The following is a 229286-nucleotide window of genomic DNA, read 5'->3' as shown; positions in this document are numbered from 1 at the left end:
CACCCCGACCTGCTCGCCGAGGTGTTCGGGGTCCGCGCGCATCCCGTAAGGCACCCGGCGACCGGCGCCGTCCAACTCCTGTTCGACCTCCTCCCGCCCACCACCTGAGGACCCCCATGCGCAAGCTGCTCGCCGCCGCCCTCTGCCTCGCCGCGACCGCCACCGGATGCGGCGCGACCGTCGAATCCTCCACGGACGCCAAGTCCAGGTCCGCCGAGACGGCGGTCACTCTCACCAACTGCGGCCGGAAGGTCACCTTCGACAAGGTCCCCGAGCGCGTCGTCACCAACGACGTCGGGATCACCGAGCTGATGTTCGCCCTCGGTCTGGAGGACCGCATGGCCGGGTTCGCCATGCCCGACGACAAGGGCGATCTGAGCGGCGTGCCGTGGAAGGACGGCTACGACAAGGTGAAGTGGCTGTCCAAGGACCAGCTCACCAAGGAGAACGTCCTCGATGCCCGAGCCGACCTCGTCTTCGCCGGCTGGAACTACGGCTTCCGCGAGGACGCCGGCTTCACTCCCGACACCCTGAAGAAGCTCGGCGTGCCCTCGTACATCCTCACCGAGTCCTGCCGCAACGGCCGGACCGAGACCTCACGCGGCATCATGCCGCCCCTGGACGCCCTCTACACCGACCTCACCAACCTCGGAAAGCTGTTCGGCGTCGAGAAGCGGGCGGCCACGCTGATCGCCGGCTTCAAGAAGCAGATCGCGGACGTACGGGCCGAGGCGCCCGCGAAGAAGCCCACGGTCTTCCTCTACGACAGCGGCCAGGACCAGCCCTTCACCTCCGGCCGCTACGCCGCCCCCGAGCAGATCATCACCGAGGCCGGCGGGGTCAACGTCATGCACGACGTCGAGGACTCCTGGACCACCGTCGGCTGGGAGAGCGTCGTCCAGCGGGACCCCGACACCATCGTCATCTGCGACTACGGGGATGTCAGCGCCGAGCAGAAGAAGAAGTTCCTGCTCTCCTACGCCCCGCTGCGCGGCGTCTCCGCGATCAGGCACAAGCGGATCTTCGTCCTCGACTACGTCGACCTGGTGGAGAGCCCCCGCAACCCGTCGGCCGTCGCCCGCCTCGGCACCTACCTGCGCACGGTGGCCGGACAGGAGTGACCGAGGGCGCTAACCGACCGTGCTGCGGCCCACGACCGTGCCCGCCCGGTCGATGCAGATGACGTCGACCGCGACCGGCGCGCCCCGGAGCACGGCCAGTGCCTCGTCGCGGGCCGTCGTCGCCACCAGGTCGCCGAGCGGCACCCCGGCCGCCATGCACAGCTGGAGCGCGGCGAGCCCGGTGTTGGCGCCGGCCACCTCGGCGGCCAGCGCCTCGTCCGCGCCGCCGCGCCGGGCCAGCTCGGCGAGGAAGCCCTTGTCGACCTGGGAACGGGCGGAGTGCAGGTCGAGATGGCCGGCGGCGAGCTTGGAGAGCTTGGCGAAGCCGCCGCAGATGGTCAGCCGGTCGACGGGATGCCGGCGCACGTACTTGAGCACCGCGCCCGCGAAGTCACCCATGTCGAGCAGCGCGTCCTCGGGCAGCGCGTACTCGGCGACGACCGTCTTCTCCGACGTCGACCCCGTGCACCCGGCGACATGCCTGCGCCCGGCCGCCCGCGCCACGTCCACGCCCCGCCGGATGGAGTCGATCCACGCCGAGCAGGAGTACGGGACGACGATCCCGGTGGTGCCGAGGATCGACAGTCCGCCGAGGATGCCCAGGCGGGGGTTCCAGGTGGAGCGGGCGATCTCCTCGCCGTGGTCGACGGAGAGGGTGATCTCGACATCGCCGGTGCCGCCGTGCCGGGCGGCGACCTCGGCCACGTGGTCCCGCATCATCTGCCGGGGGACCGGGTTCACCGCCGGTTCGCCGACCGGCAGGGGCAGGCCGGGACGGGTGACCGTCCCGACGCCGGAGCCGGCCCGGAAGACCACCCCTGCCCCGGCGGGCAGCCGCCGCACGGTGGCCCGGACCAGAGCGCCGTGCGTGACGTCCGGATCGTCGCCCGCGTCCTTCACGATCCCCGCCATCGCGCTGTCGCCCGTCAGCCCCTCGACGGCGAGCGCGAACGACGGGGTCTGCCCCTTCGGCAGGGTGATGGTCACCGGGTCGGGGAACTCGCCGGTCAGCAGCGCCGTGTACGCGGCCGTCGTGGCGGCGGTCGCACAGGCACCCGTGGTCCAGCCGTGCCGCAGACCGGTGTGCTTGAGTTGGGCCGCGCGACCACCCTTGGCCTCGCCGACGTCCTTCCCCGCACCTACGTCCTTCCCCGCACCTACGTCCTTCCCCGCACCTACGTCTTTCGCTTCGCCGATGTCTTTCGCTTCACCGCTCATGAACGGACCCGGACTTCCATGCACGTACTGATACTCGGCGGAACCACGGAGGCCCGCCGCCTGGCCGAGCTGCTGCACGGCACGCCCGGCCTGCGGCTGACCAGCTCCCTCGCCGGACGGGTCGCCAGCCCCCGGCTGCCCCCGGGCGAGGTCCGCGTCGGCGGCTTCGGCGGGGCCGAGGGGCTGGCCGCCTGGCTGCGCGAACACGGGGTGGACGCGCTCATCGACGCCACCCATCCTTTCGCCGGGATCATGAGTTTCCACGCGGCACGGGCTGCCGCCACCACCCATGTTCCCCTGCTCGCCCTGCGCCGGCCCGGCTGGGTCCCGGCCGCCGGCGACGACTGGCACGACGTCGGCTCCCTGGCGGAGGCCGCGCGACTGCTGCCCACGCTCGGCCGGCGCGTGTTCCTCACCACCGGCCGCCTGGGCCTGGCCGCCTTCGCGGCCCTGGACGACCTGTGGTTCCTCGTACGGTCCGTCGACCCGCCCGAGACCCCGCACCCGGCCCGGATGGAGGTGCTGCTCGACCGGGGCCCCTTCACCCTCGACGGGGAGCGGGACCTGCTGCGCCGCCACACCGTCGACGTCGTCGTGACGAAGGACAGCGGGGGAGCGGCCACCGCGCCGAAACTGACCGCCGCCCGGGAGGCCGGGGTGCCGGTCGTCGTGGTGCGCAGGCCGCCCGTGCCCGAGGGCGTCACCGTGGTGGCGGACCCGGAGGCGGCTGCCCACTGGGTCCAACAGCGCCTTCCGGCCCGCTGAACCCCGGCGGCAGCCGCACGCGGCACCGCCCCGCTCACGCCTCCGGATACCGGCGGGGCGTCCAGACGATCCGCTCGCCGTCCCCACGCCGTACGACCTGGGTCTGCGAGGAGCCGACCAGCAGGATCGTGCGCATGTCGACCTCGGCCGGATCCAGGTCGGCCAGCCGTACGATCCGTACGCGCTCGCCGGAGCCGCCCACGTCCCGCGCGACCACCACCGGGGTGTCCGGCGCCCGATGCTCCAGCAGCAGCTCGCGCGCCTTGCCCACCTGCCACACACGGCTGCGCGAACCGGGGTTGTACAGGGCCAGCACCAGGTCCGCCGAGGCCGCCGCGCGCAGCCGCTCGGCGATGACCTCCCACGGCTTGAGCCGGTCGGAGAGGGAGATCGTGGCGTAGTCGTGGCCGAGCGGGGCGCCCGCGCGGGCGGCGGCCGCGTTGGCGGCGGTCACCCCCGGCAGCACCCGTACCGGGACGTCCGTGTACTCCTCCCGCGAGGCGACCTCCAGTACGGCCGTCGCCATGGCGAAGACCCCCGGGTCGCCACCGGAGACGACCGCGACCCGACGCCCGCGCCGGGCCAGATCGAGGGCGAACTCGGCGCGCTCCGACTCGACCCGGTTGTCCGAGCCGTGCCGGACCTGGCCCGCGCGCCGCGGCACCCGGTCCAGGTAGGTGGTGTAGCCGACCAGGTCGTCGGCGGCGGCGAGCGCGCCCCGCGTCTCCGGAGTCAGCCACAGCGGACCGGCGGGCCCGGTCCCGACCACGACGACCTCACCCCGCTCCCGCGCCTGGGGCCGCTCGGTGTCGACCCGGCTGGGCAGCACGGCCACCGAGAAGTACGGCACCGACTCCGGTTCCACGTCCGCCAGTTCGGCGATCCGCTCCCCGGGCATGGTGGCCCGCTCGACATAGCGGGCCTCGCCCAGCCGCCCCGAACTCTCCAGCGCGCTGCGGACCTTGGTGAAGGTCCGCCCCAGCTTCATCACCACGGCCACGTCCGTCGCGGCGAGCCGTGCGGTCAGTTCCTCCTCGGGGAGGGTGCCCGGCAGGATCGTCAGCACCTCCTCGCCCTCGACGAGCGGCGTCCCCAGACGCGCGGCGGCGGCGGACACGGACGTGACTCCGGGGACGACCTCGGTGTCGTAGCGGTCCACGAGCCGCTTGTGCATGTGCATGTAGGAGCCGTAGAAGAGCGGGTCGCCCTCCGCGAGGACCGCGACAGTGCGCCCCGCGTCGAGATGGGCGGCCAGCCGCGCCGACGCCTCCGCGTAGAACTCCTCCATCGCGCCCTTGTAGCCGCCCGGATGGTCGGTGGTCTCCGTCGTCAACGGATAGACCAGCCGCTCCTCGATGTGGTCGGCACGCAGGTGCTTCTCCGCGATCGAGCGGGCGATGGAACGGCCGTGGCGGGCGCTGTGATACGCGATCACATCCGCCTCGGAGATCACCTCGACGGCCCGGACGGTCATCAGGGACGGGTCACCGGGGCCGAGCCCCACCCCGTACAGCTTGCCTTTCACTCTTCCTCACTCGCGATCGCGTTGAGCGCGGCGGCGGCCATGGCGCTCCCGCCACGACGGCCGCGTACGACGATGTGCTCCAGGCCCGACGGGTGCGCGGCGAGCGCCTCCTTGGACTCGGCGGCGCCGACGAACCCGACCGGCACGCCGATGACGGCGGCGGGCCGGGGCGCGCCCTCCTCGATCATCTCCAGGAGCCGGAAGAGCGCGGTGGGCGCGTTGCCGACGGCCACGACCGACCCCTCCAGCCGGTCCCGCCACAGCTCCAGCGCGGCGGCGCTGCGCGTGGTGCCCAGCTTCGCCGCCAGCGCGGGGACGGCCGGGTCGGAGAGCGTGCACAGCACGTCGTTGTCGGCGGGCAGCCGCTTGCGGGTCACTCCACTGGCGACCATCCGGACGTCGGTGAAGATGGGCGCCCCGGCGCGCAGGGCCGCACGGGCACGGGCCACCACGTCGGGCGTGTACGCCAAGTCCCGTACGAGGTCGACCATTCCGCAGGCGTGGATCATCCGGACCGCGACCTGGCTGACATCGGCGGGCAGGGCCGCGAGGTCCGCCTCCGCGCGGATGGTGGCGAAGGACTGGCGGTAGATCGCCGGGCCGTCCTTCTCGTACTCGTACGTGGTCACGGTGGTCTTCTCGCTGCTCTCGGTCGTCATACGGGTGTCGTCGGTGCGGGTGTGTTCGTGCGGGTCATGGGGTGATCGCCGCCAGGGCGGTGGCGAGTCGGCCGGGGTCGGCCATGGACGTGGTGCGCGGTTCCTGCCCGGGGGCGGTGCGGGAGAGCCGGTAGCCGCCGTCCGGCACGGCCACCACGTCGATCCGTTCGCCCCTGGGGTGCCCGCAGCGGCGTTCGCAGCCGGACCAGTACACGGGGAGGACGCCGTGCCCGGCCGCGTCGAGGCTCGCGGTCGCGTCCGCCCGCACGTCCGCAAGGGACTTGGCGCATCCGGGCCGCCCGACGCAGGCGCCGACGCGGAGCCACGGGGAGGCGGGATCGGTGACGAGACCGGTCACGGAGAGCCGTGCGAGCGCTTCGGACGCCTGTTCCTCGCGCATGCCCGGCGTGGGGACGACGACTCCGCGCCAGGGTGTCAGTCGCAGTTCACCGCACGGGGTCGTGGACGCGAGGTGCGTCAACTCCCGCCACTGGAGGGCGGTGAGGCGCCCGAGGGGTGCGTGTACGCAGAGGGCGTCGCCGACCGTGCCAGGAAGCGGGCCCCCGGCCCCGGTCGTCCCGGTTCCGGTCCGGGACCGGCGCACGGCGTCGATGCCGTCGGCGGCCAGACGGCCGTGTACCTGGCGGAGCAGCCCGTCCTGGAGTGGGAGTTCGGTCACACGCCAGACCCGGGATCCGCTCTCCCGCGCCGCCGCCAAGAAGGTCTCGGCGGCGGCCAGCGCGGCACGGGGCGCCTTCTCGGCGGGCACGGACAGGGCCTCGTCGGCCGTTCCGAGGGCCAGCAGCGCACCGCCGTCCTCGGCCGCCCGCACGGTCACATCGGCGTCGAGCCCGGCCACGTCCCCGCGCCCGTCGTCGAGCGCGAACAGGAACCGGCCCGACAACTCCCGCGCCGCGTCGCTCGCGCACAGCCCCGCGTCGAGCGCCGACAGCCAGGGCCGTACGTCCCGCAGGCCCCGCCCGTCGAGCCCGGACAGGGGCGAGGCCACGATGTTGCGCACCCGCTCGTGCCCGGCGGAGGGAAGCAGCCCGGCCGCGTCCAGCGACTCGGCCAGCTCGCCCCCGCAGCCGTCGGCGAGTCCCCGCAGCTGCACATTGCCGCGCGAGGTGAGGTGAAGATCACCATCGCCGAGCCGCCGCGCCGCGTCCGCGAGCGCCTCGGCCTGGCGGACGGTCAGCACACCACCGGGCACCCGGACCCGGGCCAGCGCCCCGTCGTCCGCCGCGTGCAGCCGCAACGTCCCCGGGCAGGCGTCGCCACGGTCCCGTGTGACCGCTGTGGCCTGGGACGATGAACGGACGGGAGGCGTGGACATGGCGGCGAGCATACCCACCGGCACAACGGACGTATCCTCCGCCCTTTTGAGGCGACCCTTACTATGCTGCTTGGTGGATCATCCGGTCCGCCGACGCCACCATGGCGATCAGGGGAGGAAGCCGGTGTGAGTCCGGCGCGGTCCCGCCACTGTGAGTCCGTCCCAGGAGGGGCGGGCGAGTCAGGAACTCCCTTCCCCGTACCCCTCGGTCCCGCCCGAGCAGGGGAGACTCCGATCCGACACCGCCCGGGGCGCGGACCCCGAGGAAGGCCAGCAGCCGCATGCAGCCATCGTCCGGGGAGCGCTCGACGCAGCCCCACATCCTGCTCCTGTCGACGTCCGACACCGACCTGCTCAGCGCCCGCGCGGCCGACGGCCCGGTCCCGTACCGCTTCGCCAACCCCTCCCGCCTCGCGCTGGACGACCTGCCGGCCCTCCTCGACGGCGCCGGCCTGGTCGTCGTCCGCCTCCTCGGCGGTATCCGAGCCTGGCAGGACGGCCTCGACCTGCTGCTCGCCGACGGCCGCCCGGTCGTCGTCCTCACCGGTGAACAGGCCCCCGACGCCCAGCTGATGGCCGCCTCCACGGTCCCCGTCGGCATCGCCGCCGAGGCGCACGCCTACCTCGCCCACGGCGGCCCCGCCAACCTGGAGCAGCTCGCCCGCTTCCTCTCCGACACCGTCCTGCTCACCGGGCACGGCTTCGACGCCCCCGCGCCGGCTCCGTCCTGGGGCCCGCTGGAGCGCACCCCACGAGAGGGCACCGACGGCCCGACCGTCGCCGTGCTCTACTACCGGGCCCACCACATGAGCGGCAACACCGCGTTCGTGGGCGCCCTGTGCGAGGCGATCGAGGACACGGGCGCCCGCGCGCTGCCGCTGTACGTGGCGTCCCTGCGCGCCCCCGAGCCCGAGCTGATCGAGGAACTGCGGGCCGCCGACGCCATCGTCACCACCGTCCTCGCGGCGGGCGGCACCAAGCCCGCCGAGGCGTCGGCCGGCGGCGACGACGAGTCCTGGGACGCGGGCGCCCTGACCGGTCTCGACGTGCCGATCCTGCAGGCCCTGTGCCTGACCGGCTCGCGCGCCGCCTGGGCGGAGAGCGACGAGGGTGTCTCCCCGCTCGACGCGGCCAGCCAGATCGCCGTCCCCGAGTTCGACGGCCGTCTGATCACCGTCCCGTTCTCCTTCAAGGAGATCGACGAGGACGGCCTCCCGGCCTACGTCGCCGACCCCGAGCGCGCCGCCCGCGTCGCCGGAATCGCCGTACGCCACGCGCGACTTCGGCACATCGCCAACGCCGACAAGCGTCTCGCGCTCGTCCTGTCCGCCTACCCGACCAAGCACTCCCGCATCGGCAACGCGGTCGGCCTGGACACCCCCGCCAGCGCGGTCGCCCTCCTGCGCCGACTGCGCGAAGAGGGCTACGACTTCGGGGGCGCCGACGTCCCCGGGCTGGCCTCCGGCGACGGCGACGAACTGATCCGCGCGCTCATCGAGGCCGGCGGCCACGACCAGGACTGGCTCACCGAGGAGCAACTGGCCCGCAACCCGGTCCGTATCCCCGCGGCCGACTACCGCCGCTGGTACGCCACGCTCCCTGCGGAACTGCGCACCGCCGTCGAGGAACACTGGGGCCCGGCGCCCGGTGAGATGTTCGTCGACCGCAGCGCCAACCCGGAGGGCGACATCGTCCTCGCGGCCCTCCGCTTCGGCAATCTGCTGATCCTCATCCAGCCGCCGCGCGGTTTCGGCGAGAACCCGATCGCGATCTACCACGACCCGGACCTCCCGCCCTCCCACCACTACCTGGCCGCCTACCGCTGGATCGCGGCCCGTGCCGACGACGGCGGCTTCGGCGCCGACGCGATGATCCACCTCGGCAAGCACGGCAACCTGGAGTGGCTGCCCGGCAAGAACGCGGGCCTGTCCGCCGCCTGCGGCCCCGACGCAGCCCTCGGCGACCTCCCCCTCGTCTACCCCTTCCTCGTCAACGACCCGGGCGAGGGCACCCAGGCCAAGCGCCGCGTCCACGCCACCCTCGTCGACCACCTGGTCCCGCCGATGGCCCGCGCCGACTCGTACGGCGACATCGCGCGTCTTGAGCAACTCCTCGACGAGTACGCGCAGATCTCCTCCATGGACCCGGCGAAGCTCCCGGCGATCCGCGCCCAGATCTGGACCCTCATCCAGGCCGCCAGGCTCGACCACGACCTCGGCCTGAACGACCGCCCGGAGGACGACGGCTTCGACGACTTCCTGCTGCACGTCGACGGCTGGCTGTGCGAGGTCAAGGACGCCCAGATCCGCGACGGTCTGCACGTCCTCGGCAACCCGCCCACCGGCGCCGACCACGTCAACCTGGTCCTCGCCGTCCTCCGTGCCCGCCAGATCTGGGGCGGCACCACGGCCCTGCCCGGCCTGCGCGAGGCCCTCGGCCTCGACGAGTCCGCCGCGACCCGCACGACCGCCGACGAGGCCGAGGAGAAGGCCCGCACGCTGGTGCAGGCGATGGAGGACGCGGGCTGGGACCCGGCCGCCGTCCCCACCGAGCACGGCGAACAGGTCGCCGCGATCCTGGAGTTCGCCGCCCGCGAGGTCGTGCCCCGGCTCGCCGCGACCACGGCCGAACTCGACCACAGTGTGCACGCCCTGAACGGCGGCTTCGTCCCGGCGGGCCCCTCGGGCTCCCCGCTGCGCGGCCTGGTCAACGTCCTGCCGACGGGCCGCAACTTCTACTCCGTCGACCCCAAGGCCGTCCCCTCCCGCCTCGCCTGGGAGACCGGCCAGGCCCTCGCGGACTCCCTGCTGGAGCGCTACCGCGCCGACAACGGCGAATGGCCCACCTCCGTCGGCCTCTCGCTGTGGGGCACGAGCGCCATGCGCACGGCCGGCGACGACGTGGCCGAGGCCCTCGCCCTGCTCGGCGTCCGCCCGGTCTGGGACGACGCCTCCCGCCGCGTGACCGGCCTGGAGGCCATCCCGCAGGAGGAGCTGGGCCGTCCGCGCATCGACGTCACCCTGCGCATCTCGGGCTTCTTCCGCGACGCCTTCCCGCACACCATCGGGCTGCTCGACGACGCCGTACGTCTCGCCGCCTCCCTGGACGAGCCGGCCGGGACCAACCACGTCCGCGCCCACGTCCAGGCCGACCTGGCGTCCCACGGCGACGAACGCCGGGCCACCACCCGTATCTTCGGCTCCCGTCCCGGCACGTACGGCGCCGGCCTGCTCCAGCTCATCGACTCCCGCGACTGGCGCACCGACGCCGACCTCGCCGAGGTCTACACGGTGTGGGGCGGCTACGCCTACGGCCGGGAACTCGACGGGCGTCCGGCCCGCGAGGAGATGGAGACCGCGTACAAGCGGATCGAGGTCGCCGCGAAGAACACGGACACCCGTGAGCACGACATCGCCGACTCCGACGACTACTTCCAGTACCACGGCGGCATGGTGGCCACCGTCCGCGCCCTGCGCGGCACGGCCCCCGAGGCGTACATCGGCGACTCCACCCGCCCCGAGACGGTCCGCACCCGCACCCTCGTCGAGGAGACCTCCCGCGTCTTCCGCGCCCGTGTCGTCAACCCCAAGTGGATCGAGGCGATGCGCCGCCACGGCTACAAGGGCGCCTTCGAACTCGCCGCCACCGTCGACTACCTGTTCGGCTACGACGCCACCACCGGCGTGATCGCCGACTGGATGTACGACAAGCTCACCGAGACCTACGTCCTGGACGAGACCAACCGCGAGTTCCTGCAGCGGGCCAACCCCTGGGCCCTGCACGGCATCGCCGAACGGCTGCTGGAGGCGGAGTCGCGCGGCATGTGGGAGAAGCCCGACCCGGCGGTGCTGGAGGGGCTGCGTCGGGTGTACCTGGAGGCGGAAGGGGACCTGGAGGGCGGCGAGGACTGACGGCCACGAAACCGGCGGTGCGGGGCGTCCTCGGCCGCCGGTTTCAGCGTCGGTCCCCGGCGGCCCGTACGAGGGCGTCGAAGAGGGCCTGTTGCGCGGTGTCCTCGTGGGCGGTGTCCTCGGGGTGCCACTGGACGGCGGCGAACCAGCCGGGGGCGCCCCGGAGTTCGAGTCCTTCCGCGGTGCCGTCGGCGGCGCGGGCGGTGACCTCCAGACCCTCGCCCAGCCGGTCCACCCGCTGGTGGTGGTAGCAGGACGCCTCCACCTTCTGCGCGCCGGTGGCCCGCTCCAGCACGGTTCCGCGCCGGAGCGCCACCGGGTGCGCGAGGTGGCGGTGTTCGCGCTCCGGGCCGCCCATGTCCTGTTCCAGGGTGCCGCCGAGGGCGACGTTGACGACCTGCAGGCCCCGGCAGACCGCCAGCAGGGGGATGCCCGAGTGCAGGGCGGCGCGGGCGGCTTCGAGGTCGAAGGCGTCCTGTACCTCGTCGACGTCGTACACGCTGTCGTGGGTGTCCGTGGCGCCGTAGCGGTACGGGGCGAGGTCACCGCCGCCCGGGAGGAGGACGCCGTCGAAGCGGGCGAGGCGGGCGGCCACGTCGCCGGCGGCGGGGTGGATGCTCGCGGGTTCGCCGCCCGCCCGCCAGACGGCCTCGATCAGGGCGCGGGCGTTGACCTCGGCGGCGTACCGCAGTGCGGAGGTCGTGGCGGAGAAGCGGGCGGGTACCGCTATCAGGGGCCGGGTCACAGCTGGATCCACGTGGTCTTCAGCTCGGTGTACTTCTCGATGGCGTGGGCGGACTTGTCGCGGCCGTTGCCCGACTGCCTCATCCCGCCGAAGGGCACGGTCAGATCCCCCTCCTCGTAGCAGTTGACCCAGACCGTGCCGGCCCTGAGCGCGCGGGAGACCTGGTGGGCGGTGGACAGGTCGGAGGTCCACAGGCCGGCGGCGAGACCGTACTCGGTGTCGTTGGCCAGCCGTACGGCCTCGTCGAGGTCGTCGAAGGTGAGGACGGACAGGACGGGGCCGAAGATCTCCTCGCGGGCCAGCCGCATGCCGGGGTCCACCCGGTCGAAGACGGTGGGCCGCAGATAGCTGCCGCCGGTGTCCGTCAGGGTGCGCTCGCCGCCCGCTCGCAGTCGCGCGCCTTCGGCGACACCCGTGCCGATGTGGCCGAGGACGCGCTCCAGATGGGCCCCGCGGACCAGCGCGCCCATCTCGGTGGCCGGGTCCAGCGGGTCGCCGACGCGCAGTTCCCGGGCGCGGGCCACGATCGCCTCGGTGACGCGTTCGGCGACGGAGGAGTGCACCAGGAGCCGGGACGGGGCGGTGCACATCTCGCCCTGGTTGAAGAAGATGCCCCAGGCGGCGGTGGCGGCGGCCTTTTCCAGGTCGGGGGCGTCGGGGAGGATGATGTTCGGCGACTTGCCGCCCAGCTCCAGCCAGACCCGCTTGAGGTTGGAGTCGGCGGCGTAGCGCAGGAAGTGCCGGCCCACGGCCGTGGAGCCGGTGAAGGCCAGCACGTCCACATCGGGGTGCAGTCCGATCGCCCGCCCGGCCGTCGGCCCGTCCCCGGTGACGACGTTGAGGACGCCCGGCGGCAGTCCGGCCTCGGTGGCGATCCGGCCCAGCAGCAGGGCGGACAGCGGGGAGTTCTCCGAGGGCTTCAGGACGACCGTGCAGCCGGCGGCCAGCGCCGGGGCCACCTTCCAGCTCGCCAGTGTCAGGGGGAAGTTCCACGGCACCACCGCGCCCACGACACCCGTCGGTTCGCGGGTGACCAGGGCCAGGGCGTCGGGGGAGGTGTGGGGCGACTCGTCGGTGAGTTTGTCGGCCAGCTGCCCGTACCAGCGGAAGGTGTTGATCGCGGCGCGCAGCTCGATGTCGTGCGCTTCCCTGAACGGCTTGCCCATCTCCAGGGTGATGGTCAGGGCGAGCTCCTCCCGCCGCTCCTCCAGGAGTTCGGCGACGCGGAGCAGGATCCGGCCTCGGTCGGCGGGTGCCAGGCGGGGCCAGGGGCCCGAGTCGAAGGCGCGGCGGGCGGCGGCCACGGCCAGGTCGACCTCGGCGCTCCGCGCGTCGGCGACCTCGACGAGGACCTGACCGTCACGGGGTGACACGACGGCGAAGGAGGCGCCCCCGCCCGGCTCGTCCACCCCGTCGATGTGGTGCTGGTCGGGCAGATCCAGTTCCTTGGCGCGACGGAGCAGGTCGTCGTGGGCGAGGGCGGCGGGCATCAGCTCTCCTCTTCCTGTCTTTGTGCGGGGTTCTTTGTGCGGGGTTCTTCGGGCGGGGGCTCTTTGTGAGGGTTCGAACCGGTGAAGGTGCGTGGCGGTCAGTCCGCGATTGTCCGGCGGTCCCGGGTCACCCGTGCCACGACGAGACCCAGCACCAGCACCGCGGGGACGGTCAGTTGCAGCCACACGGCGGTGGCCCGGTCGCCGCCGATGAGCGTGGTGAAGTTCTCGATGATCAGCCAGATCGCCCAGGCGATGCCGAGCGCGCCCAGGACCGGTGCGATCAGCGTGTTCCACGGCCGGGTGTCGGCACGGGTGCGGCGGAAGAAGACGACCACGGAGACGGAGGTCAGGAAGTACAGGAGCATCATCGCCAGGACTGCCACACCGCTGAACCAGGAGAAGAGCGTCAGCACGGGGTCCTTGCCCAGGAGCGCGAACGGGATGACCAGGGCCGCCGCGATCACGGTCTGGACGAGGCCGGCCGCCCAGGGGGAGTGGCGCCGGTTGAGCGAGGTCAGCCCGCGCGGCAGCAGACCCTCACGGCCCAGGGAGAACAGGTAGCGGTTGGCGGAGTTGTGGAACGCCAGGATGCCCGCGAACAGCGAGGTGGCCAGCAGGACGGGCAGCACGTCGCCGGTCCACGCGCCGAACTCCGCCGCGATGGGGGCGAAGACCCAGCCCGCGGCGTCACCGCTCTCCAGCGCCTTGCCCGCCTCCGCCATCGCCTGTGCCGCGCCGTGCGCGGAGACCAGCATCCACGAGGTGAAGGCGAAGAAGCCGGTGACGACCGCGACCGACAGATAGGTGGCGCGCGGCACCGTCTTCTTCGGCTCCCGGGCCTCCTCGCCGTAGATGGCGGTCGCCTCGAAGCCGAACATCGATGCCACGGCGAACATCAGCGCCACACCGGGAGCGCCCTGGAGCGCCGCGTCCGGCGAGAAGCTGTCGGCGAGGCCGAGCCCTTCGGGGCCGCCGCCCTTGAAGAAGGTCACGAAGGCGAAGGCGATCAGGATGCTGAACTCCGCCAGGACGAACACGGCCAGGAGCTTGGCGCCCATCTCGATCCCGGCGGCGCCGAGGACCTGGACCACCACCATGGTGACCAGCGCCCACACCCACCAGGCGATCGTCACGTCGGCGTAGTGCTCGACGAGGCCGCTCACCGTCGCGCCGTAGAGCCCGTACATCGCGGCCTGGATGGCGCAGTAGGCGAAGAGCGCGACGCCGGCGCTGCCGGACCCGGTCGAGCGGCCCAGGCCCTTGCCGATGTACGTGTAGAAGGCGCCGGCGTCCACGACGTGGCGGCCCATGGCGACGAAGCCGATGGAGAACAGCAGGATCACGACGCCGGCGGCGAGATACGCGGCGGGGACACCGGCCCCGTTGCCGATGACGACGGCGATGGGCACGGCTCCGGCTATGCCGGTCAGCGGGGCCTGGGCGGAAAGGACGAAGAACAGGATGCCCAGGACGCCCAGGGAATCGGGCTTGAGCCTGCCTGCCGTGGATGGATCCTGCGAGCTGTGCGGGGCGACCGCCGTCTGACTGTCCACTCGGATCACCTGTCGGGGACGGGGAGGGATGGATTCGTTTAGACCCAAACGAGTTGCCTCATCGTGAGCCCGAACTATCCGTTTGGCAAGGGGTCCCGTGAAGATTTCCGCCGGGTTTTCCGGTCCCGCGCCGGGACGCCGAAAAGCCCCGGACGCCGCACGTCCGGGGCCGGAACCGCTGAGGTCAGCGGCTATGCGTGGGCGTCGCCGGCTTCGTCGGCGGCACGGGTTCGGTGGGCGCCGCCGTTGGCGTCGAGCAGCCGCAACAGGGAGCGCAGCTCCTCCAGAGCGGCGTCCGTGACGTCGGGCTCGCCGAGGACGAGCTGATGCAGGACCAGACCGTCGAGCGCGGCGAAGACCAGCCGGGTCAGCGCCTTGTCCGCGCCGGCCGGCAGCATCCGGCCCAGCTCGCGCCGGGCGGCGTCGAAGTACTCGTCGTACAGCTCGCGGATCTGCGGCAGCAGCTCCGGCCGGCGCCGGGATTCGAGCAGCAGCTCGTACTGGAAGGCCTGGGTGTCCGGGTCGGCCGTGACCATCTCGGACAGCCCGGTGGAGAAGTCCGCGACCTTGCCGGTGCCCGGTTCGAGGGAGCTGGTGTTGAGCGAGGTGCGGATGGTGTGGGCGAGGGCCTCCTCGATCAGGGCGTCACGCGACCCGAAGTGGTGCACGACGAGCCCGTGGGTGACCCCCGCCTCCTCCGCGACGGCCCGGTAGGTGAGCCTGCGCAACCCGCCCCGCGCCACCACGTGCACGGCGGCGTTCAGCAGAGCCTCGCGTCCCTCGCCGTAGTTGAGGCGCCTGCGTGGCCGTCGACTCTTCGGGGCGTCGGCGGCGTCGGCGGAATCGGTCATGCGCGTGACCCTACCCGCCTGCCTCCCGCCCGCCACCTGCCCGTGACCGCGCCCGGACGTCACCGCCGGGGCGGGCGGACGCCACGGAACTCCCAGTCGCCGCCGAGCGCCGTGGAGAGGACCTCCTCGGACTCGGTGGGCTGTGCGCCGACGTCGGTGCGGACCGGGGTGGGGCCGGTGACGATGTGGTTGGTGAGCCGGCCGAGGCCCTCCACCTCCACCTCGACGACGTCGCCGGGCTGTACGGGCCGGGAGTTGGCCGGGGTGCCGGAGAGCAGGACGTCCCCCGGGTACAGCGTGATGGTGCGGGCGATGTCGGCGACGAGATAGTGCATGTCCCACTTCATCTCGTCCGTCGAACCGTCCTGGACGACCTCGCCGTTGACGTACGTCCGCAGCCGCTTTCCGTGGAAGTCCCAGTCGGTGACGAGCCCGGGACCGAGCGGGCAGAGGGTGTCGGAACCCTTCACCCGCAGCATCGAACCGGCGTCGGTGTCACGGAAGTCGTGCAGACCGTAGTCGTTGGCGACGGTGTACCCGGCGATGTACTCGCCCGCGTCCTGCGGCGCGATGTTCCGCGCGGTCCTGCCGATGACGATGGCGACCTCGCCCTCGTAGTTGAGCCACTTGCAGCCGTCGGGGCGGACGACGGCGCCCTTGTGGCTGTTGAGGGAGGAGGTCGGCTTGTGGAAGTAGGTGGGCGTGTCCGGGAGTCCGATCCGGAACTCGTCCACGCGGCTGCGGTGGTTGAGGTGGACGGCGATCACCTTCGACGGCACGACCGGCGGGAGGTGCCGGGCCTCCTCGGTCTTGACGCGGCGGCCGTCCCCGGCGACCAGTTCGTCGCCGTCGACGGTGACCTGGACGGTGGCTCCGTCGAGGAGGATGCGGCGGTACTCGGGCATGGCGGGCCTTCCTAGGGGAGTCGGTGCGGAGTGCCGGTCCAGCCGGCGGCCGGGCGGTCGAACCACAGGTGCACCTGACCGGTGCCGATGGAGTTCTCGTACTCGCCGTACTGGCGGCCCTTGGCGACGCAGTCCTGTTCGCCCAGGGCGCCGGCCAGCATCAGGTAGTGGAAGAACTTCGCCTCGGGCTTGTGCTTCCAGAACTCGTCCATGGTGTCGAGGACCTTGTCGTGCCGGCCCTCCTTGAACCAGGCGATCCGTTCTTGGTCGGCCGCGCGCGCCTCGGGCGTGAAGATGTGCGCCGGGTCGCCGGCCTCGTGGTCACGCAGCTCGCGCAGCGGCCAGAAGGTGTGCGACAGCGCGCCCGAGGCGATGACGAGGACCCGTCGCCCTGGGGTGGCGGCGATCCCGTCGGCGAGCGCCCGCCCCAGCCGCAGATGGTCCTCCATGTCGCCGGTCTGACAGACCCCGATGCTCACCCACCGCTTGTCGGGCAGACCCTCGCCGAGGAACTTCCACAGGTTGATCGTGGCGTAGTAGATCGGCAGGTACTCGTCCTCGATCGCGGTGATCCAGGTGCCGTGCTTGTCCGCGAACCTCTCGATGTTCAGGGCGAGTTCGGGATCACCGGGGAAGTCGTACGGCATCCGGCACATCCCGCGCGGCAGCTCCTCGGAGGTGAAGAGACCGGCCCGGCGCTGCTGTGCGGCGACGACGAACTCGACGGTGGTCGCCCAGTGCGAGTCGAGGACGACGACGGTGTCGTAGTCGTTGGCGGCATCGCGGTCGAAGACGTCCCGGCGCAGCTCCTGGAGGCCGGTGACGAGGGTGATCTCCTTGCCCCCGTTCAGCTCCAGCCGGTCGGCCTCCGGCAGGACGATGGTGGGGACATGGGCGAGGAGCCCCGCCCCGACGATCTCACCCATGGTTGTTCCATCCGTTCGGCGCGGTCACGGTGTTCTTCACGTCGCAGTAGAAGTCGAAGCTCCAGGTGCCGCCCTCCCGGCCGACCCCGGAGTGACGGGAGCCGCCGAAAGGAGCCCGCAGATCACGGACGAAGAAGCAGTTCACCCACACCGTGCCCGCCACCAGCCGCTCGGTCACCCGCGAGGCGCGCTCGGTGTCACCGGTGGCGAGGGTGGCGGCCAGTCCGAAACGGGTGTCGTTGGCGAGCCGGACCGCCTCGTCCTCGTCGGCGAAGGTCTGGAGCGTCAGGACCGGCCCGAAGACCTCCTCCTGCACGATCTCCGAGTCCTGGGCGACATCGGTGAGCAGGGTGGGCGCGTAGTACTGCTCGCCCTCGCGGTGCCCACCGATGACCGCACGGGCCCCGTCGGCCACGGCCCGCCGCACGAACCCGTCGATCTTCTCCAGCTGCCGGGGATGGATGGTGGGCCCGATGTCGGTGGCCTCGTCGCGCGGGTCACCCTGCTTCAGCGCCGACGCCTTCTCCACGAACCGCCGGGTGAACTCCTCCGCCACCGACTCCTCCACGAGGAACCGTGTCGCGGCCAGGCACACCTGCCCGGCGTTGTCGTACTGCTCCACCGCGAGGTCCACGGCCAGGTCCAGATCGGCGTCCGCGAACACCAACAGCGGTGACTTGCCGCCGAGTTCGAGGCTCAGCGGGGTGAGGTTGGGCGCCGCCGACCCGGCGATCCGCCTGGCCGTCGGCACCGATCCCGTGAAGCTGATCCGGCGCACGTCCGGGTGCGAGGTGAGCGCGTCACCGATCTCAGAGCCGTACCCCTGGACGACATTGAGCACCCCGGCGGGCAGCCCCGCCTCGGCGGCGATGTCCGCCAGCAGCGACGCGGTCAGCGGGGTCCACTCGGCGGGCTTGAGGATCACCGTGTTGCCGGCGGCGAGGGCCGGGGCGACCTTCCAGGTGGCCAGCATCAGCGGCGCGTTCCACGGCGTGATCAGCACGGACGGCCCAGCCGGGTCCCAGCTCACCCGGTTGGTGTGCCCGCGCGTCTCGAAGTCCTCGTGTTCCAGCGTCAGCAGCCGGTCGGCGAAGAACCGGAAGTTGTGCGCCACCCGCGGCATCACACCCCGCCGGTGCGACCGCAGCAGCGCCCCGTTGTCGTTCGTCTCGACGACGGCCAGCTCTTCGAGCCGCTTCTCGACCCCGTCGGCGATGGCGTGCAGGACCCGGGCGCGTTCGGTGCGGGGGGTGGCGGCCCAGCCGGGAAAGGCCTCACGGGCGGCGGCGACAGCGGCGTCGACCTCGCCGGGACCGCCACGAGCGATCTCGCCGAGGACACGACCGTCGACGGGGGAGACGTCGGTGAAGGTCTCGGCGGAGGCGACCCGCTGTCCGCCGATCCAGTGCCGGGTGTCGACGGAGACGCCGGCGACGACGATTTTGTCAGACATGAAAGGGGATTCCTTCTCGGGATAGGGACGGACCCGCTCACCTGGGTGCGCGGGGCTGGGTGGATATGCGGCTCCGCCGCGTGGGCGCGACCAGCCCCCGACCACCCGCGTTCGACGACGGGCCTACTCGGCGCTCGCGCCCGACAGCCCGGACTCCAACAACCGTCCGCCGTCCCAGACGACCCCCACCTGCCGGTAGTACGCGGCGATCGGCTCACGGATCTCCAGGCGGGCCAACTCCTCGGTCGGCGCCTCGAACAGCTCCAACTCGGCCTCACCCACCCACGGCCGACCCCCCTCGAAGGAAGCCGCCCCGGTCTCGATCAGCTCATCGAGGGCCAATCCCTTCCCCTTCTCGATGGACGGCAGCCACCGGTGATGAGCCATGGGATGCGCGTTCACGAACCCGTTCGTCTCGGCCGGCTCCCGCAGCGTCACCACGGTCTGCGCGAGCCGCCGGTCCGCCGCCGCCAGCGTCGCCCCGAATCGCGCCCCCGCCTCGATCCGCGGCGCGGGCCCCAGCGGATGGGGCCGCGCCTGGTGGATGGACCCGAGCTTCTTCGGATATCCCTGGTGCAGCCCGCGGGCGATCGCGAAGTCCTTGTCGACCCAGATGTAGACGCACCGCGAGTACGTCCGCCCCCTGTACGCGCAGCGGACGACCGCGAAGGCCTCCTTGTACTGGGAGAGCACGGGGTCGAGCAGTTCCGCCCCCGACGCCGAGCAGGACTGCCAGTCGGCCCAGATCAGCGCGACCGCGCCGGGGTCCTCGTCGGCCAACTCCAGTGGCTCCGGCAGCAGTTCACGCACCCGCGCGGGGTCCGTGCGGTACTCGACGGTGAGCAGGTCGCCCGAGTAGCGCCAGGGCGGGGAGGGGATGAGCGACGAGCCGCCGCTCGCCGTCTTGGGGTGGAAGTATCCACGGACACTGGTCATGGTCAGGAGGGTCCTTACGCGGTGAGGGCGGGCTGCTTGAGCAGCTCGGCGCGGTAGCGGGCGGCGGCGGACACGGTGGCGGGGCCGCCGAGCGCGACGACGCCGACCAGCCGGCCGTCGTGGTGGTAGCCGACCAGGACGTCCGCGGCCGGGTCGCCGTCCAGGACCCGTACGTCGTCCCGGCCGAGGACCGGCGCGCCGAAGGACTGGAGCCGGAAGTCGTGCTGGTCGCTCCAGAAGGTGGGCAGCGGTCCGAAGGCAGCCGACTGCGCCTCCGCGCCGGTGAGATGGCCGACCAGCACCTTCGCCGCGTGCTTGGCGGTGTCCGTGGGAATCGACCAGTGCTCGACCCGGCGGGGTACGCCGTCGTAGCGGGCGTTGGGGAAACGGGCGACATCGCCGACGGCGACCACCTCGGGCCGCCCGCCGACCCGCAGCTGCTCGCAGGTGAGCACTCCGTCGGACAGGTCGAGGCCGTTGCCCTCCAGCCACTCGACGTTGGCGACCGAGCCCACCGACTCCACCACCACGTCGGCGGGCAGTACGGTCCCGTCGCCGAGCACCACACCCGTGACCCGCTCCTCGCCCTCGAACCCGGCGACGCCCGTGCCGAGCGCGAACCGCACCCCGCGCTCCTCGTGCCGGCGCAGCAGCGTGCGACCGAGCAGCTCACCGAGCGGACCGACCATGGGCAGCGGCAGCGGATCGACCACGGTCACCTCGGCGACCCCGAGGCCCACGGCCGTGGCGGCGACCTCGCAGCCGATGAACCCGGCGCCGATCACGACCACCCGGGCACCGGGCCGGGTCAGCTCGTCCCGCAGGCCCTGCGCGTCGGCCACCGTACGGACCGTGTGGCGGCCGGCGAGCGGACCGGAGCAGCCGAGCCGACGCGGCCGCATACCGGTGGCGACGACCAGACCGTCGTACGACAGTGTCGAGCCGTCGTCCAGCTCGACGGTCCGCTCGTCGAGGCGCGCGGCGGCGACCCGCGTGCCGAGCCGCCACTCCACGTCGGCCACGCTCGCGCGGGGACGGAAGGCCAGAGACTCGAAGGGCGCCTTGCCTGCCAGCACCTCCTTGGAGAGCGGGGGCCGGTTGTAGGGCATGTGCGGCTCGTCGCCGACGACGGTGACGGCCCCGGTCCAGCCCGCCGCCCGCAGCTGCTCGGCGGCCCGCAGACCCGCCATGGAGGCGCCGGCGACGACAACGCGTGTGCTCATCTGCTCAGGCCTCGATCCGGATGGCCTGGAGCGGACAGACGTCGGCGGCTTCCTCGACCTCGTCGAGCAGCGCGTCGTCGGGGTCGCTGACGTAGGCCAGGCGCCCGTTCCCGTCGAGCTGGAAGACGTCCGGGGCGGCGAACACGCACTGTCCGTGGTCCTGGCACTTGTTCATGTCGACGACGACCTTCATGGGGACCTCCAGCTCGTTTGGCTTCAAACAACATAGAAAGTCGTCCACTCCTGGTCAATACCTGTCCAGGTGGATAATTTTTTGTGGCCGGCCCCTTGCGGGCCGATGGAGTCGTTCTTATCGTTTGGAATCAAATAATTGGCCCCAGTCGTCGAGGAGACAACGGTGAGCGCATCCGAAACGCCGCCCGTCGGGCACTACGCCGTCGGGCACTACCAGGAGCGACTGGCCGCAGAGGGCATCGACGTGGTCCGGGTGACCTACCCCGACCTCATCGGCACCGACCGGGCCCGCGATGTACTGCTCGACCAGCTGCCGACGGCCTGCGAGCACGGACTCGCCTTCTGCCGGGCGGTCTACCACACCTCACCCCAGGGCAACGTCGTCCCCGTGCCCGGAGGCCTCGACGCCGGCCTGCCCGACATCCATGTGCGCCCGGACCTCGACACCCTGCTCGCCCTGCCCTGGGAGCCCGGAGTCGCCACCTGTCTCGGCGAGACCATCGACCCGGCCACCGGGGCACCTGCCCCCGAGTCCCCCCGCGACCTGCTGCGCTCGGTGCTCGCCCGCTGCGCCGAGCAGGGCCTGCGCCCGGTCGTCGGACCCGAACTCGAGTACTTCCTCTGCGACGAGGACCCCGCGTCCCCCAGCGGCTGGAAGCGCTACTCGGGCGCCGCCGGCGCCGTCTACACCGCCGGCCTGCGCGCCGACCCCGACAACCACCTGTTGCGCACCCTGCGCCGGCTCCGCGACCTGCGCATCGGCGTCACCAACGGCAACCACGAGTTCGACGGCGGCCAGTTCGAGATCAACCTGACGCATTCCGAGGCCCTCTCGGCCGCCGACCGCTCCTTCCGCTTCAAGGCCGCCGTCAAGGAACTCGCGCGCAAGGAGGGCCGCCTCGCCACCTTCATGGCCCGGCCCTTCAACGACGCGGGCGGCTCCGGCTTCCACATCCACCTGTCCTGCGACGACGAGCGGGGACACAACACCTTCGACGACCCGGCGGGCCGGTACGGGCTGTCCGACACCGCCCGCCACGCCATCGCCGGCGTCCTCGCCCACGCCCCGGCCCTCGCCGCCCTCGCCAACCCGACGGTCAACTCCTACAAGCGGTTCGGCCCGGACACCCTCGCGCCCTGGCTGATCGACTGGGGCCTGGACAACCGCAGCGCCATGGTCCGCATCCCGCCCGAGCGCGGCTCCGGCGCCCGTCTGGAACTGCGGCTCGGCGACGCCGGAGCCAACCCGTATCTGCTGATCGCGGGCACGCTCGCCGCCGCGCTGCTCGGCGTCCGGGCCGGCGCGGAGCCCCCCGCCCCGCTGGAGGGCTACGGCTACGACACCGCCCGAGCGGCCGTGCTGCCGATGAGCCTGCCCGCCGCCCTCGACGCGCTGGAGGCGGACACCGCCCTCACCGAGCTCCTCGGCAAGGACTTCACCACCTCGTACCTCACCTACAAGCGCGATGAGGTCGCACGCTTCCAACGGCACGTCACCGACTGGGAGTTCACCGAGTACGCCTACCACCTGTGAAGCCCGGGAGAACCACCGCCATGACCACTTCCGCCCACCTCCCCCCCGCCCTCGTGCGCGAAGCCGTCCAGGAGCCCATGCCGCTGGACGACGTGGACCTCGCCGACCTCGACAACTTCACCGACGGCGTCACCCCGTGGCGCATGTTCCACACCCTGCGCCACGAGGACCCGGTGCACTGGCAGCCGGAGGAGGCCCCCAACTCCGGCTTCTGGGCGGTCACCCGGCACGCCGACATCGCCCGCGTCGACCGCGACGCCGAGACCTTCACCTCGACGAGGTTCGTCAACCTCGAAGAGGTGGACGACGATCAGATCAAGACCCGCGCCTCCATCCTGGAGCTGGACGGCGTCCGCCACCGCGCGCTGCGCAGCGTGATCCAGCGCCAGTTCGGCGCGAGTGTCATCAACAGCTACACCGACTTCCTGCGCGGCCTCACCGCCACCACCCTCGACGCGGCCCTCGCCAAGGGCACCTTCGACTTCGTCGCCGACGTCTCCGCCGACTTCCCCATCAACGTCCTCGCCCGGCTCCTCGATGTCCCGCCGGAGGACAACCAGCGGCTCATCGACTGGGGCAACCGCATCATCGGCAACACCGACCCCGACTATGCCGACGTCCTGCTGAACAGCGCGGAGAGCGAGCAGTACCGGCACCTGCCGTTCCGCTCACCCGCCTCCCTCGAAGTCTTCGAGTACGGCCGCGAACTGGCCCGGCAGCGACGCGGCGGCGACGGCACCGACCTGGTCTCCAAGCTGGTCAACACCACCCCGCGCGACGGCGTCCCGCTCTCCGCGCAGGACTTCGACAACTACTTCCTGCTCCTCGTCGTCGCCGGCAACGAGACCACCCGCCACACCATCACCCACTCCATGCTGGCCCTGCTCCAGCACCCGGAGCAGCTCGCCCGCCTCCAGGAGGACCCGTCGCTGATCCCGACGGCGACCGAGGAGTTCCTGCGCTGGGCGTCCCCCGTCTACCACTTCCGCCGCACCGCGACCCGTGACGTCGAACTCGGCGGCAAGCAGGTCAAGGAGGGCGACAAGGTCGTCATGTGGTACGCCTCCGGCAACCGCGACGAGGAGGTCTTCGGCAACCCCTACGACCTCGACGTCGCCCGTGCCGACAACGACCACGTCACCTTCGGCAAGGGCAGCCCGCACCTGTGCCTGGGCAACCTGCTGGCCCGCACGGAGATCCGCATCATGTTCGAGGAGCTGATCCCACGCCTCGCCGACATCCGCCTCGTCGGTGACGTCCCGCGCGTCCGCTCCAACTTCGTCAACGGCATCAAGAAGCTACCGGTCGAGGTGACCCTCGCCTGACACACTCTCGGGCACCGGTGGGGGAGATGCCCGCCGGTGCCCGAGTCACTCCGAAGCGTCGCGCTCTACCGGCGCGCTCCGGTGCGGGTAGGGCCCACGTCGACTTCGTGCACTCCGCCGAGGGCAGAGGCGTACGACAGGCACTAGCCCTCCCGCCCCCACGGCCGCAGCTTCTCGGGGTTGCGGACCGCCCAGATGTGGGTGACGCGTCCCTCGGAGATGCCGAACGAGGCCACGGTCATGACGACGCCGGCACGCCGGGCCACCAGGCCCGGTACGCCGTTGACCGACCGCTCCAGGAGTTCGAGCCCCGGAGCCCTGTCGGCGATGGCGGCCATGTACTCGGCGATGCGCGCGCCGCCCTCGACCGGGCGCAGGACGGTGCCGACCATGCCGCCGCCGTCGGCGGTCATCACGGCGGCCGGGTCGAGGAGATTGACGAGGGCCGCGATGTCCCTGGTCTCCCACGCCACTTTGACGCGCCGCACCACGTCGGATCGGCCGGTCGCCGTCACCGGAGCGCGCGCGCCGCCGACCCGTCGTCGGGCGGAGGCCGCCAGCTGCTTGCAGGCCGCGGGCGTCCGGCCAAGGACGTCGGCGATCTCGGCGAACGGGTACCGGAAGACGTCGTGCAGGACGAACGCCACCCGCTCGGCGGGCGTCATCGACTCCAGGACGACGAGGAAGGCCATGGCCACCGACTCGTCCATGACGATCTGGTCGGCGGGGTCCGCGGGACCGGTGGGGCCGACGCCGTCCGTGTGGTCCCGCTCGGTGCGGTCGGGCAGCGGCTCGGGCAGCCACGCGCCGACATAGCGTTCACGGCGGGCCCGCGCCGAACTGAGCAGGTCCAGGCAGATACGGCCGGTCACCGTCGTCAGCCAGGCGCCGGGGGACAGGATCTCCTCCTGCCGGCCCCGTGGCAGCCCGTACCAGCGTGCGTAGGCATCCTGTACGGCGTCCTCGGCCTCGGTCACCGAACCGAGCAACCGGTAGGCGATGTTGACCAGTTGGCGTCGCTCGCCTGCCGTCCCGTCCGTGCCGGCCCCCATAGTCCCCATGCCTTCGGCCGCCCCCCTCGCCTTACCTTTCGCGGGCTCGCGTCGTCGTACCGGTGAGACCTTATCGATCTACTGCCCGAGGGCGGAAAAGGGGACTGTGGCATGGCCACTCAGGTGACGGCGACGGCGAACGCACAGCGCGGCTCCTCGTTCCTGCGGATCGCGATCGCCCTGCAGACCTTGACCATCTTCCTCCAGGCGGTCTCCGCCGGACTGCTGCTGACTTCGTCCTACGGAGAGACGCTGCACAGTGTCGGGGCCCGTGTGATGTACGGGGCGTCGATGCTGTACGTGCTCGCGGCGGTGCTGGCGTGGAAGCCGGGCGGCGGCTCGCCCCGGCCGGTCCGGCACGCGTCGGGCTTCCTCGTACTCGCCTCGGTCCAGGTCGTGCTCGGTATCGCGCACGTCCCGTCGGTCCATCTCCCCCTGGGCGTCCTGATGTTCGGTCTGAGTGTGCTGGCGCTGGCCCGGCGTTGAGCCTGCCCAGAGCACTGGCTCATGGGTGCCCTTCGCCGTGTGCGGCCTGTGGCCGGCCAGTTCGCCCGCTTACTCACCCACCCACCCACCCACCCGACCGGAGCGGGCACAGGATGTCGGGTGCGGCAAGGTGGCTTCTTCCTAGCGTGGTGAGCGAAAGGAAGGAGACCGGGGTGCTGGAGCGGCTGAACCAGGCCATGGAGCACATCGAGCGCCATCTCGACCAGCCGATCGAGGTGGCCGACCTGGCACGGATCGCGGTGACGTCGGAGTACCACCTGCGGCGGCTCTTCTCCGCGCTCGCGGGCATGCCGCTGTCGGAGTACGTCCGGCGCCGACGGCTCACCGTCGCCGGCGCCGAGGTGCTGGCCGGCGAACGGACCCTGCTGGAGATCGCCGTGCGCTACGGCTACGGCTCGGGGGAGGCGTTCGCACGGGCGTTCCGTGCCCTGCACGGCGTCGGCCCCGGTGAGGCCCGGCGGACCGGCGCGACGCTGCGGTCCCAGCCCCGGATGTCCTTCCGCCTCGTCGTCGAAGGGAGCAGCAGCATGCGATACCGCGTCGTGGAGAGGGAGGAGTTCCGGGTGGTCGGGAGGAGGACCCGGGTCCCGCTCGTGCACGAGGGTGTGAACCCGGCGATCGCCGACTTCATCCGGAGCATCGGCCAGGAGACACTTCGGCAGATCGAGAGCCTGTCCGATCAGGAGCCGCAGGGGATCGTCTCGATCAGTGACAACATTGCCGAGAGCCGGGCCGAAGGGACCGAACTCGACTACTTCCACGGGGCGGTGACCCGCGCCACCGCGCCCGACGGCATGGACGAGCTGACCGTCCCGGCGGGGACCTGGGCCGTCTTCGAGAACTCCGGACCGTTCCCACAGGCGCTGCAGTATCTGTGGCGGGACGTGTTCACGCAGTGGTTCCCGTCCAATCCGTACCGGAGCCGACCGGGCCCCGAGATCCTGCGGACCCGGCTGTCGCAGGACGCGGCGCAGGCGGACGCGGAGCTGTGGATTCCGGTGGAGCGGACTCCGCTCTGAGCGCCGGCGCGCGGCGACTTCGCGTCGTCGCGCGCCTCCCCTCCGGTCGTCGTCCGCCGGTAGCGTGAAACGACGTCGACCTGAGGTGGGGACATGAGGGCGATCGTCGTGGGGGCGGGTATCGGGGGACTGGCCGCGACACTGAGTCTGCGGCGCGCCGGGTGCGACGTGACGCTCGTCGAGCAGGCGCCGCGGTTCACCGAGATCGGCGCGGGGATCCAGCTCGCGCCCAACGCCACCCGCGTCCTGCGTCGGCTGGGGCTGCTCGACGTGGTCGCCGCCCGGTCCAGCCGGCCGTCCCGGCTGAGCTTTCGCACCTGGTCCGACGGCGGTGAGATCTGCGGCTTCGCGCTGGGCCGCGAGGTCGAGGACGCGTTCGGGGCGCCGTACCTCCAGGCCCACCGGGCCGACCTGCACCAGGCCCTGGCCGCCGCCGTGCCGCCCGAGTCGGTGCGGCTGAACACCGTGGTCGTCGGCATCGAGCAGGACGGCGGGTCCGCGCGGGTGACGACGGCCGACGGGGAGCGCCTGGAGGCGGACCTCGTCGTCGCCGCGGACGGCGTACGTTCCCGGGCCCGCCAGTGGCTGTTCGGCGCCGACGAGGCCCTGTTCTCGGGGACCGCCGCCTACCGGGCCCTGCTGCCGGCCGACGAGGTGGCCGGCCTGGACCTCCCGGAGTACGCGCTCTGGCTCGGGCCCGGACGGCACTTCGTGCACTACTGGGTGCGACGAGGGGAACTGCTCAACGTCGTGGGCGTCATCGAAACCGGGGCGGCGCAGGAGTCGTGGACCGCTCGGGCCGAGCCGGGGGAGTATCTGCGCGCGTTCGAAGGGTGGGACCCCCGGGTGCTCGACGTCCTCGGACGGACGGGGACGGTGCTCCGCTACGGCATCCATACCCGGGCCCCGCTCGCCCGCTGGAGCTCCGGGCGCGTGACCCTGCTCGGCGACAGCGCTCACGCGATGGTGCCGTTCCAAGCCCAGGGCGCGGCCCAGGCCCTGGTCGACGCGGCGGTGCTCGGCGACTGCCTCGCGGACGCGGCACCGGCCGACGTACCCGACGCGCTGGACCGGTACGTCGGCCGGCGGCTGGCCACCGCCACGAAGGCGCAGGCCGGTTCGGCGAAGGCGGGTGAGGACTACCACCTCCCGGACGGGCCGGAGGCACGCGCCCGGAACGCCCGCCTGGCGGCGCAGGCGGCGGAGAACGAGTTCGGCCCCCATGCGGGCGCGTGGGGAATCGACGCTTTCGACGAGCGGCAGGCGTCGTAGATCGGGCCCGCCCCCACCGTGAGGCGAGCCGTGGTGGAGGCGAGTCGGCTCAACCGGGGCCGCGCCCACCGGTGGGCGCGGCCCCGGGTCGAGGCAGGGGCGTCCGTCAGACGGCTGCCGATGCCGCGTGCAGATTCTTCGCCGCCAGGGCCAGGCCCTCCGTCTGGGAGTAGGCCGCGTCCTCGTGCTCGATGTTCACGGCCATGTCCGGGTCGATGTCGGCGAGGGCGCGCAGGAACTCGGTCCAGAAGGGGACGTCGTTGCCCTCGCCGACGGCGACGAACTTCCAGGCCGGGTTCTCGGGCCAGGCGTTGCACCAGAAGCCGTAGCCGGTGGGGACCTTGCCGTGCGCATCGGCGGGCACGCGCGTGAACGACGTGTCCAGGACACCGCGGATGTCGGCGCCGGGGCAGAGCGTGGCGTCCTTCGCGGCGGCGTGGAACACCAGCGGGCCCAGCCACTTGACGGAGGCCACGATGTCCATGCCCTGCCACATCAGGTGCGAGGGGTCCATCTCCGCGCCGACGTTCGTCAGACCGCCCTCGTCGACGAGACGCTTCAGTGTGACCGGGGAGAACACCACGTTGTGCGGGTGCATCTCGATGGCCACCCGGATGTCGTTCTCCCGGGCGAGCGCGTCGATCTCCTTCCAGAACTCGACGGCCACGCCCCACTGGTAGTCCAGGACGTCCATGTAGACGCCGTCCCAGGGGTTGACGACCCAGGAGGGGTACTTGGCGTCGGGGTCGGAGCCCGGTGTGCCGGACATGGTGACGACGTGCTTCACGCCGAGCAGGCCCGCGAGGCGGATGGTGCGGCGCAGGTCGTCGGCGTGCTTGGGGCCGACACCAGGAAGCGGGTTGAGCGGGTTGCCGTTGCAGTTGAGGCCGGTGAGTTCCATGCCCCGGTCGGCGAAGGCCGCCAGGTACTCCTCGCGGGCCGTGGCCGAGGACAGCAGCAGGTCGACCGGGCAGTGCGGGGAGGGGATGAAGCCGCCGGTGTTGACCTCGACCGAGGTCAGACCGTTCTCCTTGAGGATGTCGAGGGCCTCGGGGAGTGTCCGGTCGTGCAGGCAGGCGGTGTAGGCGCCGAGCTTGAGGGCCATGTGTCCTTTTCCTTCTCTACGGGCTCTACGAGCTCTACGGTGGTCAGGCGACGGGCGGGACCGCGACGGCGGTGCCACCGGCCCGGGAGGACTCGACGACGGCCTTGATGATCTCCATCGTCCGCAGCGCGTCGGCGAACGTGGCACAGGCCGGCAGCGGCTCGGCGACCCCCGCGACCTGGTCGAGGAAGGCGCGGGCCTGGTAGATGAAGTTGTCGCCGTTGCCGGCACCCACACCGGCCGCCTCCATGGGGACGCCGCCCGCGAAGTACGGCATCTGCGGTCCGGCGATGATCTGCCGGGCGCCGCGCGTACGGCCGTCGGGCTGGGCGTCGTCGAAGAGGTACTCGGCGGGCCGGTGCTGGTCGAACGCGGCCCGGCCGCCGAGGCCCAGGACGTCGAAGAAAAGCCCGTTGGGCAGGCCGAAGCCGGTGCGCGTCACCGAGAACGTGCCCACGAGCCCGGACTCGAAGCGGGCCGTGAACGACGCGGTGTCCTCGTTCTCGACCTCGCCGAACTCCTCGGAGACCGGTGCGGCGTTGTGCCCGACGACTGCGCCCAGCGGCAGCGGGCGCTTGGGGATCTGCGTCGACAGCATGGCACCGGAGACCGAGGCGATGGGCCCGGCCACGTACTCGGCGGCGTCGATGACGTGCGAGCCGACGTCACCCAGCGCGCCGGAACCCGGGCCGCCCTTGAACCGCCAGCTCAGCGGGCCGTTCGGGTCGATCGCGTAGTCGCACCAGTATCGGCCGCCGAACAGGGTCAGGTCACCCAGCTCGCCGCGCTGGACGTGGTCGCGGATCGCGGCGATGCCGGGGGAGCGGCGGAAGGTGTAGCCGACGGAGGTGACGACCTCGGCGGAACGCTCCAACTCGGCCATCGCACGGGCGTCTTCGAGCGACCCGGCCAACGGCTTCTCGCACAGCACGTGCTTGCCCGCCGCGACCAGCGCCTCCGCGATCGGCCGGTGCAGGGCGTTTCCGACGACGATGCTCACCGCGTCGATCGTCGGGTCCTCGACCACGGCCTCCCAGCTGGGAAGCGCCTTCTCGAACCCGTAGCGGCGCGCGGCGTCCTCGCCCAGCGCGACATTGGCGTCGGCTATCGCGGCCAGCCGGACCGGCGGCAGCCCGGCGCCGAAGACCGTGTTGACGTTGCGGTAACCGGAGGCATGGCTGCGGCCGGCCATACCGGCGCCGATGACCGCGACGGAGATGGGCTTGCCCGAAGTCGTCATGGGGGTGCCTTTCGAAAAGTCCCTGTGGGGGAAGGTCAGCTGGAGGTGGGGAAGTCGAAGCCGGCGGTCACCTGCTGGGCGGGCTGGGGCCAGCGGGTGGTGACGACCTTGGGGCGGGTGTAGAAGCGGATGCCGTCGGGGCCGTGGATGGGGGAGTCGCCGATGAGGGAGTCCTTCCAGCCGCCGAAGGAGTAGTACGACATCGGCACGGGCACGGGGACGTTGATGCCGATCATGCCGACCTTGATGTGGCGCTGGAATCGGCGGGCGGCTTCGCCGGAGGCGGTGAACAGGGCGGTGCCGTTGCCGTACGGGTTGGCGTTGATCAGGTCGATCGCCTGGTCGAGGCTCTCGGCGCGGATGACGGCGAGGACCGGCCCGAACAGCTCCTCCTTGTAGGCGTCCATCTCGGTGGTGACGTGGTCCAGGAGGGAGGGGCCGGTGAAGAAGCCCTCCTCGTGGCCGTCGACCTTCAGCCCACGCCCGTCGACCACCACCGTGGCCCCCTGCGCTGCCGCGCCGCCGACCGCGTTCTCGACGCGCTCCTGCGCGGCCCGGGTGACCAGCGGGCCCATCTCGGTGCCGGGCTGGTCGCCCGGGCCGACCTTCACCTCGCGGGCCTTGCGCTCCAGCACCTCGACCAGGGCGTCGGCGGCGTCGCCGACCGCCACGGCCACGGAGACGGCCATGCAGCGCTCGCCGGCCGAGCCGTAGGCGCCGGCGGTGATGTGGTTGGCGGCGAACTCCAGGTCGGCGTCGGGGAGGACGACGGCGTGGTTCTTGGCGCCGCCGAGGGCCTGGACGCGCTTGCCGTGGGCGGTGGCGGTCTCGTGGACGTACCTGGCGATCGGGGTGGAGCCGACGAAGGAGACAGCCTCGATCCGGGGGTGGGTGAGGATCGCGTCGACCGCGTCCTTGCCGCCGTGCACGACGTTGAAGACACCGTCCGGCAGCCCGGCGCGCCGGTAGAGGCCGGCGACGAAGTTCGCCGCGGACGGGTCGCGCTCGCTCGGCTTCAGGATGAAGGTGTTGCCGGTGGCGATGGCGATCGGGTGCATCCAAAGAGGCACCATGGCGGGGAAGTTGAACGGTGTGATGCCCGCGACGACTCCGAGTGGCTGGCGGAAGTCGTGCACGTCCACTCCGCGCGAGACCTGGTCGGAGAAGGATCCCTTGAGGACGTCGCCGAGGCCGCAGGCGTACTCGACGACCTCCCGGCCGCGGGTGATCTCGCCGCGCGCGTCGTCGACGGTCTTGCCGTGCTCGGCGGAAATGATCCGCCCGAGTTCCTCCTCGTGCTCGACGAGCAACTGCCGCAAGGCGAACATCACCTGGGTGCGCTGGGACAGCGACGACTCCGACCAGGTCTCGAAGGCGTTCGCGGCGGCTGCCACGGCTGCGTCCACGTCGGCGCCGCCGCCGAGGGCGACGCGGGCCTGCTCCCTGCCGGTGGCCGGGTTGAACACGGGCGCGGTCTGTGGCCCCGTACCGGCGGTGGGGGAGCCGTTGATCCAGTGCTGGATGGTATTCACGGTGCGGGTTTCCTTTACGGGGACGGGACTTACAGGTAGTGCCGCTGGTCGCGCTTGTGGGCGGCGTACGTCTCGTACGCGGTGCGGGTGGAGTCCAGGGCCGAGGTCTCGCTGACGGGGACGTCCCACCAGCCGTGGCCGGGCGGGTTGGGCCCGTAGAGGTCGGTCTCGACGTGCACGACCGTGGTGCGGGTCGCGGCCTTGGCCTTCTCCATCGCGGCGCGGAACTCGTCCACGGAGGTGGCGTGCAGGACGTACGCGCCGAGGGAGGAGGCGTTGGCGGCGAGATCGACGGGGAGCACTTCGCCGTCGAGCTGTCCCGAACTGCCGTCGCGGAAGCGGTACTTGGTGCCGAAGCGCTGCGAGCCCAGCGACTCCGACAGGGCGCCGATGGAGGCGAAGCCGTGGTTCTGGACGAGGACGATGATGGTCTTCAGCCCCTCGGAGACCATGGTCACGATTTCCTGGGCCATCATCAGATAGGAGCCGTCGCCGACCAGGACGACGACCTCGCGGGAGGGGTCGGCCATCTTGGCGCCGACGCCGGCGGCGACCTCGTAGCCCATGCAGGAGTAGGCGTATTCGACGTGGTAGGCCTTCGGGTCCCGGGCCCGCCACAGTTGCTGGAGGTCGCCGGGCATGGAGCCGGCCGCGTTGATGACGACGTCACGGTCACCGAGTACGTCATTGAGCGCGCCGAGGATCTGGGTCTGGGCGGGGAGTGCGCCGGTGTTGCGCTCGGGGGCGAAGCACTCCTCCTCGATCTCCCTGGTGCGGGCGATCAGTTCTCGGGTGCGGCGGCGGTAGGAGGGGTCGACCTCCCAGTCCGTCAGCACGCCCGCGAGAGCCTGGATACCGAGGCGGGCGTCGGCGACCAGCGGCTCGGCGGAGTGCTTGACCGCGTCGAGGCGGGCCACGTTGAGGTTGACGAAGGTGACGCCGGGGTTGCCGAAGACGGTGTGGCTGGCGGTGGTGAAGTCGGAGTAACGGGTGCCGATACCGAGGACGACATCGGCTTCCTTCGCCAGCTCGTTCGCGGCGTAGGAGCCGGTCGAGCCGATGCCGCCGACCGCGCAGGGGTGGTCCCAGGCCACCGCGCCCTTGCCTGCGTGGGTGTCCGCGACCGGGATGCCGGTGGCTTCGGCGAAGGCCCGCAGCTGGGTCTCGGCGCCGGAGTACACCGTGCCGCCACCGGCAACGATCAGTGGCTTCCGCGCGCCGCGCAGCAGCGCGGCGGCCCGCTCGACCGCAGCGGGTTCGGGGACCGGGCGGCCTACGTGCCAGACGCGACGGCGGAAGAAGGAAAGCGGCCAGTCGAAGCCTTCCGCCTGCACGTCCTGCGGCAGCGCGAGGGTGACGGCGCCGGTTTCGACGGGGTCGGTGAGCACCCGCATCGCGGCCAGCGCGGCCGGGATCAGCTGCTCGGGGCGTGAGATGCGGTCGAAGTACTTGGACACGGCACGGAAGGCGTCGTTGACGGTGACGTCCCCGCCCCGGGTGTCCTCCAGCTGTTGGAGGACGGGGTCGGCGGCACGGGTGGCGAACATGTCGCTGGGCAGCAGGAGTACGGGGATGCGGTTGGTCGTCGCCAGCGCGGCACCCGTGATCATGTTGGTCGAGCCGGGCCCGGTCGACGCCGTGCAGGCGAAGGCCGCCAGCCGGTCGCGCATCTTCGCGTACGCCACCGACGCGTGCACCATGCCCTGCTCGTTGCGCGCCAAGTAGTAGGGCAGGTCGGCCTCGCCGGTCGCCGCGGCCTGGAGGAGGGCCTGGCCGATGCCGGCGACGTTGCCGTGCCCGAAGATGCCCCAGACGCCGGGGATGAGGCGGTGCTCCTGGCCGTCGCGCTCGCTGTACTGATTGGCCAGGAAGCGCACGAGGGCCTGGGCGGTTGTCAGTCGTACCGTGTTCATCGGTTCTCTCCGAAGGGCAGCCGGTCGTCGACGTCCTGCGCGGCCCAGGTGCCGCGCACCCAGCCGTGCGCGGGGTCGTCGCAGATCAGCCAGGCGCGGTCCTGCCCGGGACCGGCCATGACGTTGAGGTAGTACAGGTCGTAGCCGGGCGCGGCGACGGACGGGCCGTGCCAGCCGTGCGGGATGAGGACGGTGTCGCCGGAGCGGATCTCGGCGAGCACGTCGATCGGCCGCTCGGCCGTCCCGTAGACCCGCTGGTAGCCGAAGCCGTTCCCGTCGCCGGCGACCTCGAAGTAGTAGATCTCCTCCAGCTCCGACTCGACCGGGTCGCCGGCCTCGTCGATGCGCACCTCGTCGTGCTTGTGCGGCGGATACGACGACCAGTTGCCACCGGGGGTCAGTACTTCGCACACCAGCAACTGCTCGGCCTCGAACGTGCCCGGCAGGCAGTAGTTGTTGACCTGCCGGGAGCACGCTCCGGCGCCGCGCAGTTCGACGGGCACGTCCTCCTTGCGCCCGTACCGGGCGGGAAGGCCGTTCCGCCCGGTACGGGCGGAGGGCAGCGCGAACCGTCCCCCGGACGCGCTGCTGATGAGAGTCTGCGACCCGCGCGGCACATAGGCGAAGTCGGTGGCCGAGGCGAACACGCCCGTTCGACCGGCCAGTTCGAAGGCCTTGCCGTCCGTGGTGACGGTGCAGGAGCCCGTCAGCGGTAGGACCAGGAACTCGGAGTCCCCGGTGGACAGGGCATGTGCCTCGCCCGCCTTCAGAGTCAGCACCCTGAGGCCGGAGTATCCCCAGCCCGCCGACTCCGGCGTGACCAGGAGGTCGTACGGGCCGTCGGCGGAAGTCCCCCTCGGCAGGTGGTACCTGTTCGCGTCGCTCACAGCAGGCTCACCGCCCGGTCCACGGCTCCGGCGACATCGCCGGACGAGGGGTAGAGCAGGGAGCGGCCGACGACCAGGCCCTGCGCGGTGGGCTGCTTGAGTGCCTTGCCCCAGGAGGCGAAGGCCGCGTCGGCGTCCTTGACCTCACCGCCCAGCAGCAGCGCGGGCAGGGTGGAGGAGGCGAGGACGCGTTCCATGTCGTCGACGACCGGCAGCTTCAGCCAGGTGTAGGCGGTGCGGCGGCCCAGCCCGGAGGCGATGGTGATGGACTTGGCGACGGCCTCGGGGGAGAGGTCGTTGCGGATCTTCCCGTCCTGCCAGACGGAGAGGAACGGCTCGACCATGGCTATCAGTTGACGGTCATTCAGCTCATCGACCGCACGGGCGGTGTTCTCCAGGATCGACGGGGTGGCCGGGTCGTCGAGGGCGATGCGGGTGAGCATCTTGCCGCCGTCGAAGCCCATCGCGGCGATGGTCGCCGCGTCGTACCCGGTGAATCGGTCGTCGATCTCGAAGACCGAACCCGCGAGACCGCCCCGGTTCATGGAACCGAAGACGCTCTTGCCGTCGAGGACACCGAGCAGCAGCAGGTCCTCCAGGATGTCGGCGGTGGCCAACGCCCCCGTCACACCAGGCCGTTCCAGCGCCACACACAGCCGGTCGAGCAGCTTGAACCGGTCGGCCATCGCGTTCGGGTCGCCGCCGACGCCGTTGGCGCCGCGTGCGGGGTGGTCGGCGGCGATGATCATGGCCTTGCCGTGCTCGCCGAGCAGCGAGGTCGCCTTCACACGGCGTGCGGCGGCCGTCGCGATGGCGCCGGGGTCACCGACGCGGGCCCCCACGATCCGGCTCACGTTGTCGGGCAGCATGGCGTCACACCTCTCGTTCGGCGGATGCGAGGGCTGCCTCGCGGAGCTTGGCCTCGACCTCGGCCTCGGTGGGCATGGCGTCGGAGCAGGACAGCCGGCCCGCCACGATCGCGCCGGCCGCGTTGGCGAAGGACACCGTGCGGCGCGTGTCCCAGCCGGCCAGCAGGCCGTGGCACAGCGCGCCGCCGAAGGCGTCACCCGCGCCGAGGCCGTTGACGACGTCCACCGGGACCGGCGGGATCTCGATCATCGAGCCGTCGCGGCCCATGGCCAGCACGCCCTTGGGGCCCTGCTTGACCACGGCCAGCTCCACACCGGCGGCGAGCAGTGCCTTCGCGGCGGCGTACGGCTCGCGTTCCCCGGTCGCCACCTCGCACTCGTCGAGGTTCCCGACGGCGACCGTGGTGTGGCGCAGGGCCTCGGCGTAGTACGTGCGGGCCTCGGCCGGGTCCGACCAGAACATCGGCCGCCAGTCCAGGTCGAAGACCGTCGTGCCGGCCTTCGCCCGGTGCGCCAGCGCGGCGAGGGTGGTCGAGCGGCTCGGCTCCTCGCTCAGCCCGGTCCCGGTCATCCAGAGGACATGGGCGTCGCGTACGGCCTCGAGGTCCAGCTCCTCCGGACGGATGTCCAGGTCAGGGGCCTTGGGCAGTCGGTAGAAGTACAGCGGGAAGTCGTCCGGCGGGAAGATCTCGCAGAACGTCACCGGCGTCGGCGCGATGTCCGACGTGCTGACGAAGCCGGAGTCGACGCCGTATCCCTCCAGCGCCTGCCGGACGAAGTCCCCGAACGGGTCGCGGCCGGTCTTGGTGACGACGCTCGCGCTGTGCCCGTAGCGGGCCGCGGCGACGGCGACGTTGGTCGGGCTGCCGCCGAGGTACTTGCCGAACGAGGTGACCTCGGCCAGTCCCACGCCGGTCTGAAGGGGATACACATCCACTCCCACACGGCCCATGGTCAGCACTTCGTACGGCATAACAGCGGTTTCCCTTGCTCAAAACGAGACTTAAAGCGCTTTAAAAGCGCCTGCGGCGAGAACGATGCCTTCGCCGACATGTCATGTCAATAGGTTGTCGCGACAGCCTGCTCGGACCTGGTTCGCCATCGCGGACGGTCAGGCTGCCCAGGCCCGAGCCCGGGGCTTCAGGACCAGGTGGCCAGGTACTCGTCGATCTTCTTCCGCATGAGGACGGACGACTCCTTGGCGCGGTCCTCCCAGGCGAAGACGCAGGACGTGAGGGTGCCGTCGAACCCGTTCGTGCGCAGTTCGCGGAAGAGTTCGTCGAAGTCGACCTCGCCCTGGCCCATGTCGAGGTGCTGGTGGACCCGTGCCGTCGTGCCGGGCGGGTTGAGGATGTAGCGGTTGCCCGAGGAGGCCGTGTGGTCGAGGACGTCGGCCAGATGGACATGGGTGAGCAGGTCGCCCGCGCGCTTGATGATGCCGGGGGCGTCATTGCCGATGTGGAAGGTGTGCGGGGCGCAGTAGAGGAAGCTGACGTTGGGGTGGTTGATTCCGCGGATCAGGTTCACTGCGTCGTGGCCGTCCTCGACGAAGTCGTCCGGGTGCGGCTCCAGGGCGAGCTTGATGCCTTCCTGCTCGAAGAGCGGGAGGAGTTCGTCCATCGACTTCCAGAACTGGGCCTCGCTGCGGTCCGGGTCCTCGGGGCGGCCGTTGAACTCGGAGATCATGCTGTCCACGCCGAGGTCCGAGCAGATCTGGATGGACCGCTTCCAGTAGCGGACGGCGGCCTGCCGGGCGTCCTCGTCGGGGCCGGACCAGCGGAAGAGGGGCAGGAGGGAGGAGATCCCGACACCCGCCGCGTCCAACGCCTTGCGGAACTTCCGTACGGTGGCGTCGTCCACGCGCGGATGGCGGAAGAAGGGGATGAAGTCCTCTCGGGGGGAGAGCTCGATCCACTCGTAGCCCAACTCGGCGACCACCGCGGGCAGTTCGAGGAGCGGGACATCGCGGATCATGTACGGGTCGAGGGCGATCTTCACGACGGGGTGCCTTCCGAGGTGTCAGGGGATGACGGTGGAGCGTCTGGGCCGGGTCACGTGGTCGGTTCGGACGTTGCCGCCACTGGGGCGGTGAGGTCTGCATCCTCGGGGAGTTCGTCGACGTCGACGCCGCGTACCTGGGCGAGTTCGTGTTTGAGGGCGGCGAGTTCGGTGCCGCCGGCCATGTGGTTGGTGAGTTCTTCGAGGCTGACCTGGTCGCGGGCGGCGGAGAGTTCGAGGGTGCCGAGGCGCAGGACGCTGAAGTGGTCTCCGACCATGTAGGCGTGGTGCGGGTTGTGGGTGATGAAGATGACGCCCAGGCCCTTGTCCCGGGCGGCGGCGATGTACTTCAGCACGACGCCGGACTGTTTGACGCCGAGGGCGGCGGTGGGCTCGTCGAGGATGAGGACGCGGGCGCCGAAGTAGACGGCGCGGGCGATGGCGACGCACTGGCGCTGGCCGCCGGAGAGGGTGCCGATGGGCTGGTCGAGGTCGTCCAGGACGATGCCCATGTTCCGCAGTTCCTCGTCCGCGGTCTTCTTCATCTTCTCGATGTCGAGACGGCGGATCGGCCAGGGGCCCTTGGTCATCTCCGAGCCGAGGAAGAAGTTGCGCCACACCGGCATCAGGGGCACGGTCGCCAGGTCCTGGTAGACGGTGGCGATTCCGGCGTCCAGGGCTTCGCGCGGGGTGGAGAAGCGCACCGGCCTGCCGTCGATGACGAACTCGCCCTCGGTGTGCTGGTGCAGTCCGGAGATGATTTTGATGAGGGTGGACTTGCCGGCGCCGTTGTCGCCCAGCACGCAGGTGACCTTGCCGGGGTGGACGGTGAGGTTCACGCTGTGCAGGGCGCGGATGTTGCCGTACGCCTTGCCCGCGTCACGCAGTTCGACGACGGGGGTGCCGTCCTGGGGTTTGCCGTCGGTGAGGACGGCTTCGTTCGTGGTTGTCATGGGGTGGTTCACCTCCGGGTCGCTTGGCTGCGGACCCACAAGTTGACGAGGGCGGCGATCAGGAGCATCACGCCGAGGAAGGCCTTGAACCAGTCGGGGTTCCAGTTGGCGTAGACGATGCCCTGGTTGACCATGCCGAAGATGAAGGCGCCGATGACCGGGCCGACCGCGGAACCGTAGCCGCCGGTCAGCAGGCAGCCGCCGATCACCGCGGCGATGATGTACAGGAACTCGTTGCCCACGCCCTCGTTGGACTGCACCGTGTTGAACGAGAACAACAGGTGCATGCCCACGAACCAGGCCCCGGCCCCGACCCCCATGAACAGGGCGATCTTCGTGAAGTTCACGGGTACGCCGACGGCCCGCGCACTGTCCTTGCTGCCGCCGACGGCGAAGATCCAGTTGCCGAACTTGGTGCGCAGCAGCAGCCAGGTGGCGATCGCCGCGAACACCAGCCAGTAGAAGATCGTGATCTTGAGGTCGACGCCGCCGATCGACACCTCCGAGGCGAAGACGCTCTTCGCCTGGTCGAAACCGTCCATGTCGGCGATCGAGTCGGACGCCACGTTGCCCGTGAAGATCTTCGTGACCGCGAGGTTGGAGCCCTGGAGGATCAGGAACGAACCCAGCGTGACCAGGAAGCTGGGCAGCCCGGTCCTGATCAGCAGCCAGCCGTTGAACGCGCCGACGGCGAGGGACACGATCAGCGCGACGATCACGCCGGTCCACACGTTCACCGTCAGCTGGAAGGTGACAATCGCGGCGGTCAGCGCGGAGGTGGTGACCGCGACACCGGCGGACAGGTCGAACTCCCCGCCGATCATCAGCAGGGCCACCGGGATCGCCATGATGCCCATGACGGAGGCCTGGTAGAGCACGGTCGCCAGCGAGCCGGCCTCACGGAACGACGGGGCGGCGGCGAAGAAGAACGCGTACACACCGATCGCGGCGATCAACGCGCCGACCTCGGGGCGGGCCAACAGGCGTCGGCCCAGGGAGCGTTGTGCGGTACGGCCGTCCTTCTGGGCGGCCGGCGGAGCCGGCGACGAGGAGGAACTCGTCGCCGGTGCCGTTGCTTGGGTCATGATCGGATCACCGGGTGCCCTTCGCGGCGAACTTGGCGATCGTGTCGACGTTGCTCTTCTCGACGAAAGCCGGACCGGTGAGGACGGGCGCCTCACCGCCACTGCTGTAGTTGCCGTTGTTCTTGTAGAGCCACAGCGAGTCCACCGACAGGTAGCCCTGCAGGTAAGGCTGCTGGTCGACGGCGAACTCGATGTCACCGCCCTTGATCGAGTCCGTCAGCTCCTTGTTCAGGTCGAACGTCGCGACCTTCGCCTTGCTGCCCGCATCCGAGATCGACTCCACCGCCGTCAGCGCGAACGGGGCGCCCAGGGTGACGACCTGGTCGATCGAGGAGTCCTGCTTGAGCTTGGCCGAGATGGTGGACTTCGTCGCGGGCATGTCGTTGCCGTTGACGTAGAGGTTCTCGGTCTTGCCCTTGAAGGTCTTCTTCACGCCGGCGCAGCGGGCCTCCAGGCCCACGTGCCCCTGGACCTGGACGACGCAGAGCGCGTGCTTGGCGCCGTTCTCGTTGAGCTTCTTGCCGAAGGCCTCGCCGGAGACCGCCTCGTCCTGTCCGAAGAAGGACAGCAGCCCCTGCTCCTTCCACACGTCCATACCGGAGTTGAATCCGACGACGGGGATGCCGGCCTTCTGCGCCTTGGCGATGGCGTCCTTGAGGGCGTCCGGCTTGGCGAGGGTGACGGCGATGCCGTCGACCTTCTGGTCGATCGCGTTCTGGATCAGGGTCGCCTGGCCGCTGGCGCTCTCGTCGTTGGAGTAGATCAGCTCGACGTTGTCCTTCGCGGCGGCGGCCTGGGCGCCCTTGCGGATGATGTCCCAGAAGGTGTCGCCGGAGGGCGCGTGGGTGACCATCGCGATCTTCATACGGGGGGTGTCGGCCTTGCCGGCCGCGGCGTCCGCCCCGCCTTCCTCGGCGTCCTTGCCGCCGGAACTGCTGGAACAGCCCGCGAGGACCAGGGTGGCCGCGGCGGCCACGGCCATGGCCGAGGCGGTTCTGCGGGAGCGGGGAAGGGATGTGCGGTTCATGATGCGTGCACCTCACTGTGCAACTGGGAGGGTGAGTGGAACGGCGGCCGTGGGGGAGGTCCGCGAGGAGCGACGAGTGACGTCGTCGGAACGTCAGAACAATTTAAAGCGCTTTAAGTTCTGGTACTATCAGCTTGTTTTGTGAGCGTGTCAAGGGTGTTGCGCCAGCAGATTTCGCAGGGGAGGCACAGGTGGGCGACGGCGATTCCACACGTCACCGCAACGGCGCGAGCAAGCGTCCCCGGCTGGAGGACGTGGCCGCGCGGGTGGGTCTGTCCACCGCGTCGGTGTCTCTGGTGCTGCGTGGTGTGTCCGGCCCCAGTGAGCAGACGCGGCAGCGTGTCCTCAGGGCGGCCGCCGACCTCGGCTATCAGGTGGACCGTACGGCCAGCATGCTCGCCAGCCGACGCAGTCGGCTCCTGGGTGTCATGATCGACATCTACAGCCCCTTCCACGCCGAGCTGGTCGAGCACCTCCACACGGCGGCCGAGGAGGTCGGCTACGACCTGGTGCTCAGCACCCAGACGCGCACCCGCGACGAGCGCACGGCCGTCGAGACACTCCTCGCCTACCGCAGCGAAGCCCTGATCCTGCTCGGCCCGACCGCCCCCACCGCGACCCTCGTCGCCCTCGACCGCAAGTCGCCGGTCATCGCGGTCGGCCGCAGGATCTCCGACGCCGCCCTGGACGTCGTACGCACCGCCGACGACGACGGGGTCGGGCAGATCGTCGACCACCTCGTCGGGCTCGGCCACCGCGCGATCACGTATGTCGACGGCGGCAAGGGCGTGATCGCCACCGACCGTCGCCGCGGCTATCGCGGCGCCATGCGCCGCCACGGCTTGGACGAGCATGTCAGCGTGCTACGCGGCGACCACACCGAAGCGGCGGGCGAGTGGGCCGCGCGCCGGCTGCTCGAAGCCGGCGAACTGCCCACCGCTGTCATCGCCTTCAACGACCAGTGCGCCATCGGCGTCCTGGCCGCCCTGGCCCGTGCCGGGGTCGACGTCCCGGGCCGGGTCTCCGTGGTCGGCTACGACGACGACACGCACTCCCGGCTGAGCTGCTTCAACCTGACCACGGTCAGCCAGGGGGCCGAGGAGCAGGCCCGGCACGCGGTGACCGCCGCCGTCGAGCGCCTGGACGAGGACCGCACGGAACCTCGCGAGGTCGTGCTGACCCCGCGTCTCGTCCTCCGGGGCACGACGGCGAAGCCTGTCTGACCCGGCTCGGCCCTATGCGGCCGACTGCCTGGGGGAGCGGGCCCAGAAACCGGACCGCCCCGCAACTCGGTCACCAGCTTCTCGCCGCGCTCCTCGACCTCGAAGATCCGGGCCAGATCGCGCACTTCGCCGTAGATCGCGTCCATGGTCAGCGGCTCGGTGCGGACGCCGTCGCCGTCGCCGCTGTTGTCCTTGCCGACGCAGTCGGAGGGGGAGAGGCACGTGGGGACGCCGAGCCTGTCGAACTCCGCGCGCGTGGCCACGCAGGTCAGCGGCCTGCCCGAGGGAGCCGCGTTTCCCTGATGGCTCGTCAGCCGGCCGGTTTCCAGCCCGGGATCGTCGGTAGGACCTTCTCGGCGACACGGAACAGGGCCTCGTCGTCGGGAATCACGGAGTCCTGGCGCCAGACGACGAGCTCGTACGTGCTGCCGCTGTCCTTCGGGTCGGTCGCGACCAGCAGCCGACGGGCGACGCCGCCGGGGCCGGACTGGGGGTCGCTGCCGTCGCCCCCGAAGGAGATGGCGAGGGTCCGGTCCGAGTAGAGGACCGCCGGGCGCCCCAGGACGGTCCTGGTCTCGGCGCTCGCGCCCAGGTACCCGACCGACTCGGCGACCGGCAGGTCCTCGTAGGACGCCGAGAGCTCCACGCTGTAGGTCTCCAGCGTGACGGTCGCCTCGGGGGTGACGGTCTTGGTGCCGTCGGCCCAGCTGGACTTGCTTTCACCGCCCGACGCGGTCACCGCCTGATCGGTCGGCGTGCCGAGGAGTTCGGGCAGGTCGGATCGGTTCAGCGCGGTGCAGAGCTGCGCGCCGGAGACCTTTCCCCGCGATGCCGGTGAGGCGTCGTCCGAGGACGAGCAGACAGCCGGTCCCTGGGAATCGGGCGTCTGGTCGAGGAGGTCCCCCAGCAACCACATACCTCCCAGAATCACCCCGACGGCCGCCACCGCCGAGAACACCTGGGCCCCCGTGCCCATTTCCTTCTTGGAGCCGGATCGGGGATCGGCCCCGAAATCCCCTCCGGAAACCGCTCCCGAATCCGGTCCGGAAGCCGCCCCTGAATCTGCTCCGGAAGCCGCTCCGGAATGCGTTCCGGAATCGGCGAAATCGTCGACCATGTCCCCCGTGCCCCCACCTTGATGTGCACACGCCTCACGCGCGCCGGGGGAGCCTAACCGGTGGCGAGAGCGAGGGGAAACGGGATTCCGCCGACGGCGCCGTTCACGACGTGCCGTGCGGCGCCGCGGCGGTGCTCCGTGCGACGAGGCGCGGCGGGAACGTGTGAAGGAGGTCCGCTCGGGGGAGACCGAGGCCACGTTCGACCTCGTCGGAAAACTGACGGTTCGACAAGGGTGACGTCGCCGAGGTCGCCGAGGTCGCCGAAAGGAAGGAACGGCATGTCCCAGCAGGGCTCAACCGGTAATCAGCACGGCTCACTCGGTGTCGCCGTCATCGGCACCGGCCGGATGGGCGCCGATCACGTGCGCCGGCTCACCGAGGTGATCAGCGGCGCCCGTGTGGCCGCCGTCGTGGACCTCGACAGCGACCGGGCCAAGGCGATCGCCGCCGGCGTCGAGGGATGCGCGGCCTACGCCGAGACCGCCGAGGCGCTGGCCGCACCGGGCGTCGACGCCGTCCTCGTCGCCTCCCCGGGTCCCGCCCACGAGGCGGCCCTGCTCACCGCCTTCGAGCACGACCTGCCGGTCCTGTGCGAGAAGCCCCTCACCACGGAGCCCGCCTCCGCGCTGCGTCTGCTGGAAGCCGAACAGCGATTGGGCCACCGCAGGGTGCAGGTGGGTTTCATGCGCCGCTACGACCGCGAGTACGTCAAGCTCAAGTCCCTGCTGGACAGTGGTGAGCTGGGCCGGACACTGCTGCTGCACCAGCGGCACCGCAACGCCGAGGCCCCGCCCGGATTCACCGACGCCATGGTGATCAACGACTCCGTCGCCCACGAGATGGACGTCACCCGCTGGCTGCTCGGCCAGGAGATCACCGCCGTCACCGTGCTGCGGCCACGGCCGTCCGCGCACGCCCCCGAGGGCCTGAACGACCCGCAGTTCGTCGTCTTCGAGACCGACGGCGGCGCCGTCGTCGACGTGGAGATCTTCCTCACCGCCCGCTACGGCTACCAGGTCCAGGCCGAGGCGGTCTGCGAGAACGGCACGGCCCGCATCGGTGACGGACACGACATGCTCGTCAACGCGGCCGGACGCTGGGGCGGCACGGTCACCCCGAGCTACATCGAGCGCTTCGAGGACGCCTACGACCGTCAGGTCCAGGCATGGGTCGACGCCACCCGCCGCGGCGAGATCACCGGGCCCAGCACCTGGGACGGGTACGCCGTCGCCGCGATCTCCGAGGCGGCCGTCCGCGCCCAGACCGAGGGCGTCCGCGTCGAGGTCGATCTCGTCGAACGCCCCGACCTCTACGGCTGATCTGCGACGGCTCCTTGGGTCAGAGACATGTGATGTCTCCTTCGGCTTCGGCCGAAGTGGATGCACCCCACGCCCCCCACACCCGCCCCACGCCCCCCACGCCCGCCCAACAGTGGACGTGGGGCACCGGCACCAGCCTGCTGTGGACCTTCACCGAGGTCCGACGCCACTCACGCCTCCCCGGACAGATCCAGCAGCACCTTGGAGGCGACCGTGCGGTCCTGAGCCGTGTCGAACGCGGCGACGGACCGCTCCAGCGGGAAGGTGTGCGTGACGACCGGGTCGACAGGGAGGCCCTGGGCCAGCAGGGACAGGGCCTCGTCGAACTCGGTGTCGAAGCGGAAGGACCCGCGCAGTTCCAGTTCACGGGTGACCGCGACATTGCCGAGCAGCCCGATCTCCCCGGGCGGCAGCAGCCCGAGCATGACCACGGTTCCGCCACGCCGTACCCGCTCCACGCAACTGCGCAGTCCGGCCGGTGCCCCGGACGCCTCGACGGCGATGTCGAAGACACCGGCCCAGGCGGGATCGGCGGGCCGGTCCGCCCGCGCGGTGGCGGTGGCGCCCACCTCGCCGGCGATCCGCAGCGGCTCCTCGTGGAGATCGCTGACGACGACCTCGGCGGCGCCCGCGTGCCGCAGCACCGCGACGACCAGACAGCCGATCGGACCGGCGCCGGTGACCAGCACCCGCTTGCCCTTCACCTCACCCGCCCGGCGCACGGCGTGCAGCGCCACCGCCAGCGGCTCGGCGAGCACGGCACGGCGCAGGTCGAGTCCGGGCGGCAGCTCCCGGACCTGACCGGCGGGCACGGCGATGACCTGGGCGAACCCGCCCTGCACGTGCGGAGTGTGGGCCGCGCTGCCCAGATAGCGGGTGTGCGGGCAGATGTTGCGCGTGCCGCGCGCGCACTCGGGACAGACCCCGCAGGGTGTGGCCGGATGGATCGCGACGGCCGTGCCCACCGCCGGAGCGGCCGGCCCCTCGACCCCGGGCCCGAGCGCGGCGACATGGCCCACCACCTCGTGGCCGAGCACCATGGGCTCGCTCACGGCGAAGTCGCCCACCCGGCCCCGGTGGTAGTAGTGCAGATCGGAACCGCAGATCCCGCCGAGCGCGACGGCGACCGCGATCTCACCGGGCGCGGGACCGTCGTACGGCCGCTCCTCGACCCGGAGATCGCCGGCTCCGTGGACAACGCACGCGTGCATGGGGACTCCTTGGGGGGTCGGCCGGGTCACAGGACAGACAGCATGCCGCCGTCGACGTACAACAGCTGCCCGTTGACGAAGTCGGAGGCGGGGGAGGAGAGGAAGAGCAGGGCACCGACCAGGTCCTCCACCTTGCCCCAGCGGCCGGCGGGAGTGCGCCCCCGCACCCAGGCGCTGAACTCCTCGTCCGCGACCAGCGCGGAGGTGAGTTCGGTGTCGAAGTAGCCGGGACCGATGCCGTTGACCTGGATGCCGTGCGGCCCGAGGTCGGCGCACATGCCCTTGGTGAGCATCTTCAGGCCGCCCTTGGTCGCCGCATAGGGGGCGATGCCGGGGCGTACCGCCTCGCTCTGCAGCGAGCAGATGTTGATGATCTTGCCGTGGCCCCGGGGGACCATGCGGCGGGCGACCTCGCGGCCCACGAGGAAGGCGCTGGTGAGGTTGGTGTCGAGCAGGCCGTGCCAGTCCTCGTCGGTGAAGTCGAGGAACGGGGCACGGCGTTGGGCTCCGGTGTTGTTGACCAGGATGTCGATCGGTCCGGCCCGGTCCTCGATCCGGGTGACGGCGGCGGCGACCGCGGCGGAGTCGGTGACGTCGAACGCCTCCGCACGGACCGCCTCCCCGAAGGTCTCGGCCAGCTCCTTGCGGGCGGTCTCCAGGGCGACCGTGTCCCGGCCGTTGAGGACGACCGTGCAGCCGGCCTCCAGGAGGCCGACGGCCAGCGCCCGGCCGATGCCACGGCTCGACCCGGTGACCAGAGCGACCTTGGCGGTGACGTCGAAGAGGGGGTGGCTCATGCGGACCTCTCGGCTGTGGCTCGGTGTGGCGGGCGACGGGGACTGCCCGCCGGCGGAGCCGAGCAGTCTGCGGACCGCTCCACGCGACCCGCCAATTTCCCACTGAGCGGAAAGGCTGTCTGCTCAATGGAAAGCATCGTCGGCGTGGCAGGGGGTCGATGTCAACCATCGGGTGGCGCGTCGTGGGGCTGTGGATGGCACCGCTGAGTGGGAGGTCTTTCCATCCAGTGGTAATTTGCCGCCGTGAGCAGCAGCGAGGTACCGGCGGATGTCGTCGGACGGGCGATCCGGCTGCTCGTCCTGGTGGGCGAGCACCCGCACGGCATCACCCTGTCCGAACTGGCCCGAGCCAGCGGCGTCCCCGTCAGCACGGCCCACCGGCTGGTCAACTCCCTCTGCCGCGAGGGCCTGGTGGAGTTCGAGACCGACGGCAAGCGCTACAAACCCGGCCTCAAGCTCTTCCAGCTCGGCCAGCAGGCCGGTCAGGTGTACGGATTCGCCGGCACCGCCCTCCCGGTGATGCAGCGTGTGACACGGCAGACCGAGGAAGCCACCCTGATGTCCGTCCTCGACGGCACCCGGCAGCTGTACGTGCACTACGTGGACGGCCCCCTGCCGGTCGGTGTCCGCAGCGAGCCGGGCCGCCACGGGCCGCTGCACTGCACCTCGATGGGCAAGGTCCTCATGGCCTTCGCCCCCGACGACGTACGCGCCGACCTCCTGGACCGCGTCGAGCTGACCCCGCACGGACCGAACAGCGTCACCGACCGCGACGTCCTGCGCGCCCACGTGGCCCGCGCCGCCGAACTCGGCTACGCCACCGCCGACGAGGAACACCACGCCGGCCTGCGCGCCGTGGCGGTCCCGGTGCTGCGCCCCGACGGCACCGTCTTCGCCGCCCTCTCCACCGCCGCGCCGGCCTTCCGCCGCGGCCTGGACGACCTCGTCGCCATGGTCCCGCTGCTGCGGTCGGCGGCGGCCGAGCTGGGCGTCCGGCTGCCCGCCCGCTGACGCACCCTCCCCACGGGCCCCGGGGGAGGGGATCCTCGTTCCTGAGGGCGCGTGGGCGCGCCCCTGGCCGGGAGGGCGGGCGGACGGGCATGGGCAACCACGACGGGCAACTCGACGGAAAGACCGCGCTGATCACCGGGGCAGGCACCGGCATCGGCCGGGAGACGGCGCTGATGCTCGCCGAGGAGGGCGCGACGGTGGTCCTCGTCGGACGCCGCCAGCACATCCTCGACGAGGTCGCCGCCGTCATCGAGGACGCCGGAGGCGCGGCGTTCACCCACTCCACGCATGTCGAGAACGCCGACGAGGTCCGGGAGTTGGTCGACTGGACCCGGGACGCCGCCGGGCCCGTCGACATCCTCGTCAACAACGCGGGCGGCGCCAGCAGGGTCGTCGACGTCCGCTGGATCGGCGAGGACGAGTGGAACGCCGTCCTGGGCGTCAACCTGACCGCCGTCTACCTGCTCACCCGGGCCGTCCTGCCGGACATGCTGGAGCGCGGCGGCGGCTCGATCATCACCATCTCCTCGCTCGCCGCGATCCGGCCCACCCTCCTCGGTGGAGCCCCCTACGGCGCGGCGAAGGCCGGCGTGCGCAACTTCATGACCTATCTGCACAACACCTTCCGCAACGACCTGATCCGCGCCACCCGCATCCTCCCCGGCGAGGTCAACACCCCGATCCTGGACAGCCGCGCCGCCCCGCCGAGCGAGGAGCAGCGGGCGGCCATGGTGCAGCCGGAGGACGTGGCACGGGCCGTACTGCTGTGCGCCACGCTCCCGCAGCGGACGGTCGTCGAGGAGCTGGTCATCGCCCCGACCCTGCTGCGGGACACCTCCGCCGACGTCGAGGCGAGCCGTTGGATCGGCGCCCCGGAGGACGCCCGCCCCACGGGGTGACCGGGGTCAGGGCCGCGGCGGCCGTCCTGAACAGGGCTGCGTGGAGGCGGGGTCCCCGGCGGTGCGGGTCGTCTCGTTCGCCGCTCGCGGCGGTGTCTTCTCGTCGGGGCCCACACCGGAGGGCGTGTCCCCGTAGCCGAGTGGAAGGACACGAACGGCCCGCCCGCCCGTACCGGGTCCGGTCGTCCCACGGTCGGCTGATCCGGTCGTCCGATCCCATGCCTGCCTACGAAAACGTCCGGGCCGGCCCCGCGAGGGGCCGGCCCGGACGCCGTGATCGGGACGATCAGACCAGGTCGAAGCGGTCCAGGTCGGAGACCTTGGCCCAGGCCGCGACGAAGTCCTTCACGAACTTCTCCTTGGCGTCGTCGCTCGCGTAGACCTCGGCGAGGGCACGCAGCTCGGAGTTCGAGCCGAAGACGAGGTCGGCACGGGTGCCGGTCCACTTGACCTCGCCGGTGTCCGCGTCACGGCCCTCGAAGAGGGTCTGGTCCGCGGAGGTGGACTTCCAGGCCGTCCCCAGGTCGAGCAGGTTGACGAAGAAGTCGTTGGTGAGCACACCCGGGGTGTCGGTGAACACGCCGTGCGAGGACTGGGCGTGGTTGGTGCCCAGGACCCGCAGACCACCGACGAGGACCGTCAGCTCGGGGGCGCTCAGGGAGAGCAGGTTCGCCTTGTCGAGCAGCAGGTACTCGGCGGGAAGGCGGTTGCCCTTGCCCTGGTAGTTGCGGAACCCGTCGGCCGTCGGCTCCAGCGCGGCGAACGACTCCGCGTCCGTGTGCTCCTCGGTCGCGTCCACGCGGCCCGGGGTGAACGGAACCACGACGTCGTGACCGGCGTCCTTGGCGGCCTTCTCCACCGCGGCGGCACCGCCGAGGACGATCAGGTCGGCCAGGGAGACCTTCTTGGCGCCGGCGTCGAACTCCGACCGGACGCCCTCCAGGACGCTCAGGACGTGACGCAGGTCGTCCGGGTTGTTGACCTCCCAGCCGCGCTGGGGCTCCAGGCGGATACGGGCACCGTTGGCGCCGCCGCGCTTGTCGCTGGCACGGAAGGTGGAGGCCGACGCCCAGGCGGTGGACACCAGCTGCGAGACGGTCAGACCCGAGGCGAGGAGCTTGGCCTTGAGCGCCGCGATGTCGGCGGCGTCGATGACCGCGCCCTCGGCCGCCGGCAGCGGGTCCTGCCAGATCAGCGTCTCCGCCGGGACCTCCGCACCGAGGTACAGCGACTTCGGGCCCATGTCACGGTGGGTCAGCTTGAACCAGGCGCGGGCGAAGGCGTCCGCGAACTGGTCCGGGTGCTCGTAGAAGCGACGCGAGATCTCCGCGTAGATCGGGTCGAAGCGGAGCGACAGGTCGGTGGTGAGCATCGTCGGGAGCTTCGTCTTCGACGCGTCGTGGGCGTCGGGGATGATCGCCTCGGCGTTCTTCGCCACCCACTGGTTCGCGCCGGCCGGGCTCTGGGTGAGCTCGTACTCGTACTCGAAGAGGTTCTTGAAGAAGTTGTTGCTCCACTGCGTGGGCGTCTCCGTCCACGTCACCTCCAGGCCGGAGGTGATGGCGTCGCCGCCCTTGCCGGTGCCGTGGGTGGACTTCCAGCCGAGGCCCTGCTCCTCCATGGAGGCGGCCTCGGGGTCGTTGCCCACGTTGTCCGCGGGGCCGGCGCCGTGGGTCTTGCCGAAGGTGTGGCCACCGGCGATGAGGGCGACGGTCTCCTCGTCGTTCATCGCCATGCGGCGGAACGTCTCACGGATGTCGCGGGCCGCGGCGAGCGGGTCCGGGTTGCCGTTGGGGCCCTCCGGGTTGACGTAGATCAGACCCATCTGGACGGCGCCGAGCGGGTTCTCCAGCTCGCGGTCGCCGGTGTAACGCTGGTCGTCCAGCCAGGTGGTCTCGGGACCCCAGTACACGTCCTCGTCGGCCTCCCAGACATCGGCACGGCCGCCGCCGAAGCCGAAGGTCTCGAAGCCCATCTGCTCCAGGGCGACGTTACCGGTGAGGATCATCAGGTCGGCCCAGGAGATGGACTGGCCGTACTTCTTCTTGACCGGCCACAGCAGACGGCGGGCCTTGTCGAGGTTGCCGTTGTCCGGCCAGCTGTTCAGCGGCGCGAAGCGCTGCTGACCGCGACCGCCACCGCCGCGGCCGTCGCTGATGCGGTACGTACCGGCGCTGTGCCAGGCCATCCGGATCATCAGCGGGCCGTAGTTGCCGAAGTCGGCCGGCCACCAGTCCTGCGAGGTGGTCAGTACCTCGGCGACGTCCTGTTTCACGGCCGCGAGGTCGAGGTTCTTGAACGCCTCGGCGTAGTCGAACGTCCCGCCCAGCGGGTTCGCCACGACGGGGTCCTTGGCGAGGATCTTCAGGTTGAGCCGCTCCGGCCACCACTGACGGTTGCCGCCGCCCTGGGTCGGGTGCGCGGCGCGCCCGTGGGCGACCGGGCAGCCTCCCGTCTCCTCGGGCTTGGGGTCTGTGACGATTGCGTCGTGGTTCTCGGTCATCGGGGGGAGTCCTTCCGGAAACGGGGTCGATCAGGGTGCTGAAATGCTGGCTTTGGCTTGAGAACACCGGGGACACAGCCCCCAGTAGATGACCTCGGCCTCGTCGATCGCGAAGCCGCGGTCGTCGGAGGCGGTCAGGCACGGGGCATGCCCGACCGCGCAGTCGACGTCGACCACGGCGGCGCACGCGCGGCACACGAGGTGGTGGTGGTTGTCCCCGACGCGGCCCTCGTACAGAGCCGGGCTGCCGGGTGGTTCGAGGCGGCGTACGAGCCCGACGCCGGTGAGCGCGTTCAGAGCCTCGTACACGGCCTGGAGCGATATGTGGCCCACACGATCGCGCACTCCTGAGGCGATCGCTTCGACACCGAGGTGGTCGCCGTCCCGGACGGTTTCCAGCAGCGCCACGCGCGCGGCCGTCACCCGCAAGCCGGCACCGCGCAGCTCCTCGGCGGTGTTCGGAGGCTGGGATGCGGTCATGGCGACCAACCTACCCTCATAAACACGAACAGTTCAAGAAAATGAACCATCCAAGTTTGTTCCGCCGCCCCGGCCACCGTCCGTGACCGCCGTACGGGTCCCAGGACACGGCCCGTACCGCCTCCCACCTGGGGCGACTCCTGCCTGGCCGGGCCGAGAGGCCGTCAGCCCAGGGGGAGCAGGACGATGGCGATCGCCGTGCTGACGAGTCCGACCGCCTGCCGCGGGGTCACCCGTTCGTGCAGCAGGGTCAGGCCGAGGACCGTGGGGACGGCCGGGTACAGGGAGGCGAGGACGACCACGACGGACAGCATCTGCCGCTGGGCCGCCCACAGGTAGAGGATCAGCGCGAGCGCGGCGCCCGCCCCGATCGCGCCGGCCTTCCCCCACACCTCCGGCGGCCGGCGGAACCGCCCCCCGTGCCGCCACAGCCACGGGAGCAGGAGAACGACCGCTGCCGCCCGCCCCGCGACCACCGGCCACACCCCGCTCTCCGCGCCGGCCCGGGCCGGCCCGAGATACTGCACCGCCACACCGAGGCCGGCGACCAGCCCGTCCGAGGCCGCCCCCGTCCGAAGCCCGGCGGACCCCGCCGGGCCCCCCGCGTCGGCGGACCTGGTCCCCTTCCCGGTGGTCCTCGCCGCGCCCCCGCCCGACACCAGCCACAGCGCCGGCAGCGTCACGCAGATGCCCAGCCAGGCCACACCGGCGGGCCGGTCGCCGAGCAGGGCGACCCCGCACAGCACGGACAGCGCGACCCCGGTCAAGGCGTTGACCGGCACCACCACGGTCATACCGCCCCGGCTCAGACCCCGGTTCAGGAACGTCATCGCCACCCCGCTCCCGACGCCGGACAGCGCGCCCCACAGCACATCCGCCGGCCGCACATCCGGTGCCGCCACCAAAAGCGCCACCACGAGCGCCGTCAGGAGGCCGCCCGCCTGCCCGATCAGGGTGACCACGGCGAAGTGCACCCGCCGGGACAGCAGCCCGCCGGCGAAGTCGACGATGCCGTACAGGGCGGCGGACGCGAGAGCGAGGAGGGCGGCCATCATCCGTAAGTGCCCCCCATGGGGCAATCCATGAAAGATCCAGGACGCCGGGGGTACCCGGCATTGAGTTCCGAGCCGTTGTCCGGTGAAGGAGGTGGCTGCGGATGACCCCCACCGACCATGCGCGCGACCGGCGGACCTACGACGCCGAGCCGTATCTCCCGAGCCGTGGCGGTCTCGCCGCCCACCGCCGGGCCGCGGCGGACTGCCGGGGCTGCCCCCTCCACGAGAACGCCACCCGGACGGTCTTCGGCAAGGGGGACGAGTCCGCGCGGATCCTTCTCGTAGGCGAGCAGCCGGGGGACCAGGAGGACCGGCAGGGCGAGCCCTTCGTCGGCCCCGCCGGGCAGCTGTTGCGGCGGGCGCTGGAGGAGGCCGGGATCGACATGGACACGGCCTACGTGACCAACGCGGTCAAGCACTTCAAGTTCACCCGTCCACCGGGCGGCGGCAAGCGCCGTATCCACAAGGCCCCGGACCGGCGCGAGGCCGCCGCCTGCCGCCCCTGGCTGCTCGCCGAGCTGCGCCTGGTCCGGCCCGAGATCGTGGTGGCCCTCGGCGCGACCGCCGGCCGAACACTGCTCGGCAACTCCTTCCGGGTCACCAAGGACCGCGGCGCGCTGTTGCCCATGCCCCCGGACGGATCCCATGGGCCGTACGCAGTGGCCACGATCCACCCTTCCGCCGTACTCCGCGCCGACGACCGCGAGGGCGCGTACGCGGGACTGGTGTCGGATCTGAGGGTGGCCGCCGAAGCGTTGGCCAAGAGTGAGCCGTAGTGCCCGCGTCGTCGTTCCCGCGTCGTCATCGCTGTGCCGCGACGCTCACGGCTTGCGCCCCACCCCGCCGAAGCAGTCCACCTCCCACGGCTCGTCCGAGCCGCCCCGCTCGGACCGCCACCGGGCCACGGAGACGAGCCCGGGTTCCAGCGGTTCCAGCCCGTCGAAGAAGCGGGTGAGCTGCTCGGGGGAGCGGTTGACGCGCGGGTTGTCGCTCGTTTTGTTCCAGTGCTCGACCATGCTCCGCATCGCCTCCGGCCGGTACACCTCCGTGCTGTCACCGAGCACGAGGTGGCTGCCGGAGGGCAGGGCGTCGAGGAGCCGGGTGACGATGCCGTACACGCTCTCGTCGGGCACATGGGCGGTGATGCCGAGCAGCAACAGGGCGACCGGGCGGGCGAGGTCGAGGGTGTCGGCCGCGCGTTCGAGGATGGTCTCCGGGTCGCGCAGATCGGCCGAGACGAAGGCGGTGGCGCCCTCGGGGGTGCTGGTGAGCAGGGCGTTGGCGTGGGCGAGGACGGTCGGGTCGTGGTCGACGTAGACGATGCGCGCGTCCCGGGCCGTGCGCTGGGCGACCTCGTGGGTGTTGTCCGCGGATGGCAGCCCGGTCCCGATGTCGAGGAACTGGCGTAAGCCGGCCTCCTCGGTCAGATGAGTGACCGTTCTGCGCAGGAACGCCCGCTGGGCGCGGGCGATGTCGACGATCTGGGGGTTCACCCCACGGATCTCGTCACCGACCTGCCGGTCGATCTCGTAGCAGTCCTTGCCGCCGAGCCAGTAGTTCCAGATCCGGGCCGAGTGCGGAACACCGCTGTTGATCGCCGGACGGTCAAGTGGCATGGAAACTCCCCGTGTTGGCGCGTGTAGACGCCACCAACCTAGCAAGATCGCCACGTACGTGACCGGCGGACAGCCATCGGAACGACCGCCCACCGTCGAGATCCGGCCGACCGCGGCCTGCGGGCTTCCCGGCCGCGCTGCCACGTCCGGGAAGCCGAGTCCAAGTCCTGGTGCTAGCCGCCGTTTCCGGTCACCAGCACGACCTCCAGGGTGCGCGGTCCGTGCACCCCCTCCACCCGGTCCAGCTCGATGTCACTGGTGGCGGACGGCCCGGAGATCCAGGTCAACGGGCGGGCCGGGTCGAGGCGTTCGAGGGCCTGCGGCACCGACGACACGACCTGGTCCGGTACGCGGACGACACAGATGTGGTGGTCGGGCACGAGCGTGATCCGGCGGCGGCCCTGGTCGGGGGAGCCGTCAAGGACGATCGTGCCGGTCTCTGCGATGGCGAGGGCGCAGGCGGTGACGACGCTGTCGACCTGGTCCAGCTCGTCCGCAGTGCTCTCCCGCCGGTCCGGCACCCGCGTCACGTCGGTCGCCGACAACCATTCCTCACGCAGCCCCGGCGGAGACAGCACCGACTTCGAGCCGTGCTCGCGCAACAGCCCCGCGACGACCTCGGCGAGCCCGTCCGCGTCCGTGCGGTGCACGATCGCCCGGTAGTCCGCCAGGTTCTCCGCCAGCAGCTCCACCGTCTCCGCGACGCTCAGCGCTCCGTGCTCACGGAGATAGTCCCGCGCGACCGCCTGCTCGTACTGGGGGTCCCTCCCAGGCCCTTCAGGCACTGGGGGAGTGTCGTCCCGTGGTACGTCGGCGAGGGCGCGCCGCACCCGGCCCAGGATCAGATCCCTGCTGCTCACTTGCCCGTTTCCTTTCCACCGTTCGTACGCTGCCACCAGTCCCGGAAGGGCTCGGCCGGCAGCGCGGGGAGGTCGCGGCTGGCGCTCCACGCCTTGCCGGGGCCCGGCAGCGTACGGGGATGGAAGCGGCGGGTGCGGGACGCCAGCCGCTGCCCGGTGCGCAGCGCGCCGGGGTGGCTGAACGCCCAGCGGGCCGCGCGCATCGCCGCCCGCTCGGCGGCGTGCCCCTTCGCGGGCTTGAGCACGACCTTGTTGCCCTGCTCCGTCACCGGGCCGCCCTGCACGACCCGCTCCCGCAGATGCACCAGCACCTCGGGGATGTCGATGGCGACCGGGCACACCTCGTAGCAGGCGCCGCACAGCGAGGAGGCGTACGGCAGGGAGGCGTCGATCTCGCTCCCCGTACCCCGGAGCTGGGGGCTGAGGATGGCGCCGATCGGGCCCGGGTAGACCGAGCCGTACGCGTGGCCGCCCGCCCGCTCGTACACCGGGCAGACGTTGAGGCAGGCCGAGCAGCGGATGCAGCGCAGGGCCTGGCGGCCGACCTCGTCGGCGAGCGTGTCGGTGCGGCCGTTGTCGATGAGGACGAGGTGGAAGGTCTGCGGGCCGTCCTCGGCGGTCGTGCCCGTCCAGGTCGAGGTGTACGGGTTCATCCGCTCGGCCGTGGAGGAGCGCGGGAGGGTCTGCAGGAACACCTCCAGGTCCCGCCAGGTCGGGACGATCTTCTCGATGCCGACGACGGAGATCAGGGTCTCGGGCAGGGTGAGGCACATCCGGCCGTTGCCCTCGGACTCCACGACCACCAGCGTGCCGGTGTCGGCGACCATGAAGTTGGCGCCGGAGACACCGACCTTGGCGCGCAGGAACTTCTCCCGCAGATGCAGCCGCGCGGCGTCCGCCAGCTCGGCGGGTGTGTCGGTGAGACCTTCGGGGGCCGGGCGGCCCCACTCGCTCATCTCGCGCGCGAAGATGTCCCGGATCTCGCCCCGGTTGCGGTGGATCGCCGGGACGAGGATGTGTGAGGGCCGGTCCTTGCCCAACTGCACGATGAGTTCGGCGAGGTCGGTCTCGTAGGCGTTGATGCCCTCGGCCTCCAGCGCCTCGTTCAGCCCGATCTCCTGCGTGGCCATCGACTTGATCTTGACGACCTCGCTCTCCCCGGTCGCCTTGACGAGATACGTGACGATCCGGTTGGCCTCGTCCGCGTCGGCGGCCCAGTGGACCGTGCCGCCCGCGGCCGTGACCGCCTCCTCCAGCTGCACGAGATACCGGTCGAGATGACGGAGCGTGTGGTCCTTGATCTGCTTGCCGGCCTCGCGCAGCGCGGCCCAGTCGGACATCTCCGCGACCGCGGCCGCGCGTTTGGCCCGGATGGTGTGGGTGGCGTGGCGCAGATTGCCGCGCAGGGTCGTGTTGTGCACGGCTTCGTGCGCGGCCTTCGGGAAGGCCGGCATACCGACGAACGTCCCGCTCATACGAGGGGCTCCTCTTCCGTGCTCGCCAGGATCTCCGCGATGTGAACCGGCCGTACGGCCGTGCGCAGCCGGGTCATCGTGCCGCCGATGTGCATCAGGCACGAGTTGTCGGCCGCGCACAGCACCTCGGCGCCCGTCGACTCGGCGTTGCGCACCTTGTCCGTGCCCATGGCCGCCGAGACATCGGAGTTCTTCACGGCGAACGTACCGCCGAAACCGCAGCACTCGTCGGCGCCCGGCAGCTCCACCAGCTCCAGCCCCTTCACGGCCCGGAGCAGCCGGTGCGGCCGCTCGCCGAGGCCGAGGCTCCGCAGCCCGTGGCAGGTCGGGTGGTAGGTCACCTTGTGCGGGTAGTACGCCCCGACGTCGGTCACGCCCAGCACGTCCACCAGGAACTCGGTCAGCTCGTAGGTCTTCGGCACGACCGGCGCCAGCGTCCGTGCCAGGGTGTCGCCGCGCCCCTCCGCCCGCGCGCGTTCACCCATCCGCGGATACAGCTCCCGCACCATCGCCCCGCATGAGCCGGACGGCGTCACGATCGCCTCGTAGTCCCGGAATACATCGGAGAACTGCCGGGCCAGTGGTTCGGCCTCCCGTCGGTACCCGGTGTTGTAGTGCGCCTGTCCGCAGCAGGTCTGCCCCATCGGGAAGTCGACGTCGACACCCAACCTGGTCAGCAGTTTCACCACGGCCCGGCCGGTGTCCGGGTAGAGCGTGTCGTTGACACAGGTCAGGAACAGGGCGACACGCATCGCGGCTCCTCGGGGGTCGGTCATCGGATGAGTGCAGGGTACGACGTGAGCAGGCGGAGGGCGAGAGGCACCGAGCGCCGATCGCCGGAGAGGGCGAACCCGCGAGCGGACCGCCGCCGGGAACGGCCCGCTGGAAAGGGTCCGCCGGGATCGGCCCGCTGGAAACGGTCCGCTGGGATCGGCCCTCAGGAAACGGCCCCTCAGGGGGCGTCCGGCTCACCTTTCGGTGAGCCGGGCCTCCGCCGCGCGCCAGGCCGCCGGATCGCCCTGGGGCTCGTACCGCACCAGCGGCTGGGTGTCGGCGAGGAGTTGCCGCATCGAGGCCCGGTCGCCGACCAGGCCGTGGGTGCGGGCCTGGACGAGGACGTTGCCCAGGGCCGCCGCCTCCGCCGGTCCCGCCACCACCGGCAGCCCGCAGGCGTCGGCGGTGAGCTGGCAGAGCAGGGCGTTACGGGTGCCGCCGCCGACGATGTGAACGACGTCCACGGGATGGTCGGCGAGGGCCTGGGCCTCGGTGACGGCCCGCCGGTGGGCGAGGGCCAGCGAGTCGAGGATGCAGCGGGTGATCTCGGCGGGCGTCTCCGGAACGGGCTGTCCCGACGCCCGGCACGCCTCGGCGATCCGCTCCGGCATCCGGCCGGGCGCGAGGAACGCGGCGTCCCCGGCGTCCACGACCGACCGCAGCGCGGGCACCGCCGCGGCGGCCCGCAGCAGCTCGCCGAGATCCGGGTTCCCCCACTCCCGTACGCATTCCTGGAGCAGCCACAGCCCCATGATGTTCCGGAGGTAACGGACCGTGCCGTCGAGCCCCAGCTCATTGGTGAAGTTGGCCGCCCGGCTCGCCTCGGTCAGCACCGGCGCCTCCAGCTCCAGGCCGGCCAGAGACCAGGTGCCGGTGCAGATGTACGCGAACCGCTCACCGGTCGCCGGGACGGCGGTCACCGCCGAGGCGGTGTCGTGCGACCCGACCGTCGTCACCGGAACCGGTCCTGTCAGCCCGGTCTCCTCCAGCACCCGCCGCTGAAGCAGTCCCGCCGGATCGCCGGGCCGCCGCAGCGGCGCGAACAGCTCCAGGTCGACCCCGAGCCGTGCCGCCACGTCGTACGACCAGTCGCGCGTGCGGGGATCGATCAACTGCGTCGTCGAGGCGTTGGTCAGCTCGGTGCCCAGCTCACCGGTCAGCCAGTACGTCAGCAGATCGGGGATGAGCAACAGCTTCTTCGCGTAGGCGAGTTGGGCGGAGGACCGGGCGGCGACCAGCTGGTACAGCGTGTTGAAGGGCGCGTACTGCAACCCGGTAGCCGCGTACAGCTCGGCGGCGGGCACGGTGGCCCACACCTTCTCCGCGACACCCTCGGTACGGGCGTCCCGGTAGTGCACCGGATTGCCCAGCAGAGCACCGTCCGCGTCCAGAAGCCCATAGTCGACGGCCCAGCTGTCGATCCCGACGGAGTCGACCTGCCCGGCCGCCCTCAGCCCGTCCAGGACGCCCGCGTACAGCGACAGCACGTCCCAGCGCAGCCCCTCGGGCGTGCGCACCGGGCGATTGGGGAACCGGTGGGCCTCGACCAGCTCCAGCGAGTCCCGCCCCGCGCGGCCGACCATGACACGCCCACTGGACGCACCGAGGTCGACCGCCGCGTACGACTTCACGGAGCCGCTCGTCGCCTGCGTGCTCATCGGAGGAAGGCGGCGGCCACGCCGGCGTCGACCGGGATGTGCAGACCGGTGGTGTGCGTCAGCTCCCCGCCCGTCAGCGCGAACACCGCGTTCGCCACGTGGTCCGGCAGCACCTCGCGCTTGAGGATGGTCCGCTGCGCGTAGAACTCGCCCAGCTTCTCCTCCTCGATCCCGTAGGTCGCCGCGCGCTGGGCACCCCAGCCGGCCGCGAAGATCCCGGAGCCGCGCACCACACCGTCCGGGTTGACCCCGTTGACGCGGATGCCGTGCTCACCCAGCTCGGCGGCCAGCAGTCGCACCTGGTGCGCCTGGTCGGCCTTGGTGGCGGAGTAGGCGATGTTGTTGGGTCCGGCGAAGACGGCGTTCTTCGAGGCGATGTAGATGATGTCGCCGCCCAGCCCCTGCGCGATCATCACCCGGGCCGCCTCACGCGACACGAGGAAGGAACCGCGCGCCATGATGTCGTGCTGGAGATCCCAGTCCCTCGCCGACGTCTCCAGCAGCGGCTTGGAGATCGAGATGCCCGCGTTGTTGACGACGAGATCGACACCGCCGAAGGCCAGCGCGGCGGCCTTGAACGCCTCACCGATCTGCTCCTCGTCCGTCACGTCGACGGTCACGGCGACGGCCTTGTCGGCCCCGCCCAGCTCCTCGGCGACGGAAGCGGCGTTCTCGCCGTTGAGATCGGCGACGACGACACAGGCACCCTCGGCGACCAGCCGCTGGGCGATGGCCTTGCCGATCCCGCTCCCCGCACCCGTGACGAGCGCCACCCGCGTCGCGAGCGGCTTCGCCTTGGGCATCCGCTGGAGCTTGGCCTCCTCCAGCGCCCAGTACTCGATGCGGAACTTCTCCGACTCCTCGATCGGCGCGTACGTCGACACGGCCTCGGCGCCCCGCATCACGTTGATCGCGTTGACGTAGAACTCGCCGGCCACCCGCGCGGTCTGCTTGTCCTTGCCGAAGCTGAACATGCCCACGCCCGGGATCAGCACGATCGCCGGGTCGGCGCCGCGCATCGCGGGGGAGTCGGGCTCGGCGTGCCGCTGGTAGTAGGCGGCGTACTCGTCCCGGTACTCGGCGTGCAGTTCCTTCAGCCGTGCGATCGCCGTGTCGAGATCGGCGGCCGGCGGAAGGTCCAGCACGAGCGGCCGGACCTTCGTACGCAGGAAGTGGTCGGGGCACGAGGTGCCCAGGGCGGCGAGGCGCGGGTGCTCCGCGCTCGCCAGGAAGTCGAGGACGACGTCCGCGTCGGTGAAGTGGCCGACCTGCGGCCTGTCCTGCGAGGCGATCGCCCGGACGTGCGGCGCCAGGGCGGCGGCCCGCTCCCGGCGCTCCGAGGCGGCGAGCGCCGCGTACCCCTCGACGGCGGGCCCGAACGGCTCGGCCTTCCCCCGCTCGACGAGGAACCGCTCGGCGGTACGGATGATGTGCAGCGAGTTCCTCTCGCACTCCTCGGCGGTCTCGCCCCAGGCGGTGATCCCGTGTCCGCCCAGCACACACCCGATGGCCTGCGGGTTCTCCCGCTTGATCGCCGCGATGTCCAGCCCGAGCTGGAAGCCGGGCCGCCGCCACGGCACCCACACCACGCTGTCCCCGAAACACTCGGCGGTCAGCTTCTCCCCGTCGGCCGCGCAGGCGAGCGCGATCCCGGAGTCGGGGTGCAGATGATCGACGTGGGCGGCGTCCACCAGCCCGTGCATGGCGGTGTCGATGGACGGCGCCGCCCCACCCTTACCGTGCAGGCAGTAGTCGAACGCGGCCACCATCTCGTCCTCGCGCTCCACCCCCGGGTACACGTCGACGAGCGCCCGCATCCGGTCCAGCCGCAGTACGGCCAGCCCCGCCTCGGTGAGCGTCCCGAGGTCGCCCCCGGACCCCTTCACCCACATCAGCTCCACATCACCCCCGGTGACGGGATCGGTGTCGGTCCCCTTGGCGGACGTGTTGCCGCCGGCGTAGTTGGTGTTACGCGGATCGGCACCGAGCCGACGGGACCGGGCGAGAAGAGCGGCAGCTTCGGGATGGGTTGCCATGCGAGATCAATCCTTACGGTGACGTGTGACTAGAGGGTGCGAGAGAGAGGGGCGCGGGACCGTGGTCGATATGCGGCTACCGCCGCGTGGGCGCGACCGGTCACGAACCGGCCCGCAGCGCGGGACCGACGGAACCCGGCGGACGAGATACGGCAATCGGCTTCAGCCCGGCGCAGCGGTCACGCCCCCCAACCGGCCTGCTCTCCACCGACCCGCTCCTCAACGATCTTCGACGCCCACCCGGACCGGCGGTACGCCCCCATGGGGTCGGCATCCAGCCCCATCTCCTCGCGCACCTCACGCAGCAACGGCCGCACATCCGTGTTGTACGCGTCCATCAGCACGGCGTTGGCCTCCAGCACGTCCCCGGCCTGCTGAGCGGAGCGCAACGCGGCGGTGTCCACCAGCAGTGCCTTCGCCGTGGCCTCCTGCACGTTCATCACCGACCGGATGATCGCCGGGATCTTCGCCTCGATGTTGTGGCACTGGTCGAGCATGAACGCGACCTCGGGAGTGAACCCGCCGCCCCGCACGACCTCGTACATGATCCGGAACAGCTGGAACGGGTCGGCGGAGCCCACCATCAGGTCGTCGTCCGCGTAGAACCGGGAGTTGAAGTCGAACGCGCCGAGCTTCCCCTCGCGCAGCAGCGTCGCCACGATGAACTCGATGTTGGTCCCCGGCGCGTGGTGCCCGGTGTCGACCACGACCTGCGCCTTCGGCCCGAGCTTCAGGCAGTGGGCGTAGGCGGTGCCCCAGTCCGGCACGTCGGTCGCGTAGAACGCCGGCTCGAAGAACTTGTACTCCAGCAGCATCCGCTGCTCGTCCCCGAGCCGCGCGTAGACCTCGGCGAGCGCCTCGGCCAGCCGGTCCTGCCGCTCACGGATGTCGTCCTGGCCGGGATAGTTCGTACCGTCCGCGAACCACAGCTTCAGGTCCTGGGACCCGGTCGCGTCCATGATGTCGACGCACTCCAGCAGATGATCGACGGCCTTGCGGCGGATCGCCGCGTCCGGGTGGCAGACGCTGCCCAGCTTGTAGTCGTCGTCCTGGAAGGTGTTGGAGTTGATGGCGCCCAGCTTCACGCCACGCTCCTGCGCGTGCTTGGCGAGGGCCGCATAGTCCTCGACCTTGTCCCAGGGGATGTGCAGCGCGACGGTCGGGGCCACGCCGGTGAACTCGTGGACCTTCCCGGCGTCGTCCAGCTTCTCCCAGGGATCGCGCGGAACACCCTGTTGGGCGAACACCTTGAAGCGTGTTCCGGAGTTTCCGTACGCCCACGACGGCGTCTCGATGGCCTGGGTCTTGAGGGCGGCCTTCACCGCGGCGAGCTCGGTCACGTCAGGGCTCCTACCGGCTTCGATGTCTGAAACGATTCAGTACCGGAAACTATGAGCGGCTCGCCGGACTGTCAACCCCTGGGCTGAATATCGTTCGCCGTGACCCTGTTGTGACCACTTCTATCGAAAGAATTTCGACCGAACCCCATTGACGTGACATGCGTGTGATGCCTAACGTCCCGGCAACCCAGTTGAAACCTTTCACGACGCACTGAGGCAGCTTCACCGCTAGCCACCGGCCGTCGTCGAGGAGCCCCCATGACCCACCGGTCCGACACGGGTCCGGCCCCCGTTCTCGCCTTGAAGGGCATTTCCAAGTCCTTCGGCGCCGTCCGCGCCCTGCGGGACGTGTCCTTCGAGCTGTTCCCCGGCGAGGTGCACGCAATCGCCGGGGAGAACGGCGCGGGCAAGTCGACCCTGATCAAGAGCCTCGCAGGGGTGCACCGACCGGACTCCGGTCAGGTGCTCCTCGACGGCGAGCCCACGGTCTTCCACGGCCCGGCCGACGCCCGCGACGCGGGTATCGCCGTGATCTACCAGGAGCCCACTCTCTTCCCCGACCTTTCGATCGCCGAGAACATCTTCATGGGCCGCCAGCCGCGGCGCGCACTCGGCCGCATCGACCACAGGGCCACCCACGTGGCCACCCTCGCCCTGATGCAGCGGCTCGGCGTCGAACTCGACCCCGACCGTCCGGCGCGCGGCCTGTCCATCGCCGACCAGCAGATCGTCGAGATCGCCAAGGCGCTGTCCTTCGACGCCCGCGTCCTGATCATGGACGAGCCGACGGCGGCCCTCACCGGCAGCGAGGTGGCCCGGCTCTTCGGTGTCGTCCGCACCCTGCGCGAGCAGGGCTCCGCCGTCCTCTTCATCTCCCACCGACTGGAGGAGATCTTCCAGATCTGCCAGCGGGTCACCACCCTGCGCGACGGCGCCTGGATCTCCAGCGAACCGACCGAGGGCATGACCGAGGACGACCTGGTACGCCGCATGGTCGGCCGCGACCTGGCGGAGCTGTACCCGAAGCAGGAGGTCGAGCCGGGCGAAGTCGCGCTGAGCGTGCGTCGGCTGACCCGCGAGGGCGTCTTCACCGACATCTCCTTCGACGTCCGCCGCGGCGAGATCGTCGGCCTGGCCGGCCTCGTCGGCGCCGGCCGTACGGAGGTGGCGCGAGCCGTCTTCGGCATCGACCGCTGGGACGCGGGCGAGGTCGACCTCGGTGGCAAGGCGCTCACCAACGGCGCCCCGTCCCTCGCGATGGCCGCCGGGCTCGCCCTGGTCCCCGAGGACCGCCGCGCCCAGGGCCTGGTGATGGACATGTCCATCGAGCGGAACATCGGGCTCACCGGACTCCGTACGGCCGTGAAGGCCGGGCTCGTCGACCGCGGCGCCGAACGCAGCCGCTCCCTCGACTGGGCCGTCAAGCTCCAGGTGAAGTACGCCCGGATCGCCGACAGCGTCAACACGCTGTCCGGCGGCAACCAGCAGAAGGTCGTCCTCGCCAAGTGGCTCGCCACCGGGCCGAAGGTGCTGATCGTCGACGAGCCCACCCGGGGCATCGACGTCGGTACGAAGGCCGAGGTGCACCGCCTCCTCAGTCAGCTCGCCGCCGACGGGGTGGCCGTGCTGATGATCTCCTCCGATCTGCCCGAGATCCTCGGTATGGCCGACCGCGTGCTCGTGATGCACGAGGGCCGGCTCACCGCCGAGATCCCTCGCTCCGAAGCCACCGAGGAAACCGTGATGGCCGCAGCCACCGGGAGGGCCGCCGCATGACGGTGACCACCCCTCAGAACACCCCCGTCGCCGAGGTGCCCAAGTCCAGCGGCACCCGGCTCGTGGACCGCGTCTTCAAGATGCGTGAACTCGCCATCCTGGTCGTCTTCCTGGTGATGATCGTCGTCACCCAGCTGGGCAACAGCGAGTTCCTCACCGAGCAGGGCATCAAGGACCTCCTGCTCAACGCGACCATCCTGGTGCTGGTCGCCGTAGGCCAGTCGCTGGTCGTCATCACCCGGAACGTCGACCTGTCGGTCGGCTCCACCCTCGGCATCAGCGCCTTCGCCGCCGGCATCTATCTCCAGGGCGGCGGGAACCCGGTCGTGGCCGTGCTCCTGGCGGTCCTGCTGGGCATCGGCTTCGGCCTGCTGAACGGTCTGCTCGTCAGCCTCGGCCAGGTGCCCGCCCTCGTGGTCACCCTCGGCACGCTCTACATCATCCGGGGCATCGACTCGATCTGGGTCGGCTCCCGCCAGATCACCGCGTCCGCCCTGCCCGACGGATTCATCGACTTCGGCTCCGGCGGTATCTCCGCGGTGCCGTACCTGGCGCTGATCGCGGTGGTGGTGCTGGTGGCCACGGCGTACTACATGAAGCACTTCGGCAGCGGCCGCGAGCTGTACGCCCTCGGCTCCAACCCGGAGGCCGCCCGGCTCGCCGGCATCCCGGTCCGCAAGCGGATCCTGGTCGCCTACACCTTCTGCGGCGCCCTCGCCGGCCTCGCCGGAGCGCTCTACCTGGCCCGCTTCGGCAACGTCGACTCCAGCACCGGCAACGGCTACGAACTCACCGTCGTCAGCGCCGTCGTGGTCGGCGGCGTCGTCTTCACCGGCGGCTCCGGCAGTGTCTACGGCGCGGCGCTCGGCGCCCTCCTGCTGACCTCCATCAACAGCGTGCTGCCCGCCCTCGGCGTCAGCTCGGTGTGGGTGCTGGCCATCAACGGCATCCTGCTCATCCTCGCCATCGCGGTGGACCGTGTGGTCGCGCTGCGGGTGGCTGCAGCCCTGAAGAAGAGGAACGCCCGCCATGGCTGACTCCACCCTGTCGCGCGCGAGCCGCTGGTCCGCCCTGAAAAGGTGGGATTCGGCCGTCGGTGCCACGTTCATCGTCGTGCTCCTGCTGTCCTTCTCCACCGTGGACGGCTTCGGCAACGCGCTCAACCTGTCCTTCCTCATCGGCAACACCCTGCCGATCGCGCTGGTCGCCCTCCCGATGACCCTCCTCGTGGTCTCCGGCGAGATCGATCTGTCGGTCGCCTCCACCGCCGGCCTGTCCGGCGCGGTGATGGGCGTCCTGTGGAACCAGGGCCTGACCATCGAGGCGATCATCCCGATCTGTCTCCTCCTCGGCGTCGTCTGCGGACTGATCAACGGCCTGCTGGTCACCCGGCTCGGCCTGTCCTCCCTCGCCGTCACCATCGGTACGCTCGCCGCCTACCGGGGCATCGCGCAGATCGTGCTCGGCTCCGACGCGGTGACCGACTTCCCCACGCAGTACCTCGACTTCGCGGCCGGCCGGATCGGCGACAGCTTCGTTCCCCGGGCACTCATCCCCTTCCTGGTGCTGCTCGTCATCGCCGTGATCGTCCTGCACGCCACCCCGTTCGGGCGTTCCCTGTTCGCGATCGGCGCCAGTGAGGAGGCCGCACGCTTCACCGGCATCCGTGTCAAGCGCCAGAAGCTGATCCTCTTCACGGTGACCGGCCTCATGGCCTCCCTCACCGGCATCTTCTGGGCGCTGCACTACGCCAGCGCCCGCTACGACAACGCGACCGGACTCGAACTCTCCGTCATCGCCGCCGTGTTGCTCGGTGGCATCGACTTCGACGGAGGCAAGGGGACGCTCGGCGGCGCGATCGCCGGCGTGTTCCTGCTCGGCACCCTGCAGAACGTGATGAGCCTGCAGGACGTCTCGGCGCAGTCGCAGATCGTCGTCACGGGTGTCCTGCTCGTGCTGTCCGTGCTCGGTCCCCGGGTGGCGAGGCAGGTCGCTCTCGCTCGGGCCGGCCGAAAATCCGCGGGTGGCTCCGTCGGAAAGACCGTTGGAAGGACGGTCACCTGAAATCTGCCGGTCGTTCGTGGCTGGTCGCGCGGTACCCCCGCGCCCCCAAGAAGCAGTTCCCCGCGCCCCCGAGAAAACGGGCGTGTCACACCACTCCTCCTCGTAAAGGAACCCTCGTCATGCGCAGAGCAACCCTCCGTCGTTCCTGTGCGGCGCTCGCCGCCGTCACCTCCTTCGCTCTGGCCGCCACCGCCTGTGGCGGCACCACGAAGACCGACGTCAAGGACGACACCGCCACCGCGGCGGCCACCGGCAAGGCCGACCCGAACGCCGAGCTGAAGAAGGGCCTGACCGTCGGCTTCCTGCCCAAGCAGGTCAACAACCCGTACTTCACCTCCGCCGACAAGGGCGGCGAGGCGGCCCTGAAGGAGCTCGGCTCCAGCTACAAGGAGGTCGGCCCGTCCAGCGCCACGGACACCTCCGGCCAGGTGAACTACGTCAACACGCTCACCCAGCAGCAGGTCGACGCCATGGCCGTCTCCGCGCAGGACCCGGGCGCCCTGTGCACCGCGCTCAAGCAGGCCATGAGCAACGACATCAAGGTCGTCACCTACGACTCCGACACCAAGCCGGAGTGCCGTAACGCCTTCGTCTCGCAGGCCAGCGCCGAGGACCTCGGCCGCACCGAGGTCCAGCTGCTCGCCGAGCAGATCGGCTTCAAGGGCGAGATCGCCGTCCTGTCGGCCGCGCAGACCGCGACGAACCAGAACGTCTGGATCGACTTCATGAAGAAGGAGCTGGAGGACCCCAAGTACAAGGACATCAAGCTGGTCAAGGTCGCCTACGGTGACGACGACGCCCAGAAGTCCTTCCAGCAGACCCAGGGCCTGCTCCAGGAGTACCCGAAGCTGAAGGGGATCATCTCCCCGACCACGGTCGGCATCAAGGCCGCCGCCCAGTACCTGTCGGGCTCCAAGTACAAGGGCAAGGTCAAGCTGACCGGCCTCGGCACCCCCAACGACATGCGCAAGTACGTCAAGGACGGCACCGTCGAGGGCTTCGAGCTGTGGGACCCGGCGAAGCTCGGTGAGCTGGCCGCCCGTACCGCGGTGGCGCTGGCCTCCGGCCAGATCACCGGCAAGGAGGGCGAGACCTTCACCGCCGGTGCCATGGGCGAGTACACCATCGGCAAGGACGGCGTGATCAGCCTCGGCAAGCCCACCGTGTTCAACAAGGCGAACATCGACAAGTTCGACTTCTGATCACCGAACCGGCGTTACAGCCACCCCCCTCACCCCAGGAGCGGTATCTCATGCAGCGCGTCTGCTTCCTCCTCAAGGTCCGTCAGGACCGGATCGACGAGTACCGCGAACGGCACGCAGCCGTGTGGCCGGAGATGCTTCAGGCTCTCTCGGCCACCGGCTGGCACAACTACTCCCTCTTCCTGCGCGACGACGGCCTCCTCGTGGGCTACCTGGAGACCGAGGACTTCCAGGCGGCACTCGCCGGCATGGAGGCCGCCGAGGTCAACGCCCGCTGGCAGAAGGAGATGGCGCCGTTCTTCGAGTCCCTCGACGGCGCCCGGCCCGACGAGGCCATGAAGCCCCTCACCGAGGTCTTCCACCTCGCCTGACCCCCGCAGGTCGCAACACCCTCCCCCTCCCCATTTCGCTCGACAATGGAGTCCCCGAGATGAAGAGACGTACGCTGCTCGGCGCCGCACTCGCCGGCGCCGTGGTGAGCCCCGTCCTCGGCGCCGCCACCGCCCGTGCCGCCGACCCCGGCCCGTCCGTCAGCCAGACCGGCAACACGCTGCTCGACAGCCAGGCCATCTTCTTCGTGTCCTACGACGGCCTGGTCAACAACAACTCGTTCCAGAAGAACGGTCTGCTGACCTACAAGGGCTACCAGTACGCCGTCTGGTACACCGCCGACCGCAACGCCGTCGTCGGCCGCCGCGTCCTGGGCTCCAGCACCTGGTCCACGGTCCAGGTCGGCCACACCCTGCGCTACAACGACTCCCACAACGTCATCTCCATGGGCGTCTCCAAGGTCGACGGCCGTCTCCACCTCAACATGGACTCGCACAGCGACGGCTTCACCTACGTCAAGTCGGTCGCCGGCCTCATGGACAACCCGGCGGGCCTGAGCTGGACCACGAGCCGCTTCGGCGCCCCGCAGTCCACCCTCGACGGGCTGGCGCTCACCTCGCAGTTCACGTACCCGCAGTTCGTCTCGATGCCCGACGGCAAGCTCCAGCTGAGCTACCGCGTCGGTATCTCCGGCAACGGCCGCAACGCCATCGCCGAGTACAACGGCACCTCGTGGACCAACCTCGGCGAGTGGACCAGCTCCACCGGCACGTACACCAGCGAGCACGGCTCCAGCACCGTCCGCAACATGTACCTGCACGGCATCGACTACGACAAGAACGGCCGGCTGCACTCCTTCTTCACCTGGCGCGAGCAGAACGGCGCCGTGATGTGCAACGGCGGCGGCATCACCAACCACGACACCGGCTATGTCTACTCGGACGACCTCGGCCGCACCTGGCGCAACAACGCGGGCACCGCCGTCGGCACCACCGGCGGTTCCGACAAGGTCTCCGTCACCGACAGCGGACTGGTGATCGACGCGCTGAACCCGGACCACTCCCTGATGAACCAGGAGAGCCAGGCCACCGACTCGGCCGGCCGGCCGCACGCGATCATCAGCTACGTCCCGGGCCGCTTCGGCCAGTGCACGACGAACTACGTCACCAACCGCACCGCGAACGGCCGCGCCTTCCACGTCCGCAAGAACTCCTCCGGCACCTGGCAGAAGACCGAGATCCCGGTCGCGCTCGGCTCCAGCCAGCGCACCAAGCTGGCGCTGGACAAGTACAACAACGCGTACGCGATCCTGCCCTTCGGCCGGATATGGGGAGCGTCGGCCTCCTCCGGCTACACCGACTGGAAGGTGCTGTTCGACGCCAGCGGCCTCAACGCCTTCGGCGAGGTCGTGTTCGACGAGAGCCGCATCGCCCAGGACAATGTCCTGTCCGTGATGTACCAGGTGAAGTCCAGCGGTACGACGCCGTCGGCGCTCCGTGTCGTCGACTTCGCCCTGCCCGCCTGATTCCCGCACCCAGGGCAACGATTCTGCCGCCTGACCGGGCCGTTCAAGTAGCGGCCCCGACGGTAGTGTGAACGTATGCCCGCCGCTCCATACCTTCCTGGAGGTCCCCGTACGATGTCGCAGCCGGTGGGTATCAAGGACGTCGCCGCAGCCGCCGGAGTCTCCGTCGGCACGGTTTCCAACGTCATCAACCGGCCCGACTCGGTGGCCTCCGGGACCCGGGCCCGGGTGCAGGCGGCGATCGACCGTCTCGGCTATGTCCGCAGCGAGTCGGCGCGCCAACTGCGGGCCGGGCGGAGCCGGATCATGGGGCTGCTCGTGCTCGACATGGGCAACCCCTTCTTCGTCGACGTCGCGCGTGGTGCCGAGCGGGCCGCGCGCGACGCCGGACTCGGCGTGATGGTCTGCAACAGCGCGCAGAGCGCGGGCGAGGAGTCCGACTACCTCTCTCTCTTCGCCGAACAGCGGGTGCGCGGAGTGCTGCTCACCCCCGCCGACGCGACCGGACGCAACATCGCGGCGTTCCGCCGCCACGGCATCCCCTTCGTCCTCGTCGACCGGGTCGCCGAGGGCACCACCGAGTGCTCGGTCTCCGTCGACGACGTCGCGGGCGGCGCCCTCGCCGTTCGTCACCTGGTCGACGCGGGCCACCGTTCCATCGCGTACGTCAGCGGACCGGCGGGCCTCAACCAGGTTCGCGACCGCCGTACGGGCGCCCTGAACGCCCTGCGTGAGGCGGGACTCGGCGCCGACGCCCTGCGGGAGTTGCCCACCGAACGCCTCGACGTGGCCGCCGGCCGGGACGCGGGCGCCCGCCTCCTCGGCCTCGTCGACCGCCCCACCGCCGTCTTCTGTGCCAACGACCTGCTCGCCCTCGGCGTGCTCCAGGCCATGTACGCGGCCGGGGTGAGCGTCCCCGGGGACCTCGCCATCGTCGGCTACGACGACATCGAGTTCGCCGCCGCGGCCGCCGTCCCCCTCACCTCCGTACGGCAGCCCGCCGTCACCATGGGCGCCCTCGCCGCCGAACTCCTCCTGGAGGAGACCGAGGCCGAGACCGCGCTCCTCCGGCACGAGCACCGGCGGGTCGTCCTCCAGCCGGAGTTGGTGGTGCGGCGCTCCAGCCTCTCGGCGCGCTGAGCGCCGGTTCAGCGGCCGCACACCGACGGCGGCCGAGGTGCTGATCCCCGGTTCAGCGGGAATTTCTTGATCCACGGGGTCGGCCGGGCGAAGAATCTGTGTTGGACTGGACCACGGCCTGGAATCCGTCCGCTCAGGGAGCCCTGTTGTCCGTCAGCTACCGGCAGCCCGGTGTCGTCCTCACCGACCGCCGCTTCACCGTCCCCCTCAATCACGACGACCCGGCGGGGGAGCGGATCGAGCTCTACGCGCGCGAGGTCGTCGCGAGCGACAAGGCGGACGCCGAACTGCCCTGGCTGGTCTATCTGCAGGGCGGCCCCGGCTTCGGGGCCAACCGCTTCGTCGGCCGCGAGGCGTGGCTGGACCGGGCCCTGGAGGAGTACCGGGTCCTGCTCCTGGACCAGCGCGGCACAGGTGCCTCGACCCCCGCCAACCGCCAGACCCTCCCGCTGCGCGGCGGCCCCGTCGAACAGGCCCACTACCTCGCCCACTTCCGCGCCGACTCCATCGTCCGGGACTGCGAGGCCATCCGCCCCGAGGTCACCGGCGGCGCCCCCTGGGCCGTCCTCGGCCAGAGCTTCGGCGGCTTCTGCGCGGTCACCTATCTGTCCGAGGCGCCCGAGGGCCTGAGCACCGTCCTCATCACCGGCGGACTGCCCTCCCTCGACGGGAACGCCGACGACGTCTACCGGGCGGCCTACCCGCGCGTCGAACGCAAGGTCGCCGCGCACTACGCCCGCTATCCGCAGGACGTCGAGCGGGCCCGGCGGATCGCCGAGCACCTGCTCCAGCACGACGTCGTCCTCCCGAACGGATACCGGTTCACCGTCGAGGCGTTCCAGTCCCTCGGCATCCTCCTCGGCCGCGGCGACGGCAGCCACCGGCTGCACTTCCTCCTGGAGGACGCCTTCGTCCGCGCCCCGCGGGGCCCCGTCCTCGCCGACTCCTTCCAGGAGGAGGTCCAGGGCCTGCTGTCGTACGCGGGCCACCCGCTGTACGCACTCCTCCACGAGGCTTGCTACGGGCAGGACGCGGGCCACACGGGCTGGGCGGCGGAGCGGGTGCGCCGCCAGTTCCCGCAGTTCGACGCCGCCAAGGCGCTGACCGGCGACGGCCCGGTGCTGTTCACGGGAGAGTCCGTGCACCCCTGGATGTTCGACAACGACCCCGCCCTGCGCCCGCTGCGCGAGACCGCGCGGGACCTGGCCGAGGAGCGGGGCTGGCCGCACCTGTACGACCCGGACCAACTCGCCGTCAACGAGGTCCCGGTGGCCGCCGCGATCTACCACGACGACATGTACGTCGACACGGCCCACTCCCTGCGGACCGCCCGCGCCATCCGGGGCCTGCGCACCTGGGTCACGGACGAGTTCGAACACGACGGCGTACGGGCCGGGGGACCACGGGTGCTGGACCGGCTGCTGGCGCTGACCCGGGACGAGGAGTGAGCGACGGCGGGTGAGCCGGGCGGTGCCAGTCCGCCCGGCTGTCGGTGACGCGGGTTACTGTGCGCCCATGACGGATCCTCAGAAGGACCAGCTCAAGCCCATGCCCGACGACTGGCGGCGCGCCCTCGCCGTCGTGGCCCACCCGGACGACCTCGAGTACGGCTGCTCGGCGGCGATCGCCGCGTGGACCGACGAGGGCCGCGAGGTCGCGTACGTCCTGGCGACGCGCGGCGAGGCCGGCATCGACACCCTGGAGCCCGCCCGGTGCGGCCCGTTACGTGAGAGGGAGCAGCGGGCGAGCGCGGCCGTCGTGGGTGTGTCGGAGGTCGAGTTCCTCGACCACGAGGACGGCGTCATCGAGTACGGGCTCGCCCTGCGCAGGGACATCGCGGCCGCCATCCGCCGCCACCGCCCCGAACTGGTCATCACCCTCAACCACCGCGACACCTGGAGTGGGGTCGCCTGGAACACCCCCGACCACGTGGCGGTGGGCCGCGCCACCCTGGACGCCGCAGGCGACGCGGGGAACCGCTGGATCTTCCCCGAACTCGTCGAACAGGGCCTGGAACCCTGGGACGGCGTCCGCTGGGTCGCCGTCGCCAGTTCCTCCCACCCCACCCACGCCGTCGACGCCACCCCCGGCCTCGACCGTGCGGTCGCCTCCCTCCTGGAACACCGCAGCTACATCGAAGTGCTGACGAAGGAGGACCCCGAGACGTATGTCCGCGACTTCCTCACGGGGTACGCGCGGACCATGGGGGAGCGGTTCGGCGGCAGGCCGGCCGTGGCCTTCGAGGTGTTTCCCCGGTGACGGGCGAGCCGGGCGGGGTGCGGTTGGAGCCCTGGTCCCCGGACGACTTCTGGCTGCTCCGGCGCATCAACACGCCTGGGATGACCGAGCACTTGGGTGGGCCGGAGACCGAGGAACAGCTCGCCGCCCGGCACCGCCGCTATCTCGCCGTGGCGGCCGGGCGGATGTACCGGGTCGTGTTGGCCGGCACCGGCGAGACCGTCGGCTCGATCGGCTACTGGGAGCATGACCGGCAGGGCGAGACGGTGTGGGAGACCGGATGGGGTGTGCTGCCCGAGTTCCAGCGCAGGGGGCTGGCCGTACTGGCCGCCCGGGAGGTCGTCGGGGTGGCGCGGGACGCGAACACCCACCGCCATCTGCACGCGCTGCCCCGTGTGGAGAACGCCGCGTCGAACGCGGTGTGTCGCAGGGCGGGATTCACGTTGCTCGGTGAGGTCTCCGCGGAGTACCCGAAGGGCCACTGGAGCGTGTCGAACGACTGGCGGCTGGATCTGGGGCGGGACGCCGACGTCCGGCAGGAGTTCGCCGATGTCAGTCGAAGACGATCATGAGGCCCCTCGGCAGCCGCGAATTCATCGGTGAGTTCTCGTTAGGGTGAACCGTATGGAACAAGGATCCGGTGAGGCTTTCGACCCGCATGACCTGCGCGATCTGCGCGCGGACTGCGGCAGCTGCTTCGGTCTGTGCTGCGTCGCCCTGCCCTTCGCAGCCTCGGCCGACTTCGCCGTCGACAAGGCCGCGGGCAAGGCGTGTGGCAACCTCCGGGACGACTTCCGGTGCGGTATCCACACCCGGCTCAGGGACGAGGGCTTCAACGGCTGCACGGTCTACGACTGCTTCGGCGCGGGGCAGAAGGTCTCCCAGGTCACCTTCGGGGGCGAGAACTGGCGTACGGGCGGCCGCGAGCACGCCCGGCGCATGTTCGACGTCTTCCCGGTCGTACGCCAACTCCACGAACTGCTGTGGTACTTGACCGAGGCGCTGACCCTCCCCGCCGCCGGCCCGGTGCACGCCGATCTCCGTCGGGCACTGGACGAGACCGAGCGGCTGACCGGGGGGACGGCCGAGGAGCTGGGGGAGCTGGACGTCGCCGCGCACCGGCAGCGCGTCAACGAGCTGTTGCTGCGGGTCAGTGACCTCATGCGAGCGGGCGCCGGGCGCAAGCGGAACCGGCGCGGCGCCGACCTCATGGGTGCCCGCCTCAAGGGTGCCGATCTCAGAAAGGCCAACCTCCGGGGCGCCTACCTCATCGCCGCCGACCTGACCGGAGCCGACCTGCGCGGCGCCGACCTGATCGGTGCCGACCTCCGTGACACCGACCTCACCGACGCGGACCTGACCGGCGCCTTCTTCCTGACCCAGCCCCAGCTCAACGCGGCACGCGGCAGCACCGGCACACGGCTGCCGACGTCAGTCACCCGCCCCGGTCACTGGACAGCGTGACGGCGACGACGGCGATGAAGGCGACGACGAAGGCGACGGCGGCGCCGACGACGAGGGCGGCGGCGGTTCCTGCGGGGTGTCCGGCGCCGCACCCACCCGCCGCTCCACGTTGAGCCGCAGCCCGTCCGGCATCAGGGTCAGCCGCTCCGCCACCCGCAGCCGATAGTCCGGCTCCGGCCTCAGCTCGTACCGGCGCAGCAGCAGCCCCAGCACCAGCGTGGCCTCGTGGAGCGCGAACTGACGGCCGATGCAGGCCCGCGCACCCGTGCCGAACGGCTTGAACGTGTGCGGGGCCCGACCGCGTACGGCCGCCGCGTCGAACCGGTCCGGGTCGAACCGCTCGGCGTCCGCGCCCCACACCTCCGGGTCCCGGTGCAGCATCGCCGTCAGCACCAGCGCCCAGGCGCCCCGTCGCATCGGATGGACCCCGCCCAGCACGGTGTCCTCGCGGGCCTCCCGCGAGAAGGCCGGCGCCGTCGGCCACAGCCGCAACGCCTCGTCCAGCACCCTGCGCACATACCGCAGCTTGGCCACCTGCTCGTAGCCGGGCCGCACGGTGTCGCCCCACACCTGCTCCACCTCGGCGCGGGCACGGGCGGCCAGGTCCGGATACCGGGCGAGGTAGTGCAGGGCGAACGAGAGGGCGCCCGAGGTGGTCTCGTGCCCGGCGACCAGGAAGGTGATGACCTGCCGACGGACGTTCTCGGCGGACAGCCGCTCCCCGCTCTCCGGATGCGCGGTCTCCAGCATCCGGTCGAGCAGGTCACCGCCACCGGCACCCCGACCGCCACCACCGCCACCGGTGCCCTTGCCACCGGAAGACCGCCGCGCCCGCACCACCGCGTCGACCGTCTCGTTCAGGTACGCCATGTCCGCCCGGTTCTGCCGGGCGGCGCTCCGCAGCAGCAGCGGGACCAGCGGGTCGGGGACGACGTTGCGGCGCTGTGCGTACGTCAGGGTGCCGACCATGGCGGCGACGAAGGGGTGCGGGCGGGTGCGCTCGAAGGAGCCGAAGTCGTGGCCGAAGCCGGTGCGGGCGATCGTCTCCAGCGTCAGCTTGGTCATGTCGCCGGGTACGTCCACGGTGTCGCCCGCCGTGCCCGCCCGGTCCCAGTGCTCCATCAGCCGCTCGGCGACGTCGAGCATCATCGGGTGGTAGCCGGCCATGGCCTCCCGGCTGAAGCCCGGAGCGAGGACATCGTGTGCGAGCTGCCAGTTCGGCTCGTGGTTGTACGCCGTGAAGAGCCCGTCCCCGGCCACCGGCCGCAGATTGGCGACCCCCACGCCCACATGCTTGGCGAACCGCGCCTCGTCCGCCATCTCGGCCGCGAGCCCCGCGCCCCCGACGAACACGATCTCCTTGCCGAACGCCTTCCGCCGGAAGATCGGCCCGAGCCGCCGCCCGAGGCGTACGGACTCCTGGACCGGCGTACGCACGTTCGTGCCGAGCGCGTCGCCGATGAGGGGGAGCCGGTACGGCGGGTGCGGTATGCGGCTCAGTTCCGGCCAGCCCAGCTCCGCGCTGCGGAAACCTCTGACAGTCGTGGTCCCCGTCGTCGCCGTCATGACCACATCTCCCTCGCGCGTACGCCGTGCCGGAGCCGTCGCAGCTGTTGTACTCGGGTTCAATAGCGGGATCAGTCTCGTCCTGTTGTTGAACCCACGTCAAGTAAGGTGACGGTATGGCAGCCAGGCAGGGAGAGCGCCCGCGTCGCCGGCTCGGCACCGAGGAGCGGCGGGAGCAACTCCTCGCGGTCGGGGCGCGGCTCTTCGCGGAGAGCCCGTACGACGACGTGTGGATCGAGCAGGTGGCCGAGATCGCCGGCGTCTCCCGCGGGCTGCTGTACCACTACTTCCCGAACAAGCGGGTCTTCTTCGCGGCCGTCGTGGAGCGTGAGAGCGAGCGGATGCTGCGGATCATGACGCCCGCCCCGGGCCGGTCGGCGCGCGAGCGGCTCGCCAACGGGCTCGACGCCTTCCTCGCGTACGTCGAGGAGCACGCCCACGGCTTCCGCGCCTTCCACCGTGCCGACGCCACCGGCGACCAGGCCGTGCGCAAGGTCTATCAGCGGGCGCTGGCCGTGCAGGAGGCGCAGATCCTGGCGGCGCTGGCGTCGGACGCCGAGTTCGGGGCGGTGCTCGACGGGCGTCCGGAGATGCGGCTCGCCGTGCGCGGGTGGCTGTCGTTCACGACGGCGGTCTGTCTGGAGTGGCTGAGGGGTTCGGAGCTGTCCCGCGAGCAGGTGCGGGACCTGTGCGCGCGGGCGCTTTTCGGGGTCATCGCCGCGTGAGTCCGTTCGCCGCGGCGAACGGAAAGTCCATGGATCGGCCCACGGTGGTTGGCGTACGCCCTGATCTTCGATAGGTTAGGCAAGGCTTACCTAATGGAGGTTTGGGATGGGTGACCGTCACATCTGGACGGCCGCGCCCGCCGCGGCGGAGCGTGCCCGCTCTGTGCTCGCGGCGGCGTGGTCCTGCGCGGTGACCGCCGAGGGCGGCCGTGAGGAGTTCGTCGGCGCGCACACCGTCACCGAGGACGGCCGGGTGATCCTGTGCGTCCCCGAGGACAGTACGCTCGTCGCCGCCGCGATCTGCGCGCCGCGCGGCGAGCCGTCGGCCGTGCTGGAGTTCGCCGACGTGGCACCCGTCCCCGTGCGCGACCGTATCCGGACCCGGCTGTGGATCGCCGGCTGGTTCGCGCCCAAGGACGGCGACCTGGTGTTCCGGCCCACCCGCATCGTGCTGCGCGAGCCGTCCGGCGCGGTCGTGGTCGACCTCGACGAGTTCGCCGCCGCCCAGCCGGATCCGCTGGCCATGGCCGAGTCCCGGCTGCTGACCCATCTCGCCGACGCGCACCCCGACGCCGTCGAGCGCCTCACCCGGCTCGTCCCGCACGACAGCCTGCACGGCGCCGTACGCGTCCAGCCGCTCGCCGTCGACCGGCACGGCCTGACCCTGCGCATCGAGCGGGTCCGCGGCAACGGCGACGTACGCCTGACGTTCCACGAGCCCGCCGACGACATGGCGCAGCTCACCGAGCGGATGCACATCCTGCTCTCCCGGGCGAGCGCCGCGTCCTGCCCGCGTGCCCTACAGCGGCAGCGCACAGACGGCGACGGGTGACGCGAACGGCTCGCCCGCGCGCCGCAGTTCACCGGTTCCGGGGTCGACCCGGAAGACACTGACCGCGCTCGACCGCTGCAGCGCGGCGAACAGCAGGCCGCCGTCCGGCGAGAGGGCGATCTGGCGCGGGAAGTCCCCGCCGACCGGCACGCTGTCGAGGAGCTTCAGCCGTGCGCCGTCCGCCTCGACCGCGTAGCGCGTCAGGCTGTCGTGCCCCCGGTTGGCGAGATACGCGTGCGAGCCGTCCGGCGTCACGACCAGCTGCGCCGGGTAGTTCGTGCCCGAACCCGTGCCCGTCGACTGCGGGTCACCGGGGGTGAGCCGGCCGCTGCCGGGGTCGTAGGCGCAGACCACGACCGTGTTGTCGACCTCGTTGGCGAGATAGGCGTACCGGCCGTCGGGATGGAAGGTGAGGTGCCGCGGCCCCGCACCCGACCGGGTGCGCGCCCGGGAGACCTCGGTGAGCGTTCCCCGGGACTCGTTCAGGCGGTAGGTGTAGACCGTGTCGGTGCCCAGATCGACGGCCAGGACGTGCCCGCCGTCCGGGCTCGTGATGACCTGGTGCGCGTGCGGCCCGTCCTGCCCCGGGCCCGGCGCCGGACTGCTGTGCACGACCAGATCCGTGCGCTCGCCCAGCGCCCCCGAGTCCTCGACCGGGTGCACGGCGACACTGCCCGAGCCGTAGTTCGCGCTCAGCAGCCACCGCCCGCTCGGGTGCACCGACAGCTGGCACGGCGCCTCGCCGCCGCTGCTGCGGGTGCCGAGGACCTTGCGGTCGGACAGGCGCACGGCGGTCACCCCGCCCTCCGTGCGCTCGTTCACGGCGTACAGCGTCCGGCCGTCCGGGTGAACGGCGAGGTACGAAGGGTCGGGGACACCGGTGATCGTCCCCTTGCCCGTGACCCGGCCGCTGCGGGTGTCGTACGTCGCCACGCCGATGCCGGTGCCGCCGCCCTCGACCGAGGTGTACGTACCGATGTACAGCGGCCGGGGGCCGGTCCGGGTGGGCGCGGGGGAGGGCGTGGCGGTCGCGGACGCGGTTCCCGCCCCGGCCTCCGCCTCCGGCGAGGGAGCCGTCGGAGCGTTCCGCGCGGGGGAGGACGACGTGGGGCCGGCCGTCCCGTCGGAGCCCGCGCAGCCGGCCAGGGTGGCCGGTACGGCCGCTCCCGCCAACAGCCCCAGGACGTGGCGCCTGCTCCAGCCGCCTCGGTCCCCTGCCGCCTCACTCGTCATTCGTGCACCTCGGGTGTCGCTCGTCTCGGCCGTCACCACCTTGACGGGTACGAGCGCCTCCGCGCAAAGGCGACGGCGGGCGTCGCGCGCCATGCGACGCCCGCCATCGCGTCGGCTGTCGGGACCGGCTACCAGTCGCCGTCCTGGATCGGCTTGCCCGGTGCGTCACCGAGCGGCTTGACCTGGCCGGGGGCAGGTGCCTGCCACGGGTCGAGGTCGTCCCCGAGCCAGCCGCCGACGGGCTTCACCGTGCCGAGGGCGTCGGCCGGGTCGAGGTCGTGGCCGTCCTGGTCGTAGTAGTCGAACCAGGGGAGCCCGGCCCGTGTGTAGGCCGCACGGTCCACGGGTGACGGCGGCGGGGCCTCCCCGGTGATCCGGTGCCACTCGGGCGGCGTGACCAGGTGCACGAAGACCCGCCCGGCCGGTGTCCCGGCCCAGCTGCCGCGCGGCCGGGTGTCCTGGTAGACCTCCTGGCGCATCGAGCCGCCGACACCGAGGCCCATCGCGGCAGGCGCCCGGGGCGGGGCGGCGGGAGCGCCGGGCCTCGGGGCCGCGCCGGGAGCCGCCATGAACCCGCTGGACCGGGGCGGCACAGGTGCGGCACCCGGCGGCGGCATCGGGACCGGGCCCGTGCCGCCGAAGACGTCGTAGGCACCGAGTTGTCGCAGGCCTCGCTCCCGCTCGGCGCGCAGCCGCTCCTCCTCCCGCCACAGGGCGAGCTGCTCGTCGTTCAGCGGGAACGACTGCAGCTGGACCCCGCCGAACACCTCCTCGCCGGTGACCTGGCCCTCGACCGTGGCGCCGAGCCCGAGCGGGACGGCCACGAACTGCCTGACCGTGCCCTTGCCGGAGTTGATGCCGTCGAGCCACGGCTGCCGCGGCAGCACCACGTAGTTCTGTGGATCGCGTGCGAGCGTGCCGCTCCACGGCTTGCCCGACACCGCGCACACCTTGCCGACGCCGACCTGGAGCGCGGCCGGTTCCGTGGAACCGCCGAAGTGCAGCCACATCGCCTCGCGCAGATACACGGGGAGCATCACACCGCCGCGCGCCCGCATCTCCTCCGGAGCGGTCCGTGGGTGGTCCTCCACCCGCCGGATCGGGAAGTCGCCCAGGCCGGGCGGGAGTTGGTGCGTGCCCGTCTCCGGCAGGCGCAGGGTGCGCTTGAAGCGCACCTGCACACCCCCCGGCAGACGCAGAGTGGTCCCGTCGATCCGCACGGCGCCTTCGGTCATTCCGTACGCCCCCTCGATCTCGTGTGGTGCCTCGTCACTTGCTACGGCGTAACTCGATTCGGCGTCACTTAGTACGTCCGGCGGGGCCGGACCGGTTCCGCTGGAGGAGGCGCGGGACGCGCACGCGGTCGCGCAGGCGCGTGAGCCGGGGGGAGCGCTCGCGCTGTTCGCGGGTGCAGCGGTCCAGTTCCTCCAGGAGCCGCTGGGAGCGGTGCTCGGTGTCCAGCTCGTCCAGTATGCGATTGACCTCCGTCAGCACGGCACCGTGCAGATGCCATTGGCCGGCGTCCCGCTGGACGTCCTCGAGGAGCAGCTGGGCCAGCTTGTCGCGGGTCGCGGTGGCCGCCGACAGCTCGGCGGTGAGCCGGCCCTCCGCGGACTCGGCGCTACGGCTGACATCGGTCGTGACCAGCACCGCGAAGCTGACCACCGCGTCGCCGATCTCGGCGAGCAACCGCTCGACGGCCGCCCCCACCTGGGAGGAGAACAGTGGACTCGGCTCCCGCTCCTTGGCGAGGTCGGTCAGGGTACGGGCCAGCACCCGCAGGACCACCGTGCAGATCTCCAGCGTGTCCAGCCCGGTGCGCAGCACGACCCGGTGCAGCAGACCCTCCCGTACGCGCGGATTGAGCTTCAGGCTGTCCTCGGCCTGCTGGAGGGCCGCGTCCACCTCGACGATGTCGAAGTCGAGTTTCCTGGCCTCGTGCAGCCGGGCCGCCGCGGCCTCCGCCGGGGTGCGGCCCGCGGCCTCCTCGCCGACGCGGATCATCAGCCGCCGCATCCGCCGGGCCAGGTCCTCGATGGACTCGCCGGCCGCCTCCACCCACACCGGGGGAGCGAGCAGGAGGTTGAAGGCGAGCCCGACGACCGCGCCGATCAGCGTTTCCAGGACCCGCGCCCACGCCGTGTCGCCGACCCTGGTCACCCCGAGCACCAGCATCGCGCTGATCGCCACCTCGGGCACGAACTCGCTGACCCGCACCAGATGTCCCACCGCGAGCGAGGCCAGGATGATCAGGGCGAGGCTCCACCAGGTGAGGCCCACCAGGACGCTGAACCCGATGGCGATGACGACGCCGGCGACCACCGAGTTCACCCGCCGGATACCCGTGGTGAGCGTGGCGTAGAGGGTCACCTGCACGACGAGGAGCGCGGTGAGCGGAGCCGTCAGGGGCGCCGCCTCCGAACTGACCTGCAGCGCCACCACATAGGCCACGGTGGCCGCCGCCGCCGACCGCACCGACTGCACGATCACCGGGTCCTGCCGCCATTTCGCGACCCGCTCGCCGATCAGGCCCCACACACCACGTACGTCTCGCATCCTTGCGCTGTTCCCGTTCCGCCGCTCCACCGAACTCCTGATCGAGGACAGTACGCCGGAGGCGGGGGCACCCTCCTCTCCGCGGGAGAAGGGGTGTGCTCAGTCGTACAGCTTCTCGAGGAACGCGGAGAGATTGCCCACCGTCCGGGCGATCTGCTCCTCCGGCGTGAGGCTCTCCTCGAACCGGCTCCCCGTGTCGAGCGCCTTCCTGCCCCGCACATACAGCGAACAGGCCAGGTCGGCGCACATGTACAGGCCCACGGAGTTTCCCTCGCGTCCGGCCGCGCCCGCCTTCCGGGCCGTCATCAACGAGACTCCGCCGCCCCGGTGGGTCGTCAGACACAACGAGCACATGCTCCGATGGAGAAAGCCGCGCTGTGCGGAGGGAAAGCGCAGGGTGACACCGAACGGCCGACCGGCCCGCTCGGTCACGAGGTAGCTGCGGTCGGGCGCGCCCGGGTCCCGCCAGCCGAGGAAGTCCAGATCGTCCCAGGGTCGTTCCTCCAGATCGCGAGGCAGGGAGATCCGCTTCGCCTCGCCCTTGGAGCAGTTGACGAACGAGCCGCGGATGTCCTGCTCGGTGAGCGGCTTCATGGTGGTTCCTCCAGAAAGTGGCGATCGAACAACAAAACCTAGGGGCCCTAGGTTTTCGCCTAAGTTACTCGGGCCATTGGGGGAGGCCAATGGATTTTCGTGCGAGGGCTACTCCGCTCCTGCTCCGCCCAGGTGCTCGTCGGTGGCCACACGCCGGGCGTGCGCACGCCCGACGTGTATGCCCGGGCCACCGGTTCGGTGCGGCCGGTGGCGGTCCAGCGGGCGGAGAGGCGGAGGGGTGGTGGTTGGCGCCGTCGACGGTCGGGCCGTTCGTGAACAGGGGTTCAGCCGTGCGGGCCCACCTGGCAGAGTGGGGCCCGCACGGCTGCGGACGACGCGACGAGGGGGACCGGAGTGGACGACGGGGAGCGGGCACGGCTCGTCCTGGCGGCGGCGGGGCTGCCGCCGGAAAGCCTCGCCGAGCGGCTGCCGCTGAGCGGCGGCACGTACAACACCGTCGAGGAGCTGCGCCTCACCGACGGAACCCGGCTGATCCTCAAGATCCCCCCGCCGTCAACCACCCCCCGCCTGGCCTACGAGAGCGAACTCCTCGGCGCGGAGGCCGAGTTCTGCCGGGCCGCCGAGACCGTCGGCGTCCCCGCGCCCCGGGTGGCCGGAGCCGCCCTCGACGAGACCGCCCCGACCGGCCGCCACCTCCTGCTCACCCACTGCCCGGGTGGTGGATGGGACGGTCTTGAGCATGGTCAAAAGGCTCTGCTGCGGCGGGAGTTGGGCGGTCTGGTGGCCCGCCTCCACGAGGTGACCGGCCTCGGCTTCGGCTACCCGTCCGGCGCGTTCGGCCCCCTCACCACCGACTGGCGCACCGCCTTCGCCGCCCTCTACGACGCCATACTCGCCGACGCCCGCCACTTCCGGGCCTGGCTGCCCCTTCCCGTGGACGAGGTGGCCCGCACGGCGGAGGCCGCGTACGACGCCCTCGACGAGGTGACCGTGCCGCGTCTGGTCCACTTCGACCTGTGGCAGGGCAACATCCTCGTCGAGCGCGGAAAGTCACCGCGCGTCGGCGGCCTGATCGACGGCGAGCGCATGTTCTGGGGCGACCCGGTCGCGGACTTCGTCTCGCTGTCGCTGCTCGGAGACATCCGGCAGGACGCCGACTTCCTGGCGGGTTATCAGGAGGCGGGCGGAGCCGTCGAGTTCACGCCGTCGGTGCGCCGACGGTATGCCCTCTACCGCAGCTACCTCTACTTGATCATGCTGGTGGAGGCGGTGCCGCGCGCCCTGGACGACGAGCAGGTCGCGTGGCGGCGGGAGGCGGTGGCGCCGCAGCTGACGGCGGCGCTGGATGAGCTGCGCGACCTTGCCTGACGCACCTGGTTTGAGTCGATCAGGCCGAGGTACCCGCGTCCGGTGCACGACAGGAAGGAGCACGCCGTGACCGATCACCGGCCGGAGGGTCCCGGCGAGCACGGGGATCCCGTCCCGAGGGACCTGCCCGATCAGCAGGCGAACGAGGGCGAGGACCCGTGGGAGGTGGCCCCGACGCGTGCCACCGAGGACGAGCAGGACGAGGGGGCGGCCGGCGAGGCCACCGACGTGCCCGACACGGACGAGGCCGGTACCGGCCGGCAGGGCGCGACGCGGTCGGGTGGCGTCGACCCCGAGCAGCCGGTACCCGACGAGCCGTCCGGCTGACCGCCCGTCCTTCGTTCCGAAGCGTCCCTGGCTACCCACAGACTCGGCGCCTCCCCGGTGGGATCCGGGGAGGCGCCGTCACGTGCGAGTACGCCGGCCCACGCCGGTCTGGTCGTACGACGAGACCGGCGTACTCGGCCTCAGCCCACCTTTCGCCCCCGGAGCGGCTCGGTCCGCTCACCGGCCCCGTGCCGCAGCCCCTCCAGGAACTCCTCCAGCACCTCCACCGCCGTACGCTGCGGTTGCCAGCCCAGCTCGTCGCGGGCCTTCGAGGAGTCCATCAGCGGCAGCCGCAGGACGGCGTCGAAAAGGTGCGGTGAGGCGGGCAGCAGCCGTAGGTTCCACGCGGCGGCGACCGCCGAGCGGGCCGCGACCCGGGGCAGCCTCATCGGACGGGAACCCAGCACCTCGCTGAGCAGCGCGGCGTCCACGGGCGACTCCGCCGCGAGGTTGAAGGCACCGTGGACGCCGGTGTGCAGCGCCAGCCGGTACGCCTGAGCGGCGTCGTCGGTGTGCAGTGTCTGCACCCTCAGCCCGGGGATGTCGGGCAGGAACGGCAGCAGCTCCGGCCGCGCCAGCGGCCCCGGCAGGAAACGCCCGCCGAAGATGCGGCGCTGCTCGCTCGCCGACTCCCGCTTGAACAGGAACGCGGGCCGCATCCGCACCACCCGCACCCCGGGATGCTCGTGCTCGAAGGAGTCCAGGGCACGCTCCAGATAGGCCTTCTCCCGGCAGTACGCGGCGTCCGGCCACCCGTGCGTGGGCCACGACTCGTCGACCGCGTGGTCCTTCGGCCCCGGTGAGTAGGCGCCGACCGACGAGGCGTGCACCAGCGTCGGGACCTTGGCCGCCGCCACCGCCTCGAACACCCGGATGCTGCCCAGCACATTGGTCCGCCAGGTCGAGGCCGGGTCGTGCGTCGGCTGGAACGCCCAGGCGAGATGGACGACCGCGTCGGCGCCCTCGAACTCCTTGACCAGATCGGCCTGCTCGGATGCCAGGTCCACGGCCGACCAGTCCGTCTTCGCGGGCGCCCACTCGGGGACCCGCCGGGCCAGTCCCCGTATCTCGCCGACCCGCGTGTCCTCCGAGAGCAGACGCACCAGACTCGTTCCCACGTTGCCGGTGGCGCCAGTGACCACGATCCTGCCGCCGGATTCTCCGTTCACCGCTGACTCCTCTCGCGCGCTTCGCACCTTCACGGCCGCCCACGAGTACCCGGTCCCCCCGGATGTACGCGATCGCATCCGGACACACTCGCCGGGGCCCGGCCCGGCCACCGCCCTGGCCGGTTGTCGCGGGAACCGGGCGGCCCCACGAGACCATCACCCCATGACCGAGATCATCCTGATGTCCGACCCGAAGGTGGCGGCCGTACCCGTCCACGACTGTGACGAGCCGCTCGTCGACGTACGCCGCGCCGGCCCCCTGCTGGTCGACGAGCGCAAGGCCGACGCCACGGGCGCCTACGCCCACCTGCGCGCGGGCGTGCTCGACCGGCTGGTCGAGGCCCAGTCACTGCTGCCGGACGGGCTGCGCCTGCTCTTCGTCGAGGGCTACCGGCCGCCGTCCCTGCAGCGCGAGTACTTCGAGGAGTACGCCGCCGAGCAGCGCGCCCTGCATCCCGACTGGCCCGCCGACCGCATCCGCGCGGCGGCCAGCCGCTATGTCTCGCCGCCCGAGATAGCCCCGCACTCCGCGGGCGCGGCCGTGGATCTGACCCTCGTCGACTCCGACGGCCGTGAGCTGGACTTCGGCACGCGGCTCAACGCCGACCCCGAGGAGAGCGCCGGAGCCTGCTACACGGGGGCGGACGGCATCCCCGCCGAGGCCCGCACCCACCGGGAGACGCTCGGATCCGCCCTCACCGCGGCCGGCCTGGTCAACTACCCAACCGAGTGGTGGCACTGGTCGTACGGCGACCGTTACTGGGCCCTGCTGACGGGAGCGGCGGCGGCGCTGTACGGGCCTCGGGAACTCGGCGCCTGAGCGTTTTCCGCGGTGCCTGAGCGCTTCCGAACCGGGCGAGCGTGTGCGGGAGAAAGAGGGAAGCCCCGACCGGGACGGGGGAATCGCGGTCGGGGCGGTCTGTGTGTGGGTGCGGATGGCGGTCGCCTCTCGGCGAAAGGCTCCACAGGGCTTCAGCCGAACGATCGTCCCTGTGGGCAAAAGGTGAGGCCCGGGGACACTGTCCCATCCACACCCACGGCTGGTTCAACGGGAAAGTATCAGCGGGTGTTCCATCCGTATCCGGACATTGCCGGTGATCTGCATCACGTCGCGCGAGGTCGCCCACAGTGGCTTTCACCAGGTCATTCCTCCCGGCCGAGCGGACTCTGCTCCAGTGCGGCCAGCACATGGGCCGGATCGCGGAACACCGCCTCCGCGCCGGCTGCCTCCAGCTCAAGCCGTGGGATGCCGCCGCAGAGCACCGCCACACAGCGCACCCCCGCTCGTGCGCCGGCCCGCATGTCCCAGACCGTGTCCCCGACGAACACCGACCGTTCGGCCTCCGCCCCGGCCACCGCCAGGGCCTGCTCGACCGGATCGGGCGCAGGCTTCCCCTCGGCCACGTCATCGGCGGTCGCCGTCGCCAGGATGGCGTCGTCGGCCCCGATCGCCCGCCGCAACGCGGCCAGCTCCGTCCCGCTCGCCGAGGTCGCCAGCACCACGCTCCAGCCCTGCCCGTCGAGCCGCCGCAACAGCCGCCCGGCGTCCGGCAACGCGGGCAGCCGCTCGAAGTACGTCCCGTACAACGCCTTGTGCGCGGCACTCAGCGCGTCCTTCTCCGCCGGGTCCCGCTCCTCACCCAGCAGATGCGTGACCAGATCACCGGACGGCAGCCCCACCGCCCGGTGCACGTCGTGCATGGCGACGTGATGCCCACCCTGCCGAAACGCCTCCCACCAGGCGACGACATGCAGATGATTGGTATCCACAAGGGTCCCGTCGACATCAAAAACAGCAGCCCTGCCCATGCGGCACCTACCTTCCGGACGAGACGTTCACTTTCTGCTGCCGAAGAGGGCCGGCGCCCCGACAGGGGCGCGGGGAACCGCGCGACAAGCCACGACGGACCCGCACTCGCCGAACCCACCGGACCTGACCGACCGAGCCCACCGGACCGGACCGGACCGAGCCCGCCGAGCCCCTAGGCACTCAAAACCCCCTCCGGAACCTCCCGATCCCGAGCCCACCCCAACACCTCCTCCGCCCCCCACGTGGTCACCACCCGGTCCGTCGGCACCCCACACTCCTCCGCCCGAGCGCACCCATGCACCTGCCACGTCAGCTGCCCCGGCGCATGCGCGTCCGTATCGATCGAGAACAGCACCCCCGCCTCCACAGCGGCCCGCACCAGCCGCCGGGGCGGATCCAGCCGCTCCGGCCGGGAGTTGATCTCCACGGCCGTCCCCGTCTCCGCACACGCCGAGAACACCGCCTCCGCGTCGAACTCCGACTCGGGCCGCCCCCGCCCCGTGACCAGCCGCCCCGTGCAGTGCCCCAGCACATCGGAGTGCGGGTCGCGGACGGCGGCGACCATGCGCCGGGTCATCGCGCGCGCGTCCATCCGCAGCTTGGAGTGCACGGACACCACCACCACGTCGAGCCGTTCCAGCAGCTCGGGCTCCTGGTCCAGCGAGCCGTCGTCGAGGATGTCGCACTCGATGCCGGTGAGCAGCCGGAACGGCGCCCACGTCTCGTTCAGCGCGGCCACCACGTCGAGCTGCTCCCGCAGCCGCTCCGTGGACAGACCCCGGGCGACGGTCAGCCGGGGGGAGTGGTCGGTGAGCACCGTCCACTCGTGGCCGAGGCGCGCGGCGGTCCGGCCCATCTCCTCGATCGGGCTGCCGCCGTCCGACCAGTCGGAGTGCACATGGCAGTCACCCCTGATCAGCTTCATCAGCTCCGCGCCCGCACCATCGTCGGTGAGCGGGGCCTCGGCCCCCTGCTCCAGCTTGCGCAGATAGCCCGGCACCTCCCCGGCCAGCGCCTCGCGCGCCACCTGCGCGGTCTTCGGCCCGACGCCCTTCAGAGACTCCAGAGAGCCGGCGGTCGCCCGTTCGGCCACCTCGTCCGCAGGGAGCGCGCCGAGCACGGCCGAGGCCGTACGGAACGCCCGTACGCGATAGGTGGGGGCCCGGTCGCGCTCCAGCAGGAAAGCGATCCGGTCCAGGGCCTCGACGGGATCCATGGCACCTCCAGCCCTCCGCTTCCAGCGTCGCCCAGCCCCCGGGTACCCGCACGGCGGCCGTACGATCAGGGGCGGCCGGAGACTCACCCGCCCGGCCCACGCCCGGTCACCGAGGCCGGAACAGCTCTACGCTCTAGACATGACCGAAAGTGCGAGCCCCTACATTTCCCACCCCCGGGTCATGGTGCTCGGGGTACAGCCCGGCACGCCGCCGTTCCGGATCGTGGAGATCGACGGTCAGGTGATCGGCGAGGCGAAGACGTTGACGGACGTGCTGCGGGCCGCGGCGGCCTTCGGGGTCGTCGTCCACGACCTCGACGACCCCGACCAGGTCCGCTGGGTGGGCGGCGACAAACTCACTTGGACGCCGCGCTAGCACCTTTGCCCCGGCGGCTCACGCGCAGGCGCTGTGCCCAGGCGCCGCGCGGCGCCTTCGGCTTGACCGGCGCCTTCCGCCGGGCCGATGCCTTCGGCTTGACCGGTGCCTTCGGCTTGGCCGGTGCGGCCTTCGGCTCGCGCGGGACCCGGGCGTGCACCGCGCGGCCGAGCCGTCGGCCCAGCAGCAGATAGCCCAGCAGCGCGCCCGTCGTGTTGAGGATGACGTCGTCGATGTCGAACGCGCGTCCGGTGACGAGCGCGCCCTGCACCAGCTCGACGAGCAGCATCACCATCGCGGTCAGGGCGGGTACGCGCAGCAGGCCGCGGGCGCCGGGCGCCAGCACCGGCAGCAGGATCCCGAACGGCACGCCCAGCAGGATGTTCCCGCTGATCTGCTTGATCGCGTCGCGCGGGTCGGGGTGGTGCCAGTAGAGCCGCAGGGAGCTGCCGGGGCGGAGGTTGCTGTGGGTGAGCGCCTCGGACGCCGGGGACGGTTGGAGGGTGAGCCCGGCCAGCACCATGCCGAAGGCCACCATGGCCATGAAGGCCAGTGCCATCGCCAGGAGCCGCAGGGGCAGCGGGAGTGGTTGTCGACCGTCTCCGGCCGCCGGGGGACGGCGGCCGGAGGCCGTGGAACGGGAACGAGACGTGGTGCCGGCCATGCGGACCCTCCCGATTTCAACTGCCCTCTGTCCCCAAGCTGTTACCCCTGAACAAGTCCACGACTCCCAGCCGTACGACCCGGTGCGGGAAGTCTTCTGTCGGCCTTCGCGTGTTTCCCTTCGCTCTCCCTGGGCACTCCGGGCTGGGAGCGACAGGGGCCCGCTCCCGTTCGAGGGGCGCCGGAAGGCACCCGGGAGTGGGAGGGCGCGGGAGGGCGCGGACGTGCGGAGGCGGCGGATGAGCCGACGTACGACGCGCCCTCCCCGAACTCGGGGAGAGCGCGGCCGTCGAGCAGGCTCCCTGAGGCCGGCCGTCCGGCAGGCCCCATGAGGACGACTCAGGGCCCGTCGAGACCCGTCGCAACCCGTCAGGACCTGCCAGGACCTGCCAGGACCCGTCAGGACCCGTACGTCACCTTCACCTCCTTGAAGCCGAGGGACGTCAGGAGCCCTTCGAGCATGTCGGTGGTGTTGGCCTCGGCACGGTCCGTGAGCTTGCTGTCCTTCGCGGCGTCGCCGATGTGCTTGACGGCGAGGCGCTGCACGGCCTGTTCGCCGTTGGGGTTGTCGGAGAAGACGTCGCCGAGGCGGTCGAGCAGCCCGCGCTGCTTGGAGACGGCGTAGGAGTGCTCGGTGTCGAGGGCCGGCTCGCCGAGCCGTGCGTGCGGGAGGTTGATGGTGGCCGACGTGCGGTCCTTGTCGACCTTCACGTCGTTCTCGCCGACCTTGCCGAGGTCGACATAGGCGTCGACGGTGCCCGCACCGACGTAGAGCGTGCGGGTGCCGCGGATCGCGTCCGGCAGGTATTTGGCGTCCTTCTCCAGGTCGACGACCACCTGGAAGTTGCCCGAGGCGGCGTCGTAACGGCTCATGTCCTGGATGGACTTCAGGAGTGTGGGCCCCGAGCGGTCGTGCTCCTCGGTGCCGAACACGTCCTCCAGCCCCCCGAAGACCAGCATCCTCAGTGCGGCCAGCAGCACCACGACGAGGATGACCACGGCCGTGAGCAGCTTGGCCCAGCCGGGCAGACGCGTGCGCTTGATGGACGTCGTCATGTCGACGCCTCCTTCCTCCTTCAACGAATGCCCGCAAAGTGCCTGAGGGAACGCTGAGTTGGTGATTGTCCGTACTTCGGCGTAGACGGGGGGTGCGATGCGTCCGGGCCGCCGTACCGAATCGGCGTACGCCGGGCGGCCGGGTGTACACCGGGCGGCCAGTAGCATGAGCCCGCAACCCGTAATGATCATGTTCATGCGAGGAGCCGACCGTGCGTGACATCGCCGTCTTCACCGGCAGTGCCCACCCCGAGCTCGCGGACGAGGTGTGCGCGCACCTGGGGGTGCCGCTGAGCCCGTCCCGGGTGAGCCGCTTCGCCAACGACTGTCTGGAGGTGCAGCTCCAGGCCAACTGCCGGGAGAAGGACGTGTTCCTGGTCCAGCCGCTGGTCGCGCCGGTCCAGGAGCATCTCGTCGAGCTGCTGCTCATGTGCGACGCGGCGCGCGGCGCCTCGGCGGGCCGGATCACCGTGGTCATGCCGCACTACTCGTACGCCCGCTCCGACAAGAAGGACGCGCCGCGGATCTCCATCGGCGGACGGCTGGTCGCCGATCTGATGGTGGCGGCGGGCGCCGGCCGGGTCCTCGCCATGACCCTGCACTCACCGCAGGTGCACGGCTTCTTCTCGGTGCCCGTCGATCATCTGCACGCGCTGCGCGAACTGGCCGCGCACTTCCGGCAGTACGACCTGACGCGTACGACGGTCGTGTCGCCGGACCTGGGCAACGCCAAGGAGGCGGCGGCGTTCGCGCGGATGATCGGCGCTCAGGTCGCCGCAGGCGCCAAGCAGCGGTTCGCGGACGACCGGGTGAGCATCAACTCGGTGATCGGCGAGGTCGCCGGGCGGGATGTGATCGTCCTCGACGACGAGATCGCCAAGGGCAGCACGGTCATGGAACTCCTGGAACGGCTGCGGGAGTTGGGGCCGCGCTCGATCCGGGTGGCGTGCACGCACGGGCTGTTCGCGGCGGGTGCCCTGAAGCGGCTGAGCGCGCAGCCCGACATCCTGGAGATCGTCTGCACCAACACCGTGCCCGTCCCCGTGGACGAGCGCACCGACAAGCTGAGAATCCTCTCCATCGCCCCCGCGCTCGCCGAGGCCGTGCGGCGCATCCACAACGGCGAGTCGGTCAGCGCCCTGTTCGACGCGCCGTCGCGCGAATAGGGCGACCAGGGCCGCGGGGCGGGGTCATAAGGTGCCGGACGCGGTGCCGGACGCGGCCTCGGGCTGCTCCAGGGCCGCGTCCAGTGACGGGGCGGGCGGCAGCAGCCGGGCCAGGCCGGTGACCTTGAGGACGCGCAGGGTGAGCGGGTGGGTGCAGACCAGGCGCAGCTCGCCGTCGCGGTCGAGCACCCGCTGCCGGGCCCGGTAGAGCAGCCGCAGGCCCGAGCAGTCGAAGAACTCGACGTGCCGGAGGTCGATCACGATCCGGGCGCCGGTACGGCTCGTCGCCGCGTCGAGATGCGGAATGATCTCCACGGCCGCCGCGATGTCGATCTCGCCGTGCAGTTCGAGCACGGTGCGGCCGCGCTCCGTGCGGACGCTCAGGTACCCGGTCGCGGGTGGAGTGGGGTCGCTCGACACGACGGCATCGCCTCCAACCGGACTGTGTGAGGACAGACGTGTGGGCAAAACCCGTCCCTGCCCTGCAAGTTACCCTCGTCAGGGTGAATTTCAGCATGTTCGATTGACATATGTCTTCGAATTCTCCGGCAATCTGTCCGGAGTTTTGCGCAGAGCCCTCTACGACAGGGAGTGCCACGCCTTCGACAGTGCCTGCCGGAACTGGTCGGCCTGGTGCGCGGTGAGGTCGCCGATCATGCGTTCTTCCAGGTCACGCATGGGCTCGGCATAGCGGGCAAGCAGCTCGCGCCCCTCCTCGGTCAGCAGGATCAGCAGCTCGCGCCGGTTGCGCGGATTGCGCTCCCGGCGCACGAGTCCGCGATTCTCGAGGCTGCGTACGAGATCCGCGGTGGACTGGGCCGTGACGAACGAGTCGCGGGCGAGCTGGGCGGCCGAAAGTCCGTCGTGCCGCTCCAGGACGGTGAGGGACGTGTACTGCAGGGCCGTGATCCCGGCCGGCTTGACCAGCTCGTCCAGGCGCGAGCGGACAACGAGCTCGACCTGCTTGACCATGTAGAGGAGGGAGGGGGGTGTCTTGGTGCCGACCATGACGGTCAGCGTAAGGCATTGACAGGAAACCTGTGTGTAATGAAACTGCGAACCAACAGGATTCCTGTTTGTTTAAGACGTAGTGATCAAGGCTGAATCAAGGCTGAGGAGTGGGCAATGACGACCACCTTCGAGAGCGGACCCGGGCGGCTGTTCATCGGTGGACAGTGGCTCGAGGCGGCCGACGGGGCACGCGCCGACGTGATCGACCCGTCCACGGGACAGGTGGTCACGACGGTCGCGGAGGCGGGCGCCGCCGACGTCGACGCCGCCGTGCGCGCCGCGCGCGAAGCGTTCGACAGCGGCACGTGGTCCGGGCTGAGCGGCCGTGAGCGCGGCCGGATCCTGAACCGCGTCGCCCAGCTGATCCGGGAGAACGCCGACGAGATCGCCGCCGTGGAGAGCCGTGACGTCGGCAAGCCCATCACTCTGGCCCACGCGGTCGACGTGACGAACGCGGCCATCGACTACGAGTACTACGCCTCCCTCGCCTGGTCCCTGGACGGCTCCGCCCGCGACGTCCCGAACAATCGCCTCGCCTACACCAAGCGCGGCCCGATCGGTGTGGTCGGCGCGATCACCCCGTTCAACTTCCCGCTGATCCTGGCCGGTTCCAAGATCGCCCCCGCGCTCGCGGCCGGCAACACGGTCGTGCACAAGCCGGCCGAGGAGACCCCGCTCAGCGCCCTCTACATGGCGGGGCTCCTCAAGGAGGCCGGTGTCCCGGACGGCGTCTACAACGTGGTCACCGGCACGGGCCCGGTCGCGGGCGAGGCACTGCTGCGCAACCCCGGCGTCGACAAGATCGCCTTCACCGGATCCACCGCGACCGGTCGGCACGCGGCGAGCGTCGCCGGCGAGGGCCTGAAGCAGGTCACGATGGAGCTGGGCGGCAACGCGGCGCACCTCGTCTTCGAGGACGCCGACATCGAGAAGGCCATCGGCGCCATCATCAAGGGCTTCGTCTTCAACACCGGCCAGTTCTGCATGGGCGGCCCCCGCCTGCTGGTCGCCCGCTCGGTCCACGACACCGTGGTCGGCATCCTCGCCGAAGCCGTGCCCGGCGTGCCGATCGGCGACCCCCGGCAGCCCGAGACCGTCATCGGCCCGATGGCGGGCGAGAGGCACCTGAAGAAGGTCGAGGAGTACGTCGAGCTGGCCCGCAAGGAGGGCGGCCGCATCGTCTGCGGCGGCGAGCGCCTCGACCTGAACGGCGGCTACTACTACAAGCCCACCGTCATCGCCGACCTCACCAACGACTCCCGGGTCGTCCAGGAGGAGGTGTTCGGGCCGGTCCTGACCGTGCAGCCCTTCGACTCCGAGGACGAGGCCGTCGAGCTGGCCAACTCCACGCCGTACGGCCTGGCCTCCGGCATCCAGACCACCGACCTCACCCGTGCCCACCGCGTCGCCGACCGCCTCCAGGCGGGCATCGTCTGGATCAACGACTGGCCGATGCTCGACCCCGCCGTGCCCTTCGGCGGTGTGAAGGCCTCCGGCTTCGGACGCGAGTACGGCCCCGAGGCGCTGGAGTCCTACACCAAGGTCAAGTCCGTCGTCGTCTCGCTCGACTGAGCGCCTCCCCGGGATCACTAGTGAGCCGCGGACCGCTCCGGCGGCTCACGGACAGACAAGGAGTCATGAGAATGTCCACCACCACACGTGCCGCCGTGGTCGAGTCCGGGGGCGCTCCCTTCACCCTCTCCGAGGTCGTCCTCGACCAGCCGGGACAGGGCGAGGTCCTCGTCCGCATGGTCGCCGCCGGTCTGTGCCACACGGACCTGGGGGTCGCCAGTGGCGGGCTGCCCTTCCCGCTGCCCGGCGTCCTGGGCCACGAGGGCGCCGGTGTCGTCGAGGCCGTCGGCCCCGGTGTCACCTCCGTCGTGCCCGGCGACCACGTCGTACTGTCCTTCACCTCCTGCGGCGGCTGTCAGAACTGCCGTGACGGGCACCCGGCGTACTGCGCCACCTGGCTCCCGCTGAACCTGCTCGGAGGGCGCCGCGCCGACGGCACCAGCACCATCAGCCGCGACGGCCAGGACCTGGGCGGCCACTTCTTCGGCCAGTCCTCCTTCGCCGAGCGAGCCCTGGTCGACGAGCGCGGCCTCGTCAAGGTCGACCCGGACGTACCGCTGGACACCATCGCCCCGCTCGGCTGCGGCGTCCAGACCGGCGTCGGCGCCGTCTGGAACGTACTGGAGCCCCGGGCGGGCAGCACCCTCGTCATCCTCGGCGCCGGAGCCGTCGGCCTCTCCGCCGTGATGGCCGCGGCCCTCACCCCCGCGACCACGGTCATCGCCGTCGACAAGGTCGGCGAACGGCTGGAGCTGGCCAGGGAACTGGGCGCCACGCACACGGTGAACGGCGGCGAGGTCGCCGACCTCACCGAGGCGATCATGGAGATCACCGGCGGCCGGGGCGCCGACGGTGTCGTCGAGACCACCGGCAGCGTCTTCGTGCTCCGCAAGGGCGTCGACGCCCTCGCCGCGCGCGGCACCCTCGTCATCGTGGGCGCCCCGCCGTTCGGCACCGAGGTCTCCCTCGACGTCAACGGCATGCTGGGCGGCAAGCGCGTCGTCGGCCTCACCCTCGGCGACAACGAGATCCAGACCGCCATCCCGGTCCTCGTCCAGCTGGTCAAGGAGGGCAAGCTCCCGCTCGACCGGCTCATCAGCCGCTACAAGTTCGAGGACATCGACCAGGCGGTCGCCGACATGAGCGGCGGCAAGAGCATCAAGCCCGTGCTGACGTTCTGACGGATTCCGACGTCCCGAGGAGCCATCTCCCGCCGGGGCACGTCCTCCCCGCGTGACCCCGGCCCTGTGGGTGACCCGAACACCGGGTCACCCACAGGGCCGTCGCACGTCCCGGGCCTCTTCGGGGGTGCGCTCACCGGCTGCGGTGCAGCGCCACCAGCAGCTGCCACGCCTGGTCGGCGATCTCCTCGGGCGTGCCGTCGAGGAGGCCGTGCAGCCAGTCGGCGAGGACCCCCGCGAAGGTGGCCGCCACGGCGGAGGCCACCAGCGGGGCGTCCGCGGCCCCCGCGAGCTCGCGTTCGCGGAGGCTGTAGGCGCGCAGGTCCCGGTGGAGGACGCGGCCGAGCGGCCCGCCGCCACCGGGCGCCAGCAGGGCGCGGTACAGGGCCGCGTGCGGGGCGAGGCCGGCGAAGAACTCCGGCAGCGCCTGCGGCGCCCGCACCGGGTCGGGGCGGCCGCGCCAGGCGTGCAGCGCCTCCACGGCCTCCCGTACGACATCGGCGCAGGCGTCGACGGCCAGCGCCTCCAGGTCCGGATAGTGCACGTAGAACGTGGCCCGGCCGACGCCCGCCCGGCGGACCAGCGCGGCCACGCCGATCTCGTGCAGCGGGTGCCGGGCGCACTCGTCGAGGAGGGCTTCCCGCAGCCTGGCCCGGGTGCGGGCGGCCCGGGGGTCCTCCGTGGCCCTGGGGTCCTCCGGCGTCATCCCGCGACGAGGACGGCGGCCAGGGCGAGCGCGCCGGGGAGTGCCTGGGCGAACAGGATGCGGCGGTTGGCGGTGGCGGCGCCGTACACACCGGCGACGATCACACAGGCGAGGAAGAAGATCTGGGCGCGGTAGCCGGTCGGGTCACCGGCGATCAGGCCCCACACCAGGCCGGCGGCGAGGAAGCCGTTGTAGAGCCCCTGGTTGGCGGCCAGCGAGGCCGTCCGCTTCGCCATCTCCGCGTCCAGCCCGTGGAACGACATCCCCGGCTTCTTCTGCCACAGGAACATCTCCATCACCAGGATGTACGCGTGCAGCACCGCCACCAGCGCGACCAGCACGTTCGCCAGGATCTCCATGGTCAACAGTCTCCGTCGTTCATTCGTCGCATCGGAACTTCTTGGACAGGTGTCCACTATAGCTGGACGATTGTCCAAGAAGCCACCCCGGGTGTCCGTGACCGTCGTCGGCGGGTTGTCGGACCCTCCCGCTAGGTTCCCGTCCATGAGTGAGCAAGAGGTGATCGTGCGGCGCGCCCGCGCCGAGGACGTACCGGGGATCGTCGTCTCCAGCTCCTGGCTGTTCGCCGAGGACGGCGGGGAGCGGGACCCCGGCCTGAACGTGGACTGGCCGCGCACCCACGGCGCCGAGGCCTTCACGGCCTCGCTCCACGACCCCGGCCGGCTGCTGCTGGCCGCGCTGCACGACGGGGAGGTGGTGGGCCATCTGTCGGGATCGATGTCCGGTCCCTCCGCCCTGCGCCCCGTCGGATCGGCCACCCTGATGGCGCTGTACGTCCGGCCCGAACACCGGCGCGCCCGGGTCGGGGCCCGGCTGGTCGACACCTTCCTGGTGTGGGCGCGGGAACAGGGCGCGGTGCACGCGGAGGTGACCGCCTCGGCGGCCAACGCGGACGGCATCCGGTTCTACGAGCGGGAGTCGTTCCGGCCGCAGGCGCTCACACTGCGGCTGAACCTGTAGCCGGCGGGTACCCGGGGAGCGTATGGGCGGCGGCGGAACCGTCCCCCGCGCCCGGATCCCGTACGGAGGAGACATGGCACTGGTACAGGCGGGCCTCGTGGTGCTGGACTGCGCCGAGCCGGAGAAGCTCGCGATGTTCTACCGGGAGCTGCTCGACGGGGAGGAGACGGACGCGACGGCCAACCGCGTCGAGATCAAGGGTGCCTGCGGCGCCCGGCTGGCGTTCCGCCGGGACGTCAACGCCACCCCGCCGAGCTGGCCCCGCCCCGAGAACTCCCTCCAGGCCCATCTGGACTTCTACGTCGACGACCTGGACGAGGCCGAGCGGCGGATCGTGTCCCTCGGCGGACGTCCGGTGGAGACGAAGGAGGCGGCCGGGCCGTTCGAGGAACGCGGATACTCCGACCCGGCCGGCCACTCCTTCACCCTGCGCCGCGAACACTCCACGGCCCCGAAGCAGGGCTAGCGCGGCCAGGGCCTGTCCGGTGACCCGGGCCGACGGGTCACCGGACAGGCCCCGAACGTCAGTCCCGGCCTCCCTTCTCGGCGGCCGGCCACACCCCGGTGGATCGCTCGATGACCTTCGCGCCCGTGCGGTCCACCGCGCTGCGCACGACCGCGAAGATCGCGCCCTGCACGGCCGCCGCGATCAGCACCTCGCCCCAGCCGCGGTCCCGGTCCAGCGCGTCGGGCGCGTCGTCCTCGTGCCGGATCAGCTTCCAGGTCTTGCGGAACGCCACCGAGGCCAGCGCGCCACCCAGCCAGCCGAGGGCGAAACCGAGCGGCTGGTAGGCGAGCGGAAGCTTCTTCTTCTTGGACATGTGGTCCTCCTCCTACGTGTAGCGATGTCGCGTGCGGCGATGACGCGGGTCAGGGACGACCCCGCGGGGCCACGGCCTCGGCGGCGGGCACCGGCCCCGGTGGTGTCCCGTCCCCGAACGGGCTGCCGCCCAGATCCTCCCGGCCGTGGGGCGTGAGCCAGCCCGCCAGATCGGGCCCGAGCGGCACCACGGCGGTCGGGTTGATGCCCGTGTGCACCAGGTAGTAGTGCCGCTTGATGTGGTCGAAGTCGACGGTGTCGCCGAATCCGGGGGTCTGGAAGAGATCACGGGCGTACGCCCACAGCACCCTGTCCTCCGTCAGCTTCCGGCGGTTGCACTTGAAGTGACCGTGGTAGACGGCATCGAAACGCACCAGTGTCGTGAACAGCCGGATGTCCGCCTCCGTGATCGTCTCCCCGACGAGGTAGCGCTGCCGAGCCAGCCGCTCCGACAGCGCCTCCAGCCGCCGGAACACCCCGGCACAGGCCTCCTCGTACTCCTCCTGCCCGGTGGCGAAACCCGCCCGGTACACCCCGTTGTTGACGTCCTCGTAGACCTCGGCCATGACGGCGTCGATCTCGTCGCGCCGGGCCGCCGGATACAGGTCCGGCGCGCCCTCGCGGTGCAGGGCCGTCCACTCGGTGGCGAGGTCGAGGGTGAGCCGCTGGTAGTCGTTGGTGACCAGTTCACCGCTCGGCACGTCCACGATCGCCGGGACGCTGACCCCGCCCGGATAGTCGCTCTCCCGGGCATCGTAGGCCTCCTTCAGGAATCGGATGCCGAGCACCGGGTCGCGGCCGTCCGGATCGAGCGTGAACCGCCAGCTTCGGTCGTCCTGGACCGGGTCGGCGACGGCCATCGACAGGGCGTCCTCCAGGCCCAGCAGCCGCCGCGAGATCACCGCTCGGCTCGCCCAGGGGCAGGCCCGGCTGACCACCAGCCGGTAGCGGCCCGCCTCCACGGGCCATCCGTCCCGGCCGTCGGCCGTGATCCGGTCCGCGAAGTGGCTCCTGGACCGCTTGAACGCCTTCCTCCCGTACGCCTCGTTCCCCTCGCCGACACTCATGCCGTCCGACCTCCCGGTCCGTCCGGATACGTATGCCCTGATGGAGTTCCCCGATTTCCGCGACACCCACGGTGTGAGCGCGACCGGTCGGGGCAGTCGGCGAAGGTGACGCGGACACCAGCAGACACGGAGACGACGAACGACCGGGAAGGGGCGGTTCTCCAGGGGCCGGGGACCCGGGCGGAGAGCAAGGCACAGGCGGACCACAGGACCCGGATCACCGTTCTCGTCGCCCTCGGCGCCAACCTCGTGATCGCCGCGGCCAAGACCATCGGCGGACTCGTCGCCGGATCGCCGGCCCTCCTTTCGGAGGCCGCCCACTCGGTCGCCGACAGCCTGAACGAGGTCTTCCTCCTCGCCGCGCTGCGCCGAAGCCGCCGCCCCGCCGACAGCCGGCATCCCTTCGGCTATGGCAAGGAGCGCTTCTTCTGGTCCCTGCTCGCCGCCGTCGGCATCTTCGTGATGGGCGGCTGCTTCTCCTTCTACCAGGCGGTGCACGCCCTGACGGCCGGGAGCGCGGAGTCCTACGACGGCTATGTCGTCGGCATCGCCGTCCTCGGTGTGGCCCTCCTCTCCGAAGGTGCCTCACTGCTGCGTGCCCTGCACCAGGTGCGGGGGCAGGGCGGCGTCGACGGACTCCGGGACCCGGCGCTGCGGACGGTCGTCGCCGAGGACGGCACGGCGGTGCTCGGCGTGACCCTCGCGATCGCCGGGATGGCCCTGCACATGGTGACCGGCCAGGTGATCTGGGAGGCGTCCGCCTCGTTCGCGATCGGGGCGCTGCTCGTGTACGTCGCCTACTGGCTCGGGCGGGACGCCCGCGAACAGCTCATCGGGGTCGCCGCGGACCCCGAACCCAGCCGGAGGATCCGCTCCCTGCTGGAGGCGCAGCCCGAGATCGACAGTGTCGAGGCCCTGCTCACCATGCGACTCGGCCTGGACTCCACCCTTGTCGCGGCCCGCGTCGACATCGTCCCCGGTCTCGACAGCGAGGAGGTCGAGGAGGTCGCCGTCCGCATCAAGGGCTCCATCGCCCATGTCGTCCCCGAGGCCGACCAGATCTTCCTCGACGTGACGGACAGGACGGGGCCGGGGGAGCGGGCAGGGGAAAGCCCCGCCGCGACGGGGGAACGCGGCGGGGCCTGAGACTCGGGTGCCCGGTGCGCGGGGGATCATGCGGGACGCGTCGAAAGTTCTTTCGCCGCGCTCCCCGGCCCCCGCGACCCGCTCCTACCGCGGGTGAGCCGTCCGGTGACTCGTCCGGCGCGGCGTCACGCCTTCGCCGGCTCCAGTACGAAGACGGGGATCTCCCGGTCGGTCTGCTTCTGGTAGTCCGCGTACGGCGGGTACGCCTCGACCGCCCGGTCCCACCACTCGGCCTTCTCGTCCCCGGTGACCTCGCGCGCGGTCAGCTCCTGGAGGGCGGGCCCGTCCTGGAGGTCCACGTGCGGGTCGGACGTGAGGTTGTAATACCAGACCGGGTGCTTGGGCGCGCCGCCCTGTGAGGCCACGACCGCGTACCGCCCGTCGTGCTCCACCCGCATCAGCGGGATCTTGCGGAGCTTCCCGCTCTTCGCGCCGCGCGTGGTGAGCACGACGACCGGCAGGCCCGTGTCCATCAACGTCGTCCCCTGCGTGCCGCCCGAGCTCTCGTACAGCTCGACCTGCTCGCGCACCCACTGCGTGGGGCTGGGCACGTACTCGCCCTCAAGTGGCATGGCAACCGTCCCTTGCTGTCGCGTACAGATGTCCTTTGCATTCAACACCTGTCTCTCCAGGAAACATCGTCATCGCGCCACGCGCGCACGGGACCCGCTGCCCGCCGTCACGGACCGTGTCACGCACCGGGTGACGGCCCCAGCATGAGCACCGCCAGTACCGCGATCACGGCACTCGACAGGAGTCCCGTCACCAGCCGCCCCCGGTGTCCGGTCAGCGCGCGGCCGAGCAGCGCGCCACCGCCCGCGAGCAGCAGTTGCCAGCTCGCGGAGGCGAGGAAGGCGGCGAGCACGAACACGGTCTGTTCGAGGGGGCCGACGGCGTCGGTGGCGCGGCTGCCGAGCACGAGCGCGGCGAAGTAGACGACCGTGGTGGGGTTGAGGAGGGTAACCCCCAGGAGGGCGGCGTAGGCGCGTGCCGGGCTCACCGGATCCTGCCGCGGGCGGGTGGTGAGCCGCCGGGCGCGGTACTGACGCAGGGCCGTGACCGCGCCGCGTACCGCCAGCGCGAGGAGCACCAGGGCAGAGGCCCGGCGAAGGGGCACCAGCACCGGTTGCAGGGTGGCCGCGAGGGCCGTACCGCCGAGGGTGGCGAGCAGGGCGTACAGTCCGTCGGCCGTCGCGACGCCGAGCGCGGCGCAGGCTCCGGTCCGCAGGGACGTGCGGGCGGTGAGGGAGACGAGGTAGGTCGCGACGGCTCCGACGGGGATGGCGATGCCATAGCCGGCGAGGAGGCCCGCGACGAGCGCGGCCGTCATGACCGGGGCGGTGTCGGTCCCCACGGTCGGCCGGACTGCTGCTGCCCCCGCACCGGCGAGGCGGTGGCGAGGGTCAGCGGCAGGAAGGCGTCGGTGATGAGCATGGGCAGATCCTGGGGCCGGACGCTCCGGCCCCGCAAACGAATTACCGCCGGCTGTGGCGTGGTCGATTCACCGGCAGCTCTTGACCTCGGTTTCCGCCCCCGCATATCTTGTTTGAACCCAAACGAGATGAGTGGAGGTGGCGGCGTGGGCGGACAGGGGCGCCACCGCCCGACGGGACCTCAGGCCTTCGGACGCCGGCCGCTGCGACGGGGTGCGGGCTCGGCGCCGTTCAGCAGGGTGCGGCGGCGCTCCTCGCCGTGCTCCTCGACCTGGAGCACGACACCGCGCAGCCCCTCCGCGAGGCTCCGGCACTCCGTGTCGCTGAGCTGCCCGGTGACGAAGGCCTCCTCCTCGTTGAACGCCGGGAACACCCGCCGCATCAGCTCCTCGCCTTCGTCGGTGAGGGCCAGCAGCACCAGCCGTCCGTCCGTCGGATGGGCCGACCGCCGCACCAGCCCACGCGACTCCAGCGTGCGGGCCACCCCCGTGAGCGTGCCCTTGGAGATGCCCGCCTCCTCCGCCACGTGCCGGGTCTCGGACTCGCCCCACACCCACACGACCCACAGCACCACGAAGGCCGTCCAGGTCAGGTCCGAGCCGCGCAGTACGGAGTTCTCCAGGTGCTGCCGCACCGCCGAGGCGGCCCGGTAGATGTTCGCCACCGCCGCCATCTGGTCCCGGCGGATGGGGAAGTCCCCCAGCTTCGCCGCGGCGAGCTTCTCGGCTTCGGTGATGGATCGCTGGCCGGGCACGGGCGCTCCTTCGGTCTCACGGCCGGACCGGACGGCCGTACGCGGCCCTTCCGGTTCCGGCACTTCGTTCGTGCGGACATTCGGTCGTTCGGTCATTCGGGATCAAATTGTACGGAGGAGAGGGAATCCACCATGAGCACCACCCCCCGCATGCTGCTGGTCCTCAGCGAGAACTGGACACTCACCGGCGGCCGGGCCGACCTGCCCGCCGCCGTACGGTGGGCGCGCGAGGCCGAGGACGCCGGATTCGACTCCGTCATGGTCAGCGAGCACATCGTGCTCGGCCCCGACGCCGCCGCCGACGGCATCATGGGAAACCCCCGCGACTACGCCCTCCCCGGCAACCAGGACCCGTACACCCCCTGGCCCAACTCCCTGCTTCTCCTCGCCTCCATCGCCTCCGTCACCGAACGCCTGCGCCTGGCCGCCGCGGCCGTCCTCGCCCCGCTGCGCCACCCCCTCCTCATGGCCAGGGAACTCGGCACCCTCGACCTGCTCAGCGAGGGACGGCTGCTGGTGCAGCCCACGGTCAGCTGGAGCGAGGACGAGTACGACGCGCTCGGTGTGCCCTTCGGCAGGCGCGGCCGGCTGCTCGACGAGCACCTGGACGTCTGGGCGAAGGCCTGGGGGCCGTCCCCGATCTCCCACGACAGCGAGCACTACCCGTTCCGGGACGTCTACTTCGAGCCCAAGGCGTACCGCCCCGAGGGCCCGAGGCTGTGGTTCGGCGGGCAGCGCCTGCACGGTCCCGTACTGCGCCGGCTGGTCCGGTACGGCCACGGCTTCCACCCGCTCGGGCGGCCCACCCCGGACGACCTGAAGGCGCTCGACGAGGCGATGGCCGCGGCCGGACGCGACGCCGCCGACCTGGAGATGATCGGCGGCACCCAGGCGGTCTTCCCCGACGACCACGCCCCGGCGGACCTCGGCGCGGCCCTCGCCTCGATACCGGAACAGCTGGAGCAGGGCTTCACGACCTTCTGCGTCAAGCCGAACCAGTTCATCGACGACCCCGACGGAGTGGGCGCCTTCTGCGAGGAGGTCATGCGGCGGGTGACGGCGCTGACGGGCTGACGGGTGACGGCGCCGACGGGCACGGCGAGGCCGGCGCCGCACTCGCGGCGCCGGCCACCTCTCGCACATCGGCTCAGCGCTCGAAGACGACCTCGCCGTCGAACACCGTCATGTCCACCTCGACACCCGTGATGTCACGCGGGTCGAGGTCCAGCAGCGGCCGGTCCAGGACGCACAGATCGGCCACCTTGCCCACATCCACGGACCCCTTCCACTCCTCGGCGAAGTCCTGCCGCGCGGGATTGATCGTGTACGCCCGCAGCGCCTCGGCGAGTTCCACGCGCTGCTCGGGACCGCTGACCCGGCCGCTGGCCTTCGACTCGCGCAGCAGCATCCCGGCGACGCCCTGCCGCCAGTCGGGCTCGGTGATCGGCGCGTCCGAACTGGCGCACACCGCGACGCCCGCGTCGAAGGCCGAGCGCGCGGGCCACTGGTACGCCGACCGCTGCGCGCCCACGACCTCCGCCATCAGGTCGGAGATCGTCCACTTGATGGCGGGGTTCATGTTCACGCCGTAGCCGTGCTCGGCCAGCCGGGCGATGCTGTCCGCACCGATGAAGTCGCCGTGGATGACGTAGTGCCGGGCGTCGGGGCGTGGCACGGCCCGCTGTGCCGCCACGAACGCGTCCACCACGAGATCGATGGCCCGGTCGCCGGTGACATGGACGCCCAGCTGGTATCCGGCCTCATGGGCGACGCGGATCATCTCGAACAGCTCGTCCACCTGGAGTTCGGGCGTACGCCCGTGCACACAGAGGGAGCCGTGGCCGCCGTCGAGATAGGGCTCGTTCATCCAGGCCGTACGGTTCGGGGGCACCCCGTCGGCGAAGATCTTCACGCCGATGGCGTTGAGCAGCCGGGGGTCGGCGGACTCGGGGCGGTGGAGTTCGGCGAGGCCCTTGCGGACGCCGTCGGCGGAGCCGCCCATCGGCGCGGGCAGGAGGAGGACGCTGACCCGGGCGTGCAGACCGCCGGTCGCGGCCAGGTCGGCGTACGCGGTCCAGTTGTCGGTGCTCAGCCCGCCGAACAGGGTCTCGGAGCCGCCGGGGCCGAGCCCCGGCTCGGTGTAGCTGGTGATGCCGCGGGAGTGGAGTTCGGCGACGACCTGCCGGATGGCCCGGCGGCGCCGGGCGACGGTGGGGGAGGGCAGCGCGGCCTGCAGCAGGACGCCGGCGGCCTCGCGCAGGATTCCGGTGGGCCGGCCGTCGGCGTCCCGGTCGACGACCCCGCCGTCGGGCGCCTCCGTGCCGGCGTCGATCCCGCACCGGCGCAGTGCCGCGCTGTTCGCCCACACCATGTGCTGCGAGAAGTCGGTCAGACAGACGGGGTGGTCGGGTGCCACCGCGTCCAGGTCACCCCGGTGCGGGAGGCGCCCCGGATCGGCGAGGCACTCGGCGAGGTAGCCGGGGTCCCAGCCCAGGCCGACGATCCACTCGCCGGGCGCCGCGGCCCGCGCCGCCGCCCCCACGACCTCGGCGATGTCGGCGATCGAGCCGACCGCCGGATGGCCTACGCAGAGGGAGAACGGCGGCCTCGACAGCCCGTACGCGGCGCCGTGCAGATGCGAGTCGTTGATGCCCGGCAGCACGGTCCGCCCGGCCAGCTCGACGATCCTCGTCGCCGGCCCGGCCAGGGCACGCATCTCGGCGTCCGTGCCGACCGCGACGATCTCCCGACCGCGCACGGCCACCCCCTCGGCGACCGTGAAACCGGCGTCGACGGTGATGACCTGACCGCCGGTCAGGACGAGGGTGGGGGAAGTGTCGCTCACGAGGACCTCTCTGGGGTGTCTTGGTGCGGTGGAGGACAACAAGGCCGTGGGGCGCCGGTCACCGGGTCGCTCGTGGGCCGAAGTAGGCGAGCGCGGCGCCCGCCACCAGGGCCACGCCCTGGGCCATCTGCTGCCAGAACGTCGGCACGCTCATCAGCGTCAGCCCGTTCTGCAGGCAACCCAGGAACAGCACGCCGAGCAGCACCCCGAGAACCGAACCGGATCCGCCGCTCAGCGCGACCCCGCCCAGCAGCACCGCCGTGAGCACGGTCAGCTCGAATCCCGTGCCCGAGGTGCCCGCGACCACGCTGTCCAGCACGGACGCCTTGATCGCCCCGGCCAGCGCGGCGGCCGTACCCGTGACCACGAACAGCGCGAACGGCGTACGGCGGACATCGACGCCGGAGAGGTAGGCGGCCTCCCGGTTGACGCCGATCGCGAACACATGCCGTCCGGTCGGCGTGTACGCCAGGAACAGCGCCCCGGCGACGAGGACGGCGGCCGCGACGACCACGGGCGCCGCGATCCCGGCGATCCGCGCCCCGCCCAGCCACGCGAAGCCGTCGCCGAAGCCGCTCAGCGGCAGCGGGAAGAGCTGCTGTGCCAGTCCGCGCACGGCCGCCAGCATGCCCAGTGTCACGATGAACGGAGACAGCCCCAGATAGCAGCAGAGCAGCCCGTTCACGGCACCGACCGCCGCGCCGACCGCCAGCGCCCCGACGACGGCGACCACGGGCGACTGGGCCTGCTCACCCGCGAGCCAGCCCGCCGTCAGCGCGCCGAGCGCCAGGGTCGAGCCGACCGACAGATCGAGGTAGCCGCTGATGACCAGCAGGGCCAGGGGGACGGCGACGATCGCGAGGGCGGCCGCGTCGGTGGCGATCCCGCGCAGGTTGCCGGGGTCGAGGAAGCTGCCGGTGGACAGCTGGAACACCAGCACCAGCAGGGTGAGGACGACGAGCAGAGGATTGCGCCGCACCGTCGTGAGCCCGTGCGCGGCCAGCGCGCGCGGGCCGGGGACGACGCGCTCGGCGGCGGTCACGGTGGTCATGCTGCTCCTTCGTGGGGGAGGGTGGGCGATGCGGTCGGATCGCCGTCCGACGCGTGGTGCGGCTGTCGTGCGGCCGGCCCCGCGTCGTGGACGGCGGCCAGCAGGGACTCCTCGGTGAGGTCCGCGCCGCAGAGTTCGGCGACGATACGGCCCCGGTCGACGACCAGACAGCGGTGGGCCAGGGTCGCCGCCTCCTCCGGGTCGCTGGAGGCGAACAGCACGGCCGTGCCGCGCTGTCCGGCGAGCGAGGACACGACGTCGTAGATCTCCTGACGGGCGCCGACGTCGACGCCCTGGGTCGGCTCGTCGAGGAGCAGGACGTCGACGGACCGGGCCTCGTTGATCCACCGGCCCAGCAGCAGCTTCTGCTGGTTGCCGCCGGAGAACGCCGAGGCCGGCAGCCCCGGCCGTGCGGGCCGCAGCCCGACCGCCTCGGCGAGCGAGCCGAACACCCGCCGCTCGGCCCCGAGCGCCCGCACCCCGTGCCGGGCCAGCGTCCGCACGCTCGGCAGCAGCACGTTGTCCTGCGCGCTCAGCCCCGCGAACAGCCCCTGTGCCCGCCGGTCGGCCGGCACGAGCGCGATCCCGGCGGCCAGCGCGTCGGCGGGGCGGACCGGCGCGACGGCCCGCCCCCCGACGCGCACCGCCCCCTCCAGAGCCCGCCGCCTGCCGAACAGGGTCTCCAGCACCCGCGTACGGCCGGACCCCATGAGCCCGTACAAACCCACGATCTCGCCTTCGCCGACGGTCAGGTCGACGGGACCGAAGCCGGGGCCGCGCAGGCCACGGACGGTGAGGCGGGCGGGGGAGGGAGTACCGGGGGAGGAGAGGGCCGGAGCTTCACCACCGGGCGTGGCGGTCCGGCGCGTCGCCGACCCGCCCGCGCTCGGCGACGGGCCGCCGGAGCGGAGGGGGCGGTCGTCCGCCTCCGCCGAGAAGTGGCCCTCGCGGCCGCGGGGCCCGGCGGGGCTCGGTTCGCCGTGCGGGGCGTCGCCGCGGTCCGGGCCGACCGCGGCCTCGGGGGCGGTGGCGTCCGCGGTCCCGCTTGCCGAGCCACCGGCCGCACTCGGCCCGTTCCCGGCGGGTACCGCCGACCCGGCTCCCCGGCTGCCCGTGATCGCCTCCACCAGGTCCCGGCGGTGGTGGCCCCCCGTGGCCGTGTGATGGGCGACCCGGCCGTCGCGGAGCACGGTCACCGCGTCCGCCAGGCGTTCGACCTCCGCCAGGAGGTGGGTGACGTAGACGATGGCGAGGCCCTGGGTGCGCAGGTCCTCCACGCGGGTGGCGAGGGCCTCGCTCTCGGTGCCGGAGAGGGCGGCCGTGGGCTCGTCCAGGACCAGGACGGACGCGCTGCGGCTGAGGGCCTTGGCGATTTCGACCAACTGCTTCTGGCCCATGGGCAGTTCACCCACCCGGTCGCGGGGCGAGCAGCTCGCGGCGACCCGGTCGAGGAGTTCGGCGGCCACCTTCTCCTGGGCCCGGCGGTCGATGCGGCCGTACCGGGTCCACTCCTGGCCGAGGAAGATGTTCTCGGCCACGGTCAGGGAGCCCACGACGCTGAGCGTCTGGAAGATGATCGCCACCCCGGCCGCGATCGACTCACGCGGACTGAGCCGGGCGTACGGGACGCCGCCCACCTCGATCGTCCCGGCGTCCGGCGGGAACGCGCCGCCGAGACACTTGATCAGCGTGGACTTGCCGGCGCCGTTGTGCCCGAGCAGGGCATGGACCTGCCCCGCGGGCACGGTGAGGTCCACCTCGTCCAGCGCCCGCACACCACCGAAGGACTTGCTCAGGGAGGTGATCCGCAGATTCGGCGGATTGGCTGTCGCGGCGGTGTCGCTCATGTCGGCCATCGCGCGGCCCTACCCGTTCTGGGCGAGCAGCGCGTCGATCTCCGCCGTGTCGCCGCGCTGGATCAGCTTGACCGGCACCTCGACGCTCGGCTTCGCCTTTCCGGCGGCGACCGCGAGCGGTACGTCGACGATGGCGTTGGAGATGTCCAGCGGTGCGAGGGCGGAGGAGGCGCGGTAGAAGGTGCCCTGCTTGATGGCGAGGAGGGAGGGGGCCGAGCCGTCCTGGCCGCCGACGAACGTCTTCCTGTCGCCGTTCTTCCGCCCGGCCTGCTGCAACGCCTTGAACCCGCCGTACGCCGCCGCGTCCGTGATGCCGAGGATGATGTTCAGGTCGGGGTGCTTGGCGAGGAGGGCGTTGGACTTCGACAGACCCGTGTCGGGGTCGATGGCCTGCTCCTGCGCCACCACGTCTACACCGGGCGCGAGCTTCGTGAACGCGTCGATCATGCCCTTCGTACGCTCCCGGCCCAGCTCGATCGTGTTGTCGACCAGGAACGCGATCTTCCCCTTCCCGTTCAGCTCTTCGTCGGCCCACTTCGCGGCCGACTCGCCGAGCAGCGTGCCGCTCTCGCGGAAGCTGAACCGGATGTCGGCGCTCTGGTTCTCCAGCGTCCCGCCGTACGTCACCCAGATCAGGCCCGCGTCGAGCGCAGCCTTGGCGATCGACTCGGTGGCCTCGAAGACCATCGGGAACGACACGATCGCCTGCGTCTTCCGCGCGACCCAGGTGTTGAGGTTGCTGGCCTGGGTGTCGGGGTTGCTCGCGTCGCTCGTCGTCAGCAGCTCGACGTCGTGCTTCTTCGCGGCGGCCGTCGAGAGCTTCACCAGGGTGCTGTAGAGCGGGATCTGGGTGAAGGGGTAGTCGAGGCCGATCTGCGTGAGCTTCTTCGCGGAGGGAGACGCGCCCGCCGCTTTCGCCGAACCGGAGCTGCTCTCCGGGGCGCTGCAGCCCGTCGCGGCCAGTCCGGTCGCGGTGAGCGCGCCGGCGGACCACGCGAGGAACTGCCTGCGTGAGGCCGGGGTGACGGAAAGGGGGCGTCTGGTCATGGCGGTGATCTCCAAGGGGGACGGGGCCCGTCAGCGGCGGGCATCATGCTGTGCCGAACAGAAAAGACCCCCGCGCCCCGGCCCACCATCCGTACAAATACCGAGTGCGTACGGCGGTGGGACCTGGGAGTGCGTACGGCGGGGGGACACGAACGCGTACGGCGGGGGAGCGGCGGCGGGCTTCCGGGTCACGGATCGGTGAATGCCTTGTCCACCGATCCGCACCCCTCTATCGTTAGGGCCCAAAAGACCTCTCCGGTCTCGGGGCGGCCCCGGGAGGCTCGCATGCTCACCCACCACCAGATCGCCGCCGCCACCCGTATCGGCATGCTCACCCGCGAACGCGACACCGCCTCCGCCTGCGCCGAGGCCCTCCACGAACTAGGCCGCGCCCTGCCCCTCGACGCCGCCACCCTCCTGGAGATCGACCCGATCACCGGCACCTACGCCCAGGTCGCGGGCGTCGGCTACGACGCCGACGTCTCCGCCGCCCTGGCCGCCGAGTTCGTCGCGACCCCCTGGTACGCCAACGTCCTGCGCAGCGAGATCCCGCCCTCCATCTGCGAGGACGTCGAGGACCCGGGCGAGCGCTACCGCGACGGCTGGTTCTACGCCGAGCGCATGCGCCCGGCGGGCGTCCGCGACGCGGTGACGGGCGCCCTGCGCCACCGCGGCCGCCTGGTCGGCCTGATCACCCTCTCCACCGCGACCCCCGACGCCTACGACACCGGGACCCGCCATCTGCTGGCCTCCCTGCTGCCCGCCCTGGGCGTCCTCGCCGACCCCACCGCGCACGCGGGCGACCTCCCCGACCTCCCGGCGGAGGGCGGAGCGAGCCTGGTCGTCGCCGACGACACCCTCGAACTCCCCGGCCGGGACCCCGCCGCAGTCCTCCAGGACACCGAGTTCCGCCGCCTCCTGCGCGCCTTCGCCGACTCGCACGGCACCCGGCTGCGCCTGCTCTGGCCCGTCGGGTCCGACTGGTACCGGGTCACCCTCCGCCGCCACACCCTCGGCTCGGCCGTCGTACGCCGGGCGGTCCTCGTCCACGAGACGCCCGCCCCGCTGCCGTACGGGCTCAGCCCCCGCGAGCTGGAGGTGCTCACCCGGGCGGCCACCGGTCAGACGAACCAGGCCATCGCCCAGGCGCTGTTCCTGTCCCCGCGCACCGTGCACACCCACGTCGAGCATCTGCTGCGCAAGACCGGCGCCGCCTCTCGCGCCGAGGCCACCGCCCTCGCCGTACGCGACGGACTGCTCCGGCCGACCGCCGACGACGTCGAACGCTTCGTCGAAAGGTGACCCGGGGGCCGAGCCCGGTTCTATAGGGTTCGACGGTGACTGCGACTGGAGACGCGACCGGAGCCGGGTCCGGGCAGGGCGGGAAACCCTTCCTCTACGTCGTCGTCTGCGCGGCCGGGATCGCCGTGGAGGTCAGCAAGCTGATCACCGCCGCGCAGGAGCGCGACTGGGAGGTCGGGGTCATCGCGACGCCCGTCGCCATGGGCGGCTTCTTCGACACGGCGGCGGTCGAGGCGCAGACCGGCCGCCCGATCCGTTCCGCCTGGCGGCGGCCCGGCGACCCGCGCCCCTTCCCACCGCCGGACGCCGTCGTGGTCGCGCCCGCCACCTTCAACACCGTCAACAAGTGGGCCGGGGGCCTGGCCGACACCCTCGCGGTCGGCACCCTGTGCGAGGCGTACGGCCTCGGCGTCCCCATCGCCGTCCTGCCCTGCGTGGCCGACGCGCTGGCCGCACATCCGGCGTACCGCGCGAGCCTGGAGCGGCTGCGCGGCATGGGTGTCCGCTTCGGCGACCCCTACGCCGGCGGGGCCGAGGAGGACGGCGGGCGCGGGGAGTTCCACTGGGAACGGGCACTGGACCTGCTGGAGGCGGGCGACGACGAGGGCACGGCCGTCAGACGCTGAGCTCCGTCGCCGTCCCCATCGGCAGCCAGCGGAAGACGTCGCGCACCTCGGCCGGAGCCTCGGAGAGCGTCCGCTCGGCCGCCGCGCGGGCTTCGCGGAAGTGACTCCACCCTTCGTAGTGCACCGGCACGACGGTACGGGGACGGAGCAGCCGGCAGACGCTCACGGCCTCGGCGGCGGTCATCGAGTAGCGGAGCGGGCCGGTGACCGGGAAGCCGACGCCACCGAGATGGAGCAGGGCGGTGCCCACGGTCAGGCGGCGGCCCACCTCCCGTACGCCCTCGAAGAGGACCGTGTCGCCGGAGATCCACAGCACCCCGTGCCGCTGGCCCGGCCAGCCGAGGGCGAAGCCGGTGACCTCGCCGACGACCGGGCGGGACAGGGGCGGGCCGTGCCGGGCGGGGGTGGCGGTCACTTCGACGGTCGTGCCGTCGGAGGAGGAGAGCTTCCAGGTGTCCCAGGGGCCGAGTCCGCGTGCGTTGCCGCCCAGCCGTCGGGCCCCGGACGGGGTGGTGAGCACGGTCTGCGTGCCGGGGAGCAGGGCGCGGCCGGCGTCGTCGAGGTTGTCGCCGTGGTGGTCGTGGGTGAGCAGCACCGCGTCCAACGGGGGCAGTTCGGCGGCGGACAGCGCGGGTCCGGCGGTCTTGCGGGACGACGTGCCCCAGCCGAAGGCGTAGCGGCGGCCCGGCGTGTCGAACGTCGGGTCGGTGAGCAGACGCAGCCCGCCGATCTCGATCAGGGTGGTCGGGCCGCCGATGTGCGTGACGCGGACGCCGGTCATACGGAGGTCCCTTCCGGAACGGTCCCGGGGCGGCCGAATAGCCGCCCCGGGTGTGGCGAGGACTACCGCGCGTGCGAGACCGCCCAGTCGAGGGCCTGGTCCGCGATCGCCTCCCAGCCGGGCGCGGCGGGCAGCAGATGCGGCATCCCGGGGTACTTCTTGACCTCGGTGACCGTGTGCGACTTGTAGTGCTTGGCGTTGGACTGCTGCACCTTGGGCGGCATCAGATGGTCCTTCTCGCCCGAGACGAACAGCAGGGGCGCCCGGTCGTCGTTGTGGTAGTTCACATAGGTGCTCTGGTGGCCGGGGCGCAGGGTGGCCAGGGCGCTGTCCCAGAAGATGCTGCCGGACGCCGGGACGGCGTACCGCTCGTACAGCGCCTTCGACTCCTCCTCCGGGAAGGTGTTGGTGAAGGCGTAGTGCCACTGCTCGAAGGTGAGACCGACCGCGCGGTGCCGGTTGGCGGGGTTCTTCAGCACCGGGAACGCCGACTTGATCTGCGTCAGCGGCAGCACGGCGACGCCCTCGGTGGGCGCCGAGTTGATCGCCACGCCGGCCGCGCCGAGGCCCCGGTCCAGAAGGAGCTGTACGAAGACACCGCCCGCGGAGTGGCCGATGAGGATCGGCGGCCTGTCGAGGCCCTGGACGAGGGTCACCAGGGTGTCCACGATCTGGGCGACCGTCACCTTCTCGATCGGGGTGGTGTCGGCGTTCAGCGACTCGACCTCCACCTCGAAGCCCGGGTAGGCCGGTGCGAGGACCCGGTAGCCGCGCTTCTCGTAGTGGGCGATCCAGTGCTCCCAGCTCCGGGGAGTCACCCAGAATCCGTGGATCAGGACGATCGTGTCGGGACTGCTCATCGTTTTCCTTCCAGGAACTGGAACGAGGTGAACAGGAGAACGGGACGAACGAGGAGAACGGGATGAACGAGGGGAACGGGACGATCAGGGCCTGTGCGCTCAGGAGTTGAGGAACTCCAGAAGATCCGCGCCGAGTTGGTCCCTGTGTGTGTCCGTGATGCCGTGCGGGGCGCCCGGGTAGACCTTCAGCGTCGCGTTCTTGATGCGGGCCGCCGACGCCTTGCCACCCACCTCGAACGGCACGACCTGGTCGTCGTCGCCGTGGATGACGAGGGCGGGCACGTCGACGGCGTCGAGATCGGTGCGGAAGTCGGTGGCGGAGAAGGCGGCGACGCTTTCGTACGCGTTCCGGTGCCCGGCCTGCAGGCCCTGGAGCCAGAACGCGTCCCGCACTCCCTGCGACACATGGGCCCCGGGCCGGTTGTCGCCGAAGAACGGGCCGTCGGCGAGGTCCCGGTACAGCTGCGACCGGTCGGCGAGCGACCCGGCGCGGATCGCGTCGAACACCTCGACGGGCACGCCGCCGGGGTTGTCGTCGGTCCTGAGCATGAACGGCGGCACGGCGGAGACCAGCACCAGCTGCGCGATGCGCCCGGTGCCGTGCCGGCCGATGTAGCGGGCCACCTCGCCACCGCCGGTGGAGAACCCGACGAGCGTGACGTCCCGCAGGTCGAGGGTGTCGATCAGGGTGGCCAGATCGTCGGCGTAGGTGTTCATCTCGTTGCCGTGCCAGGTCTGGGTGGACCGGCCGTGACCGCGCCGGTCGTGCGCGACGGCACGGAAACCGTGCGTGGCCAGGAACAGCTGCTGGGCCTCCCAGCTGTCGGAGTTCAGTGGCCAGCCGTGGCTCAGGACGACCGGGCGGCCCTGACCCCAGTCCTTGTAGTAGATCTGTGCTCCGTCGGCTGCGGTGACGTACGGCATGGCGTGCTCCCGTCTGCGGGCGTGTCCGACCCGTGCATCCTCCGGCGGGCCGGGGCCGCGCCGAATCCTGTGGAACGCGTAGTCGTGACGCGTGGTCGTGCCCCGGGGCCCGACGCTGGGCCGAGGCCCTCCACCCCGCCACCGCGGCCTCAGAGCTCCGGGACCCGCGACAGCTGCCGCCGCGAGGTGACGTCGAGCTTCCGGAAGATCTTCCGCAGGTGGTAGTCGACCGTGCTCGCGCTGATGAACAGCCGGGCGGCGATCTCGGCGTTGGTCGCGCCGTCCTTGGCGAGCCGCGCGATGGTCAGTTCCTGCGGCGTCAGCGCGCTGCCCGCCCCCGCCGGCCCGCGCCGCGGATGCTCCCCGGTCGCCGCCAACTCCTGTGCGGCGCGCGCCGCGTAGCCCCTGGCCCGCATGGTGTCGAACATCGCCAGGGCCGTACGCAACTGCTCACGGGCGTCCTTGCGGCGCTTGCGGCGGCGCAGCCACTCGCCGTACAGCAGATGGGCGACGGCGAGGTCGGCCCGCGCGCCGCTGCCGGAGAGCAGGGAGATCGCCTCGCGGTACAGCGGGTCGGCGTCGCCCGCGGGCGCGAGCAGCGCCCGGCAGCGGGCGAGCAGGCCGAGCGCCCACGGGGTGCCGGTGGCCGTCGCCCGCGCGGCGAGGGTGCGCAGGGCCGCCGTGGCGAGGACGCGGTCGCCGCAGCGGACGGCGGCCTCGACCAGGTGCGGGAGGAGCCGGGAGTGATGGGCGAAGGTGTCGTGGCCGGTCAGCTCCTGGGTGATCGCGCGGGCTCGCGCGTAGTCGCCGGAGCCGAGGGCGTGCACCGCCATGCCGATGCGGGCGATGGACTCCACCGCGCCGTTGCCCAGCCACGTACCGGCTTCCATGGAGCCGCGCAGGACGGCCTCCAGCTCGTCGGTGTCCGCATGCCAGGCGAGCAGTTCGGGGTGCCGGTAGATGGCCCACGTGTCGTCGGTGGCACCGATCGCGGCCCGTATCTGGTGGCCCTGGGCGTGCAGGTCGTCCGCGAGGGCCAGTTCGCCGAGGTTGGTCTCATGCATCACCGAGCAGTACAGGGCGGTGTCCAGCTGTGGCAGGGCGCCGGTGCCGCGGGCGACATCGGCGGCCCGCAGCATGACCGCGCGCTGGGCCTCCTCGTCCCACAGCATCATCGTCAGGGTGGTGGTGGGCAGATAGGCGCGGAGCACGTCCTCTTCCGAGGTCCGAGGGTCCCGCAGCATCTCGTGGGCCTGCCGCATATGGGGCACGGCCTGCTCGTAGCCGTCGGTGACGAGGACGGCGAAGGCACGCAGCACCAGGTCGACGCCGGTCGCGGGCGCCGTGCGGGGCAGCAGGTCGTCCACGGCGCGCGCGATGTCGGCGACGGTCGCGTCCCGCATGAGGTGCTCGGAGGTGATCGCGCCCTGGACCGCCCACAGCAACGCCTCCCGGGCCAGCTCCGGAGCCCCGTCGGTGAGGGTCCGCGCGGCGCGCAGACACAGTGCGGGCGCCGCCGCGAACGAGCCGGCGTCGCCGAGCAGCGTCACCGAGTGGGAGCGCACCAGCAGGGCCCGGCCCCGGCCCACGTCGCCCAGGAGACCGACGTCGACGGCGTCCAGCAGCGACTCCGCCTGCAGCGGCGCCCCCGCCGACATCGCGGCCTCGGCCGCCGCCAGCAGCCGGCCGGCCCGCGCGACATCGCCCGGGGTCAGCTCGGCGGCCCGGCTGAGAAAGGTGGCGCGAGCCGCGTGGCCGCCCCGCGAGCCCGCCCGGTCGGCCGAACGCTCCACCTCGGCGGCCACCGCCTCGTCCGGCCCGAGGGCGGCCGCCGCCAGATGCCAGGCCCGCCGGTCGCGGTCGGTCGGCCGGTCCGTCACCTCGGCCAGCGCCCGGTGGGCCCGCCGCCGCTCCACGCTGGTGGCACCGCCGTACACCGCCGACCGCACCAGCGGATGCCGGAACTCGACGGCGGTGCGCAGCACCACCAGCCGCGCCGCCTCGGCCGGACCCGAGTCCTGGGGCCCGATCCCGAGCCGCCGCGCCGCACTCGTGACGTACCCGAGGTCGCCGCCGAGCGCGGCGGCCGCCAGCAGCAGCCAGGTCTGTGCCGCCACCGGAAGCTCGCGCACCCGCCGGAGATAGTGCGCCTCCAACCGGCCGCCCAGGGGCAGCGGTTCGGGCAGGGCGAGGGAGCCGGAGAGCTGGTCGGCGGTCAGCTCCTGCCCCAGGTCGGCCAGCGCCAGCGGGTTCCCGGCGGTCGCGGTCACGATCCGCCCGCCCACCCGGGCGTCCAGAGGCCCGGCGACGGCCTCCCGCAGCAGCTCAAGCGCGAACGGCTCCTCAAGGCCGGCCACTTCGGTGACCGGCAGGCCCGCGGGCGCCTCGAACCCGGTCCGGGCCGCGAACAGCAGCCCGACCCCCTCCGCGTGCACCCGCCGCCCCACGAAGGCGAGGACGCCCAGCGACTCCTCGTCGAGCCACTGCGCGTCGTCCACACAGGCCAGCACCGGCCGCCGTTTCGCGGCCTCCGCGAGCATCGTCAGCGTCGCGAGTCCCACCAAGAACCGGTCGGCGGGCGGCCCGTCGGCCAGCCCGCACGCCACCCGGAGCGCCTCGGCCTGTGACGGCGGCAGCACACCGGGCTCCTTCAGCCCGTCCAGGAACGGCAGGAGGAGCCGCTGCAACGCGGCGAACGGGAAGCCCGACTCCGACTCCACGCCCGCCACCCGTAACACCCGCAGGTCGGCGGCCTCCCGGCCCGCGTGATCGAGCAGCACCGTCTTGCCGATCCCGGCGTCGCCCCGCAGCAGCACGACCCCGCTCAGCCCCTGCCGAACCTCCGCCACCAGCCGGTCGAGCCGCTCACGTTCCCTGACCCGCCCCTTGAGAACCACGCCGACGCCCTTCAACGGGGGCCTTCCGTGAAGGCCGTATGAGGTTTTGGTGGAGCCGCCTCATTCAAGCAGCGCGCGGACCCGCCGCACCGGGGCATCGGGCGAGAGCGGTACGAGGTGATCGACCTGTGACGGATGAGGTCCGTTCAACCGAACGATTGAACGCGTCAGCGGCTTCCGGGCGACGCGCGGCGGACGCCGTCGATCACAGACTTACGGTGCCGCCGCAGCGGCAGCGCCGTACGAGTCAAGCCCTGGAAGGACCTTCCCCCACATGGCCAGCAGTTTCAGCAGGCGACGCATTCTCACCACCGGAGCGGGCGCCGCGCTCGGCGGGCTCGTCGCGACCGGCGCCGCACAGGCCGCCACCGCGTCGGCCGCCACCGCGTCGGCGGCCACCGCGTCGGCGGCCGGCTCCCGTACGGCGGCGTCGGGCCCGGAGGAGACCCGCTCGATCGACGAGCTGTACCGTGACGCGGTCGCCGAGGGCGGCAGGCTCGTGATCTACGCGGGCGGCGACACCGCCACCCAAGGGAACTCCACGGCCCAGGCGTTCCGCACGCGCTTCCCTGACATCGACCTGACGATGGTCGTGGACTACAGCAAGTACCACGACGTCCGCGTCGACAACCAGCTGGCGACCGACACCCTGGTCCCCGACCTCGTCCAGCTCCAGACACTGCAGGACTTCACCCGCTGGAAGAGCCAGGGCAAGCTGCTGCCGTACAGGGCCGCCGGTTTCTCCAAGCTGTACAAGGACTTCCGCGACCCGCAGGGCGCCTGGACGGCCGTCGCCGTCATCGCCTTCAGCTACATGTACGGCGTCGACGCCGTCGCCGGTGACGCGCCCAAGTCGCCGTACGAGCTGGTCGACCCGCGCTGGAAGGACGCCATCGCCTCCTCCTACCCGCACGACGACGACGCGGTGCTCTACCTCTTCTCCCTCTACCAGGAGGCGTACGGCTGGGACTGGATCGCGAAGTTCGCCGCGCAGAAGCCGCAGTTCAACCGTGGTTCGCACACCCCTGGTGTCGCGGTCAACGGCAGGCAGAAGGCCGTCGGCGTCGGCGGGTCCGGCTCGCTGACCGCGCCTCCGACCGCCGCGACCCGCTTCGCCGTGGCCGACGGGCACCCCTTCATGGCCTGGGGCCAGCGCGCCGCGATCCTCAAGAAGGCCGCCAATCCCACCGCCGCCAAGCTGTACCTCAACTGGGCGCTGTCCACCGAACGTCAGCAGGCCACCTTCAACGGCTGGTCCGTCCGCACGGACGTCACCCCCGCCGGCGGCCTGAAGCCCATCTGGACCTACCGCAACGCGCACCTCGACGGTTTCCCCCGATTCATGGAGGACCGCGCCCAGGTCGAGCGCTGGAAGCAGACCTTCGCCCTCTACTTCGGCGAGGTCAAGGGCGACCCGACGCCGGGCTTCCTGGGCCTGCACCCCGGGCGGTAACCACCCCGCCGGTCACGGCGGGTACGCGCATTCCTTTACCCCGGTCACACGTGTCCCTGTCTACACTCGGCTGGCCCCGCCAGCCCCGTGCCCGTCCGGACCGTCGCAGAGGGAATCGCCGCCGTGCCCGCCTTCGCCGCCCCCGCCTTAGTCCACCGAGGTCCACTGTCGCCGCGACGGCTGCCGGACCTGCTGTTCCTGACCGTCGTCATCGGCGGAGTCGTCCGCCTCGTCGACCTGAACTCGGCCCTGTGCTGGGAACTGGTCCCGCTCATCACCCTGTTGGCGGTCGGATACGTGGGCGGGCTCGCCCTGTGGGACCGGCTGGGGCGGTGGGGCCCCCTCTGGCTCGGCACGCTGCTGACGCTGTGGTGCCGGGCCTCCTGGGAGATGCCGGCCCCGACCGCCACCGCCTACACCTGGCTGGCGCTCCCCCTGGCGATCCTCGCCCTGCGCATGTTCACGGGCCGCACGGCGGTCACCGTCGTCGGCGTGATCACCGTGCTGCTCGTCCTGTTGACCGCCCGGACCTCCGGGACCCTCCACCCCGAACTGGTCGTCCCGCCGGCCGCCGCGCTCTGGGCCACGGTCGCCCTCTACCGCACGCAACAGCGACTCCTCGGCGAACTGCGGTGCACCCGGGCCGAGTTGGCGCAGGGTCAGCGCGAGGCCGGCCGGCTCGCCGAGCGCGCCCGGATCGCCCGCGACCTGCACGACACACTCGCCCAGGAACTCGCCGGCAGCCGCATGCTCCTCCAGGCCGCCGACCGCGACTGGGACCGCCGCCCCGACCTCGCCAGGACCCAGGTCCGTACGGTCGTGGACGCGCTCGGCGCCAACCTCGCGGAGACCCGCACCATCATCAGCGACCTCACCCCGCCCGCCCTGCAGCACGACGACCTCACCACCGCGCTGCGCACCCTCTGCGCCCGCGACACGGCCACGCCCTCACGGGTGCTGTTCCGCACCGAGGGCGAGCCGGGCGACCTGACCGCCGACCGGGCCGCCGCCCTGCTCCGCGTCGCCCAGGGTCTGCTGGCCAACGCCTGTGAGCACGCCCGCGCCCGGCACGTCTGGGTCACCCTCGACCACCGCGACGACACGACCGTCACGGTCGAGGTACGGGACGACGGCTTGGGCTTCGACCCGAGGGCGGCGACGGCGATGCCCTGCGACCGGGGGCTCGGCCTGACCGGCGGCCGGGAGCGCCTGGACGCCCTCGGCGGCTCGCTCACCGTCCGCAGCGCACCCGGCCGCGGCACCCTGGCCCGCGCCAGCCTTCCCGTGGGCGCCGCCCTCGCCCTGGCCGGTCCGGCGGGCAACCGGTGAACGACCCGACCGGCACCCCGCTGCGCGTCCTGATCGTGGACGACCACGTCGTCGTACGGGCCGGGCTGCGCGCCCTCCTCACCGGCGAACCCGGCTTCGACGTCGTCGGGGAGACCGGTGACGGCGAGGAGGCCGTACGGCTCGCCGCGCGGCTCGGCCCCGACGTCGTGCTGATGGACCTCCGGCTGACCGACGACACGACCCCCGGCACCCGGGTCAACGGCCTCGACGCGACCCGGCGGATCACCGCCGGGACCCCCGGCAGCCGGGTCGTCGTCCTCACCAGCTCCGGCACCCAGGGCGACGTCGTACGGGCCATGGAGGCCGGCGCCCGGGGCTACATCCTCAAGGCGGGCCCGCCCGAGGAACTGTTCCGGGCCGTGCGTGCCGCGGCGGCCGGCGGCATGGGACTCGCCCCGGAGGCCGCCGGACACCTCGCCGGTCACCTGGCCGATCCGGGCACCGCCCTGAGCGGCCGGGAGATCGAGGTCGTACGGCTGCTGGCGCTGGGCCACAGCAACCGTGCCATCGCCGCCTCCCTCCACCTCACCGAGGCCACGATCAAGACGCACCTGGTCCGCGTCTACCGCAAGCTCGGCACCGAGAACCGGGCGAGCACGGTGTCCGAGGCGGTCCGGCGGGGGCTGCTCGAACTGGGCTGACCCGGCAGGCACGTTCTGGTCAGTGGGCGCCCAGCGGCTCGAACTCCGTGCCGCACGGGCCCGCCCCCTCGCTCTCCGCCAGGGGCACCGGGGCGCCGCTCATCGTCAGCACGTCGTAGTAGCGGCCGATGCGTTCGGTCGAACGGCCCACGTAGTGGCCGATGAAGGAACGCCGGAAACGGTCGGTGGTGCGGTTGGGCTGGGAGCCGTGGACGAGGCTGCCGTTGAAGAACAGGACGTCCCCCGGGGCCATGTCGACGGGCACGGAGGCCAGACCGGGCGGCGGCGGAACGTACTCACGGACGAAGGACACCTCCGCGTCCGCCTCCTCCGGGCAGAAGAGATCCATGCGGTGCGTCCCCGGCACGACCTCCAGACCGCCGTTGGCGCGGTCGATCACATCGCAGGCGATCCACGCCGCCACACACGTGCCCGGTTCGACCCGCAGATAGAAGTTGTCCTGGTGCAGCGCCTGCCCCCGGGCGCCCGGCGGCTTGAAGTAGAACATGCTCTGCGCGGCCAGGACCTCCTCACCCAGCAGCCCTTCGAGGATGTCCCGCAGCCGCGCGTCGAGGAGCACCCGCAGCGACAGTTCGTCGATGCGGTGCGGGTGCATCACCCGGGGGTGGACGTGCAGCGGGTCGGCCGGGCCGTCCGCCGCGGGAGGGCGGGGCTGGAAGTGCCCCGGGATCGGGCCGCCCTCCCGCAGGGCCGCGAACCGGTCGCACAGCTCCTCGATCTCGGCGGGCGGGAACAGCCCCCGCACCACCAGATAGCCGTTCTCCTCGAACTCCGTCTTGCCTGTGACTGTCATCCGCGCGTCCCTTCCCTCCGTCGTCGACCGTGCTCCACGCTAGGTCCGAGCGCCTTTCGGGAGGATGCCTGTGCGTGCTGACGACGTGCCTGGAACTGCTGCGCGGGCGGACCCGTCGCCGCCGCCCGGCCAGGTGATCATCGGGCGATTCGACCAGCTGCCGCCGTACGCCGTGAACCGGCCGCGCGGCGCGGACAGCTGGCTGTTCACCTGGACCACGGGCGGCGGCGGCCTGCTGCGGCAGGGCACGGCGGAGACAGCGGCGGCCCCGGGCGACCTGGTGGTCCTCGGTCCGGGGGTGCCGCAGCACTACACGGTCCGGCCCGGCGCCGGGCACTGGGCGTTCTGGTGGGTGCACTGCCAGCCACGGGCGTCCTGGACGGCCTGGCTGCGCCCGTACGGGACCGGCGACCGGCTGTACGCCGTGCCGTCGGCCCCCGGCGGCACCCGCGACCGTGTCGACGCGGCCTTCCGCCGGATGCTCGCCGACGCCCGCTGGACCGGCGAGGGCACCCCGCCGGAACTCGATGCCGCCACGCCGGGCGGCGGGCACACACCGCCGGCGTCCGGCACCGCCACGCCGGTCGGGGACGGCACACCGCCGGCGCCCAGGGCCGCCCCTCCCGGCGGTGAGGTCGCCGTGGCGCACGGCACGGCGGCCCGCGAACTCGCCCTGTGCTCCCTGGAGGAGGTCGTGCTGCTCACCGCCGCCCGGTCCGAGCCGCGCCGGTCGGGGGCGGACCCGAGGATCCGCCGGGCGGAGGACCTGATCGCCGCCGACCCCGGAGCCCCGCACACGGTCCGTTCCCTCGCCGAGTGCGTCTCCCTCTCCCCGTCCCGCTTCGCGCACCTCTTCACCGAGCAACTCGGCCACTCCCCCATGCGTGCCCTCCGCCACGCCCGCCTCCGCCACGCCGCCCGCCTCCTGGAGGCCACCGAACTGCCCGTGGAGCGCGTGGCCGCCGCCTCCGGGTTCGGCAGCCCGTTCCACTTCAGCCGGGTGTTCCGACAGCGCTACGGGGTGCCGCCGGGGGAGTACCGGCAGGGGCTGCGGGACCGCGACTGACGGAGCCTCTCGCCGGCGCGGCCGGTCGGCTCAGCCCCCGAAGGCGAGCAGCGACAGCCACAGCGCCACCACCGAGGAGAGCAGCGCCGCCGGGACGGTGAGGAGGCCGAGGCGGGTGAACTCGCCCAGGTCCACGTCGTGCTCGTGCTGGTGGACGATACGGCGCCAGAGGAGGGTGGCCAGGGAACCGGCGTAGGTGAGGTTCGGGCCGATGTTGACGCCGAGGAGCACGGCGAGGACGGCGCCCGTGCCGAGCGGGGCGGCCAGGGGCACCAGGACGAGGACCGCGGGCAGGTTGTTGATGACGTTGGAGAGGAGGGCGGCGAGGGCGGCGACACCGAGGAGGGCGAGCAGTCCGGTGCCTGAGGGCATCACACGGCCGAGTGCGTCGGCGAGGCCGTTGTCGACCACCGCACGGACCACGATGCCCAGCGCCAGCACGAACGCGAGGAAGGGCAGCGAGACGGACCGCAGCAGCGCGACCGGGGCGGTGGTGCGGCGGACGAGCGCGCGGACCGACAGCACCACGGCCCCGGCCAGCGCCGCCCACACGGGCTCGATCCCGAGCGCGGACGTCACCACGAACCCGGCGAGCGTGCACACCACCGTGACCAGCGCGAACATCGGCAGCTCGGGCGCCTCGACGGACTCTTCGACGGGTGGTGTCCGGGCGTCCAGGTCGGCTGCGAAGAACCGGCGGAACACCACGTACTCGGCGGCCACGGCCACCGCCCAGGGTGCCGCCATCAGCAGCGCGAACCGGGTGAAGGTCAGCCCGCTCGCCGTGAACGCCAGCAGGTTGGTGAGGTTGGACACGGGCAGCAGCAGCGAGGCCGTGTTCGACAGATGCGCGGTGGCGTACACATGCGGCTTGGGGCGGGCGCCCAGCCGGGCCACGGTCGCGAACACCACCGGGGTGAGCAGCACGACCGTCGCGTCCAGGCTGAGCACCGCCGTGATGCCGGAGGCCAGCGCGAACGTCGAGCCCAGCAGGTGCCGGGGCCGTCCCGCCGAGGCGCGCGCCATCCACGCCCCGCACGCCCGGAAGAGCCCCTCGTCGTCGCAGAGCCTGGCCAGCACGAGCACGGCGGCCAGGAAGCCGAGCACCGGGCCCAGCAGTTCGGCCTCGGCGCGGGCGTGGTCGAGGGAGACGGCACCGGCGGCGACCGTGATCCCGGCGGCCGGGACCGCGACCACCGCCTCCGGCAGTCCGAACGGGCGGGCGACCGCGCAGCCGAGGACGACGACGAGCAGGACGACGGACAGGACCTCGGCGAGGGCGGTGTTCACGGCAGGGCTTTCGGGACGTTCGGCGGCGCGGGGACCGGTGCACCCTACAGCTGTCCGGTAGCGCCCGACGAACGCCTGTACGACCCTGCGATGAGGCCCATCTCACTCCCCGCGGTGAAGCCTCACGACGCGGCCCCTCTCACTCCTCGGAGAGTGTCAGCTCCGCCCAGATCGTCTTGCCGTCCTCGGTGTGCCGGCTGCCCCACCGCTGGGTCAGCTGGGCCACCAGCAGCAGGCCGCGCCCGCCCTCGTCGAAGGTCTTGGCCCGACGCAGATGCGGGGCGGTGCCGCTGCCGTCCGACACCTCGCAGATCAGCGTGGTGTCGTCGTGGATCAGGCGCAGCTGGATCGGCGGGACGCCGTGCCGGATCGCGTTGGTGACCAGCTCGCTCACCACCAGCTCCGCCGTGAAGGCCGACTCGCTGATGCCCCAGAGCGCCATCTGCGTCAGCACGTACTGGCGGGTGCGGGCGACGAACGCCGGGTCGGCCGGTATGGACCAGGTCGCGACCTGTGCCGCCTGGAGCCCGCGCGTACGGGCAAGCAGCAGGGCCACGTCGTCGGGGGCGCCGTTCGCGGGCAGCAGGGAGTGGATGACGTCCTCGCAGATGTCGTCCAGGGAACCGCTGCGGCCGGACAGCGCCTCGGCCAGCAGCTGCTGCCCGGTGTCGATGTCCCGGTCCCGGGTCTCGATCAGGCCGTCGGTGTAGAGGGCGATGACGGTGCCCTCGGGCAGTTCGAGTTCGGCGGACTCGAAGGGCAGTCCGCCCAGGCCCAGGGGCTGTCCTGACGGCACGTGCACCTCCATGGGCCGCCCGTCCGGGTCCAGCACGACCGGCGGCGGATGCCCGGCACGGGCGAAGGTGCAGCGGCGGGTCACAGGGTCGTAGACGGCGTACAGGCAGGTGGCACCCACCTCACCGGTCACGCCGTCGCTGCCGGCCTCCGCGGACAGCCGTACGACGAGGTCGTCGAGGTGGGTGAGCAGCTCGTCGGGGGCGAGGTCGACGTCGGCGAGGGTGCGTACGGCGGTCCGCAGGCGGCCCATGGTGGCGGAGGCCTGGATGCCGTGGCCGACGACGTCGCCGACCACCATGGCGACCCGCATCCCGGAGAGCGGGATGACGTCGAACCAGTCGCCGCCGACCCCGGCCTGCGCCGCCGGAAGGTACCGGGAGGCCGCCTCCAGTGCGGGCATGCGGGGGAGGGTCTGGGGGAGCAGGCTGCGCTGCAGGGCGAGGGCGGTCTCGCGTTCGCGGGAGTAGCGGCGGGCGTTGTCGATACAGACGGCGGCCCGGGCCGTCACCTCCTCGGCCAGCAGCTCGTCGTCGGCGGTGTACGGGTCGAGCCGCTGGAAGCGGGTCAGGACCGCCACCCCGAGGGTGGTGCCCCGGGCCCGGATCGGCACCGACATGGTGGTGTGGACGCCCAGCTCCTTGACCCGCGCGCCGCGTATCGGGTCCCAGGAGAGCCAGTCCGACAGCGTGTTCGCCGGGTCGGTCGCCACGATCGTGTGGCCGACCGACAGGGACGCCGCCTGCGGGGAGGTGGCCGGGTAGACGTCCGTCCGGCCCACCTCGACCACCGCCTCGGGGCAGCCCGGGGTGACCGACTGGTGGGCGGTGCGGCGCAGGGTGAACGGCGGGGAGAGCGGGCCCTCGTGCGGTTCGTCGCCGTGGTCGATCGACTGCATGAGGTCGACGCTGACGAAGTCGGCGAGGACCGGGACGCACACATCCGCCAGCTCCTGGGCGGTGCGCTGGACGTCGAGCGTGGTCCCGATGCGGATGCTCGCCTCGTTCACCAGCTGCAGCCGCTGTCGGGCCAGGTACTGCTCGGTGATGTCGTGCCCGGTGACACACACCCCGATCGGCACCCCGGAGTCGTCGGTCAGCGGGGCGATCGCCGCCGACCAGGCGTGGGCGCGGTTCTCGTCGGCGGCCCGCAGGAAGGTCTGCACGTCCTTGCGGCGGCCCTGGGCGAGCACCTCGCGCAGGTGCCGCTCCAGCTTCTCGCCCTGCCGGCCGCCCACGATCTCGGACATGTGCAGCCCCCGGAGGTTCTCCTCCCCCATCCCCACGGCGTCCGCCATCACGTCGTTGATGCCGCGCAGTCTGAGCCGGTCGTCGAAGACCGCCATGGCGCACGGCGACTGGACCATGATCGCCGCCGCCAGCGGATCGTCCCGCACCAGCGGGCCGGGATCGTCCAGGGGACAGAGAACCAGCCAGCCGCCGCTGCCGTCGCCGTCCTTCGAGTTACGGCGGTGGGCGAGCAGCCACGCGGTCACCGTCCGGCCGTCGTGGTGACGCAACGCGAGCGTGCCGCTCCAGTTGAGGCTGCCAGGCTGGGGCGCCCGGAGAGAGCCCCCCGGGGCCAGCAGCTCCTCGGCGGGGCGGCCCACGACGTCGGCCGCGGGCCAGCCCAGCAGGCGTCTCGCGCCTTCGTTCCACTCGACGACCGTGCCGTCGCCGTCCATGGCCGCCCGCGCCGTGGCGGCACCGTCCAGGGCATACGCAGGGATGTCGCCGTGCGTTACCTTGCGGCTCCTCATCGTCGCGAGTTCCATTTCGCCGGACCGAACGGGCTTACGGGTGAAATCCAGCCTATGCGTTCCGCCGGAAAAGCGGACGGGAAACCGCACCTCCGTGCGATCTGTCGCGCCGGTGTTCGTCGAGTGACGCGAGGGGCTCTTGACGTCTCTGGGGCGCTTCGTCAGATTCTGTTTGGTCACGATCACTTGTGATTGCTTGTGGGGCCTCGCGCTTCTCGGCTCCAGGAACGTCGACCCGCACGTACGACGAAGGGAAACACCATGAACGTCACGCGCAGGTCCTTAATCGTCGCGGGCACCTCCGCCCCGATGGTGGGAGCGCTGGCGGGCACCGCGTCCGCCGCGCCCCGGGCGAGATCCTCGTCCGCCGGCCGGGCCGTCCCGCTCCGGGACGGCTGGCGCTTCGCCCTCGTCGACCCGGGTGGCCTCACCGACCCGACCGGCGAGTACGCCGACGCCGCCGAACCCGGCTTCGACGACTCCGGCTGGCGTCAGGTCGCCGTCCCGCACGACTGGAGCATCGAACTCGCCCCGACCACCCGGTACGGCACGACCAGCGGCACCGGCTTCTTCCCCGGCGGCCTCGGCTGGTACCGCAACACGTTCACGCTGCCACCCGCCCTCGCGGGGAAGCGGATCTCCGTCGAGTTCGACGGCGTCTACATGGACTCGTACGTCTTCTGCAACGGCACCGAGGTCGGCCACCACCCCTACGGCTACACCGGCTTCGCCCTCGACCTCACCGACCTGCTGCACACCGACGGCACCACCGAGAACGTCATCGCGGTCAAGGTCCAGAACCGGCTGCCCAGCAGCCGCTGGTACTCCGGCAGCGGCATCTACCGCGAGGCCCGCCTCGTCGTCACCGAGCCGGTGCACGTGGCGCGCTGGGGCACCCACATCACCACGCCGGACATCACCGAGGAGCGCGCCCTCGTCCGCGTACGGACCTCCGTGGTGAACGCCTCCGGCGCCGCGGCGGACGTGGAGGTCGTCTCCCGCGTCGTCGACCCGCGCGGCCGCACGGTCGCCCGTGCCTCCTCCACGGTGGCCGTCACCGGCACGGCGACCGAGACCCACGAACTCACCGTCCCCGAACCCAGGATGTGGGACTTCGCGGCCCCGCACCGCTACACCCTCAGGACCGAGCTGCGCGTCGGCGGCAGAACGACCGACACCCATCGCACGCCCTTCGGTATCCGCAGCTTCCGCTTCGACCCGGACGAGGGCTTCCACCTCAACGGCACCCACCACAAGATCAAGGGCGTCGATCTCCACCACGACCTGGGCGCGCTCGGCGCCGCCGTCAGCGCCGACGCGATCCGCCGACAGATGACGATCATGAAGTCGATGGGCGTCAACGCCTTCCGCACCTCGCACAACCCGCCCTCGCCGGAGATGATCGAGGTCTGCGAGGAACTGGGCATCGTGATGATGGTCGAGGCCTTCGACTGCTGGAGGAGCCCCAAGACCCGCTACGACTACGGCCGTTTCTTCGACGAGTGGGCCGACCGCGACGTCACCGAGATGGTGCTCGCGGCCCGCAACTCGCCCGCCGTCCTCCTGTGGTCGATCGGCAACGAGATCTCCGAGTTCACCTCCACCTCCGGCCTCGCCATGGCGGACCGGCTGATCGCCGCCGTCAAGGCCGCCGACGACACCCGCCCCGTCGTCATCGGCTCCCACCGCCACCGCAGCGTCCCCGCCCCCGGTACCCCGGGTGACCTGATCCTGGCCAAGCTCGACGGCCTCGGCCTCAACTACAACACCGCCAGGTCGGTGGACGCCCTGCACGCCCGCTACCCGAACCTGTTCCTCTTCGAGTCGGAGTCGTCCTCGGAGACCTCGACGAGAGGCGTCTACCAGGAGCCGAAGCATCTCAACACCGGCGAGAACCACACCCCCGGCAAGCGGGGCGTCTCGTCCTACGACAACAACCTCGCCTCCTGGACCATGAGCGGCGAGTACGGGCACAAGAAGGACCGCGACCGGAAGTGGTTCGCCGGCCAGTTCCTCTGGTCGGGCATCGACTACATCGGCGAACCCACGCCGTACGACGTCTTCCCGGTGAAGGCCTCCTTCTTCGGCGCGGTCGACACGGCCGGCTTCCCGAAGGACATGTACTACCTGTTCCAGAGCCAGTGGATCAGCCGGCCGATGGTCCATCTGCTGCCGATGACCTGGAACCACGACAAGGGCGACACCGTCGAGGTGTGGGCCTACTCCAATGTCGACACCGTCGAGCTGTTCCTCAACGGAAAGTCGCTCGGGACACGGAAGTTCGACGAGAAGAAGACCGTCGACGGACGCCCCTACCTGGAGACCACCGAGGCGACAGGAGATGACAAGACCTTCACCGGCGGCCCGTACCCCGGCAGCTACACCAGCCCCAACGGCAGCGCGGGCAAGCTCCACCTCACCTGGCAGGTGCCGTACGCGCCGGGCGAACTGAAGGCCGTGGCACGCCGGAACGGCAGGACCGTCGCCACCGACGTCCTGCGCACGGCCGGTGCGCCGCACACCGTGCGCCTGACCGCCGACCGCAAGTCCCTGAGGGCGGACGGACGTTCACTGGCCTTCGTCACCGCCGAGATCGTCGACGCCCGGGGCGTGGTGGTGCCCGACGCCGAGCAACTGATCTCCTTCGACGTACGGGGAGGCTCCCTCGCCGGACTCGACAACGGCCGCGAGGAGAGCGCCGAGCGCTACCAGGCCACCACCCGGACCGCGTTCGGCGGCAAGGCCCTCGCGATCGTCCGGGCCGGGGTCGAGCCGGGCACGGTCACGGTGACGGCGCGGGCAGAGGGCCTGCGGACCGGGAAGGTCGGCGTCCGGGCCGCCTGGGCGCGCGGCGGGGCGACGACACCGGCCGCCGAGTTCGAGCCGGATCACCCAGCCGCCGCCGACCACCCCTTCGCCGACGCCAGCTACTCGGGCCGCCCGGACACCCTGCCCGCCGCCATGCTCGACGGCGATCCCGCCACCGGCTGGTCCAACGCCTTCCTCAAGGCGGCCACCGCCCTGCTGCCCGCGTTCGGCGGAGCTCGGCCCGAGGACTGGGTGTCGGTCGACTGGGGGCGGGCCGGGACGGTCGGCCGGGTCGAGGTCTCCTTCACCGTCGACGCGGGGCACACACTGCCCGAGGCCGTCGGCGTCGAGGTGTGGGACGGCCGACGGTACGTTCCCGCCGAGGGTACGAAGGTCGACTGGGCCACGACGTCCGACGCCCCCACGGCGATCACGTTCGCCCCGCTGCGCGGTACCCGTGTCCGGCTCACACTGACGAGCCGCCATCCGGGCGAGGCGCGCGGCGCGGTGCGGATCAGCAGACTGGACGTTCTCGCGGTCTGACCGCGTGGAAGGACGCCACTTCGCTCCGGACGGGAGATCAGGAAGGAACCAGTCCCGTCCGGACCGTTGACGATCTGTCATGTCTCTAACAGCATGGCCAGCGACCGCATCTGGGAGCGCTCCCATGCCCTGTCGTCCCACGCGCCATCCATCCGTCACCGCTGTGCGCCCCCACCTCCCCCGAGGAGCCCAGACGTGAAACGACGCAGAACCACCCTGCTCGCCCTTACGGCCCTCCTCGCGGCGGCGCTCACCGCGCTGCCCACCGGCCCGGCCCAGGCAGAGGAGGTCGAACAGGTCAGGAACGGCACCTTCGACACCACCACCGCCCCCTGGTGGACGACCGGCAACGTCACCGCGGGACTCACCGACGGCCACCTCTGCGCCGACATCCCCGGCGGCACCGCCAACCGCTGGGACGCCGCCGTCGGCCAGAACGACATCACCCTCGTCAAGGGCGAGTCGTACCGGTTCCGGTTCTCCGCGTCCGGCACACCCCAGGGCAACATCCTGCGGGCCATCGTCGGCCTGTCGGTGGCCCCGTACGACACCTACTTCGAGGTGAGCCCGCAGCTGAACGTCTCGGGCGACTCCTACTCGTACACCTTCACCTCGCCCGTCGACACCACGCAGGCCCAGGTCGGCTTCCAGGTCGGCGGCAACGCCGCCCCGTTCACCTTCTGCACGGACGACGTGTCGCTGCTCGGCGGGGTGCCGCCGGAGGTGTACGAGCCCGACACCGGGCCCCGGGTGCGCGTCAACCAGGTCGCCTATCTGCCCGCCGGGCCGAAGAACGCCACCCTGGTCACCGACGCCACGGCGAAGCTGCCCTGGAAGGTGAGGAACGCGTCGGGTGCCGTGGTCGCCCACGGGCAGACCACCCCGCGCGGCCTCGACGCCTCCTCCGGGCAGAACGTCCACTCGATCGACTTCGGCGCGTACCGCAAGCGCGGCACCGGCTTCACGCTGGTCGTCGACGGCGAGACCAGCCGCCCCTTCGACATCGACCCGAGCGCCTACGAACGGCTGCGGCTCGACTCGCTGAAGTACTACTACACCCAGCGCAGCGGCACCCCGATCAGCGACGAACTGCGCCCCGGTTACGGCCGTGCCGCAGGCCATGTCGATGTCGCACCCAACCGGGGCGACGGGAACGTGCCCTGCCAGCCCGGTGTCTGCGACTACACGCTCGACGTCACCGGCGGCTGGTACGACGCCGGCGACCACGGCAAGTACGTCGTCAACGGCGGCATCTCCACCTGGGAGGTGCTGAGCACGTACGAGCGCTCCCTGCACGCCCGTACCGGGAAGTCCGAGAGGCTCGGGGACGGTTCGCTGAACATCCCGGAGAGCGGCAACAAGGTGCCGGACCTGCTGGACGAGGTCCGCTGGCAGCTGGACTTCATGCTCAAGATGCAGGTGCCCAAGGGGCAGCCGCTCGCCGGCATGGTCCACCACAAGATCCACGACGAGCAGTGGACCGGCCTGCCGCTGATGCCCGCCGACGACCCGCAGAAGCGCGAACTGCACCCGCCGAGCACCGCGGCCACCCTGAACCTGGCCGCCACCGCCGCACAGGCGGCCCGCCTCTACCGCCCCTACGACCGCGCCTTCGCCGCGAAGGCGCTCGACGCGGCCCGCACGGCCTGGGCCGCGGCCCGGGAACATCCGGCGGTCCACGCCTCGGAGAGCGACGGCATCGGCGGCGGCACCTACTCCGACAGCAACGTCACCGACGAGTTCTACTGGGCGGCCGCCCAGCTGTACCTGACCACCGGTGAGAAGGCGTTCCAGGAGTACGTCCTCGCCTCGCCGGTGCACACCGCCGACATCTTCGGTCCCGTCGGCTTCGACTGGGCCCGCACGGCCGCCGCGGGCCGCCTCGACCTCGCGACCGTGCCGAACGGGCTGCCCGGCCGCGACAAGGTCCGTCAGTCCGTGCTCAAGGCCGCCGACCGCTACCTGGCCACGCTGAAGGCCCAGCCGTACGGCATGCCGTACGCGCCCGACAGCAACCTCTACGACTGGGGCTCCAACCACCAGATCCTCAACAACGCGGTCGTCGTCGCCACGGCGTACGACATCAGCGGGGCGGCCAAGTACCGCGAGGGCGCGCTGCAGAGCATGGACTACCTCTTCGGCCGCAACGCCCTCAACATCTCCTACGTCACCGGCTACGGCGAGGTCGACGCCCGCAACCAGCACAGCCGCTGGTACGCCCACCAACTCGACCCGGACCAGCCCAACCCGCCGGCCGGCACCCTCGCGGGCGGCCCGAACTCGTCCATCCAGGACCCCTACGCGCAGAGCAAACTGCAGGGCTGCGTCGGTCAGTTCTGCTACATCGACGACATCCAGTCCTGGTCGACCAACGAACACACGATCAACTGGAACGCGGCGCTGGCGCGCATGGCGTCGTTCGTCGCGGACCAGACCTGATTCCTCCGCGTGACCGTGTGACCGTGTGACCTCGTGCGGCCGACGCCTGGGAACGGGCGTCGGCCGCACGGCTGCGGTACCGCAGGTCATGCCCTGTGACCTGCGACTATTTACGAGTAAGTACCCGCGAGGTAACGTTGGCGCATGCCAGCTCTGAATGTGGAGTTCAGCGACCGCGAGCTAGAGGACCTGCGGCAGATCGCCAAGGAGCGCGGTACGTCGATGAAGGCGCTCGTGCGCGAGGCGGCCGCGGCCGACATAGTGCGACACCGGGCGCTGAAGGAGGGCGCGGAGGCCTTCCGCCGATTCTTCACCGCGCACGCCGACGAGTTCGCCGCCGCCTTCCCGGACGACGAACCCGCCGCCAAGATGAAAGGGCGGGCCGTCTGACCGATGGCTTCCGTCATCCACATCGACGTGCCCTGGCTGCTCCAGCGGCACGAAGAGGTCATGCCCGAGCAGCCCAGCATCAACGACTTCTCCGCGCTCGTCGCGGCTGTGGCCCGGCACCGCGTCGACCCGCCGCGCCTCGGTGTCGACTCCGACCCGGCCTGGCGGGCCGCCGCGCTGCTGCACACCCTCGCGATGCTCAAGCCCCTGCCGGCCGCCAACGTCCGCTTCGCCTGCGCGACAGCCGTGGCGTACATGTTCGTCAGCGGTGTCGGCATCAACCCGCCGTACGGGGCCCTCGTGGACCTCGCGCGCGATCTGATCTCCGGGACGACGGACATCTACGGGGCCGCGGACCGGCTGCGGTCCTGGCAGATCTGACTGGCCGGGAACACCCGTCCCCGGGGCCGCCGACCGAGGGCGGGAGGATCAAGGTCGGCGGCCCGTTTCGCGCGGGAGAGCCGCCGTTCCGCGCGGGGCCTTCCGAGTTGGCCGTCTCGATTGAACAACGGACCATCGGTGCGCCGGGAGCGTGCGCGGGCCGCCGGGATGTGCGTACGATTCACACGGGGTGCTTGAAGCCTTGAGTATTCAAGGGAAGCGGAAGGGTTCGTTCTGCGAAGCGGAAGCATTGGTACCGGTCATCTGACCTGCTTTTAGTGATGCGGATGTTGCACGAGTGCCTTGTTAGCCATGAGTAACTTGTGCAAGGGTGAACTTCCTGCGCAGGGGCAATGGCCCGGCCGGAAAGGCCATTTGGCTTTTGCGGTCGCCGAAGGGCCCAAAAGGCTCAAGGAACACAGCCATCGTGCGGCTCGGTCCCCGGCCGCTTTCCCGGCGCCCGCCAAAAAGGTACGCACCAATCCAGGGCCCTTTTCGGCGGCCACAACTCCGTGTGCCATCTTGTGCCTTGGAAGGAACCCCCTCTGTGCACACCTCCCACCCTCCCCGCCCCACGTATCCGCCCGCTCCCGGCCCGGTCCCCGGAGAGTCCGACGAGACTCTCGCCGCCCGGCTGAGAGGCTGGCCGGAAGGTGGCACCGGCGACCCCGTCGCCCTGCTGATGGCACGCCACTGGCAGTCGACGTACGACTACGCCGTCATCTGTCTCGCCACCCAGTCCAGTGTCGCCTCGATGGTGACCGCGACCGCCTTCCACCGGGTGCTCGACGGGCTGATGCGGGGCGAGTCGGGCGTCGCCCTGCGGCCCCGGCTGCTGGTGGCCGCGCGTGACACGGTCAAGGAGTGGTCCGCGGAAGGCGGTGTCTCCCATGTGCTGCCGGACCTGAGGAAGCCCGCCGGCGGGCGCGGGATGCGGGCGGCGAAGTCCATGACGCCCGAAAATCGCAAGCTCATCGAGCGCTCTTTCCAGGCACTTCCGGCGGTCGCCCAGTGCCTGCTGTGGCACACCGAAGTCGAAGCCGAAATGATAACCATACCCACTGGTCTGCTGGGGCTGGACGCCGACAGCGCGACGGCCACGCTGGAGCAGGCGCGCGACAAATTCCGGGAGGGCTGTGTCCGCGCCCATCGGGAACTCGCACCGTCCAAGGACTGCCGCTTCTACAACCGGCTGCTGGACGTGCCGATTCGCCGCGGCGGCGCCCTGCTGCCCGATGTGCAGCAGCACCTGCTGGAGTGCCGCTACTGCCGTTACGCCGCCGAGCAACTCAGCCATTTCGAGGGCGGGCTGGGCGGGGTCATCGCCGAGGCCGTACTCGGCTGGGGCGCCCGGCGCTATCTCGACTCCCGGCCCGGCCGCATGCCGCAGAAGGGGAACACGAGACGTCCGGGGAACGGCGGCCGGCACCGCCTGCTCTCCCAGATCCCCGAGCAGCGTCGCCGGATCACCTCCGGAGCACGCAACCCCAGGGCCCTGATCACCGTCGGCGTCTCCTCGGGCGCACTGATCGCGGCCATCCTGGGCGCCACGTTCCTCTCGGACGACGGCGGCGGAGCCGATCCCACCGCCTCCACCAGCGCCACCGGAGGCGTCGCCACGGCTCCGGACACCGGCAACGACACCACCACCGACACCGGCTCGCCGACCCCGCCCGCCATGACCGGACGGTCCGCGGCACCCCAGCAGACCCGGCTGCGCAACCAGGCCGCCGACCTGTGCCTCGACATCCACGGCGGCAAGGCCGAGAAGGGCGCCTCGACGGAACTCGCGGTGTGCGACTCCGGCTGGACCCAGAAGTGGTCCTACGAGGAGGACGGCCTCGTGCGCAGTGTCGCCAACCCCGAGCTGTGCCTGGACTCCCAGGTGGACGCCGGTGTCGTCGTCCTCGGCACGTGCGCCGACGAGCACTCCAAGCGCGGTGACGACGTGCGCTACGACCTCACCGTGCAGGGCGAGTTGCTGCCCCGCTGGGGCGAGGGTCTCGCCGTCGCCCCCATCGGCACGGACGCCGGGGCCGACATCGTCGTCAAGGCCCGGGACCACTCCGGCCGGCAGCGCTGGCTCACCGACGGCGTGATCGCCAGCCCCGAGTCCCTCTCCGTCTCCGGCTCCGAGGCGCCCACACCGGAGACCGAGCCGGTCTCCCGGAAGCCGGACGCGGACGACGCCTCCCCGGCCCCGGGAGCGGAACGGTCCGGTTCCGCCGAGCCGAGCGCCTCCCCGGAGGCCGGACAGGGCGGATCGATCCTCTCGGTGGGCGACGACACGAGCACGGATACCGGTGGGGAGTCCGCCACCGGCTCCGGCTCCGGCTCCGGCTCCGGCTTCGGCTCCGGTTCCGGCTTCGGCTCCGGTTCCGGCTCCGGCTTCGGTTCCGGTCCGGTGCTGCCCCTGACGTCTGTCGACATCCCGAACCTTCTGACGGGACTCGGTCTGTAGGAGGAGGACGGGGGGCGGCGGGTGCGGTTCGTGCGGGGAACCCGCGAGAGAAGCCCCACCTGCCCCCGGACGACGACTCACGCGACGGCTCACCGCAGGGGGCGAAGGGGTGCAGCCCCTGGATGGAGGCACCTGCCGCCAGAGCGAAGTCGGGAGCGGGGGAGGGGGAGGGACGGGGGCGGGCGGCGGGCGCGCAACGGCTGTCAGGCGTCACCGACGAGGCTGTCACGGTCGATCGAGGCCGGTGTGCGATGGCCGGACAACGCGAGCGTGAGGTCGAACTCGGCGAGCAGGCAACGGATCACATGCTCCACGCCCGCCCGGCCGTCGAGGGCGAGACCGTAGACATAGGGCCGGCCGAGAAGCACGGCATCCGCCCCGAGCGCCATTGCCTTGAAGACGTCGTCACCGGTGCGCACGCCGCTGTCGAAGAGCACGGTCATCCGCTCGCCGACCGCTCGGGCCACACGCGGCAGCGCGTCGGCCGCCGCGACCCCGCCGGCCACCTGCCGGCCGCCGTGGTTGGACACGACCACCCCGTCCATCCCGGCGTCCGCGGCGAGCCGGGCGTCGTCCGGGTGCAGGACGCCCTTCAACACGATCGGCCCGTCCCAGTGCTCGCGCAGGAACGCCAGGTCGGGCCACGTCTTGCCGGGGTCCCCGAACATGCCCGCGAAGTGCAGCACCGCCGCGTTCGGGTCCTCGTGGACCGGCTTGGCGAGACCCGCCAGGAACGCCGGGTCGGAGAAGTAGTTGGCGGTGCCCACGCCGTGCAGGAACGGCAGGTACGCCCGCTCCAGATCACGCGGCCGCCAGCCGAGCAACGGCGTGTCCAGGGTGACGACGAGCACCGAGTACCCCGAGGCCTTCGCCCGTTCCAGGAAGCTCCGGGTGACCTCACGGTCCTTCGCCCAGTACAGCTGGAACCAGCGCTCCGCGTCGCCCAGCACCTCCGCGACCTGCTCCATGGGAGTGCTGGACGCCGAGGACATGATGTACGGCACTCCCTGCGCGGCGGCGGCCCGCGCGGCCGCCGACTCCGCCTCCGGGTGCACGATCGACAGCACGCCCACCGGGGCGAGCGCCACCGGCGCGGGCAGCGCACGGCCCAGTACCTCGACGGACAGGTCGCGTTCGCTCACGTCTCGCAGCAGCCGTGGCACGATCCGGTGCCGCTCCAGCGCCGTCCGGTTGGCGCGCGCCGTGCTGCCGTCCCCCGCGCTGCCCGCCACATAACCGACCGGCCCCGCACCGAGCCGGTGCTCGGCCAGCTCCTCGAGCCGGGTCAGATCGGTGGGCAGCCGTGGCACGGCCCCGCCCATCCCGCCCAGGTAGATCTCGTACTGGAAGTCCGCCCAGTGCTTCGCCATCCGTCCGTCCTGCCCCTCACCGTCGAGAACGCCCCGCGTCGTCGACGATCCTGACGAGCCCGGCGGGCGCCGTCCAGAGCCGTGTACACGGACACGCGCACGGCCGGAGTCCTGAGTTCGGCGTACCGGGGGAACAGGCCGAGCAGATGAGGAACGGGACCGCCGACACGGCCGGACCACGGAACGCTGCTGTCGACGTCGCCCGTGCCCGCCGCGCTGACGGGGGCAAAGGTCTGAAATGCCTCGGGGGCGTACCAGCCGCGCAGGGGGGTGACGTCAAGGATGCGCGTCGAGCAGAAGCAGAGGGTGCTTCATCCATTCTCCGGAATCGAAGTGGATGAATCATCCACCGTTCCCGTTCGGGCGGGGGCCGTTCGGGCGGTTGTCGCGAGCGGAATCGGAATGTTTCAGGCCGATTGCTCAGCCGTGGAGATCCGGCCATTCATGATCATGGAGCGATCGAGAACCGCTCAGAATCGGGGTTCGCATGGTCGAACTCCGTGACTTCGAGCCACTGATTCAACACTCAAAGTTACTGAAACCGGTGGGGTCGATGTGTGCTCCGGGCCAGGACCCGGCAGACTCGCGCTCGCCGATCCGGCACCGTCCGGGCAGGCTCCGTACACGCGACAGATGTGACGGGGCCGTCCGGGCACTCCTGCAGAGCGGAAGGATGCACACCATGCCGAAGACCGCGCGTTGGGCAGCGACTCTCACCCTGACGGCCACCGCCGTCTGCGGTCCCCTCACGGGCTCCGCGCTCGCTGCCCCCGAGCCCGCCGCGTCGGGGCTCTACGCCCCCTCGGCCCTGGTCCTGACCATGGGCCACGGCGAGACCGCGGCCGCCGTCACCCCCGAGCGCGCGGTCACCCTGACCTGTGCGCCGAAGGCCTCCGGCACGCATCCGGCGGCTGTGGACGCCTGCGCCGAACTGCGCCGCAGCGGCGGCGACTTCGGCGCCCTGGCCGGCCGGGCCGGGGTGATGTGCAGCAAGCAGTACGACCCGGTGGTCGTCACCGTGCACGGTGTCTGGCAGGGCAAGCGCGTCGCGCACGAGCGCGTCTTCGCCAACGAGTGCCTGAAGGACTCCGCCGCGAGCGTCCTGTACGCCTTCTGAGCGTTTCCGTGGACGAGGCCGCTTCGGGCGGCCGACAGACCGGGGTTGCGTGATCCCGTGAGTGATGAGCGAGGGCACGTGGCTGGGGAGCGCGAGCCCTGTCGCGGTGTGTCACGCGATCCCGTCCGGGGGCCGGCCGAAGCGGAGTGGGGCCGCGGCCGGCCCCCGGCATCACCTGCCGGGAACTCTCAGCCGGTCATTCGGAGGTGACGGTCCACCGACCGACCTCCTGGTGACCGGAGTCGTACAGAGGCTGGCCGTCCCCGGGTTCGATCTCGCAGTGCCGGAGGTTGCCGCCCCAGTAGCGCAGGATGCGCTCCAGTTCCTGGACGGTGGTGCCCTCGTCCCAGTCCGTGCCGTCCAGGTCGACTTCGAGAAGGAACTTCACTTCAGGCGTCTCCACTTCTGTATCGCTCGGATTCCGTGCCGGCGTCGGCCGGAACGGAGTGTGCCTGCCGCAGGTCCTTCAATCGTTTCATTGAACTGCTACTTGAGACTTGGCCGTTGCGGGGGCGGTGGCGGGGGTGACGGAGGGGGAACGGGAGGAAGGTCCGGGAGCGGCGGGAAGCGGCCCAGCAGCCGGGCGGCGCGCAGGAGTCGGTGCATCCGGGGCTGGTCGGAGACGAGACGGAGCCGGCCGCCGCGTGCCGCGGCCGTGGCTTCCGCCCGGCACAGCACGCGCAGGCCCGAGCAGTCGAAGAAGGAGACGTGCCGCAGGTCGACGAGCACGTCCGGCTCGGCGGGCCCGGTGGTGGCGGCCGTCAGATGCTCGGCCACGAGGCCCGCCGACGCCACGTCGATCTCGCCCGAGACCTCGATCACGGTGAACGGGCCGATCCGCAGGGTGCGGGCGTACGGGTTCGCTGCTGCTGCCCCCGGCCCGGGGCCGGGCCCGGTGGCCGCGCCCTCGGGCCGAGGGGCGGCACGGTCATGGGCATCCGGAGTCATGGCGGCTCCACCTTGTCAGGGGTAGGGCGCATTAGATCCCGTTAGCTACCCCGACGCGGAGCCGGCCATCCCTTTCGCGACTGGCGCAAGATCTACAACACTCGAAAAGGTGAATTCCCCCTTCCATGTATTGACATTGCTGGGCGGTGCGATCCAAGGGGTTGCTGTCCCGCCGGCGTTCGGGCCCGTCAGTCGTGGTGGGACTCCTCCTGTGCCCGCTCGTTGGGCGTGATCGCGTCGCCCGCCTCGCCCCGGCGGCGGCGCCGCTGCTCGGAGTCGGTGACGCGGGTCTCGGTCCGCTCCGCCTCGTGAAGGATCTCGTTGAGGGCTGTGTCGGGCTTGTCGTCCGGGTTCCGCTCGTCCTGGTGGGTCATGGGGTGCTCCTTCTCGGTGGGTTGGGGTCAGCGGGCCGGTGCGGCGATGCGCAGGGGCACGGGGCCCGCCGCGCTCGCACCGGCCGACCCGATGCCTTCGACGTCCCGCGTCACCTCCGACCACCACGCCGGGCCGTCCTCGATGTGCCGCAGCAGTACGCCTTCGCGGATCGCCCAGGGACAGATCGTCACGACCTTCAGGCCGGCGAGCTTCATGGTGGTGTGCCCGACCAGCGCCCCGGCGAGGCTCTGCGTCGCCCGTGGCGCGGAGATGCCCGGGAGGGCGGACCGCTCGGAAGCGGGGAGGGAGGCGAGGCGGGTGATGGCGGCTCCCAGGTCCGCGCACCGCAACTCCCTGTGCACGAAGGGCCCGTGGCGTCCCGGCGCGGATCCGCACAGCCGGGAGAGCTGCTGGAAGGTGCGCGAGGTGGCCACGGCGGTGCGCGGCCCCTCCCAGCGGATGCGCGCGGAGACGTCCCGGAGTTGATGGCGGACCTTGCGCCGCAGCGCCTTGATGCTCTCCGGCGACGGCGGGTCCTGCCCGTCGAAGAACTCATGGGTCAGCCGGTTCGCGCCCAGCGGCAGCGAGGCCACGAAGTCCGGCAGCCGGCCCCGCCCGAAGGCCACCTCCAGTGAGCCGCCCCCGATGTCCAGCAGTGCGAGGGGCCCCGACCGCCAGCCCATCCACCGCCGCGCGCCGAGGAAGGTGAGCTCGGCCTCCACCTCGCCGGGCAGGGTGCAGATCGGTACCCCGGTCGCCGCGCGCACGGCCCGCAGTACGTCCTGGCAGTTCGGCGCGGAGCGCACCACGGCGGTCGCGAACGCGAGGGGCGTCGCCGCCCCCCATCGCTCCGCCGTGCGGGCCGCGGCGGCGACCGCGTCGCACAACTGCCGTACGGCCTCGTCGGGCACGTGACCGCCGGGAGGCACCTGCTCGGACAGTCGCATGCGCCACTTGGCGGTGTGCACCGGCAGCGGCACACCGCCCTCGGCGTCCGCCACCACGAGTCTTACGGTTTTCGAGCCCACATCCACCACACTCATCCGCATGACCGACGGAGTACCCGTTGGCCGCCTCGGCACGCGTGTCCCGCCCGACGGCCGGTGGTTCATGGTCGTTTACCGGCCGACCGGGCCTCGTCGCTCACGCCCGGCGGACGGGCCGGCCGCTCGCCCGCGGCGGGGGGTCGGCCGGTCGCACCCCTGTTCAAAATGATCAGCCTTATTGCATATGATGTGCAGGTGCATCACTACGACATCAGGGTGGCGGGGCCCGGCGAACTCGACAGCGCCCGCGCGGTGATGCTCGACACCGTCCACCGCGACTTCGGCACGGGCTATGTGCCGCGCTGGCACGGGGACATCATCGATCTGCGCGGCGCGTACCTCGCTCCCGACCGGCATGTGCTCCTGGTGGCGGTCGACGAGCGTGACGGCACGGTCGTCGCCACCGGCGCCCTGGACTCCCGGGGTCCCGCCCATCCGCCCAACCCCCGCTGGCTGGCCGAGCGTTACCCTTCCGGCGAGACCGCCCAGCTGCGCCGTGTGTATGTGCGCGCCGAGCACCGGCGGCGCGGGCTGGCCCGGCGGCTGGTCGCCGCGCTGCTGGACTTCGCGGCGGCCGACGGGGGTTACCGCTCCGTCTATCTCCACACCGACCCCGGGGTGCCCGGCGCCGAGGACTTCTGGCGCTCGCGGGGCGTGGCCGTGTGCGACGAGCGTGAGGTGACGGGAGAGCGGGTCGTGCACTTCGAGATCCCGGTGCCCGAGGCCGCCCGCACCCTCGCCGGTTAAATGAAAATCATTCCTATGTAGGCTGCGTCGCGTTCCCCAGCCGCCCCGTCTCCCACACAGAACCAAGGACCATGCGCTCTCCCCGTCGCCGTCGCCGTCGCCTCGCCGCCGGCCTGCTCCTCGCCCCCGTGCTGACCGGTTGCTTCGCTTCGGGCGGTGACACGTCCGACGACCCCTCCGCCGGCGGGTCCCGGCTGCGCGTGGCCCTCGCCTTCCCGCCCGCCGAGAACTTCTCCCCGTACGGCGCCGACGCCACCCTCCTCAGCCGGCTGGGCGTCACCGAGGGCCTCACCGAGCTGGACGCCAACGGTGCCGCGGCCCCGGCGCTCGCCGAGTCCTGGACCCGCGAGAACGACCGGAACTGGCTTTTCACCTTGCGTGAGGCCACCTTCCAGGACGGCACCGAGGTCACCCCGGCGACCGTCGCCGCCGCCCTCACCCGTGCCACCGAGGCCGAGCCGGTCACCGCCGCGCTCACCGGTGTCGAGCTCACCGCGAAGGCGAGCGGCGACCGTCAGGTGCGCGTCACCACGGGAGATCCGGACCCCGCCCTGCCGCTCCGGCTCACCAGCCCCGGCCTCGCGATCCTGTCCGCCAAGGCCTACGGCGGCAGGCGGGTGAACCCGGTCGGCACGGCCACCGGCCCGTTCGAGGTCACCGAGGTCACCGGCACCACCGCGGCCACCCTGGACCGCTTCGACGCGTACTGGGGCGGCCGTGCCCAGGCGAGCGGCATCGACGCCAGGTTCATAGCCGACGGCTCCGCCCGCACCAACGCCCTGCGCACCGACCAGGTCGACATCGCCGAAGCCGTCCCCGTCTCGCAGGCGTCCACCCTGGACAAGGGCACCCGCCGCGAGACGGCCACCACCCGCACCACCAGCCTCCTCCTCAACACCAAGACCGGCGCCTTCAAGGACCCGGAGCTCCGGGCCGCCGCCCGCGAGGCCGTCGACGGCTCCGTCCTCGCCAAGGACGTCTACGAGGGCTACGCCGACGCCGGCGTGGGCATCTTCGGACCCGCCGTGACCTGGGCCGCCGGCAAACAAGTCGAACCGACCGGCCGCGCGAGGGCCGTCGACCCCGACGGCACCTCCGTGACCATCGCGACGTACGACAACCGGCCCGAACTGCCCGAGGTCGCCCAGGTACTGCAACAGCAGCTCCAGAAGGCCGGGTTCGAGGTGAGGCTGGAGGTCCGCGAGTACTCGCGGCTGGAGAGCGACGCCCTGGCCGGGAAGTTCGACGCGTTCGTCGGCGCCCGCAACTCCCTGCTCGACACCGGCGACCCCGTCTCCATCCTCGCCGGCGACTTCACCTGCGACGGCGGCTACAACCTCGCCCTGCTCTGCGACCAGCAGGTCGACCGGGCCGTCGCCGCCGCCGAGAAGGAGTCCGAGACGGCCGAGCGGCAGCAGGCGGCCATGAACGCCGAGGCGGCGATCCTCGGCACCGACGCGACCGTCCCGCTCGTCCACCAGCAGATCATCACCGGCGTCGCCACCTCGGTACAGGGCGTGACCCTCGACCCGTACGAGCGCACCCTCATCGGAACGGGGACCCGGCGCTGATACGGGCACTCTGGCGGGCCCTGCTCGCCGCCGCGCTGCTGTGCGGGATCGGCCTGCTGCCGTGGCTGTCGCGCACCGACCCGGCGCTCACCGTCCTCAAGGCCCGCTCGGCCGAACGCGACCCGACGCCAGAGGTACTGGCGGCCGTCCGGGACGAACTCGGCCTCGACGCGGGACCGTCGAAGCTGCTGGGGGAGTGGTTCGGCGGGCTGGCGCGCGGTGACGCGGGCCGCTCGTGGATCTCCGGTGCCGAGGTCACCCCCTCCGTCGTCCAGGCCCTCGGTGTCTCCCTGCTGCTGATGGCCGTCGCGCTCCTCGTCGCGGCGGCCACGGCCGCGGCGGTCTGCGCCCGCACCCTCCGGCTCGGCGCGCACCGCCGCCTCGACGACGGGCGCGGCGGCGGCAGCGCGGCCGCGATGCCCGCCGCGCTGCCCGAGTTCCTCACCGCCTCCGTGCTCGCCGTCGTCGTCGGGGTGCACCTCGGCTGGCTGCCCGCGCTCGGCTGGTACGGGCCGCGATGGACGGTGCTGCCCGCCCTCGCCCTCGGCCTGCCCGCCGGCGCGCTGCTCGGCCGGATGCTCGACGACCTGCTGCCCGGCGCCTTCGCCGAACCCTGGGCGCTGGCCGCCGCCGCCCGCGGCATACCCGGGCGGGCCACCGCCCGCCAGGCCGTCCGCCGTTGCGTACCCGGACTCCTGCCCAACATCGGCCTGTTCGTGGTCGGTCTCACCGGCGGCGCCGTCACCGTCGAGCAGATCTTCGACATACCCGGCCTCGGCCGCACCACCCTCCAGGCCGCCCTCGCCCAGGACCTCCCCGTCCTCCAGGCCGGCACCCTCGCCCTCGTCCTGCTGGCCGCCCTCGCCGGAGCCCTCGCCCGCCTCGCCGCCCGTCTCCTCATCGGTCCGGCCCTCCGCGACGGCGCGCTCCACTCCCTGCACCGCCCGCAGCCGTCCGCGCCACGCCGGACCCCGCTGCTCCACGGCACCCTGCTCCTCGCGGTCGTCGCGCTCGGCCTGACCCGCGACCCGCTCGCCCTCGACACCGGAGCCCGGCTCCAACCCCCGTCCTGGTCCCACCCGTTGGGCACCGACGCACTCGGCCGCGACCTCCTCGCCCGCATCGGCCACGGGGCGTTCACCACCCTTGCCCTGGGCGTCACGATCAGCGCGGCCGCACTGCTGACGGGCGTCCTGCTCGGGCTGCTGCCCCGGCTCTCCGGGCCCCTCGTCGACACCGTCAACGCCGTGCCGGCGGTCCTCGCGGGCCTCCTCGTCGCCGGAGTCGCCGGCAGCGGAGCGGCGACACCCGCGCTGGCCGTGGCCGCCGTCGCCTGGGTGCCGCTCGCCGCGCACACCTCCGCCCTGCTCGAACAGGAGCGGGCCACGACGCACATCACGGCCACCAAAGGGCTCGGCGCGGGTGACGGCTATCTGCTCCGCCGCGAACTGCTGCCCGCCGTCCTGCCCCCCGTCGCCCGCCACGCCCTCCTCCGGCTGCCCGGCGTGGCCCTCGCCCTGACCTCCCTCGGCTTCCTCGGCCTCGGCGCGCAGCCGCCGGAGCCGGAATGGGGCCTCCTCCTCGCCGAGAACCAGCCCTACGCCGAACGCGCCCCCTGGGCCGTCCTCGCCCCCGCCACCGCCCTCGCCCTCCTGGGTGCGCTGGCGGCCACGGCGGCGGGCGGGGTGCGAGGGCCACGCCGTCCGCTCGCCCGGGCCGTACGGCAGCCGAGACCCGCCGCCGCCACGACCGTCGGAGAGACCGGATGACCGTGCCGCCCGAGAAACGACCGAGCGGGACGCCCCGGCGTCGACCGGCCGGAGAAGCGGCCGAGACGCAAGCGCCGAGCGAGGAGCGGGAGAACCAGGCGGTGAGTGAAGGGTCCCAGAGGCAGGTGACGAGCAAGCGGTGGGCGCCCGATCAGCGGGCGGCGAACGGGACGTCGGAGGGGCGGGCGGCTATCGAGACGCCGATGGGGCGGGCGGCTGACGGGACGCCGGAGATGCGGGCCGCGAACGGGGTGCCTGTGCGGCGGACGGCGGGCGACGCGTCCCGACAAGGGACGTCGGGTGGGGTGGCCGAAGCGCGGGTCGCGAGCGGTGCGGCCGGGAAGAACGCGGCCAGGCTTTCCCGCCGGAGTACCTGGGCCGAGCTCAGTCCCCTTCTGCGGCTGCTGATCCTCACCCAGCTCGCCTTCAACGTCGGCTTCTTCGCCGTGCTGCCGTTCCTCGCCGAACATCTCGGCACGGCGATAGGCATGGCCGGCTGGATGGTCGGCTTCGTGCTCGGGCTGCGGACCTTCAGCCAGCAGGGGCTGTTCGTGGTGGGTGGTGCGCTGGCCGACCGGTACGGGGTACGGCCCGTGGTGCTGGCCGGATGCGTGCTGCGGATCGCCGGGTTCGCGTGGCTCGGGTACGCCGACGAGGACTGGTCGGTCATCGGTGCGGTCCTGCTGATCGGCTTCGCCGCCGCGCTGTTCTCCCCGGCAGTCGAGTCCGAGGTCGCCCGGCAGGCGGTGGTCTGGGAGGAGTCGGGAGGCGGCCCCCGGACGAGCGTGCTCGCGCTGTTCACGGTGGCGGGGCAGGCCGGGGCGTTCGTCGGGCCGCTCATCGGCGCGCTGCTGCTGGCGGTCGACTACCGGGTGGTGTGCCTCGCGGGCGCCGGGGTCTTCGTTCTCGTCCTGGCCGGACATTTCTGGCTGCTTCCGCAGCACATTCCGGGGCGGGAGCGGGTCGCGGTGAAGGGGGGTCTCGGCGGGCTGCTGCGCAACCGGCGGTTCCTGGCGTTGTGCTGCGCGTACGGGGCGTATCTGCTGGCCTACAACCAGCTGTACCTGCTGCTGCCCGGTGAGGTGGAGCGGGCCACGGGGTCGCAGTCGGCGCTGGCCTGGCTGTTCGGGTTGTCGTCGCTGCTGGTCGTGACGGCCCAGCTGCCGGTCACGCGGTGGGTGGCGGAGCGGCTGGATCTGCGTCGGTCCATGACGGTGGGGTTGGTGCTGATAGCCGCCGGGTTCGGGGTGGTGGCCGTGGCGCTGCCTGCCGGGTGGACGGGGGGTGTGGGGTTGTTGCCCGCCGCCGGGTTCGTGGTGTTGTTGACGGTGGGGCAGATGTTGGTGGCTCCGGCGGCGCGGGCGTGGGTGCCGGATCTTGCGGCCCAGGGGCGGCTCGGGCTCTATACCGGGGCGATGTCGTCCGTCTCGGGGTTGATCGTGTTGGTGGGGAGTGCGGGGGCCGGGGCCCTGACGGATGTGGGGGTGCCGGGGGCTGTGCCGTGGGTGGTGCTCGCGGTGGTTCCGGTCGTGTCTGTCTTGCTGCTGCCGCGTCGGTCTGTGCGGCCGTAGGGGCTTCCCCTCCCCAGGGGCGCTGCCCCTTCGACCCCGTGGGGCCTGTTGTCGGGTGCGGGTTCGGTGGGGGCTTCTCGCGCAGTTTCCCGCGCCCCTGAAAAGCAGGGGCTGCGCCCCGTGCTTTTCGGCCCGAAAGGGCCGTAGGCCCTTCAGGGGCGCGGGGAACTGCGCGAGAAGCCCCACCGGACCCGCGGACGGGGGTCGAAGGGGCGCAGCCCCTGGGGAGGGACGGGTAGGGGCGGCGGGGGCGATGAACCCCCTCAGGCCATCTGGCGACGCACCAGCTCACTCAGTCGCCCCCCGCTGTCCGCCAGCAACCGGGCCGGGGCCCCCACCTCCGCCACCCTGCCGTCCTCCATGACCACCACCCGGTCCGCGTCCATGACCGTGGACAGCCGGTGGGCGATCACGACACGGGTGGCGTGCAACGCCCGCGTGCTCTCGATGACCGTGCGCTGCGTCTCGTTGTCCAGGGCGCTGGTGGCCTCGTCGAAGAAGAGGATGCGGGGACGGCGGATCAACGCCTGGGCGATCATCAGGCGTTGGCGCTGGCCGCCGGAGACCGCGCCGCTGCCCTGGACGATGGTGTGCAGGCCCATCGGCATACGCCGGATGTCCTCGGCGAGGCCCGCCATCTCGGCCGCCGCCATCGCCTCCTCGGGCGTGAACGGCTCGGTGCCGCAGATGACGTCCAGGATGGAACCGGTGAACGGCTGGGCGTGCTGGAGAACGACACCGCACTGGCGGCGTACGGCGGACTGGTCCAAGGCGCCCAGATCCTGACCGTCGTACAGGACGCTCCCGGAGACCGGCTTGTCGAAGCCGATGAGCAGGCGCAGCAGAGTCGATTTTCCGCAGCCGCTCGGGCCGACGATCGCCACGAACTCCCCGGGTTCGATGGCGAAGGACACGTCGTCCAGCACCAGGGGGCCGTCGTCCGCGTAGCGGAAGGAGAGCCGACGGGCCTCCAGCGCGCCGGACAGCACCCCGGGGCGGGTGCTCGCCGTGCTGACCTCCGGGGTCGCCTCCAGCACCGGCTTGATCTCCTCGAACAACGGCAGCACGGCCACCGCCGACACGAACGCCCCCGTCAGCTGGGTGACCGAGGTGAGCAGCATCGTCACCGAGGTGTTGAAGGTGAGGAACTCCGCCGCCGACATCGAACCCCGGGCCGGGCCCGCCAGCAGCATGAACATCAGCAGGGTGCAGAGCGGGAGATACACCGCGCCCAGCACCGTGTTGAGGTTCTTGATCCCGCCGACCTTCTGCTGGAGCTCCCGGCTGCGCGCGAACTCGCCCGCCCAGGCCGCGTACGCGTAGTTCTCGGCGGCGGCCACCCGCAGCTTCGGCAGGCCCCGCAGGGTCTGGAAGGCCTGGTTGTTCAGCTTGTTGCCCAGGACCACCAGGCGGCGCTGCCAGCGGACCTGCCACAGGCCGAGGCCGAGGAACACGGCGGCCACGATCACCAGCATGCCGATCGCCGCCAGAGCCATCGGAACGCTGAACCAGAGCAGCAGACCGAGGTTCACGGCGCCGACGGTCACCGACTGGGCGACCACCGGCCCGACCCCGGCCAGGGTGCGGCGGATCGCGCTGATGCCCATGGCCGCACTGGCCAGTTCACCCGTGGAGCGGGAGGCGAAGAACTTCGTGGGGAGTCTCAACAGACGGTCCCAGACCGCCGGTTGGAGGGTCGCCTCGATACGGCCCTCCATCCGGAGGATCGTCAGGTTCTGCAACAGCAGGAACGCGGCCGACACCACGCTCGCGAGCATGATCGCCAGGCAGACCCGCACGATCAGGTCCTCCTGCGCCTTCGGGACGTACTCGCCGAGGATCCTGCCCGTCGCGACGGGGACAAGGGAGCCGAGTACCACCGTCACCAGGCCGCTGAGCAGCAGGCCCGTCATGTCACCGCCGGTGCCGTGGAGGCTGAACCGCATCAGGTGCAGCGGGCTCAGCACCCGTTCGGGCAACGGCCGGTAGAACATCACGGCACGCGGCTCGAACTCCGCCGCGTTCGCCTTCTCGATCGGCGTCTCCCGCCCGGACGACGGCTGCACGGACACATAACCGCCGCGCCGCCACAGCAGCGCCACCGGCGCGCCGGACAGGGCCCGGTGCCCGACCAGCGGGCCCACGTTCTCCCGCCACCAGCTCCCGGCGAGACGTACGGCACGGACCCGGACCCGGGAGGCGAGCGCGATGCGCTCCACCGGGTCGAGCCGATCGCTCTCGGTGCCGCTCCGCGCGGGCTCGGAGAGGGTGATCCCGGCCGCCCGGGCGACGAGCCCGCAGGCCGCGTACGTCGCGTCCGCGTCCGCCGTGGTCGTACGCCGGGCCGCCGAGGACTTGCCGATGGAGGCGAGCAGCGTGCGGTCGGCCTGGGCGCGCACGGCCTCACCGGCCTTGATACCGGCGGCCGTACGGTCCTCGTGGGTGCGTTCCAGCTGCTCGATCCAGCGGTCCAGCGTGGCCAGCAGCCGGTACTGCTGGTCGACCATGCTCTGCCAGACCCCGGGGTCCATCAGCAGGTCGGCCGCCGCCTCCGCCCCGTACAGCGAGCCGTACTGGACGCTGCCGGGCGGCACCCGCATCCAGAACACGTCGTCGTCGGTGGGCGCGGCGGCCTGCTCGGTGGCCATCGGTGCCTGGAAGAGGATGGACAGGCCACGGCCGACGCCCAGGGCGAGCGCGTATTCGAGGGTGCTCGTCCGTGGCGGCACCAGCTGGGGGTTGCCCCACGCGTCGTACGACCAGGTCTCCGTGTTCACCTGCTGGTACAGCTCGCGCAGGCCGATGCGCCGGACCACGCAGTCGCGCAGCGGGCGGGCCACCAGGGTGTGCTGGGGCCCGGTGACCGGGCCGAGCAGCAACGCGCCCGCTTCGAGGCGGCCCAGGTGGTGCCAGTGGCCCTGCTCGACGGCGTCGACCGCGAACAGGTCCAGGGCGCCGGAGGCCACCAGCCACAGGGTCTGCGGGCCTTCGAGGTCCAGGCGGGTGTGGCCGGCGCAGTCGAGGGGCGTGCCCATGGCGCCGAGCGCACCGAGGACGAGGTCGCCCTCGTGGCCCTCCTGACCGCCTCGGCCCCCGTGCCCTTCGGGTACGGAGTTCATCTCATCGCTCCCTGACCAGCTGGGCGTACGCGCCGCCGTGTGCCATCAGCTCCTCGTGCCGGCCGCGCTCCACGATCGCGCCGTGCCGCAGGACGACGATCTCGTCGCTGTCGCGGACGGTGCTGAGCCGGTGGGCGATCACCACACAGGCGCAGCCGCGCTTGCGCAGGTTGTCCATGACGGTCAGCTCGGTCTCCGCGTCGAGCGCGCTGGTCACCTCGTCGAGGACGAGGATGCTGGGCCTGCGGACCAACGCCCGTGCGATCTCCAGGCGTTGCCGCTGACCGCCGGAGAAGTTGCGGCCGTCCTGCTCGACCCGGCTGTGGATACCGCCCGGACGGCGGGTCACCACGTCGTACAGGGCCGCGTCCCGCAGTGCCTCCACCACGGCCTCGTCGGGGATCGACGGGTCCCACAGGGCCACGTTGTCACGGACCGTGCCCTCGAAGAGGAACACCTCCTGGTCGACGAAGGAGACCGAGGCGGCCAGAGCTCCCCTGGGGATGTCCTCCAGACGGCGGCCGTCGATCCGGATCACCCCCTCCCACGGGGTGTACAGGCCCGAGATCAGTCTCGACACCGTCGACTTGCCGCTGCCGGAACCGCCGACCAGCGCCACCTGCCGGCCCGGCCCGACGGTGAGGTCGAAGCCGGTGAGCAGGGGCTGGTCGAGGGGGCTGTAGCCGAAGGTGATGTTCTCCAGCTCGACGTGGCCCTGAAGGCGGCGGGTGGATTCGGCGGCGTCCGGGCGGGCGTACAGCGGGTCCGCCCGGAAGTTCTCGACGTCCTTGAGGCGGGCCACGTCGGCCGCGAAGTCCTGGATGCGGCCCGCGACGCCGTTGAGGCGGGTGATCGGCGCGGTGAACCGGGTGACCAGCGCCTGGAAGGCGACCAGCAGCCCGACGGATATGTGGCCCTCGACCGCGCGCATACCGCCGATCCAGAGGATGAGCGCGCTGTTGAGCGTGGCGAGGGTCGGGGCGACGACCCCCAGCCAGGCGCTCGGCACCCCGAGCCGCTGCTGCTCCTCCAGCGTGGTGGCGTGCTGCCCGGCCCACTTGCGGAAGTAGCCCTCCTCGCCGCCGGTCGCCTTCATCGTCTCGATCAGCTGCAGCCCGGTGTACGCCGTGTTGGTGAGCCGTGCGTTGTCGGCGCGCAGCTTCGCCGTACGGGTCGCGCGCAGCCGGATCACCACCCGCATCGCCACCACGTTCAGCAGGGCCACCCCGATGCCGACGAAGGTGAGCTGCGGGTCGTACGTGTAGAGGAGCACGGCGTAGAGGACGACCACGACCGCGTCCACCCCGGCGGCCGCGAGGTCGCGGGCCAGGGTCTCGGCGACCGCGTCGTTGGACTGGAGACGCTGGACGAGGTCGGCGGGGCTGCGCTGCGAGAAGAAGGTGACGGGCAGACGGAGGAGGTGCCGCAGGAATCGGGCGCTGGACAGGGTCGAGGAGATGAGGCGGCCGCGCAGCAGGTTGGCCTGTTGCAGCCAGGTCAGCAGGACCGTCAGCAGCACGCACGCGCCCATCGACGCGAACAGCACGCCCAGCAGGGAGGTCTGGCCGCCGATGAGGAACATGTCGATGTAGGTGCGGCTCAGCGCGGGTACGGCCGCGCCGACCGCCACCAGGAGCAGGCTCGCGAGGACGGCGGCGGGCAGGGTGCCCGAGGTGCCGCGCATCCGGGCGGGCATGGCGCCCAGCACGCCGGGCCTGCGGCCGCCCTTCTCGAACTCGTCGCCGGGCTCCATGACGAGGACGACCCCGGTGAAGCCGGCGTCGAAGTCCTCCATCGGCACGAACCGGCGGCCCTTGCCGGGGTCGTTGATGTGGACGCCGCGCCGGCCGAAGCGACGCCCCATGCCGTCGTAGACGACGTAGTGGTTGAACTCCCAGAAGAGGACGGCCGGCGCCTTCACCTCGGCGAGGGCGGCCACGTCCATCTGCATGCCCTTGGCGGTCAGGCCGTAACCGCGGGCCGCCTTGAGGACGTTGCTGGCGCGTGAGCCGTCCCGGGAGACACCGCAGGCGATGCGCAGCTCCTCCAGCGGGATGTGCCGTCCGTAGTGGCCGAGGACCATGGCGAGGGAGGCGGCGCCGCACTCCACGGCCTCCATCTGCAGAACGGTCGGCGTGCGGACGGTCTTCTGCCCGCCCTTGGGCACCGGGCGCTTCTGCGGGGCGGCCTTGCGTCTGCCGCGTGTCGGTGGCCGGGCGGTGTCCTGGGATGCGGTCACGGGAGCAGCCAATCGACGGGACGCTCGTCGGCCAGACGGATCGAACCCGTGGCCATGGTCATGGAAGTCAGCTCGAACGGCGGCCCGTCCTTCGAGGACCACCTGTAGCCCGACTCCGTCGAGGCCCTGCGGTCGAGCCGTACGGTGACGGCCACCGGCCTGCCGTTCCTGGTGAACTGCTCGCCCAACTGGCTGTCACCGAGGAACGCGCCGATCGACTGCGGGGTCTGCGCGGTGCGGTCCACCTTCTTCACATGGCCGCGCAGCACGCCGTACCGCTGGGTGGGCGCCGACTGCACGGTCAGGTCCACGGCGGCGTCCTCGGGGATCGAGGCGGCGTTCCCGGCGGGAACGTACACCGTCGCGAAGAGCGGGTCGTCGGCGTCGGTGACCTTCTCGATCGCCGCGACGTCGGTGCCCGTCCGGATGATCTGGCCGATCGTGGCGGCGAGCGTGGAGACCCGGCCGGCCGCGACGGACCGTACGACGGTCTCGCCGTCGGTGGTGGCGACCTTGAGGACGGGGGCCTTGGCGGGCAGCCGCTCGCCCTGCCTCGCGAGCACGGCGGTGACCTGGCCGGCCACCGGGCTCTGCAGTACGTAACTGCCCTGCCCGTGGGTGAGGACGGCGGGGGCGCTGACCGTGGACGTGACGGAACCCGTGACGGCCCACACGGACGCGGCGGCCATGGCGACCACCGTGACGGACAGCACCAGCCAGCCCTGCGGGCGGGCGAAGCGCACCGGGAGGTCGAGTTCCTCCGGTGACTGGAGCTTGGCGAGGGCCTGCTGGCGGAACTGCACGGGACTTCCCTCACCTGTGCGACTCGGAACAGCGGACTTCCGGGCAACCGAGAGTCCCGGAACCTGTCAGGTGGTTCCGGGACTCAGCGGCGCGAGGGCTCGATCAGAGACCGGCGACCAGGCCGGTGACCGGGGCGGTGTTCAGACCGGTGGCACCCTCGACGGTGCCGACGGCCGTGTTGACCAGGCCGGAGACCGGGGCGATGCCGTCCACCAGGCCGGTGACGGTGCCGACGGCGTTGACCGACAGGCCACCGGAGACAGCGTCGAGGGCGGCGTCCGAGATCTCGGCGGTCTCAACCTGGGGGGTGGAGTTCATGGGGGAACTTCCCTTCGTATAGCTCTTCATTAGGGGGGAGCGGCCCCCTTCTGGGGACAGAACGACGGCCGCGCACGTGGGTGCCCATCTCTCGTTTCCGAGAACTCGGCGGCCCCCGCGGTGCGATGGATCAAAGCAGATCGCCGCCGCGCACTTCCAATCAACATGGCCTCCCACCAGCGCACTTGGTGGCCATGACGGTTTATCCGTGCAGGCTTGCGCACGCCTTGGGGGCTGCTTCTTCACACGGATCGCGGCATCGTCATACGCGGTTCGTTGTCAGCCGGAAAACGAATGGGACAGTCCGCCTGAAAGGCGCGGCGCACGCGTCACCCCTGTGCAGAACTCCTGTCGGCCGTGACCCCGCTGGGCATTCGGTGTGGAGATTTCCCGAAGCCGGTTTCCCGGCCGTGGAGGTGGACGGACCGCTATCGACCGGTCGCTGAACGTGTCGTTCCGAGAGTGGGGTGCCGGCATCACGGAGCCCGCGCGGGAGGGTGCGGGCGGGAAGTCGTGACATGGCGTGCGAACTGGGGGCGTAGCGCTCTTTGCGAAATGGAAGATCGGAATCTTTTTGCGGAGCGTTGAACACCCCGCCGGAACCATGCGTACCAACTGGCAACCAGGCGCCCCCAGTTCACCCGCCGGACGGCGGCACGGACCCCGTCCCCAGGAGGTCAAGAGTTGAGTCACAAACGAGCCACCAAGCGTAAGGCGTTCATAGCCGCAGGCGGCGTGGCGGCGCTCGGCGCGGCAGCCCTCATCCTGCCGAACGCGATGGCGTCGCAGACGGATGCGAAGGACGCTGCCCCCAAGACGCTCGCCGCGAGTGACGCCTCGGACCTCGCCTCCCAGCTCCAGGAGTTGCTCGGTGACGCGTTCGCAGGCGCGTACTACGATTCGAGCGAGAAGCAGCTCATCATCAACGTCATCGACGGCCTTCAGATCGACGGCGACGACAACAACGTGATCATCCAGGCCCAGTCGGCCGGCGCGGAGGTCCGTGAGGTCGAGAACAGCTGGTCCGAGCTGCAGAAGGGCGCGGCGACGCTGAAGGAGGAGGCCAGCGTCCCGGGCACCGCCTGGGCGATCGACCCCCGCACCAACAAGCTCCAGGTCACCGCCGACTCCACGGTCACGGGCGAGAACTGGGACACCATCGAGTCGTCCGTCAAGTCGCTCGGCTCGGGCATGGCGACCATCAAGAAGTCCGCCGGCACGTTCAAGACCTTCCTGGAGGGCGGCGACGCCATCTTCGGCGGCGGCGCGCGCTGCTCGGCAGGCTTCAACGTGGTCAACGCCGAAGGTGCCCCGGCCTTCCTGACCGCCGGTCACTGCGGTGTCGCCGAGGCCGAGTGGTCCGAGGAGGAGGGCGGCGCCCCGATCGCCACGGTCGACGCCGCGACCGCCACGTTCCCCGGCGCCGGTGACTTCGCCCTGGTCAACTACAACGACCCGGCGACCCAGGCGGCCAGCACGGTCGACCTCGGCAACGGCCAGACGGTCAACATCAACGCGGCCGGAGAGGCCGCGGTCGGCCTCCAGGTCTTCCGCATGGGCAGCACGACCGGTCTCGCCGACGGCCAGGTCACCGGCCTCGAGGCCACGGTGAACTACCCCGAGGGCACGGTCACCGGTCTCATCCAGACCGACGTCTGCGCCGAGCCCGGCGACAGCGGCGGCTCGCTGTTCACCGAGGACGGCCAGGCCATCGGCCTGACCTCCGGCGGCAGCGGCGACTGCACCGTCGGCGGTGAGACCTTCTTCCAGCCGGTCACCACCGCCCTCGCGGCAGTCGGCGCGACCCTCGGCGACGCCGGCGCGGGCGCCGGTGAGGAAGCCGCCGGCGGTGCCGGTGACGCCGCGGGTGCGGGCGAAGAGGCCGATGGCGGCGCCGCCGCCGGTGCCGCTGCCGGTGCCGGTGAGGAAGAGGGCGCCGCGGCAGCGGGCGCGGGCGAGGAAGAGGGCGCCGCCGCAGCCGGTGTGGGCGAGGAAGAGGGCGCCGTCGCCGGTGCCGGTGGCGCCGGTGCCGCCGGTGTGGGCGACGCGGCCGGTGCCGGTGACGACGCCGGTGCCGGTGCCGACGCCGGAGCGGGCCAGCAGCACGACCAGGGTGTCGAGGAGCAGGGCGTCGACGAGCAGGGTGTCGAGGAGCAGGGTGTCGAGGAGCAGGGCGTCCAGCAGTAGGCGGACGCCACCCCCACACGTGGACGACGGCCCCGGGATCAGCGGCCACTGACCCCCGGGCCGTCGCCCCACGGCCCACCTGTCGGCCCCACCTGAGGGCTCCGGCCGACAGGTGGAACGGTCCGGCCCTCCGGCGGGAGGGTCGGACCGATTCGTTCTTTCTTGCGGCTGGGCTCGGGACCCGCACGGTCGCAACCCATCAGCGGCCCACAAGGGGCGCGGGGGAACTGCGCGACCAGCCACGACGAACCAGCAGCCGACGCATCAGCAGCAGCCGACGAACGACCCGCAGAACGCGCCGTCACCCGCCGTCACCCGTCACTCGCCGTCACACGCAGCAGCAACAACGCCACATCGTCCGCCCGCTCCTCCGCCGCCTCCGTCTCCCGTACGAGAGCGTCGGCGAGCGAGTCCAACGGCCGTTCCCCGGCCGTCGCCAGCCGCTCCCCGAGAGCCGCCAGCGCGTCCTCGATGTCGACCCCCGGCGACTCGATCAGCCCGTCCGTGTACAGGGCCAGCACGGACCCCTCGGCCAGCGCCACCTCGGTCGTCGGATACGTCGCCGCCGCGTCGATGCCCAGCAGCGGACCACCCGCGAGGTCGAGCACCCGCACCCTCCCGTCCGGCCGGCGCAGCAACGGCGGCGGATGCCCCGCCCTCGCCATGACGGCCGTCCCGTGCTCCGGATCGAGCCGCAGATACAGACAGCTGGCGAACAGCTCCGAACCCAGGTCGATGAGCAGCCGGTTGGTGCTGCTCATCACCTCCTCCGGCGCCTGCCCGACGGTCGTGTACGCGCGGACCGCCGTCCGGATCTGCCCCATCAGGCCCGCCGCCGTCACGTTGTGCCCCTGCACGTCGCCGATCACGGCGGAGGCACGCCCGTGCGAGAGGACCAGGTCGAAGAAGTCGCCGCCGATCTCCATGCCCCGGGTGGCGGGCAGATAGCGCGAGGCCGCCTCGATCCCCGGGATCGACGGCAGTGAGTGCGGCAGCAGCGCCTGCTGCAGCCCGTGCGCCAGCTGATGCTTGGCGTCGTACAGCAGCGCGCGTTCCAGCGCCTGGGCGATGAAACCGCTGAGGCTGGTCAGCACCGCGCGCTCGTCGGCGGGGAACGGATGAGGGTCCGCGTACCCGAGCACCCAGGTGCCCACCGGCCGCCCCGACGCGATCAGCGGGATGTACGCCCAGGCGGCAAGTCCGTCCGGGGGGTCCTGCCGCATCGGATAGAGGCGCTCCAACTGCTGCCGGGTCTCGAAGAAGGCGGGCACCCCGGTGGTCAGGGCGTGCGCCCCGGGCATCGGCGCGGTGAGCGGCATGCCGTCGAAGCGTTCCACGAGGTGCGGGTCGGCATAGCCGCGGTGTCCGAGGACATGCAGGCGCCCCGCGCGCGAGCCGAACATCACGAGGGCCTGGCTGCCGAGGGCCGGGGCGATCTCGTCGGCGACCAGTTCCACCACGTCCTGCACGCCCACCGCCTCGGTGAGCGCGCTCGCCAGCGCCAGTACGTGGTTGGTGGTCACCAGCCTGCCCGGCCCGTCGTCCTCCAGCCGCGCCGCTTGCTGGGCCTCGGCGACCGCACGGGCCCGCGAGATCCGTATGCTCAGCCCGTTCGTCCCCGGATACAGCCGGAACGACAGCCAGTCGCTCGGCGGTCTGAGCGCCACGAACGACGTCACGTGCTGGCTCATCAGCGCCGCCCGGTACCGGTCCTCGTACGCGGGATCGTTGAGCCACGGCACCGACGCCCACAGCTGGGTGCCCAGCAGTGCGCTCACCGGGATGCCGAGCAGCTCGGCCGTGGCCGCGTTGGCGAACGTGATCCGCCCGTGCAGATCGAGCGCGCACATCCCGTACGGCAGCCGCGCCACCATCCGTGCCGCCTCCACCGTGCCGAGCGTCCCGGCGACCATGGTCGCCGACGGCGCCGACAGGTCCGGCTCCGGCAGCACCGGACGGCCCTCATCCTCGGCGCGCCGCAGCCGTTTCGCGAGCCGGTCGCAGGCCGAGGTCAGCTGGTCCCGCTCGCGGTCGCTGAGCTCCGGCGGGTGGGAGCCGGGCCAGGTCAGGAAGACGGCGCCGTAGGTGGCGTCGCGGGTCGCCACCGGGAGGGCGGCCAGGGCGAAGGGATAGGGCAGGACCACGGCGATCCGGGGATAGCGGCGGGCCATCTGCTCCTCGCCGCTGACCCACACCAGCCGTTGCCCCCGTACCGCCTCGGAGACCGGGACCGGCGCGCTCAGTCCCACCCGTTCCCACGGTGCGGCGAACGACCTCGGCAGCCCCGCCATGACCGCCATCTCCAGGACCGGCTCGTCCGGCGTCAGCAGATACACCGCCCCGGAATGCGCGCCGACGTCGTCCATCATCGCGGCCAGCGCCAGGGACAGCAGCGGATGGCCGACGCGGGTCGTCTCGACGGTCGTCCGCCCGCCGGACGCGTGGACGTCGGACATCCCGACCACCTCCTCGCCCGGCCGCGCGACGGTTCCAGGGTCAAGGCTCCTCCTTGGGGGCCGCCCGCGCACGGCGAGCGCCCCGCGCCGGACGAACGGCCCCACCCCCTCTTGCCCGGCCCATGCCCCCTCGCCTGAGGCGCGCACTCGCGCACGGGCGCCGCGAGTGCGCCCCTACGCACCCCGATGGCTGGTTCTTCGCGCCCGGACGTGGTCGGGGGCGCCAACAACGGGCACGCGCTGAGGCGGAGGACATCGGTGGCCGGCAGGCGGAGGGCGAACGTGATCGGGGTTGGAGCTGCTGCCTCTGGAGTGCGTTCAAGAGCGTTCTGGTGAGCGGGAGTGAGTACCGTCCAGGCCGGACCAGGAGTCCAGCCCCGACCTGGCGGTGAGCGCGCACGGGTCGATCTCGGCGGCCGGACCGCCCAGCCGGGCCGTCATCCGCCGAGCCCCACTGCGTCCGTGGCGTCCCGCGGCTCTGCCTCGGGAACGCGGGCCGCGTACTTGGCGTTGCGCAGACGCAGGAGGTGCGGGCCCGGCACGAACTTGAACGGATGTTCCGGGGCATGCGGCAGTCCCACACGATCGCCGCGATCCGGTCCGCGTTCGCCCGGGTGGCGGAGGCGTGCACCTTCCATCCCTGGGTGGGTCCGGGACGGGGCAGCTCGCCGTCGTCGACCGGGGTCAGCGTCAGCCAGTCCCCGATCCGGGCGGCCCGCCGGCCCTCGGGGACCGCCCGACCGGCGGTCTCGTGGCCGGGAGCCGCCGTGCCGTCGCGGTCACCGGCCGAGACCCGGTCCGGTGTCTCGCAGAAGTGTCTGTCGGCGAGCGCGTACGCCTCGTACCGCTTGTCCATACGGGTTTCCCTCGGGTCCTGTGCCATCGCCCCCTGGGCCAAGTGATGACGAGCCTTCCAGCCCGCCGGAGCGCCCGACAGTCACGGCCGCCACCAGTGACCCGTCACGCCTGTCACGCGCTCACCGTGCGGAACGCATACGTAAAGATCTGTTCGGTGTCTTTCGAATCCGGGCGGCGCGGAGCGGGTCTCCGGCCCCTCCCCGACCTCGCGGAACGGTCCCAGGGGCTGCGCGAGCGTGCTGGAAGCGCTGTAATTACGGACGTGGTCAGTGCAGGCGCTGCGGAACGCGGAACGAGGACGCTGCGTGCCGAACTCGCGCTCAAGTCGCTCGGTGGCGACCTCGATCCGCACGAGCGGCTGCACGCCATCCTCGAACAGGTGCTCGTGTTCACGAGTGCGACCGTCACCGCCGTGTACCTCCCGGACGGCGAAGGCGACGCGCTGCTGCTGGCCGGCTCGGCCGGCGTACCGAGGAGCCTGTACGGGCTCCGCGACAGCTACCCGGCCGCAGGGGCCGCCCCGGCCGCCGAGGCGTGCCGTACGGGCCGGCCGCGCTGGCTCGTCTCCGCCGACCTCCAGCAGGACGCCGACGTGCGCCGCGCCCACGCCGAGGACTTCTCGCTGGGCGTGCTGCCGCTGCGCGAACGGGGCTGCCTCGTCGCCGTCGGAGACGGCACGGACGCCTTCGACGCCGAGGACCGGCACTGCCTCGACCTGCTCGCCGAGGCGGTCACCAGCACCGCCCCCGCCAGGCCCGCGGGGCCCGGCGCCTCGTTCGACCTGGCCATGGACACCGGGCGGGTCGAGGTCGACGACGGGCTGCTGGAACTGTTCGGCATGGGCCCGGACGACTTCGACGGCCGGGTCGAGACGCTGATCGCGCTGACCGTGCCCGAGGACCTGCCCGCGCTGATGTCCGTCGTGGAGGCGGACCACATGTCCATCGGCGACCGGGAGCTGGAGTTCCGCATCCTGCAGCCCTCCGGCGAGCAGAAGTGGCTCAGGCTGCGCGGCCGCATCCTGCCCGGCGGCGAGAACCGGCCCGCCCGTCTCGTCGGCACCGTCGCCGACGCCTCCACCCTGCGCACCGGCCGCGGCGACGTGGCCCGCATCCAGCGCCTCGCCGCCGCCCTGGCCACCGCCGGCACGGTCCGTGACGTCAGCCAGGCCGTGGTGACCGCCCTGCGCAAACCGCTCCGGGCCGACCGGATCGCTCTCGCCGAGCTGGAGGGCGACCGCCTGGTCGTCACCGTCCTCGATCCGCCGCAGCCGGAGATCTGGCCCGAGGTGTGGCGCTCCGAATGGCGCTCCGAATGGCCGGACGCGCCGGTACGCACCATGCCGACCCTCGCCACCGCGCTGCGCGAGGGACGCGCCGGGATCTGGCCCGCCGGGGCCGATCTGGAGCCGGCCCTCGCCGGCGTCGGCCCAGGCGGCCTGGCCGTCCTCCCGCTGCCCGCCGGGGGCCGCATGGCCGGGGCCTGCCTGATCGGCTGGGACAACCCCCACGACTTCGGCCCCGAGGAGCGCGCCCTGCTCACCGCCGCCTCGGGCCTCGCCGGGCAGGCCCTGATGCGCGCCCACGCCTTCGACGCCGAACACGAACTCATCGGCATGCTCCAGCGCACCCTCCTCCCGCGCCGCCTGCCCCAGCTGCCCGGCGCGGTCGCCGTCGCCCGCTATCTGCCCACCACCGCCGGTCTGGAGGTCGGCGGCGACTGGTACGACGTCATCCCGCTGCCCGACAACCACGTGGCTTTCGTCATCGGCGACGTCCAGGGCCACAACGCGGGCGCCGCCACCCTCATGGGCCAGATGCGCACCGCCCTGCGCGCCTACGCCGTCGAGGGGCACCCCCCGGACGTCGTCGTCTCGCACGCCAACCGGCTCCTCGTGGACATGGAGACCGACCTCTTCGCCACCTGCTGCTATGTCGACATCGACATGGAGGAGGGTTCCGCCTGGTACGTGCGCGCCGGACACATCCCGCCAGTGCTCCGTCACCCGGACGGCACCACCGAGATCAGCGAGGCGGAGGGCGGACCACCGCTCGGCGTCATCATGCGGGCCGACTTCCCGATGAGCCCCCTGCGCCTGGCCCCCGGCACCCTGCTGGCCCTCACCACGGACGGCCTCGTCGAGTCCGCCGACGTCGACGTCGAGGACGGCCTCGACCACCTCGCCGCCGAACTGTCCGCCGCCGACCCCGCGCACCTCGGCGTGGTCGCCGACACCCTGCTGCGCGGCGCCAACCGCGACGACGACGTGGCCCTTCTCCTCGTGCGCTACGACGGCATGGCCCTGCGCCCCCAGCGCGAGAACTGGAGCGTGTGGCGCGTCCCGCAGGCGGTCGGGCAGGCCCGTCGCTACACCCGGCGCGTGCTGCGCCGCTGGGACGTCGAGTCCATGGCCGACACCGTGCTCCTCGTCGTCTCCGAACTCGTCACCAACGCCCTCGTCCACACCGACGGCCGGGTCCGCCTCGACCTCACCCTGCTGGCGGACCGCCTGCGCGTCGCGGTGGCCGACTCCTCACCCCGTACGCCGATGAAACCCACCATCATCGGCTGGGAGGCCACCGGCGGCCGCGGCATCCTCCTCGTCGAGGCCGTGTCCTCCGCCTGGGGCAGCGTCCCGGTCAGCGGCGGCAAACAGGTGTGGGCGGAGATCCCCCTCGAGTGAGCCCGACGGGCCGGGGCAGGCCAGGGGGCGAGCCGATGTCGGGCAGCCGCAGGCGGCCGCGCGGCGGGTGCCGTCCGCCCTGAGAAGGCGGGCTGTTCGGTGCCGTTTCGGGCGGGGGTGATGATTCACCGGCCCGCCGGGCAGTGGTCCGGATGCGGGGCCTTCACCCGCGCACGGAACTCCCCCACGGACACCGTCTCCGGCATGGGCATGGGCATGGGCATGGGCATGGGCATGGGCATGCGCGGCGCCGTACCTCCGTCGAGTGCGGTCCGCCACCGGATGGCACCCTGACTCCGTGCGCCTGCTGCTGATGTCCGACACCCACCTGCCCAAGCGCGCGAAGGCGCTGCCCGAGCGACTTCTCGCCGAGCTCGCGGAGGCCGACGTGGTCGTCCACGCCGGTGACTGGGTCGACGAGGCCACCCTCGACCTCCTCCAAGCCCGCTCCCGCCGACTGATCGCCGTGTACGGCAACAACGACGGCCCCGCCCTGCGCGCCCGCCTCCCCGAGGTGGCCCACGCCGGACTGGCCGGCCTGCGCCTCGCCGTCGTCCACGAGACCGGCCCCGCCCAGGGCCGCGAGCACCGCTGCGCCGCCCGTTTCCCCGACACCGACGTCCTCGTCTTCGGCCACAGCCACATCCCCTGGGACACGACCACGGCCACCGGCCTGCGCCTCCTCAACCCCGGGTCCCCGACCGACCGCCGCCGCCTGCCCCACTGCACCTACATGACGGCGACGGTGGCGGAGGGCGCGCTGACGGACGTACACCTGCACCGACTGCCACCCCGGACCTGACCCCGGCCGGGCCGCCGATCGACCGCCGATGTTCCGCCGACGGTTCTGCCGTCGCGGTCCTCGACTGTCGTCCTGCTGTTCAACCGCTCGGATCCGGCGGATGGATCACCCCGGTCGTCGCCGTCAGCGGCACCCCGCTGCCGCCCCAGCGGAGCGCGACGATCTCCGCCGCCACGGACACGGCCACCTCCTCCGGCGTACGGGCTCCGAGGTCCAGGCCGACCGGGGAACGCAGCCGGGACAGTCCGGCCGCGTCGAGCCCGGCCTCCCGCAGCCGCCGCATCCGGTCGTCGTGCGTACGGCGGCTGCCCATCGCCCCGATGTACGCGGCGGGGCGGCGCAGCGCCTCCTGAAGGAGCGGCACGTCGAACCTGGGGTCATGGGTGAGAACGCAGATCACCGTGCGGTCGTCGGTGGGGGTGCCGCGCAGATAGCGGTGCGGCCAGTCGACGATCACCTCGACGGCGGCGGGGAAGCGTTTCGGGGTGGCGAAGACCGGGCGGGCGTCGCAGACCGTGACGCGGTAGCCGAGGAAGTCCCCGATACGGGCGACCGCCGCCGCGTAGTCGATCGCGCCGAAGACCAGCATGCGGGGCGGGGACGCGAAGGAGTGCAGGAAGACGGTGACCGAGTCCTCGCGCCGTTCGCCGTGCGGCCCGTAGTGCCGCTGCCCGGTGGCGCCCTGGGCCAACTCGCCCCGCGCGTCGGCGGCCACCGCCGCGTCCAGCCCCGCCGAGCCGAGCGTGCCGAGCGTGCCGTGTGCGAGGGGTGTGCTGGGCGTGCCGTGTGTCCCGTGCAGGGGGGATGTGACGGGTGCGCTGTGCGCGGCGGGTGTGCCGGACGTCGCTTCCGGCCCCGGCCACACGGCGAGCGTGGCGCCGCGCGGGGCGAGGCCGTCGAGCACGGTCGCGACGGTCACCGGGTGCCCCGCGTCCACGGACTGCACGACCCGCCCGAGCGCCGGGTCCTCTGCCGCCGTCACCCGCCGCACCAGGAGCGTGATCTCCCCGCCGCACGTCAGCCCCACGGCGAACGCGTCCTCGTCGCTGTACCCGAAGGTCTCGATCCGCGACTCTCCGGACGCCACGACCTCCTGGGCCAGCTCGAACACCGCACCCTCCACACAGCCGCCGGACACACTGCCCACGACCTCGTCGCCGGGCCCGACCGCCATGGACGCCCCCGGCCCGCGGGGGGCGCTCCGACTGACCGCGACGACCGTGGCGAGGCCGAAGGGGGAGCCCGACGCGTACCACTCGCCGAGCGCAGGGAGGATCTCACGCACGGTTTCGCTCCTCTCACCGCCACCACCCGTGCCTCCAGCGTCCAACAGTCCGCTCCCCACCGCCTGCCGCCAGGATTTCTCGCCCCGCCGCCCGAAAAATCGTTGGCGAGTGCGCGAACCGCTCTGCTTCACTGCGCCGAAGCCCCCAACCGGTCAAGGAGCCCCGATGCGCACTGCGTTCATGTCCACCCAGGAAGGAATGACCCCCATTTCGAAGGACATGACGCTTGTCACGCACGCTCAACCTCGGCATCCTCGCGCACGTCGACGCGGGTAAGACCAGCCTCACCGAACGCCTGCTGCACACCGTCGGAGTCATCGACGAGATCGGCAGCGTCGACGACGGCAGCACCCGCACGGACTCCCTCGCGCTGGAACGGCAGCGCGGCATCACCATCAAGTCCGCCGTCGTCTCGTTCGAGATCGACGACCTCACCGTCAACCTCATCGACACGCCCGGGCACCCCGACTTCATCGCCGAGGTGGAGCGCGTCCTGAACGTGCTCGACGGCGCCGTCCTCGTCGTCTCGGCCGTCGAGGGCGTCCAGGCACAGACCCGTGTCCTGATGCGTACCCTGCGACGCCTGCGCATCCCCACGCTGATCTTCGTCAACAAGCTCGACCGCCGGGGCGCACGCCACCAGGACCTGCTGGAGACCATCGCGGCACGGCTCACCCCGGCGATCGTCTCCATGGGCGAGGTCGGCCGACTCGGCACCCCCGAGGCCCACTTCACCCGGTACACCCCCCTCCCGCCCCGGCTCCTGGAACTCCTCGCGGAGCACGACGACGACCTGCTCGCGGCCTACGTCGATCACGTCGATCACGTCGATCACGAGACGCCCGTCCCCGCCACCCGGCTGCGCGCGACCCTCGCCGCCCAGACCGGCGAAGCCCTGGTCCACCCGGTGTTCCACGGCTCCGCGATCACGGGCGCGGGGATCGGTGAACTCATCGACGGAATCCGCGAGTTGCTGCCCGCGACCGGCCGACGAGACGCAGGCCACGGAGACGAAGGAGAAGGCGGAGGAGACCGAGGAGACGGAGAAGAGGACGGCCCGGTCTCCGGCACCGTCTTCAAGGTCGAGCGCGGCCCGGCCGGGGAGAAGATCGCCTACGTGCGGATGTTCACCGGGACGGTACGCACCCGCGACCGGCTGCCCTTCCGTGACGGCGCGCTCGAAGGCAAGGTCACCGCGATCAGCGTCTTCGAGGGCGGAGCGGCCGTTCGCGCCACGGCCGTGTCGGCGGGCCGGATCGCGAAGCTGTGGGGCCTCGCCGACATCCGGATCGGCGACACCCTCGGCGTACCGCGCGAGCGGGCGGCCGACGGGCACCACTTCTCCCCGCCCACCCTCGAAACGGTCGTCCTCCCCGCCCGTGCCACGGACAGGGCCACCCTTCACCTCGCCCTCACCCAACTGGCCGAGCAGGACCCGCTGATCGGTCTCCGCCACGACGACCTCCGGCAGGAGACCTCCGTGTCGCTGTACGGGGAGGTGCAGAAGGAGGTCGTGCAGGCGACGCTCGCCGACGAGTACGGCATCGACGTCACCTTCCGCGAGACGACGACCATCTGCGTCGAGCGCCTCGCCGGCGTCGGCGCGGCCGTGGAGTTCAACAAGAAGGACGGCAATCCGTTCCTCGCGACGGTCGGGCTGCGGGTGGAGCCGGCGCCGGTCGGCTCCGGGGTCGCCTTCCGCCTGGAGGTGGAGCTGGGGTCCATGCCGTACGCGTTCTTCAAGGCCGTCGAGGACACCGTGCGGGAGGCGCTGGAGCAGGGCGTCCACGGCTGGCGGGTCCCCGACTGCACGGTCACGATGACGCACTCCGGCTACTCGCCCCGGCAGAGCCACGCCCACCAGGGCTTCGACAAGAGCATGTCGAGCACGGGCGCGGACTTCCGCGGACTGACCCCGCTGGTGCTGATGGACGCGCTGCGGCGGGCCGGCACCCGCGTCCACGAGCCGATGCACCGTTTCCGCATCGACGCCCCGGCGGACACCCTGGGCGCGGTCCTGCCGGTGCTGGCCGCGCTGCGCGCCGTACCGCGGGACACCCGGACGAGCGGGACGGCCGTACGGCTGGAGGGGCTGGTGCCTGCCGCCCAGGTGCACGGACTGGAGCAGCGGCTGCCCGGACCGACCGGTGGGGAGGGCGAGTTGGAGACGGTCTTCGACCACTACGCGCCCGTCGGCGGTACGGCCGTCCCCGAACGGCCGCGCACCGATCTCAACCCCCTCGACCGCAAGGAGTACCTGCTGAACCTGACCCGGCGGGTGGGTGTCTGAGCGGCGCCGGAGGACCACGCGGGGGCCTGTACCGGGCCCCCGCGCGGGCGCACAAGGCCCCACTGAGTCGTGCGGGGCAAAGAATCGGCCGTGACAGGTGAAGTGCTATGTGAAAACGGGTACTTACTCGTGCGTCAGTTGCTATTGACGGCTCGCCTGCCCATTGGGACGGTAGTGACATGTCGAATGTGTCGGACATGTCAAGATTGCGCACCCGTCTGCTCGGTGTCCTGCTTCTCGTCACCGGCTTCCTGACCACGGCGGGCCCCACCCAGTCCGCCTCCGCTCTCACTGACGAACTTTGGTTCGACTCGCAGGCCGCGGCCACCCTCACCGTGGAGGGCGGCCGCTTCAAGGACGGACTCGGCCGCGAGGTCGTCCTGCGCGGCTACAACGTCTCGGGTGAGACGAAACTCAAGGAGAACAACGGTCTGCCCTTCGCCTCGGTCGCCGACGCGAAGAAGTCGGCGACCGCCCTCAGGGCACTCGGCGGCGGCAACTCCGTCCGCTTCCTGCTGTCCTGGGCCTACGCGGAACCGGTGCGCGGGCAGGTGAACACCACCTACCTCGCGGCGGCCACCGCACAGATGGGCGCGTTCCTGGACGCGGGGATCCGCGTCTACCCCGACTTCCACCAGGACCTCTACTCCCGCTGGCTGTTCGACTCGGACAGCTGGTACACCGGCGACGGCGCGCCCAAGTGGGCCGTCGACCTGGGTGACTATCCCGACGAGTACTGCGGGATCTGTCCGTTCTGGGGCCAGAACATCACGTCCAACGCGGCCGTGACGGAGTCGACGTACGACTTCTGGCACAACGCCTACGGGCTTCAGGACTCCTTCCTGGACACCGCCCAGAAGACGATGACGTACGTGAAGTCGAACCTCACGTCCGCCCAGTTCCAGGGCGTCGTCGGCTTCGACCCGTGGAACGAGCCGCATCCCGGCATCCTCGACTCGGGCCAGACCAGCAGGACGTGGGAGAAGGACGTCCTGTGGCCGTTCTACGTCAAGTTCCGCTCCCGGATGGACGCGGCGGGCTGGCAGTCCAAGCCGGCCTTCGTCGAGCCGAACCTCTTCTGGAACGCCAACATCGACTTCCAGAAGCAGGAGGGCGGACTCCTCGACGCGGGCACGATCGGACCGCGCTACGTCTTCAACACCCACTTCTACGACCAGAAGGCGATCTCCGGCGTCTTCATGTGGGGCAAGGCGGAGAACGGCCAGTACGTGAACGACTTCGGGACCGTGCGTGACCGGGCCACCGCCGGCGGCACCACGGCGATCATCAGCGAGTTCGGACACCCGCTCAACGGCTCGGTCTCCGACAAGGCGCCCACGGTCTACAAGGCCATGTACCAGGCGCTGGACTCCCGGGTGAAGGGCGTCAACTGGTGGTCGGACCCGGCCTCCTCGGGCCCGGTCCTGTCCGGCTCCCAGTGGCAGTGGGACATCTACTGGGGCCGTCACCACGAGCTGATGAACGACAACCCCGACGAGGTGCAGGTCGAGGGTGACGCCTGGAACGACGAGGATCTGTCGGCCGTGCGTCTCGACGACTCCGGTACGGCCGTGCTCCGCCAGGACGCCCGGATGCTGGACCGGATCTACCCGAGCGCCACGGCGGGCAGCACGGTCGCCTTCACCTACGAGGACCGGTCGCGCGACGGCTCCACGACGCTGACGTGGAACCCGGTGCCCAGCTCACTGCCGAACGTCTCCTCGCTCGTCGGCTCGGGCCAGTACTCCCTGCTGGTCTGGCGCTCGGACGGCAGTACCGAACCGACCGAGCTGCACCTCCCGGCGTCCTTCCCCACCGCGTCCACCACGGTGGTCTCCGACCTCGGGGTCACGGCGGCGCCGCCGGCGTACACCACCTCGACACCGATCGCCGCCGCCAAGGAACCGGGCGGCACCGGCAGCCGCCGGCTGCTCCTCACCGCCGCCGACACGGGCAAGCTCCACTACGCCCTGGTCACCAACGGCGCGACAGCCCCGTCCGCCACGCAACTGGGCGCGGCACGGACGGAGCTGTCGAACTGGCTGACCTCTGAATTCAGTTAGCCGAGGTCCCGGTCCAGTCGGCGGGCACACGCGCGAGACGCACTCGCTGCGGGTGGTCGCCGACTGCGACGGACACGGTCTTCTTCCCGGTGGCGAAGTCGATCGCCGTGACCTGGTCGGCGCCGCTCTCGGAGACCACACAGGACTTGCCGTCACCGCTGACGGTCGACCAGTACGGCTTGGAGACGGGGACGAGCGGCCCTTCCTGGAAGGTCGCGCGGTCCACGACGGTCGCGTAGTCGTCCATCGTGCCCGCGATGCACAGCTTCGTGCCGTCCGGCTTCATCGTGAGGCCGTGGTGGCGCGAGTCGTTGACGAAGGTCGTACGGTCGTCGCTGACCCCCGCGGACTTGGGCAGGGTCTTGGTGCGGGTGATCTTGTCGGTGGCGATGTCGTACTCGAAGAAGCCGTTGAAGAACGACACCTGGAAGTACAGCTTCGTCTCGTCGGGCGAGAACGCGGCGGGCCGGACCGCGTCCGAGTAGTCGCTCAGCCCGATCGCGTCGAGGCGTGCCCGCATGTCGATCACCTTGACCTGCTGGAAGGTGGTCGTGTCGACGACCGTGATCTTCCGGTCGCCCTTCGTCCAGTCCAGCCAGGGCGCGTCGGTCTGCGTGTTCACATCGCCGATCGCCATGTTCCAGACGTACTTGCCGTCGCTGGTGAAGATGTTCTCGTGCGGCTTGTCGCCGGTCTTGAACGAACCGAGCTGCTTGCCGGTGACGATGTCCAGCACATGCACGGTGTTCGCCGTCGAGGCCGAGACCGCGACGCGCTTGCCGTCGGGGGAGACCGCCATGTGGTCGGAGCGGTAACCCGACACCGGGAAGCGCCAGTTGATGGCACCGGTCTTGAGGTCGATGGAGACCACGTCGGCGAAGCTCGGGCGGGAGACGACCATCGACGAGCCGTCCGGCGTGGAGTACATGTCGTCCACGTACTGGTCGTGGCCCTCACCCACGCTGTTGCGGATCGTCATGTAGGCGATCCACCTGATCGGATCGGCGTTGATCTCGGCGATCCGCGCGTCCTTGTCGGGGATGACGTTGACCCGGCCGACCTTGGCGAAGTCGCCGGAGGACTTGATGACGTCCGCGGTGCCCTCCCAGTTGTTGCCCACGAACATCACCTCCCGCAGATCGGCCGCGGCACTCGCGGGGGTGGCGGTCGCGGCGCCGGAGGCCGTCAGGGCGAGAGCGGCGGCGACGGCGCCGAGGTGGCGGTTTCTGCGGCGGCGGGGGGTGCGGGTGTCGGACATGGTCGGTTCCTCCTGCTTGCTCAAGGCATGACAACGAGCTCAAGGGGCGTGAGGGAAGAGACGGGAAGCGGGAAGTCTGAATACAGCTGCGTTCAAATGAACTTACTGGAAAGTAAGGAACGGTCCCGCTTCACCACAAGACCTAGGGGCACGACAAAATCGAGGGACGGCCGATCCGGCCGTCAATGAGCGAGGTTCGCCAGTTGGATTAGCGCATCGTAGTGATCCCGTGGCAGACTGTGACGCGCACGCCCGGCGCCCAGGCGACGTCGGGCACCCTCCTCGGCGTGGCCTCACCGCCAAACCGACCAGCGTCCGGAGGGACGTGCCACGCGGGCTGGCGACTCCGGTCTACGGCACCAGGGTACGAAGGCGATTGGCGCAAGTCGCTGAGCAACGCTCAGTTTCGCTGAGCCAATCAGAGACGCTCAAACAGCCCACCGGCTGTTACGGGGGCTGGTTTGCCGAGGCGGGACCGTCCTGACCGGTCTCGCCTCGGCGGACGGGCAGTCGATCGCCGAGCGCGCCACCGCCGCGTTCCGTGCCTACGCCGCGAACGTCACCGGTGACCCGCGCCGACTGCGCATCACCTTCACCGAGATCGTCGGCGTCAGTCCCCGCATGGAGCGCCAGCGCCTCGAACGCCGCTCCCGCTGGATCGACTTCATCTGCGCCGAGGCCACCGCCGCCGCCGCCGGGCGCGGCGAGGCCGTCCACCGCGACTACCGCATCGCCGCCGCCGCCTTCATCGGCGGTGTCAACGGCCTCCTCCACGACTGGCAGGCCGGCTGGGTCGACGCCCCCCTCGACGAGGTGGTCGACGAACTGGTCACACTCCTGCTGGGGATACTGCGGCCGCCGGGATGGCGACAGGGGGAGGCCTGACGCAGGAGGCCGGCGCCGTCAGGAGAGCCGGTCCACCGCGGCCAGGACCGGCTTCACCCCGTCCTCCGCGCGCAGTTCCCCGGCCAGCGTCCGGGCCCGGCGGCCGTACGACGGGTCGCCGGTCGCCCGTCGCAGCGCGGCCTCCAGCGCGGCGGCCGTGAAGCCGCGCAGCGGTACCGCTCCGGGGGACACCCCGACGGCGACGAGGCGGGCGGCCCAGAAGGCCTCGTCGAACTGGACGGGCACCGGCACGGCCGGGACCCCCGCGCGCAGACCCGCCGCCGTGGTGCCCGCGCCCGCGTGGTGGACGACGGCCGCCATCCTCGGGAAGAGCAGGGAGTGCGGCACCTCGCCCACGGTGAACATGTCCTCGCCCTCGCCCCGCAGTTCGCCCCAGCCTCGCTGGATCACCCCGCGCAGCCCCGCCGCCCGCAGGGCCCGTACGACCTCGCCGCTCGTCCGCTCGGGATCGGGCACGGTCGCGCTGCCCAGGCCCACGAAGACAGGGGGCGGTCCGGCGTCGAGGAAGTCCAGCAGCGGCGCGGGCAGCCGGTCCTCGCGGTCGTACGGCCACCAGTAGCCGGTGACGTCCAGCCCGGCCCGCCAGTCGCCGGGGCGGGGCACCACCCGGGGGCTGAAGCCGTGGAACACCGGCCAGCCCAGCCGCTCCCGGGTGCGACGCGCGGCCACCCGGCCGGTGTGCGGCAGCCCGTACTCGGCGCGCAGCCTCCGCACCTCCTCCGTGAAGATCCACTCGACGGCCGTGTTCACCGCGTGTCCGGCCGCCCGGTTGCCGACCGGGCCCCAGGAGCGGACCCCGGTCATCGGCGGCGCGAACTCCCGTGTGGGTTCGAGAGGTTGGAGGTTCACGCCCAGGCTCGGGACCGACAGGCCCTGGCCGATGGTGTGCCCGAGCGGTGCGAGGGTGCCGGCCAGCAGCAGGACGTCACTGGCACGGGCGGCGGCCACCAGATCTCCTGCCATCCGCCCCACCAGGCTCCGGGCCATCTCCGCCGCCCGGTACAGCTTCCCGGCCCCGGTGGAGCTCCGGTGCAGCCCCTGCCCGCGCTCCGACTCCAGCTCCTCCCGCGGATCCACGGGCAGGGAGTGGAAGGAGACCCCCGAGCCGGCCACCAGCGGCTCGAACCGGGCGTGCGTCACCAGCGTGACCTCGTGCCCGGCCCGCACCAGCCCGTGTCCCAGCCCGGTGTACGGAGCCACGTCACCCCGGGAACCCGCCGTCATGATCGCTACACGCACGCCCGACAGTATGGCGTCGGCCGCCACGGCGAGGCAGGGGTCCGTACCGCGATGACCCGAAAAAGCCCTTGTCCGAAACCGCCTGCGCCGGTCGGGGGAGAGGGCGAGGCAGTGGAACCTGGCGACCGGTTTCTCCTTCTACTCGTCCCAGGCCTGGATCATGGTGTGGTCGATGATCTTGCCGTCGCGCAGGGAGACCATCGAGCTCGCCAGGACCCGCACCCCGTCGGGGTACAGGCAGGACTCGGTGAAGGCGACCTGGTCGCCCTGGACGACGCACTGCTCGACCTTGTGGGTCATCTCCCGGCTGCAGACGTCGTCGTACATCGCGCCGATCTGGGCCCGGCCGTGTATGACCTTGGGGTGGCTGGGCTGGGTGTTGCGGTCGACGACGCGCATCTCGGCGTCGTCCGCGTAGAGCGACGTCAGGGTCGCCGCGTTCGCTTCCTCCGTGCCCCGGCGCAGCGCTTCGGTGTCGAAGGCGGGGCTCGTCGAGGTGCCCATGGGTGACCTCCTTCGAAGGCCGTGGCCCGGCATGGGGTAGCGGGCCGCGAAAGGCCTCTCCCTCCAAGGCTCCTCCGCCGGGCGTGGCCCGGCAAGTGCGGCGGAGGGCGTGCGCCTCACGGGTGAGCGGCCGTGACCGACCGGGGCCGGGGACCGCCCCTGAGGGCATGATCTCAACTCGACGTATCGTCGGTTCAACCCGATGACCGCGCTGGACTCGCTCGCCGTCAGCGACCTCCCCGAGGAGCGGAAGGAGACCCTTCCGCGTCCCTCGCAGCAGCTCAAGAGCCTCAACCAGGTGCACGAGGTGAACCGGCTGAACGAACTGCACCAGGTCACCGACATGGCCGCGCCGGCCTACGGTCTGCTGGGCGCCATCCAGTAGTGAAGCCGGTCGAGAGCCCTGCCGCACGGACACCGCGGTGGGGCTCTTGACATTCCCGGGGGTCGGACAGAGCATCACGGAACAGTAACGTAATTGAATTTCGCACTACGAACGCTCGTGAGCGATCATGCTCGATCACGTACCGTCGTCGATACGTACCCCGAGGAAGCCGCGCCATGGCCATAACCCGTGACCTTATGATCGGCGGCAAGGACGTGCCCGCCACGTCCGGCCGCACCGCCGAGGACCTCGACCCGTACACGGGGGAGGTGTACGCGACGGTCGCGGCGGCCGGGCGGGAAGACGTCCGGCGGGCCGTGGACGCAGCCGACGCCGCGTTCGAGGAGTGGGCCGCGCTCGCCCCCTTCGCCCGGCGCGCGATCTTCTTCAAGGCCGCCGAACTGCTGGAGGGCCGCGGCGACCAGGTCGCCGACATCATGGCCCGGGAGGCGGGCGGCACCCGGCCGTGGGCGTACTTCAACGTGGCGCTCGCGGCGAACATCCTGCGCGAGGCGGCGGCCGCGATCACCGCTCCGCGCGGTGAGGTCCTCGGCACCCAGAAGGAGGGCGCGTTGAGCCTCGCGATACGCGAACCCCTCGGCGTGGTGGCCGCGTTCGCGCCGTGGAACGCGCCGGTCATCCTCGGTGTACGGGCCGTCGCGGCGCCGCTGGCCGCCGGCAACACCGTCGTCGTCAAGCCCAGCGAGGACGCGCCGATCGCCTGCGGACTGCTCGTCGCGGACGTGTTCCGGGAGGCGGGGCTGCCCGACGGCGTGCTCAACGTCGTCACCAACGCGCCCGAGGACGCGGCGGAGATCGCCGAGGCACTGATCTCGGACGAGCGGGTGCGCGCGGTGAACTTCACCGGCTCCACCGGCGTCGGCCGCATCATCGGCGAGCACGCGGCCCGTCATCTCAAGCCCGCAGTACTGGAGTTGGGCGGCAAGAACGCCGTCATCGTGCTCGCCGACGCCGACGTGGACTACGCGGTCGACGCCGTCACCTTCAGCGTCTTCATGAACGCCGGACAGATCTGCATGTCCGGCGACCGCATCCTCGTCCACGAGTCGCTGGCCGAGGAGTTCGCGCGGAAGTTCACCGCCAAGGTCGCCACCCTCCAGGCTGGTGACCCGAACCACCCGCACACGGTGGTCGGCCCGCTGGTCAGCGCCGACGCCGCCCAGCGGATCGCCACGCTGGTGAAGGACGCCGTCGCCAAGGGCGCGACGGTGCTCACCGGGGGCGGGCAGCCGGAGGGCGCGGTGCACCCGGCGACCGTGCTCACCGACGTCCCCAAGGACGCCGACCTCTACTACCAGGAGTCCTTCGGACCGCTCTGCGTCCTTCAGACGTTCACCGCCGACGGCGAGGCCGTGGCCCTCGCCAACGACACCGACAACGGCCTGAGCTGCGGCATCATCACCGAGAACGCCACCCACGGCCTGGCTGTGGCCCGCCGGATCCGCACCGGCATCGTGCACGTCAACGACCAGTCGGTGGCCGACGAGCCGATGGCCCCCTTCGGCGGTGTGAAGGCCTCCGGCTACGGGCGCTTCGGCGGCCGGTGGGGCATCGAGGCCTTCTCCAACACCCGCTGGGTGACCATCGCCACCCAGCAGGCGCACTTCCCGTTCTGACCGAGAACGACGTCAGCCGGCGGTCGCGAGGAACTGAGTGGCCGCCAGCTCGGCGTACAGCGGGTCGGCGGCCACGAGTTCACGGTGGGTGCCGACCGCGCGGACGCGGCCCGCGTCCATGACCACGATGCGGTCGGCCGTCGTCACCGTGGACAACCGGTGGGCGACGACCAGCACCGTGGTCGTACGGGCCACGTCGGCGACCGTGTCGCGCAGCGCCGCCTCGTTCACCGCGTCCAGCTGGCTCGTCGCCTCGTCGAGCAGCAACAGCCGTGGACGGCGCAGCAGGGCGCGGGCGATGGCGACGCGCTGGCGCTCACCGCCGGACAACTTGGTGCCCCGGTGGCCGACCAGGGTCTCCAGACCCTGGGGGAGCTTGGCGACCATCGCGTCCAGCCGGGTCGTCTTCAGCACCCGCGTGAGGTCGCCCTCGTCGGCCACCGGGTTGCCCAGGAGCAGGTTGTCGCGCAGGGTCCCGGACAGTACGGGCGCGTCCTGCTCGACGTAACCGATCGCGGACCGCAGCCGGGACAGCTCCCACTCGGCGACATCGCGGCCGTCGACCGTGATGATGCCCGCCTCGGGGTCGTAGAACCGCTCGATGAGCGAGAAGACCGTCGTCTTGCCCGCGCCCGACGGGCCCACGAACGCCGTCATGCCCCGGGCAGGGACGTCGAAGGTCACCCCGTGGTGGACGTACGGCAGATCGTCGGCGTACCGGAAGCGGACCTCGTCGAAGGCGAGCGCGGCGGGTGCCGCGTCCGGGGACGGCAGCGGTGCCGGGCGGGCCGCCGGTTCGGCGGGCAGGCGCAGCGCCTCCTGGATGCGGGAGAGCGCGGCGGCGCCGGTCTGGTACTGGGTGATCGCGCCCACGACCTGCTGTATCGGCGACATCAGATAGAAGACGTACAGGAGGAAGGCCACGAGCGTCCCCACGTCGATCGCGCCGGTCGCGACGCGGGCGCCGCCCACCGCCAGCACGGTGATGAAGGCGATCTGCATGGCGAGCCCGGCCGTGTTCCCGGCGGCGGCCGACCACTTGGCGGCCCGGACGCTCTGCCGCCAAGACTCCTCGGCAGCCGCGTGGATCGTCTCCTCCTCACGGTGCTCGGCACCGGACGCCTTCACCGTGCGCAGCGCGCCGAGAATGCGCTCCAGGGAGGCACCCATCGCGCCGACCGCGTCCTGTGCCGCCCGGCTGGCCTTGTTGATACGGGGCACGATCACCCCGAACACCACACCCGCGCCCACGATCACACCCAGTGTGACGGCCAGCAGCACCGGGTCCACCAGGCCCATCAGCACCACCGTGGCGACCAGCGTCAGCCCGCCGGTCCCGAGGCCCACCAGGGTGTCGGTGGTGACCTCACGCAGCAGGGTGGTGTCGGAGGTGATCCGCGCCATCAGATCGCCCGGCTCGCTGCGGTCCACCGCGGTGATCCGCAGCCGCAGCAGATACGAGGACAGGGCGCGCCGCGCGCCGAGCACCACCGACTCGGCGGTGCGCCGCAGGACGTACGAACCCACCGCGCCCACGGCCGCGTTGGTGACGACCAGCACGGACATGAGGACCAGTGCCCAGGTGATGGTCCGGTCGTGCGAGAGGTCGTCGATCAGTTCCCGGGCCACCAGCGGCAGCGCGAGGCCGGTGGCGCCGGTGAGGAGGGACAGCAGTGCGCCCAGCAGGAGTGTCCAGCGATGGGGTCGTACATAACCGAGCAGCAGCCGCCAGGTGGGCGGCTGCCGCTCGGCCGTGGTCTCAGGGGTGCTCACGTGGCTCCTCGGCAGGTCGGGCGGGGAGTGGGGACCGGGGGCGGACGTTCAGCCTACGTCGGGGACACGGGACACCGGGAACGACTTTCAACCGCCCAGCAGCACCCTCCGGTCACCTCGCCCCCGGAGGCCGGGGCCGCGTCCGCTACCGCGCCCATCAGCCCGGTCCGGGCGCCGCCGTGGACCAGCCGGAGTCCGGCCCCGGCGAGCGCGTCACCCGGTTCGGCGGCGGTCCGCAGATGCTCCGGGCGGTGTCCGGGTGAGGCGCCGCAGAACACGGTCACGCCGGTCACCGCCACAGCCCGTACCCCCGCGTGAGGATCCGGTACGGGTCGTACTGGCCCTTGGCCCGTGCGAGACCCTCGTAGGCGCGCCCGAAGTGCGCCCGCCAGTCCTCGGGACCCATCGGGACGGCGCCGGCCGGGTGCAGCACGCCGCCGAACTCCCGTGCCCGCTCGTACACCGACCGGTTGGCGGCGATCAGCCGCCGTACGCCGTCCGGGTCCTGCGGCGGTGCCGTACGCATCAGGGAGAGCAGGCAGAGGCGTTCGCCCGGTGGCCTGCGCAGCAGCGGGGCGGCGGCTTCCACCTCATACGGCCGGGCCTCGACGGCGTCGTCCTCGCCGTGGGCGCCGCCCTCGGCCCCGTGTTGCGCGCCACCGCCGGACTCGACCTCGCCGTCCGCTGCGCCGCCACCATCCGTCCCTTCGACGAGATCGGCCTGCGCACGGCCGTCCTCGCCGCCGACCACGCCGATGTCGTCCTCGTCGAGCCCTGCCTGCCCGGCACCTCGACCGGCCGGGTCGCCGAGACGCTCGTCCACGTACCGCGCCGCCAGCCGGCCCTGGGCGACGCGGACGGCCTGGACGAGAACGGGATGGCCCGGGCCGTACGGGACTTCATGCGCTGCGGGAGCGGCTACCGCGTTCCGAGTGCGGCGAGCGTGGCGTCGAGGTCCGTGGCGCGGGGGCGGTTGTGCGGCAGTCTGCTCAGGATCGCCGCCATGCCGCAGGTGTCGGTGAGCGCCGAGACGACGAGGCCGCCCGCGACCCCCGCCGACAGCAACTGCCAGGCCGGGTGCAGCAGTCCGAGGCCCAGCCCGACGAGGACGAGCGCACCGGCGGTGAACCGTACCTGACGCTCCATGGCCCAGGTGGCTCGCACCCCGCCGGACGGGCGGTGCAGCTCGTGACCGCCGGCTGTCCAGGCGTTCGTACCACCGGTGAGATCGGCGGCCGTGACGCCGTGTTCGGCGAGGAGGGCGCAGGCCTTCTGGGACCGAACGCCCGACCTGCAGACGACCAGCAGCTCGGCGTCGGACCCCTTGAGGGTGGGCAGCGCGCGCTCCAACTGGTCGAGGGGGACATTCAGGGCTCCGGGAACATGTCCGGAGGCGTACTCGCCAGGGGTGCGGACGTCGACGACGGTCAGCTCGGACAATCGTGCTCGGGCCTGGTCGACGCCGAGCCGGCGGGGAGTGGGCATGAGGGCTGCGATCCTTTCCTGCGGGGGGCGGTAAAATACCCCCAAGGGTATATAGAGGAGTTGAGTGGTCGTGGAGCTGCAGTTCGAAGGCGATGAGCTCAAGTCGGTGCTGAACCGGCTGCGGAGAGCCCAGGGACAGATCTCCGGAGTGATCAAGATGATCGAGGACGGGCGCGACTGCGAGGACGTCGTCACACAGCTCGCCGCCGCCTCCCGTGCCCTGGACCGGGCAGGCTTCGCGATCATCGCCACCGGGTTGCAGCAGTGCCTCACCGACACCGACAAGAACGAGCGGAACGGGGAGACGAACGAGCAGATGCGTGCGCGGCTGGAGAAGCTGTTCCTTTCTCTGGCGTGAGGGGGACGGCTCTTGGCTCGGGTCGTGGCTCGGCCGGACTACGTGATCGCGTCGATCAGCATGAACGCGGCCACGGCCAGCAGCACCCAGGCGAAGATCCGCCGGAGGGTGTCCCCGGAGACCTTGGCCGCCAGTCGGCGACCGTCCCAGGCGCCGAGGACCGCAGCCCCGGCGAAGGGTGCGACGACCGCCCAGTCGAGCCCCTCGGCGGCACCCGTCCGGCCCGCGAGCGCGGCGAACGAGTTCACGGTGATGACGAGCAGGCTGGTGCCGACGGCGTCGCGCATGCGCAGGCCCACGACGCTCACCAGGGCCGGTACGGCGAGGAAGCCGCCGCCCACCCCGAGGACACCGGTGACCCCGCCGAGCCCCGCGCCGGACAGGGCGACCCGGCTCGGCCGTACCGTCGACTCCTCCCGCCGCGTCCCCGAGGGGCGCAGCATGCGGTACGCGGCCACCCCCGCGACCAGGGCGAAGGACCCGGTGAGCACGGTGGGCGGCAGCTCCGCCGACAGTGCCCCGCCGAGCGCCGCGGGCACCAGTCCCGCCGCCGCGAACAGGGCCCCACCGCGCAGGTGCACCGTGCCCGCCCGGAGGTGCGCGGACAGCGCCGTCGCCGAGGTGACGCTCACGATCACCAGACTCGCGGTGGCCGCCGAGGCCGGGCCGAACCCGAGCAGATAGACCAGCGCCGGCACGGCGAGCACACTCCCGCCCCCACCCAGCGCCCCCAACGAGACCCCGATCACGCCCCCGGCGAACAGGGCGAGAACGAGAGTGGTCATACCGCGGGGGCACCGCTCGACGCGGAGGTGGCGAGGGGCTCCCCCGGTGCCGGGGTGGCGCCGGACGCGTGCGCCTCCGGTGCCGAGGTGGTGCGGGTGGTGGGCGCCCCGGGAGTCGGGACGGAGTCCGCCGGGGGCGGCTCCGTGTCCGGGGCACCGCAGGTCACGGTTGTCCCGGTGGCCGGGGCGAGGTGGGCCGTGGGCGACCCGGCGGCCCGGGCGGTGGGGATCGTCGGCGGCTCGGCGGTCGGTGTCGTCCTGGTCATGGGCAGTCCGGCGTCCGCCGCCGACGCGAAGCCGTCGTCCACGGCCACGACGTGTCGGCCGGCCGCGTCCAGCAGTGACGCGGCGATGGCGGCGCGCATGCCGCCGGCGCAGTGGACCCACACGGTGCCGTCGGGTATCTCCGCGAGCCGGTCGCGCAACTGGTGCACCGGTATGTGCACCGAGCCCGCGACATGGCCCGCGGCGGTGCGCTCGGAGGCGCGGCGGACGTCGAGGATCACGGCCGCACCGTCCGCGTGGGCCTTGGCCAGGTCGACGAAGGTGGCGCGTCGGAAGGAGCGTGGACGCTCGCCCCGGCGCAGCCAGTCGGCCGGGGCGCCGGTCGCCCCGGCGGCGGGGCGGTCGATGCCGACCCGCACCAGTTCCCGCTGGGCGTAGGCGAGTTGGCCCGGGGAGTCGGCCAGTAGCGTCACCGGCCTGCCCCACGGAAGCAGCCAGGCCAGATACGTGGCGAGCTGCCCCTCCGCCTCGAAGTTCACCGCCCCCGCGACATGCCCCTCCGCGAACGCGACCCGGTGGCGCACATCCACCACCCACTCGCCCGACGCCAGCCGCGCGGCGATCTCCTCGGCGCCGGCCGGCGCGGGCGGCGTCAGATCCACCGGCGCCGGCCCCCGCGCGTTGGCGGGGCCCATGTGCGCGTAGTACGCCGGTATGTCGTCGAGGCCGGCCAGCAGTTCGGCGACGAAGGTGTCCGCGTCCTTGACCAGGGCGTCGTTGCCGACCCGCTCCCGACCGACGGTCGTGGTGTCGCCCGCCGACCGCCCGGCGGAGCAGAAGCTGCCGAAGCCGTGCGTAGGCAGGACGGCCGTGTCCTCCGGCAGCCCCTCGGTCAGCCGGTGCGCCGACGCGTGCTGCGCGCGGGCCAGCTCGCCGGTCAGCCTGGGCTCGACGAGATCCGGACGCCCGACCGTGCCGATGAGCAGGGACCCGCCGGTGAACGCGGCCACCGCCACGCCGCTCTCCTCCAGGACGTACGCGGTGTGGTGCGGGGTGTGTCCGGGCGTGGCGACCGCGCGCAGCGTCAGATCCGTGTCGATCTCCACCACGTCGCCGTCGTGCACGGGCACCCGCTCGTAGGTGACCCGCGCCCCGGCGGGCACCAGGTGGGCGGCGCCGGTCAGCCGGGCGAGTTCCGGTCCGCCGGTGACGTAGTCGTTGTGGATGTGGGTCTCGACGACGTACGCGATCCGCACGCCCCGCCGGGCGGCGGCCGCGATCATCCGGTCGACGTCGCGCGGCGGATCGACCGCCACGGCCCCGCCCGGACCGCCTGCCAGATAGCTCCGGTTGCCCAGCCCCGGCACCTCGATGGTGTCGACGAAGTACACGGCAGCTCCTCTCCTCGTCACTCCCGAATTACCCCGGGGGGTATATGTGCAACCGTAGCAGAGATACCCTGGGGGGTATTCATGTGCTTCGGGGCGCAGCGGAGGACCCCTTCTCGTGCGGTGTCGCGGGTCACCTTTTCGGCCATGGTTCCGCCCGCCGCGGAGGCCCTACTCGCTGGTCGGTCCGTAGGGTGACCATGGGCGGGCGACCGTCCGGTCACGGAACGACGGAAGGGTTCACCATGGCGCAGGAAGTACGCGGCGTGATCGCACCGGGCAAGAACGAGCCGGTGCGGATCGAGACGATCGTCGTGCCCGACCCGGGGCCGGGGGAGGCCGTGGTGAAGGTGCAGGCGTGCGGCGTGTGCCACACCGACCTGCACTACAAGCAGGGCGGCATCAGCGACGACTTCCCCTTCCTGCTCGGCCATGAGGCCGCCGGCGTGGTGGAGTCGGTCGGCGCGGGCGTCACCGACGTCGCCCCCGGCGACTTCGTCATCCTCAACTGGCGTGCGGTGTGCGGCAATTGCCGGGCCTGTCGGCGCGGGCGCCCCTGGTACTGCTTCAACACCCACAACGCCACCCAGAAGATGACCCTCGCCTCGACCGGCCAGGAGCTGTCCCCGGCGCTCGGTATCGGCGCCTTCGCGGAGAAGACGCTGGTGGCGGCGGGGCAGTGCACCAAGGTCGACCCGGCCGCCGCCCCGGCGGTCGCCGGACTGCTGGGGTGCGGGGTGATGGCCGGTATCGGCGCCGCGATCAACACCGGCAACGTCGGCCGGGGCGACACCGTCGCCGTCATCGGCTGCGGCGGAGTCGGGGACGCGGCCATCGCCGGGTCCCGGCTGGCGGGCGCCGAGAAGATCATCGCCGTGGACATCGACGACCGGAAACTGACCACCGCCAAGAGCATCGGCGCCACCCACACGGTCAACTCCAAGGACACCGACCCGGTCGAGGCGATCCGTGAGCTGACCGGCGGCTTCGGGGCCGACGTCGTCATCGAGGCGGTGGGCCGCCCGGAGACGTACAAGCAGGCCTTCTACGCCCGCGACCTGGCCGGCACGGTCGTCCTCGTCGGCGTCCCGACCCCGGAGATGAAGCTCGAACTCCCCCTGCTCGACGTCTTCGGCCGTGGCGGCGCCCTGAAGTCCTCCTGGTACGGCGACTGCCTGCCCGACCGCGACTTCCCCATGCTGATCAACCTCTATCTGCAGGGGCGCCTGGACCTGGAGGCGTTCGTCACCGAGACCATCGGACTCGACGACGTGGAGAAGGCCTTCGAGCGGATGCACGGCGGCGACGTCCTGCGCTCGGTGGTGACGCTCTGATGGCCGCCCGCATCGAACACCTCGTCACCTCGGGCCAGTTCAGCCTCGACGGCGGCACCTGGGACGTCGACAACAACGTCTGGCTCGTCGGCGACGACCACGAGGTAGTCGTCATCGACGCCGCCCACGACGCCGACGCGATCGCCGAGGCCGTGGGCGACCGCAGACTGGCGGCCATCGTCTGCACCCACGCCCACAACGACCACATCGACGCCGCCCCCGCCCTCGCCGAGCGCACCGGCGCGCCGATCTGGCTCCACCCGGACGACCTGCCGCTCTGGAAGCAGACCCACCCCGACCGGCTGCCCGACCACTGGCTGGCCGACGGGCAGGTCATCGAGGCCGCCGGAGCAGACCTGACCGTCCTGCACACCCCCGGCCACGCACCGGGCGCCGTCTGCCTGTACGACCCGGGCCTCGGCACGGTCTTCACCGGAGACACCCTCTTCGCCGGCGGCCCCGGTGCCACCGGCCGCTCCTACTCCCACTTCCCGACGATCATCGACTCCATCCGCGACCGCCTCCTGGCCCTCCCAGTCGACACGGTCGTCCGCACCGGCCACGGGGACACCACGACGATCGGCGCGGAGGCTCCGCAGCTGCAGGAGTGGATCGCCCGCGGACACTGAGAACCAGGCTCCCCGCGCCTCGCCCCGAAGGGGCGCGGGGAACTGCGCGACAAGCCACGACGAACCCGCAGCCTCCCTGTCACGCGACCGATCGAGCTCTTGGGAGCCGACAGGGAAATCCCGACAGAAGATGTCCGGCTTCCACGACACCCTCGTGTCAAGGACGCCGAAACACCCCCGGCGTCCGCCAAAGTGACACCCGTACGCACAGGAGGTCGGACATGTCGAAGCCGCTGGACGGCAAGGTCGCACTCGTCGCCGGAGCCACACGCGGGGCCGGGCGCGGGATCGCCGTGGAACTGGGAGCGGCCGGGGCGACGGTCTACGTGACCGGGCGCTCCACGCGCGAGCGGCGCTCGGAGTACGACCGCCCGGAGACCCTGGAGGACACCGCCGACCTGGTCACCGAGGCCGGCGGCCGGGGCATCGCCGTACCCACCGACCATCTCGAACCGGCGCAGGTCCGGACCTTGGTGGACCGGATCGCCGAGGAACGGGGCCGACTCGACGTGCTCGTCAACGACGTCTGGGGCGGCGAGAAGCTCTTCGAGTGGGACGCGCCGGTCTGGGAGCACGACCTCGACAACGGCCTGCGGCTGCTGCGCCTCGCCGTCGAGACCCACGCCATCACCAACCACCTCGCCCTGCCCCTGCTGCTGCGCCACCCCGGTGGCCTGGTGGTGGAGATGACCGACGGCACGGCCGACTACAACGGCGCCAACTACCGGAACTCCTTCTTCTACGACCTCGCCAAGGCGTCCGTCCTGCGCATGGCGTTCGCCCTCGGTCACGAACTGGGCCCGCGCGGGGCCACCGCCGTCGCGCTCACCCCCGGCTGGCTCCGCTCGGAGATGATGCTCGACGGGTTCGGCGTCACCGAGGACACCTGGCGCGACGCCCTCGACCGCGTCCCCCACTTCGCCATCTCCGAGACGCCCCGCTATGTCGGCCGGGCCGTCGTCGCCCTCGCCGCCGACCCCGAGGTCGCCCGCTTCAACGGCGAGTCCCTCTCCAGCGGCTCCCTCGCCCGGACCTATGGCTTCACCGACCTCGACGGCAGCCGGCCGGACGCCTGGCGCTACCTCGTCGAGGTCCAGGACACGGACAAGCCGGCGGACACGACCGGCTACCGCTGAACCGCGCTCACACCCGGTCCGGCGGTACCGAAGATGGTGCCGGCGTCGGTGTGGACGGCGGCGCGGGCCTCGCGGTGGCTGTCGCCGTCAGTTGCCAGCGGGCCGAATGGCCGGGTGGCAGCGCCAGGTCCTCCCGTACGGCGGTGTAGTAACCCTCCCGCCCGGCGCGCTGCCGTTCCAGCAGGGCCTGCCAGGCCCGCGGGTCCCGGGTGCCGGCGCGCAGGAACTCCTCCATCCTCATCACCGTGACGACCCAGGCGCGGGCCTTCTCCACCACCTCGGGGCTGCCGAGGAGCAGCATCGCCTCGCCGGAGGGGTCCCGGGCGACCGTGGCCTCCGCCATGAGGGGCGCGGCCTCCTCCGGCGACAGGGGGTGGGGGTGCGGGTCGTTGCCGAGGTGGGAGGCGACCCGGTAGGTCAGGGTGACGGACTGCTTCAGGGCCCGTGCCCAGTCGGCGTACACCGTGAGCCGCCGCTCCTCCCAGCGGGTCGCCCGCTCACGCCGGAAGCGGACCTGCTCGCCCCGCATCACCACCAGATACGAGCCGAGCGCGCCCATCACCACGCCGAGCAGAGCCGGGAGTTGCTGGATGAAGGTCGACATGAGAGGACGGTAGCCGGGTCGGAGATCGCGTCGCACCTGTCCCCGTGATCTGCCGCGCAGTACGTTCTGCCGTATGCATGCGACGGGACGCTTCGAGGGGTACGGGGTTCTCATCACGGGTGCGGCGCGCGGGATCGGTGCGGCGACGGCTCGGCGGCTGGCCGAGGAAGGGGCCCGCGTGCTCGTCACCGACGTGGACCTGCCGGCGGCCGAGAGGACCGTGACGGAGCTGCGGGGCAAGGGGCTGGCCGCCGAGGCGTACCGGTGCGACGTCGGGGACCGGGAGTCCGTCGAGGCTGCGATCACGCACGCGGTGGCGGCCCTCGGCTCCCTCGACGTCCTGGTCAACAACGCCTTCGGCTGCACCCCGGACGTGCCGCTCTTCGAAGACACCCCGGACGACACGTGGGCCCGCGACCTCGACCTCACCCTGACCAGCGCGTTCCGCTGCTCCCGCGCGGCCCTGCCGCACCTGGTGGCGTCCGGGCGCGGGGCCATCGTCAACATCGGCTCCGTCAACGGCCTCCAGGACTTCGGCAACCACGCCTACAGCGCCGCCAAGGCCGGCCTCATCTCCCTCACCCGCACCCTCGCCGGCGACGCCGCGCCCCGAGGTGTCCGCGTCAACCTGGTGGCCCCCGGTACGGTCCGCACCCCCGGCTGGGCGGGCCGCGAGTCCCATCTCGACGACCTCGCCGAGATCTACCCCCTGGGGCGCGTCGGCGAGCCGGACGACATCGCGGCGGCCGTGGCCTTCCTCGCCTCCGGCGACGCGGCCTGGATCACCGGCACGACCCTGCGCGTGGACGGCGGACTGCTGGCCGTCAACACCGCTTTCGCCGGGGCGGCACAACGGTGGAGGGCGGAGGGAGAGGCATAGCCAACGAGGTCCACCGCAGCGCCCTGAGGGGGTGCGGGGCTGTGTGGGACATGCGGCTGCCGCCGCGTGGGCGCGACCAGCCACGGACCACCCGCAGCCGACCGGCGAACGAACCCCCGACGGCGCTCGACTCACCCCATCGCCGCAACGATCCCGTCCCAGAACCGAGCCCGCGCCTCCAACGCCAGCACCGCCGTCTCCACAGCCTCCTCCCACCGCCCGTCCACCCCGCCGCACAGATCTGCCACCATGGCCATCGCCATCGGTGTGTGCTCCTCCCCGTCCACCTCGATGTGCCGAGCGAGGTAGTCGCAGAACAACGGGAACCGCTCCGTGCCCTCCTTCTTGATCACCTGGTCGAACATGTCCGGGATCAGATCCTCCCGGGAGAACGCGAAGGCGGCGGCCCGGCAGTGCAGCGGCCGTTCCCCGATGATCTCGAACGTCGTGCGGACGAACTCGGCCGCGGGGCCGGGAACCTGGGCGACCCGCAGTGCCGCGGGCACGTCGTGGCCCTCGCCGATGAGCCCGAGGAACGTGTCGAGGCGGGAGGTGTCCGCTCCGGCCTCGGCCATGCCCGAGCGGTACAGCTCGAAGTGACTGGTGAACCCGCCGTTCAGCTCGTCGCTCTCCTCGACCAGAACGATGTCGTTGATGAGCCGCCGGCTGACCTCGGACCCGCGCGGCACCCAGGGGACGTCCACACAGGTCAGGTCCCGTTGGAGGGACTTGAGGAGGGACATGAAGTCCCACACCGCGAAGACGTGGTGCTCCATGAACACCGCCATGTCGGAGCGGCTTTCGACGCGCTGATAGATCGGATGCGCGGTGACTTCTTTCCGTACGGGCTCGATCGCGGAGCGCGCCCGGTTGATTCCCTCGTGGTTCATATCCCAGTCGTACCTGGACATGACTCTCCTTCATTTTCGTGCAATTCCCCCCGATCCTCCTGGCGATGGTGCGCCTGTTTCGCTGGCGCGGGCAACCGCTTCCGAGAATTACCAGAAGTTACCCGAACGTAATACTCGACGAAAGGCGTCAAGGCACCTGAAAGACCGTCATAGGCGTACGATCCGGACACCTCGAAAAAGTTCGTTGAAGATTTGAACGGGGTCTCGGTTCTTCTCGTATTCGACACCGTGAGCAGGAATCCCGTTACCGTCACCCTCGCATACCACGTGGTGCCGGGGCGTGAGGCCGACTTCCACTCCTGGGGGTGGGCCGCGCTGCGTACGAGTGCGCAGCAGCCGGGTTTTCTGGGGGGTGGCGTACTCGTCGACGGAGAGGCGGAGTGGCATGTGGTCTACCGCTTCGACAGCGAGGATACGGCTCGGACCTGGGAGAACTCCATGGTCTGGGCGGAGTGGTCGGCCCGTGCCGATGGACTGGCCCGGGAGACCGGTCGCCGGAGCATCGCGGGTTCCAAGGCCTGGTTCGACTCCCAGACCGCCCGGGCCCCGGCCGGCCCCCCGGGGCCACCCCCGAAATGGAAACTGTGGTTGGTGAATATGAGCGCGGTCTTCCCACCGGTGCTCTTATTCAACCTGCTGATACTTCCCTATCTCAACGACCTGAATCCACTTTTTCGTACACTTCTGCTGTGTCTGGCCGTGACAGCCATCGTCACCTGGATTCTCATGCCGAGACTCCAGCGATTCCTGAAGAAATGGCTGTATCCGCCGCTGCAGGCGCTGCGCGGCCGGCACAAACGACGGACCGCCTAGGTTCGAGAACGATCAGAGGGGGGTGGGCGGGTGAAGACCCTGCTCATCGACAATTATGACTCGTACACGTACAACCTGTTCCAGCTGATCGCCGAGGTCAACGGCGAGGAGCCGGTGGTCGTGCTCAACGACGCTCCGGCGGGCGACATTCCGGAGCTGCGGGAATTCGACAACGTGGTGGTGTCGCCGGGACCCGGCCACCCCCTGGAACCGCGTGACTTCGGTATCGCCGCGCAGGTGATCACGGAGGCCGGGATCCCCGTACTGGGCGTCTGCCTGGGCCATCAGGGCATCGCGGTGGGGGAGCGCGCCGATGTCGAGCCCGCCCCGTGGCCGCGCCACGGGCACCTGTCCACGGTCCGGCACGACGGCCGTGACCTGTTCCGGGGCCTGCCGCAGAACTTCACGGTCGTCCGCTACCACTCGCTGTCCGTGCGCGAGCCGTTGCCGCCGACCCTGGAGGCCACGGCCTGGTCCGAGGACGGCGTCCTGATGGGTCTGCGCCACCGCGAACGGCCCCTGTGGGGCGTCCAGTTCCACCCCGAGTCGGTCCTCACCGACCACGGCCACCGCCTGCTGGTCAACTTCCGTGACCTCACGGAGGAACGGGCCGGCAGCCCGCGTACGCGCAACACCGCGGTCATCCCCCTCAACGGTGCGATCCCCCGCCCCCGGCGGGCCCCGGGGCCCGCCTACCGGCTGCACACCCGCCGTATCGCCGGCGCGATCGACGCCGAGGCCGCCTTCACGCGCATGTACGCCGACGCGCCGCACGCGTTCTGGCTGGACAGCTCCCGCGTCGAGCGGGACCTGTCGCGGTTCTCGTTCTTCGGTGACGGTGCCGGACCGCTCGCCGAGGTCGTCCGCTACGACGTCGACAGCGGCCTGTGCGAGATCGAGCGGCAGGGACGGCCCACCCGCCGGGTCCAGGCGAGCGTCTTCGACTACCTGAAGCGGCAGCTGGCGAGCCGCAAGGTCGACGCGACGGGCCTGCCCTTCGACTTCACCGGCGGCTACGTCGGCTACTTCGGCTACGAACTCAAGGCCGACACCGGCTCCCCGAACCGGCACAAGGCCGAAACCCCGGACGCCTCCTGGCTGTTCGCGGACCGACTGATCGCCGTGGACCACGAGGAGGGCTTCACCTACGCGGTCTGCCTGTCCGAGGACACCCCGGCGGCGTCCCGCGAGGCCGGCGACTGGCTCGACACCGCGCTGGCCCAGCTGACCTTCGTCGGCTCGGACCCCACGGTCCCCCTGCGGGCGGCCACATCTCCCTACCCCCGCGCGGCCGAACCCTGGCTCGTCCGCGACCGCGCCACCTACCTCGCCGACATCGAGGCGTGCAAGGCGGAACTGAACGCGGGCACGAGCTACGAGGTCTGTCTCACCAACGCGGCCCGGTTACCCGCCCCCTACGACCCGTACGACTTCTACCGGGTGCTGCGCCGCATCAACCCCGCCCCGTACGCCGCCTTCCTGCGGTTCGGCGACCTCGACATCGCGGGCTCGTCCCCCGAGCGCTTCCTGCGGATCACCCGCGACGGCATCGCCGAGGCCAAGCCCATCAAGGGCACCGCCCCCCGGGGCGGCACCCCGGAGGAGGACGACCGGCTGCGGGACGAACTGGCGGCGGACGCCAAGACCCGCGCCGAGAACCTGATGATCGTCGACCTGCTCCGCAACGACCTGGGCCGGGTCTCCCGGACCGGCTCCGTGAAGGTCACGCGTCTCATGGCCACCGAGACGTACGCCACCGTGCACCAGCTGGTCTCCACCGTCGAGGGCAGGCTGCGCGAGGGCACCGACGCCGTCGACTGCGTCCGGGCCTGCTTCCCCGGCGGATCGATGACCGGGGCGCCCAAGCTCCGCACGATGGAGATCATCGACTCGCTGGAGACCGAGGCGCGGGGCGTGTACTCGGGAGCCCTCGGCTACCTCGGATGCAGCGGCGGCGCGGACCTCAACATCGTCATCCGTACCGCCGTGTTCCAGGGCGGCCGTATGCATCTGGGCGCGGGCGGCGCGATCGTCCTCGACTCCGATCCGGCCGCCGAGTACGACGAGATGCTGCTGAAGGCCGCGGCACTCATGCGGGCCCACCGGGAGCACGCCTCCGCCCCGGCCGTCACCGAGGAGCCGACGCGATGACGATCACGACGACATCCCCCCAGCCCGTCCGGCTCCAGGCCGACGCCGCCGCCCCCGGCAACCTCGCGGCCCACCTCGCCGCCCTCGCCGAACGCCGCGGCTGGGCCGACCGCCCCGCCTTCCGCCAGGGCCACCGGAACTACTCCCACAGCGAGGTGCACGACCTCGCGGCCCGCGCCGCCACCGTCCTCACCGACCACGGAGTCCGCCCCGGCGACCGCGTCCTCCTCGCCCTCCCGGACTCCGTCACCTGGGTCACCACCTTCCTCGCCCTGGCCCGCCTGGGCGCGGTGGCGGTCCTGGTCAACCCCGAACTCACCCCTCCCGAACTCCAGTTCATGGCGGCGGACACGGAGGCGGTCCTGTGGGTGACGGGGCCGGGGCTGGAAAGCCCCGCACCGGCGCTCAACAGCGTGCCCCGTCAGGGACGCGGGGCCGTGGCCCATGCGGCTCCGCCGCGCGGGCGCGACCAGCCGGGAACGGCCCGCGGAGTGAGGACGGCCGCCCCGACCCCCCGTCTCGGCGCCGACCAGCTGACCGCTCTGTGCGCCACGGCCACCCCCAGGCAAGCGGCCCACCCGGTCGACGCCCACACCCCCCTCTACATCCAGTACACCTCGGGAACGACCGGCCACCCCAAGGGCGTCGTCCACGTCCACGGCGACCCCAGGACGTACTACGACCTCATCGGCCGCCGACTCCTGCGCGTCACCCCGAACGACGTCACCCTGTCCGTCTCCCGGCTGTACTTCGCCTACGGATTCGGCAACGCCCTCGTCTTCCCGCTCTTCTCCGGCTCCTCCGCCGTCCTCGCCGACCGCCGTCCCACCCCCGCGGCGGTCGACGAACTCGTCGCCCGGCACCGAGTGACCCTCCTCTACTCGGTGCCGTCGGCGTACGCCGCCCTGGTGGCCGACCGGGCAGGCGGCCACGAGGACTGCTTCGCCTCGGTGCGCGCCGCGGTGTCGGCCGGCGAGGGCATGCCCGCCGGACTCGGCAAGCAGGTCACCGAACTGCTCGGCGCGCCCGTCCTCGAACAGATCGGCTCCACCGAGGCCGGACACGCCTTCTGCGCCAACAGCTTCGACCACAACCACCCCGGCACGGTCGGCCGCCCCGTCCCCGGCTTCGAGGTCGAACTCCGCGACCGCGCGGGCGCACAGGTCCAGGACGGCGAGGCGGGCGAACTCTGGGTGCGCGGCCCGACGGTGACTCCCGGCTACCTCAACCGGCCCGAGGAGACCGAGCGCACCCTCGTCGGCGGGTGGCTCAACACCCGGGACCGGGCCGTCCGCGAAGCCGACGGCACCTACCGGCATCTGGGCCGGGCCGACGACATGGAGATGGTCGGCGGCATCACCGTCTCCCCGCTGGAGGTGGAGGCCCTGCTGCGCACCCACCCCGGGGTCCGGGACGTCGCCGTCGCGGCCGTCACCGACGAGCGCGGCGCCAGCAGGCTGCGGGCCTTCGTCATCCCCGTCCCGCCCATCGGGGTGGGTCTGGAGGCCGAACTGATCTGCATGGCCCGCGACAGGCTCGCCGCCTTCAAGGTCCCCCGCAGCGTCAGCTTCGTGCCCACGCTGCCCCGCACCGCGACCGGCAAGCTCCGCCGGCACCTCGTCCGCCAAGGGGCGTGGTGAGCATGGCCGACACCCTCATCCCCGCAGAAAGGTCCGGTCCCATGCGAGACCAGCTCCAGGCCGACCGGCAGCCCGCCCTCGTCGGTGGCCGTGGCTTCTACCTGGGTTCGATGTTCAGAGAGGCCGCCGACCGTCACGGGCACGTCTTCGTCACCCTGGACCGGCCCCTCGACGTCAACCCCGACATCGGTACCGACCTCGCCTACACGACCCTCGCCGATGTGGTCGACGAACTCTCCGGCCGCCTCTGGGAAGCGGGCGTGCGCCCCTCCGAGGAGGTGGTCGTCCACAAGACGGACAACGTCGACATCGTGCTGCTGACCTGCGCGGTCTCCCGTATCGGCGCCGTCCCCGTCCTGCTGTCGCCCGGCCTCGCGGGCCCGGTGGTCGGACAGCTCCTCGAACGCCTCCACCAGCCCTGGCTGATCACCGACCGGGCCAAGCTCGAAGGCCCCCTGAAGGACGTCGGACTCACCGGCCTGGTACGGCGCACGCTCTCCGTCGACGACGCCCCCGGCGCCGAACCGCTGCAGAAGTACGCGGGTGCCCCGACCCCGGCCGCCGTCCGCCTCCACCCCCGCGACCCCTCCCTCATCACCCACAGCTCCGGCACCACCGGCCTCCCCAAGCTGGCCGTGCACTGCCCGAACACCATGTGGAACCGGCTCGTCCCGCAGAAGGCCATGGGCTGGCCCACGCGCGGCGAGACCGCGGCCCTGCACATGTCGTTCGTGCACTCGCGCTTCTACCACCTGCTCGGCGTCCTGCTGCACTTCGGCAGCCCCCTGCTCCTGATCGTCGACCCGGAACCGTCGAACGTGGGCCCGCTGCTCGCCCGCCACCGCCCCGGCATCGTCGAGACGCACCCCAACACCTTCGTCCTGTGGGAGGAGCTGGCCGACGCGCCCGGCGCACCGCTGTCCCGCGTCCGCTCGTACGGCTCCACCTTCGACGCCATCCACCCGCGCACCGTGCAGCGACTGCTCGACGCGTCCAAGCGGCGCTCGCCGTGGCTCATCCAGCTCTACGGGCAGAGCGAGACCGGCCCGGTCGCCTTCCAGTGGTTCACCCGCCGCAGCGCCGCCCGCGCCGACGGCCGCCGGGTCGGCATCGGCATCCCCGGCTTCACCCGCGTCCGCGTCGCCGACGACGCCGGGCGGCGGGTCGCCCCCGGCACCGCAGGCCGCATCGAGGCCCGCACCCGGGGCCGCATCCTCACCTACATCGGCGCCCGGGAGCGCTATCTGCGTCAACTCGACAGCGGCTGGTGGCAGATGGGCGACATGGGCTACCAGAGCCGCTGGGGCGCCCTCCACCTCATCGACCGCGAGATCGACCAGATCGACTCCGTGCACAGCAACCTGGAGGTCGAGGACACCCTGATGTCCCGCCTGGAGGAGCTGCGCGAGGTCGTCATCGTCCCCGGCGTCGACCGTGAACCCGTCCCCGTGGTGTGCGTACGCGGTGAACGCCCCCTGGACCTGCGGCGCTGGCACGAGGCCACGGCCGACCTGCCCACCATGGCCGAGCCCCGGCAGTGGCGGTTCGAGGAACTGCCGATGACGTCCACCTGGAAGGTCAAGCGGGTCGAGATCACCCGCATGCTCACCGAGAGCACCCGCGCATGACGCCCCCCGCCCCCGTTCTGGTCGTGGGCGCCGGCCCCGTGGGCCTCTCAGCCGCCCTCGCCCTGCGCGCCCACGGCCTCCCCGTCACCCTGCTGGAAGCCGACCCCGAGGGCCGCCGACGCCCCGGCAGCCGCGCTCTGTTCGTGCACCGCGAGACCCTGGAACTCCTGGAGGGGATCCACCCGGGACTCGCGGTCGAGATCGCCGCGTACGGCCGGACCTGGCACACCAGACGCACCCTGTACCGGGGCCGCGAGGTGTACGCCCGCACCTTCCCGCCGCCCACCGGCACCCCGCCCTTCACCAGCCTCCGCCAGGTCGACACCGAGCGCTTCCTGCTCGCCGCCTGCCAGGACGCCGGCGTGGAGTTCGTGTGGGACGCGCGGATCACCGGCGTACGCACCGACCCGGACGGGCTGACACTCACCGGTGAGGACGGCCGTACCTGGACCGGCACCCACGCGGTGGCCGCCGACGGCGCCCGCTCGGCCGTACGGCGCGAACTGGGCATCCCCCTGGAGGGCACCCACGGCGAGGGCTTCCACGTCGTCGCGGACATCGCCGACATCCCCGGTGCCGAACTGCCCCTGGAACGTGTCTTCCACTACGAGCATCCGGCGCTCGGTGGTCGCAGCGTCATGCGGGTGCCGTTCACCGGCGGCTTCCAACTCGACCTGCAGTGCCGGGACGACGACGCGACGGAAGAGTTCGGCACCGAGGCGGCCGTACGGCGCTGGCTGCCGGAGGTCGTCGGCGACGGGTACGCCGAGCGCGTCCTGTGGGTGTCCACCTACCGCTTCCTGCGCAAGGTCGCCGCCGTCTTCACCGACCCGCACCGCCGGGTGCTGCTGGCCGGCGAGGCGGCCCATCTCTTCCCGCCGTTCGGGGCGCGCGGCATGAACAGCGGCATCGCGGACGCCGTCGCCGCGGCCCGGGCGATCGCCGACGGCACGCCCGAGGCGGTCGACTCCTTCGCCGAGGTCCGGCGTTCGGCGGGCCTCTTCAACAGCGCCGCCGCCGGCACGGCCCTGGACCATCTGCGGCCCCGGCGCCGTATCGTCCGCGTCAAGCAGCGGGCGGCGGCGGCCCTCGCCCCCGTGGTGCCCCGCTGCGGCGCCTGGCTGGAGCACGCGCCCTACGGACCCCGGCACGGCGCCCCGGCCGTCTCGGGCCGCAAGTACTGACCCGGAAGACCGACAGGAGCACCGAGTGACACAACCCGCCATCGTGGAAGGTCTGTTGACCTGGTCACCCGAACACGGCCTCGTCCCCGGCCAGACACAGGGCGGACGCCTCCTCGTCGCGGACTCGTGGCTGCTGCGCGACGGACGGGTACGCGGCTTCGACCGGCACCGTGAACGGTTCCTGCGGTCCTGCGGCGAGTGCGGCGCACCGCCCCTGGGACAGGTCGTCGACTTCTGGCAGGACATGACCTGTGCCCTGCCGCGCACGGGGGTGTGGTTCCCCCGGGTCGAACTCGCCTCCGGCTCACTGGAAATGAGGCTCCTGCTGCGCCCCGCGCCGCCCCTCACGGCAGAGGTCCGTGTCTGGGCGGCCGGCCAGCCCGACCCGCGTACCGTGCCCCGCCGCAAGGGGCCGGACCTGGACGCCCTGGCCCGCGTACGCAGACGGGCCGCCGGTGCCGACGCCGACGAGGCCGTGCTCATCGCGCCCTCCGGCCTGGTCCTGGAGGCCGCCAACTCCAGCCTCTTCTGGTGGGAGGACGACGCCCTCTGCCTGCCGCCGCCCCGCCTGCCGCTCCTCGCCGGCGTGACCATGGCCCTCGTCCAGGAGCGGGCCGCCCGTACCGGCGTCCGGGTCGCCCACCGCGAACGCTCCCTGGCCGAGCTGGCCGGCCGCGAGGTGTGGCTGGTCAACGCCCTCCACGGCATCCGCCCGGTCGCCGCCTGGACCGGGCGCCCGATGACCCCGGGCCAGGCCGTCCACGCCCCGGAATGGCGGAAATGGCTGGACAGTCTCTTGGAGCCGCTGCCGGACCACTGAATTCGCAGCGATATCCGGGCGCGAAGAAGCGCCGGGCCGAAAGGATTCGGCCCGGCGCTGAAAGTCGTTCCCTGAATATTCGGAGAAAGTATTCCCAGGAGCCTCGGGAGAGCCTCGGGGCTACTTCTGAACCGGCTGGTAGGCCCCCGGAACCATCCGGGTCGCAATGGCGATCCGGTTGTACGCGTTGATCACGGTGGCCGCCCAGATCAGCGCCGCGACCTGCTCCTCGTCGAACACGTCCGCGGCGGCCGCGTAGACGTCGTCGGGCACCTGACCGTCGGCGACCAGGGTCACCGCCTCGGCCAACGCCAGGGCCGCGCGCTCGCGGGCGGTGAAGAACGGGGTCTCGCGCCAGGCGCTGAGCGCGTAGATCCGCTGCTCGGTCTCGCCCTGCGCGCGGGCGTCCTTGGTGTGCATGTCCAGGCAGAACGCGCAGCCGTTGATCTGCGAGGCGCGAATTCTGATCAGTTCGAGAATCTCGGACTCGACCTTCGCGTCCCGGGCCGCGGAAACGGCGGCACCGTGCAGGGAACCCATCGCTCCGGACACGTCGGGAGTGATTTTCTTGAGGGCCACACGAGATAGGGAATCGCTGTTGCTCATGGGGAGAACTCTATATCCGAATTCCCGGCTGTGTAACTGTTTCGTCTCGACATGGCCACTTCCACAACCGTCGGCCCGGATCGTCTGTCTAGGTAGACAGGAGCAGCAAAGCGCGGCGAAGGGGAAAGGTCGGCCATGGGGGACATAGGCAGAAGAGGCGCAGTCGCACTCACCATCACCGGACTGCTGACACCGCTCACGCTGGCGTTGGGCGCCGCGCCCGCGCAGGCGGCGAGTTGTACGACGTCGACGGGTCCGTACCAGAAGCAGGTGGAGAAGTTCCTCGGCCGGACGGCCGACGGGAAGCAGTCCACCGGCGACTGCAAGGCGATCCAGGCATTCCAGACCAAGCACGGCATCACACCGAACATCGGGTACGCGGGATCCGTCACCTGGGGCGTGATGGACCTGATGAACAAGCAGAAGGCCGTCGGCAAGGACCCGAACAAGGCGGGCAAGTGCCCGACCAACAAGGGCCGCATCGCCTGCGTGAACCTGACCCTCCAGCTCAGCTGGATCCAGGACGGCGGCAAGCTCGTCTACGGGCCCGTGCCGGTCCGCACCGGCCGCGACGGGTACGAGACCCGCACCGGCCTGAAGACGATCTACTGGCGGAACATCGATCACGTCTCGTCGATCTACAACGTGCCCATGCCCTACGCCCAGTTCTTCGACGGCGGTCAGGCCTTCCACTCCGTCGGTGTCAGCATGTGGAACCCGCCCGGCTCCCACGGCTGCACCAACATGACCAAGACCGACGCCAAGAAGTACTGGTCGCTGCTGAAGACGGGCGACGACGTGTACGTGTACGGCCGGAAGCCGGGCACCTGACAGGGAACCAGGGGCCCGGCCCGTCGGCCGTGGTGGGACGTCACGCCTCGGGGGCGTCCCCGAAGTCCGGGATCTCCAGCCTGACCCCGCCCTGCCGCGCGGACTCGTGCGCGACGATGCCCGGCAGGGTGTAGCGGGCCGCCACCCAGGCGTTCACCGAGGGCAGCGTCCGGGTGTTGACGGCGGTCACGAAGTCGTCCACCAGGAAGTGGTGGCTGCCCTCGTGCCCGTTGTGCAGCTGGTCGAACTCCCGCGGCAGCCGCGCCCGGTCGTGCACCGGCGCCGACCCGGACGTGAAGGCTGCCCGCAGATCCGGCGCGATGTGCTGGAGCGAGGGATCGTCCGGGGACAGGGTGGGCTTGGGCTCAAGGAGCTCGCTGATGTCCGTCACCCCCTTCTTGTCCTGCCAGAACGCCACCGTGGCCAGCTGCTCCATGCTGGCGTCCGTGCCGAAGAACCGGAAACGCGACTCCCGGATCTGCGAGGGGTAGCCGACCCGCCGGAACTCGTTCGTACGGAACGAACCGCCGCCCGCCACCTCGAACAGCGCGGTCGCGTTGGAGAAGTCGTTGCCGAACTGGCTGACCTCCTTGTCGAACACCCCGTCCCCGCGCCCGTCCACGACGCCGATCGCCGATACGCTCACCGCGTGCGTCTGCCAGGCGCCCAGCACCCCGCCCACCGAGTGCGTCGGGTACAGCAGCGGGGGATAGCTCGCGGTCCGCTTCCAGTCCTCGCCGCCGCTGTACTGGTAGGCCTCGTAGAACCCCAGGTCCATGTCGTGGACGTAGTCGCCCTCGGCGTAGAAGATCCGCCCGAACGCGCCTTCGGCTATCTGGTTGCGGGCATGCACGGTCGCCGGGTTGTACTGACTCGTCTCACCCATCATGTACGTCAGCCCGGTCGCCCTGACCGCGTCGATGATCGCCGCGATCTCGTCGGTGGTGATCGCCATGGGAACCGCCGAGTACACGTGCTTGCCGGCCCCCAGTCCCTGGAGCACCAGCGGCCCGTGCGTCCAGCGCTGGGTGAAGACGGCGACCGCGTCGACCGCCGGCGACTCCAGCATCGCCTCGTACGACGGGAAGGTGCCGGCCAGTCCCTGCGTGGCCACCAGTTGTTCGGCCCGCTCGGGCAGCAGGTCGGTGACATATACGTCACCGACGCCGGGGTGGGCCTGGAACAGCGTGGCGAACTGGCCGGAGAACTGGCCGGCGCCGACGATGCCGAGGGAGAACGTCATGTGAGGAATGTCCTTCACTGGTCGAGAGTCGCTGGTCACTTACTTTTGTCTCGAAAGAATTGTCGCGTCAAGAGGCAGCGTGGAGATCTTTTGACGGCCTGCGGATGCGGCTAGGATGAGCTTGTTGTTTCCGATGCGGAAGAAACCTGGTGTGGGAGTGTGACCCTCATGACCGCACTCGCTGCCAGCTGGCTGCCACTCAGTTCCGGTGAACGCGCGGTGGCGATCGAGGTGCTCGTGCACGGCCCGCTCTCCCGCACGGAAATCGCCCAGCGGCTCGGCCTCTCCGCGGGCAGCCTCACCCGGCTGACCAAACCGCTGATCGAATCGGGCCTGCTGGTCGAGACAGCCGAGGGCGCCGTGCTCCCCGAGGTCCGCCAGGGGCGCCCCTCGCGGCCACTGGACATCGTCGCCGAGTCCCGCTCCTTCATCGGCTTCAAGATCACCGACGACATGGTGTACGGCGTGGTCACCACGCTCCGGAGCGAGATCGTCACCCGGTACGACCGTCCGCTCACCACCCATGAGCCGGAGCGGGTCGCGGATCTGCTCGCCGGGATGGCCGCCGAACTCGCCCGCGCCCACCCCTCGCTCGCCGGTATCGGTATCGGTGTCGGCGGGTTCGTCCGGCACCGCGCGGTGGTCGGGGAGTCGCCCTTCCTGTCGTGGCGGGACGTTCCGCTGGCCGAACTCGTCGAGGAGCGCACCGGGTTGCCGGTGGTCGTCGAGAACGACGTCGCCGCGCTCGTCGAGGCCGAGACCTGGTTCGGCGCGGGACGCGGGCTCGACCGGTTCGTCGTCCTCACCATCGGCGCCGGCATCGGCTACGGGCTCGTCCTGAACGGAAAACGGGTGGCGTACGCCGAGGAGGACCGCGCGTTCGGCCGCCACTGGATCGTGGACCCCTCCGGCCCGCTCACCCCCGACGGGGAGCGCGGCAGCGCCGTCTCACTGCTGAGCATCCCCAGCATCCGGTACCAGGTCCGGGCGGCGACCGGGTGCGAGGTGACGTACGAGGAGATCCTGGCCGGCGCGGCCGAGGGTGAGCCGATGTGTGTGCGGGTCGTCGGGGAGGCGGGGCGGGCGCTGGGGACGATGGTGGCCCAGATCGCCAACTTCGTGATGCCGCAGAAGATCCTGCTCGCGGGGGAGGGGGTGGGGCTGATGGAGGTGGCGGGGGAGGCCGTGGACAAGGTCGTCCGGGCTCATCGGCATCCGCTGGCCGCGCCCGTCCCGTTGGAGACGAAGGTGTCCGACTTCCATGACTGGGCGCGGGGGGCGGCCGTACTGGCCATTCAGGTACTCGTGCTCGGGACCGTGGAGCTGTAAACGCAGAGTGATCAGCTTCACGGTCCGTAATGTCTGAAGTGGGATCTTTACTCACATGGGCTTCACGCCCGAGGACATATGGTTTACACCATGTCCACTACCCCTGATGTCGTCCTGGAAAGAGCGGAAATACCGGTGCGAACGGCCGCCGAGGTCAACGAGGAGATCCGGGCGCTCTGGTTCCGGAGCGGTGGGACATTGAACGCGGAGCAGCGGAGTGAGTACGAGCGGCTCGTCCTTGAGTGGGCGGCGCGCTCCGCTCAGTGAACCGATGCGCATCAGTGAACCGATGCGCTCCGCCGGGTGAGCCGACGCGGGTTCCGTCTGCCGGGTTCGGGGGCGCGCCCAGCGGGCGCGCCCCCTCCTCCAGGAAGCTTTCAGTTCCAACTCCCTGAATACTGGCGGCGGTATGCCTGCCTGTCCTGTTCTGTGCGGATGAAGCGGGTTGCCGCCAGGGCGACCATGCTGCCGGCGATGACCAGGAGGCCCGGCCCGACGTTGCGGGGGTCGGCGAGGCGGTCGAGGAGGTCGGAGGCGGCGCCGATGGACTCGACGGGCTCCACGGAGCCCGGTTCGGCCCCGCCGGGAGCGGCGGCACCCTGGGAGTCGTCGTTCGAGGAGCCGTCGGCCGCGGCGGTCGGCTGGGCGGCGGACTGGGGCAGGCCGGTCAGTCGGACACCGAGGTCGTCGAGGGCGTCGGACAGCGGCTGGAAGAACGTCGTGCCGCCCGCCTCGCAGTCTCCGTTGCCGCCCGAGGTCACCCCCAGTGCCACACCCTCCGAGAACATCGGGCCGCCGCTGTCGCCCGGCTCGGCGCAGACCGTGGTCTCGATGAGGCCGCTGACCGTGCCCTCGGGGTAGTTGACCGTCGCGTCGAGGCCGGTCACCTCGCCGTTGCGGAAGCCGCTGGTGCTGCCACTGCGGAACACCCGCTGGCCGACTGCCGCCTCACCGACCGAGGTGATGCGCACCCCCCGGCCGTCGCCGACCGAGACGACGTTGGTCTGGTTGCTCGGCGCGTCCTGGAGGTACTGCACGAGCGAGAAGTCACTGCCGGGGAAGTTCGACTCGGTCGTCCGGCCGATCTCCTGCCGGCCCTGGTCGTCCCCGAACCACACGGAACCGGCGGGACCGCAGTGGCCGGCGGTGAGCATGAAGTCGTTCTCGCCGTCGGTCACGTTGAAGCCGATCGAGCAGCGTCCGCCCGTGCCGAAGATGGGCTGGGCGCCGTTGAGCCGCATCGTGTACGTGCCCTCGGTGCGCTCCATCCGCACGGACCCGCCGATCTCCTCGGCGAGGTCGGTCAGGCTCGCCCAGTCCTTCTTGGAGACGGTACTGTCGGCCCGCACCACGACCTCGTTGGAGGCGGGGTCGACGGCCCAGGAGGTGCCCGACACCCGGGGCGCCGTACGAAGCGCCTCCGTGGCGGACTTCAGGTCGTCGCCGCTGTACTCGACCATCTTGGGCCGGGCGCCCGCCTGCTTGACCTCGACGGCCGCCTTCTCGTCGGTGACCGCGACGACGGGGCTGCCGTCCTCGGCGATCCAGGTGCCCGCCGTACGCTCCGAACCCAGCTCGGTCAGCAGACCGTTTCCGGTGCCGGACGCGGCGAGCACCGAACTTCGGGTCGCGGGGGGAGAGGTGGTGGGTTCGGTCGCCATCGCCGCCTGCGTGACCATCAGGGTTCCGCAGATCAGTCCGCCGGCGGCCGTCAGCCGCGCCACCCGCTTCACGACTCGTCGTCGTGCGTGCCTCATTGCCTGGCTCCCGAACCCCGTCCGACACGGTGTCAACACCGCCAGGGCGTCCGGTCCTTGAGCGCCCTCCTTTCATACGTGCGGCGGTCGGCACATGTTCACCAGTGCGCGTCGACGTATCCCAACGTCCGGTTCATGGCGATCGCCCGCGAGTTGGCCGGATGGTGCACCGTGCGGACCGTGCTCACCCCGCAGATTCCGGCGAACCCGATACCGAAGGTCTTCATGGCCATCGAGATGCCCCGGCCCCGGTGACGGACGCGCACCCCGGTCATCTCGTTGAACACGAACCCGGACCTCCGTCGGTCGGAGGTGGCGGCCATGCCGATCCACCGGTCTCCGTCGATGGCCAGGACGATGCCGCGCGGATCGTAGGCGGGCACCTCGAAGCGGAGCCGGTGGTACTCGTCGTACTCGAAGAAGGGGCCGCGCTCCGGGATATCGGCCGAGCACTCCTTGTTGAGTTCATACAACGCCCTGCGGTGCTGCGGGGTGTCGCCGAGCTCGGAGAGCGTTGTCAGCCGGATGCCGGAGGTGCGGCACTTGTCGACGTACGGCTGGAAACGTGCCAGGTCGAAGTCGGTGACGTCCAGTTGGAGCCTGACCGGTTCCGTCGTCATCAGCGCTTTCCTCCCACTCCGCAGTACATGGGCACCATCGCAGGTTCCCCACAATCGGGATCGCCGGTGGTCGCCGGCCGCCAGTGTGTGCACGAGACGATGCCCGGTTCGAGGAGGTCGAGCCCGTCGAAGAACCGGGCGATCTTCTCCGGTGTGCGCTGGGTCAGTGGTGGGATGCCGTGCTCGTTCCACCAGGCGGCCGCGACGTCCACGTCGGGCCACTCCGGGCCGGTGATGGTGTGCGAGAGCACCAGATGACTGCCGCAGGGCAGGGCGTCCAGCAGACGGCGCACGATGCCGTACGGGTCCTCGTCGTCGCGGACGAAGGCCAGCACGTCCAGCAGCAACAGCGCGACCGGCCGGGTCAGGTCCAGGGTGCGCGCCGCGTGTTCGAGGATCGAGTCGACGTTGCGCAGGTCCTCGTCGACGTGGTCCGTGCGGCCCTCGGGCGAACTCGTCAGCAGGGCGCGGGCATGCACCAGGACCAGCGGGTCGTTGTCGACGTACACGATCCGGGCGTCCGGAGCGATGTGCTGGGCGACCTCGTGGGTGTTCTCCGCGGTCGGCAGTCCGGATCCGATGTCCAGGAACTGCCGGATGCCCACGTCGGCGGCCAGGTGACGCACGGCCCGCCCCAGGAACTGCCGGTCCGCGCGGGCGTAGTCGTCGATGCTCGGAAACAGCCGGCGTATCTCGTCCCCGGCCTTCCGGTCGACCTCGTAGTAGTCCCCGCCGCCGAGCCAGTAGTTCCAGATCCGCGCCGCGGCCGGCCGCGTGGTGACGATGCGGCGGTTCAGCGACGAGGAGGGGAAGTCCGAGGCTGCCGGGTTGTCCGTCACGGCGTCAACTCCTGGATCTTCTGTGAAAGTGCTTCATCCAACCGGCAATGTAGACCTGTCGGTTGGCCTTTGCCGAGACTTCGGCGATCTTCACAGGGGCGGGGGTCCACCGGTCTCCCCGAGCGCCGCCCGGCTTCACGCGAGAGCAGCCGAACAACGATCGTCGCGACCCCTCTACTAATCAGTAACTCTTGGGTAGTCTCCCGGCCATCAATGGGCATGACCATGGCGAGCGCGGCGAAGGTTCCATCGACCTCGCCGCTTTGACATGAGAAAAAGGGGACGAACATGACAGCAAGCGGTGTGGGACGCCGCATCACGACGGTCGCCGCGGTGGCCGTACTGGGTCTGGGTGCTTCGGTGACTGCGGCGGTTCCGGCCGTCGCGGCGCCGAGCGAGGCCGCGGCCAGCGCGGCGGCAGCCGCCGAGGTGGACTACGCGACCTGGCAGGCGGACGTGAAGGCCGTCATCGACACGGCCACTCCCTACATACAGCAGCGCACCGCGAACTCCTCGGGGCAGAAGCTCGCCGTCGTCTTCGACATCGACAACACGACGCTGGAGACGCACTACGCGCCCTGGTACCAGCTGCCGACCCCGGCGCTGAAGCCCTCCCTGGCACTGGCCAAGTACGCCAAGTCCCGTGGGGTCGCCGTCTTCTTCGTCACCGCCCGGCCGGGCATCATCGAGAGCGTCACCAAGTGGAACCTGAAGACCGTCGGTTACCCCGTCGACGGCCTCTACGTACGTGACCTGCCCGATCTGTTCGCCGAGGTCTCGGCCTACAAGACCGCCTCGCGCGCGGACATCGAGTCCGACGGCTACGACATCATCGCCAACGTCGGCAACAACACCACCGACCTCGTCGGCGGCCACGCCGAGCGGACGTACAAGCTGCCCGACTACGACGGGCTGCTCGACTGACGCCGCTCCACCGTTCGTTCCTGGGGAGACGGCCGCCGGTGCCCGCCGGCGGCCGTACACCTAGACTCCCGCCATGGCCGACGACACCTCGCTCGACGCGCTCGGCGCGGGCAAATACCTGCTGATCACCACCTACCGCAAGAACGGCACGACCGTCCCGACGCCGGTGTGGGTGGTACGGGACGGGGACGCGCTCGGCATCTGGACGGTCGCGGACTCCTGGAAGGTCAAACGCATCCGGAACCGCGCCGACGTCCTCGTCGGCCCCTGCGATGTGCGCGGCAACCCCACCGGCGACTCCGTCCCCGCCACCGCCGAGATCCTCGACGCGGCCGGCTCCGCCGCCTACCGGGGGCTCATGGCCCGCAAGTACGGCGTCCTCGGCCGCCTCACCCTCCTCGGCAGCCGACTCCGCCGGGGCGCCGAAGGCACGATCGGCATCCGCGTCACGCTGACGAAGTAAGCCTCTTCAAGACCCCCTTGAGTCTTTTCCGCGCCCGCGGGCGGCCCGTCATGAAGGGTCGCCCGCGTGCCCCGTCCGCCACGCCCACGCCGCGATCTCCACCCGGTTCCGGGCGGCGAGCTTGAGCTGGATGCTGCCGAGGTGGGTCTTGACCGTGGAGAGGGAGACGAACATCGAGGCGGCGATCTCGGCGTTGGTGTGGCCCAGCGCGACCAGGCGTACGACGTCGAGCTCCCGGTCGGTCAACGGCTCCTGAGGACGCGGGGCCCGGGGGCCGGGCGCGGCCTCCTTCTCCGCCGTGAGGTGCTTGAGGAGCCGCACCGTCACCGACGGCGACACCAGCGAGTCGCCCACCGCCGCCGCCCGTACGGCCTCGGCCAGCAGGGTCGGCCCCGAGTCCTTGAGCAGGAAACCGCAGGCACCGCCGCGCAACGCCCCGTAGACGTACTCGTCGAGGTCGAACGTCGTCACCACGACCACCCGCAGCGGATCGGACACGCCTGGACCGGCCAGCAGCCGGGTCGCCTCCAGGCCGTCCAGCTTCGGCATACGGATGTCCAGCAGACATACGTCGGGCCGCACCTCGCGCGCCAGCCGCACGGCCGTCTCGCCGTCGGCGGCCTCGGCCACCACGGTGATGTCCGGCTGCGCGTCGAGGAAGAAACGGAAGCCGGTGCGGACCATGTCCTGGTCGTCGGCGATCAGGACCCGGATCGGGCTGCGGTCGTTCATGGGCGCATCATGCCTGAGAGGAGAGGAGAGGAGAGGAGAGGCAGGGCGGGGCGGGGCGAGGCGAGGGGGGAACCTGGGAGGAGTGGGGGAGAGGGGTCAGTCGGGGTCCTGGGCCCGTTCCGCCGTCACCTTGCGCAGCAGCGGCCGGCTCCCGGCGAGCGCCGCGAACATGGTGAGCGTGCCGAGGCCGACGCAGAGGGCGAGCCGCACGGCCCCCGACGCGTCCGGCTCCAGGTGGAACATCTCGTTGACCTTCATCCCGGCGTAGATCCCGGTCGCCGTGGTACCGCCGGCGAGCACCACCAGGGGCAGCGCGGTCTCCCGCATCCGCGCCCGGTCCAGAACCTTCAGCGGCGTACCGGCCAGCCGCAGCAGTCCGTACACCCGGCGCCGGTCGAGCACCGTCGCCGCCGCGGTGAGCCCGGCGGAGGCGGCGGCGACCAGGAAACCCAGGGCCAGGACCGCGAGCCCCATCTCGCCGATGAGCCGGGTCGTCGTGTCGCCCTCGGCGTTGACGTAGTCCTGGGTGAACGGCAGGTTCCCCGGGGAGAGGGCGGACAGCGCGGTCGACGCGGTGTCCAACTGTTCCTGACCGCCGCGCACACGGACCACGACGCCCCTGTCGCCGTTCAGGATGCCGTCCCACGCGTCGGCGTCCGGTGTCTCCACGCTCGCCCGGACCCCGGCCTCGGCGAGCAACTCCCGTGCTTGTGCGGCGAGTTCACGCGGCTTTCCGTGCTCGGCGCGGATCGCCACCTGCTGCGGATAGTCGTAGCCCACGAGGCCGACCTGGCCGACGGTGAAGAACCCGGCGACGAGGCCCGCGAGGACCAGACCGCTGACCGTGCGCCAGGCGCCGCGCGGATCGTCGCTGAGTCGGCGGGCGGCCAGCAGTGTCGCCGGGCGGCGCGCGAAGTGGCTCAGCAGCCGGCCCAGCATGTCGACGACCCAGGGGCCGAGGGTCCAGAACGCCCCGTACACCAGGACGATCAGCGCGAGCGACTGGCCGGCGGTCAGTCCGCCGCCGTGGGCGGTCATCGTCACGTACAGCCCGATGGCGACGAACAGCACCAGCCGGATCAGCTTCGTCCGGCGCGGATCGGCCTGCTGGGCGACGCCCAGCGGGGAGCGGGCCACCCCACGCAGCGTGGTCGCGGCACTGACCGAGGTGAGGACGGCCACGAGCGCCACCACCGCGAGCAGCCAGGGCAGGCCGACCCACAGCTGTCCGGCGTACCAGGTGCCGATGCCGTACGGCACTCTCGCGAGGACCGGCAGCAGCAAGGTGTACGCGACCGCGCCGAGAAGGCCACCGGCCAGACCCACCGCCGCCGACTCGGCGCCGGTCATCGCCAGGATCTGCCGAGGTGTCGCTCCGGCCAGACGCAGGGCTGCGAGCCGCTGCTCACGGCGGGCGGCACCGAGGCGTCCGGCGGCCGAGGCCAGCACGATCACTGGGACGACGAGGAGGGCGCCGCCGAGCACGGCGGCCTGCTGGTCGAAGGAGGTGAACATGCTGGGCCTGGCCCCGGTGAAGTCGTCCACGCGGGCGCGGGCGGCGAGGGTGTCCAGGGCGCTGCCCCGCGCCGCGTGGGTGATCGCGGGGTCGGTGGGGGTGCGGCCGATGACCGCGACGAGTTCCTCGGGGGCGGCGAGACCGGCCTCGCCGATCGTGCCGTAGTCGGCCTTCGTGGGGAAGCGGTCGGCGAGTCGCTTCGCGGGCAGCTCGCGCATCAGCTTCGCCAGGGCGGGGGAGAGGAAGGTGCGGCCGGGGGAGGGGAACCGGTCCAGGCCGGGTGGGGCGGGGGTCGTCGGTCGGTCCGGGAGCTGGGCCAGGGAGACGACGGTGACGGGGTGGTGGTTCACGTACGTCGTGCCGAGGGTCTGGACGGCGGTGGCCTGCTTCGCCGATACGGCGTCGGGGGTGCGCCAGGCCGTTCTGTCGGCTCGGGTACCGGAGCCCAGATAGGCGGCGAGCAGTGTGAGCAGGACCAGGGCGCCGGCCGCAGCCGCGGCGGCGGAGAGGAGGTGGCTCTGCAGGCCGCGCTTGCCGGAGGAGCGGGCCAGGTGCCAGGTGAGGGGGAGGACGGGGGAGCGCATCTTTTCTGTCTCCGGGGGAGATTCGGGTGTTTACGAGCTGCGGCGGATGGGTGGGACGGCGGGTGCGGGTGCGGGTGCGGGTGCGGGTGCGGGTGCGGGTGCGGGTGCGTGGGGGCTGGTCGCGCCCACGCGGCGGAGCCGCGGACCGACGCAGCCCAGCGCCCCTTCGCTGACCAGGGGTCACATGTCAGGCCACCGTGTACTGGCTGTAGCCGTTCACCCGGCCGTCCCGCACCTGGAGGATGCGGTCGCAGTGGGCGGCCACCTCCGCGTCATGGGTGACCATGACCAAGGAGGCACCCTGGTCGCGGGTGACCGAGGTGAGGAGGCGGATGACCTCCTCACCGGTGGACTGGTCGAGGGCGCCGGTGGGCTCGTCGGCGAAGACGACGTCGGGTTCCACGGCCAGGGCGCGGGCGATGGCCACACGCTGGGCCTGGCCGCCGGAGAGCTGGCCGGGGCGGCGGTGCTCCAGACCCGCGAGACCCAACGGGGCGAACCAGCGGCGGGCCCGCAGCACGGCCTGGCGGCGGGGTATGCCCTCCAGCATCAGGGGGAGGGCGACGTTCTCCTCGGCGGGCAGCTCGGGCAGCAACTGGCCGAACTGGAAGACGAATCCGAACCGCTTGCGGCGCAGGGCGCTGAGCTTGTTCTCACCCCAGTGGTCGATGCGTTCGCCGCGCAGCAGCACCTGGCCGTCGTCGGGGCGGATGATCCCGGCGAGGGTGTGGAGGAGGGTCGACTTGCCCGAGCCGGACGGGCCCATGATGGCGAGGGACTCGCGCTCGGCGACCGCCACGTCCACCCCGGCCAGGGCGGTGGTGGGGCCGTACTTCTTGACGAGGCCGTTGCCGGCCAGGACGGTGCTCATGAGGGTGACGGATCCTTTGCTGATGGTTCCTGACGGTCTTTTCCGGTCGGACTAGGCGCGCTCGAACTTCCAGGTGACGCTGGAGGAGTCGGCCTTGACGACGGTGACGGGGATGGACAGGTCCTTGCCGCCGCCGTCCTTCGCGGTGCACGTCACCTTGGCGCCGGCCACCGCCTTGAGGTCGGGGCACTTCAGGTCGGACGTCTCACCGCCGATCCAGGGCAGCGGGCTGTACTTGGACGCGATGCGGCCGGCCGTGATGGAGCCGCTCAGCCCCTTCTGGCCGTCCACGGTCACGGCGCTGTACTTGTCGAGCCCGGTCGTGGACTCCGTACCGCTCAGCGCGTAGGTGAGGGCTCCGCCGCCGACGGCCACGGCCGCCACCGCGACGCCGGTGATGATGAAGGGCTTACGTTCCATGAGGTGCTCCTGGTCGAGAGAGACGGGCTTGCGGCACCCAACTTCTCCCGACGGCGGGGGCGCCCGCCTCGGCCGAACGGCCAGGCTTCACGGACCGCCGGACGCACTTCCTCAGCCGTACGGCCGATACGGGGGCCGGCGGGGCTGCCTACTGTGATCCGCGTGAACCTCGTGCTCGACACCAAGGAACCCGCGGGCGGCGCCATCGCACTGCCGGTGCGCCCCGCCAAGCCGGGCTGCGTACGCGTCGGTGGCATCGTGGCCCTGCTCCTGGCCTGCGGCTCCGACTTCCTGCTCCTGGGGGCGGAGGGGGCCACCACCTATCTGTGGCTGCACCTGTTCGCCCTGACCGTCGGCCTCGTGGCGCTGCTGTGGCCCGAGCGTCGCAGGCCCGACTGGCTGACTCCCCAGGTGCGCACGGGCGCCCCCGCCCTCGCCACCCTGGCGAACGTGGTGACCCTGCTCGTGGCTCAGGAGAAGGGCGGCTTCGGCCTCGGACAGTCGATCGTGCTGCTGTGTCTGCTGGTGGTCGCTCTCCGCAACTGCCCGCCCGGCTGGGCGCTGACCTGCGGACTCCTCGACAGTGTCGCGCTGCTCGCACTCCCGCTGCCGTACTACGCCGTCGACCCGGACGCCAGCCTCGTCGGTGTGACCGCGCTGTTGTCGCTGGCCGGCGGCGTCACGGCCGGTATCGCCGCGTATCTGCGCACCCTGGACAACCGCCGGACCCAGATCGTCACCGAGACCCGCCGGGCGGAACGCCTCGCCATGGCCGCCGACCTGCACGACTTCGTCGCCCACCACGTCACCGGGATCCTGGTGCAGACACAGGTCGCGCGGATGATGGCCGGCGCCGAAGCCGAGAGAAAGGCCGGCACCGAAGCGGCGAGAAGCGTGACGGGCGTACCCCCGGACGAGGCCTGGGGGAGGCTCGACCCCGTCCTCGCGGGCATCGAGCGGGCCGCGACCGAGGCGCTGGCCTCTATGCGCCGTACGGTCGGCGTCCTGCGGGACCACGAGGACGCGAGCGGCACCGCCGACCGGCGCCCGGTCGGGGATCTGGCCGGCATCGGCGAACTGGTGCGCGGCTTCGGCGGTGTCGGCGGCGTCGACGGACGCGCTGCCCTGCTGCGCCACGATCCCGCCATCCCCGACGACCTGCCGCACGAGGTGCAGGCCGCCGCCTTCCGCGTGGTGCAGGAGGCCCTGACGAACGTCCGACGGCACGCCGCCGACGCCACCGAGGTCACCGTCGCCCTCCGCTACGCCCACGGTGACCTGGAGGTCTCGGTGCGCGACGACGGGCGCGGCAGCGCCCGGCTGCCGGAGGCGGCCCGGGGCGGCGGCTTCGGCCTCGTCGGTCTCACCGAACGGGTCACCGCGCTCGGCGGCCGGATCCGGGCCCGGCCGCGCGAGGACGGACCAGGCTGGGAGATCGTCGCCGTGCTCCCGGCCGCTCCCGTGAGCGCCGGATGAGCTGAACCTCCCGGCCCGGCTTGCCGTATCTCCTTTCGGGGATGGCGGGAGACCGCGTGCACGGAAGGAGAACAGCGTGTCGAAACCGCCCGAACAGGGCCGGACGGCGAAGCGACCCACGATCGAGCCCACCTACGTCATGCGCCGACGCAGGACCGAGGCCCTGGCCGAGCTGCTGCGTGAGTTCGAGCAGTTCAAGGGGACGACCGCCCCGGACGACGAGTACGAGACCGTCGCCGTACCACCGCCACCGGCACAGACACCGCCACCGGCCCCGGCCCCGGCACAGACATCGGCACCGACGTCCGCACCGGAGGTGAAGCCCGCTCCCGAGCGGATTCTGCCCCGGGTGGAGTACGAGACCGAGGAACTGCCCCCGGTCTTGGTCGGCGAGGACTTCGGCTCCGGCACGGTCCCGCGGCGCGTCGAGCGGCGGCAGCGGCAACGGCGGCGCGCGGTGCCCGGCGGCGGATCCGGCCTGAAGCGCGCGGCGGTGGTCGTCGGCGTCGGCGCGGCGGCCCTCCTCGGTTTCGGCGCCGCGCTCCTGCTGCCCGGCGGCGACACGGAGAAGGAGGCCCGCACCGTCACCCCGACGCCGACCCCTTCGGCGCCCGCGACCTCCGCCCCCGCCCGCAACGACGACGTGGACCCGGACGGCGCCGGCACCCTCCGCGAGGGCGACAGCGGCCCCCAGGTCTCCGAACTGCAGAAACGGCTGCTCCGCATCCCGAATGTGTACGACAAGGGCTCCACCTCCGGTCAGTACGACGCCGTACTGAAAGAGGCGGTGGCGCGCTTCCAGCTCTGGTACGGCATCCGGGGCGACGAAACGGGCGTCTACGGCAACGACACCCGCCAGGACCTCGAATCCCGCACCCCGCTCTAGTCCAGCTCCAGGGCCTGTCGTTCGGATCACGCCTGGGCCGCGGGGCCTGGTGCGCACATCTGCGGTGTTGTCGTCGGTCAGGAGGCGCCGTCGCCCGAAATCGGCGTGATCCGAGCGACAGGCCCCAGCCTCACGGCGGGGCCGCGTACCCGGTCCGTCACGGCGGTATCCGGGTTGTTGCCCCGCCTCGGACGGACCATCCTGGCCATATGGTGACGAAGGCGTCCGGCGCGTCGCGGGCTGCCACGGCCGGTGAGGCGATGGCGGTGGTCGACGCGCGCGGCCTCGTCGCGGGGTGGAGCGAAGGGGCCCGACGGCTCACCGGGTACGGCGCCGGGGACGTGACCGGGCGGCCGGCGGCGGACCTCGTCGACGGGGACGCGGCAGCGGTGTGGAGGGCGCTGCTGACGCACGGCGACGCGGTGGTGGACCTGCGCTACCGGGACGGGCGGCGCCAGAAAGTGGCGCTGCGGATCTGCCCGCTGCGGGGCGGGGAGGGCGAGCGGCGGAAGTTCGTCGTCACCGCGACGCCGGACCAGAACGAGCGCGGCCTCGGCGAGCTGGCCTTCAAGCAGGCCTCGATGTCCATGTCCGTCTTCGACACCGGGCAGCGCTATCTGCGGATGAACGACTGGGCGTGCCAGGTCATGGGCCAGCCCGAGGAGGAGTTCCGGCACCAGTACTTCCCCGACACCGTGGAGAACGCCGAGCACAGCCGGGGCTTCCTGCGCCACCTGGAGATCGTCGTGGAGACCGGCGAGCCGGTCCACTACGAGAGCTGGACCCGCTCGCCGTCCGGCCGGCGCATGCACGCCTGGAGCTTCGAGATGTGGCCCGTACGGGACCGCTCCGGCGAGCTGATCGGCACCGCGCTCGCGGGGTTCGACAGCAGCGAGCAGTTCTGGGCCCGCCAGCGCCTCGCGCTGCTGAACGAGGCCGCCGGGTCCATCGGCACCAAGCTCGACGTCGTCCAGACCGCCCGCGAACTCGCCGAACTGGTCGTGCCCCGGCTCGCGGACTTCGCCAGCGTCGACCTCCTGGAGTCCGTGCTGCAGGGCGAGGAACCCGAGCCGGTCCCCATGGACAGGGGGGTGCGGCTGCGCCGGGCCGCTCATTACTCCCGTACGCCCGGTGCCCCGGAGGCGGCGATCGGTCTGGGCGCCGCCGATGTCTACCCGCCCGCCTCGCCGCCCGCCCGCGCCCTGCTCACCGGCGAGCCCGTGCTCACCCGCACCGGCGACACCTCCCTCGACTCCTGGTTCGCGCGGCACGGCGCACGCTCCGCCAAACTCCAGGAGGCCGAGGACCATGACCTGTCGCTGATGGCCGTACCCCTCGTCGCGCGTGGCACGACCCTCGGTGTGGCCGTCTTCGTCCGCATTCTGACGCCCGAGCACCCCGACGCCTTCGACCAGGACGACATGTCGCTCGCCGAGGAACTCTCCAGCCGGGCGGCGGTCTGCGTAGACAACGCCCGCCGCTACACCAGGGAACGCACGACAGCGCTGGCGCTCCAGCGCAGCCTGTTGCCGAAGACGGTCGCCGGACAGGCGGCCGTCGAGTTCGCCTCCCGCTATCTGCCCGCGCTGTCGCAGGCCGGGGTGGGCGGTGACTGGTTCGACGTGATCCCGCTGTCCGGGACCCGGGTGGCGCTGGTCGTCGGGGACGTCGTCGGCCACGGCATCCACGCCTCCGTCACCATGGGCCGGCTGCGCACGGCCGTGTGGGCGCTCGCCGACGTGGACCTGCCGCCCGACGAGCTGCTCACCCACCTGGACGACCTGGTCGAGCACCTCGCGGCCGGTGACGGCACGGGTGACGGGGAGATCGGCGCCACCTGTCTGTACGCGGTGTACGACCCGGTGGACCGCAGCTGCTCGATCGCCTCGGCCGGGCATGTGCCGCCCGTGGTGGTGCGGCCCGACGGCAGTGTGGAGGTCGTGGAGGTGGTGGCGGGACCGATGCTCGGCGTCGGCGGGCTGCCGTTCGAGGCGAGGGAGCTGGCGCTGCCCGAGGGCTCGGTCCTCGCCCTCTACACCGACGGTCTGGTCGAGGCCCGCGACCGTGACGTCGACACGGGCACCGCCGCCCTGTGCGCCGCGCTGCGGGGGTCGGTGGCCAGTCTGGAGAGCGCCTGCGACGCCGTACTGAAGGCGCTGCTGCCCGACAAACCGGCCGACGACGTGGCCCTGCTGCTCGCCCGCACCCGTGCTCTCGACGCGGAACAGGTGGCCGTCTGGAACCTCTCCGACGACCCGGCGCTGGTCGCCAACGCGCGCAAGCTGGCCACCGACCAGCTCACCCGCTGGGGCCTGGAGGAGGCCGCCTTCGTCACCGAACTCGTGGTCAGCGAACTCGTCACCAACGCCATCCGCTACGGGGGAGCCCCCATCCAGCTGCGTCTGATCCGCGACCGCGCCCTCATCTGCGAGGTCTCCGACGCCAGCAGCACCTCACCCCATCTGCGCCGGGCCCGCAGCTTCGACGAGGGCGGCCGCGGCCTGCTCCTCGTCGCCCAGCTCACCGACCGCTGGGGCAGCCGCCCGAGCGGCGCGGGCAAGACCATCTGGGCCGAGCAGGCCCTGCCGCCGAGCCTGTGAACGACTGTTGGGGGCGGCTCACGCCACCCCCAACAGCCTTACTGGCAAGGGAAGTTACATCTTCCGCAGGCGGACCGACACACCGTTCGCCGTGACGACCTGCTCGGCCGTCCAGCCCTCGACGGCCACGGAGACCTCGGCGAACCGGCCCTGCAGCGACCGCGCCTCGATGACGGCCACCGTGTCGCCGGAACGCGGTGCCTGCTCGGCGTCGAAGCGGACCACCAGCCTGCTGCCCCGCTCCAGGACCGCGCGCCTGTCCACCGCGAGGGCCGGGTCGGTGCCCCGGTCCAGCGTCACGTCGAGGACGCCGGCCTGCGCGTAGTCGCCGCGTATGCGGACGCTGTGGTCGCCGGTGGCCAGCGTGCCGCCCTTCACCCGCAGGTCACCGCGGCCGAAGGCCTCCGTCGAGCCCGCCGCGAGGACGCCGGCCTCCACGACGGTGTCGCCCTTGTACCGGTTGGCGCCGGCCAGCGTCAGCGAACCGCTGCCCCGCTTGACGAGACCGCCCGAGCCGTCGATGTCGTTGCGCCAGGTGTCGGCCGCGTCGAAGCCGCCGAGCGCGGCGTCCAGCGTGACGGTGACGTCCGAGTCGAAGACGCCGTAGCCGTCCGCCGCCGCGAACAGGTTGAGTCGGCCCCACTGCTCCCAGCCGTCCAGCAGGACGTACCCGGCCGGCAGTGCGGTCGTGCGCAGCACCTCGCGCCGCTGCGCCGCGTCGAGGTACGGCAGGCGGGTCTCCAGCAGGACCTCGGCGCCCTTCGGCACGGTCAGATCCTCGCCACCGCCGCGCCGGCGCAGCACATACGCCAGCTTCGGCTCGACCACACGGGCGTTGGCCCGGCGGTCGGCGTACCGGTCGTCGGCGTCCGAGTGCGCGTAGTCGAACAGCGTGTCGGCGGTGGTGCCGGTCTTCGCCTGGAAGTACTCGGCGGCCTGCTTGCGCGCGGCGGCCTTGAGCGCGGCGTTCTTCGGGTCGGCGAGCGCGGCGGCGGCCAGCGCGGTGGCCATGACCCGGCCGCCGAGGACGTCGACCGTGGAGTGCATGCCGGACATGATCCGGGTGTGGCTCAGCTCGAAGGCGCGGGTCACGATCTCCTGGAAGCGCTCCGGGACCGCGTACGCGAACGCCAGCGCCGCCAGGTGGAAGGCGTTGGTGTGGCCGCTGGGGAAACCGCCGTCCTCGGCCGGGTTCTCGCCGCGCTGCCGCAGCAGCTGCGTCACGACGACGACCTCGGAGTCGTAGACGGGGAACCCGAGCTCGTCCTTCTCCCCGGTGTCGACGACCTCGCTGTCCTCGTTCATCCGCCACGGACGCGGGTACTGGAAGGTGAACTTGGCGGGGTTGCCCGAGGCGAACGGGCCGCGCACGGTGTCGACGAGTCTGGCCACCTGGCCGAGGTCCGAGTCGTACGAGCCGGCGCCCAGCGCGGAACCGGCGGGCGAGCCGGCGGGCACGGCGTCGTTGATCTTGGTGGCCGGGATGCCGTCGGGGGCGGCGGTGATCGAGGTGACCGCCTTGGCGCCCGAGCGGTACAGCCCGGCCAGCGGGCCGAGCGCGCCGATCATGGCGTAGCTCTGGTGCTGCCGGTCGTAGACGAACGCCTCGCGGGCCTGTTCCTCCGTACGGCGGCCGGTGAGGCGCGCGCAGTAGCGCATGTTGTCGCGCAGGATCTCCGGCAGCAGGGGGGTGCCGGTGTTCCAGGCGCTCCCTGTCTTCCAGATCTCGGCGAAGCCGCCGAGCGCGCGGACCACGGCGTTGGTCTCGGGGGTGAGGTTCGCCGTGATGTTGGTGGTGTAGTCGTCGACGAACGCGGCGAACGCGGTGGCGGCCTTGGCCTCGGGGGCCTGCCACAGGTTCGCGACGGTCGGAGCGGCGATCAGGCCGGCCGTGACGCCGAGGGAGTTCCGGAGGAAGACGCGGCGGTTGAGCGTGTGGTGCCCGGCAGATGACGGCATGGAGCGCCGCTCCTTTCGCGAGGTGGTGATCGGGTGCGGGCTGAGCGTGAGGTTGACGAATGACCGGTTGGTGTCCGGCCGGCGACCGGACGGTGATCAGCGGGTGACCGGTCGGAGGAGAGTACGTGAGAATGCCAACGCCCCTTCGACCGGGGGCACTTGGAGCACATGCGGTCGCGCGGACGGTACAGCGTCCAAGAGCGCTTCGGCGAATGCGGAGTACAGGGCGGGCCTGGAGAGGATCGTCCCGCCGGCCACCACCACGTCGTCCACCGCGACCCCGCGGGCGGCGAGCCGCGCCACGAGCGAGGCGAGCGCGCGGCCTCCGTCGGCGATCACCCGGTGGGCGAGGAGGGAACCCTCCTCGGCGGCCTCGAACACCACGGGCGCGTGCCGGCCCCAGTCGGCGGACAGGTCCGTGGCCGCCTCCAGCGCCCCGCCGAGAGCCGGGACCTCGCTGACCGCGAAGGCGGCGACGAGCCGGTCGGCGAGCGCGTCGGGCGCCTCGCCCCGGTCGTGTGCCGCCCAGACGGCACGGGCCGCCTCGCGGACGAGACCGGCGGCGCCGCCCTCGTCGCCGAGGACCGCCCCCCATCCGCCGACCTGCACCGTGGTGCCGTCGGCGGACCGGCCGACGGCCACGGAACCGGTGCCCGCGACCAGGCCCACGCCCCTGTCGAAACCGGCGGCGGGGGCGAGCAGTTCGGCGTCCCCCACCACCAGGCACGGCACCTGAAGCCGTTCCTGGAGGGCGAGACGTATCCCCTCGCACTGCCGGGGTGTCTCGCAGGCGTGAGCACCGACGGCCACGGCGGACGGGAGGGTGTGCGCGGGCAGCGCCTCCTCGACCAGCGTGGCCAGCCATGCGGTCGCGGCCGCCGGGTCGTGCGGCCGCCAGCCGCGGCTCGTGCGGACGTGATCGGCGACGGAGTCCGTCCCCGTGACAGCACGGAGATGGGTCTTGGTGCCGCCCACGTCGATACCGACCGCGACGGGCCCGGAGTCCTGCACGAAAGGCCTCTTTCGTCGTTGCGTTGCGATGGCGCAGCGACGGCTGGGCGAAACCGTGCCTGGACACACAGGGTCTGTGGGGGGGTGCTAGGGAAGCCCCGGGACGGGCCTCTGCTGGTGCGGTAGGCGAGTACCGCTTGACTTCGTTAGGAAATTAACTAACGAATTAGAGTGCGTCAAGGGTTAGGACCCGGTTACCGCACGACCGTGCGGCCGGATGATCGCGGCACGACTGGGGAGAGCATGCAACTGAGCGAGAGCGCCCGCGCTGTCTTCGCCGTACTGGCCGCGTCGAGCACCGCCACCCGCCCCCAACTGGCCACCGGGGCACGGCTTTCCAAGCCGACCGTCTCCACCGCCGTCGCGGAGCTGGAGGCCGCCGGTCTCGCCGCCCGCTCCGGCACCCTCAACGGCGGAACCGGCAGGTCGGCGGCCGTATACGATCTCGGCCCCGCCGCCGGCGCCGTACTCGCCGTCGACCTCGGACCCAGCGTCACCCGGGTCCGGGTCTGCGCCCTGGACGGCACGCTGCTCGCCGAGGGCACCGGCCTGCGGGCGGACACCGTCGACGTGGTCGCGGAGGCCCTCGCGGTGCTTTCGGCCGGCGCGCCGCTGCGCGCCATCGTCGTCGCCGTCGGCGACGTCACCACCCAGGGCCGGGAGGGCGCGGCCGTACGGCCCGCCACCGCCAAGGCCGGCCCCATCTTCGACGCCCTGACCGTGGCGCTCCCGCCGGGAGTGCCCGTCCACGTCGAGAACAACGTGAACTGCGCCGCCCTGGCCGAGCTGCACGAGGGCGCCGCCCGAGGCCGGGACACCTTCGGCTATCTGCGGATCGGCGTCGGCATCGGTCTCGGTGTCGTCATCGGCGGCCAGGTGCTGCGCGGCGCGAACGGCGCCGCCGGTGAGGTGGCCCGGCTGCCCTACCCGTGGGACGCCGACCGGGAACCACGCCACGAGGGCCTGGAGGCGCACATAGGAGCGGGTTCCCTGCTGCGCCGGGCGGCGGGCGCCTGGCAGGGCGTGGACGACCCATGCCCGGACACCGTCGACGGGCTGTTCGCGCTGGCCGACGCGGGACACGCCACGGCCTGCGCCGTCGTCGGCCGGCACGCCGCCGACGTGGGCAGACTCGCCGCCGCGGCGACCGCGGTCCTGGATCCCGGCCTGATCGTGCTGGGCGGAGCCGTCGGCTCCAAGCCGCGGCTCCTGCCCGGAGTTCGGGCCGAACTGGCCCGGCTGAGCTGGCCCACCGAGGTCGTGAGCAGCGCGCTCGGCGACAGCGGCACTGTCGTGGGGGCCAGTCGGCTGGCCGTGGCCCGGGGAATCCAAACCGTGACCGGAGGGGCGGCGGTGAAGCATTGACGGACTCCACCGGCATCTGCCAATGTCCGGACAAGCGCTTTCTAAGTCGGCCGGGACGCCGACTTGGGGTGAGCCTCCCGCCCGTACTCGACGTACGGCAACCGCACGAGGGCGTGCCCGTGCGGTGGCGGCCAGAAGGCCGGGGATCCCGCCCCGCGTGGACGACGCGGCCGGGCGAGGCCGCGCCCCCCGGAAAGCAGCTTTCCTGCAAAATGCACCCGTGCCGCCTCGGTCGGCGCCGTGCTCTGTCCCCTACCGAAAAAAAGGGATCGAAGATGACCACTGTGGGTGTGCGGCGCTCAAGCCGACTCGGCCGCGGCGGTATGCGCCGCCTGGCTCCCCTCGCTGCCGTTGCCACGGCAGGTGCCCTGCTGCTCTCCGCCTGCGGAGGGGGATCCGACTCGGGCGGGACCTCCAAGTCGCTGACGTTCTGGATCTCCACGGTTCCGGGGCAGGACGCGGGCTGGAAGAAGATGGTGGCGCAGTACGAGAAGGAAACCGGCGTCAAGGTCAAGCTGGTCAACATCCCCTACGACGGCTACGCGACGAAGCTGCGCAACTCCGCGCAGGCGAACTCGCTGCCCGACGTGGCGGCCGTGCCGGCGCTCGACCCGATCTGGTCGAACAAGCTGATCGACCTCAGCGACATCGCCAACAACAAGACGAACAAGATCAACGCCAACTTCGTCGCCAAGGACTCGTCCGGGAAGGTGCTGTCCATCCCCTCGGACGTCACCGCGTCCGGCATGTTCATCAACAAGTCGCTCTTCGAGAAGGCCGGCGTCGACTACCCGACCTCGCCCGACAAGACCTGGACCTGGGACGAGTTCATCAAGGCGGCGGACAAGGTCCGGGAGAAGACCGACGCCAAGTACTCCCTGACGTTCGACCAGTCGCCGTCCCGGCTGCGCGCCATGGTGTACGAGATGGGCGGGCAGTACGTCCACGCCGACGACTCCGGCAAGTTCTCGGTGGACGCGGCGACCAAGAAGGCCGTGAACACCTTCGTCGGATGGAACGACGACAAGACCATGCCGAAGTCGGTGTGGACCAGCGGCGCCGACCCGTCGGCCATGTTCCAGAGCGGTGACGTCGTCGCCTACTGGTCCGGCGTGTGGCAGGTCGCCGCCTACGCGGAGAGCATCACGAAGTTCGAGTGGGCGAGCATCCCGACTCCCGCCCAGCCGGTGCAGGCCAGTGACGTCAACAGCGGCGGCATGACGGTGGGCTTCAACAACAACGCCGACGCGGCCGCCGCCGCGGAGAAGTTCCTGTCCTGGCTGTACGAGCCCGACCACTACCAGGCGCTGTGCGAGGCCTCCGGCTTCCTGCCGGTCGAGACCGGTCTGAACCCGAAGTACCCCTTCAAGTCCGAGGCGGCGCAGGCGGCGTTCAAGCTCTACAACGAGTCCATCCCGCTCTACGACCCGATCTCCGGCTACTTCAGCGGCGCGCAGACGAACTGGGTGCTGAAGGGCAAGAGCCTCGCCGACGACCCGACCAAGGCGGAGCTCGGCAAGGCGATCAACGGCGAGCAGTCGGCCGACAAGGCCCTGCAGAACATCGTGGACGGCTACAACCAGCAGGTCGGCGGCTGAGTGTAGGCAGGCAGGCCCGGGCGGTGGGGTCGAGACACCGCCGCCCGGGCCCGCGGACCCCACTCCACGTGATGCCGGGCTCATGGCCTGAGCCCCCAGGACCCATTCCACCAGCACGGAGTCAGGAAGATGACAAAACGCGCCTCGGACGCTTCGGACGTGTCCGTGAGCCCGCCCAGGAGACGAAGCAAGTACACCCTCGCACCGCTCGTCCTCATCACGGGCAATGTCGTGCTCTTCGCGCTGTTCTTCGTCTGGCCGGCGGTGATCGGGCTCGTCTACTCCTTCACGAACTACACGGGCGTAGGGGCGTTCCAGTTCGTCGGACTGGACAACTACCAGAAGCTGCTCGGGGACTCGACCTTCTACGCCGCGACGACCCGCACGCTGCTGTACACCGTGCTCTTCGTTCCGCTGAACTTCGTGTTGTCGCTGCTCATCGCCAACGTGCTGGTGAGCAAGCACGCCAAGGGCGCGTCGGTCGCCCGCATCTTCTTCTTCATCCCGTGGCTGCTGTCGCCCATCATCGTGGGTGTCCTGTGGCGATGGCTGTTCGGTGAGAACTTCGGACTGGTCAACTACCTCATCGAGAAGGTCGGCGGAAGCGCCGTTCCATGGCAGTCGAACGCGGACCTGTCACTGATCGTGGTCGTGGTGGCGGCAGCCTGGGCCTGGACGGGCTTCTCCATGCTGCTGTTCATCGCGGCGATCAAGAACGTACCGACGTCGTACTACGAGGCGGCGGCGCTCGACGGCGCCGGTCCGTGGCGCCAGTTCATCAGCATCACCCTGCCGAGCATCGCCCCCACGTCCTTCATCGTCATCCTGCTCAACACGATCCACGCGATGAAGGAATACGCGGTGTTCGCCTCCCTCAACAACGGTGGACCCGGAACGTCGAACAACCTGCTTGTCCAGTACATCTACCAGACGGGGTTCAAGACGGGCCAGATCGGCTACGCGAGCGCCGCGTCGTTCGTGCTCATGCTCATCCTGATGGCCGTCGCGATCATCCAGATGATGGTCAACCGGCGGGTGGAGAACCGATGACAACCACAGACATGCCGCGCAAGGTCGACGCCGACTCCGTACGGGCCGTCTCCAAGAAGAGGCCCCGTGGCTCGGCAACCGGAGGGTTTCGGCGCGCGATCGCCCCGACGACTCTGCTGTGGGTCCTGGCGGGCCTCTACGGGCTGCCGGTGCTGTGGTTCGTCCTCAGCTCCCTCAAGCCGGCGGGAGACCTGTTCTCCCTTCCGCTGACGCTGTTCCCGGACGACCCCACCGTGTCGGGTTACAAGGAAGCGTGGGCAAGCTCCAACTTCTCCGGGTACTTCATCAACACGATCATCGTGTGCGTGATCGCGACGATCCTCACGGTGGGGGTCAGCTGCTGCACCGGGTACGCGCTGGCCAAGTACGACAACAAATGGCTCAAGGCCTTCTTCCTCTGCATCCTGGCCACCACGATGCTGCCGGCCGAGGTCATGCTCGCCCCGCTGTTCCTGGTGGTCCGCGACCTCGGCTTCTACAACTCGCTCTCCGGCATCATCCTCCCGGCCCTGCTCACGGCGACCGGCTGCTTCATGTTCCGCCAGTTCTTCCTGACAGTCCCCGACGAACTCATCGAGGCCGCCCGCATCGACGGTGCGAAAGAGCTGTCGATCTTCATGCGGATCATGGTGCCGCTCTCCCGGCCCATCATGCTGACGCTCGCCATCCTGTCGTTCCAGTGGAGGTGGAACGACTACATCTGGCCGCTGCTGATGCTGAACGACCCCGAGAAGTTCACGGTGCAGATCGGCATCCAGAGCCTCGTCGGCGCGCAGAACATCAACTGGTCGGTGCTGCTCGGCGGATCGGTCATCTCCATGGTCCCGCTGATCGTCGTCTTCCTGGTGTTCCAGAAGTACGTCATGAACGCCGACATCAACGCCGGACTGAAGGACTGACCTTGCCCACCCCGCTCGACCACGAGTTCGTCCGGTCGGCGGCCCGCGCCGCCGACCGGCTGGCCGCCCCGCTCGCGGCCCGCCCCGACGAGGAACCCGCCGGTGTGCCGCACCGCGGCCTGGCGCGGCGGGTCAAGACCCTGGTCGCGGCATACCGTTCCCCGGACTCCGCACTGCACGGCAGCGGCCAGGCCGTCGCCGCCATGACGACCCACCTCCGCGCCCTGCGGGCCACGCAGACCACCACCGGCCTCTTCGCCGGCGGCGACAACGTGCAGTCACCGCCGGACTCCGCCTTCACCGTCAACGACGTGTGCGACGCGCACGTCCTCGCCGCCGGCGCGGGGCCGGAACTGCGCGACGTCACGGCCGCGCTCGCCGAGATCGCCGGCGCCGCCTTCGGCAGTCTCCTGACGGGTGGGGTGCACACCCCGAACCACCGCTGGGAGCTGTGCGCGGCGCTGGCCCGGCTGCACCGGTCGTTCTCGGACGACCGGCTGCTCGACCGCGTCGAGGAGTGGCTCGCCGAGGGCGTCGACATCGACGCGGAGGGCCTGTACTCGGAACGGAGCGCCAACTACGCGGCCCACGTGTCCAACCCGTCGCTGCTGCTGCTGGCCGAAGTGCTCGGCCGCGCCGACCTGTTGTACGCCGTCGAACGCAATCTCGCCACGACCCTGGACCTGGTCAGGCCGGACGGCACGGTGGAGACCGTCCACTCGCGACGGCAGGACCAGAACCACCCGTTCCCGCTGGCGCCCTACCTCCCGCACTACCGGCTGCTCGCGATCCGCACCGGCCGGGGCGACTTCGCCCGGGTGGCGCGGCTGGCGGCCGTCGGCGGTATCGACGACCCCGACCTGCTCGCCGAGACCCTCCTCACCCCGGACCTGTGCCGCGCCCTGCCGGCCCCGACCGCGGAGACCCTTCCGCGCGACCGGTACCTCACCAGCGCACGCCTCGCCGCACGCGCCTCGGCCACCGCGCACACGGTGGTGTACGGCGGCTCCGACGTGCCCGAGCACCGGCGTATCCGCTCGGGCCTCGCCTGCAACCCCACCTTCCTGCGCCTGTTCGCCGGCGACGCCGTCCTCGACGCGGTCCGTCTCTCGCGGGGGTTCTTCGACCTGGGCCCGTTCCGCGCCGCCGAGATGCGACAGCCCGCCGACAACCGGTACCGGCTCACCGAAACCCTCACGGCCTCCTACTACCAGCCGCTCCCGAAGGACGAGAGGCGGGACGACGGTGTCTACCGGCTGGTGGACGACGGACGTTTCTCGGCCTCGATGGCCTTCCCGGACCGGCCTCGGGACGAGGTCTCCCACACGACCCGCGTCGAGGTGGACCTGCGGGAGGACGGTGCCGACCTGCGGATCGACATCAGCGGACCCCGGGTGCCCTGGTCCCTCGAACTGACCTTCCGGCCGGGCGGCGTGCCAGAGGGCGCCGTACCGATCGGCGACGGACGCTGGTGCCTGACGAACGGGCCGATGACCTACCGGGTCGGTGACGACGAGATCCTGGTCGAGGCCGGCATCGAGGCAGGCGAACCGCTTGCCGGGCCGGACCGGAGCGAGGTACTGCGGTACGACCCGGGTCAGGACTACTCCGTGGTGGGCGGCACCGATGCGACGACCGGGAACCGTGTCTACATCGGTGGACTCGGCCCGCACACCCTGACCGTCGCACTGCGCGCCCGCCGGCTTGCACCCGTCGTGTGACTCCGCCGAACCACGCCATGGCCACCCCAGGCATGAAGGGCTGATCCCGGTGCACCTCACGTCCCCTCCCGTGCACCTCACGCACCAGCGCGGCCCTCTGCACGACCTGCCCGACACCCCCGAGGCGTACGACGCGGTCCTCGCCGACGTCGTCGAGCAGGCCCTCGCGCGTCACGCCCGAGGGCAACCTCGAACACCCCGAGAGTCCACACGGAGGCGTTCACGGCCGTGATCGGTGACCCGGCGGGCGACGAGCGGGGCGAGCCGACCCTGACGCTCCGCGCCTGAACACCGGCCTCACACCAGCAGCCCGACGTTCCTGACGACGTCGGGCTGCTTCATGTCTACGCCTCCACCGTCGGCATCGCCGACGCCGGCACCACCAGGTCCGCGCGACGCCTGCTCGCCGCCACCAGGCCGGCATTGCGCTGGTCCGTGCCGAGGACCCAGGCGACCGCCTCGTCGTGTCCCTTGCCGAACTCCACGTGCCGGGCGACGAGACGGCGTACCCGCTCGGTCTCGTCGAGGTCGCAGAACCAGACCTCGTCGAGATGGGAGCGGACGCGGGTCCAGGGCCCGTGGTCCAGGAGAAGGTAGTTCCCCTCGGTGACGACAAGGCGGGCGGTGGGCGGCACCGGGATCGACCCCGCGACGGGCTGCTCCAGAGTGCGTTCGAATCCCGGCGCGTAGACGACGTCGTCCTCGTCACCGCGCAGCCTCGCCAGCAGCGCCGCGTAGCCCGCCGCGTCGAACGTGTCCGGCGCGCCCTTGCGGTTCCGGCGGCCGAGGCGGTCGAGTTCCGCGTCGGCGAGGTGGAAGCCGTCCATGGGGACATGGGCGACCCAGGGTTCGCCGTCGCCGTTGAGGCCCCGGGTGAGCCGCTCGGCCAGGGTGCTCTTCCCCGCGCCGGGGCTGCCGGCGACACCGAGCAGGGCCCGGTGGCCGGGGCGGACCAGGGAGGCCGCCCGGTGCAGCAGATCGTCGAAGGTCAGGGGCATGCGGACGACGGTAGACCCGATCGGGCGTACTCGGGCCGGTACCGGGCAGACGGGCACTGCTGCCGGAGCGAGCAGAGCGGAAGGTGCCGGATGAGCGCGAGACCCTGGTCGGAGACTGACGGCGAGGACGAGGTGGTACGGGAGGAACTGGCGCGGCTGCGCGCCGAGGTACGGCAGCTGCGCACCCGGACGGAAGGCAGGCCCCTCATCGCCGAGGCCCAGGGCATGCTGCGGGAGCGTTATGCGCTGCCGGACGGCGAGACCGCGTTCGCGCTGCTGCAGCGGTCCTCGCAGCAGTACAACGTCAAGCTGCGCACCCTGGCCGAGGCTGCGGTGAGCGTGCCGCGCCCGGACGGCCGGAGCGCCCTGTGGTTTCCCGGCCGGGCCCGTCAGGCGGAGCCGGCACTCAGCTTCGCGGAGGCACGCGACCGCCGTGTCGGACGCGGCAACCGGAGCGAGGTCCTGACTGCCGCCCTCAGTCAGACCCTCTCCGTCGTCGGCACCGACATGGGCAACGTGCAGATCGTCGACCGGGCCAAGGGCGGACTGCGCATCGAGCGGCACACGGGACACACGGAGGACTTCGTCGACTTCTTCGCGTACGTCGGCGAGGAGGGCACGTCCTGCGCCAAGGCCGCGCGGGACGTCGCCCAGGTCACCGTCCAGGACGTGGCGACGGACCCGGTGTTCACCGACGACGCCCGCGCGGCGATCCTGCACGCGGGCAGTCGCGCCTGCCACAGCGTGCCGCTGACCACGTCCTCCGGACGGTGCGTCGGTATGGTGTCGGCCCATCTCGAACGCCCGCTGCGGGGTCTGACACGCCCCCAGCTCAAGGCGTTGACCGTCGTGGGTGCCGAAGCCGGCGAGTGGCTGTCCTGGTACGACCGGACCGTCGTCCTCGACGCCCTCGAACACCTCCACACCCTCGGCCGCGCTCACGGCGGCGCCCGCATCAGCCGACGATGACCGGTCTTCCACCGGCCCGGCCCACTGACTTCCGCCGCGCGGGGAACCCCGACCCCATGACAGAGACGACCGAACCGACCGGACTGGGCCTGCCCGAACACATCCGCGCCCGGCGCGGTCACCGAAGCGCTCCGCCGGCGCCAGAAAACCCTGCCCGCCGCCCGCGACCGCGCGGCCCAACTCGGCCTGAAGGGCGCCGCGTTCCCCTGGCGGACCATCGACGGCTCGGAGCGCTCCGCGTACTGGCCCGCGGGCACGGCCGCCTTCCACGTCAACGCCGCCGTCGCCGACGCCGTGGTCCGCCACACCCTCGTCACCGGCGACACCGACTTCGAACGCGACACCGGCGTCGAACTCCTGGTGGAGACCGCCAGGCTCTGGCGTTCCCTCGGCGACCACGACCACCACGGCGCCTTCCGCATCGACGGGGTGACCGGCCCCGACGAGTACAGCGCCGTCGTCGACGACAACACGTACACCAACCTCATGGCCCGCGGGAACCTCCTGGCCGCCGACGCCGTCGAACGCCACCCCGACCGCGCCGCGCGCCTCGGAGTCGACGACGAGGAGAGCGCCGCCTGGCGCGACGCCGCCCAGGCCATGTACGTCCCCTACGACCGCGAACTGGGCGTCCACGAACAGCACGCCGGGTTCACCCGCCACCAGCGCTGGGACTTCGAGAACACCGGGCCCGACCAGTACCCGCTGATGCTGCACTTCCCCTACTTCGACCTCTACCGCAAACAGGTCGTCAAGCAGGCGGACCTGGTCCTCGCGATGTACAAGTGCGGCGACCGGTTCGACGACGACCAGGTGGCCCGCAACTTCGCCTACTACGAGCCCCTCACCGTCCGCGACTCCTCCCTCTCCGCCTGCTGTCAGGCCGTCGTCGCCGCCCGGGCGGGACACCTCCGACTGGCCTACGACCATCTGACCGAGTCGGCGATGATGGATCTGGCGGACCTGGAGGACAACACCCGCGACGGCCTCCACATCGCCTCCCTCGCCGGCACCTGGACGGCGCTGGTCGCCGGCTTCGGCGGGATGCGCCACCACGGCACGACCGTCGGCTTCGCACCCCGCCTCCCCGAGCGCCTGAGCAGGCTCGCCTTCAACGTCGGGCTGCTCGACACCTGCCTTCGCGTGGAGATCGAACCCCGCCACGCCACCTACGAACTGCTCTCCGGCGACTCTCTGACGATCCGCCACCACGGCGAGCAGGGCGCCCTCGACGGCGACAAACCCCTGCGTCTGGACATCCCCGCACCGAAACCACCCGGCCCGGCGCCGGAACAGCCCCCGCACCGGCGCCCGGGCCGCCACCGGAGGCGGCCGGGCTGAGACGCGGGTGCGGGGCGCGGGGTGGGGGGTGTGGATCGGCCGTCAGCCGCAGAACGTGGACTCCAGCGTGCGGTTCACGGTCGTGTACACCGTGCCGTTGTTGGACGTGTTGGCGAACGACGTCACACTGCGCTTGCCGGTCTTCGAGGTGAACGCCCAGGTGTAGTAGCCCTGCACCGTCCCCGTGTGCCCGTACACCGAGACCCCGCACGACAGATCACGCCGGCGCAGCCCCAGCCCGTACGCCTGGGTGCTGTTCACCGGCGTCCACTTCAGCATCTGCTTCAGCTGGGCGGCCGAGGTGAGCTTCCCCCGCACCAGCGCGGACATGAACTTGTTCAGGTCCTTGGCGCTGGACACCAGGGCCCCCGCGCTCTGCGCCCACGACGTCGTCTGCAGCGTCGAGTCGATCTTCCGTCCGGTGGAGTCGGCGGTCATGTAGCCGCGGGAGTACGTGCCGGGGATCGTGTTCTTCGGGTGGACGTAGAACGTGTCGTCGAGCTTCAGCGGCTTGATGACGCGGTTCTGGTACTCGGTCGCCACCGGCTTCTTGGTGATCTTCTCGATGAGCATGCCCGCGACCACGAAGTTGGCGTTCGAGTACGAGTAGACCGCGCCCGGCTTGTTGGTGAGCGGCTTGGCGAGCGACAGGTCCATCAGCTGACGGTAGGTGTAGACCTTGTTCCGTACCTTCTCGAAGCCCGACACGCTCGGGGAGAAGAGGGTGTTGGCGTAGTCGTACAGCCCGCTGCGGTGGCTGAGCACATGACGCACGGTGATCTTCTTGTCGGGCAGCAGCCCCGGCAGATATGTGTCGACCGAGGTGTCGAGCTTGATCTTGCCCTCGTCGACCAGCTGCAGCAGGACCACCGCCGTGAACGTCTTGGTGACGCTGCCGACGCGGATACGGTCCCCGGTGCCGATGGCCCGCTTGGTGGACCGGTCGGCGACACCTTCCGCCAGATGATGCACCGTGCCGTTGTCGTCGATCCTCGCGAACGCGCCCGGCGCCCCTTGTGACAGCGCCGTGCGCAGCAGTTTTCGCAGCCCGGTCGTGTCGGGCCCCGCCTGCGGGGCCGCATGGGCGGGGACCGTCAGGAGGGACAACACGACCGCGCCGAGCGTCGCTACGCCCGTGCCCACCGTTCTCGAAACCATCTGATTCGTCTCCCGTTGCATTCCGTCATCGACAGGTGCATTGGAGTCGAGTGATCACGGAGAATCAAGTAGCCCGGTGCGAGGGCGAGTTGAGAGACTCGAAAGAGGGACAGTTGCGGTGGGTCGGTTTCAGCCGCCGAAGAGCTGGGTCCAGTACGTGCCGGCCGCGCCGCCGCCCGCGAAGCCGATACCTATATGGGTGAAGCCGGGTTTGAGGATGTTCGCCCGGTGTCCGGGGCTGTTCATCCAGCCGCGCACGACCTCGTCGGCGGAACGCTGGCCGCACGCGATGTTCTCCCCGATGGACCGCCGGGTGGAGCCGGCCGCCGCCGCGCGGTGCCACGGTTCGCTGCCGTCGGGGGAGGTGTGCGCGTAGAAGGCCCGCGCCACCATGTCGGCGCTGTGCGCCTGGGCGGCGTTCGTGAGGAGGGGGTCGGGGGAGAGCGGCGGCAGGCCGGCGGCGGCTCGTTCGGCGTTGGTGAGGGTGATGACTTCGGCGGCGGTCTGCCGGAGTCCGGCGGGAGAGAAGGGGTGGGCCCAGAGCGCCGTCCAGAACTCGGTTCCCGAGCGGGGATCGGTGATGTGTGCCAGGCCCGTCTCGCTGTACGCCGGTTCGTTGAGAGTTCGCCTGGCCTGTTCGGTGGAGAGGCAGTAGTCCACGAACTCGGCGGGGGTGCGGGGGCCGGAGACCAGGTGTTCGCCGATGGTCAGGTAGGTGTAGCCGGTGGCGGTGACGCGTTGGTAGACGGAGACGCCGTCGCTGCCTTCCGAGGCGAGCCGGCCCTGTGCGGCCATCGCGGTGGCGTGGGCCCGGGCCGCGGCGGACAGCTGGGTGTTGAGGGAGACGGGTGGGGAACCCGCGGTGGCGCGGGTGGAGTTGACCAGGCCGAGAAAGCCGTCGGGGGTGGCTGTCGACGGGGTGGTGTGTACTGTGCGGACCGGCGAAGGCTGGTCGCGCCCACGCGGCGGAGCCGCGTGTGGCACGGCCCCGCGCTCCTTTCGGGGCGCTGACGCCGACCGGGATCCCGATGCGGGCGCATGCGTGGGCACGTCCTCCAGCACATGCACACCGAAGTCCCTCGCGACCCCCGCCAGGCCGTCCGCGTAGCCCTGCCCCAGTGCTCGTAGCTTCCAGCCGGGTCCCTTGCGGTACAGCTCCGCCAGGAGCAGTACGGTCTCGCGCGCGGGCCTCGGTGGGGTGAAACGGGCGATCGTACGGCCGTCGGGACCTGTGACGAGCAACGTCGGCGCGGGCAGGTGGCCCAACGGCGTGTCCGGGACGGCCGGGCTGATGGCGACGGTGAGGCGGGTCGCGCCGGGGCGCAGGGCGGACGGGTCCACCGTCAGGGTCTCGCCGGTAAGACGGGCGCCCGGCGCTGTCGGCTGGTTGTAGAAGACGAAGTCGGCGTCGCCGCGGACCTTGCCCGTGTCGTCGGTGATGAGGGCGGACACGTCGAAGGGGCCCGGCACCCTGATCGTCAGGGTGCCGCCCGGCAGGGGGAGATTGCCCCCGGGTATCAGCTCGCTCATCGGTGCCGTCCGTCGCAGTGACCGTCAGCCCGACAACGTCTCACCCCCGCAGAGCGGTTCCCGTGCCCTCCTGCCGCTCGGTGGCCGGGGCGTCCTGGCGTCCGGAACGCATCGTCTTCAGGGCCAGCAGGAGGACGCCGATGTCGTCCAGGTAGACCGGGTCCGGTACGAGGTCGGTCGGGAGGACGAGATAGATGACGGCGCCCCAGAAGACCCACTTGGGGCCGGTGGGGAGTCCGGCCCGGCTCAGTTCGCGTCGGGTGCGTACCAGCCGTAGGAGCAGCCACACGGCCGCTCCGAGCAGAGCGGCCGCGACCAGCGCGATCGCGACGATCACCCATGTCCAGGAATCCATCGGTCCGCCCCTCAGTGGGGCCGGGCGGTGTGCCCGGCCTGTGCCCTGCCCATCGTCTTCCCTGCGGAGGCGCCGTGTACCGCGGCGCGCGGGGGCGTGGCCGGGTCAGTGCGAGGCGCGGGCGAGGTGGTGGTCCACGAGGGCCTGGCTGACGGCCCGGATGGAGCGGGCCATGTGGTTCAGCTGCATGACCTCGGCGGCGTACATCTTGATGGTGTGCTCGATGACCGACTCGGACATGCCGAGGCTGGGCAGCTCCGAGCGGGCCGTCTGCAGGGCGGTGCGGGCGACCCGGATCTCGTGCTGGACCTGGATCTGGGCGTGGCGGGCGAGCAGCACGGGATGGCGCATCATCGCCGGGTAGCTGCCGTATCGGGCCGGCACCAGCTCGCGCAGCCACTTGGCCGCGGACCTCTCCCAGTCGTAACTGCCCGGTGTCTTGACCTGACACGGCCAGTCCGTGCGGATGGGCGAGGAGGTGAGGGCCATGTTCAACGCTCCGGTCTTGCATCGACGCCATTGGGTGCAGCGGGTGGTGGAGTCTGGGCGGCCCCGGCATAGGGGATGGCCGGGGCCGCCTCACCCGGGGCGCCGTGGCGGGTAGGAGCGGACGGACCCGGGTGGACGACGTGGCCCGGGGTTCCCCGGGTCACGATCCGCGAGCAGTATTTATATATACCGATGAGTTTGCAAGAACATGGAAAAATTCATGCCGGGAAAGGCACGAAGAATCAGCTGCTGTCGTGCCATGTGGGGAGAACGGGATCAGTCCCTGAGGAAGAACTGATGCTGCTCGGAGACCTGCTCGTACGCCTCCAGTCGGGCCTGGGTGCGCTCGGGGTCGGCGTCGGTCATGGCCTGGAGCAGGGCGGAGGACATCATCACGGGGGCGGCGTAGGAGTCGAAGACCAGGCGTGAGCCGGTGCCGGTGGCGAAGACCGCGTCGGCCTCGTCCGCGAGCGGCCCGAGTGCCAGATCGGTGACCAGGGCCACCTTCAGCCCGGCGCCGTGGGCGACGCGCAGCGCGGTCAGGGTCTCCTGCGCATGCCGGGGCATGGAGAACGTCAGCACCCAGGTGCCGCCCGCCTCCCGGGACTGCAACAGGGCGTCGTAGGCGACCGTGCCGCCCTTCGTCACCAGCCGGACGTCGGGGTGGATACGGCGGGCGGCGTACGCGAAGTACTCGGCGAGCGCCCCGGAGATCCGCAGGCCGAGGACGGTCAGCGGTGCCGAGTGGGACAGGGCGCGGCCTACCTCGATCACCTGGTCGGGGTCGGCGAAGTCGCGCCGCAGGTTCTCCAGGTTCTCGATCTCGGCGTCCACGGCGGCCTGCAGTTCGTTGCTGCGGTCCGCGGCGGAGATGCCCGGGGCGCTGCCGAGGGTGGCGAGCGCGATGGCCTGGAGCCGCTCGCGCAGCGCGGGGTAGCCGCTGAAGCCGACGGCCGCGGCGAACCGGGTCACCGAGGGCTGGCTCACGCCGACCCGCTCCGCGAGATCCGTGATCGACAGGAACGCGGCCTCGGTGATGTGCTCGATCAGGTACTGGGCGATCCGCCGCTGCCCCGGGGAGAGCCGGGGGCCGTCGAACAGTTCCCTGAGCCGGGACGTGGGCGACTGCTCGGTCTCCGGGGTGGCCCGCCCGGACGTGATCGCTGATGCCTGCGCACGTGCCTGCTGCGGCGATGGCACCCGCGCGCCTCCTTCGTCTCCCACGAGTACAGAACATAGCCCACGGCCCGTGCGCCCCCGGGCGGATCGGGTCACGCCCTCGGCGGCGGGCGGGGGCCGGGCGTCCGCGCCGTCGGCGGAGCGCCCTCTCGTGCGACCTGCGAGAACCCCGTTTCGGGCACACCATGGGGGTACCCGGGGTACCCGCACCCTGTCGCTCACACGAGGGAGAAGGCTCGTGACCCTGCCCAGTCTGCCCGTGTCCCAGGTCGAGGTCGTGCTCTGCGACTGCTCGGCCCAGGACGCCGAACGCGTCTTCGCCTGTCTGCGCGCCCATTTCGAGACGGACCGGCGCTCCGACGACCCGCCGCACGAGACCGGCACCGACCGGCCCACGATGTGGACCGGCATGTACGACACGGCCGCCGCCGTCCTCTCCGGCGCGGGACACCCCGAGCCACCGTCCGCACCCGTCACCGTCGAGGTACAGGGCAGCCCGCCCGCCGTACGGCTGCTGCGGGAGGCCCTGGAGGAGGCGTACAGCGTCCGTCAGGTGGGCGTGGACGCCGGTGACCAGGAAGTTCAGCTCCAGCTGCGGGTCGAGGGGCGGGAGGGGCGCGGCTGATGGCGACTCTGGGGGTGGGGCGCGGGCGTGCCGCGCGGGGTTCGGTGACGGAGGGCGCGGCGCGAGCCGGGCTGACCGCGCGTGGCGTCATCTATCTGCTGGTCGGGGCGCTGGCCCTGCAGATCACCTTCGGCGGAAGCTCGGAGCAGGCGGACCGCCAGGGCGCGCTGGCGGAGATCGCCGAGAAGCCGCTGGGCTCCGTGATGCTGTGGGCCCTGGGCATCGGCCTGGTCGGCATGGCGCTGTGGCGGCTGTCGGAGGCCGTGTTCGGCGCGGCGGGCCCGGACGGCCGCAAGTGGACCAAGAGGCTCGCGTCCGCCGCGCGCTTCGTCTTCTACGCCTTCGTCGCCTACTCGGTGCTGACCTTCGCGGCCGGCGAGGGCAGCGGCGGCGGTTCCGGCGACGAGCAGTCCCGGGACGTGACGGCACGGGCCCTCGACCTCCCCGGCGGCCAGTGGCTCGTGGGCGCGGCGGGCGTCGGCGTGATCTGCGCCGGCGTATGGATCGGCGTACGGGCCGTGATGCGCTCGTACCACAAGCACCTGCGGCTCGGTGAGATGTCCCCGCGGACCCGTCGACTCGTCGACGTGACCGGCGTGGGCGGCGGGGCCGCGCGCGGCCTTGTGTTCGCCACGGTGGGTGTCTTCGCCTTCCGGGCTGCGATCGCGTACGAACCGGACCAGGCCAAGGGCCTCGACGACACCCTCCGCTCCTTCGCCGAGGCCCCCGCCGGTCCAGCGCTCCTCGCCTGCGTCGCGGCCGGACTCGTGCTGTTCGGACTGTTCTCCTTCGCCATGGCCCGCTGGCGCAAGGTGTGAGGCCGGTGTGAGGCGGGTGAGCGGCAGCCCCGGTCGGAGGACGAGGTGTGCGGCCTCCGGCCGGAACGCGGGATCCGGTGACGGGAGCCGGGCACCGATTCGCTTACGGGAACAGTCGGTCGAGCAAGGGGTTTCCGTGGATCCGGTGCGGATCGAGCCGGTCACGAGCATCAAGGGAACATCGACCCAGCCGGGAGGACGCGTGACCGAGGTGCAGGGTGACCAGGGCCGAGGTCGGGACGAGACCGAGGACGAGCGCGCCGACCGCCGCTGGAGCGAACTCATCCAGGAGGTGCGGGTCGCCCAGACCGGTGTGCAGATCCTCTTCGGCTTCCTGCTCACCGTCGTCTTCACCCCGCGCTACGAGGATCTGGCGCAGACCGAGAAGACCATCTACATCGTGACCGTCGTCCTCGGTGCCGCTGCCACCGGTGCCCTCATCGGCCCCGTTTCCTTCCACCGGATCGTCGCCGGGCGCCGCATCAAGCCCGCCGCCGTGCAGTGGGCCGCACGGCTGACCGTCGTCGGCCTGATCCTGCTCCTCGCCACCATGACGGCGGCACTGCTGCTGATCCTGCGCGTGGCCACGCACGACGAGTTCGTCCCCTGGCTGGTGGGCTCCGTGCTCCTCTGGTACCTGCTGTGCTGGTTCGTGCTGCCGGCGTGGATCCGCCGCCGTCACGCCGACGACTGACACCGGGCGAAGGGCCTGCCGGGGACCTACGGCGGATGCCGTCAGGCCTTGCACTGACGGCGGACGCCGTCAGGCCACGCACCGGCACCGGACGCCTCACGCCGTGCACCGATGGCGGATGCCGTCAGGCCCTGCACCGACACCGAATGCCGTCACGCCTCGCACTGAGCCACCGGACGCCGACGAGTGCTACCGGCCGCCGTCACACCGGTGGGTGACATCCCCGATGGCGTGAATGGCGGTGTTGCCCGTGGGCCGTGTGGTGCGCGAGCGTGCGATGTCATGGACCGTGACCAGAGTCACCGCACCCCGCCCCTGACCCGCCGTCAACTCCTCGCCGCCACCGGGGCCACAGGGGCCGCCGCGGTCCTCGGCGCCGCCACACCCGCCGTCGCCCGGCCCGGCACCCCCGGCACCGGCCTCTCACTCACCTTCACCCGGGCCACCAACGGCTCGGCGACCCTCGCATCCACCGGCGACACCCTGATCGCCGAGATCCAGAGCGGCCTGTGGTCCCTGCCGCGCGGCGGCGGCAAGGCGGTCCCCCTCACCCCGGCCGGCCTCGAACCCAACCGGCCCACGCACTCCCCGGACGGCCACCTCATCGCGTTCTGCGCCTACCGGGGCGGCGGCTTCCACATCTGGACCATGCGCCCCGACGGCACGGAGCTGAAGCAGCGCACCGACGGCCCGTGGGACGACCGTGCCCCGGCCTGGTCGCCCGACGGCACCAGGATCGCCTTCGGCTCCGAACGCGGCGGCGACCCCGTGGCGGGCAGCCCCTACCGCGTCCACGTCCTGGACCTCGGCACCGGCGCCGTCACCCGCGTCACCGGCCTGTCCGGCCAGGACGGCCCCCTCCAGGACGCCAAGTGGGAGGACTTCGACCCCACCTGGTCACCGGACGGAACCCGGCTGCTGTTCGTGCGCGCGAGGGTCGTCACCACGGGCACCACCCCGACCGTCGAGTCCCGCACCATCGCCGCCGTGGCCGCCGACGGCACCGGCCCGGTGACCGTCGAGCACACGGAGACCGCCGCCGCCCAGGTCATGACCCCGGTCCTCGCCCCGGACGGCCGTCTCGCGTACCTGCGCACCACCACCTCCCCGAACGGCTCCTGCACCCTCGTCGTGGCCGGGGAGCCCGTCCCGGTCGACGGCGACATCGCACCCGTACCGCCCCGCTGGACGGCGGAGGGAGAGCTGCTGCTCACGCTGGACGGCCGGTTCACCCTCGTACGCCCCGAAGACCCCGCGCGGCCGGAAGAGATCCCCTTCGAGGGGGTCCTCCCCGTGGACCGGCCGCGCTACCGCCTCAAGGAGTACGACCTCGGGGAGGCACGCGTCCGGCCCGCGCGCGGCATCCACCTGCCCGCGCTCTCACCCGACGGCCGGAGCATCGCGTTCGCCGCCCTCAACTCGCTCTGGCTGGCCGGTACTTCGGGCGGGCGCCCGCCGAGGATGCTACGGAAATCGCCGCCCACCCGCTGGCTCCTCGCGCCCGCCTGGGCGCACGACGGAAGGTCCCTCGTCTACGCCGACGACCGCGACGGCCTGCTCGGCGTGTACCGGCACGATCTGGCCACCGGCGAGGAGACCGCCCTCGCCACCGGCGGCCGGGTC

General features: G+C 71.6%; 197 protein-coding genes, 5 pseudogenes and 1 riboswitch (2 of these 203 cut by a window edge). Of the genes and pseudogenes, 93 read left to right on the top strand and 109 right to left on the bottom strand.

The window, feature by feature from the left end; genetic code table 11:
• Window positions 1-108: the 3' end of an ABC transporter ATP-binding protein gene (locus OG622_RS06925; protein WP_371574124.1), read on the top strand. It extends 660 nt beyond the left edge of the window; the window shows 108 of its 768 coding nt (coding positions 661-768); its start codon lies beyond the left edge, outside the window; it ends in the stop codon at window positions 106-108.
• A gap of 8 nt (window positions 109-116) precedes the next feature.
• On the top strand, window positions 117-1121 hold the full coding sequence (locus OG622_RS06920; protein WP_371574123.1) for an ABC transporter substrate-binding protein: 1005 nt from the start codon (window positions 117-119) through the stop codon (window positions 1119-1121).
• 9 nt (window positions 1122-1130) lie between these two features.
• Here the strand turns inward: OG622_RS06920 and OG622_RS06915 are convergent, their stop codons facing one another.
• Window positions 1131-2339: a cobalt-precorrin-5B (C(1))-methyltransferase gene (locus tag OG622_RS06915; protein ID WP_371574122.1), complete on the bottom strand. Its 1209-nt coding sequence runs from the start codon at window positions 2337-2339 to the stop codon at window positions 1131-1133.
• Between the two features lie 18 nt (window positions 2340-2357).
• Between OG622_RS06915 and OG622_RS06910 the strand changes: the two genes are divergently transcribed.
• Complete coding sequence (locus tag OG622_RS06910) at window positions 2358-3104, top strand: cobalt-precorrin-6A reductase (protein WP_371574121.1); 747 nt, start codon at window positions 2358-2360, stop codon at window positions 3102-3104.
• A 34-nt stretch (window positions 3105-3138) separates the two neighbouring features.
• Here the strand turns inward: OG622_RS06910 and OG622_RS06905 are convergent, their stop codons facing one another.
• The 3 genes from OG622_RS06905 to cobG are packed head-to-tail and all read right to left on the bottom strand — an operon-like array spanning window position 3139 to window position 6636.
• The gene (locus tag OG622_RS06905; RefSeq protein ID WP_371574120.1) at window positions 3139-4629 is read right to left on the bottom strand and encodes a precorrin-2 C(20)-methyltransferase; all 1491 of its coding nucleotides are present in this window, start codon (window positions 4627-4629) and stop codon (window positions 3139-3141) included.
• The gene (locus OG622_RS06900) at window positions 4626-5288 is read right to left on the bottom strand and encodes a precorrin-8X methylmutase (RefSeq protein WP_371574119.1); all 663 of its coding nucleotides are present in this window, start codon (window positions 5286-5288) and stop codon (window positions 4626-4628) included. Before OG622_RS06900 ends, OG622_RS06905 begins: the two co-directional genes overlap by 4 nt.
• Window positions 5289-5322: 34 nt before the next feature.
• Window positions 5323-6636, bottom strand: coding sequence for a precorrin-3B synthase (gene cobG / locus OG622_RS06895; RefSeq protein ID WP_371584020.1), 1314 nt, complete (start codon window positions 6634-6636; stop codon window positions 5323-5325).
• A 102-nt stretch (window positions 6637-6738) separates the two neighbouring features.
• A riboswitch (cobalamin riboswitch) is annotated at window positions 6739-6814 on the top strand.
• A gap of 91 nt (window positions 6815-6905) precedes the next feature.
• On the opposite strand from cobG, the gene cobN reads away from it, so the two are divergent.
• Window positions 6906-10535: a cobaltochelatase subunit CobN gene (gene cobN, locus OG622_RS06890; RefSeq protein WP_371574118.1), complete on the top strand. Its 3630-nt coding sequence runs from the start codon at window positions 6906-6908 to the stop codon at window positions 10533-10535.
• Window positions 10536-10578: 43 nt separating this feature from the next.
• Here cobN and OG622_RS06885 read toward each other — a convergent pair whose 3' ends face one another.
• From OG622_RS06885 to OG622_RS06840, 10 genes are all read right to left on the bottom strand, one after another.
• Window positions 10579-11280: a gamma-glutamyl-gamma-aminobutyrate hydrolase family protein gene (locus tag OG622_RS06885; RefSeq protein WP_371574117.1), complete on the bottom strand. Its 702-nt coding sequence runs from the start codon at window positions 11278-11280 to the stop codon at window positions 10579-10581.
• On the bottom strand, window positions 11277-12770 hold the full coding sequence (locus OG622_RS06880) for an aldehyde dehydrogenase (protein ID WP_371574116.1): 1494 nt from the start codon (window positions 12768-12770) through the stop codon (window positions 11277-11279). The genes OG622_RS06885 and OG622_RS06880 overlap by 4 nt, the downstream gene beginning before the upstream one ends.
• A 98-nt stretch (window positions 12771-12868) precedes the next feature.
• Complete coding sequence (locus tag OG622_RS06875) at window positions 12869-14326, bottom strand: APC family permease (protein ID WP_371574115.1); 1458 nt, start codon at window positions 14324-14326, stop codon at window positions 12869-12871.
• Between the two features lie 191 nt (window positions 14327-14517).
• Window positions 14518-15177, bottom strand: coding sequence for a TetR/AcrR family transcriptional regulator (locus tag OG622_RS06870; RefSeq protein ID WP_371574114.1), 660 nt, complete (start codon window positions 15175-15177; stop codon window positions 14518-14520).
• 59 nt (window positions 15178-15236) lie between these two features.
• On the bottom strand, window positions 15237-16082 hold the full coding sequence (locus tag OG622_RS06865; RefSeq protein WP_371574113.1) for a fumarylacetoacetate hydrolase family protein: 846 nt from the start codon (window positions 16080-16082) through the stop codon (window positions 15237-15239).
• 11 nt (window positions 16083-16093) lie between these two features.
• The gene (locus OG622_RS06860; protein WP_371574112.1) at window positions 16094-17008 is read right to left on the bottom strand and encodes a 3,4-dihydroxyphenylacetate 2,3-dioxygenase; all 915 of its coding nucleotides are present in this window, start codon (window positions 17006-17008) and stop codon (window positions 16094-16096) included.
• Window positions 17001-18461: an aldehyde dehydrogenase gene (locus OG622_RS06855; protein WP_371574111.1), complete on the bottom strand. Its 1461-nt coding sequence runs from the start codon at window positions 18459-18461 to the stop codon at window positions 17001-17003. The genes OG622_RS06860 and OG622_RS06855 overlap by 8 nt, the downstream gene beginning before the upstream one ends.
• 123 nt (window positions 18462-18584) lie before the next feature.
• Complete coding sequence (locus tag OG622_RS06850; protein WP_371574110.1) at window positions 18585-19397, bottom strand: acetoacetate decarboxylase family protein; 813 nt, start codon at window positions 19395-19397, stop codon at window positions 18585-18587.
• Window positions 19398-19411: 14 nt separating this feature from the next.
• Window positions 19412-20620 carry an NAD(P)/FAD-dependent oxidoreductase gene (locus OG622_RS06845; RefSeq protein ID WP_371574109.1) on the bottom strand — a complete coding sequence of 403 codons (1209 nt, stop codon included), beginning with the start codon at window positions 20618-20620 and terminating at the stop codon, window positions 19412-19414.
• 4 nt (window positions 20621-20624) lie between these two features.
• Window positions 20625-20813, bottom strand: coding sequence for a ferredoxin (locus OG622_RS06840; protein WP_086755097.1), 189 nt, complete (start codon window positions 20811-20813; stop codon window positions 20625-20627).
• Window positions 20814-20978: 165 nt separating this feature from the next.
• Between OG622_RS06840 and OG622_RS06835 the strand changes: the two genes are divergently transcribed.
• Together OG622_RS06835 and OG622_RS06830 are read left to right on the top strand one after the other, a co-directional pair.
• Complete coding sequence (locus OG622_RS06835) at window positions 20979-22349, top strand: glutamine synthetase family protein (protein WP_371574108.1); 1371 nt, start codon at window positions 20979-20981, stop codon at window positions 22347-22349.
• 20 nt (window positions 22350-22369) lie between these two features.
• Window positions 22370-23674, top strand: a complete 1305-nt coding sequence (locus tag OG622_RS06830) for a cytochrome P450 (RefSeq protein ID WP_371574107.1) — start codon at window positions 22370-22372, stop codon at window positions 23672-23674.
• A 143-nt stretch (window positions 23675-23817) separates the two neighbouring features.
• Here OG622_RS06830 and sigJ read toward each other — a convergent pair whose 3' ends face one another.
• On the bottom strand, window positions 23818-24735 hold the full coding sequence (gene sigJ, locus OG622_RS06825) for an RNA polymerase sigma factor SigJ (protein ID WP_371574106.1): 918 nt from the start codon (window positions 24733-24735) through the stop codon (window positions 23818-23820).
• Window positions 24736-24837: 102 nt separating this feature from the next.
• Here sigJ and OG622_RS06820 point away from each other — a divergent pair, with 102 nt between their 5' ends.
• The 3 genes from OG622_RS06820 to OG622_RS06810 all read left to right on the top strand — a co-directional run bounded on the left by OG622_RS06820 (window position 24838) and on the right by OG622_RS06810 (window position 27524).
• Window positions 24838-25212, top strand: a complete 375-nt coding sequence (locus tag OG622_RS06820) for a hypothetical protein (RefSeq protein WP_371574105.1) — start codon at window positions 24838-24840, stop codon at window positions 25210-25212.
• A 173-nt stretch (window positions 25213-25385) separates the two neighbouring features.
• Complete coding sequence (locus tag OG622_RS06815; RefSeq protein WP_371584019.1) at window positions 25386-26252, top strand: GyrI-like domain-containing protein; 867 nt, start codon at window positions 25386-25388, stop codon at window positions 26250-26252.
• Between the two features lie 93 nt (window positions 26253-26345).
• Window positions 26346-27524 carry an FAD-dependent monooxygenase gene (locus OG622_RS06810; RefSeq protein WP_371574104.1) on the top strand — a complete coding sequence of 393 codons (1179 nt, stop codon included), beginning with the start codon at window positions 26346-26348 and terminating at the stop codon, window positions 27522-27524.
• A 106-nt stretch (window positions 27525-27630) separates the two neighbouring features.
• Here the strand turns inward: OG622_RS06810 and OG622_RS06805 are convergent, their stop codons facing one another.
• The 11 genes from OG622_RS06805 to OG622_RS06755 form a co-directional block, all read right to left on the bottom strand.
• A complete protein-coding gene (locus OG622_RS06805; protein WP_371574103.1) occupies window positions 27631-28629 on the bottom strand; it encodes a sugar phosphate isomerase/epimerase family protein in 999 nt (332 codons plus the stop codon).
• A gap of 43 nt (window positions 28630-28672) precedes the next feature.
• Window positions 28673-29869 carry a Gfo/Idh/MocA family protein gene (locus OG622_RS06800; RefSeq protein WP_371574102.1) on the bottom strand — a complete coding sequence of 399 codons (1197 nt, stop codon included), beginning with the start codon at window positions 29867-29869 and terminating at the stop codon, window positions 28673-28675.
• Window positions 29870-29904: 35 nt separating this feature from the next.
• Window positions 29905-31401, bottom strand: coding sequence for a CoA-acylating methylmalonate-semialdehyde dehydrogenase (locus OG622_RS06795; RefSeq protein ID WP_371574101.1), 1497 nt, complete (start codon window positions 31399-31401; stop codon window positions 29905-29907).
• A gap of 29 nt (window positions 31402-31430) precedes the next feature.
• Window positions 31431-33314 carry a 3D-(3,5/4)-trihydroxycyclohexane-1,2-dione acylhydrolase (decyclizing) gene (gene iolD, locus OG622_RS06790; protein ID WP_371574100.1) on the bottom strand — a complete coding sequence of 628 codons (1884 nt, stop codon included), beginning with the start codon at window positions 33312-33314 and terminating at the stop codon, window positions 31431-31433.
• Entirely contained in the window at window positions 33311-34201 is an 891-nt protein-coding gene (gene iolB, locus OG622_RS06785) for a 5-deoxy-glucuronate isomerase (RefSeq protein WP_371574099.1), read from the bottom strand. Before iolB ends, iolD begins: the two co-directional genes overlap by 4 nt.
• Complete coding sequence (locus OG622_RS06780) at window positions 34198-35070, bottom strand: aldolase (protein ID WP_371574098.1); 873 nt, start codon at window positions 35068-35070, stop codon at window positions 34198-34200. The genes iolB and OG622_RS06780 overlap by 4 nt, the downstream gene beginning before the upstream one ends.
• A gap of 4 nt (window positions 35071-35074) precedes the next feature.
• Entirely contained in the window at window positions 35075-36043 is a 969-nt protein-coding gene (gene iolC, locus OG622_RS06775; RefSeq protein ID WP_371574097.1) for a 5-dehydro-2-deoxygluconokinase, read from the bottom strand.
• A gap of 167 nt (window positions 36044-36210) precedes the next feature.
• The gene (locus tag OG622_RS06770; protein ID WP_371574096.1) at window positions 36211-37068 is read right to left on the bottom strand and encodes a sugar phosphate isomerase/epimerase family protein; all 858 of its coding nucleotides are present in this window, start codon (window positions 37066-37068) and stop codon (window positions 36211-36213) included.
• 53 nt (window positions 37069-37121) lie between these two features.
• Window positions 37122-38021 carry an ATP-binding cassette domain-containing protein gene (locus tag OG622_RS06765; RefSeq protein ID WP_371574095.1) on the bottom strand — a complete coding sequence of 300 codons (900 nt, stop codon included), beginning with the start codon at window positions 38019-38021 and terminating at the stop codon, window positions 37122-37124.
• Between the two features lie 8 nt (window positions 38022-38029).
• Entirely contained in the window at window positions 38030-39106 is a 1077-nt protein-coding gene (locus OG622_RS06760; RefSeq protein ID WP_371574094.1) for an ABC transporter permease, read from the bottom strand.
• 7 nt (window positions 39107-39113) lie between these two features.
• Complete coding sequence (locus OG622_RS06755; protein WP_371574093.1) at window positions 39114-40133, bottom strand: sugar ABC transporter substrate-binding protein; 1020 nt, start codon at window positions 40131-40133, stop codon at window positions 39114-39116.
• Window positions 40134-40324: 191 nt separating this feature from the next.
• On the opposite strand from OG622_RS06755, the gene OG622_RS06750 reads away from it, so the two are divergent.
• Window positions 40325-41356 (top strand): LacI family DNA-binding transcriptional regulator, encoded by a 1032-nt coding sequence (locus OG622_RS06750; RefSeq protein ID WP_371574092.1) that lies wholly within the window; start codon window positions 40325-40327, stop codon window positions 41354-41356.
• Window positions 41357-41415: 59 nt separating this feature from the next.
• Here OG622_RS06750 and OG622_RS06745 read toward each other — a convergent pair.
• Both OG622_RS06745 and OG622_RS06740 read right to left on the bottom strand, forming a co-directional pair.
• Window positions 41416-41619, bottom strand: a pseudogene (locus OG622_RS06745) (ABC transporter substrate-binding protein); the annotation flags it as partial.
• Between the two features lie 47 nt (window positions 41620-41666).
• The gene (locus OG622_RS06740; protein WP_371574091.1) at window positions 41667-42332 is read right to left on the bottom strand and encodes a DUF6215 domain-containing protein; all 666 of its coding nucleotides are present in this window, start codon (window positions 42330-42332) and stop codon (window positions 41667-41669) included.
• A gap of 420 nt (window positions 42333-42752) precedes the next feature.
• Between OG622_RS06740 and OG622_RS06735 the strand changes: the two genes are divergently transcribed.
• On the top strand, window positions 42753-43793 hold the full coding sequence (locus OG622_RS06735; protein WP_371574090.1) for a Gfo/Idh/MocA family protein: 1041 nt from the start codon (window positions 42753-42755) through the stop codon (window positions 43791-43793).
• Window positions 43794-43963: 170 nt separating this feature from the next.
• Here OG622_RS06735 and OG622_RS06730 read toward each other — a convergent pair whose 3' ends face one another.
• Both OG622_RS06730 and OG622_RS06725 read right to left on the bottom strand, forming a co-directional pair.
• Window positions 43964-45004, bottom strand: a complete 1041-nt coding sequence (locus OG622_RS06730) for an L-idonate 5-dehydrogenase (protein ID WP_371574089.1) — start codon at window positions 45002-45004, stop codon at window positions 43964-43966.
• Between the two features lie 26 nt (window positions 45005-45030).
• Window positions 45031-45801, bottom strand: coding sequence for an SDR family oxidoreductase (locus tag OG622_RS06725; protein ID WP_371574088.1), 771 nt, complete (start codon window positions 45799-45801; stop codon window positions 45031-45033).
• Between the two features lie 243 nt (window positions 45802-46044).
• Between OG622_RS06725 and OG622_RS06720 the strand changes: the two genes are divergently transcribed.
• Both OG622_RS06720 and OG622_RS06715 read left to right on the top strand, forming a co-directional pair.
• Entirely contained in the window at window positions 46045-46812 is a 768-nt protein-coding gene (locus tag OG622_RS06720; RefSeq protein ID WP_371574087.1) for an IclR family transcriptional regulator, read from the top strand.
• A gap of 89 nt (window positions 46813-46901) precedes the next feature.
• Window positions 46902-47711, top strand: coding sequence for an SDR family oxidoreductase (locus OG622_RS06715; protein WP_371574086.1), 810 nt, complete (start codon window positions 46902-46904; stop codon window positions 47709-47711).
• 286 nt (window positions 47712-47997) lie between these two features.
• On the opposite strand, the gene katG is transcribed toward OG622_RS06715, so the two are convergent.
• The 3 genes from katG to OG622_RS06700 form a co-directional block, all read right to left on the bottom strand.
• On the bottom strand, window positions 47998-50214 hold the full coding sequence (katG, locus tag OG622_RS06710; protein WP_371574085.1) for a catalase/peroxidase HPI: 2217 nt from the start codon (window positions 50212-50214) through the stop codon (window positions 47998-48000).
• Window positions 50215-50244: 30 nt separating this feature from the next.
• On the bottom strand, window positions 50245-50694 hold the full coding sequence (locus OG622_RS06705) for a Fur family transcriptional regulator (RefSeq protein ID WP_371574084.1): 450 nt from the start codon (window positions 50692-50694) through the stop codon (window positions 50245-50247).
• 164 nt (window positions 50695-50858) lie between these two features.
• Window positions 50859-51749 carry an EamA family transporter gene (locus OG622_RS06700; protein ID WP_371574083.1) on the bottom strand — a complete coding sequence of 297 codons (891 nt, stop codon included), beginning with the start codon at window positions 51747-51749 and terminating at the stop codon, window positions 50859-50861.
• 101 nt (window positions 51750-51850) lie between these two features.
• Between OG622_RS06700 and OG622_RS06695 the strand changes: the two genes are divergently transcribed.
• The gene (locus tag OG622_RS06695) at window positions 51851-52525 is read left to right on the top strand and encodes a UdgX family uracil-DNA binding protein (RefSeq protein ID WP_371574082.1); all 675 of its coding nucleotides are present in this window, start codon (window positions 51851-51853) and stop codon (window positions 52523-52525) included.
• A gap of 45 nt (window positions 52526-52570) precedes the next feature.
• Here OG622_RS06695 and OG622_RS06690 read toward each other — a convergent pair whose 3' ends face one another.
• The 7 genes from OG622_RS06690 to rhaI all read right to left on the bottom strand — a co-directional run bounded on the left by OG622_RS06690 (window position 52571) and on the right by rhaI (window position 61508).
• Entirely contained in the window at window positions 52571-53365 is a 795-nt protein-coding gene (locus tag OG622_RS06690) for an SAM-dependent methyltransferase (RefSeq protein ID WP_371574081.1), read from the bottom strand.
• 173 nt (window positions 53366-53538) lie between these two features.
• The gene (locus OG622_RS06685; RefSeq protein ID WP_371574080.1) at window positions 53539-54225 is read right to left on the bottom strand and encodes a lactate utilization protein C; all 687 of its coding nucleotides are present in this window, start codon (window positions 54223-54225) and stop codon (window positions 53539-53541) included.
• Window positions 54222-55700: a LutB/LldF family L-lactate oxidation iron-sulfur protein gene (locus OG622_RS06680; RefSeq protein ID WP_371574079.1), complete on the bottom strand. Its 1479-nt coding sequence runs from the start codon at window positions 55698-55700 to the stop codon at window positions 54222-54224. The genes OG622_RS06685 and OG622_RS06680 overlap by 4 nt, the downstream gene beginning before the upstream one ends.
• Window positions 55697-56452 carry a (Fe-S)-binding protein gene (locus OG622_RS06675; protein ID WP_371584018.1) on the bottom strand — a complete coding sequence of 252 codons (756 nt, stop codon included), beginning with the start codon at window positions 56450-56452 and terminating at the stop codon, window positions 55697-55699. Before OG622_RS06675 ends, OG622_RS06680 begins: the two co-directional genes overlap by 4 nt.
• Window positions 56453-56668: 216 nt before the next feature.
• On the bottom strand, window positions 56669-58132 hold the full coding sequence (locus tag OG622_RS06670; RefSeq protein WP_371574078.1) for a rhamnulokinase family protein: 1464 nt from the start codon (window positions 58130-58132) through the stop codon (window positions 56669-56671).
• Complete coding sequence (locus tag OG622_RS06665) at window positions 58129-60168, bottom strand: bifunctional aldolase/short-chain dehydrogenase (protein ID WP_371574077.1); 2040 nt, start codon at window positions 60166-60168, stop codon at window positions 58129-58131. The genes OG622_RS06670 and OG622_RS06665 overlap by 4 nt, the downstream gene beginning before the upstream one ends.
• A 179-nt stretch (window positions 60169-60347) precedes the next feature.
• Entirely contained in the window at window positions 60348-61508 is a 1161-nt protein-coding gene (gene rhaI, locus OG622_RS06660) for an L-rhamnose isomerase (protein ID WP_371574076.1), read from the bottom strand.
• Between the two features lie 258 nt (window positions 61509-61766).
• Between rhaI and OG622_RS06655 the strand changes: the two genes are divergently transcribed.
• The 11 genes from OG622_RS06655 (at window position 61767) to OG622_RS06605 (ending at window position 73247) form a co-directional block, all read left to right on the top strand.
• Window positions 61767-63284, top strand: coding sequence for a sugar ABC transporter ATP-binding protein (locus tag OG622_RS06655; protein WP_371574075.1), 1518 nt, complete (start codon window positions 61767-61769; stop codon window positions 63282-63284).
• Window positions 63281-64321, top strand: a complete 1041-nt coding sequence (locus OG622_RS06650) for an ABC transporter permease (protein WP_371574074.1) — start codon at window positions 63281-63283, stop codon at window positions 64319-64321. The genes OG622_RS06655 and OG622_RS06650 overlap by 4 nt, the downstream gene beginning before the upstream one ends.
• The gene (locus OG622_RS06645) at window positions 64314-65348 is read left to right on the top strand and encodes an ABC transporter permease (protein ID WP_371574073.1); all 1035 of its coding nucleotides are present in this window, start codon (window positions 64314-64316) and stop codon (window positions 65346-65348) included. Before OG622_RS06650 ends, OG622_RS06645 begins: the two co-directional genes overlap by 8 nt.
• Before the next feature lie 119 nt (window positions 65349-65467).
• Entirely contained in the window at window positions 65468-66550 is a 1083-nt protein-coding gene (gene rhaS, locus OG622_RS06640) for a rhamnose ABC transporter substrate-binding protein (protein ID WP_371574072.1), read from the top strand.
• Window positions 66551-66600: 50 nt separating this feature from the next.
• Entirely contained in the window at window positions 66601-66921 is a 321-nt protein-coding gene (locus OG622_RS06635) for an L-rhamnose mutarotase (protein WP_046705789.1), read from the top strand.
• Between the two features lie 59 nt (window positions 66922-66980).
• Window positions 66981-68405: a BNR repeat-containing protein gene (locus tag OG622_RS06630; RefSeq protein WP_371574071.1), complete on the top strand. Its 1425-nt coding sequence runs from the start codon at window positions 66981-66983 to the stop codon at window positions 68403-68405.
• A gap of 114 nt (window positions 68406-68519) precedes the next feature.
• Window positions 68520-69545 carry a LacI family DNA-binding transcriptional regulator gene (locus OG622_RS06625; protein WP_371574070.1) on the top strand — a complete coding sequence of 342 codons (1026 nt, stop codon included), beginning with the start codon at window positions 68520-68522 and terminating at the stop codon, window positions 69543-69545.
• Window positions 69546-69691: 146 nt separating this feature from the next.
• Window positions 69692-70993 (top strand): alpha/beta fold hydrolase, encoded by a 1302-nt coding sequence (locus OG622_RS06620; RefSeq protein WP_371574069.1) that lies wholly within the window; start codon window positions 69692-69694, stop codon window positions 70991-70993.
• Between the two features lie 67 nt (window positions 70994-71060).
• Window positions 71061-71804, top strand: coding sequence for a PIG-L deacetylase family protein (locus OG622_RS06615; protein WP_371574068.1), 744 nt, complete (start codon window positions 71061-71063; stop codon window positions 71802-71804).
• Window positions 71801-72355, top strand: a complete 555-nt coding sequence (locus tag OG622_RS06610; RefSeq protein WP_371574067.1) for a GNAT family N-acetyltransferase — start codon at window positions 71801-71803, stop codon at window positions 72353-72355. Before OG622_RS06615 ends, OG622_RS06610 begins: the two co-directional genes overlap by 4 nt.
• A gap of 52 nt (window positions 72356-72407) precedes the next feature.
• Window positions 72408-73247 (top strand): pentapeptide repeat-containing protein, encoded by an 840-nt coding sequence (locus OG622_RS06605; RefSeq protein ID WP_371574066.1) that lies wholly within the window; start codon window positions 72408-72410, stop codon window positions 73245-73247.
• On the opposite strand, the gene OG622_RS06600 is transcribed toward OG622_RS06605, so the two are convergent.
• Window positions 73215-74813 (bottom strand): cytochrome P450, encoded by a 1599-nt coding sequence (locus tag OG622_RS06600; protein WP_371574065.1) that lies wholly within the window; start codon window positions 74811-74813, stop codon window positions 73215-73217. The two genes, OG622_RS06605 and OG622_RS06600, sit on opposite strands and share 33 nt — an antisense overlap.
• A gap of 116 nt (window positions 74814-74929) precedes the next feature.
• Between OG622_RS06600 and OG622_RS06595 the strand changes: the two genes are divergently transcribed.
• Window positions 74930-75538, top strand: a complete 609-nt coding sequence (locus tag OG622_RS06595; protein WP_371574064.1) for a TetR/AcrR family transcriptional regulator — start codon at window positions 74930-74932, stop codon at window positions 75536-75538.
• Window positions 75539-75644: 106 nt separating this feature from the next.
• Window positions 75645-76370: a DUF2470 domain-containing protein gene (locus tag OG622_RS06590; protein WP_371574063.1), complete on the top strand. Its 726-nt coding sequence runs from the start codon at window positions 75645-75647 to the stop codon at window positions 76368-76370.
• Here OG622_RS06590 and OG622_RS06585 read toward each other — a convergent pair.
• The 4 genes from OG622_RS06585 to OG622_RS06570 form a co-directional block, all read right to left on the bottom strand.
• Window positions 76338-77603: a lactonase family protein gene (locus tag OG622_RS06585; protein ID WP_371574062.1), complete on the bottom strand. Its 1266-nt coding sequence runs from the start codon at window positions 77601-77603 to the stop codon at window positions 76338-76340. The genes OG622_RS06590 and OG622_RS06585 overlap by 33 nt on opposite strands.
• Before the next feature lie 128 nt (window positions 77604-77731).
• Window positions 77732-78838, bottom strand: a complete 1107-nt coding sequence (locus OG622_RS06580) for a hypothetical protein (protein ID WP_371574061.1) — start codon at window positions 78836-78838, stop codon at window positions 77732-77734.
• A 64-nt stretch (window positions 78839-78902) separates the two neighbouring features.
• Window positions 78903-80159, bottom strand: coding sequence for an aromatic acid exporter family protein (locus OG622_RS06575; protein WP_371574060.1), 1257 nt, complete (start codon window positions 80157-80159; stop codon window positions 78903-78905).
• A 99-nt stretch (window positions 80160-80258) separates the two neighbouring features.
• On the bottom strand, window positions 80259-80753 hold the full coding sequence (locus OG622_RS06570) for an FBP domain-containing protein (protein WP_371574059.1): 495 nt from the start codon (window positions 80751-80753) through the stop codon (window positions 80259-80261).
• Window positions 80754-81107: 354 nt separating this feature from the next.
• Between OG622_RS06570 and OG622_RS06565 the strand changes: the two genes are divergently transcribed.
• Together OG622_RS06565 and OG622_RS06560 are read left to right on the top strand one after the other, a co-directional pair.
• Window positions 81108-82082, top strand: coding sequence for a phosphotransferase family protein (locus OG622_RS06565; RefSeq protein ID WP_371574058.1), 975 nt, complete (start codon window positions 81108-81110; stop codon window positions 82080-82082).
• 66 nt (window positions 82083-82148) lie between these two features.
• Complete coding sequence (locus OG622_RS06560; RefSeq protein WP_371574057.1) at window positions 82149-82409, top strand: hypothetical protein; 261 nt, start codon at window positions 82149-82151, stop codon at window positions 82407-82409.
• A gap of 140 nt (window positions 82410-82549) precedes the next feature.
• Here OG622_RS06560 and OG622_RS06555 read toward each other — a convergent pair whose 3' ends face one another.
• The gene (locus tag OG622_RS06555) at window positions 82550-83578 is read right to left on the bottom strand and encodes an SDR family oxidoreductase (protein ID WP_371574056.1); all 1029 of its coding nucleotides are present in this window, start codon (window positions 83576-83578) and stop codon (window positions 82550-82552) included.
• A 163-nt stretch (window positions 83579-83741) separates the two neighbouring features.
• Between OG622_RS06555 and OG622_RS06550 the strand changes: the two genes are divergently transcribed.
• Window positions 83742-84398 (top strand): M15 family metallopeptidase, encoded by a 657-nt coding sequence (locus OG622_RS06550; protein ID WP_371574055.1) that lies wholly within the window; start codon window positions 83742-83744, stop codon window positions 84396-84398.
• Window positions 84399-84721: 323 nt separating this feature from the next.
• Here OG622_RS06550 and OG622_RS06545 read toward each other — a convergent pair whose 3' ends face one another.
• Together OG622_RS06545 and OG622_RS06540 are read right to left on the bottom strand one after the other, a co-directional pair.
• Window positions 84722-85387: an HAD family hydrolase gene (locus OG622_RS06545; protein ID WP_371574054.1), complete on the bottom strand. Its 666-nt coding sequence runs from the start codon at window positions 85385-85387 to the stop codon at window positions 84722-84724.
• 173 nt (window positions 85388-85560) lie between these two features.
• Window positions 85561-86604, bottom strand: coding sequence for a PHP domain-containing protein (locus tag OG622_RS06540; RefSeq protein WP_371574053.1), 1044 nt, complete (start codon window positions 86602-86604; stop codon window positions 85561-85563).
• Window positions 86605-86743: 139 nt separating this feature from the next.
• On the opposite strand from OG622_RS06540, the gene OG622_RS06535 reads away from it, so the two are divergent.
• The gene (locus OG622_RS06535; protein WP_371574052.1) at window positions 86744-86980 is read left to right on the top strand and encodes a hypothetical protein; all 237 of its coding nucleotides are present in this window, start codon (window positions 86744-86746) and stop codon (window positions 86978-86980) included.
• Here the strand turns inward: OG622_RS06535 and OG622_RS06530 are convergent.
• Window positions 86961-87644: a VanZ family protein gene (locus tag OG622_RS06530; protein WP_371574051.1), complete on the bottom strand. Its 684-nt coding sequence runs from the start codon at window positions 87642-87644 to the stop codon at window positions 86961-86963. The genes OG622_RS06535 and OG622_RS06530 overlap by 20 nt on opposite strands.
• Before the next feature lie 398 nt (window positions 87645-88042).
• Window positions 88043-88699: a DUF4230 domain-containing protein gene (locus tag OG622_RS06525; RefSeq protein ID WP_371574050.1), complete on the bottom strand. Its 657-nt coding sequence runs from the start codon at window positions 88697-88699 to the stop codon at window positions 88043-88045.
• Between the two features lie 212 nt (window positions 88700-88911).
• Between OG622_RS06525 and OG622_RS06520 the strand changes: the two genes are divergently transcribed.
• Window positions 88912-89865 (top strand): ribose-phosphate diphosphokinase, encoded by a 954-nt coding sequence (locus OG622_RS06520; RefSeq protein WP_371574049.1) that lies wholly within the window; start codon window positions 88912-88914, stop codon window positions 89863-89865.
• 24 nt (window positions 89866-89889) lie between these two features.
• Here OG622_RS06520 and OG622_RS06515 read toward each other — a convergent pair whose 3' ends face one another.
• Complete coding sequence (locus OG622_RS06515) at window positions 89890-90285, bottom strand: anti-sigma factor antagonist (protein WP_371574048.1); 396 nt, start codon at window positions 90283-90285, stop codon at window positions 89890-89892.
• Window positions 90286-90444: 159 nt separating this feature from the next.
• Complete coding sequence (locus OG622_RS06510) at window positions 90445-90873, bottom strand: MarR family winged helix-turn-helix transcriptional regulator (protein WP_371574047.1); 429 nt, start codon at window positions 90871-90873, stop codon at window positions 90445-90447.
• Between the two features lie 117 nt (window positions 90874-90990).
• On the opposite strand from OG622_RS06510, the gene OG622_RS06505 reads away from it, so the two are divergent.
• Window positions 90991-92448 (top strand): aldehyde dehydrogenase, encoded by a 1458-nt coding sequence (locus OG622_RS06505; RefSeq protein WP_371574046.1) that lies wholly within the window; start codon window positions 90991-90993, stop codon window positions 92446-92448.
• A 71-nt stretch (window positions 92449-92519) separates the two neighbouring features.
• The gene (locus OG622_RS06500) at window positions 92520-93629 is read left to right on the top strand and encodes an NAD(P)-dependent alcohol dehydrogenase (protein ID WP_371574045.1); all 1110 of its coding nucleotides are present in this window, start codon (window positions 92520-92522) and stop codon (window positions 93627-93629) included.
• 133 nt (window positions 93630-93762) lie between these two features.
• On the opposite strand, the gene OG622_RS06495 is transcribed toward OG622_RS06500, so the two are convergent.
• Together OG622_RS06495 and OG622_RS06490 are read right to left on the bottom strand one after the other, a co-directional pair.
• Window positions 93763-94335: a TetR/AcrR family transcriptional regulator gene (locus OG622_RS06495; RefSeq protein ID WP_371574044.1), complete on the bottom strand. Its 573-nt coding sequence runs from the start codon at window positions 94333-94335 to the stop codon at window positions 93763-93765.
• Window positions 94332-94694, bottom strand: coding sequence for a DUF1304 domain-containing protein (locus OG622_RS06490; RefSeq protein WP_371574043.1), 363 nt, complete (start codon window positions 94692-94694; stop codon window positions 94332-94334). Before OG622_RS06490 ends, OG622_RS06495 begins: the two co-directional genes overlap by 4 nt.
• A gap of 145 nt (window positions 94695-94839) precedes the next feature.
• On the opposite strand from OG622_RS06490, the gene OG622_RS06485 reads away from it, so the two are divergent.
• Both OG622_RS06485 and OG622_RS06480 read left to right on the top strand, forming a co-directional pair.
• On the top strand, window positions 94840-95316 hold the full coding sequence (locus OG622_RS06485; protein WP_371574042.1) for an N-acetyltransferase family protein: 477 nt from the start codon (window positions 94840-94842) through the stop codon (window positions 95314-95316).
• Between the two features lie 73 nt (window positions 95317-95389).
• Window positions 95390-95782, top strand: a complete 393-nt coding sequence (locus OG622_RS06480; RefSeq protein WP_371574041.1) for a VOC family protein — start codon at window positions 95390-95392, stop codon at window positions 95780-95782.
• Window positions 95783-95840: 58 nt separating this feature from the next.
• Here OG622_RS06480 and OG622_RS06475 read toward each other — a convergent pair whose 3' ends face one another.
• Complete coding sequence (locus OG622_RS06475) at window positions 95841-96137, bottom strand: DUF4235 domain-containing protein (RefSeq protein WP_371574040.1); 297 nt, start codon at window positions 96135-96137, stop codon at window positions 95841-95843.
• Between the two features lie 49 nt (window positions 96138-96186).
• Window positions 96187-97203: a glutathione S-transferase family protein gene (locus OG622_RS06470; protein ID WP_371574039.1), complete on the bottom strand. Its 1017-nt coding sequence runs from the start codon at window positions 97201-97203 to the stop codon at window positions 96187-96189.
• A gap of 105 nt (window positions 97204-97308) precedes the next feature.
• Between OG622_RS06470 and OG622_RS06465 the strand changes: the two genes are divergently transcribed.
• Window positions 97309-98349: a cation diffusion facilitator family transporter gene (locus OG622_RS06465; RefSeq protein WP_371574038.1), complete on the top strand. Its 1041-nt coding sequence runs from the start codon at window positions 97309-97311 to the stop codon at window positions 98347-98349.
• Window positions 98350-98474: 125 nt separating this feature from the next.
• Here OG622_RS06465 and OG622_RS06460 read toward each other — a convergent pair whose 3' ends face one another.
• The 3 genes from OG622_RS06460 to OG622_RS06450 all read right to left on the bottom strand — a co-directional run bounded on the left by OG622_RS06460 (window position 98475) and on the right by OG622_RS06450 (window position 100536).
• Window positions 98475-98921, bottom strand: coding sequence for a nitroreductase family deazaflavin-dependent oxidoreductase (locus OG622_RS06460; protein ID WP_371574037.1), 447 nt, complete (start codon window positions 98919-98921; stop codon window positions 98475-98477).
• Window positions 98922-99040: 119 nt separating this feature from the next.
• The gene (locus tag OG622_RS06455) at window positions 99041-99679 is read right to left on the bottom strand and encodes a LysE family transporter (protein ID WP_371574036.1); all 639 of its coding nucleotides are present in this window, start codon (window positions 99677-99679) and stop codon (window positions 99041-99043) included.
• A gap of 284 nt (window positions 99680-99963) precedes the next feature.
• Entirely contained in the window at window positions 99964-100536 is a 573-nt protein-coding gene (locus OG622_RS06450; protein WP_371574035.1) for a MarR family winged helix-turn-helix transcriptional regulator, read from the bottom strand.
• Window positions 100537-100668: 132 nt separating this feature from the next.
• Here OG622_RS06450 and OG622_RS06445 point away from each other — a divergent pair, with 132 nt between their 5' ends.
• Window positions 100669-101610: an LLM class flavin-dependent oxidoreductase gene (locus OG622_RS06445; RefSeq protein WP_371574034.1), complete on the top strand. Its 942-nt coding sequence runs from the start codon at window positions 100669-100671 to the stop codon at window positions 101608-101610.
• 73 nt (window positions 101611-101683) lie between these two features.
• On the opposite strand, the gene OG622_RS06440 is transcribed toward OG622_RS06445, so the two are convergent.
• Genes OG622_RS06440 through OG622_RS06425 form a run of 4 tightly spaced genes read right to left on the bottom strand, consistent with a single transcriptional unit; the run spans window position 101684 to window position 107335 of the window.
• Complete coding sequence (locus OG622_RS06440; protein WP_371574033.1) at window positions 101684-103381, bottom strand: amidohydrolase; 1698 nt, start codon at window positions 103379-103381, stop codon at window positions 101684-101686.
• Between the two features lie 58 nt (window positions 103382-103439).
• Window positions 103440-104432, bottom strand: coding sequence for an ABC transporter permease (locus OG622_RS06435; RefSeq protein ID WP_371574032.1), 993 nt, complete (start codon window positions 104430-104432; stop codon window positions 103440-103442).
• The gene (locus OG622_RS06430) at window positions 104429-106288 is read right to left on the bottom strand and encodes an ATP-binding cassette domain-containing protein (RefSeq protein ID WP_371574031.1); all 1860 of its coding nucleotides are present in this window, start codon (window positions 106286-106288) and stop codon (window positions 104429-104431) included. The genes OG622_RS06435 and OG622_RS06430 overlap by 4 nt, the downstream gene beginning before the upstream one ends.
• Window positions 106289-106297: 9 nt before the next feature.
• Entirely contained in the window at window positions 106298-107335 is a 1038-nt protein-coding gene (locus tag OG622_RS06425; RefSeq protein ID WP_371574030.1) for a sugar ABC transporter substrate-binding protein, read from the bottom strand.
• Window positions 107336-107620: 285 nt separating this feature from the next.
• Between OG622_RS06425 and OG622_RS06420 the strand changes: the two genes are divergently transcribed.
• Both OG622_RS06420 and OG622_RS06415 read left to right on the top strand, forming a co-directional pair.
• Window positions 107621-108637 (top strand): response regulator transcription factor, encoded by a 1017-nt coding sequence (locus OG622_RS06420; RefSeq protein WP_371574029.1) that lies wholly within the window; start codon window positions 107621-107623, stop codon window positions 108635-108637.
• Between the two features lie 35 nt (window positions 108638-108672).
• A complete protein-coding gene (locus OG622_RS06415) occupies window positions 108673-109263 on the top strand; it encodes a flavoprotein (protein WP_371574028.1) in 591 nt (196 codons plus the stop codon).
• Here the strand turns inward: OG622_RS06415 and OG622_RS06410 are convergent.
• The 4 genes from OG622_RS06410 to OG622_RS06395 form a co-directional block, all read right to left on the bottom strand.
• Entirely contained in the window at window positions 109253-110044 is a 792-nt protein-coding gene (locus tag OG622_RS06410) for an MBL fold metallo-hydrolase (RefSeq protein WP_371574027.1), read from the bottom strand. The genes OG622_RS06415 and OG622_RS06410 overlap by 11 nt on opposite strands.
• A gap of 62 nt (window positions 110045-110106) precedes the next feature.
• The gene (locus OG622_RS06405; RefSeq protein ID WP_371574026.1) at window positions 110107-110904 is read right to left on the bottom strand and encodes an alpha/beta hydrolase; all 798 of its coding nucleotides are present in this window, start codon (window positions 110902-110904) and stop codon (window positions 110107-110109) included.
• A gap of 99 nt (window positions 110905-111003) precedes the next feature.
• Window positions 111004-111828: an alpha/beta fold hydrolase gene (locus OG622_RS06400; protein ID WP_371574025.1), complete on the bottom strand. Its 825-nt coding sequence runs from the start codon at window positions 111826-111828 to the stop codon at window positions 111004-111006.
• A gap of 149 nt (window positions 111829-111977) precedes the next feature.
• A complete protein-coding gene (locus OG622_RS06395; RefSeq protein WP_371574024.1) occupies window positions 111978-114725 on the bottom strand; it encodes an AAA family ATPase in 2748 nt (915 codons plus the stop codon).
• A 274-nt stretch (window positions 114726-114999) separates the two neighbouring features.
• Between OG622_RS06395 and OG622_RS06390 the strand changes: the two genes are divergently transcribed.
• The 3 genes from OG622_RS06390 (at window position 115000) to OG622_RS06380 (ending at window position 118169) form a co-directional block, all read left to right on the top strand.
• Window positions 115000-116178, top strand: a complete 1179-nt coding sequence (locus OG622_RS06390; RefSeq protein ID WP_371574023.1) for an ABC transporter substrate-binding protein — start codon at window positions 115000-115002, stop codon at window positions 116176-116178.
• Window positions 116179-116301: 123 nt separating this feature from the next.
• Window positions 116302-117507, top strand: a complete 1206-nt coding sequence (locus tag OG622_RS06385; protein ID WP_371574022.1) for a sensor histidine kinase — start codon at window positions 116302-116304, stop codon at window positions 117505-117507.
• The gene (locus OG622_RS06380; RefSeq protein WP_371574021.1) at window positions 117504-118169 is read left to right on the top strand and encodes a response regulator; all 666 of its coding nucleotides are present in this window, start codon (window positions 117504-117506) and stop codon (window positions 118167-118169) included. Before OG622_RS06385 ends, OG622_RS06380 begins: the two co-directional genes overlap by 4 nt.
• Before the next feature lie 19 nt (window positions 118170-118188).
• On the opposite strand, the gene OG622_RS06375 is transcribed toward OG622_RS06380, so the two are convergent.
• Window positions 118189-118983: a phytanoyl-CoA dioxygenase family protein gene (locus OG622_RS06375; RefSeq protein ID WP_371574020.1), complete on the bottom strand. Its 795-nt coding sequence runs from the start codon at window positions 118981-118983 to the stop codon at window positions 118189-118191.
• A gap of 64 nt (window positions 118984-119047) precedes the next feature.
• On the opposite strand from OG622_RS06375, the gene OG622_RS06370 reads away from it, so the two are divergent.
• Window positions 119048-120049, top strand: coding sequence for a helix-turn-helix domain-containing protein (locus OG622_RS06370; protein WP_371574019.1), 1002 nt, complete (start codon window positions 119048-119050; stop codon window positions 120047-120049).
• 30 nt (window positions 120050-120079) lie between these two features.
• Here OG622_RS06370 and OG622_RS06365 read toward each other — a convergent pair whose 3' ends face one another.
• Window positions 120080-121339, bottom strand: a complete 1260-nt coding sequence (locus tag OG622_RS06365) for an SLC13 family permease (RefSeq protein WP_371574018.1) — start codon at window positions 121337-121339, stop codon at window positions 120080-120082.
• A gap of 139 nt (window positions 121340-121478) precedes the next feature.
• Complete coding sequence (locus OG622_RS06360; protein WP_371574017.1) at window positions 121479-123893, bottom strand: SpoIIE family protein phosphatase; 2415 nt, start codon at window positions 123891-123893, stop codon at window positions 121479-121481.
• A 261-nt stretch (window positions 123894-124154) separates the two neighbouring features.
• Here OG622_RS06360 and OG622_RS06355 point away from each other — a divergent pair, with 261 nt between their 5' ends.
• From OG622_RS06355 to OG622_RS06335, 5 genes are all read left to right on the top strand, one after another.
• The gene (locus OG622_RS06355) at window positions 124155-127244 is read left to right on the top strand and encodes a glycoside hydrolase family 2 TIM barrel-domain containing protein (RefSeq protein ID WP_371574016.1); all 3090 of its coding nucleotides are present in this window, start codon (window positions 124155-124157) and stop codon (window positions 127242-127244) included.
• Window positions 127245-127439: 195 nt separating this feature from the next.
• Complete coding sequence (locus OG622_RS06350) at window positions 127440-129683, top strand: glycoside hydrolase family 9 protein (RefSeq protein WP_371574015.1); 2244 nt, start codon at window positions 127440-127442, stop codon at window positions 129681-129683.
• A 144-nt stretch (window positions 129684-129827) separates the two neighbouring features.
• Entirely contained in the window at window positions 129828-130073 is a 246-nt protein-coding gene (locus tag OG622_RS06345; RefSeq protein WP_371574014.1) for a hypothetical protein, read from the top strand.
• A 3-nt stretch (window positions 130074-130076) separates the two neighbouring features.
• Window positions 130077-130454, top strand: coding sequence for a toxin Doc (locus OG622_RS06340; protein WP_371574013.1), 378 nt, complete (start codon window positions 130077-130079; stop codon window positions 130452-130454).
• A 547-nt stretch (window positions 130455-131001) separates the two neighbouring features.
• Complete coding sequence (locus OG622_RS06335; RefSeq protein WP_371574012.1) at window positions 131002-132915, top strand: RICIN domain-containing protein; 1914 nt, start codon at window positions 131002-131004, stop codon at window positions 132913-132915.
• Between the two features lie 203 nt (window positions 132916-133118).
• Here the strand turns inward: OG622_RS06335 and OG622_RS06330 are convergent, their stop codons facing one another.
• The gene (locus tag OG622_RS06330) at window positions 133119-134285 is read right to left on the bottom strand and encodes a lactate 2-monooxygenase (protein ID WP_371574011.1); all 1167 of its coding nucleotides are present in this window, start codon (window positions 134283-134285) and stop codon (window positions 133119-133121) included.
• 682 nt (window positions 134286-134967) lie between these two features.
• On the opposite strand from OG622_RS06330, the gene OG622_RS06325 reads away from it, so the two are divergent.
• On the top strand, window positions 134968-135402 hold the full coding sequence (locus OG622_RS06325) for a protease inhibitor (protein WP_371574010.1): 435 nt from the start codon (window positions 134968-134970) through the stop codon (window positions 135400-135402).
• Window positions 135403-135598: 196 nt separating this feature from the next.
• Here OG622_RS06325 and OG622_RS06320 read toward each other — a convergent pair whose 3' ends face one another.
• From OG622_RS06320 to OG622_RS06305, 4 genes are all read right to left on the bottom strand, one after another.
• A complete protein-coding gene (locus OG622_RS06320) occupies window positions 135599-135790 on the bottom strand; it encodes a hypothetical protein (RefSeq protein WP_338894533.1) in 192 nt (63 codons plus the stop codon).
• 98 nt (window positions 135791-135888) lie between these two features.
• The gene (locus OG622_RS06315) at window positions 135889-136350 is read right to left on the bottom strand and encodes an anti-sigma factor antagonist (protein ID WP_371574009.1); all 462 of its coding nucleotides are present in this window, start codon (window positions 136348-136350) and stop codon (window positions 135889-135891) included.
• Between the two features lie 188 nt (window positions 136351-136538).
• Window positions 136539-136724, bottom strand: coding sequence for a hypothetical protein (locus OG622_RS06310; RefSeq protein WP_371574008.1), 186 nt, complete (start codon window positions 136722-136724; stop codon window positions 136539-136541).
• Between the two features lie 27 nt (window positions 136725-136751).
• Window positions 136752-137774 carry a Ppx/GppA family phosphatase gene (locus tag OG622_RS06305; RefSeq protein ID WP_371574007.1) on the bottom strand — a complete coding sequence of 341 codons (1023 nt, stop codon included), beginning with the start codon at window positions 137772-137774 and terminating at the stop codon, window positions 136752-136754.
• A 192-nt stretch (window positions 137775-137966) separates the two neighbouring features.
• On the opposite strand from OG622_RS06305, the gene OG622_RS06300 reads away from it, so the two are divergent.
• From OG622_RS06300 to OG622_RS06285, 4 genes are all read left to right on the top strand, one after another.
• Complete coding sequence (locus OG622_RS06300; protein WP_371574006.1) at window positions 137967-138518, top strand: GNAT family N-acetyltransferase; 552 nt, start codon at window positions 137967-137969, stop codon at window positions 138516-138518.
• Between the two features lie 71 nt (window positions 138519-138589).
• Window positions 138590-140089, top strand: a complete 1500-nt coding sequence (locus OG622_RS06295) for an ABC transporter substrate-binding protein (protein ID WP_371574005.1) — start codon at window positions 138590-138592, stop codon at window positions 140087-140089.
• Between the two features lie 299 nt (window positions 140090-140388).
• Window positions 140389-141858, top strand: coding sequence for an ABC transporter permease subunit (locus OG622_RS06290; protein WP_371574004.1), 1470 nt, complete (start codon window positions 140389-140391; stop codon window positions 141856-141858).
• 125 nt (window positions 141859-141983) lie between these two features.
• Window positions 141984-143429 carry an MDR family MFS transporter gene (locus OG622_RS06285; protein WP_371574003.1) on the top strand — a complete coding sequence of 482 codons (1446 nt, stop codon included), beginning with the start codon at window positions 141984-141986 and terminating at the stop codon, window positions 143427-143429.
• Between the two features lie 263 nt (window positions 143430-143692).
• Here the strand turns inward: OG622_RS06285 and OG622_RS06280 are convergent, their stop codons facing one another.
• The 4 genes from OG622_RS06280 to OG622_RS06265 all read right to left on the bottom strand — a co-directional run bounded on the left by OG622_RS06280 (window position 143693) and on the right by OG622_RS06265 (window position 149909).
• Window positions 143693-146548, bottom strand: a complete 2856-nt coding sequence (locus tag OG622_RS06280) for an NHLP bacteriocin export ABC transporter permease/ATPase subunit (protein WP_371574002.1) — start codon at window positions 146546-146548, stop codon at window positions 143693-143695.
• 1 nt (window position 146549) lies between these two features.
• Entirely contained in the window at window positions 146550-148715 is a 2166-nt protein-coding gene (locus OG622_RS06275; RefSeq protein ID WP_371584017.1) for an NHLP family bacteriocin export ABC transporter peptidase/permease/ATPase subunit, read from the bottom strand.
• 68 nt (window positions 148716-148783) lie between these two features.
• Window positions 148784-149590 (bottom strand): HlyD family efflux transporter periplasmic adaptor subunit, encoded by an 807-nt coding sequence (locus OG622_RS06270; protein WP_371574001.1) that lies wholly within the window; start codon window positions 149588-149590, stop codon window positions 148784-148786.
• 103 nt (window positions 149591-149693) lie between these two features.
• A complete protein-coding gene (locus OG622_RS06265; protein ID WP_371574000.1) occupies window positions 149694-149909 on the bottom strand; it encodes a type A2 lantipeptide in 216 nt (71 codons plus the stop codon).
• Window positions 149910-150644: 735 nt separating this feature from the next.
• On the opposite strand from OG622_RS06265, the gene OG622_RS06260 reads away from it, so the two are divergent.
• Entirely contained in the window at window positions 150645-152096 is a 1452-nt protein-coding gene (locus OG622_RS06260) for a S1 family peptidase (protein WP_371584016.1), read from the top strand.
• Window positions 152097-152407: 311 nt separating this feature from the next.
• On the opposite strand, the gene OG622_RS06255 is transcribed toward OG622_RS06260, so the two are convergent.
• Entirely contained in the window at window positions 152408-154552 is a 2145-nt protein-coding gene (locus OG622_RS06255) for a SpoIIE family protein phosphatase (protein WP_371573999.1), read from the bottom strand.
• Between the two features lie 491 nt (window positions 154553-155043).
• Window positions 155044-155408 (bottom strand): annotated as a pseudogene (locus OG622_RS06250) (lantipeptide synthetase); the annotation flags it as partial.
• A 264-nt stretch (window positions 155409-155672) separates the two neighbouring features.
• On the opposite strand from OG622_RS06250, the gene OG622_RS06245 reads away from it, so the two are divergent.
• The 3 genes from OG622_RS06245 (at window position 155673) to OG622_RS06235 (ending at window position 158895) form a co-directional block, all read left to right on the top strand.
• The gene (locus tag OG622_RS06245; RefSeq protein WP_371573998.1) at window positions 155673-158093 is read left to right on the top strand and encodes a SpoIIE family protein phosphatase; all 2421 of its coding nucleotides are present in this window, start codon (window positions 155673-155675) and stop codon (window positions 158091-158093) included.
• A gap of 120 nt (window positions 158094-158213) precedes the next feature.
• On the top strand, window positions 158214-158387 hold the full coding sequence (locus OG622_RS06240) for a hypothetical protein (RefSeq protein WP_371573997.1): 174 nt from the start codon (window positions 158214-158216) through the stop codon (window positions 158385-158387).
• A gap of 4 nt (window positions 158388-158391) precedes the next feature.
• Window positions 158392-158895, top strand: coding sequence for a metallophosphoesterase (locus tag OG622_RS06235; RefSeq protein ID WP_371573996.1), 504 nt, complete (start codon window positions 158392-158394; stop codon window positions 158893-158895).
• Between the two features lie 79 nt (window positions 158896-158974).
• On the opposite strand, the gene OG622_RS06230 is transcribed toward OG622_RS06235, so the two are convergent.
• Window positions 158975-160180 carry an XdhC family protein gene (locus OG622_RS06230; RefSeq protein WP_371573995.1) on the bottom strand — a complete coding sequence of 402 codons (1206 nt, stop codon included), beginning with the start codon at window positions 160178-160180 and terminating at the stop codon, window positions 158975-158977.
• 227 nt (window positions 160181-160407) lie between these two features.
• Here OG622_RS06230 and OG622_RS06225 point away from each other — a divergent pair, with 227 nt between their 5' ends.
• Together OG622_RS06225 and OG622_RS06220 are read left to right on the top strand one after the other, a co-directional pair.
• Window positions 160408-162471: a GTP-binding protein gene (locus tag OG622_RS06225; RefSeq protein WP_371573994.1), complete on the top strand. Its 2064-nt coding sequence runs from the start codon at window positions 160408-160410 to the stop codon at window positions 162469-162471.
• Between the two features lie 197 nt (window positions 162472-162668).
• Complete coding sequence (locus OG622_RS06220) at window positions 162669-164534, top strand: endoglycosylceramidase (protein ID WP_371573993.1); 1866 nt, start codon at window positions 162669-162671, stop codon at window positions 164532-164534.
• Here the strand turns inward: OG622_RS06220 and OG622_RS06215 are convergent.
• Window positions 164527-165792, bottom strand: a complete 1266-nt coding sequence (locus OG622_RS06215) for a YncE family protein (protein ID WP_371573992.1) — start codon at window positions 165790-165792, stop codon at window positions 164527-164529. The genes OG622_RS06220 and OG622_RS06215 overlap by 8 nt on opposite strands.
• A 477-nt stretch (window positions 165793-166269) precedes the next feature.
• Here OG622_RS06215 and OG622_RS06210 point away from each other — a divergent pair.
• Window positions 166270-166677 (top strand): annotated as a pseudogene (locus tag OG622_RS06210) (TetR/AcrR family transcriptional regulator); the annotation flags it as partial.
• An 18-nt stretch (window positions 166678-166695) separates the two neighbouring features.
• Here the strand turns inward: OG622_RS06210 and OG622_RS06205 are convergent.
• Both OG622_RS06205 and OG622_RS06200 read right to left on the bottom strand, forming a co-directional pair.
• On the bottom strand, window positions 166696-167922 hold the full coding sequence (locus OG622_RS06205; protein ID WP_371584015.1) for a glycosyltransferase: 1227 nt from the start codon (window positions 167920-167922) through the stop codon (window positions 166696-166698).
• Window positions 167923-168075: 153 nt separating this feature from the next.
• Window positions 168076-168441 carry a nuclear transport factor 2 family protein gene (locus tag OG622_RS06200; protein WP_371573991.1) on the bottom strand — a complete coding sequence of 122 codons (366 nt, stop codon included), beginning with the start codon at window positions 168439-168441 and terminating at the stop codon, window positions 168076-168078.
• Window positions 168442-168643: 202 nt separating this feature from the next.
• On the opposite strand from OG622_RS06200, the gene OG622_RS06195 reads away from it, so the two are divergent.
• Together OG622_RS06195 and OG622_RS06190 are read left to right on the top strand one after the other, a co-directional pair.
• Window positions 168644-168826, top strand: a complete 183-nt coding sequence (locus OG622_RS06195) for a hypothetical protein (RefSeq protein ID WP_371573990.1) — start codon at window positions 168644-168646, stop codon at window positions 168824-168826.
• Window positions 168827-169002: 176 nt separating this feature from the next.
• Window positions 169003-170463 carry an aldehyde dehydrogenase family protein gene (locus tag OG622_RS06190; protein ID WP_371573989.1) on the top strand — a complete coding sequence of 487 codons (1461 nt, stop codon included), beginning with the start codon at window positions 169003-169005 and terminating at the stop codon, window positions 170461-170463.
• A gap of 12 nt (window positions 170464-170475) precedes the next feature.
• Here OG622_RS06190 and OG622_RS06185 read toward each other — a convergent pair whose 3' ends face one another.
• The 3 genes from OG622_RS06185 to OG622_RS06175 all read right to left on the bottom strand — a co-directional run bounded on the left by OG622_RS06185 (window position 170476) and on the right by OG622_RS06175 (window position 173721).
• Window positions 170476-172236 (bottom strand): ABC transporter ATP-binding protein, encoded by a 1761-nt coding sequence (locus OG622_RS06185; protein WP_371573988.1) that lies wholly within the window; start codon window positions 172234-172236, stop codon window positions 170476-170478.
• A 289-nt stretch (window positions 172237-172525) separates the two neighbouring features.
• A complete protein-coding gene (locus OG622_RS06180; RefSeq protein ID WP_371573987.1) occupies window positions 172526-173059 on the bottom strand; it encodes a hypothetical protein in 534 nt (177 codons plus the stop codon).
• Between the two features lie 95 nt (window positions 173060-173154).
• On the bottom strand, window positions 173155-173721 hold the full coding sequence (locus OG622_RS06175; protein WP_371573986.1) for a rhodanese-like domain-containing protein: 567 nt from the start codon (window positions 173719-173721) through the stop codon (window positions 173155-173157).
• 70 nt (window positions 173722-173791) lie between these two features.
• Here OG622_RS06175 and OG622_RS06170 point away from each other — a divergent pair, with 70 nt between their 5' ends.
• Window positions 173792-174079, top strand: a complete 288-nt coding sequence (locus OG622_RS06170; protein ID WP_371573985.1) for a metal-sensitive transcriptional regulator — start codon at window positions 173792-173794, stop codon at window positions 174077-174079.
• Window positions 174080-174117: 38 nt separating this feature from the next.
• Here the strand turns inward: OG622_RS06170 and OG622_RS06165 are convergent, their stop codons facing one another.
• Both OG622_RS06165 and OG622_RS06160 read right to left on the bottom strand, forming a co-directional pair.
• Window positions 174118-174864 carry a sulfite exporter TauE/SafE family protein gene (locus tag OG622_RS06165; protein ID WP_371573984.1) on the bottom strand — a complete coding sequence of 249 codons (747 nt, stop codon included), beginning with the start codon at window positions 174862-174864 and terminating at the stop codon, window positions 174118-174120.
• 269 nt (window positions 174865-175133) lie between these two features.
• Window positions 175134-176480 (bottom strand): annotated as a pseudogene (locus OG622_RS06160) (rhodanese-like domain-containing protein); the annotation flags it as partial.
• Between the two features lie 242 nt (window positions 176481-176722).
• Here OG622_RS06160 and OG622_RS06155 point away from each other — a divergent pair.
• The 3 genes from OG622_RS06155 to OG622_RS06145 all read left to right on the top strand — a co-directional run bounded on the left by OG622_RS06155 (window position 176723) and on the right by OG622_RS06145 (window position 179576).
• Window positions 176723-177811, top strand: a complete 1089-nt coding sequence (locus OG622_RS06155; protein WP_371573983.1) for an S-(hydroxymethyl)mycothiol dehydrogenase — start codon at window positions 176723-176725, stop codon at window positions 177809-177811.
• A complete protein-coding gene (locus OG622_RS06150; RefSeq protein ID WP_371573982.1) occupies window positions 177811-178440 on the top strand; it encodes an MBL fold metallo-hydrolase in 630 nt (209 codons plus the stop codon). The genes OG622_RS06155 and OG622_RS06150 overlap by 1 nt, the downstream gene beginning before the upstream one ends.
• 221 nt (window positions 178441-178661) lie before the next feature.
• On the top strand, window positions 178662-179576 hold the full coding sequence (locus OG622_RS06145; protein ID WP_371573981.1) for an SDR family oxidoreductase: 915 nt from the start codon (window positions 178662-178664) through the stop codon (window positions 179574-179576).
• A 7-nt stretch (window positions 179577-179583) separates the two neighbouring features.
• Here OG622_RS06145 and OG622_RS06140 read toward each other — a convergent pair whose 3' ends face one another.
• On the bottom strand, window positions 179584-180180 hold the full coding sequence (locus OG622_RS06140; RefSeq protein WP_371573980.1) for a hypothetical protein: 597 nt from the start codon (window positions 180178-180180) through the stop codon (window positions 179584-179586).
• 73 nt (window positions 180181-180253) lie between these two features.
• Here OG622_RS06140 and OG622_RS06135 point away from each other — a divergent pair, with 73 nt between their 5' ends.
• Window positions 180254-181060: an SDR family NAD(P)-dependent oxidoreductase gene (locus OG622_RS06135; protein ID WP_371573979.1), complete on the top strand. Its 807-nt coding sequence runs from the start codon at window positions 180254-180256 to the stop codon at window positions 181058-181060.
• Between the two features lie 131 nt (window positions 181061-181191).
• On the opposite strand, the gene OG622_RS06130 is transcribed toward OG622_RS06135, so the two are convergent.
• On the bottom strand, window positions 181192-181971 hold the full coding sequence (locus OG622_RS06130; RefSeq protein WP_371573978.1) for a DUF3050 domain-containing protein: 780 nt from the start codon (window positions 181969-181971) through the stop codon (window positions 181192-181194).
• A 228-nt stretch (window positions 181972-182199) separates the two neighbouring features.
• On the opposite strand from OG622_RS06130, the gene OG622_RS06125 reads away from it, so the two are divergent.
• Genes OG622_RS06125 through OG622_RS06100 form a run of 6 tightly spaced genes read left to right on the top strand, consistent with a single transcriptional unit; the run spans window position 182200 to window position 190207 of the window.
• On the top strand, window positions 182200-182784 hold the full coding sequence (locus OG622_RS06125) for a hypothetical protein (protein ID WP_371573977.1): 585 nt from the start codon (window positions 182200-182202) through the stop codon (window positions 182782-182784).
• A gap of 30 nt (window positions 182785-182814) precedes the next feature.
• Window positions 182815-184935, top strand: coding sequence for an aminodeoxychorismate synthase component I (gene pabB / locus OG622_RS06120; protein ID WP_371573976.1), 2121 nt, complete (start codon window positions 182815-182817; stop codon window positions 184933-184935).
• Window positions 184932-186575, top strand: coding sequence for a benzoate-CoA ligase family protein (locus OG622_RS06115; protein ID WP_371573975.1), 1644 nt, complete (start codon window positions 184932-184934; stop codon window positions 186573-186575). Before pabB ends, OG622_RS06115 begins: the two co-directional genes overlap by 4 nt.
• A 41-nt stretch (window positions 186576-186616) precedes the next feature.
• Entirely contained in the window at window positions 186617-188203 is a 1587-nt protein-coding gene (locus OG622_RS06110; protein ID WP_371573974.1) for a class I adenylate-forming enzyme family protein, read from the top strand.
• Complete coding sequence (locus OG622_RS06105) at window positions 188200-189387, top strand: FAD-dependent monooxygenase (RefSeq protein WP_371573973.1); 1188 nt, start codon at window positions 188200-188202, stop codon at window positions 189385-189387. Before OG622_RS06110 ends, OG622_RS06105 begins: the two co-directional genes overlap by 4 nt.
• A 25-nt stretch (window positions 189388-189412) precedes the next feature.
• Window positions 189413-190207 carry an aminotransferase class IV gene (locus tag OG622_RS06100; protein WP_371573972.1) on the top strand — a complete coding sequence of 265 codons (795 nt, stop codon included), beginning with the start codon at window positions 189413-189415 and terminating at the stop codon, window positions 190205-190207.
• Between the two features lie 120 nt (window positions 190208-190327).
• Here the strand turns inward: OG622_RS06100 and OG622_RS06095 are convergent, their stop codons facing one another.
• Window positions 190328-190813, bottom strand: a complete 486-nt coding sequence (locus OG622_RS06095; RefSeq protein ID WP_371573971.1) for a carboxymuconolactone decarboxylase family protein — start codon at window positions 190811-190813, stop codon at window positions 190328-190330.
• Window positions 190814-190948: 135 nt separating this feature from the next.
• Between OG622_RS06095 and OG622_RS06090 the strand changes: the two genes are divergently transcribed.
• Window positions 190949-191644, top strand: a complete 696-nt coding sequence (locus OG622_RS06090) for a L,D-transpeptidase family protein (protein ID WP_371573970.1) — start codon at window positions 190949-190951, stop codon at window positions 191642-191644.
• Between the two features lie 40 nt (window positions 191645-191684).
• On the opposite strand, the gene OG622_RS06085 is transcribed toward OG622_RS06090, so the two are convergent.
• Entirely contained in the window at window positions 191685-192887 is a 1203-nt protein-coding gene (locus OG622_RS06085) for a Gfo/Idh/MocA family protein (protein WP_371573969.1), read from the bottom strand.
• A gap of 168 nt (window positions 192888-193055) precedes the next feature.
• Between OG622_RS06085 and OG622_RS06080 the strand changes: the two genes are divergently transcribed.
• Together OG622_RS06080 and OG622_RS06075 are read left to right on the top strand one after the other, a co-directional pair.
• On the top strand, window positions 193056-194216 hold the full coding sequence (locus tag OG622_RS06080) for an ROK family protein (RefSeq protein WP_371573968.1): 1161 nt from the start codon (window positions 193056-193058) through the stop codon (window positions 194214-194216).
• A 90-nt stretch (window positions 194217-194306) separates the two neighbouring features.
• A complete protein-coding gene (locus OG622_RS06075) occupies window positions 194307-194483 on the top strand; it encodes a hypothetical protein (RefSeq protein ID WP_371573967.1) in 177 nt (58 codons plus the stop codon).
• A gap of 110 nt (window positions 194484-194593) precedes the next feature.
• Here OG622_RS06075 and OG622_RS06070 read toward each other — a convergent pair whose 3' ends face one another.
• The 3 genes from OG622_RS06070 to OG622_RS06060 form a co-directional block, all read right to left on the bottom strand.
• On the bottom strand, window positions 194594-195973 hold the full coding sequence (locus OG622_RS06070; protein ID WP_371573966.1) for a S1 family peptidase: 1380 nt from the start codon (window positions 195971-195973) through the stop codon (window positions 194594-194596).
• A 98-nt stretch (window positions 195974-196071) separates the two neighbouring features.
• Complete coding sequence (locus tag OG622_RS06065; protein WP_371573965.1) at window positions 196072-196593, bottom strand: GNAT family N-acetyltransferase; 522 nt, start codon at window positions 196591-196593, stop codon at window positions 196072-196074.
• Window positions 196593-197432 carry an SAM-dependent methyltransferase gene (locus tag OG622_RS06060; protein ID WP_371573964.1) on the bottom strand — a complete coding sequence of 280 codons (840 nt, stop codon included), beginning with the start codon at window positions 197430-197432 and terminating at the stop codon, window positions 196593-196595. Before OG622_RS06060 ends, OG622_RS06065 begins: the two co-directional genes overlap by 1 nt.
• Before the next feature lie 288 nt (window positions 197433-197720).
• Here OG622_RS06060 and OG622_RS06055 point away from each other — a divergent pair, with 288 nt between their 5' ends.
• A complete protein-coding gene (locus OG622_RS06055) occupies window positions 197721-198356 on the top strand; it encodes an HAD family acid phosphatase (protein ID WP_371573963.1) in 636 nt (211 codons plus the stop codon).
• Between the two features lie 73 nt (window positions 198357-198429).
• Entirely contained in the window at window positions 198430-198819 is a 390-nt protein-coding gene (locus OG622_RS06050) for a PPOX class F420-dependent oxidoreductase (RefSeq protein ID WP_371573962.1), read from the top strand.
• A 48-nt stretch (window positions 198820-198867) separates the two neighbouring features.
• Here OG622_RS06050 and OG622_RS06045 read toward each other — a convergent pair whose 3' ends face one another.
• The 4 genes from OG622_RS06045 to OG622_RS06030 all read right to left on the bottom strand — a co-directional run bounded on the left by OG622_RS06045 (window position 198868) and on the right by OG622_RS06030 (window position 202942).
• Complete coding sequence (locus tag OG622_RS06045) at window positions 198868-199551, bottom strand: response regulator (RefSeq protein WP_371573961.1); 684 nt, start codon at window positions 199549-199551, stop codon at window positions 198868-198870.
• Window positions 199552-199647: 96 nt separating this feature from the next.
• Entirely contained in the window at window positions 199648-201651 is a 2004-nt protein-coding gene (locus tag OG622_RS06040) for an FtsX-like permease family protein (protein ID WP_371573960.1), read from the bottom strand.
• A gap of 187 nt (window positions 201652-201838) precedes the next feature.
• Window positions 201839-202522 (bottom strand): ABC transporter ATP-binding protein, encoded by a 684-nt coding sequence (locus OG622_RS06035; RefSeq protein WP_371573959.1) that lies wholly within the window; start codon window positions 202520-202522, stop codon window positions 201839-201841.
• Between the two features lie 51 nt (window positions 202523-202573).
• Complete coding sequence (locus tag OG622_RS06030) at window positions 202574-202942, bottom strand: hypothetical protein (RefSeq protein WP_371573958.1); 369 nt, start codon at window positions 202940-202942, stop codon at window positions 202574-202576.
• Window positions 202943-203104: 162 nt separating this feature from the next.
• On the opposite strand from OG622_RS06030, the gene OG622_RS06025 reads away from it, so the two are divergent.
• The 3 genes from OG622_RS06025 (at window position 203105) to OG622_RS06015 (ending at window position 207904) form a co-directional block, all read left to right on the top strand.
• Complete coding sequence (locus OG622_RS06025) at window positions 203105-204418, top strand: sensor histidine kinase (protein WP_371573957.1); 1314 nt, start codon at window positions 203105-203107, stop codon at window positions 204416-204418.
• 76 nt (window positions 204419-204494) lie between these two features.
• Window positions 204495-205304, top strand: coding sequence for a peptidoglycan-binding protein (locus OG622_RS06020; RefSeq protein ID WP_371573956.1), 810 nt, complete (start codon window positions 204495-204497; stop codon window positions 205302-205304).
• 209 nt (window positions 205305-205513) lie between these two features.
• Window positions 205514-207904, top strand: a complete 2391-nt coding sequence (locus tag OG622_RS06015; protein WP_371573955.1) for a SpoIIE family protein phosphatase — start codon at window positions 205514-205516, stop codon at window positions 207902-207904.
• A gap of 54 nt (window positions 207905-207958) precedes the next feature.
• On the opposite strand, the gene OG622_RS06010 is transcribed toward OG622_RS06015, so the two are convergent.
• Window positions 207959-209863 carry a phosphatase PAP2 family protein gene (locus OG622_RS06010; protein ID WP_371573954.1) on the bottom strand — a complete coding sequence of 635 codons (1905 nt, stop codon included), beginning with the start codon at window positions 209861-209863 and terminating at the stop codon, window positions 207959-207961.
• A 96-nt stretch (window positions 209864-209959) separates the two neighbouring features.
• A complete protein-coding gene (locus OG622_RS06005; RefSeq protein WP_371573953.1) occupies window positions 209960-210874 on the bottom strand; it encodes a BadF/BadG/BcrA/BcrD ATPase family protein in 915 nt (304 codons plus the stop codon).
• A 243-nt stretch (window positions 210875-211117) separates the two neighbouring features.
• Here OG622_RS06005 and OG622_RS06000 point away from each other — a divergent pair, with 243 nt between their 5' ends.
• The 5 genes from OG622_RS06000 (at window position 211118) to OG622_RS05980 (ending at window position 217507) form a co-directional block, all read left to right on the top strand.
• The gene (locus tag OG622_RS06000; protein WP_371573952.1) at window positions 211118-212239 is read left to right on the top strand and encodes an ROK family protein; all 1122 of its coding nucleotides are present in this window, start codon (window positions 211118-211120) and stop codon (window positions 212237-212239) included.
• A 275-nt stretch (window positions 212240-212514) separates the two neighbouring features.
• Window positions 212515-213837, top strand: a complete 1323-nt coding sequence (locus tag OG622_RS05995; RefSeq protein ID WP_371573951.1) for an ABC transporter substrate-binding protein — start codon at window positions 212515-212517, stop codon at window positions 213835-213837.
• 129 nt (window positions 213838-213966) lie between these two features.
• A complete protein-coding gene (locus OG622_RS05990; RefSeq protein ID WP_371573950.1) occupies window positions 213967-214887 on the top strand; it encodes a carbohydrate ABC transporter permease in 921 nt (306 codons plus the stop codon).
• Window positions 214884-215786, top strand: coding sequence for a carbohydrate ABC transporter permease (locus OG622_RS05985; RefSeq protein ID WP_371573949.1), 903 nt, complete (start codon window positions 214884-214886; stop codon window positions 215784-215786). The genes OG622_RS05990 and OG622_RS05985 overlap by 4 nt, the downstream gene beginning before the upstream one ends.
• Before the next feature lie 2 nt (window positions 215787-215788).
• Window positions 215789-217507 carry a hypothetical protein gene (locus OG622_RS05980; protein WP_371573948.1) on the top strand — a complete coding sequence of 573 codons (1719 nt, stop codon included), beginning with the start codon at window positions 215789-215791 and terminating at the stop codon, window positions 217505-217507.
• A gap of 344 nt (window positions 217508-217851) precedes the next feature.
• Here OG622_RS05980 and OG622_RS05975 read toward each other — a convergent pair whose 3' ends face one another.
• Window positions 217852-218505 carry a nucleoside/nucleotide kinase family protein gene (locus tag OG622_RS05975; protein ID WP_371573947.1) on the bottom strand — a complete coding sequence of 218 codons (654 nt, stop codon included), beginning with the start codon at window positions 218503-218505 and terminating at the stop codon, window positions 217852-217854.
• A 90-nt stretch (window positions 218506-218595) separates the two neighbouring features.
• On the opposite strand from OG622_RS05975, the gene OG622_RS05970 reads away from it, so the two are divergent.
• On the top strand, window positions 218596-219474 hold the full coding sequence (locus OG622_RS05970) for an ANTAR domain-containing protein (RefSeq protein WP_371573946.1): 879 nt from the start codon (window positions 218596-218598) through the stop codon (window positions 219472-219474).
• A 102-nt stretch (window positions 219475-219576) separates the two neighbouring features.
• Window positions 219577-220815 (top strand): annotated as a pseudogene (locus tag OG622_RS05965) (glycosyl hydrolase family 65 protein); the annotation flags it as partial.
• Between the two features lie 42 nt (window positions 220816-220857).
• On the opposite strand, the gene OG622_RS05960 reads toward OG622_RS05965, so the two are convergent.
• The 5 genes from OG622_RS05960 to OG622_RS05940 form a co-directional block, all read right to left on the bottom strand.
• Complete coding sequence (locus OG622_RS05960; protein WP_371573945.1) at window positions 220858-221973, bottom strand: serine hydrolase domain-containing protein; 1116 nt, start codon at window positions 221971-221973, stop codon at window positions 220858-220860.
• Between the two features lie 129 nt (window positions 221974-222102).
• Entirely contained in the window at window positions 222103-223503 is a 1401-nt protein-coding gene (locus OG622_RS05955) for a CAP domain-containing protein (protein WP_371573944.1), read from the bottom strand.
• A gap of 40 nt (window positions 223504-223543) precedes the next feature.
• Window positions 223544-223858, bottom strand: a complete 315-nt coding sequence (locus tag OG622_RS05950) for a YkvA family protein (RefSeq protein WP_371573943.1) — start codon at window positions 223856-223858, stop codon at window positions 223544-223546.
• Window positions 223859-223963: 105 nt separating this feature from the next.
• On the bottom strand, window positions 223964-224347 hold the full coding sequence (locus OG622_RS05945; RefSeq protein ID WP_371573942.1) for a hypothetical protein: 384 nt from the start codon (window positions 224345-224347) through the stop codon (window positions 223964-223966).
• A gap of 276 nt (window positions 224348-224623) precedes the next feature.
• Window positions 224624-225547: a MurR/RpiR family transcriptional regulator gene (locus OG622_RS05940; RefSeq protein WP_371573941.1), complete on the bottom strand. Its 924-nt coding sequence runs from the start codon at window positions 225545-225547 to the stop codon at window positions 224624-224626.
• Between the two features lie 217 nt (window positions 225548-225764).
• Between OG622_RS05940 and OG622_RS05935 the strand changes: the two genes are divergently transcribed.
• The 4 genes from OG622_RS05935 to OG622_RS05920 form a co-directional block, all read left to right on the top strand.
• Window positions 225765-226151, top strand: a complete 387-nt coding sequence (locus tag OG622_RS05935) for a hypothetical protein (RefSeq protein WP_371573940.1) — start codon at window positions 225765-225767, stop codon at window positions 226149-226151.
• Window positions 226151-226969, top strand: a complete 819-nt coding sequence (locus tag OG622_RS05930) for a DUF1206 domain-containing protein (protein ID WP_371573939.1) — start codon at window positions 226151-226153, stop codon at window positions 226967-226969. Before OG622_RS05935 ends, OG622_RS05930 begins: the two co-directional genes overlap by 1 nt.
• A 202-nt stretch (window positions 226970-227171) precedes the next feature.
• Window positions 227172-227663 carry a DUF6328 family protein gene (locus OG622_RS05925; protein ID WP_371573938.1) on the top strand — a complete coding sequence of 164 codons (492 nt, stop codon included), beginning with the start codon at window positions 227172-227174 and terminating at the stop codon, window positions 227661-227663.
• Between the two features lie 282 nt (window positions 227664-227945).
• Window positions 227946-229286: the 5' portion of an amidohydrolase family protein gene (locus OG622_RS05920; RefSeq protein WP_371573937.1), read on the top strand. The gene runs 1872 nt beyond the window's last position; only the first 1341 of its 3213 coding nucleotides appear in the window; the start codon lies at window positions 227946-227948; the stop codon falls past the right edge of the window.

The organism is Streptomyces sp. NBC_01314, assembly GCF_041435215.1.
Classification (GTDB): domain Bacteria; phylum Actinomycetota; class Actinomycetes; order Streptomycetales; family Streptomycetaceae; genus Streptomyces.
This window is presented reverse-complemented; position numbering and strand designations above follow the sequence as displayed.

What these genes read in the sequence shown, in the direction of transcription:
- OG622_RS05960 (WP_371573945.1), bottom strand. Translation starts at nt 221,973, where the DNA reads ATGGTTTCGAGAACGGTGGGCACGGGCGTAGCGACGCTCGGCGCGGTC.
- OG622_RS06505 (WP_371574046.1), top strand. Translation starts at nt 90,991, where the DNA reads ATGACGACCACCTTCGAGAGCGGACCCGGGCGGCTGTTCATCGGTGGA.
- OG622_RS06585 (WP_371574062.1), bottom strand. Translation starts at nt 77,603, where the DNA reads ATGACGAGTGAGGCGGCAGGGGACCGAGGCGGCTGGAGCAGGCGCCAC.
- OG622_RS06110 (WP_371573974.1), top strand. Translation starts at nt 186,617, where the DNA reads ATGCGAGACCAGCTCCAGGCCGACCGGCAGCCCGCCCTCGTCGGTGGC.
- OG622_RS06475 (WP_371574040.1), bottom strand. Translation starts at nt 96,137, where the DNA reads ATGTCCAAGAAGAAGAAGCTTCCGCTCGCCTACCAGCCGCTCGGTTTC.
- OG622_RS06455 (WP_371574036.1), bottom strand. Translation starts at nt 99,679, where the DNA reads ATGACGGCCGCGCTCGTCGCGGGCCTCCTCGCCGGCTATGGCATCGCC.
- OG622_RS05975 (WP_371573947.1), bottom strand. Translation starts at nt 218,505, where the DNA reads ATGCCCCTGACCTTCGACGATCTGCTGCACCGGGCGGCCTCCCTGGTC.
- OG622_RS06490 (WP_371574043.1), bottom strand. Translation starts at nt 94,694, where the DNA reads ATGGAGATCCTGGCGAACGTGCTGGTCGCGCTGGTGGCGGTGCTGCAC.
- OG622_RS06280 (WP_371574002.1), bottom strand. Translation starts at nt 146,548, where the DNA reads ATGAACTCCGTACCCGAAGGGCACGGGGGCCGAGGCGGTCAGGAGGGC.
- cobG (WP_371584020.1), bottom strand. Translation starts at nt 6,636, where the DNA reads ATGCTCGCCGCCATGTCCACGCCTCCCGTCCGTTCATCGTCCCAGGCC.
- OG622_RS06360 (WP_371574017.1), bottom strand. Translation starts at nt 123,893, where the DNA reads ATGAGGAGCCGCAAGGTAACGCACGGCGACATCCCTGCGTATGCCCTG.
- OG622_RS06195 (WP_371573990.1), top strand. Translation starts at nt 168,644, where the DNA reads ATGACCGCGCTGGACTCGCTCGCCGTCAGCGACCTCCCCGAGGAGCGG.
- OG622_RS06345 (WP_371574014.1), top strand. Translation starts at nt 129,828, where the DNA reads ATGCCAGCTCTGAATGTGGAGTTCAGCGACCGCGAGCTAGAGGACCTG.
- OG622_RS06820 (WP_371574105.1), top strand. Translation starts at nt 24,838, where the DNA reads ATGGCCACTCAGGTGACGGCGACGGCGAACGCACAGCGCGGCTCCTCG.
- OG622_RS06670 (WP_371574078.1), bottom strand. Translation starts at nt 58,132, where the DNA reads ATGAGCACGCAGGCGACGAGCGGCTCCGTGAAGTCGTACGCGGCGGTC.
- OG622_RS06910 (WP_371574121.1), top strand. Translation starts at nt 2,358, where the DNA reads ATGCACGTACTGATACTCGGCGGAACCACGGAGGCCCGCCGCCTGGCC.
- OG622_RS06735 (WP_371574090.1), top strand. Translation starts at nt 42,753, where the DNA reads ATGTCCCAGCAGGGCTCAACCGGTAATCAGCACGGCTCACTCGGTGTC.
- OG622_RS06265 (WP_371574000.1), bottom strand. Translation starts at nt 149,909, where the DNA reads ATGAACTCCACCCCCCAGGTTGAGACCGCCGAGATCTCGGACGCCGCC.
- OG622_RS06665 (WP_371574077.1), bottom strand. Translation starts at nt 60,168, where the DNA reads ATGGCAACCCATCCCGAAGCTGCCGCTCTTCTCGCCCGGTCCCGTCGG.
- OG622_RS06675 (WP_371584018.1), bottom strand. Translation starts at nt 56,452, where the DNA reads ATGCGTGTCGCCCTGTTCCTGACCTGTGTCAACGACACGCTCTACCCG.
- OG622_RS06205 (WP_371584015.1), bottom strand. Translation starts at nt 167,922, where the DNA reads ATGACGGCGGGTTCCCGGGGTGACGTGGCTCCGTACACCGGGCTGGGA.
- OG622_RS06090 (WP_371573970.1), top strand. Translation starts at nt 190,949, where the DNA reads ATGGGGGACATAGGCAGAAGAGGCGCAGTCGCACTCACCATCACCGGA.
- OG622_RS06055 (WP_371573963.1), top strand. Translation starts at nt 197,721, where the DNA reads ATGACAGCAAGCGGTGTGGGACGCCGCATCACGACGGTCGCCGCGGTG.
- OG622_RS06840 (WP_086755097.1), bottom strand. Translation starts at nt 20,813, where the DNA reads ATGAAGGTCGTCGTCGACATGAACAAGTGCCAGGACCACGGACAGTGC.
- OG622_RS06645 (WP_371574073.1), top strand. Translation starts at nt 64,314, where the DNA reads ATGGCTGACTCCACCCTGTCGCGCGCGAGCCGCTGGTCCGCCCTGAAA.
- OG622_RS06615 (WP_371574068.1), top strand. Translation starts at nt 71,061, where the DNA reads ATGACGGATCCTCAGAAGGACCAGCTCAAGCCCATGCCCGACGACTGG.
- OG622_RS06030 (WP_371573958.1), bottom strand. Translation starts at nt 202,942, where the DNA reads ATGGAACGTAAGCCCTTCATCATCACCGGCGTCGCGGTGGCGGCCGTG.
- OG622_RS06860 (WP_371574112.1), bottom strand. Translation starts at nt 17,008, where the DNA reads ATGGGTGAGATCGTCGGGGCGGGGCTCCTCGCCCATGTCCCCACCATC.
- OG622_RS06215 (WP_371573992.1), bottom strand. Translation starts at nt 165,792, where the DNA reads ATGTCCGACACCCGCACCCCCCGCCGCCGCAGAAACCGCCACCTCGGC.
- OG622_RS05930 (WP_371573939.1), top strand. Translation starts at nt 226,151, where the DNA reads ATGGCGACTCTGGGGGTGGGGCGCGGGCGTGCCGCGCGGGGTTCGGTG.
- OG622_RS06040 (WP_371573960.1), bottom strand. Translation starts at nt 201,651, where the DNA reads ATGCGCTCCCCCGTCCTCCCCCTCACCTGGCACCTGGCCCGCTCCTCC.
- OG622_RS06460 (WP_371574037.1), bottom strand. Translation starts at nt 98,921, where the DNA reads ATGCCACTTGAGGGCGAGTACGTGCCCAGCCCCACGCAGTGGGTGCGC.
- OG622_RS06900 (WP_371574119.1), bottom strand. Translation starts at nt 5,288, where the DNA reads ATGACGACCGAGAGCAGCGAGAAGACCACCGTGACCACGTACGAGTAC.
- iolD (WP_371574100.1), bottom strand. Translation starts at nt 33,314, where the DNA reads ATGAACACGGTACGACTGACAACCGCCCAGGCCCTCGTGCGCTTCCTG.
- OG622_RS06755 (WP_371574093.1), bottom strand. Translation starts at nt 40,133, where the DNA reads ATGAACCGCACATCCCTTCCCCGCTCCCGCAGAACCGCCTCGGCCATG.
- OG622_RS06340 (WP_371574013.1), top strand. Translation starts at nt 130,077, where the DNA reads ATGGCTTCCGTCATCCACATCGACGTGCCCTGGCTGCTCCAGCGGCAC.
- iolC (WP_371574097.1), bottom strand. Translation starts at nt 36,043, where the DNA reads ATGCCGTACGAAGTGCTGACCATGGGCCGTGTGGGAGTGGATGTGTAT.
- OG622_RS06315 (WP_371574009.1), bottom strand. Translation starts at nt 136,350, where the DNA reads ATGACTCCGGATGCCCATGACCGTGCCGCCCCTCGGCCCGAGGGCGCG.
- OG622_RS06070 (WP_371573966.1), bottom strand. Translation starts at nt 195,973, where the DNA reads ATGAGGCACGCACGACGACGAGTCGTGAAGCGGGTGGCGCGGCTGACG.
- OG622_RS06080 (WP_371573968.1), top strand. Translation starts at nt 193,056, where the DNA reads ATGACCGCACTCGCTGCCAGCTGGCTGCCACTCAGTTCCGGTGAACGC.
- OG622_RS06550 (WP_371574055.1), top strand. Translation starts at nt 83,742, where the DNA reads ATGACCGAGATCATCCTGATGTCCGACCCGAAGGTGGCGGCCGTACCC.
- OG622_RS06850 (WP_371574110.1), bottom strand. Translation starts at nt 19,397, where the DNA reads ATGACCAGTGTCCGTGGATACTTCCACCCCAAGACGGCGAGCGGCGGC.
- OG622_RS06010 (WP_371573954.1), bottom strand. Translation starts at nt 209,863, where the DNA reads ATGCCGTCATCTGCCGGGCACCACACGCTCAACCGCCGCGTCTTCCTC.
- OG622_RS06240 (WP_371573997.1), top strand. Translation starts at nt 158,214, where the DNA reads ATGATTCACCGGCCCGCCGGGCAGTGGTCCGGATGCGGGGCCTTCACC.
- OG622_RS06855 (WP_371574111.1), bottom strand. Translation starts at nt 18,461, where the DNA reads ATGTCTGACAAAATCGTCGTCGCCGGCGTCTCCGTCGACACCCGGCAC.
- rhaS (WP_371574072.1), top strand. Translation starts at nt 65,468, where the DNA reads ATGCGCAGAGCAACCCTCCGTCGTTCCTGTGCGGCGCTCGCCGCCGTC.
- OG622_RS06780 (WP_371574098.1), bottom strand. Translation starts at nt 35,070, where the DNA reads ATGCTGCCCGACAACGTGAGCCGGATCGTGGGGGCCCGCGTCGGTGAC.
- OG622_RS06135 (WP_371573979.1), top strand. Translation starts at nt 180,254, where the DNA reads ATGCATGCGACGGGACGCTTCGAGGGGTACGGGGTTCTCATCACGGGT.
- OG622_RS06580 (WP_371574061.1), bottom strand. Translation starts at nt 78,838, where the DNA reads ATGACCGAAGGCGCCGTGCGGATCGACGGGACCACTCTGCGTCTGCCG.
- OG622_RS06485 (WP_371574042.1), top strand. Translation starts at nt 94,840, where the DNA reads ATGAGTGAGCAAGAGGTGATCGTGCGGCGCGCCCGCGCCGAGGACGTA.
- OG622_RS05945 (WP_371573942.1), bottom strand. Translation starts at nt 224,347, where the DNA reads ATGGCCCTCACCTCCTCGCCCATCCGCACGGACTGGCCGTGTCAGGTC.
- OG622_RS05985 (WP_371573949.1), top strand. Translation starts at nt 214,884, where the DNA reads ATGACAACCACAGACATGCCGCGCAAGGTCGACGCCGACTCCGTACGG.
- katG (WP_371574085.1), bottom strand. Translation starts at nt 50,214, where the DNA reads ATGACCGAGAACCACGACGCAATCGTCACAGACCCCAAGCCCGAGGAG.
- OG622_RS06500 (WP_371574045.1), top strand. Translation starts at nt 92,520, where the DNA reads ATGTCCACCACCACACGTGCCGCCGTGGTCGAGTCCGGGGGCGCTCCC.
- OG622_RS06845 (WP_371574109.1), bottom strand. Translation starts at nt 20,620, where the DNA reads ATGAGCACACGCGTTGTCGTCGCCGGCGCCTCCATGGCGGGTCTGCGG.
- OG622_RS06635 (WP_046705789.1), top strand. Translation starts at nt 66,601, where the DNA reads ATGCAGCGCGTCTGCTTCCTCCTCAAGGTCCGTCAGGACCGGATCGAC.
- OG622_RS06420 (WP_371574029.1), top strand. Translation starts at nt 107,621, where the DNA reads ATGCTCACCCACCACCAGATCGCCGCCGCCACCCGTATCGGCATGCTC.
- OG622_RS06255 (WP_371573999.1), bottom strand. Translation starts at nt 154,552, where the DNA reads ATGTCCGACGTCCACGCGTCCGGCGGGCGGACGACCGTCGAGACGACC.
- OG622_RS06915 (WP_371574122.1), bottom strand. Translation starts at nt 2,339, where the DNA reads ATGAGCGGTGAAGCGAAAGACATCGGCGAAGCGAAAGACGTAGGTGCG.
- OG622_RS06830 (WP_371574107.1), top strand. Translation starts at nt 22,370, where the DNA reads ATGACCACTTCCGCCCACCTCCCCCCCGCCCTCGTGCGCGAAGCCGTC.
- OG622_RS06510 (WP_371574047.1), bottom strand. Translation starts at nt 90,873, where the DNA reads ATGGTCGGCACCAAGACACCCCCCTCCCTCCTCTACATGGTCAAGCAG.
- OG622_RS06075 (WP_371573967.1), top strand. Translation starts at nt 194,307, where the DNA reads ATGTCCACTACCCCTGATGTCGTCCTGGAAAGAGCGGAAATACCGGTG.
- OG622_RS06045 (WP_371573961.1), bottom strand. Translation starts at nt 199,551, where the DNA reads ATGAACGACCGCAGCCCGATCCGGGTCCTGATCGCCGACGACCAGGAC.
- sigJ (WP_371574106.1), bottom strand. Translation starts at nt 24,735, where the DNA reads ATGGGGACTATGGGGGCCGGCACGGACGGGACGGCAGGCGAGCGACGC.
- OG622_RS06355 (WP_371574016.1), top strand. Translation starts at nt 124,155, where the DNA reads ATGAACGTCACGCGCAGGTCCTTAATCGTCGCGGGCACCTCCGCCCCG.
- OG622_RS06730 (WP_371574089.1), bottom strand. Translation starts at nt 45,004, where the DNA reads ATGCACGCGTGCGTTGTCCACGGAGCCGGCGATCTCCGGGTCGAGGAG.
- OG622_RS06695 (WP_371574082.1), top strand. Translation starts at nt 51,851, where the DNA reads ATGACCCCCACCGACCATGCGCGCGACCGGCGGACCTACGACGCCGAG.
- OG622_RS06920 (WP_371574123.1), top strand. Translation starts at nt 117, where the DNA reads ATGCGCAAGCTGCTCGCCGCCGCCCTCTGCCTCGCCGCGACCGCCACC.
- OG622_RS06430 (WP_371574031.1), bottom strand. Translation starts at nt 106,288, where the DNA reads ATGGCCGACATGAGCGACACCGCCGCGACAGCCAATCCGCCGAATCTG.
- OG622_RS06650 (WP_371574074.1), top strand. Translation starts at nt 63,281, where the DNA reads ATGACGGTGACCACCCCTCAGAACACCCCCGTCGCCGAGGTGCCCAAG.
- OG622_RS06545 (WP_371574054.1), bottom strand. Translation starts at nt 85,387, where the DNA reads ATGGGCAGGGCTGCTGTTTTTGATGTCGACGGGACCCTTGTGGATACC.
- OG622_RS06630 (WP_371574071.1), top strand. Translation starts at nt 66,981, where the DNA reads ATGAAGAGACGTACGCTGCTCGGCGCCGCACTCGCCGGCGCCGTGGTG.
- OG622_RS06600 (WP_371574065.1), bottom strand. Translation starts at nt 74,813, where the DNA reads ATGACGGCGACGACGGGGACCACGACTGTCAGAGGTTTCCGCAGCGCG.
- OG622_RS05990 (WP_371573950.1), top strand. Translation starts at nt 213,967, where the DNA reads ATGACAAAACGCGCCTCGGACGCTTCGGACGTGTCCGTGAGCCCGCCC.
- OG622_RS06325 (WP_371574010.1), top strand. Translation starts at nt 134,968, where the DNA reads ATGCCGAAGACCGCGCGTTGGGCAGCGACTCTCACCCTGACGGCCACC.
- OG622_RS06165 (WP_371573984.1), bottom strand. Translation starts at nt 174,864, where the DNA reads ATGACCACTCTCGTTCTCGCCCTGTTCGCCGGGGGCGTGATCGGGGTC.
- OG622_RS06095 (WP_371573971.1), bottom strand. Translation starts at nt 190,813, where the DNA reads ATGAGCAACAGCGATTCCCTATCTCGTGTGGCCCTCAAGAAAATCACT.
- OG622_RS06590 (WP_371574063.1), top strand. Translation starts at nt 75,645, where the DNA reads ATGGGTGACCGTCACATCTGGACGGCCGCGCCCGCCGCGGCGGAGCGT.
- OG622_RS06535 (WP_371574052.1), top strand. Translation starts at nt 86,744, where the DNA reads ATGACCGAAAGTGCGAGCCCCTACATTTCCCACCCCCGGGTCATGGTG.
- OG622_RS06540 (WP_371574053.1), bottom strand. Translation starts at nt 86,604, where the DNA reads ATGGATCCCGTCGAGGCCCTGGACCGGATCGCTTTCCTGCTGGAGCGC.
- OG622_RS06625 (WP_371574070.1), top strand. Translation starts at nt 68,520, where the DNA reads ATGTCGCAGCCGGTGGGTATCAAGGACGTCGCCGCAGCCGCCGGAGTC.
- OG622_RS06390 (WP_371574023.1), top strand. Translation starts at nt 115,000, where the DNA reads ATGGCCAGCAGTTTCAGCAGGCGACGCATTCTCACCACCGGAGCGGGC.
- OG622_RS06715 (WP_371574086.1), top strand. Translation starts at nt 46,902, where the DNA reads ATGGGCAACCACGACGGGCAACTCGACGGAAAGACCGCGCTGATCACC.
- OG622_RS06065 (WP_371573965.1), bottom strand. Translation starts at nt 196,593, where the DNA reads ATGACGACGGAACCGGTCAGGCTCCAACTGGACGTCACCGACTTCGAC.
- OG622_RS06370 (WP_371574019.1), top strand. Translation starts at nt 119,048, where the DNA reads ATGCCTGTGCGTGCTGACGACGTGCCTGGAACTGCTGCGCGGGCGGAC.
- OG622_RS06445 (WP_371574034.1), top strand. Translation starts at nt 100,669, where the DNA reads ATGAGCACCACCCCCCGCATGCTGCTGGTCCTCAGCGAGAACTGGACA.
- OG622_RS06725 (WP_371574088.1), bottom strand. Translation starts at nt 45,801, where the DNA reads ATGAGCCACCCCCTCTTCGACGTCACCGCCAAGGTCGCTCTGGTCACC.
- OG622_RS06765 (WP_371574095.1), bottom strand. Translation starts at nt 38,021, where the DNA reads ATGACAACCACGAACGAAGCCGTCCTCACCGACGGCAAACCCCAGGAC.
- OG622_RS06495 (WP_371574044.1), bottom strand. Translation starts at nt 94,335, where the DNA reads ATGACGCCGGAGGACCCCAGGGCCACGGAGGACCCCCGGGCCGCCCGC.
- OG622_RS06575 (WP_371574060.1), bottom strand. Translation starts at nt 80,159, where the DNA reads ATGCGAGACGTACGTGGTGTGTGGGGCCTGATCGGCGAGCGGGTCGCG.
- OG622_RS06680 (WP_371574079.1), bottom strand. Translation starts at nt 55,700, where the DNA reads ATGAGCGGGACGTTCGTCGGTATGCCGGCCTTCCCGAAGGCCGCGCAC.
- OG622_RS06810 (WP_371574104.1), top strand. Translation starts at nt 26,346, where the DNA reads ATGAGGGCGATCGTCGTGGGGGCGGGTATCGGGGGACTGGCCGCGACA.
- OG622_RS06400 (WP_371574025.1), bottom strand. Translation starts at nt 111,828, where the DNA reads ATGCCGTACGTCACCGCAGCCGACGGAGCACAGATCTACTACAAGGAC.
- OG622_RS06085 (WP_371573969.1), bottom strand. Translation starts at nt 192,887, where the DNA reads ATGACGTTCTCCCTCGGCATCGTCGGCGCCGGCCAGTTCTCCGGCCAG.
- OG622_RS06155 (WP_371573983.1), top strand. Translation starts at nt 176,723, where the DNA reads ATGGCGCAGGAAGTACGCGGCGTGATCGCACCGGGCAAGAACGAGCCG.
- OG622_RS06595 (WP_371574064.1), top strand. Translation starts at nt 74,930, where the DNA reads ATGGCAGCCAGGCAGGGAGAGCGCCCGCGTCGCCGGCTCGGCACCGAG.
- OG622_RS06570 (WP_371574059.1), bottom strand. Translation starts at nt 80,753, where the DNA reads ATGAAGCCGCTCACCGAGCAGGACATCCGCGGCTCGTTCGTCAACTGC.
- OG622_RS06305 (WP_371574007.1), bottom strand. Translation starts at nt 137,774, where the DNA reads ATGCGGATGAGTGTGGTGGATGTGGGCTCGAAAACCGTAAGACTCGTG.
- OG622_RS06000 (WP_371573952.1), top strand. Translation starts at nt 211,118, where the DNA reads ATGCAACTGAGCGAGAGCGCCCGCGCTGTCTTCGCCGTACTGGCCGCG.
- OG622_RS06700 (WP_371574083.1), bottom strand. Translation starts at nt 51,749, where the DNA reads ATGATGGCCGCCCTCCTCGCTCTCGCGTCCGCCGCCCTGTACGGCATC.
- OG622_RS06805 (WP_371574103.1), bottom strand. Translation starts at nt 28,629, where the DNA reads ATGGCCCTCAAGCTCGGCGCCTACACCGCCTGCCTGCACGACCGGACA.
- OG622_RS05995 (WP_371573951.1), top strand. Translation starts at nt 212,515, where the DNA reads ATGACCACTGTGGGTGTGCGGCGCTCAAGCCGACTCGGCCGCGGCGGT.
- OG622_RS06480 (WP_371574041.1), top strand. Translation starts at nt 95,390, where the DNA reads ATGGCACTGGTACAGGCGGGCCTCGTGGTGCTGGACTGCGCCGAGCCG.
- OG622_RS06410 (WP_371574027.1), bottom strand. Translation starts at nt 110,044, where the DNA reads ATGACCGGCGTCCGCGTCACGCACATCGGCGGCCCGACCACCCTGATC.
- OG622_RS06140 (WP_371573980.1), bottom strand. Translation starts at nt 180,180, where the DNA reads ATGTCGACCTTCATCCAGCAACTCCCGGCTCTGCTCGGCGTGGTGATG.
- OG622_RS06525 (WP_371574050.1), bottom strand. Translation starts at nt 88,699, where the DNA reads ATGACGACGTCCATCAAGCGCACGCGTCTGCCCGGCTGGGCCAAGCTG.
- OG622_RS06865 (WP_371574113.1), bottom strand. Translation starts at nt 16,082, where the DNA reads ATGCCCGAGTACCGCCGCATCCTCCTCGACGGAGCCACCGTCCAGGTC.
- OG622_RS05970 (WP_371573946.1), top strand. Translation starts at nt 218,596, where the DNA reads ATGAGCGCGAGACCCTGGTCGGAGACTGACGGCGAGGACGAGGTGGTA.
- OG622_RS06035 (WP_371573959.1), bottom strand. Translation starts at nt 202,522, where the DNA reads ATGAGCACCGTCCTGGCCGGCAACGGCCTCGTCAAGAAGTACGGCCCC.
- OG622_RS06605 (WP_371574066.1), top strand. Translation starts at nt 72,408, where the DNA reads ATGGAACAAGGATCCGGTGAGGCTTTCGACCCGCATGACCTGCGCGAT.
- OG622_RS06290 (WP_371574004.1), top strand. Translation starts at nt 140,389, where the DNA reads ATGGCCGTCGCGCTCCTCGTCGCGGCGGCCACGGCCGCGGCGGTCTGC.
- OG622_RS06425 (WP_371574030.1), bottom strand. Translation starts at nt 107,335, where the DNA reads ATGACCAGACGCCCCCTTTCCGTCACCCCGGCCTCACGCAGGCAGTTC.
- OG622_RS06105 (WP_371573973.1), top strand. Translation starts at nt 188,200, where the DNA reads ATGACGCCCCCCGCCCCCGTTCTGGTCGTGGGCGCCGGCCCCGTGGGC.
- OG622_RS06655 (WP_371574075.1), top strand. Translation starts at nt 61,767, where the DNA reads ATGACCCACCGGTCCGACACGGGTCCGGCCCCCGTTCTCGCCTTGAAG.
- OG622_RS06145 (WP_371573981.1), top strand. Translation starts at nt 178,662, where the DNA reads ATGTCGAAGCCGCTGGACGGCAAGGTCGCACTCGTCGCCGGAGCCACA.
- OG622_RS06330 (WP_371574011.1), bottom strand. Translation starts at nt 134,285, where the DNA reads ATGGCGAAGCACTGGGCGGACTTCCAGTACGAGATCTACCTGGGCGGG.
- OG622_RS06760 (WP_371574094.1), bottom strand. Translation starts at nt 39,106, where the DNA reads ATGACCCAAGCAACGGCACCGGCGACGAGTTCCTCCTCGTCGCCGGCT.
- OG622_RS06200 (WP_371573991.1), bottom strand. Translation starts at nt 168,441, where the DNA reads ATGGGCACCTCGACGAGCCCCGCCTTCGACACCGAAGCGCTGCGCCGG.
- OG622_RS06310 (WP_371574008.1), bottom strand. Translation starts at nt 136,724, where the DNA reads ATGACCCACCAGGACGAGCGGAACCCGGACGACAAGCCCGACACAGCC.
- OG622_RS06115 (WP_371573975.1), top strand. Translation starts at nt 184,932, where the DNA reads ATGACGATCACGACGACATCCCCCCAGCCCGTCCGGCTCCAGGCCGAC.
- OG622_RS06130 (WP_371573978.1), bottom strand. Translation starts at nt 181,971, where the DNA reads ATGTCCAGGTACGACTGGGATATGAACCACGAGGGAATCAACCGGGCG.
- OG622_RS05950 (WP_371573943.1), bottom strand. Translation starts at nt 223,858, where the DNA reads ATGGATTCCTGGACATGGGTGATCGTCGCGATCGCGCTGGTCGCGGCC.
- OG622_RS06050 (WP_371573962.1), top strand. Translation starts at nt 198,430, where the DNA reads ATGGCCGACGACACCTCGCTCGACGCGCTCGGCGCGGGCAAATACCTG.
- OG622_RS06435 (WP_371574032.1), bottom strand. Translation starts at nt 104,432, where the DNA reads ATGACCACCGTGACCGCCGCCGAGCGCGTCGTCCCCGGCCCGCGCGCG.
- OG622_RS05955 (WP_371573944.1), bottom strand. Translation starts at nt 223,503, where the DNA reads ATGAGCGAGCTGATACCCGGGGGCAATCTCCCCCTGCCGGGCGGCACC.
- OG622_RS06220 (WP_371573993.1), top strand. Translation starts at nt 162,669, where the DNA reads ATGTCAAGATTGCGCACCCGTCTGCTCGGTGTCCTGCTTCTCGTCACC.
- OG622_RS06470 (WP_371574039.1), bottom strand. Translation starts at nt 97,203, where the DNA reads ATGAGTGTCGGCGAGGGGAACGAGGCGTACGGGAGGAAGGCGTTCAAG.
- OG622_RS06405 (WP_371574026.1), bottom strand. Translation starts at nt 110,904, where the DNA reads ATGAGCAGTCCCGACACGATCGTCCTGATCCACGGATTCTGGGTGACT.
- OG622_RS06690 (WP_371574081.1), bottom strand. Translation starts at nt 53,365, where the DNA reads ATGCCACTTGACCGTCCGGCGATCAACAGCGGTGTTCCGCACTCGGCC.
- OG622_RS06175 (WP_371573986.1), bottom strand. Translation starts at nt 173,721, where the DNA reads ATGCCCACTCCCCGCCGGCTCGGCGTCGACCAGGCCCGAGCACGATTG.
- OG622_RS06150 (WP_371573982.1), top strand. Translation starts at nt 177,811, where the DNA reads ATGGCCGCCCGCATCGAACACCTCGTCACCTCGGGCCAGTTCAGCCTC.
- OG622_RS06880 (WP_371574116.1), bottom strand. Translation starts at nt 12,770, where the DNA reads ATGCCCGCCGCCCTCGCCCACGACGACCTGCTCCGTCGCGCCAAGGAA.
- OG622_RS06295 (WP_371574005.1), top strand. Translation starts at nt 138,590, where the DNA reads ATGCGCTCTCCCCGTCGCCGTCGCCGTCGCCTCGCCGCCGGCCTGCTC.
- OG622_RS06015 (WP_371573955.1), top strand. Translation starts at nt 205,514, where the DNA reads ATGGTGACGAAGGCGTCCGGCGCGTCGCGGGCTGCCACGGCCGGTGAG.
- OG622_RS06800 (WP_371574102.1), bottom strand. Translation starts at nt 29,869, where the DNA reads ATGACGACTTCGGGCAAGCCCATCTCCGTCGCGGTCATCGGCGCCGGT.
- cobN (WP_371574118.1), top strand. Translation starts at nt 6,906, where the DNA reads ATGCAGCCATCGTCCGGGGAGCGCTCGACGCAGCCCCACATCCTGCTC.
- OG622_RS06870 (WP_371574114.1), bottom strand. Translation starts at nt 15,177, where the DNA reads ATGACCGATTCCGCCGACGCCGCCGACGCCCCGAAGAGTCGACGGCCA.
- OG622_RS06740 (WP_371574091.1), bottom strand. Translation starts at nt 42,332, where the DNA reads ATGGGCACGGGGGCCCAGGTGTTCTCGGCGGTGGCGGCCGTCGGGGTG.
- OG622_RS06375 (WP_371574020.1), bottom strand. Translation starts at nt 118,983, where the DNA reads ATGACAGTCACAGGCAAGACGGAGTTCGAGGAGAACGGCTATCTGGTG.
- OG622_RS06190 (WP_371573989.1), top strand. Translation starts at nt 169,003, where the DNA reads ATGGCCATAACCCGTGACCTTATGATCGGCGGCAAGGACGTGCCCGCC.
- OG622_RS06705 (WP_371574084.1), bottom strand. Translation starts at nt 50,694, where the DNA reads ATGACCGCATCCCAGCCTCCGAACACCGCCGAGGAGCTGCGCGGTGCC.
- OG622_RS06530 (WP_371574051.1), bottom strand. Translation starts at nt 87,644, where the DNA reads ATGGCCGGCACCACGTCTCGTTCCCGTTCCACGGCCTCCGGCCGCCGT.